We start from the raw sequence: 230,686 nt of genomic DNA, 5'->3' as shown, positions 1-230,686 counted from the left end.
CGTGAGCTGGTTGCGGCTTTCCGGCGGTGGGCGGAGAAGTACGCGGTGTCGCTGGCCGAGTTGGAGGGGAAGAGCGCGGGGGCTCAGGGGGAGCTGACGGGGTGGCTGGAGGAGTTGGGTTATGGGCGGTGAGCGTCGGGCGGTTCCCATGGTGCGGCTGGGTGACGTGCTGCTGGGGAATCCGAGGAATGGCTACTCACCCAAGGCGGTGGCTGGTTGGACGGGGCTCCAGGCACTGGGCCTCGGTTGTCTGACTGTGAAGGGCTTCGCCCCGATCCAGCTGAAGAACGTTCCGGATACGCCGTTGGCGCGTGCGGCCGTGCTGGCAGACGGTGACCTACTGATGAGCCGGGCCAACACACGCGAGTTGGTCGGCCTCGTCGGTCGTTACGAGTCCACGGGGCGACCTTGTATCTATCCCGACTTGATGATGCGTTTGCGTACGGATGAGGATCGGTGCCTGTCCGAGTACCTGGAGATCGTCCTGCGCTCTGCTCGGGTTCGCAGAGAAGTCACCGCAGGGGCCCGGGGAACCAGCGAAAGCATGGTCAAGATCGGCGCGGAGTTGGTCAAAGGGCTGGAGATGCCGCTTCCTCCGGTGGACGAACAGCGCCGCATCGTCGCCGCGCATGCCGCGTTCGAGCGGCGGATCGCGGGGTTGGAGCGGGTGCGAGCCAAACGGGTTCGGCTGCTCCAAGGGCTGGTGGATCACCTACTGTCCGGCCTTCCGGGCAAACGAACCTCGCTTGGAGAGGCGAGCCGCTCGATCGATGCGGGCATTACGCTCGGTAGTCATCGGGTCCCTCGGAAGCACACCGCAGGCTATCTGCGTGTTGCAAACGTACGCAAGGGATGGATCGACTCGGCGGACATCACTCGGCTCGAAGCGCTGGAGCGAGACCGCAAGCGCTATGGGCTGCAATCGGGGGATGTGCTCGTGGTGGAGGGGCACGCCGATCCCGATCAAATCGCGCGTAGCGCGGTGGTCGGTCCTGAGCTGGAGGGACTGCTGTACCAGAACCACCTTTTCCGCATCCGCTTCGATGATGTGTTGCCTGAGTTCGCGATGCTCTGGCTCAACTCGGCGACGGTGCGCAGCTATTGGCGAGAGCGTTGTGCCACCAGCTCGGGTCTGTACACCATCAACTCACGGATGCTTGAGCAAGTACCTTTTCCCGAGGCGGGGTTGGACCAACAGCAACGAGTGGTTTCGGCTTGGGGCGCAGCCAACGAGTCGATCAACACACTGGGGAAGCAGATTGAAAAGCTGTGGACGGTTCAGCAAGCCGTAGTCGAAGACCTGCTCGGCGGTCGAGTGCTCGACTCAGCGGCCTGACCCGGCTGGTACCACGGCGCCCGTGTTCACCCCGCGTATGAGTGACAGCAACGCACTCCGGCCCGTTACCAGGATCTGGGTCGGGCTGTCGCTCTCACGGAATGCCACGCCGTCGCCGGTGGCGGCGACTTCGACACAGTTGTTGCCGCCGTCCCCGGAGAAGGACGACTTGAGCCAGCGCAGCTCAGGCAAGTTGTGCACCCTCTTACATCTCCTTGGTGATCCGATGGATGAACTCCACCGACTTCTTCGCAGTCAACGCCGCCCGCTCGGCCAGGTCCAGTCGCAGACGGAAGTTCTCCAACTGGGTAGGCGAGTCGAAGAACAGTGCTCCTGCTGGTGAGTCCATCTGTGCCGTGTCCAGGTGCGGGTTGGCTGCCACCGCGTACAGGATCGAATCCCCCGCCATGGGGAAGCCGCCATTGGTGAACGGGATCACCAGCAAGGTCACGTTGTCACGCTCGTTCTGCTCCAGCAAGTGTTCGAGCTGGGCCCGAGCAATTTCTCGGCCGCCGAACTGCATCCGCAGGGCGGCCTCATGGATGATCCCCGTGTACGGGACAGGGGCGTCGTGCGTGATCACCGCCTGCCGGGCCAGCCGGTGCGCGACGCGGAGCTCCACTTCGAGCCGCGGCAGCTTGGGCACGACGAGGTCGAAGATCGCCCTTGCGTGCTCTTCCGTATGGAAAAGCCCTGGTAGGTGCGAGGTCTGGACGGTGCGGAGCCGTACCGCGTAGTGCTCGATCTCGGAGATGTCCAAGTGATCGGGCGGGACCTTGCCCCGGTATTCGTCCCACCATCCTGGCTTCCGTCCACCCGTCATTGACACCAGCGTCTCGACCAGAGCGTCGTCGTTGCACTCGTAGATGCTGGCCAACCGACGCAGCCGTTCTTCGCCGATGCCGTAACGGCCGGCCTCGATGTTCGAAATATTCGTGCGGTCCGTACCTAGCGCGCTGGCTGCCTGCGGCGCGGACATGCCCGCTGCCTCTCGTAGGCGACGCAGCTCCAGCCCGAATCGGCGCTGGCGGATGGTGGGGGTACTGCTCGGTGCCATCAGGACTCTCCTCGCTCGCGCACAGTGTGCCGACATCAAGTGCCGTGGTCCACTTGCGAGATGAACTTAACCCGTTCTGATTGTTTCAATGGCACGGGTTAAATCCATGCTCTACGGTGTGAGTCGTGCCACTCGTTCCCCCGCCGGAACCGGAAGCGCACCGCCCCCTCCTGCCCGCCCGGGACGGCAGGCACAGCGCGGCAGAGCCACCGCGAAGGCAGCCGAACAACCCATGGCACACGTCCACTTGAAGGTCACGACCGCGCACCCCAGGAGGTGCCACGTGAGTACAGACCGCGACCAGAACCAGAACCAGAGCCCACGCCAGACCCTGACCGCCCACGAGCCCCCAAACCCCACCGCAAAGAACCCGAACCCGCCCCCACCGCAAGCAACTCCCTACCTCCTCCCCGCCCTCGACCCCCTCTCCGGCCTCCCGCACCCCCCGCCCCTCCCCTTCACCGCCCCCTGGCACTACGAACTCCGCTTCCCCTGCGACCCCCGGGGCCCCGGCATCGCTCGGCTCACCCTCCGGGGCATCCTGACCGCCCACGGGCTGGCCGAACTGACCGACCGTGCCGAGCTGTTGACGTCGGAGCTCGCGACCAACTCCGTCCGGCACACCAAGGGCCCCGCCTCCGTACGGCTCCAGTGGCTGCACCCCGTACTGCGCGTCAGCGTCTGGGACATGAGCCCCGATCTGCCGGTACTACCGGTACTGCCGGGACCACTCGGGGTGCCGCCCGCCTCGCCCGGGGGCCACGCCGACGGCGGACGTGGGCTGTTGATCCTCGGTGCGGTCGCCGACCGCTGGGGCGGCTGCGCCATAGGCGATGACCCGTACGGGCCGGGTGGCAAGACCCTCTGGTTCGAGCTGAACCTGCCCACTCCGCCGCCGGACGGCAGCCCGGCATCCGCGCTGGCCGCCTGACGCGTCGGGTTGATCCGGAGCGTGGGCTGCCCTCGCGCTCCGGATGCGCTCCGGCCCGGGGCGTCCGGTCATGCCGGCCGCTCCCATCGTCCCCACCCGCCGCCGACATATAGAGTCGTAACACCTGAAACCAAAGGAGTATCTGGTGATCTCGGCAGCAGACGACGCGGCACTTCCGCCAGAAGAGCCCCAGCCGATCCAGGCCCGCGTCACGGTCTCGGGCACGATGGCCGGTATTCTCCGCGACCTTGCCGCCCTCGATGGGCGAACCCCCGAGGCGTTGGCCATCGAGTGGGCGGCGGGAAAGCTCGTCATCCCCGAGGGGACCGTCGGTGGCGGCCGGTGACGGGATTCGCTACAGGTCGAGGACCGCTCGGAGCGCCTGGCTCACCCGCTCCATTGCTGCCGGGTCCACAGAGCCGAGCAGCTTCGCCTCGTCGAAGCGCGTGGTCCTCAGCTGCTGGATGTTGACCGCGACCGCTGTGCAGGGCAACGGGTCCTCGATCACCACGGACATCGCGGTGTCCGGGAACCTGCCGGCGGGATGCAGCACGATCGCGAGCACCGCGCCGTATGCCCCCTCCAGCCCGTCGAGCGAAATGACCAGCACGTTCCGCCCGTCATCGAGAGTCCAGATCTCCCCCCGTTTCACAGACTGTCGCCCTCTCCGCACAGATCGTCGCCGAGCCCGAGCGCCGCGAGCTGCTGCGCGGCGTCGATGACCGACTGTCGCCGTACCGCGCGCACGATGTACGCGTTGAGCGAGAGCCCGGCCGCCTTGGCGCCGGCCTTTATCGACGGGTCGAGCTCATCCGGAATCCTAAGCGTCATCACAGACATGCCACCAATTTAGCAACCAAATAATGGTGGCACAATCCGGTGGCGTGAAACGGTGTCGCTGCACGGTGTTGTTGGATATCGGGGCTCGCACGGTGCAGGTGCGCCATGTCCCCACCGCCTCTCTGGCTGGCAGTCCCCCTGTTCAAGTGCCGCCCGCTGAGTAGGGTTGCGCATATGCCACCTGTGGGGTGGTGAGGCGAGTGACGGCAGGCGGGGCAGGGGAGTCCAGGAGTGAGTGGGCGGGCGCTACCGGAGTACCAGAAGACCGAACGGCCGCTGATCGAGCAGCTGGTGGACCTCGGGTGGGGGCACCTGGAGGGCGCGCCGCCCGGCTCACCCGCCACCGATCCCGCGGCCTCGGAACGGCGGTCCTTCGCCGAGACCGTCTATCCCGAGCGCTTCAAGAAAGCCGTCTCCCGGATCAATCCCGGTTCGGACGGGAGGCCTTGGCTCGACGCCGCCCAGCTCGACGCGTTGCTCGCCCTCGTTCTCGGGACAACCCGGGGCCAAGACCGCGCGGAGCCCGGTGTCGCCGGGAACCTCCAGGTGACCCGGCTCCTGCGCGAAGGCGTCAACGCCCGCACGCTCGTCGGTTGGGAGGAGGGCGACCCCGAGTTCGTACGACTGGTCGACTGGGACGGCAAGTTCGGCCCCGTGGAGAGGGACGAGCGGGACGGGAACGACTGGCTCGCCGTGTCCCAGTTCCGCGTCGAGCGCGACGGCGCCGGCCCGGTCACCCCCGACCTCGTCCTGTTCGTCAACGGCCTGCCGTGGGCCGTCGTCGAGTGCAAAGCCCCGCTCACCTCCGGCCGTGACAGCCGGGCCGCGCTGGACGCGGCAGTCGCCCAGGTCGTCGGGTACGCGGGCGTGTACGCCGCCGCCCCCGTCGCCGCGTTCACGCGCTTCGCACAGGTCCTGGTCGCCACCGACCGCGACCATGCCGAGCTGGGCACGGTCACCGCCGATCCGGAGTACTTCACGCCGTGGCGCACCACCGCGCCCGCGCCCGCAGTTGGGCTGAACAGCGACATGGCGGTGCTGGCTGCAGGTCTGCTGAGGCCACGTCATTTACTTTCCCTCGTACGGGATTTCACCACCGAGCGGCTCCAGGGCGGCCGTACGGTCAAGGTGATCGGCCGATACCAGCAGTTCCGGGCAGTCACTTCCCTCGTGCACAGGCTGCGCGAGCGCCAAGAGGCCATCGCGGGCGGCCACGCTCCCGACCACCGCGGTGGCGTCATCTGGCATACCCAGGGCTCCGGCAAGAGCCTGACCATGGCCTTTCTCGTACGGCACCTCAGAAGTGACACCGAGCTAAGGACGCACAAGGTCGTCGTCGTCACCGACCGCCGGGACCTGGAGAAGCAGATCCGCCGGTCCCTGGCCGCTGCCGAGGAAACCGTTCACCGCTCCCGCTCCGTCTCGGACGCCCGTACACAACTCGGCGTGGACGTGCCGGACATCGTCCTCGTCATGCTCCAGAAGGCGCGCAAGGACGACAGCGCCGACGACGGAAGCGAGGAGACCCTCGGGGGCGACGACGAGTCGCCCAGGCTGCACAACGTGCCCGCCAACGAGAGCTCCCGGATCGTCGTCCTGGTCGACGAGGCCCACCGGGGTCAGGACAGCTGGCTGCATGCCCGGCTCCGCAGGATGCTGCCGAACGCCGTTCTGATCGGCTTCACCGGAACGCCCATCATCGACGACGCGCGCAAGAGGACCGAGGAGATCTTCGGCAGCCTCGCCGACACGTACACGCTGCGTGACGCGGAGCGGGACGGCTCGGTCGTACCCGTGCGCTACGAGGCATGGGACGTACCTCTGGAGGTCATCGAGAAGGCGGCCCTCGACGCCCGGTTCGACGAACGCGTACCCAGTGATCCGGATCAACGGCGGCGCGTGCTGCGGAAGTTCGCGCGACGCAAGGAGATTCAGGAGGCGCCGGCCGTCATCGCCGCCAAGGCGGGGCACATGCTCCGGCACTGGGCGGTGAACGCGCTGCCCGACCGTTTCGGCGCTCAGGTCGTCGCCGTCTCCCGACTCGCCGCCGTCCGTTACCGAGACGCCCTGCTCGCCGCCCGCGATCGTCTCCTGGCCGAGGTCGACGCCCTCGACCCCGACCTCGTACACGATCCGAACGCCGCGCTCGATGCCGACGAACAGACCCGCGAGCTGCTCACCGTCCAGCGGCAGCGCGAGATGCTGCGCTCCATCGACGCCGCGGTGGTGATCTCGGAGCGGTCCCCCACATCCCCAGGCAGTGACCCCGAGAGCTGGCGCCGCTGGAAGCTCAAGTCCCGCCAGGACGCGTACATCGAGCGGTTCCTGCAAGGGCTCGGCGACCCTATGGCCGCCGCCGACGATCCCTCCTGGTACGCCGATCCGCACGGCCCCGCCGGCCAGGGATTCGGCCGGGACGCCCCAGGGGGCGACGAATGGCACGTCCCGCCGACGGGCGACGTGCCTGACAGTGAGGAGCCCGACACTGAGGAGGACGACCGCGAGGAGCCGCTGGCCTTTCTCGTCGTGCAGTCCATGCTGCTCACCGGCTTCGACGCCCCCGTGGAGCAGGTCCTCTACCTCGACCGTGCGATCAGTGGCGTGAACCTGTTGCAGGCCGTGGCGAGGACCAACCGGCCCTACCCGAAAAAGGAGTGGGGCCTGGTCGTCGACTACGCGGGTGTCGGTCCGGAGCTGGCCCGCATGCTGCGCGCCTACGACCAGCGACACTTGCGCGAGGTGTACGGGTACGAGCGGGTCGACGTGGATCACCTCGAACGCGATGAGGAGGGCCGCTACCCGACGAACCAGCCGACGGGCGACGGTCTGCTGCTCCAGGCGGACGCAGCCGCCGATCGGCTCCTGATCGACCTGCACGACGCGCTGTTCCGCTTCCTTGACGGCCACGGCTTCGCGGCCCGCGACGCGGACGGCATCGTCACGCTGGACGACGACGGCCGCCGTGAGGACCTGCTCGACGTGCTGCGCGACCCGATCGTGCGCGGCGAATTCGACGAAGTCGTCCGCGACTTCCTCTCCGCCCTCGGCGCGGTCCTGCCCCGTCCCGCGGCGTTGCCGTACGAGCGGCTCGCGGGGCGTCTCGGGGAGGTCCAGTACCTGGTCCGCCGCCGCTGTCTCGACGGACGCGACGAGTTCAGCCCGCGCCGCTACGGTGCCAAGGTGCGGCAGCTCATCGCACAGCATCTGCGGGCCGACGAGGCGGAACTCCGGATTCCTCGCATCGACCTGAGCGATCCGGAATTCATGGAGCGTGTCAACGCCAACCCCGACGCCCGGGCGCGGATCGCGTACATGGAGAGTTCCCTTCGCACCCGTATCACCGCGCGCCTGGCCGGCGACCGGACGACGTATGACAGGTTCAGCGAGCGCCTCGAAGCAATCGTGCGGCAGATGCGCGACGACAGCGAACAGGCGGCAGCCGACCTCGCCCGGCTCGTCGGCGACGTCAACGAGGCGGAGGCCGAGGCGGGCACTGCGGACAGGGCGGCCGGGCTCGATCCGCTCACCGAGGGCCCCGTCTGCCGGGCGCTCGCCAGGGCGCTTGAGGAAGCGGGGATGCTGCCTCTGCCGGCGGACGCGGACCTGCATGGTGTGGTCCGTGTGATCACCAGCGAGATAGTGGACCTGGTTCGGGTCCCGTCCTTCACGACGTCGGCCGCGACCCGGAATGACGCGCGCAGAACCCTGCGTCTCAAGCTGGAGTCGCACCTCGGTATGGAGTGGGAGGACACCGCCGACGCGGCTGCTGACCTGGTGCGGTTGGCCGAGGCCAGGAGGGATGACTTCCTGCTCCGCGGCGGTGGCCGGCCGCCTGGCCCCTGACCGGCTCTGTCAGTGACGAGTGATACGAATACGGCGTGAGCATCACTGTGGAGTCGGCACTCGCCGCGCTGCCGCTGCCGGCGGAGTGGCGGTGGCGAGTGGCTGTGCGGCCACGGCGGCGTACCTTGGGCATCGAGGTCGCCGAGGACGGCGCGGTGCTCTTTGCTGTCCCTGCGAACGCCGAGCCCGCTGTTGTCGCCGAGGCAGTGCGCTCGCGGCTTCCTCGCCTCGCCGCCGAGGTACGCAGGCGCGGTCCGCGCCCCGGCCAGCCCGTGAAGGAGCTGGTCAGTGGCGCGAGTTTCGCCTATCTCGGCCGCCGCTACCGGCTTCGAGTGCTGCCCGGGGGAGCGGCGGGAAGGGTTCGGTTGTACCGGGGCTGGCTGGAATTGCCCCAACCCGGCACACATGCGGACGGGGCTCGCCGTCTTGCCGACTGGTACACCCTGAGAGGCAGCTTGTGGGTTGCGTCCCGGGCGGAGGCTCTCGCCACACGAGCCGGTGTGAAGCCCCAGGAGGTCGCGGCACACGAACTGGGCGAACGCTGGGGATCGTGTGATCGCGATGACGGACGCATCGCTGTGCACTGGGCGCTCATGCAGCTGCCCCCGGCTCTGATCGATCTGGTGCTCGTCCACGAGCTCACCCATCTCAGGACGGCTGGTCATGGGATGGCGTTCCGGCGTGCGATGAGAGTGGTCCTCACCGATTTCGACGATCTGGAGCGACGATTCGCGGAGGCGGAGCCGGGGCTGTGGCGTGGAGCTGTGGGGTAGCCCGAGTCGCCGTGGGCTACCCCTTGGCGCCGGCGTGGTCGCACCTCCGTTCGATCCAGTGGCGTAAGACCTGTGCTCCGTGTACTCCAGGCGCTCTTTTCCGCCTCCTTCGTAGACGGCGAACGGCGTCTCGCAGACCGCGACTCTGCTGACCGGCAGTCCGCTCGCCGCCGCCTCCAGGGCCGGCGCGCCGCCCGACGAGATGCCGCGTAGAGCGCCGCGCTGCCCCCGGACGCCTCGATCAGCGCGGCGATGTCCTCGACCTCACGGGCCATTGCGAAGGGGGCGGTGTCGCCGCTGTCACCGCGGCCCCGGCGGTCGTAGATGACGGCACCGAAGCGGGCCGAGAGCGCCTGCGCCAGGGGAGCCGGCGCGGCGCCCGTGCACAGGGCGCCGCCGACCAGGACGACCGCCGGGGCCGTCACCGAAGCGTTCGCACGCGAGGGGGGTCCCGTCGCGCGAGAAGGTCCTCTCGTCCATGCCCGTGGAGTCCATGCCCGTGGAGACCGCTGCCGGGCACGGGCTTCATCGGTTACGCCACTTCGACTTCGTAGAAGCAGAAGTGGTCCTTGATCCGGGCGACGTCCGGCTTGGGGTCGGGGTAGGCCCAGACCAGGTCGGGGGCGTCGGGCAGTGACCAGTAGGACGCATCGCCCTTGAAGGGGCAGTGCGTGTGGGTGTCGGAGGTCGTCAGCAAGTCCACGCGGACGTCCTCGGGCGGCAGGTAGTAACGCACGGGACAGCCGGTCTCGCGCAGCAGCAGGGGCCGGTCGCTCTCCGCCAGCACCTGGTCGCCGCGCACGACGCGTACCCGCTCCGTGCCCTGTTCGATGGTGATCGTGTGTCCATTGGCCATACCTGGACAGCGCACCCGGGTCCCGGGTTCTTCCCTCGTACCGTAGGCACATGAATATCTGCGTCTTCCTCTCCGCCGCCGACCTCGACGACCGCTACACCCGTCCCGCCCGGGAGTTCGCCGAACTCCTCGGCAAGGGCGGCCACACGCTGGTGTGGGGCGGCTCCGACGTCGGGCTGATGAAGGTGGTCGCCGACGGGGTGCAGGAGGCCGGCGGGCGGCTGCTGGGCGTCTCCGTGGACTTCCTGGCGGCCACGGCGCGGGCGGGGGCCGACGAGATGGTGATCGCCCGGGACCTCGCGTGGGGGTACCTCCCACGCCCTTAAGGCAGTGGGGGAGCAAGGCGCTGCTCCTGGCCAAGGCCGACGCCGTCGTGATCATGGTGGGCGGCACCGGGACGCTCGACGAGGCGACCGAGATCCTGGAGCTGAAGAAGCACAGGAAGACCGAGAAGCCGGTCGTCCTGCTCAACACGGCGGGTTTCTACGACGGCCTGAAGGAGCAGTTCCACCGCATGGAGGCCGAGGGCTTCCTGCCGTGCCCGCTCACCGACCTGGTGTTCTTCGCCGAGGAGCCGGTGGGCGCGCTGGCCTACCTGGAGGAGAGCGTGGGCACCCGGTGATGCGAGCATGGCGTCCATGGCTACACATGTGATCACCGGGGCGGGCTCCGGCATCGGCGCGGCCGTCGCCCGCCGTCTGCACGCGCGCGGGGACGACCTCGTGCTCCACGCGCGCGACGCGGGCCGCGCGAAGGAACTGGCGGCGGAGTTCCCCGGGGCCGGCACCCTGGTCGGCGACCTCGCGGACCCGGACAAGCTCTCCTGGGCGTTCTCGCACCAGACCCTCCCCGACCGGATCGACTCCCTCCTCCACATCGCGGGCGTGGTCGACCTCGGCCCGGTCGGCGAGCTGACGCCCAAGTCCTGGCGCCACCAGCTCAACGTCAACCTGATCGCCCCCGCCGAGCTGACCCGCCACTTCCTGCCCCAACTCCGCGCCGCCCAGGGCCACGTGGTGTTCGTGAACTCCGGCGCCGGCCTCGCCGCACACGCCGACTGGTCCGCGTACGCCGCCTCCAAGCACGGCCTGAAGGCCCTCGCGGACTCCCTGCGCCACGAGGAGCACGCCAACGGGGTCCGCGTCACCTCCGTCTACCCCGGCCGCACCGCCAGCCCCATGCAGGCCAAGGTGCAGCAGCAGGAGGGCAAGGAGTACGACCCCTCGAAGTGGATCGCCCCGGAGTCCGTCGCGACCACGATCCTGACGGCCATCGACCTGCCGCGCGACGCGGAGGTCAACGACCTGACCGTGCGGCCGGGCCGATGAGCTTCATCTGGGGCCCCGCGACCGGGGTCGGATCCATGCCGGGCGGGGACTCCCGCGAGGCCGCCAGGACGGTGACCGGGTCCTTCGAGGACTTCCCGTTCCTGCCCGAACTGCCCGCCCGCGGCCCGGGCGCCGACATGATCGGCCGTACCGCCGGGATGCTGGTCGACCTCTACGCGCGCGTGGAGCCCAGCGGCTGGCGGATCGGGGACCGGCCGGGACGCGACACCAAGCGGGCCAGGTCGTGGCTGGGCCAGGACCTCGACGCGCTGGAGGAGTTCACCCAGGGTTACGAGGGGCCGCTGAAGGTGCAGGCTGTGGGCCCCTGGACGCTGGCCGCCGCCCTGGAGCTGCGGGGCGGCGAGGTGGTGCTGTCCGACCCCGGCGCCTGCCGGGACCTCGCCGGATCGCTCGCCGAGGGGTTGCGCACGCATCTCGACGAGGTGCGGCGGCGGGTACCGGGCGCGCAGATCGTCCTGCAGCTCGACGAGCCCTCGCTCATCGCCGTGCTGCGCGGCCAGGTGAAGTCCGCCAGCGGCTACCGCACCCATCGCGCCGTCGACCGGCAGCTGGTGGAGTCGACGCTGCGGGACGTCGTGGGCGTACACGCCGACGGCCCGGCCGTGGTGCACTCGTGCGCGCCCGACGTACCCTTCGCGCTGCTGCGCCGGGCGGGCGCCGCGGCGATCTCGTTCGACTTCACACTGCTCACCGAGCGTGACGACGACGCGATCGGGGAAGCCGTCGAAGGGGGGACGCGGCTCTTCGCCGGTGTCGTCCCCGGCACGGACGGCCCATTGTCAGACCCTGCCGGTAGCGTCATGGGTGTCAGGACGCTGTGGCGCAGGCTGGGGCTGCATCCGGGACTTCTCGCGGAGGCGGTTACGGTGACTCCGGCATGCGGACTCGCGGGCGCTTCCCCGGAGTACGCGCGCCGCGCGCTCGCCCACTGCGCCCGGGCGGCGAGATCCCTCGCGGACAACCCAGAGTAACGGGAGGACAACACGGTGGCCGGCGACAAGGACGCACAGCCCAATTCCCTGCCCGCCGAGGCACGGGAGCAGCACGCGCAGCTCGCTGAGCAGATCGAGGAGCACCGCTTCCGGTACTACGTGAAGGACCAGCCGGTCGTCAGCGACGCGGAGTTCGACCAGTTGCTGCGCTCGCTGGAGGCCCTGGAGGAGCGCCATCCCGAGCTGCGCACCCCCGATTCCCCGACCCAGAAGGTCGCGGGCGCCTACGAGACCGAGTTCACGTCCGTCCAGCACCGCTCGCGGATGCTCTCGCTGGACAACGCCTTCAGCGACCTGGAACTGGCGGCCTGGGCCGAGCGCGTCGCCAAGGACGTGGGCACCTCCGACCACCACTTCCTGTGCGAGCTGAAGGTCGACGGCCTCGCGGTCAACCTCACCTATGAGCAGGGCCGCCTCACCCGGGCGGCGACCCGCGGCGACGGCCGTACGGGCGAGGACATCACACCCAATGTGCGCACGATCACGGAGATTCCGGACCGGCTCCGGGGCGACCGCGTCCCGGACCTGGTGGAGATCCGCGGCGAGGTCTTCTTCCCGATGGAGAAGTTCGAGGAGCTCAACGCCCGCCTGGTGGAGGCCGGCGACAAGCCCTTCGCCAACCCGCGCAACGCGGCGGCGGGTTCGCTGCGCCAGAAGGACCCGCGCGTCACCGCGAGCCGCCCGCTGCACATGGTCGTCCACGGCATCGGTGCCCTGGAGGGCTTCGACGGCTTCACCCGCCTCTCCCAGGCGTACGAACTGCTGCACTCCTGGGGCCTGCCGACCACGCGGTACGCGAAGGTGGTCGACGACCTCGACGGCGTACGGGAGTTCATCACGTACTACGGCGAGAACCGGCACTCCGTGGAGCACGAGATCGACGGAGTCGTCGTCAAGCTCGACGAGATCCCGCTGCAGGGCCGCCTCGGCTCCACCTCGCGCGCGCCGCGCTGGGCGATCGCCTGGAAGTACGCGCCCGAGGAGGTCAACACCAAGCTCGTCAACATCCGTGTCGGCGTGGGCCGCACGGGCCGTGTCACGCCGTACGCGCAGGTCGAGCCGGTCACGGTCGCGGGCTCGGAGGTCGAGTTCGCCACCCTGCACAACCAGGACGTGGTGAAGGCCAAGGGCGTCCTGATCGGTGACACGGTGGTGCTGCGCAAGGCCGGTGACGTCATCCCGGAGATCCTCGGCCCGGTCGTCGACCTGCGCGACGGCAGCGAGCGCGAGTTCGTGATGCCCGCCGAGTGCCCCGAATGCGGTACGCCGCTGCGGCCGATGAAGGAGGGCGACGTCGACCTGCGCTGCCCCAACGCGCGGTCCTGCCCGGCCCAGTTGCGGGAGCGGCTCTTCTACCTCGCGGGCCGCAAGGCACTCGACATCGAGCACTTCGGTTACGTGGCGGCGGCGGCCCTCACCAAGCCGCTGGAGCCCGCGCAGCCGCCGCTCGCCGACGAGGGCGACCTCTTCGACCTCACCATCGAGCGGCTGCTGCCCATCAAGGCGTACGTCCTCGACCAGGACAGCGGTCTGCCCAAGCACGACCCGAAGTCGGGTGAGGAGAAGATCGCGACGGTCTTCGCCAACCAGCAGGGGGAGCCCAAGAAGAACGCGATCGCGATGCTGGACACCATCGCGGCGGCCAAGGAGCGCCCGCTCGCCCGGATCCTGACCGGTCTGTCGATCCGTCATGTCGGGCCGGTCGCGGCCGAGGCGCTCGCACGCGAGTTCCGCTCGATCGACCGCATCGACCAGGCCACCGAGGAGGAGCTCGCCACCACCGAGGGGGTCGGCACGATCATCGCCGCCTCCCTCAAGGAGTGGTTCGCCGAGGACTGGCACCGCGAGATCCTCCGCAAGTGGCGGGCGGCGGGCGTCCGGATGGAGGACGAGGGCTCCGGCGAGGACGAGGGACCGCGCCCGCTCGAAGGGCTCACCGTCGTCGTCACCGGAACGCTCGAACACCACACACGGGACGGCGCGAAGGAGGCACTGCAGATCCGGGGAGCGAAAGTGACCGGTTCGGTCTCGAAGAAGACGTCCTTCGTGGTGGTGGGCGACAATCCTGGCTCGAAGTACGACAAGGCCATGCAGCTGAAGGTGCCGGTTCTGAACGAGGACGGTTTCGCCGTTCTCCTCGAACAGGGACCTGAGGCAGCCACGGAAGTCGCCCTTCCGACCGAGGAGTAGCGGTTGAAGGCCACCCGTTCGGCGCATATCAGATGCATACGGGTGGCCGGGTCGTAATCGGGCAACCGTCGTCGACCGCTGCCCGTGGAAGCCTTCTGCGGCCTACTGTTGAGGTGTGCGCCTGCCGTGCCCAGCTGCGGTTGGGGCATCCCCTGCTCCTCAAGAGTCCGGGGAAGAGTTTTCAGACGCGGTGCCGTTGGCAGTTGTCGCCGGCAACGGGCTGCGTGGCGTGGGCACCGCCGGCTGTGAGAGGGACGGGAATGGAACCGACCGAGAGCGCTGCTCCGGACTCACGGCTGCGCCTGCGCCGGTTGACCGGCGCGTGGCTGGCCGGACTCCGCACGGGGCGGTCGTCGGCGCGCCCCGGCGCGGGCGGCCGGGGCTCCGCGCCACCACTCGCCGCCCCCGCTCAGGGCATCGGCGCGCTCAACCCCGAGCGCGCCGCCGGCCTGCCCGGCCACGAGCCCGAACGGCACTCCTCCTTGCCCGCGCTGCCCGCGGCCGTCGTCGGGGTGGCCGCGTTCGTGCTCGGCGGCGGTTTCTACCGGGCGTTCAGCGACAACCACGCGCTCTTCCCGTCCGGCGCGGTCGGCTGGTCGCTGGCGGTGCTGACCGGCATCATCGTCGGCCATCTGGTCGCCCTCGGCCGCGCCCGCTGGTCGGGCGGCACGGGCTCCGGCGCCGCCCTCACCCTCGCGGTCCTGCTGCTCTACGGCTGGGTGCCGGCCGGGATGGTCAGTCTGACCGTCGTCGTCCTGGTCGGTGTCGCGCGCCGGGGCCGCTGGCGCCAGGGGGTGATGCACGGCGCGGTCGACATCCTCGGCATCGGCGCCGGGGCGCTGGTCCTCGCCATGTTCGGGCGGGTGCCGTCCGTGGAGACGCCCTGGAACCCGGAGAGCTGGAACTTCTACGCCGCACCCGAGGTCGTGCTGGTCGCGACCGCCTATCTCGCCGTCACCCGGGTTCTGCTCTGGTACCTGCACGCGCCGGGCACCGCCGGCCTGCCGACCGCCACCCGCACGGCGCTGGTCAGACAAGGGCTCGTCGCGGTCGCGCTGCTCGGTATCGCGCCGCTGATCTGTGTCGTCGCGGTCGCGCAGCCGATGCTGCTGCCGCTGTTCTCGATCCCGCTGATCGCGCTCGACTCCACGCTGTGGATCGCCCGCGTCCGGGCCGAGGAGCAACTGCGCGACCCGCTGACCGGGCTGCCCAACCGGCAGTGGCTGCTCGAACGGACCTGGACGGCTCTGGACGATGCCGAGCGCATCGGTGCGCGTTCCGCCCTGATGCTGATCGACCTTGACCGCTTCCGTTCGGTGAACGACACGTTGGGGCACCTTGCCGGGGACCGACTGCTTCTCCAGATAGCCGACCGGCTGCGGCTGGCGCTGCCGCGCGGCGCGGAGGCCGCGCGGCTCGGCGGGGACGAGTTCGCCGTGTTACTCCCCGTCGCCGACTCCACCACCTCGGCCACGCGGGTCGCCCGCAATCTCGTCGCCGCCCTCGGCTCGCCGCTCGACCTCGACGGACTCACCCTCGTCCTGGAGGCCAGCGCCGGGCTCGCCGTCTTCCCCGACCACGCGCTCGACGCGGAGGGGCTGCTGCGGCGCGCGGACGTGGCGATGTACCAGGCGAAGCGGGACCGTACGGGCGTGGAGGTGTACGAGTCCAAGCGGGACTCGAACACACCGGACCGGCTCGGTCTGCTGGGCGATCTGCGCCGGGCGCTGGACGCCGGTGACGTCGAACTGCACTACCAGCCCAAGGTCCGCTTCGACGGACAGGTGGCCGGGCTGGAGGCGCTGGTCCGCTGGGTGCATCCCGAGCGCGGGAAGGTGCCGCCGGACGAGTTCATCGCGATCGCCGAGTCGTCCGGACTGATGCCGCACCTCACCGAGTACGTGCTGGAGACGGCGCTCGGGCAGGTCGCTCGCTGGCGGGCACAGGGACTGCGCGTACCGGTCGCGGTGAACGTGTCGCCGCGTGACGTCCACACCCCCGGTTTCGCCGGCGCGGTCGCCGCGCGGCTCGCCCGGCACGGGGTTCCCGCGGGGGCGCTGCAGCTGGAGATAACGGAACACGTGCTGCTGGAGGATCCGCAGCGCGCCGCGGACACGCTGGCCGGGCTGACCGGGCACGGCGTGAAGATGTCGCTGGACGACTTCGGCACGGGGTACTCCTCGCTGGTGCACCTGCGCCGGCTGCCGGTGAGCGAGCTGAAGATCGACCGGTCCTTCGTCGCACGGCTCGCCGTGGACAACGAGGACGCGGAGATCGTCCGCTGCACCGTCGATCTCGCTCACTCGCTCGGGCTGCTCGTCGTCGCGGAGGGGGTCGAGGACGACGAGACATGGGAGCGGCTGCGGGATCTCGGGTGCGACGCGGTGCAGGGGTGGCTGGTCGCGGCGGCGATGCCTCCGGAGGAGGCGACGGCGTGGCTGCTGGCGCGGGGGTCGCGCGGCTGGCAACGGCCGCGCGCCGCGCTGCCGGCTGCCGAGTAGGTCCGGCGGTTCGTGGGGCTTCGTCGCCGTCGGTGTCCGTCCGTCCGTTGTGGCTGGTCGCGCAGTTCCCCGCGCCCCTGACGGGGCGGGGGCCGATGGTGCGGGTGGGAAAGGGTCCTGATGCAAACCCGGGCGCGGGCATCGGTCCCGGACCCATAGGATTGGGCCAAACCACACACTCTCACCCAGAGGATCGCTGCATGCCTGGCATCACGCGCGAGGAGGTCGCCCACCTCGCACGGCTGGCGCGTCTGGAGCTGAAGGCCGAAGAGCTCGACCACTTCGCCGGCCAGCTCGACGACATCATCGGCGCGGTCGCCCGCGTCAGCGAGGTCGCCGACCAAGACGTACCGCCGACCTCTCACCCGCTGCCGCTGACGAACGTCATGCGCGCGGACGAGGTCCGTCCGTCGCTCACCCCCGAGCAGGCGCTCTCCGGCGCCCCGGCCCAGGAGCAGCAGCGTTTCAAGGTGCCGCAGATCCTGGGGGAGGACTAATCACCATGACGGACACCAACGTCAACATCATCAGGCTGACCGCGGCCGAGATCGCCGCGAAGATCGCCGCGGGCGAGCTCACGGCCGTCGAGGTCACCGAGGCCCACCTCGCCCGGATCGAGGCCGTCGACGAGAAGGTGCACGCCTTCCTGCACGTCGACCGCGAGGGCGCCCTCGCGCAGGCCCGCGCCGTGGACGCGAAGCGCGAGCGGGGCGAGAAGCTCGGCCCGCTCGCCGGTGTGCCGCTCGCGCTCAAGGACATCTTCACCACCGAGGGGATCCCGACCACCGTCGGTTCCAAGATCCTCGAAGGCTGGATCCCGCCGTACGACGCGACCGTCACCAAGCGGCTGAAGGCCGCCGACGTCGTCATCCTCGGCAAGACCAACATGGACGAGTTCGCCATGGGGTCCTCCACCGAGAACAGCGCGTACGGCCCCACCGGCAACCCCTGGGACCTCTCCCGTGTCCCGGGCGGTTCCGGCGGCGGGTCGAGCGCCGCGCTCGCCTCCTTCGAGGCCCCGCTCGCCATCGGCACGGACACCGGCGGCTCCATCCGCCAGCCCGCCGCCGTCACCGGCACGGTCGGCGTCAAGCCGACGTACGGCGGGGTGTCGCGGTACGGCATGGTCGCGTTCTCGTCCTCCCTCGACCAGGGCGGTCCCTGCGCCCGTACGGTCCTGGACGCCGCGCTGCTGCACGAGGTCATCGCGGGCCACGACCCGCTCGACTCCACCTCCATCGACGCGCCGGTCCCGCCGGTCGTCGAGGCCGCCCGCAACGGCTCGGTCGCCGGTATGCGCGTGGGCGTCGTCAAGCAGTTCCGCGGCGAGGGCTACCAGGCCGGTGTCGTGCAGCGCTTCGACGAGGCCGTCGCCCTGCTCAAGGGCCTCGGCGCCGAGATCGTCGAGCTGGACTGCCCGTCCTTCGATCTGGCACTGGCGGCGTACTACCTCATCGCCCCGTCCGAGTGCTCCTCGAACCTCGCCCGCTTCGACGCCATGCGCTACGGCCTGCGGGTCGGCGACGACGGCACCAAGTCGGCCGAGGAGGTCACCTCCCTCACCCGTGAGGCGGGCTTCGGCCCCGAGGTCAAGCGCCGCATCATGCTCGGCACGTACGCGCTCAGCTCCGGCTACTACGACGCGTACTACGGCAGCGCCCAGAAGGTCCGCACGCTCATCACGCGCGACTTCGAGAAGTCGTTCGAGAAGGTCGACGTCATCGTCTCGCCGACCACACCGACCACCGCCTTCCCGATCGGCGAGCGCGCCGACGACCCGATGGCGATGTACCTCGCGGACCTGTGCACCATCCCGACCAACCTGGCGGGCAACGCCGCCATGTCGCTGCCCTGCGGTCTCGCCCCGGAGGACAACCTCCCGGTCGGTCTGCAGATCATCGCCCCCGCGATGAAGGACGACCGGCTGTACAAGGTCGGCGCCGCCGTCGAGGCCGCCTTCGTGGAAAAGTGGGGCCACCCGCTGCTTGAGGAGGCTCCGTCGTTGTGAGCAAGGCTCTGACCAAGGCCAAGGGCTTCAAGAAGTCCAAGTCCGGCACGTACCTGTCCATCGCGAGCACCGCGTTCGGTGCGATCGGCGTCGCCAAGCAGGCCAAGAAGGCCCGTACGGAGCACGACACGCTGCGCCTCATCGACGCGGCCGTGTCCGCCGCCGCCATCGTCACCGGCCTCGCCATCCTCTACCGGGAGCTCAGGCGCCTGGGCGACGACGACGTCCTGCTGGGCTGAGAGGGAAGTTTTCACCGTGACCACCACGACCGACGAGCTGGTGTCGTACGAGGACGCTCTCGCGACGTACGACCCCGTCATGGGCCTCGAAGTCCATGTCGAGCTCGGTACCAAGACCAAGATGTTCTGCGGGTGTTCCACCGAGCTGGGCGCCGCGCCCAACTCGCAGACCTGCCCGACCTGTCTCGGCATGCCCGGCTCGCTGCCCGTCGTCAACGCGACCGGCGTCGAGTCCGCCATCAAGATCGGCCTCGCGCTGCACTGCGAGATCGCCGAGTGGTGCCGCTTCGCCCGGAAGAACTACTTCTATCCGGACATGCCGAAGAACTTCCAGACCTCCCAGTACGACGAGCCGATCGCCTTCAACGGCTACCTCGACGTACAACTGGAGGACGGCGAGGTCTTCCGCGTGGAGATCGAGCGCGCCCACATGGAGGAGGACACCGGCAAGTCCCTGCACGTCGGCGGCGCCACCGGCCGAATCCACGGCGCCTCGCACTCCCTCCTCGACTACAACCGCGCGGGCATCCCGCTCATCGAGATCGTCACCAAGCCGATCGAGGGTGCGGGCGAGCGTGCTCCCGAGGTCGCCAAGGCGTACGTCGCCGAGCTGCGCGAGCTCATCAAGGCGCTCGGCGTCTCCGAGGCCCGCATGGAGCAGGGCCAGATGCGCTGCGACGTGAACCTGTCGCTGCGCCCGCACGGCCGGGAGAAGTTCGGCACGCGCTCCGAGACGAAGAACGTCAACTCGCTGCGCTCCGTGGAGCGTGCGGCCCGGTTCGAGATCCAGCGGCACGCCGCGGTCCTCAACGCCGGCGGCACGATCATCCAGGAGACCCGCCACTTCCACGAGGACACCGGGTCCACGACCTCGGGCCGGGTGAAGGAGGAGGCCGAGGACTACCGGTACTTCCCGGAGCCCGACCTCGTCCCGGTCGCCCCGTCCCGTGAGTGGGTCGAGGAGCTGCGCGCGGGCCTGCCCGAGCAGCCGCTCGCGCGTCGTAACCGCCTCCGTGAGGAGTGGGGTGTCTCGGCGCACGACATGCAGTCGATCCTGAACGCCGGTGCCATCGACCCGATCGTCGCCACGATCGAGGCCGGTGCGGACGCCGCGTCCGCCCGCAAGTGGTGGATGGGCGAACTGGCGCGCAGCGCCAACGAGTCGGGCAAGGCCCTGGAGGATCTGCCCATCACCTCGGCGCAGGTCGCCCGGGTGGCACAGCTCGTCGCCGCCGGAGACCTGAACGACAAGCTCGCCCGCCAGGTCATCGAGGGCGTGCTCGCCGGTGAGGGCACCCCGGACGAGGTCGTCGACAAGCGCGGTCTGAAGGTCGTCTCGGACGAGGGCGCGCTGACCGCCGCCGTCGACGAGGCCATCGCCGGGAACCCGGGCGTCGCGGACAAGATCCGCGGCGGCAAGGTGGCCGCGGCCGGCGCCCTGGTCGGCGCGGTCATGAAGGCCACCCGCGGTCAGGCCGACGCGGCCCGCGTCAAGGAACTGATCCTGGAGAAGCTGGGGGTCAGCGAGGGCTGAGTACCCGTCAAGTACCCACCTGGGGGGATGCATCGGAGCCGATGCATCCCCCCAGGCATGCCCGCGGGTCCCCCTGGTGTGACAGTGCCGCGCATCAGCATGATGGGCGGTGGGAGGAGGCGGTGGTGAGCCGGAAGCTGCCGCTCGCCGTGGGCGAGGCTGCCCGCGTCGCCTGTGCCCGTGGCCTGCTGCGCGCTGCCGTCGACGAGAGGACAGGCGAGTTCCTGTCCGGCGGTGTGCTGGTGGAGCGGGTGCGCTGGGCGGCCGACCTGGTGTCCGGCATGGTCGCCGCCCTGCTGGCCGATCACTGGCCGATCACTGGAATGCCGCCGATGTGGACCTGCTGGTCGGTGGTGAGGATGCCGGGGGCCGCGTGCTGCCGTCGAATGCGTGGATGGCACTGCGTCGCCTGGGCTGGACCGTTGGTCCGGCCGAGGGTGTCCGTGTCAATGACCGGATCGTGCGGATGGCCCAGGAGATTGCGGGGCGCACGCTGCGCTCGGCGAAATGGCGTGCCGACCTGACCGCCGGCGTGCTTGCCGTGGTCACCGTCCCGGCCCGGAACACCTCGAAGCACTGCCCCCGGTGCCTGGTCCCGCTGCGCCACCGTAAGGCCCCCGACAGGCCCACCACACCCGGCTGGAAATGGGCCGTCCGCTCCTCCTGCGGCCGGCAGGGCGACCGCGACACGGGCGCCTGGCAACGCATCGCCGCCCGCGGCCTCATCCTCCCCCACTCTCGGCTTCGCTCGAGCGGGGGGACCCCCATGACCAAAACCGTCGTCGACCGCGCCAACGGGACCATGGTCATCCGCACGGTGATCGACAAGCTCGAAGCGGGCGCGGTCATCACGCCCGCGCCGAAGGCGAGCCGGGACCGGTCGAAGACCGGACCCACCCGGCCACGTTCCACACGTCCGACGCCCAGGCGACGCCGGACACCCTCCCTCACCAGGCCCTCGGGTCCGGCGGGCCGGCGTCCGGAGGGACACGCTCACACGGACCGGACCCGGCTGCCCCGCGCAGCCCACCGGCACCAGGGCGTGACGACGATCAGCACACCCATTACCGGTCACCGGCCGCGAGGAGCAGCACGGGGCGCAGGATTCCACCTGCACACCCACGCCACCCCTGCACGATGGGCAGAACCCATGCCGGACACCATGTCTGGCGTAGGATCGCTTGGCTGATCAGAGACTCTGGCCGCTGCGACGGACGCCCAGGTGGACGTACGGGAGGTCGTACAGGAAAAGGAGCGGCAGCAGGATGTACGCGATATCCCTGGGTGACGACGGAGCGGAACTGCGGCCCCTGGAGCCCTGGCACGCGGAGGAGTTCCTCGCGCATCTGGACCGGGGGAGGGAGTTCATCGGGCAGTACATCCCCTTCGGTTCGACCGCCACGGACGTGAAGTCCGCGCGAGCTGTGCTGCAGAGGCACGCCGACAACCGTGCCGCCGACACCGGGTCCCTGCACGGCCTGTGGCTGGAGGGGAAGCTCGTGGGCGGGGTGCTCTGTCTGAACTTCGACGCCGAGATGGGCAACTGCGAGGTCGGATGCTGGCTGGAACCCGCCGGTACCGGGCGCGGTCTGGTCACGCGCGCGATGCGGCTGCTCATCGACTGGGCGGTCGAGGAGCGCGGGATCCACCGGGTGGAGTGGATCGCCGCCTCGGCCAACGAACCGAGCGTCAACGGCGCCCGGCGGCTGGGGATGACCCGGGACGCGGTACTGCGGGAGAGCTTCCTCCACCGGGGCGTACGGCACGACATGGAGGTCTGGTCGGTGCTCGCCCCCGAGTGGCGGGCGGCACGCGCGCGTGTGCCGATCGTTACGCGTGTGCACAAGGATCATTAAGAGACTTCTCAGACTCCGTCCGTACGGTGCGCACCATGGCAACCAAGACAGTGGACGAAGCCGTGGACGCGAACGGCACCGAGGCGAAGAGCGACGAGGAGAGCGTGAACGTCACCAAGACCGACGAGGCGCCGGACGCCGAGGTCGAGCAGACCGGCAACGCCGAAGCCGAGGACGCCGAGGACCAGGACGACCTCGACGCCGAGGCCCTGGAGGGCGACGACGCCCCCGAGACCGAGAAGAGCACCCCCGGCGTCGGCCAGGGCGCCGCCGCCGTCGTCTCGGCCGGACTCGGCGTCGTCTCCCTCACCGGCAGCTGGGTCGCCACCGTGGCCGCCGCCCGCGAGACCCTCGTCGGCCAGCTGGGGACCTCGTCGTCCGCGAGCGTCGCCAAGCAGGTCAAGGAGGTATACGGCGACGCGTGGGCAACCACCGCGCTCGTCGGTGGCCTCTTCGCGCTGGCCGCGCTGATCGTCGGCGTCGTGGTCCTGGTCCGGCCCGCCTTCGGGGCCCCCGGCAAGCCGCAGGCCGCCTGGATCAAGTCGGTCGCCTGGGCGGGCGTCTCGCTCGGCGTCGTCGGCCTCGTGCTCGCCGTCGCCAAGTACTCCGACATCCTGCTCGGACTGCCCTCCACCAGCTGACGCTCGCTGACACGCCGGCTGGATCCGCCGCACTTCTGAGGGGCCTTAGAGCCGTCGTAAGCCACTTACGGCCGCACTAAGGCCCCTCGCGCGCACAAGATGCGGAACTCTCCCGATGTGACGCACCCCCCTTGGAGACGAAGGTTGAGGCATCGCAAGAAGCGAGGCCGAAACCGACTCTCCACGAGGGGTACGAGATGTACGAGTACGAGCTCCACCAGATCCGATCCGCGGAGCTGATCCGCGAGGCGCAGAACCACCGGCTGGTGCAGGAGGTCCTCCGCGGCCGTCGCGCAGCCCGCCGCGCCGCCGTGCGGGAATCCAGCCGCGACGAACCGGAGGGGCAGGGCCATAGCGACCGTCCTCGTCGGCACCGGTTCGCCCGCGCCGCGTGAACGCGGTGGCCGGGGAGACCGGACGCGTCCGGCCCGGCCGGCCTCGTACGACGGAGGAGGGCGGCCGCACGGGGGTCGGCCGTCCCCTCCCGGCGGACGGTGGCCGCCCGGTCGCGGCCACCGTCGCGCGCCCGGGCGGCGCGACCGTCGCCCGCCCGATAACCAGTGCCGCTCCGTCAGACCCCTGTGCGATGCTCGGGCCTGTGGAGACCAGGTCCGTCAGCCCGGTGTTCGTCGGCCGCACCGACGAACTCGGCGTCCTGCGCGATGCGCTCGCCCGCGCCGCCGCCGGCTCGCCGCAGGCGTTGCTGATCGGCGGCGAGGCGGGCGTTGGGAAGACCCGCCTGCTGGAGGAGTTCGCCACCGCGGCCGCCCACGACGGCGCCGTCTTCGTCTACGGCGGCTGTGTGGAGATCGGCGCCGACGGACTGCCCTTCGCCCCCTTCTCCACCGCCCTGCGCGCCCTGCGCCACAGACTCCCGGACGAACTCGCCGCCGCGGCCGCCGGACAGGAGGACGAGCTGGCCCGGCTGCTGCCCGAGCTCGGCCGGACAGGGCGCGGCCGACGGGCCGACGAGGAAGGCATGGCGCGCCTCTTCGAGCTCACCGTCCGCCTCCTGGAGCGCGTCGCCGCCGACCGCACGGTCGTCGTCGCCCTCGAAGACCTGCACTGGGCCGACGCCTCCACCCGCCATCTGCTGGCCTACCTCTTCCGCACCCTGCGCAGCGGCCGCCTCGTCGTGATCGCCACCTACCGCGCCGACGACATCCACCGCCGCCACCCGCTGCGCCCCCTGCTGGCCGAACTCGACCGCCTCCGCACGGTCCGCCGCATCGAACTCGGCCGCTTCAACCATGCCGAGGTCGGCCGTCAGATCGCCGGCATCCTCGCCCACGAACCCGACCCCGCCCAGGTCGACGACATCTTCGAACGCTCCGACGGCAACGCCTTCTTCGTCGAGGAACTCGCCGTCGCCGCCCACCAGGGCTGCCGCACCGGACTCACCGACTCCCTGCGCGACCTGCTCCTCGTCCGTGTCGAGGGCCTCCCCGAGAGCGCCCAGCGCATCGCCCGGATCGTCGCCGAGGGCGGCTCCACCGTCGAGTACCCGCTGCTCGCCGCCGTCGCCCGGCTCACCGAGGACGACCTCATCGAGGCACTGCGCGCCGCCGTCGGCGCCAACATCCTGCTCGCCTCGCCCGGCGGCGACGGCTACCGCTTCCGCCACTCCCTGGTCCGCGAGGCCGTCAGCGACGACCTGCTGCCCGGCGAGCGCTCCCGCTTCAACCGCCGCTACGCCGAAGCCCTGGAGGCCGACCCCACGCTCGTACCGGCCGACGAGCGCCCCACCCGCCTGGCCAGCTACTGGTACCACGCGCACGACGCCGCCAAGGCCCTCCCCGCCGTCCTCGACGCCTCCGTGGAGGCCCGCTGCCGACATGCCCACTCCGAGCAACTCAGGCTCCTGGAGCGGGCGATGGAGCTGTGGGAGGTCGCCCCCGAAGCCGTACGGGACGAGCTGCGCCCCATCGACTACGTGGAGGTCTTCCCGCCCTGCGGCTGCGACCCGGCCACCACGCCCCTGCGCTATCTCGACCTGATGGCCGAGGCCGCCGTCGCGGGCCGGCTGTGCGGAGAGCGCGAACGCGCCCTGAAGATCACCAAGCGGGCGCTGCACCTCCTGGACCACGAGGGCGACCCCCTGCGCGCCGCCTGGTTCTGGATCCAGCGCTCCCGTCTGGTGCAGGGGCAGGCCCGCGGGGACGGCTGGCGGGAACTCGCCACCGCCCAGGACCTGGTGCGCGGCCTGCCCCCCTCGGAGGTGCACGCCGAGGTGCTGTCCATGGTCGCCGCCTGGTGCATGCTGCACGAACCGGGCCCCGGCGCCCTCTCGGCCGCCGAGCGCGCCGTGGAGTACGCGCGCATGGTGGGCGCCCGGGAGATCGAGCTGAACGCCCGGCTCACGCTCGGCGGCCTGATGGTCGACGCGGGTGACGTCGAGGCGGGCATCGCGGAGCTTTACGAGGTCAAGGAGCGGGTGCGCCGGCACGGGACCTCCCATGTCGTGGGCCGTCTGCACATCAACCTGCCCTCCCACCTGGAGTCGGTCGGCCGCTCCCGGGAAGCCGTGCCGATCCTGCGGGAAGGCGCCGAACTCGCCCGCAGAACGGGCCTGTTGGACACCGAGGCCTGGGTGTGGGGCAACCTCGCGGAATCGCTCCAGGCACTCGGCCAGTGGGACGAGGCCGTCGACGCCGCGAGGAAGGCGCTGACCGCGGGGCCCAGCGGCAAGCCCTCCGGCAGCTGCTCCATGCGCCTCGCGGATCTCGCGCTCGCCCGTGGCGACCTCGCCGAGGCCCGGCGCCAACTCGCCGCCGCCCGCGCGCACTTCGGCACCCACGACCTCATGCCGCAGTACACCCTGCCGCTGGTGCGCACCGCCATCGGCATCGCGGCCGACGAGGGCCGCCTCCTCGACGCCCGCGCCGCGCTCGAACAGGCCCTGGAAGCGGGCTTCCCGCCCGGCACCCAGCGCTACGGCTGGCCCCTGCTGCTCACCGCCGCCGCCGCGGAGGCCGACGCCCGCGGACTGCCCGTCGCCGAAGCGGGCCGCGCCGGCATACTCGACCGCCTCCGCGGGGCCGCCAAGTCCCTGGCCACCGGATCGCCCGTCTGGCTCGCCCACGAGCGGTGGGTGCGCGCCGAACTCCACCGGGCCGAGGGGGTGAGCGACCCGCACGAGTGGTCCGAGGTGGTCACCGCCTTCGAAGCCCTGGAACGCCCCTACGACCTCGCCCGGGTCCGCCACCGCCTCGCCGAGTCCCTGCTCACCTCGGGCACCGACGAGGACGACCGGGCCCGCGCCACCGAACTCCTCCGGCTGGCCCGGGCGGCCGCCGACCACCTGCGTGCCCGTCCGCTCGCCGACGCCGTCGCCCTGCTCGCCCAGCGGGCCCGCCTTTCCCTGGGCCATGCCCCCGGACCGTCCGCCCCGACCCCCGCCGACCCGGCGCAGGCCCTCGGCCTCACCAGCCGCGAACGCGATGTCCTCCGCCTCGTCGCGGCCGGCCGCAGCAACCGCCAGATCGCCGAGGAACTCTTCATCTCCCCGAAGACCGCCAGCGTGCATGTCTCGAACATCCTGGCCAAGCTGGACGTCTCGGGACGGGGCGAGGCCGCCGCCCTGGCCCATCGGCTGCGGTTGTTCCCGCAGGAGACCCCCGCCGCCCGGAGCGCGGGCTGAGGCATACGCTGGACAGGACCCGGGCCGAGGGAGGCGCCGTGTTCAACATGTTCGAGGAGCTCTTCGCACCAGGCCGCAAGCACACCAACGACGAACGCAAGCGGCTGGAACTGACCCGCGTGGATCTGAACGACGGCGACCCGGGCCGCGGTCCCATAGACCTGTCCTCGGGCAAGGTGGTCGTACGGCTGCCGAAGCAGGGGCAGGGGCAGGAGCAGGGGCCGGAGAACGGGCTGGAACAGGAGCACGAGCCGGAGCCGGAGAACGGGCAGGCGCGGGCGGACACGGGGGAGGAGCCCCTGTCGGAGCCGGACGAGTCCTGAGCCCGCCGGGGCCACCGGGGCTAGCGCACCTCCAGCTCCAGAATCCTGTCGTCCCCCTTCCCGGGGCTGCCGCGCCCGTCCGTCTCGCTCGTCACCAGCCAGAGCTTGTCGCCGCCGGCCGACACCACGGTGCGCAGGCGGCCGTACTCGCCTTCCAGGAAGGCCTGCGGCGAGGCGGCGGCCTCCGTGCCCTTCAGGGGGATGCGCCACAGGCGCCGGCCCTTGAGGCCCGCCATCCATATGGAGCCCTCGGCGTAGGCGATGCCGCTCGGGGAGGCGTCGTCCGTGTGCCACTGGGCCACCGGGTTGTGGTACTTGGGGTTGTCGCTTCTGCCCTCGACCACCGGCCAGCCGTAGTTGTCGCCCGGCTTGATCTGGTTCAGCTCGTCCCAGGTGTCCTGGCCGAATTCGGAGGCCCACAGGCGCTGTTTTTCGTCCCAGGCGAGGCCCTGGACATTGCGATGCCCGTACGAATAGACCACCGAGTCGTCGAAGGGGTTGCCGGGGGCCGGATCGCCGTCCGGCGTCATCCGCAGGATCTTGCCGGCCAGCGCCTTCTTGTCCTGGGCCAGCCCACGGTCACCCGTCTCGCCCGCGCCCGCGTACAGCATCTTGTCCGGGCCGAAGGCGATCCGGCCGCCGTTGTGGATCATTCCCTTGGGGATGCCCTTGAAGATCGTGTCCGGGGCGCCGAGCTGCTCGCCGGACGGCTTCTTCGCGTCGTAGAGCATGCGGACGATGCGGTTGTCCGAGGCCGTCGTGAAGTACGCGTAGATCATGTGGTCCGAGGCGTACGTGGGGGAGAGCGCGATGCCGAGGAGGCCGCCCTCTCCCGCCGGGGCCACGCCCGGCACCTGGCCCAGCTCGGTCTGCTTGCCCGTCTCCTCGTCGACCCGCGTGATCGTCCCCTCGTCACGCGAGGACACCAGCAGTCCGCCCTCCGGCAGTGGCGCCAGGCCCCAGGGCGTCTTGAGGTCCTCGGTGACGGTGCGCACCACCTTCACCGAGCCCTTCGCGGGCGCGGCCGTCTCGGTGGCCTGCTGCGAGGACGACGACCCCGTCCCCGTACCGCTCGACGACGGGCTGAGGCCACCGAACGGCGACCCTCCGCCACCGCCGGAGGAACAGCCGGCCGTCACCATCAGCGCTGCCGCTGCCAACGCGGCCTTCACCACTCGACGTTGCACGATCAGAGGTCCCTTCGACGCTGCTGTCCTACTGTTCATACACCGCTCGCGTCCCACGGGTTCCCGATCACGAACACCCGATTCGCGGACGCCGTCAGTAATCGGGAATCGCCCCGGCAATCGGGAATCGCCCCGCCCGCCCGGGCCCCTCAGTCCCAGGACCCTCAGTCCCGGGCCTCTCGGTCCCGGGCCTCTCGGTCCCGGGCCTCTCGGTCCCGGGCCTCTCGGTCCCGGGCCTCTCGGTCCCGGGCCTCTCGGTCCCGGGCCTCTCGGTCCCGGGCCTCTCGGTCCCGGGCCTCTCGGTCCCGGGCCTCTCGGTCCCGGGCCTCTCGGTCCCGGGCCTCTCGGTCCCGGGCCCCTCAGTCCCAGGACCCCATGGCCCCCGGCAGCCCCGCCACCTCCGCCAGATCCTCCGCGGTCAGCCGCAGTGCCGCCGCGCCCGCGTTCTCCACGACCCACCGCTCCCGCTTGGCCCCCGGCACCGGGACCACATGCCGGCCCTGGGCCAGGACCCAGGCGAGTGCCACCTGCGCGGGCGTGACCGTTCCTTCCCCGTCCCCGTCCCCTTCGCCGTCCCCGTGCCGTCGTGCGATCCGGCGCAGCCCGGCGACGATGGGCTGATTGGCGGCCATCATCTCCGCCGTGAAACGGGGATGGCGGGCGCGTACGTCGTCCGGCTCGAAACCCTCGCCGGGTGTCAGCGTGCCGGTCAGGAAGCCGTTGCCGAGGGGCATCGCCGCCAGGAAGCCCACCCCGCGCGCCGCGCACCACGGCAGCAGCGCGTCCAGCGCCTCCGACGACCACACCGACAGCTCCGCCTCCACCGCGCTCACCGGGAAGACCTGCTGCACCCGCTCCAGCTGCCGGATCGTTCCGTCGTGCAGCCGCGCCCCCGAGCGACGGGAGGACCGGGCCCCCACCGCGCACAGCCCGAGCGAGCGCACCTTTCCGGCCGACACCAGTTCGGCCATCGCGCCCCAGGTCTCCTCGACCGGAATCTCGGGGTCCGCGCGGTGCAGCTGATAGAGATCGATCACATCCGTCTGGAGACGGCGCAGCGACGCGTCGCACGCCCGCCTCACATAGCCGGGGCGACCGTTGGCCACGATGTGCTGCTCGCCCACCAACAGCCCCACCTTCGTCGACACGAAGGCCTCGGCGCGCCGCTCCTTGAGCACCCGCCCCAGCAGCAGCTCATTGGTGAAGGGGCCGTACATGTCGGCGGTGTCGAGCAGCGTCACCCCTTGGTCGAGCGCCGCGTGCACCGCGCGCAGCGACTCCTCACCGCGCTGCCGTGAACCGGTGTACGCCCAGTTCATCGGCATGCACCCGAGCCCGATCGCCCCCACATCGAGCGTCGCCGCGCCGATCGTCCTGCGCTCCACCTGGCCCTGGCCCTCCTTCTTCCGGCACCCAACCTAACCTCTGCGCGTCCGGGCGCCTGGCATAGCCTCCTGACCATGACTTCCGATGTGTGGCTCCCCTTTCACGCCGACGAGATCAAGGGCCTTCCCGAGGGCCTCAACTACCGCTTCTGGGACGGCGACCAGGAGTTTCCCGCGGATCCCGCCGACTGCGCGTTCTATGCGATGCCGTACATGAAGCCGCCCGGTGTCGGGCAGCGGCCGTTGGCCGAAATGACCTCGCTGCGCGTGGTGCAGACGCTCTCCGCCGGGGTCGACCACGTGCTGCCGGCTCTGAAGTCCCTGCGCCCGGGCGTGCAGTTGTGCAACGCCCGCGGGGTGCACGAGGCGAGCACCGCCGAGCTCGCCCTCGCCCTGGTCCTCGCCTCGCTGCGGGGCATCCCCGACTTCGTACGGGCGCAGGACAAGGGGGAGTGGAGTTCCGGGTTCCACCCGGCGCTGGCCGACAAGTCCGTACTGATCGTGGGATACGGCGCGATCGGGTCCGCGATCGAGGACCGGCTCGTGCCCTTCGAGGTGGCGCGGGTGGCGCGCGTCGCGCGCTCCGAGCGCACCACGGCGCGCGGTCCGGTGCATCTACTCACGGAACTGCCCGCACTGCTTCCGGAAGCCGACATCGTGGTGCTCGCGACCCCCCTCACCGACGGCACACGGAACCTGGTGAACGCCGACTTCCTGTCCCGGATGAAGGACGGCGCGCTTCTGGTGAACGTCTCCCGGGGCGCCGTCGTCGACACCACGGCGCTCCTCGCCGAGCTGGACAGCGGGCGTCTTCGCGCGGCCCTCGACGTGACCGATCCGGAGCCGCTGCCCCAGGGACATCCCTTGTGGCAGGCGCCCGGCGTGCTCATCAGCCCCCACGTCGGCGGCCCCACCTCCGCGTTCCTGCCGCGCGTCGAGCGGCTGCTGGTCGGGCAGTTGAAGCGGTTCGTGAACCGGGAGCCCCTGAGCAACGTGGTCCTCACGACGGGCGGGTAACCGGTTTCGGGCACCCTCCGCAGTCCGCCGAACGCGGGCGGTGTCCGCATCGCCATTGATCGTCACGGAGCGTAGAGAGGCTATGTCCCTGAGTGACGAGACTGGTGTATCGTCCCGACAGGGGCTGCGCCGCGCACCGTTCGGCGCCGGGGATGGACATTCGGACTGCGAGGGGGGCGACGGGCGATGCACGGCCTATGGACCAACGATCCGACGCGGCGGGGCCGCCGACGACCCTGGCGCGCGGCCACGCGCAGACGCGGCCACAGCGGCCATGGTGGCCATCATCAGCGCAGGCACAGCAGCCGCAGGAAGCACCCGCACCCAGCGCACACGGACCAGCGGGACACCTTGGCACGGACCGGGTGGGCCCGGTGAGTTCCCCCGGGGCGCTGCTGACCCGTCGGCCGTTGCCCGGTGGCGGGACGGGCCTGATCTCGCAACTTGTGCTGGCCCTGGTGTGCGCGGGATACGCCGTCGGTTCCGCGCTCGGCTGGGGCTCCGCGAGCCTCGCGCTGATCATGGGCGACTTCGGGCTGAGCGCCGCCGCGGGCGCCGCTGCGGTCTCCTGCTTCCTCTACGCCCGCAGCCGCCGCAGCCGCTTTCGACCCGCGTGGCTGCTGTTCGCGCTCTCCTCCGCCATGGCCTCGCTGGGCAATGGGGTCTGGGGGTGGTACGAGGTCGTCCTCGACCGCCAGGTCCCCAGTCCCAGCTACGCCGATCTCTTCTTCCTCTGTTTCGCTCCGCCCGCCATCGTAGGACTGCTCGTGCTAGCCAAGAGGCCCGTGACCAAGGCGGGTTGGGTCTGCCTGGCGCTCGACTCCTGGCTGATCGGCGGTTCCCTGCTCACGCTGTCCTGGAGCCTCGCGCTCGCGCAGGCGGCCAAGTTCGACGGGCCGAGCGTCGCGCACACCGCGCTCTCCCTGGCGTACCCGCTGCTGGACATCGCGCTGGTCAGCATGGTGCTCGCGCTGCACTTCAGGCGCTCGTCGGTGAACCGCTCCGCGGTGAACACCGCGATCGGAGCGCTCGCCCTGACCGTGATGTGCGACGCCCTGTTCACCTCGCCCCTCCTGCACAACAACTACCACTCCGGACAACTCCTCGACGCGGGCTGGTTCGCCGGCTCACTGCTCCTCGCGTACGCCCCCTGGGTCGGTGCCCGAAGCGGGCAGCCGGAGGCCGGCGGGCCCGGCGCGGACGGCCACGCGCGCGTAGTGCACGAGCACATCCCGGGACAGCGACAGGACGAGCGGCGGCAGGACGAGCGGCGGCAGGAAGGGCGGCGGCAGGAAGGGCGGCGGCAGGAAGGGCGGCGCCGAGAAGGACAGCGGCAGGAGGGTCGGCAGGGAGGGCCCGGGCTCCCCCAGGGACCCCACGAGGAAGGCCACAACCGGTATCCAGCGACCCGTCCGATCGCCGGATCGCTGGCCGCGCTCACGCCCTATCTGGCCGCCGCCGTGTGCACGCTGGGAATTCTCTACAACGTCCTGAACGGCCGCAGTGTCGACCGTGTGGTGCTCATCACCGCGGGGCTCGTCGTGCTCGCCCTCGTGGTGCGCCAGGGCATCATGCTGCTCGACAACATCACCCTCACCCAGGAGCTGGCCCAGCAGGAGAACCACTTCCGCTCCCTGGTGCAGGGCTCCAGCGACGTCATCATGATCGCCGCGCCCAGCGGCATCCTGCGGTACGTCAGCCCGGCCGCCGCCGGGGTCTACGGCCGAAACGCCGAGGAACTCGTCGGCTCCGAGCTCGCCTCCCTCATCCACCCCGAGGATCTCGGCTGCGTGGTGCACGAGGTGCGCCGCTTCCTGGCCGCCAGCCACCCGGAGGAGCCCACCACCCGCATCGAGTGCCGCTTCAAGTCCGGCGACGGCGGCTGGCTCAACGTGGAGTCCACCGTCAACCGACATCACGGCGGCCTCATCTTCAACAGCCGTGACGTCACCGAACGGGTCCGTCTGCAGGCGCAGCTGCAGCACAACGCCGAGCACGACCCGCTCACCGACCTGCCCAACCGCGCACTGTTCACCCGGCGGGTCCAGCAGGCCCTGTCCGGCCGCCGCTCCACCGACCGCGGCGCCGCCCTGCGCGGCACGGCCGTTCTCTTCATCGACCTCGACGGCTTCAAGGCCGTCAACGACACGATCGGGCACCAGGCCGGCGACGAGCTCCTCGTCCAGGCCGCCCGCAGACTCCAGGACTCGGTACGACAGGGCGACACGGCCGCCCGCCTCGGCGGCGACGAGTTCGCGGCCCTGATTGTCGGCGACGGCAGCCGCGACCGCGCCGCGCGCGAGCAGCAGATCCTGGAGCTCGCCGACCGGCTGCGGATCAAGCTCTCGCAGCCCTACGCCATCGACGGCAACGATGTCCGGGTCGCCGCGTCCATCGGCGTCGGCTTCGCCGAACCCGGCCTGGGCGCGGGGGAGCTGCTCCGCAACGCCGACCTCGCCATGTACCGCGCAAAGGCGGCCGGAAAGGGACGGGTGGAGCTGTACGCGCCACAGATGCAGCAGGACGTCGTACGGAAGGCGGAGCTGGCGACGCGGCTGCGCTCCGCCCTGCAGGACGGGGAGTTCGCGCTGTTGCACCAGCCCGTGGTCTGCCTTGAGAACGGCCGGATCGCGACGGTCACCGCCCAGGCGCGCTGGCGCTCCTCCCAAGGGGTGCTCTTCACGCCCGCGGAGTTCCTGCGCGTCGCCGAGGACAGTGACAAGACCGCCGAGCTGGGCCGCTGGATGCTGGAGGAAGCCGTCCAGCAGGCGGCCGAGCGAGCCGCGGCGGGCGTCACGGTGCCCGTCGCCGTCCGGATGAGCGCCCGGCGTCTGCTGGACCGCTCGATGCCCCTCGGCTCCGTCGAGGCCCTGCTGACCCGGCACGGGCTCTCCTCGGGCGCCCTGATCGTCGAGCTGGCCGACGCCGACCCGCGGGTCTCCCTGGACGAGCTGGAGCGTCGGCTGAACGCTCTCAGGCGGCTCGGTGTCCGTATCGCCCTGGACGGCTTCGGCAGCGGCTACGCGGCCATCACGGCCCTCAGAAGGCTCCCGGTCGACGTGCTGAAGCTCGACCGGGGCCTCGTCGAGGGCGTCGTCGAGTCCGCCCGGCTGCACAAGATCACCAGTGGGCTGCTGCGGATCGCCACCGACCTGGGGCTGCATTCCGTCGCCGACGGCGTGGACCTGCCCGAGCAGGTCGTCGCCCTGCGCGCGATGGGCTGCACCCACGGGCAGGGCATGGCCTTCTCCGGGCCGCTCGACGAATACCGGCTGCGCAGGGCGCTGTCGTCCGGCCACTACCCGGTGCCGCACGGGCCGGTCGAGCCCGCGTTCGCGGGCGGCGGCGCAGGGGTGTATACGAGTGGTGTACCCGCTGTTTTCGGGGGTGGTACGGCCCTGCGCTCACATAATGAGACGCCCGTCCCACCCACTTGACAGTCAGTGCGTGCCGGGGGAGGGTCAATGCCATGCGCACCCGAATTCTCGTACTTGGAAAGCGCGTCGGCTGAAGCTGGTGATCACCGGACGGACCCGGAACACCAGCGACCACACCCGGCGCGCTCCCCTCGCTTGCCTCATGGCACGAGGGGTTTTTTGTTGCACAGGCACCCCTCGCACACCGCACAAAACTCGCAAAAACCCTCAGCATCGAGAAGAGAATGCCGATGACCGAGCAGGCCACCGGGGCCCATCACCCGCAGCCGCGGCCCCGTTCCGGAGGACAGCAGTCCGCCCCCGAGAACGTCACGGGAGCGCAGTCCCTCATCCGCTCGCTTGAGGAGGTCGGGGCCGAGACGGTATTCGGCATTCCCGGCGGCGCGATCCTTCCGGCCTACGACCCGCTGATGGACTCCAGGCGCGTGCGGCACGTGCTCGTCCGGCACGAGCAGGGCGCGGGTCACGCGGCCACCGGTTACGCGCAGGCCACCGGCAAGGTCGGCGTCTGCATGGCCACCAGCGGCCCGGGTGCCACCAACCTGGTGACGCCGATCGCGGACGCGCACATGGACTCGGTGCCGCTCGTGGCGATCACCGGGCAGGTCGCGTCCAAGGCGATCGGCACGGACGCCTTCCAGGAGGCGGACATCGTCGGCATCACCATGCCGATCACCAAGCACAACTTCCTGGTGACCAAGGCCGAGGACATCCCGAGGACGATCGCGGAGGCCTTCCACATCGCCTCCACCGGCCGCCCGGGCCCCGTCCTCGTCGACATCGCCAAGGACGCCCTCCAGGCGCGGACCACCTTCCAGTGGCCGCCCACCCAGGACCTGCCCGGCTACCGCCCGGTGACCAAGCCGCACGCCAAGCAGATCCGCGAGGCCGCGAAGCTGATCACCCAGGCCAGGCGGCCGGTCCTGTACGTCGGCGGCGGCGTCCTCAAGGCGCAGGCCACCGCCGAGCTGAAGGTCCTCGCAGAACTCACCGGAGCGCCCGTCACCACCACCCTGATGGCGCTCGGCGCATTCCCCGACAGCCACCCGCTGCACGTGGGAATGCCGGGCATGCACGGTGCGGTCACCGCCGTCACCGCGCTGCAGAAGGCCGACCTGATCGTCGCCCTCGGAGCCCGCTTCGACGACCGCGTCACCGGCAAGCTGGACAGCTTCGCCCCGTACGCCAAGATCGTCCACGCCGATATCGACCCGGCCGAGATCGGCAAGAACCGTGCCGCGGACGTGCCGATCGTCGGTGACGCCCGCGAGGTCCTCGCCGACCTGGTGCAGGCCGTGCAGAAGGAGCACAGCGAGGGGCACGCCGGGGACTACAGCGCATGGTGGAAGGACCTCAACCGCTGGCGCGAGACGTACCCGCTGGGCTACGAGCAGCCGGACAACGGCTCGCTGTCGCCGCAGCAGGTGATCGAGCGCATCGGGCAGCTCGCCCCGGAGGGCACGATCTTCGCGGCGGGCGTCGGCCAGCACCAGATGTGGGCCGCGCACTACATCCAGTACGAGAAGCCCGCCACCTGGCTGAACTCCGGCGGCGCCGGAACGATGGGCTACGCGGTCCCGGCCGCGATGGGCGCCAAGGCCGGTCAGCCGGGCAGGACGGTCTGGGCGATCGACGGCGACGGCTGCTTCCAGATGACCAATCAGGAGCTCACCACCTGCGCCCTGAACAACATCCCGATCAAGGTCGCCATCATCAACAACGGCGCCCTCGGGATGGTCCGCCAGTGGCAGACCCTCTTCTACAACCAGCGCTACTCCAACACCGTGCTGCACAGCGGCCCGGACGCGGACGGCAAGCAGCCGAGCGCCGGCACCCGCGTCCCCGACTTCGTGAAGCTGTCGGAGGCCATGGGCTGCTACGCCATCCGCTGCGAGTCCCCGGACGACCTCGACAAGGTCATCGAAGAGGCGAACTCGATCAACGACCGCCCCGTCGTGGTCGACTTCATCGTCCACGAGGACGCGATGGTGTGGCCGATGGTCGCCGCCGGCACCTCGAACGACGAGATCATGGCCGCCCGGGACGTCCGCCCCGACTTCGGCGACAACGAAGACGACTGAGACTGAGAGAGAGCCGAGTCCGAACCATGAGCACCAAGCACACCCTCTCCGTCCTCGTCGAGAACAAGCCAGGTGTCCTCGCCCGGATCACCGCCCTGTTCTCCCGCCGCGGCTTCAACATCGACTCGCTCGCCGTCGGTGTCACCGAGCACCCCGACATCTCGCGCATCACCATCGTGGTGAACGTGATCGAGGCGCTGCCGCTCGAACAGGTCACCAAGCAGCTCAACAAGCTCGTCAACGTGCTGAAGATCGTCGAGCTGGAACCCGGCTCGGCGGTGCAGCGCGAACTCGTTCTCGTGAAGGTGCGCGCCGACAACGAGACGCGCTCCCAGATCGTCGAGATCGTCCAGCTGTTCCGCGCCAAGACCGTGGACGTCTCCCCGGAGGCTGTCACCGTCGAGGCCACCGGCGGCGCCGACAAGCTGGAGGCCATGCTCAAGATGCTGGAGCCGTTCGGCATCAAGGAACTCGTCCAGTCCGGCACGATCGCGATCGGACGCGGGGCGCGTTCGATCACGGACCGCTCGCTGCGCGCGCTGGACCGATCAGCCTGATCCTTGGTACGGGCGGCCGTTGATCCTCGGCCGCCCGTATACCGAGACCCGAAAACTTCCCTTCCCCCGCCCGCCGTACGGTGGGACGCACCACCGGCAATACCGGAAAACAAGGAGAACCCCAGTGGCCGAGCTGTTCTACGACGCTGACGCCGACCTGTCCATCATCCAGGGCCGCAAGGTCGCGGTCATCGGCTACGGCAGCCAGGGCCACGCCCACGCGCTGTCGCTGCGCGACTCGGGTGTCGATGTCCGCGTCGGTCTGCACGAGGGCTCCAAGTCCAGGGCGAAGGCCGAGGAGCAGGGCCTGCGTGTGGTGACGCCGGCGGAGGCCACCGCGGAGGCCGACGTCATCATGATCCTGGTGCCGGACCCGATCCAGGCGCAGGTCTACGAGGAGTCCATCAAGGACAACCTGAAGGACGGCGACGCGCTCTTCTTCGGCCACGGTCTGAACATCCGCTTCGGTTTCATCAAGCCGCCGGCGGGTGTCGATGTCGCGATGGTGGCGCCGAAGGGTCCGGGGCACCTGGTGCGCCGCCAGTACGAGGAGGGGCGCGGCGTTCCGTGTATCGCGGCCGTGGAGCAGGACGCCACGGGCAGCGCGTTCCCGCTGGCCCTCTCCTATGCCAAGGGCATCGGCGGCACCCGCGCGGGCGTCATCAAGACGACCTTCACGGAGGAGACCGAGACCGACCTGTTCGGTGAGCAGGCGGTGCTGTGCGGTGGTACCGCGGCGCTGGTGAAGGCGGGCTTCGAGACGCTGACCGAGGCCGGTTACCAGCCGGAGATCGCGTACTTCGAGTGCCTCCACGAGCTGAAGCTCATCGTCGACCTCATGTACGAGGGCGGTCTGGAGAAGATGCGCTGGTCGGTCTCCGAGACCGCCGAGTGGGGCGACTACGTCACCGGCCCGCGGATCATCACCGACGCCACCAAGGCCGAGATGAAGAAGATCCTCGCCGAGATCCAGGACGGCACGTTCGCCAGGAACTGGATGGAGGAGTACCACTCCGGTCTGAAGAAGTACAACGAGTACAAGACCCAGGACGAGAACAGCCTCCTGGAGACCACCGGCAAGGAGCTCCGCAAGCTCATGTCGTGGGTCAACGACGAGGCGTAAGCCGTACGGCCGAGGGGCCGGAGCAACCCGCTCCGGCCCCTCCCGCCAACCCTGGGTAACGCCCGTGAGCGCGACGTTGTCCACCCCGTCCAGCCACGGACGGGTGATCCTTCCACGGAGGCGTAAGAAGGCCTTCGTAGCAGCACTACACTGCTGCACAACATACGCGTCGGGCCCACAGCGTCGTGCGTCTTCCACGCGGCTCAAACGACCCCGAAGAAGTGAAGGCACACCCCCACGCCGCCCACCTACACTTCCCCGGGGCCGCGACAACCCTCCACCGCCTGCGGCCGTCGGGACGGCCGTCCGCATTGGACTTGTGAGGACTCACGTGAGCTCGAAACCTGTCGTACTCATCGCTGAAGAGCTGTCGCCCGCGACCGTCGACGCCCTGGGCCCGGACTTCGAGATCCGGCACGCGAACGGCGCGGACCGCGCGGAGCTGCTGCCCGCGATCGCCGACGTCGACGCGATCCTGATCCGTTCGGCCACCAAGGTCGACGCGGAGGCCGTGGCCGCCGCGAAGAAGCTCAAGGTCGTCGCACGAGCCGGCGTCGGCCTGGACAACGTGGACGTGTCCGCCGCCACCAAGGCCGGCGTGATGGTCGTCAACGCACCCACCTCGAACATCGTGACCGCGGCCGAGCTGGCCTGCGGTCTGCTGCTGGCCACCGCGCGCCACATCCCGCAGGCCAACTCCGCGCTGAAGAACGGCGAGTGGAAGCGCTCGAAGTACACGGGCGTCGAGCTGGCCGAGAAGACCCTCGGCGTCGTCGGCCTCGGCCGCATCGGCGCGCTGGTCGCGCAGCGCATGTCCGCGTTCGGCATGAAGGTCGTCGCCTACGACCCCTACGTGCAGCCCGCCCGCGCCGCGCAGATGGGCGTCAAGGTCCTCTCCCTCGACGAGCTGCTCGAAGTCTCGGACTTCATCACCGTGCACCTGCCCAAGACCCCGGAGACGGTCGGTCTCATCGGTGACGAGGCGCTGCACAAGGTCAAGCCGTCGGTGCGGATCGTCAACGCCGCGCGCGGCGGGATCGTCGACGAGGAGGCGCTGTACTCGGCGCTCAAGGAGGGCCGCGTCGCCGGCGCCGGCCTCGACGTGTACGCGAAGGAGCCCTGCACGGACTCCCCGCTCTTCGAGCTCGACGAGGTCGTCTGCACCCCGCACCTCGGCGCCTCCACCGACGAGGCGCAGGAGAAGGCCGGTGTCTCCGTCGCCCGCTCGGTGCGCCTCGCCCTCGCCGGTGAACTGGTCCCGGACGCGGTGAACGTCCAGGGCGGTGTCATCGCCGAGGACGTCAAGCCCGGCCTGCCGCTCGCCGAGAAGCTCGGCCGCATCTTCACCGCCCTCGCGGGCGAGGTGGCGGTCCGCCTCGACGTCGAGGTGTACGGCGAGATCACCCAGCACGACGTCAAGGTGCTCGAACTCTCCGCGCTCAAGGGCGTGTTCGAGGACGTCGTCGACGAGACGGTGTCGTACGTCAACGCCCCGCTGTTCGCGCAGGAGCGCGGCGTCGAGGTCCGTCTGACGACGTCGAGCGAGTCCCCGGACCACCGCAACGTCGTCACCGTGCGCGGCACGCTCGGCGACGGCGAGGAGGTCGCGGTCTCCGGCACGCTGGCCGGCCCCAAGCACCTGCAGAAGATCGTCGCCGTCGGCGAGTACGACGTGGACCTCGCGCTCGCCGACCACATGGTCGTGCTGCGCTACGAGGACCGCCCCGGCGTCGTCGGCACGGTCGGCCGCATCTTCGGCGAGGCGGGCATCAACATCGCCGGTATGCAGGTCTCCCGCTCGGTCGCGGGCGGCGAGGCCCTCGCGGTCCTCACCGTCGACGACACGGTCCCGCAGAACGTACTCAACGACGTGGCCGAGGAGATCGGCGCGACCTCGGCGCGGTCGGTGAACCTCGTCTGACGTGCGCTGTCGAGGGCCGGGTCACCTTCGGGTGGCCCGGCCCTCTGGCGTGTCCGCGGGTGACGACATCAGGTCGACGCCGAGGTCTCGGGCTCGATCAGACCCTCCCGGTACGCGATGGCCACCGCCTCCGTGCGCCCGGCGGCACCCAGCTTGGCGAGGATGTTGGAGACGTGCACGCTCGCCGTCTTCCCGCTGATGAACAGCTCCTCGCCGATCTGACGGTTGGTGCGGCCGCGCGCCAGCAGCCGCAGCACATCGCTCTCGCGGGCGGTCAGCGCGGCGATACGGTCCGCGGCGCAGGGCGAGTCGGCGAGCCGGCCGCGGCGGATCAGGGAGTCCACCTCCTCCCGCAGCGGTACGGCGCCGAGCCGGTCGGCGGTGTCGCGGGCCGCGCGGGCCTGCTCGGCGGCCTCCTCCCGGCGGTCCGCGGCGAGCAGCGCCTCGGCGAACCGCCGTCTGCAGCGCGCCAGTTCATACGGATCGCCATAGCCGAACGCGGCGACGGCCCGCTCCCACGCGGCGACGTCCGGCCCGGACCGCGCGCGCAGCCACTCCGCCTCGGCGCGGGCAAGCCAGGCCAGGCCCTCCGGACCCTGCCGCGATCCGTCCTCGCCCTTGGCGGCCGTGCTCCGGGCCACCTCCACCAGCTCGGTCGCGGTGGCCGCCCAACGCAGGGCCCCCGCCTCGTCGCCGGTCAGACGCAGCCGCGCGGCGGCGTCGGCGACCGCCGACAGCGCGAGCCCGGCGAGCCGCACACCGATGTCGGGCCGCTCGGTGCCGACGCCGTCACTCAGTCCGGCGAGGGTGGCGCGCACGGAGGCGACGGCCCCCTCGGGGTCGCCGCGCAGCGCGGCGGCATCGGTCAGCACGATGCCCGCGACGAGCGTGGCCATCCAGTCGAACGGCCCGTCGAGCAGGGCACGGGCCCGCTCGACGGCCCGCAGGTCACCGCGCGCCAGGGCGACGTACAACGCGGGCCCGGTCGCGAACCCGCCCGCAGGCGGCAGCCGTTCGGCGTCGGCGGCGGCCGCCCGCGCGCACTCGTCCCAGCGGCCCAGGGTGTAGAGGATCAGGGACTGGAGGTAGCGCAGCTCCAGCGCGTACGGCGAGGAGACGAGCCCGGAGCGGTCCGCGCGCTCCAGGCCCTCGGAGAGCCAGGTCAGGCACTCGTCCAGCGCCCCCGACTCGTAGGCGCCGATGGCGAGACTGAAGAGCGCACGCATCTCGACGGAGACATTGCCCGCGCTGCGGGCCAGGTCGCGGGCCCGCCGAAGCCGCTCCCGGCCTTCGGGCGTGCGCCGGTTGTGGCCTTCCAGGCCGACCAGGGAGATGGTCAGATCCGCCTGCGCGTCGGCGAGCCGAAGCTCCTCGGCGATGCGCAGCGCCCGCCGGGCGACGCGCTGGGCGTCCTCGTCGTGGCCCATGTACCGCGCGGCCATGACATGGGTGGCCGCGGCCCACACCCAGGTGTGCGACGGGGGTTCGGCCGGGATCATGGCCAGCGCCTCGCTGCTGTAGGTGAAGGCGGCCTGCAGGCTGTCGACGCGCATCAGATTGCCCGCGAGGGTGTAGCGGACGCGGGCGGCGAGCTCGGAGTCGGCGTCCGATCCGGCTCTGGCGAGCGCGGCGCGGGTGAGGGAGACCGCGCGGTGGGTCTCGCCGGCGTGCGCGGCGGCCGCGGAGGCGCGCAGCGTGAGCGTCACCGGGTCGCCGTCCCGGGGGCGGGCGGTGGGATCCACCGCGGGCCACAGTTCGAGCGCGGCCTCCACGTGGCGCAGCTCCTCGGCGGGCGCGCCGACCCGGTGGGCGTGGTCGGCGGCTTCGAGGGAGGCGGTCAGCGCGTCCGCGAGATCGTGGCTCTCCCGTGAGTGGTGGGCGCGCTCCGCCGCGTTCTCGGCCCCGTGACGGCGTCCCGTGAGCAGCCCGGCGAACGTTGCGTGCAGCCGGACCCGCTCGCCGGGCAGCAGATCGGCGTAGACGGCCTCGCGGGTCAGGGCGTGCCGGAAGGAGTACGTGGCGTCCTCGCCGGGGACCAGCAGCCGGCGCCCGACGGCCTCGCGCAGCGCCGACTCCAGTTCGTCCTCGGGCAGTTGTACGGCGTCGCGCAACAGGTCGTGCTCTACGCGCCGCCCGGCGACCGCGGCCGTCCGCAGCACGTGCTGGGCGGTGTCGGACAGCTGCTCGATCCGGATGAGGAGGACGTCGGCCAGGCCGCTCGGCATGGCGGTCGCACCCGGGTCGATGTCGCCCGGCAGCGCGGCGAGCAACTCCTCCGCGTAGAAGGCGTTGCCCTCGGCGCGGTCGACGATGCGGCGGACGGTGGTGTCGGAGAGGGCGTCCACGCGCAGGGTGCGTACCAGGCGGGCGACTTCGGTGTCGGCCATGGGGCGCAGTTCGAGGCGGTCCACGGAGGGCAGCCGTACCAGTTCGGCGAGCAGGGGGCGCAGGGGGTGGCGGCGGTGCAGGTCGTCGGCGCGGTACGAGGCGAAGAGGGCGAGGCGGGGGGAGGGGGCGCCGGGGGTCGGGCTCTGCAGGGCGCCGCGGCTGAGCAGGAAGCGCAGCAGGTCCCGGGAGGACTGGTCCGCCCAGTGGAGGTCTTCGAGGACCAGGAGGAGCGGGGCGATGTCGGCGACGGCGGTCAGCAGGCCTGCCATGCCTTCGAAGAGCCGTAGGCGGCTGCCGGTGTCGGCTGTGCCGTCGGTGCGGGTGTCTGTGTTGCCGGTGTTGGTGCCGGTGCCGGTGCCGGTGCCGGTGTTGGTGTTCGTGCTGGTGCCGAGCAGTCGGGAGACCGGCGGGTGGGCCGCGAGCGCGGGGGTGAACCGCTCGTCCCCGGAGAGCAGGCCGAGGATCTCCGTGAACGGCAGGTAGGGCAGGCCCACGTCGCCGAGGTCCACGCAGTGGCCCGTCAGCACCGTCATGCCGGTGTGTGTGGCGTGGGCGGCGGCCTCCGTCAGGACGCGGGTCTTGCCGACGCCGGCGTCTCCGGAGACCACCACGGCGTGGGGGGTGCCCTCGCGGGCGCGGTCCAGCACGCCGGTGAGCCGGGCGAGTTCGTCGTCCCGGCCGATCAGCGGTGTACCGAATGTCTGTGCCACGCCGCCCATCCTGGCACGCGCCACCGACAACGCACCGCCACCGTTCTCGCCCCCGCCGCCCCTACCCGTCCCATCCCTACTTGGGGGCTCCGCCCCCAAACCCCCATCGGCCTGAACGGCCTCGTCCTCAAACGCCGGACGGGCTGGATGGTGCGGGCCGGGGTCGTGGCTTTCAGGGGCGCGGGGAACTGCGGGATCAACCCCCACCGGCCTGCGGACAAGGCACGTCGCGCGGGTGGGGTTTCGGGGCGTAGCCCCGTCTGAGGGGCGCGGGGAACTGCGCGATCGGACCCCGCCCCCCTTCGTCGGAGCGCACAGCCGGGGTTCCAAGGGGGTAGCCCTGGTGGGGCCGGTGTCAGGCGGGAGCCTGTTCGGTGGTGGGCGGGGCCTCGGCCTCGATCTCCCGTACCCGCACTCGCCACAACGTCGCGGACGCCAACACCGCCGCCCCCAACAACAGCACCGCCCCCGCGGCCGCCGCCGCCTGCATCCCACTGGTGAACGCCTCCCGCGCGACCCGTACCAGCGCGACGCCCGTGTCGCCCGGCAACCGGTGGGCGACCGCCAGCGCGCCGCCGAGGGTCTCCCGGGCCGGCGCCGGGGCACCGGACGGAATCTCGTGGCGGTAGACCGCCGTACCGATGGAGCCGAGGACCGCCATACCGAGCGCGCCGCCGAACTCGGCGCCCGTCTCCAGGAGGGAGGACGCGGCGCCCGCGTTGCCGACGGGGACGGTGCCGAGCGCCAGATCCATCATCTGGGACATCACGGTGACGATCCCCGAGGCGAGGACACCGGCGCCGGCGAGGACCAGCCACATCGAGTCGGTTCCGGTGAAGGCCAGCAGACCGTAGCCGCACGCGCCGAGGACGAAGCCGCCGGAGACGACGTGGGAGCGGTGGACGCCCTTCTGCACCAGTTGCGCGGCGACCGGCGCGGCGACCCCGACCAGGACCGTCGGCAGCAGTGACCACAGCGCGGCTTCCATGGAGCTCTTGCCGAGCACGGACTGCAGGTACTGGGTGGTGAAGTACGCCGACCCCATCATCCCGAACGCGGAGACCAGGTTGAGGACGACGGCGGGCGCGAAGCCCCGGCCGCGGAACAACTCGGGGGAGATCAGCGGGGATTTCGCGGTGCGCTGACGGTGGACGAAGAGCGCGGCGAAGACGAGACCGACGACGATCGAGGCGCCGTACTCGAACGTCCAGCCCTCGGAGGGGATTTCCTTCACGCCGTAGATGACGGGCAGCACGGCGGCCATCGACAGCGGCACGCTGAGCAGGTCGAAACGGCCCGGTTCCGGGTTCTTCGACTCGGGGAGCAGGATCGGGCCGAGGACGAGCAGCAGCACCATCGCGGGCAGGTTGACGAGGAAGACCGAGCCCCACCAGAAGTACTCGACGAGGACACCGCTCATCACCGAACCGAGCGCGATGCCGCCGGTCATGACGCCGGACCACAGTCCGATCGCCTTCGCGCGCTGCCCGGGGTCGGTGAACATCGTGCGGATGATGGCCATCGTCGACGGCATGAGGGTGGCGCCGCCGATGCCGAGGACCGCGCGGGCCGCGATCAGCATCTCGGCGCTGCCCGCGTAGGCGGCGATGACCGAGGCGGTGCCGAAGGCGGCGGCGCCGATGAGGAGCAGCTTGCGGCGGCCTATGCGGTCGCCGAGCGAGCCCATGGTCATCAGCAGGCCGGCGAGCACGAACGCGTAGATGTCGAAGATCCACAGCTGCTGGGTACCGCTCGGCTCCAGGTCCGCGCTGATCGCGGGGATCGCGAAGTAGAGGACCGAGACGTCCATCGAGACCAGGAGCAGCGGAAGCATCAGGACGCCGAGGGCGGTCCATTCGCGGCGGCCGGCGCGGCCTCCGCCGGGTGCGGGGGTGGTGCTCGTCGAGTGCTTCGAGTGCGTCATGACAGGGACTGTACGGACGTCTTAAACGCTTGTCTAGTACGCTTGTTTAAAACAAGCGTCTGGGACGTTTGTCTGTATCGGGGGTACGCTGATCGGCATGGGACACCGTGAGGATCTGCTCGAAGGCGCCAAGCGCTGCCTGCTGGAGAAGGGGTTCGTGCGCACCACGGCGCGCGACATCGTGAAGGAGTCCGGGACGAACCTGGCGTCCATCGGCTACCACTACGGATCGAAGGACGCGCTGCTGACGCAGGCCTTCGTGGAGCTGGTGCAGGAGTGGGGCGAGAAGTTCGCCCCTCACCAGGAGCACGAGGACACGCCCGGGGGTTCCGTGGAGCGGTTCCACAGCGTGTGGGCGCGGATGCTGGAGTCCTTCGAGGAGTTCCGGCCCGTCTGGGCCGCCAGCATGGAGATCGTGACGCAGGGGGAGCGGGTTCCGGAGCTGCGGGACCTCATGGCGAAGGCGCAGATCGAGGGACGGTCCGGGCTCGTCGCGATGCTCACGGGCCTGGACGAGGAGACGCTCGACGAGCGCACCGTCCAGTCCCTCGGCGGCTTCTACCAGGCGCTGCTCAACGGCCTGATGGTGCAGTGGCTCTTCGACCCGGCGAGCGCCTCCACGGCGGACGACCTCACGGAGGGGCTGCGCCGGGTGATCGAGGGCGCGACCAGGGCGCGGGACTGAGGCGTCACCCGGCCACGACTCCGGTCGGCGGGGTGCCGGACCCGCGATCGGCCCGGGCGTCGCGGCACGCCGGGATCAGCGCCACCAGCATCAGTACGGCGGTGACGGCGAAGGCCGACGGATACCCCGTCACCCCGGCCAGCATGCCGAAACCCGCCGCGCCGACGCCCATGCCACCGTCGTACGCGATGTTCCACAGCGCGGTGACGGTGCCGTATCCGGAGGCCGGGACCCGCGCGTACATCAGGGTCAGCGTGGCGTTCTGGGCGATGCCGAAGCCGGTGCCGAAGACCGCGACCCCGGTGAGGACCGCGACGGGACTGCCGGTCACCGCCGTGATCGACAAGCCCCCGGCCGAGAGGACAAGGCCGGGCACGACGAGTCGCGCGGGCCCGTGCCGGTCGCCGTACCGGCCCGCCGCCCAACGGGCCGCGGTCGACGCGGCCGGCTGCACGAAGAGGGCCACGGCGACGACCGTGCCGTACGCGGCAGGGACCGCCAGCGGCAGGAACGTGACGACGATCCCGGCGGCGAGGGCGGTGGTCGCGAAGACGGCCCCGGGCCGCATCAGACCACCGGTGCGCAGCCCGGCCAGCACCCCCACCGTTTTCCCGGACGTCGGCTCCCGGTCCGGCAGACCCGGTACGGCGACGATCGCGGCCAGCGCCGCCACACCCGCGGCCACGGCGACCGGCCCGTACCCGGCGTGCGCCGCGAGCCACACGCCGAGCGGCAGCGCGATCAGCGACGGCACCCCGGAGACCACGCCCACCAGCGCGAGGCCCTCCCCGCGCCGCTCGGCCGGAATGAGCGACGCGGTGAGCGCGCCGCCCGCCACGAGCGTGAGCGCGAAGCCGAGGCCGCGGACGAGACAGACCGTCACGATCCACGCCATGCCGTCGGAGACGGTCAGGACCAGCGCGGGAGCGCCGAGCAGGGTGAGCCCGGCGATCAGCGCGACCCGGTAGCCGTAGCGGGCGACGAGGCGGGGAGCGGCCAGTTCGCCCAGGACCGTGGAGAGCATCAGGGCGCCGGTGGCGAGGCCCGCGCCCGACGCCGTCGCGTAACGGGGCACCACCGACAGGAGCAGGAAGAAGCTCACCGAGGCGCCGACCATGCTCACGAAACGGAGCAGCAGGGGACGGGTGAGGAGAGAGGGCCTCGAAGCCGTCGCGGAGACGCGGGGCGTGGTCGGTGTCATGGGAACGACGCTAGGCAGCCGGCGGCCCCCCGGTAAGCTCCAATTCCATGCCGTTGCAGTGGGCCGGTCTGTCACCCGAACTGCTCCTGTCCGTCGACCGGGAGAGCGGTGAGCAGTTGCGCGCCCAGCTCGAACGGCAGTTGCGGGACGCGATCCGCACGGGACGCCTCGGCGTCGGCGAGCGTCTGCCCTCCTCGCGTGAACTCGCCCGCGACATGGGGTTGTCGAGAGGTCTCGTCCAGGACTGCTACGCCCAACTCCAGTCCGAGGGCTACCTCGTGACCCGCGTCGGCTCGGCCACCCGGGTCGCGGCGTGCGCCCACGTACCGCCCGCGCCCGCGCCGAACCGGAGCGCGCCCGAGCGGCTGATCGCCGACTTCCGGCACGGCGTGCCGGACCTCACCGGCTTCCCGCTCTCCGACTGGCTCTGGGCGCTGCGCGAGGCGGGCCGCGCCCTGCCGACCGCGGACCTCGACTACGGGGATCCGCGCGGGAGCCACGTGCTGCGCGAGGTCGTCGCCGGATATCTGAGCCGGGTGCGTGCCGCCGCGGCCGACCCCGAGCGGATCGTCGTCTGCTCCGGTTACGCGCAGGGCCTCGGCCTCGTCCTGGAGAGTCTGGCCGGGGCGGGGGTGCGTGCCGTGGCGTACGAGGACCCGGGCGCCCCCGCCGCGGTGACGGCCGCCGCGGCCGCGGCGGGTCTGACGGCGCTGCCCGTCCCGGTCGACGAGCGGGGCATCGACGTACGGGCGCTGGAGGCGACCGGAGCACGGGCCGTCGTCGTCACCCCCGCGCACCAGTGGCCCACCGGCGTCGTCCTCGCGCCCGAACGCCGGCTCGCGCTGATCGAGTGGGCGACGCGGCGGGACGCGTACGTCGTCGAGGACGACTACGACGCGGAGTTCCGCTACGACCGTGAGCCCGTCGGCGCCCTGCACGGACTGGCCGCCGACCGGGTCGTCTCCATCGGCACCGTCAGCAAGTCCCTCGCTCCGGCGCTGCGCATCGGCTGGCTGCTCTGCCCGCCCGTGCTCGCCGCCCCGATCGCGGCGGCCAAGCTGCGCACCGACCACGGTTCTCCGACCCTCGACCAGCTCGCCCTCGCCCGCCTCGTCGAGTCCGGCCGCTACGACCGCCATCTGCGGCGCATGCGCACGACGTACGCGGCCCGGCGTACGGCCCTGGTCACGGCCCTCGCCGCGCACGCGCCGGAGGTCCGGCTGACGGGTCTCGCGGCCGGGTTCCACGCCGTCGCGCACCTGCCCGGAACGGACGCGGCCGCCGAACGGGCCGTCATCGACGGGGCGCGCGCACGGTCCGTCGGCCTGTACGGGATGAGCGCCTGCCGCTCGAACCGGGCGACGGCGCCGCCCCAACTCGTCCTGGGCTTCGGTGACGTGGGGGAACGCGCGATCACAGAAGGCATCGCGACGATCGGCGACCTGCTCGCCCGGCCCGGACGGGTCGTGGCGGGCTAGGTTCTGTCCGGTCGATCATGTGCGGAGCCAGATGAGGGTTGCTGCGACGGTCGCGGTGCCCAGGTAGACGTAGGCGCGCTTGTCGTATCGGGTGGCCACGGCCCGGTAGTTCTTGAGCTTGTTGATCGCGCGCTCAAGGAGCAAGCCGTAATGCCCACATAGATGAGCCCGAGGCGGGGAACAGGCCTGTCGTAGTGGTTGATGGCCTGCTCAACACCGCTGCTTTTGTTCGGCAGTTGCGTGAGCGACTGGCTGATGACGAAGAGGGTGGTGAGGGTCAGTGGGCGGGCATGTCGTCGCTGAGCTCCCCAGATTCCGCAGTGGGGAGCCGTTCCGGAGCTGAACCGTCACCTCGTGGTGCGGTTGCTGGCAGTGCTGGCCGCGCGGATGGTGACCGCGGCGGACCCGGTAGGGCAGGACGGGGGTGACCTCGGTGAGCACGACGGCTGCAGCACCGTGGGATCGGATTGAAGGCAAGATCCAGCCGTGGCATCGCGACCGGCTTGCGGTGATCTATGTCCGTCAGTCGACTCCCGGGCCCTGACCCTTGATCGTGGACACCGGTTGTCATGCGGCAGCGGCCAGCGTAGTTGATCGTTGCTCGAAGGCGATCGGGCTGATCTGGCCGAGGCGGGAGTGCCTTCTTCGGGTGTTGTAGCGGGTCGCCCAGCGGAAGACCGCGAGCCGGGCCTCGCGCGCCCCGGTCCACCGCTTCTTCCCCTGCAGCGTCTCCCGTTTCAGGGATGCGTTCAGCGATTCCGCGGCGGCGTTGTCCGCGCTGGTGCCCACCGCACCGCGCGACCTGACCACGCCGAGGTCCTCGCAGACCTGGGCGAACTCCTTGGAGGCGTATTGCGCCCCGTTGTCGCTGTGGAAGATCGCCCCGCGCAGGCCGCCGGCGCCCCGGACCGCGGCCGCGGCCTTGAGTGCGTCGGTGACCAGCGAGGTGCGCATGTGGTCGGCGATCGACCAGCCCGCCAGTCGCTTCGAGCACAGGTCCAACACCGTTGCGAGGTAAAGGAATTGGCCGTCTCCGATGGGCAGGTAGGTTATGTCGCCCACGTACCGGGTGTTCGGTGCGATCGCGGTGAAGTCGCGCCGCAGCAGGTCCGGCACCGGCGTCGCCGCCGGTTCGGGGATGGTGGTGCGGACCTTCTTGCGCAGGTGCAGCCCGACAATGTTGAACTTCCGCATGACGCGTGCTACCCGCTTGTGGTTGACCCGCTCGCCCTCGTCACGGAGCTCGGGGCCTCCCCCTGAGTGGTGGACACGCTGATACTGGATCTGCTTGATCCGGAGGAAGCGAGAAGACCGCCGATGGCGATGAAGGACTACTCGGACGAGTTCAAGGCCGATGCCGTGGCCCTGTACGAGTCCACACCCGGGGCGATCTACAAGAGCATCGCTGCTGACCTGGGCGTCAACCGGGCGACCCTGCGTGAGTGGGTGCTGCGGGACCGCGAACGCCGTGGCATCACCGCCGCGATTGCGAAGCCGGGCGCCCAGCCTCGGGAGGCGGTGCCGTCCGCTGATCCGGACGAGCGGGTGCGGCAGTTGGAGGCCGCAGCGACACGGTCAGCATCTGCGATGCCACCACGACAACTCAGGATCTGCCATGGGCTCGTGATGCGTTCGCCTGAGCAGCACCTCATCCAGGCTCTCGACCTGTACCTGGAGCTCGGCAGCGGCGCTCGCTGGCAGCATGAGCAGAGCTTCTTGCAGCTTGTCCCGAGCCCAGCCCTCACCGCAGCACGGACAGGCGAACTCGGCCTCCCAGCACCTCCAACGGCGCTTGGTGCCGTGGACGCGGACAGACCAGACGCTCAGTGCTACCGACACGATGCCTGGGGTCAAACGTTCCCGTTCGAGCGTGCGGACGGCCGCATTCGCGGCCCCCGACAGTTTCGGGACATCGCGATAGCGCACCCAGGGTCGTCCCCAGCCGCGTTCACGCGGCCGAAGTGAAGCTGGCGTTCTACGCGGCACGGCCCCTTCGGACATCAGTCATGAACAGCATCTTCCCACAGCCCAAGATCGGCCGGACAGAACCTAGGACCGGCGCAGCGCCGCGCGCCAGGGTTCCGGCACCCTCTCGCCGTACTCGACGTCGGTGGCCCCCACGAGGGCCGCCAGGTCGGCGAGTCGCCCGGTGACGGCGTTGCGCAGGGCCACCGTGGGCCTGACGTCGGGCTCCAGGTAGAGGCCCTCGACCAGCAGGACGCCCCGGTCCCGGTCACGGCGGGGCGAGACGCGGCCGACCAGGCGGTCCTCGTGCAGGATCGGCAGCAGGTAGTAGCCGTACTCCCGTTTGGCCTTGGGCACGTACATCTCGTTGCGGAAGGCGAAGCCCCACAGGCGTTCGGTCAGCCGCCGGTCGCCCACGAGGTTGTCGAAGGGGGAGAGCAGCGCGGTGCGGCCCTGCCAGTCGCCCGCGCGGATCGCCTCCAGGTCGGCCATGGCGTCGGCGTGCACGTACCAGGTCTCGGAGGCGGAGGTGGCCCCCTCCACCCGTACGGGTATGACGCGGCCCTCGCTCGTGAGGGCGCGCAGCACCTCGGCCAGGCCGTCGTACTTGCCGCGCAGGAAGTACTGCTTGATGTCCAGGGGACGGGCGACCCCGAGGGCGCGCAGGGTGTGCTCCGCGGCCGTGGTCACCATCTCCCGCGCCGACACCGCGACCCGGTCGGCGCCGGGCGGCAGACAGGCGTCCGGGAGGCCCCACAACCGCCGCCCCGCCGCGCGCCCCGCGACCATGATCCGGCCCTGCAGCCACAGGAACGTCAGCATCCGCTCGACGTTGCGGCCCGCGGTCCAGCCGCTGGAGGGCCACTCCATGACCGAGCGGTCCTCGAAGGCGTCGGTGGACAGCGGGGTGCCTTCGGCGAGCCGGGCGAGGATGTGTTGCAGGAGCCCTTCGTTGGCCTCCATCCAGACCTTGGTCAACGAAAGGTTCTTCGGGGGATAGCCGTCCATCGACACCCGGTGGATCGGGTAGTCCTCCGTGAGCACCAGGGCCGCGGCGTGCGCCCAGTACTCGAACAGCCACCGCTGCCCCCACCACAACTCGCCGAGATGCGAACCGGTCCCCGCCCCGAGGCGGCTCCACACCACGAGCTCATGACTCGGCGCCACGACGCTGATGGGGTCCAGCTGCAGATAGCGCAACGACCGCAGAACGGCCCGCAGCCCCTCCCCGTCGGCCGAAGGCCGCACCCCGGCGAGCCGCGGCCGCGACAGCGCGAGCCGACGGGCGTCCACCTGCGTGATGGTCAACTTCTGCTGAGGTGTGGGCATTCCGGGTCCCCGACTCCTTGTCTCGTGCACCGCTCCTTGAGCCCGTGGCGAGCGTTTCGACGGCACACCCTACGGCTGATCGCCGCGCGCAGGCATTACAGTCGCGCCGCCTTCAACACCATGTGCAGCAGCAGGCGGTCCTCGCCGTCGTCCAGGTCCAGGCCGGTCAGTTGCTCGACGCGGGACAGGCGGTAGTAGAGCGTCTGCCGGTGGATGCCCAACTCTGCCGCCGTACGGCCCGCTTGGCCCGCGCAGTCGAGGAACACCTCGGCGGTGCGGGCGAGTTCGCGGTGGGCGGGGGAGAGGAGTGTGCGCACGGCGGGGTCGTGGGCGGCCTCTGGGGGGAGGGCGGTGAGGAGGCGGAACGGGCCGATGGAGGACCACTCGGCGACCGGGCCGAGGCGGGGCTCGGCGAGCACCGCGCGGGCGGCGGCGGACGCCTCCTGCCAGGCGGCCCCCAGCTCGGCGAGGCCCACCCGGGCCCCGGCGACTCCGGCGGCCACCGTCGTCCCGGCGGTCCCGGCAGTCCCGGCGGTCCCGGCAGTCCCGGCAGCCTTGGCCGTTCCGGACGCCCCCGCCCCCTGCCCGCCGCCCCCGCGCTCTCCTTCCGCCTCGCGTACGAACCGTGCCGCCGCCGTGAGTGCCGGGGTCAGTACGTCCGACGAGCGCAGCCGTACGAGGAGGGCGAGGCTCTGGCCGTCCGTCCCCCACGGGACCGTGCACAGCGCGGTCGCGCCCGGCACCGTACGCACCGATGGGGCGTCGTCCGGGTCGGCCGAGGGCCAGGGGGCGACGCATACCACCGTGTGCAGACCGTCGCCGCGTGGGCCGAGGGCCGTGCGCAGTTCGGCCACCGCCATGTCGTGCTGCCAGCCGCGCTCGGCGGTGAGCACCGCCCGTAGCTCGCGGGTGAGGTCGGCGCCGGCCTGTGCCTCGTCCGCGAGCAGGTCGCCGATGCGGGCGGCGACCTGCATCGCGGCGGACAGCTGTGCCTCGGACGGGCCGGGGTCGTCGTCCAGCAGCCAGACGTAGCCGAGCACGACACCCCGATGGCGTACGGGAAGGCAGATCCGGCCCCGGTACACGCCCGCCTCGGGGGTGGGCGGGATGCGCACGGGGGCCGTCGCGCGCGTGATGCCGAAGCCTTCGAACCAGGTGCGGACCGCCGTCGTGGAGCGGCGCGTGAGGATCGAACGGGTCCGTACGGGGTCGAGCGCCGACGTGTCGAGTTCGCCCTCGCTGTCGTAGGCGCCGAAGGCGATCAGCTCGAAGTCCCGGTTCTCCAGCGTCGCGGGCACGCCGAGGAGCGCCGAGATCTCGTCGACCAGCTCCTGATAGCCGCCGCGGTCACCTCTGTGGTCCCTGTGGTCCCTGTGGTCCCTGTGATCCCTGCGATCTCTGTATTCGTCGCTCACCCGGGCATTCTCCCGTAAATCCGCAGGTCTTCATACATCTGTCTGAGATCCAGGGCACGGATGCGTGACAGCTGTCGATGGCTAAGGATCGGAGGGATCCTTAGGTTTCACGGTGGTTCCCCGTGTCGTACCCGAATGGTCGGGATACGGCCTTCTGCTCGCCTTGTTGTGGAGGTGCCCCGTGCTGGGTCCCGTGATTCTGGCCGCGTCGCGCAGCGACCGGATGCGACGCTTCGTGTCGGCGGCCCCCGGCACCAAGCAGGTGGTCGCCCGCTTCATCGCCGGTGAGAGCGTCGACCAGGTCGTCCCGGTCGTCCAGGACGCCGTCGCCAAGGGGCTCGCGGTCACCCTCGACGTCGTCGGCGAGGACATCACCACCCGTGCGCAGGCCTTCGCCGCCCGGGACGCGTACCTGGAGCTCATCGAGCACCTCAAGGAACTGGACCTCGGTACCCAGGCCGAGATGTCCGTCAAGCTGTCGATGTTCGGCCAGGCGCTGGAAGGCGGTCATGAGCTGGCGCTCGCCAATGTCCGCCCGGTCGTCGAGGCCGCCGCCGCCATCGGTACGACGGTCACCCTGGACGCCGAGGACCACACCACCCTCGACTCGATGTTCGCCATCCACGAGGAGCTGCGGAAGGACTTCCCGCAGACAGGGTGTGTCATCCAGGCCTACCTGTACCGCACCGAGGCCGACGCCCGCCGCCTCGCCGCGAGCGGCAGCCGCGTCCGCCTGGTGAAGGGCGCGTACAAGGAGCCCGCCGAGGTCGCGTACCAGGACAAGGCCGAGACCGACAAGGCGTACGTCCGTGTCCTGCGCGTCCTGATGGAGGGCGACGGGTACCCGATGATCGGCTCCCACGACCCCCGGCTCATCTCCATCGCGCAGGAGCTGGCGCGCAGGGCCGGGCGCAAGCTGGACGAGTACGAGTTCCAGATGCTGTACGGCATCCGTGGCGAGGAGCACCTGCGGCTCGCCGCCGAGGGTCACCGCATGCGCGTCTACACCGCGTACGGCACCGACTGGTACGGCTACTTCATGCGCCGCCTGGCCGAGAAGCCGGCCAACCTGCTGTTCTTCGCCCGCTCGATCCTCACCAAGGGCTGAACCACCGGCCGAGCCCGAACCACCCGCTCACAAAGGAGTTACGGAAACCATGGACGCTGTGACCCAGGTCCCCACCCCCGTCAACGAGCCGGTGCACGGCTACGCCCCCGGTTCGCCCGAGCGCGCCCGCCTGGAGGCCAAGCTCAAGGAGCTGGCCGAGAACCCGATCGAGCTGTCGATGACCATCGGCGGCGAGAAGCGGCTCGGCGGCGGTGAGCGCTTCGAGGTCGTGCAGCCGCACAACCACAAGGCCGTCATCGGCACCGGTGCGCACGCCACCCAGCAGGACGCGCGGGACGCCGTCGACGCGGCCCTCGCCGCCGCGCCCGCCTGGCGCGCGATGTCCTTCGACGACCGCGCCGCGATCATCCTGCGCGCCGCCGAGCTGCTGGCCGGCCCCTGGCGCGAGACGCTGGCCGCCTCCACCATGCTCGGCCAGTCGAAGACCGCCCAGCAGGCGGAGATCGACTGTCCGTGCGAGCTGGTCGACTTCTGGCGCTTCAATGTCGCCTACGCCCGCCAGATCCTCGCCGAGCAGCCCCCGGCCAACTCGCCGGGCGTCTGGAACCGCCTCGACCACCGCCCGCTCGAAGGCTTCGTCTACGCGATCACGCCGTTCAACTTCTCGGCGATCGCGGGCAATCTGCCGACCGCGCCCGCGCTGATGGGCAACGTCGTCGTCTGGAAGCCGTCCCCGACCCAGACCCACGCCGCCGTGCTGCTGATGCGGCTCCTGGAGGAGGCGGGTCTCCCCAAGGGCGTCATCAACCTCGTCACCGGCGACGGCATCGAGGTCTCCAAGGTCGCCCTGGAGCACCGCGATCTCGCGGGCATCCACTTCACCGGGTCGACCAAGACCTTCCAGTACCTGTGGAAGACGGTCGGCGCCAACATCGAGAAGTACCGCTCGTACCCGCGCCTGGTCGGCGAGACCGGCGGCAAGGACTTCCTGGTCGCGCACCCCAGCGCCGACCGCGCGGTCCTCAAGACGGCGCTGACCCGCGGTGCCTTCGAGTACCAGGGCCAGAAGTGCTCCGCCACCTCCCGCGCCTACATCCCGGCCTCCATCTGGAACTCCGGGTTCAAGGAGGAGTTCGCGGCCGAGGTCGACTACCTGACCATGGGTGACGTCACCGACCTGGCGAACTTCGTCGGCGCGGTCATCGACGAGCGCGCGTTCGCCAAGAACAAGGCGGCCATCGACCGTGCGAAGGCCGACCCGACCTGCACGATCGTCGCGGGCGGCTCGTACGACGACTCGGTCGGCTACTTCGTGCGCCCGACCGTCGTGGAGTGCTCGGACCCTTCGAGCGAGGTCTTCAAGACGGAGTACTTCGGTCCGTTCCTCGCCGTGCACGTGTACGAGGACGAGACCGACGAGGGCTACGACGACATGCTGACCCAGATGGAGTCGGCGTCCGACTACGCGCTGACCGGCTCGGTCGTCTCGGGCGACCGCGCGGCGGCCGCGTACACGATGGAGAAGCTCCGCTACGCCGCGGGCAACTTCTACATCAACGACAAGTCGACCGGTGCCGTCGTCGGCCAGCAGCCCTTCGGCGGCGGTCGCTCCTCCGGCACCAACGACAAGGCGGGCGCGCCGCAGAACCTGATGCGCTGGACCCTGACCCGCGCCATCAAGGAGACCCTGGTCCCGCCGACCGACTACACGTACCCGCACATGGGCTGACACCCCGTCGCGCACACCGGGCCAGGAAGCCGTCCCCCGAGGGCGGCGACCTGGCCCGGTGTGCGTCCGCACCCGCCGGACTTCCCTCATGACATGAACCAGACTTCCCTCATGACACGGAGCGGAGAAGGCGAAGAGACGGTGACCGTCACGGCCGATGACGGGGTACGGCTGTGGGCGCAGCGGTCGGGAGGGGGCGCACCGCTGGTGCTGTGCCACGGCGGGCCCGGACTGTGGGACATGTTCGAGGACGTGACCGGGTTACTGGCGGACCGGGCCGCCGTCCACCGCTGGGACCAGCGCGGCTGCGGGCGCTCGGAGCGGTGCGACGGGCCATGGACGAGTGAGCGGTTCGTGGCCGACCTGGACGCCGTACGGCGGCACTTCGGACTGGAGCGGATGGCCCTGCTCGGCCACTCGTGGGGCGCGCAACTGGTGCTGAGCTATGCGCTGGCGCACCCGGAGCGGGTGAGCGCACTGGTCTATGTGAGCGGTACGGGGATCGGGCCGGACTCCGACTGGTACGGCGGCTTTCAGGAGAACTTCCTCGCCCGGCTGGGCGAGCGCCCCGAACGGCTGGCCCGCTGGCGTGCGGTGACGGATCGTCCGGACCGGTCCGAGGCGGAGGAGCGGGAGCGCGCCGCGCTGCAGTGGTCCGTCGAGTTCGTGGACCGCGAACGGGATCTGGAGCACGCCGTACGCATGGTCGAGCCCTGGTTCGACATCAACATCGAGTGCAACAAGGCCTTCAACGCGGAGCGGAGGAGGGACTGGGGCACCCCGGAGCTGTACGCCGCCTGCCGGCAGCTCGACCTGCCCGTGGCCGTCGTGGACGGGGACCGGGACATCCGGCCGCGCTCGGCGGTGGACTCGCTGGTGGAGGCCCTGCCCCGGGTGCGCCGGGTGATCCTGCCGGAGGCCGGGCATCTGCCGTGGGTCGAGGACCCGACGGGCTTCCGGGAGGCCGTGACGGCGGCGTTGCGGTGATCCGCCGTCCCTCGCCGCGGCGGACGCGGCGTTATCCGGCGAACTCCGTCCGCTCCCACCACTCGTACACGGGCAGCCTGCCCTCCGGCGTGTCCGCGTGCCGTGGGGTCGCCCTGAAGTGTTCGTATCCGCCGCGCAACTCGATCTTCACGTCTGTTCCAGGGGGCGGGGCCGGGACGATCCGTTCGGGCAGATCATCCGGGCCGCCCTCAAGCAGTGCTTTGGTCGTGTCGCTCATGACGTCACCGTTCCCCTCGGCGGTCCCCGATGTCGCATGCCACGCGGAGGATCAGTCGTGTGGGCGATCCGCTTCTCAGCCGTCGGCCGTCGTCGTGCGTGAGCGGCTCCTCTGACCCCCGTTTGGGGTCAGAGGAGGGGTGGGTCGCTCCGGTGGGTCAGTTCTCGCAGGTCGTGCGGCCCGGGTGCGCACGGCAGGCGAGCGCGGCGAAGCCGCCGTCCGCCACCACCGGTACGGCCAGCGAGCCCCCGCCCCGTACGACCTGTGTCCGGCGCACCAGCCCCGCCGGGCCGTCCGTCAGCGTCTCCACCAGCCAGCGGCCCGCGCCCAGCCGCAGGGGCACGTCGACCGTGCGGGCCGCGCCCGCGAACGTACCGCCGATGAACCACCGGCCGTCGGCCGCGCGCCGGGCGAGGACCGCCGAGCGGCCCGGGTCGCCGGTCAGCAGCCGGGTCTCCTCCCAGCGGGCGGGAAGCTGCTCCAGGTAGTGGCGGGCCTCGGGCCGGGCGTCGTACGACTCGGGGGTTCCGGAGAGGTTCTGGATGCCCGACTCGTAGAGGACCGTCAGCCCCAACTCACCCGCGTCCGAGGCGACGTTGGGGCGGTAGGGGCGGTGGAAGGCGCCCGGGGTGAAGTCCATGGAGCCGATGACGTTGCGGGTGAAGGGGAGCGAGGCCAACTGCTCCGGGGTGTTGTTGCGCTTCTCCTCGCCTCCGACGCCCTCCATCGTCATGACCTGCGGCCAGGTGCGCTGGATGCCCTTGGGGATCGTCGAGCCGTGGAAGTTCACCATGAGGTGATGGCGGCCCGTGGACTCCAGTACGTCGTCGTACCAGCGCATGCGCTCCTGGGACTCCGAGTCCATGAAGTCGATCTTCACGCCCTTGACGCCCCAACGCGACAGCGTGGAAAGCCACTTCTCCCGTTCGACGGGATCGGTCAGCAGGCTGTAGTGCAGCCAGACGTGGATGCCCACGCCCTTGGCCGCCGCGTAGCGCACCAGCTCGGGCATCCAGCTGTCCGTCTGCCACTCGGGGTCGATCACGTCCCAGGCATCGCTCTTGAAGTACCAGCCCGCGTCGACCACTTCGTACGGCCATCCGCGCTCGGCCGCGTAGTCCACGTACTTCTCCTGCGCGGCCAGACTCTGCCCCGCCTCCTTGCCGCCGGCCAGCCAGGTCCACAGGGCCGGACCGGGCTTGATCCATGAGGTGTCACGGACCCGGGACGCCGGAGCGAGGTCGTCGATGAAGGTCGACTGGGTGACGGTCGCGAGATCGCCGGTGACGATCGCGCGCCAGGGGGTGGTGAGCGGGCCGGAGCCGCTCGTCTCGACCGGCTCGTCGTTCCACAGGCTCAGCCCGTACGTCGACGAGTCCGCCTGGTGCGTCAAGTGGGCGCCCGCGTAGCCGCCGTTGACGGCCGACTCGGCGATGAGCGCGTAGTCGCCGCCTTCGCCCACTGCCTCGGCGGCGGCAGCGTCCGTCCGGAACAGCCCCTGCATCATGTACGCGCCCGCCGGTGCCGACGCCGCGGAGTCGTAGCGGGTGAAGCGGAGCTCGTTGTCCGCGCGGTAGCCGCCGAGGAGGGCGTTGGCGCCGGTGGGGAGAGTGAAGGCGGAGGCTTCGCGCAGCACGTCGCCGTGGTTTCGCGGCAGGACGTAGCGGTAGGCGACGCCGTCCCGGGCGACCCGCGTCACCAGGTCGATCCGGGCACCGTCGGCGGTGCGGAAGCGGAAACGGGCCTCGGCCATCCGCACGACGCGCTCGCGGGACTTGCCGGTCGGGCTCGTGTAGTGCTCGGTGATCGTGCGGTCGGAGCGTCCGGCGAAGGTCAACCCCCGGGAGAAGTCCGTCTGTTCGGTGACCAGGCCGACCGGGGAGGGTTCGAGGACCGTTCTGCCCTCGCGTCCGACGGCGAGCGTGGGATGCCCGTCGGCGGGGTCGAGGGCGACGGTCGCGGTCGGGGAACCGTGCGGCCCCTTCACGTCCCAGGAGGCCCTTGCCGTCACCTCGGCGCGGGCCGGGAGCGCCGCCACCGCCGTGGCGAGCAGCGTGGAACAGAGCGTCAACACGATGGTGCGGGCCCGTAATTGGACCGACATGGAGAACCCTTCCTCTCGCAGTCATCCGATGATTGTGAGAGTGAAGGTGCCCAATGGGACTGTCAAGGCATAGGACGGATCAGGCATGAGATCAGAGATGGGATCAATCATCGGTCGATGGGGTTCAAGAAGACGTGCTCTTGACGATCATCTTGCCGGTGTTGCCGCCCCGCAGCATCGACAGGAACGCCTCCACGATCCGCCCGAAGCCCTCGACGACCGTCTCGTCGAGCGCGAGCCGCCCGCTGAGCAGATGCGGTACGGCGAACTCGTACAACTCCTCCTGCACGTCGGGGTGGTTCTTCACGAGGAAGCCCTCGACGCGCAGGCTCTTCTCGACGACATCGGCGTGTGGGAAGAACACCGGCGGCGCGTCCGGGGTGTTGTACTGGCCGATCGTGCCGACCCGCACCACCCGGCCGTACTCGCGCAGCGCGCCGATCGCCGCGCCGAGGTGATCGCCGCCGACGTTGTCCACGAACACGTCGATGCCGTCGGGCGCGGCCTTCGCCAGCAGCTCCGCGACGGGCCCGGCGTGATAGTCGAAGGCCTCGTCGTACCCGACCCGCTCCTTCAGGTGGGCCACCTTCTCCGGCGTGCCCGCGCTGCCCACGAGCCGCCCGGCGCCCAGCAGCCGGGCGAAGCGCCCGGTGGCCGTACCGACCCCGCCCGCGGCCGACGAGACGAACAGGTCGTCCCCCGCGCGGAGGCGGGCGATGCGGGTGAGACCGACGTACGCGGTCAGGCCGGTACCGCCGAGGAGGCTCAGATACGCCGAGAGCGGGACACCCTCGTGGTGCGGGAGCCGTCTGGTCTCGTCGGGGCGTACGACGGCGTGGGTGCGCCAGCCCTTGCGGTGGAAGACGATCTCGCCCTCCGGGAGCGCCGCGTTCCGGGACGCGACCACCCGGCCGAGCGTGCGGCCCTCCAGCGGGGAGTTCAACTCGAAGCCGCCGTCCATCAGTTCGCGGTGGTACGGGTCGACGGACCAGTAGAGGTTCTCGACGAGGGCCGTGCCCGGAGCGGGCGCCGGCACGGGCGACTCGACGAACCGGAAGTGGTCGGCGGTGGGGAAGCCGGTCGGACGGAGGGTCTGCTGCACGGTGAGCGCGGGGCCGCCCGCATCGGTCACTGTGTTCTCGGTCACGGCGGTCGTGTGGTTCGTGTGGTTCGTGTGGTTCATGCGCTTCGTGTTATTGATGTCGTTTGTGCCGTTCGTGCCGTTCGTGTCGTTCATGTTGCTCATGGACAGCGACCGTAGGCAGGAATGCGGCACCCGGGCAGAGGGTTGCGCTCATGGAACGACGGCATCCATGAGCCGTCCTCATGGCACCAGGTGGGAGCGCCGATGACGACAGCCGACCTCGCCCCGCAGGAACTGCGGACCCTGGTGGCCGTGGCCCGCGAGCGCGGCTTCTCGGCGGCGGCTGTCACGCTGGGCACGACGCAGTCGGCGGTCTCCCACGCGGTGCGCGGCATCGAACGCAAGGTGGGCGTCGTGCTGTTCGAGCGCGGCCGGACGGGGGCTCGCCCCACCCCCGCGGGAGAGCGGGCGGTGGCGCACGCCCGGCGGGTGCTGCGCATGCTGGACACCCTCGCGGCGGAGGCACGGGGGGTCGGGGCGGGCCCGGACGGCGGCGACACCGTCACCGGACCGCTGCGCATCGCCGCCTTCCGCAGCGCGGCCCTCCATCTGCTGCCGCCCGCGCTGGAAGGCCTGGCGGCCCGGCACCCCGGAATCGAGCCGACGGTGCGGGTCGTACGGGAGGTCGGGCCCGGGACGGCGGGAGAGGTGGCCGAGGGACGGGCGGACGTCGGGATCGCCACGCTCGGCACGAGCGCACCCGTGCCGCCGGAACTGATCGGCGACGTACTCCTGGAGGAGCCGTACGCCCTGGTGCACCCCGTCGGGCATCCGGACCCGCGCGCGCTCCCGCTGGTCGACTGGAGCGAGAACTGCTCCTCCTACACGCGGACCTGGTGGGCGGCGCAGGACTGGATTCCGTGCGCCACGGTCCGTGCAGAGGACGACGGAGCGGTGCTCTCGATGGTGAGCAGCGGTCTCGGAATGGCCATCATGCCCGCGCTCTCCCTGACGAGAGCACCGCTCACCACCGAGATCACCGATCTCGGACCGGAGCGCCCGACCCGCTCCGTCGGCTACGTCACCACACCCGAACTCGCGACGACGGTCGCGGTCCGGGCGCTGATCAGGGAACTCAGGGCGCTGCATCCACGGAAGGCCTGAAGGCCTGACGGCCGCGTCCGCGGAAGGCTTGAGGGGGGCGATGCCGCGCGAACAGTTGTCCCAGCTCAGACCGGTGTGCCCCGATCCACCGTCTCAGATAGTAGGAAGTCCGAGTAATTGTGGAGACAGATGCCCGGTCCTCACTTAGTTTTGTAGGAGCCGAACGTCTCGCTAGACCAAGCGAATGGCGGTCGTGAGCCGGAGCCCCTGGCAGGCAACCCCTGCGGCACCGCTCACCCGCCCCATCCGGCGTCTCGTATCCCTCCCCCAGAGCACTTCCGGTGGTCCGTTCCGGGCCGTTTCCGGAGGCAAGGAGTCGATTCCTCATGGCCGAGACGACCGTCCGCCGAGTCCGTCACGTTTCCCGTTCGAGCGAGTCCGACCGCAAGAACGCGGCCGCCGCGCTCCAGCGCGCCCTCGACCGCAGGGACAACGGCGGCGAGACGGGTCACTGACCCGTCCGCCCCCCATATACCGGGAGCCGCACCCGCACGGGGTGCGGCGCGGTCCTGAGCCCCACCGCTCAGGACCCGCGCCGCACCTCGGAGTGCTGAGCCGCCGTGCCGCACCTCGAAGTGTTCAGTGGCTGCGTCGCCCCCGTTGTGCTCAGCGGCTGCGTCGCACCTCGAAGTGGTCGATGCGCCTGCCGCTCTCCGCGAGCGCCGACACCTTGAGCCGGGGAGTCGTGCCCGCCTCCGCCTCCACCGAGAGGAAGGAGAAGCCGGCATAGCGCACCCGGGACCACGTCACGGTCTCCCGCTGCTGGTTCTGCGACCTGGTCCAGTGGAAGCTGTCCACGGACTCGCGGTCGACGACCTGCCCCTCGTAGCTGTTCCGCACGCCCGGCGGAAAGCCGTACAGGTCGCGGCCGCCGCCGCCCGCGGTGACGTACACGATCCCGTCCCGGGTCGGGTCCGTCGAGCCGCCGACCGGCACCGGCCGCCCCACCGCGCCGTTCTTGATGGCGTCGGTCCGCTCGTAGACGTGGTTGTGGCCGTTGATCACCAGGTCCACCTGGTGCTTCGCGAACAGCGGCAGCCACTCCGCGCGCACCCCGCCGTCGGACGCGTGCGTGGACGTCGAGTACGCGCAGTGGTGGAAGAAGACCACGACGAAGTCCACCGAGGCCGAGGAGCGCAGCTCGCGCAGCTTCCCGTCCAGCCACTTCGTCTGCTTGCCGCCCGTGTACCCCAGGTTCGCGGGAATCTCGTACGAGACGTCGTTCGCGTCCAGGGCCACGACGCCGACATTGCCGTACGTGAAGGAGTACGCGCCCGGCGCCGTCCGCGGATCGAAGCCGCTGTCCGGGAGCGAGAAACGGGCCGCCTGGCCGCCGTAGCCGTCCGGTGAGTACCAGGCCTCCATGTCGTGGTTGCCGGTCGTCACCATCCACGGCACCGACTTCGCCACCGGCTCGGTCTGCTTGAGGAACAGGTCCCAGTACCCCGGGTCGAACCCGTCCGTCTTCTCGCCGTGGCCGGACCCGTCCGCGTAACAGATGTCACCCGCGTGGAGGTGGAAGGCGGGCTTCTGGCGCAGCAGCACCTGGTCGTTGGCGAGCGCGGCCTCGCTGACGCCCTGGTCGCCGAAGGCGGTGAACGTGAACCGCCGCGGGCTCGCCGGTGCCGTACGGAAGGAGCCGATCGTCGAACTGCGCCGCGGGGAGGCCGGGTCGAAGCCGTCGTGCCCGACGCCGTAGTAGTACGTCGTGTCGGGCCGCAGGCCGTCCAGGGCCGCGTGCAGGTAGTACTGGTCGAGTGCCAGCCGTACGCCCTGCACTCCCGGGGTGTGCAGATCGCGGACCTCGGCCTCGATCTTCCGGCTCAGCTGGCCGGGGTGCAGACCCACCCGGACGAATGGTTTCTTCACCGCGAGCGGCACCTGCCAGGAGATCCGCATCTGGGTCTTCGGGTCGGCGCCGAAGGCGAGATGGCGGCCGAAGGGGGTGACGACGGAGCCGTGCGCCTGTCCGGTGGCCGGGTTCGCCTTCGAGGCGGGCGATGTCGCGGACGTTGCGGACGTCGTGGACGTCGTGGCCGAGGAAGAGGGCGAGGAGGAACAGCCGGCCAGCAGTCCGCCGCCCGCGAACGCGCCCGCCGTCACCAGCGCGCGGCGCCGGGAGAGCTTTGTGCGCAGGTACTCGTACTGCTCGGCCATGCTCATCCGACGGGCGAGGTGCTCCGGAATGCCGACGTCAGGGGTGTCCATGAAGGTGAACTTCCCAGCAAGCCCCAACGTCCGGCATACGTACGGGTGAACGCGAGCCGACGAAAACACTGTGCGAACCTCCGCGACACTCCAGCGCTGTCCGGATGGCGGACAGGTCGTGTCATCCCATGGGACAGGGAGTACGGTGCCTTCATGTCTCGCAGCATCAATCTCGCAGTGATTCCCGGTGACGGCATCGGCCAGGAGGTCGTGGCCCAGGGGCTGAAGGTGCTCTCCGCCGTCCTTCCGCAGGATGTGAAGCTGGAGACCAAGGAGTTCGACTTCGGGGCCAAGCGCTACCACGCCACCGGTGAGACCCTCACCGAGGCCGACCTGGACGCCCTGAAGCAGCACGACGCGATCCTGCTCGGCGCGATCGGTGATCCCTCGGTCCCCTCCGGCGTCCTGGAGCGCGGCTTCCTGCTCAAGCTCCGCTTCGCCTTCGACCACCACGTCAACCTGCGTCCGTCGAAGCTCCTTCCGGGTGTCGCCACCCCGCTGGCCGGCCAGCCGGAGATCGACTTCGTCGTGGTCCGCGAGGGCACCGAGGGCCCGTACACGGGCAACGGCGGCACCATCCGCAAGGGCACCGAGCACGAGGTCGCCACCGAGGTCTCCGTCAACACGGCCTTCGGTGTCGAGCGCGTCGTCCGTGACGCCTTCGCCCGTGCCCAGGCCCGCCCCCGCAAGAAGCTGACGCTGGTTCACAAGAACAACGTGCTGACCTTCGCGGGCCACCTCTGGACGAACGTCTTCAACAAGGTGGCCGAGGAGTTCCCCGAGGTCACCACGGACTACATCCACGTGGACGCCGCGACGATCTACCTCGTCACGGACCCGGCCCGCTTCGACGTGATCGTCACCGACAACCTCTTCGGCGACATCATCACCGACCTCGCCGCGGCCGTCTCCGGCGGCATCGGCGTCGCCGCGAGCGGGAACATCAACCCCTCCGGCGAGTTCCCCTCGATGTTCGAGCCCGTGCACGGCTCGGCCCCGGACATCGCGGGCCAGGGCAAGGCCGACCCCAGCGCCACCGTCCTGTCCGTCGCCCTGCTGCTGCGTCACCTCGGCTACGAGGCCGAGGCCGCGCGCATCGAGGACGCCGTCTCCGCCGACCTCGCGGAGCGCGTCGGCGGGCCCGCCCGCAGCACCGCGGAGATCGGCGACGCGCTCGCCGTACGAGTAGCCGGCTGACCCGCCGCGCCACTTACCTTCCGTAGGAGCCGCCGGGTCGCATGAGCACCCGGCGGCTTTTCTTATGCCCTCACCGGGTGCCACCATCAAGCCCTGGGCCGCATTCACACCGTTTTCGTCCATGGCTCCGCGCGCGGGATAATCGAACGCGGAGCCGCGGAATGAGGGAATGCTCGGACGTCCTAGCACTGGCCACTGGCAGTACAGGCGTGAGCGCGGCCCGTCACACACAACCGGTGAAGGACAACCACATGACGACGCCCACGATCGAGCTCAAGCCCTCTTCGCAGCCGCGCAGCGCGGCGGAGCGCGAGGGGATTCTCGCCAACCCCGGGTTCGGCCGCCACTTCACCGATCACATGGTGACGATCAAGTGGACCGAGGGCCGCGGCTGGCACGACGGCCAGCTCGTTCCGTACGGCCCGCTCTCCCTCGACCCGGCGAACATGACCCTCCACTACGCGCAGGAGATCTTCGAGGGCCTCAAGGCCTACCGCCAGCCCGACGGGTCCGTCGCCACCTTCCGCCCGGACAAGAACGCCAGGCGCTTCCAGGCCTCCGCCCGCCGGCTCGGCATGCCGGAGCTGCCGGTGGAGACGTTCATCGAGGCCTGTGACGTGCTGGTCCAGCAGGACCGCGCCTGGGTCCCCGCCCACGGTGGCGAGGAGTCCCTCTATCTACGCCCGTTCATGATCGCGACCGAGGTCGGCCTGGGTGTGAAGCCCGCCAACGAGTACCTCTTCCTCGTCATCGCCTCCCCCGCGGGCGCGTACTTCGCGGGCGGCGTGAAGCCGGTGTCGATCTGGCTCTCCGAGGACCGCGTGCGCGCCGTGCCCGGCGGCATGGGCGACGCCAAGACCGGCGGCAACTACGCGGCCTCGCTGCTCGCGCAGGCCGAGGCCGCGGCGAAGGGCTGCGACCAGGTCTGCTATCTCGACGCGGTCGAGCACCAGTGGATCGAGGAACTCGGCGGCATGAACCTGTACTTCGTGTACGGGGACAGGATCGTCACCCCGTCCCTCACGGGCTCCATCCTGGAGGGCGTCACCCGCGACTCCCTCCTCACCGTCGCCCGCGACCTCGGCTACACCTCCGAGGAGGGCCGCGTCTCCATCGACCAGTGGCAGCGCGATGCGGAGAACGGCACCCTGACCGAGGTCTTCGCCTGCGGTACGGCGGCGGTCATCACCCCCGTCGGCACCGTCAAGCGCACCGGCGCCGAATGGCAGCAGTCCGCCGGCGAGCCCGGCGAGGTCACCCTGAAACTGCGCGAGGCGCTTCTCGACATCCAGCGCGGTGTCAGCGAGGACAAGCACAGCTGGATGCACCCGCTGGGCTAGCACCGACGACATCCTCGGGGCCGGGTCCCCCTGCCCTCTGCCGGGGACACCGGCAGCAGGGCGGGGGGTCCTCGGCGCCGGGGGCCCTTGGCCCCGGGGGTCTTTGGCGCTTGGGTCGGGGTCCGTGGCGCGCCCGGACCGGGGCGCGCTCGGGGCTCGGAGCTCGGGATGGAGTCGTTCCTGCCGGGGCGGGACCCCCGCGTTCCGCCGGTCGCCGGTTCCCGACAGGTGTGCGGGGACCGGGAGTTGGTTCGACGCGTAGCGTCACCCCGGGGCGGGTATTTCACTGATTCCACGGGGGAGCGTGCCCTCCCGTGCGCCCGCACGGACACGGAGGGAGCGCAGGTGAGCGCAGGGTCGCCGATACCACGACTGCGCTGGCTGCTGCGTACCTTGCGTACTCCGCGCCGCCCCCAGAGCCTCACCGTCCTCCTCCTGCTCGCCGCTGCCGCCGGGTTCCTCCTGTGGAGCAGCTCGCGGATGGACAACTACGAGGAGAACCTGACCCTCAACCTCGGCACCGACATCGTCGGCGTCGTCGTCACCGTCTTCGTGATCGGCCCGCTGATCAGCCGCGCCCAGGAGGGCCGGGTCCGCGAACACACCCGGCTGGACTACGAATGGTTCAGCGCCCAGGTCTACGGCTCGACCTCGAACGTGAAGGTCCTCGACACCTTCTCCAACGTCTTCGGCCCGCAGTTCTCCGAGCGCCTCTTCCGCGGCATCAAGGCGGCCACCGGGCACGGGGCCCGGGTGCAGATCCTGCTCCTCGACCCGGACTCCCTCGCGGTGATCCTGCGCGGCCGCGAGCTGGGCGAGCGGAGCGCCGACATCCGCCGTGACATCATGCGCAACCTGCGGACCCTGGACCGGTTCGCGCTCCGGCTCGACGAGAACTCCCGCCAGCTCCTCGAAGTACGCCTCTGCTCCACGTCCCCCGGCGTGACCCTCTACCGCTGGGACGAGCGTTCCCTGGTCTCCTTCCTCACCGTCGGCCGCCTCTCCGGCGAGGGAGTCCAGCTGGAGGTCGCCGTCCGCTCCCCGCTCGGCGCGTTCGTCGAACAGCGCTTCGACGAGCTGTGGCAGCAGAGCAAGCCGATGGAACGGTTCACCCATCTGCCGGTGACCCTGGTCGACGCGACCGACGGCCGCCGGGAGTTCAGCTGCCGCTTCGTCCATGTGGACGACTGTCTCTACATCGCCGGGCACGACCTCGTGTCGTACATGGCACGTCACCGCCTCGACCAACTCTCCGCCTACAGCGAGGCCCTGAGCGGGTCGGGTGCGCACGAGCTGATCGTCGTGGACGACGAGAGCGAGCTGCACCGGCTGCTCATGCAGCGCTTCGCGGAGAAGTACGATGCGTCGGCGGCCGCCTTCGTCGAGTTGCGGCCGCCGGTCCTGGTCAGGGAATAGAGGCCCCGGCACACATGAGTTCAGCGCTCCACCCCGCTCATCACGCAAGCCAAAGCTCTCCGCAGCCGGGCCCCAGCTCTTCGCAGCCGGGCCCAAGTTCACCGCGCACGAGCCCCGGCTCTCCGGACGCGAGCCCCCGGTCTCCGCACCCGAGCCCCCGTTTCCGCGCCTTCACGCCCCGTGACCTGGACGGCCTGCTGCGGCGCGTGCCCCTGTCGCCCACCGAGCGGCTCGCCCTGCGGGCCGTGGCGGCGGTCCTGCCGTTCCGTACGAACGCCTATGTGGTCGACGAGTTGATCGACTGGGCGGCGGTGCCCGACGACCCGATCTTCCGGCTGACGTTCCCGCAGGCCGAGATGTTGCCCGAGCCCGACCTCAAGCAGATGGCGGACCTGCTCGCCCAGGAGGCTCCGAAGGCCGACATCCTGCGCGCGGCCCACGAGATCCGCATGCGGCTCAACCCGCACCCCTCGGGCCAGCTCGACGCCAACGTCCCCGTGTACGAGGGCCGGCGCCTCACCGGTCTCCAGCACAAGTACCCGGAAACCGTGCTGATCTTCCCGCGCCAGGGCCAGACCTGCCACGCCTACTGCACCTACTGCTTCCGCTGGCCCCAGTTCGTCGGCGAGTCCGACCTGCGCATCGCCACCGACGACATCGAAACCACCTCCGCCTATCTGCGGGCGCACCCGGAGGTCACCAGCGCGCTCATCACCGGCGGGGACCCGCTCGTGATGAGCACCGAGGTGCTGCGCCGCTACGTCGAACCGCTCCTGGAGATCGACTCGATCCGGTCGATCCGTATCGGCACCAAGGCGCTCGCCTTCTGGCCGTACCGCTTGCTCACCGACCGCGACGCCGACGAACTGCTGCGCCTGTTCGAGAAGGTCGTCGCGAGCGGCCGCACCCTCGCCCTGATGGCCCATTTCACCCATCCCCAGGAACTGCGGCCCCCGGTCGTGCGCGAGGCGATGCGCCGGGTGCGCGACACAGGCGCCGTGATCCGCTGTCAGGGGCCGCTGGTCAAGGGCATCAACGACAGCGCCGAGGCGTGGGCCGAGCTGTGGAACGAGACGACCGCGCTGGGCGCCGTGCCGTACTACCAGTTCGTGGAGCGGGACACCGGTCCGCAGGGCTACTTCGGGGTGCCGCTGGCCCGCGGCCACCAGATCTTCCGCGACGCCTACGCCCAGGTCTCGGGCCTCGCACGGACCGTGCGGGGCCCGGTCATGTCGGCGATGCCCGGCAAGGTGTGCGTGGACGGCACGGCGGAGGTGGGCGGCGAGCGGGTCTTCGTGCTGCACCTCATCCAGGCCCGCGACCCGGAGCTCGTGGGCCGGCCGTTCTTCGCCGCGTACGACGAGGACGCCACCTGGTTCAGCGACCTGAAACCCGCGTTCGGCGCGAGTCGGTTCCTGCCCGGCCTGGAGACGGGCTGAGCCGAGGACCCCTCCCGCCGGATTTTGAAACGCTGTTCAATGTGACGGGTGACGTTGGACGCACCCCGGACCTCAATGCCGGCTCAATGCTGGTAGCTCCTGCATGCCCTGGTTAGAGTGATGCTCTAATCGTGTGAGGGCAAGGAGGTGTCGCGACGTGAGACTGACCCCAACGGAACGTGACCGGCTGCTGCTCTTCGGGGCCGCCGAGCTGGCCCGTGCCCGCCGGGCCAGGGGCCTCAGGCTGAACGTCCCCGAGGCGACCGCCGTCATCGCCGACACCGTCTGCGAGGCGGCCCGGGACGGGCGCCGGCTCGCCGAGGCGATCGCGGCGGCGCGGGCGGTGCTCGGCCCGGACGACGTGCTGCCGGGCGTCGCCGACATCGTCACCGAGGTGCACGTCGAGGCGGTCTTCGACGACGGCTCCCGGCTCGCGGTCGTCAGCGACCCCCTCGGAGGAGGGCTGGGGGAACAGGCGCCGGGCGCGCTGCTGCCGGGGCCGGCGCACGTCGAGCCCGAGCCGGTCGTGCGGCTGACGGTCACCAACACCGCCGCCGTGCCGGTCTCGGTGACCTCGCACTTCCATTTCTTCGAGGCCAACCCGCGGCTCGACTTCGCACGGGCGGCGGCGTACGGGATGCGGCTCGCGGTCCCCGCGGGGTCGTCGGTCCGGTTCGGGCCGGGGGAGAGCGCCGAGGTGGGGCTGCTGCCGATCGGGGGCGAGCGGATCGCGATCGGCTTCGCGGGACTGGTCGACGGCCCGCTGGACGCCCCCGGAGCCCGAGAAGAGGCCCTGCACAGGGCCGCCGCCTGCGGCTACCTCGGAGCCGGGGAAACCCGGGAAGCCGGGGAAGGCGGGCCGTTGTGAATCCGTACGAGTACGCCGCCACCCACGGCCCCCGCGCGGGCGACCGCGTCCGGCTCGGTGACTCGGGGCTGACGATCCGTGTGGAGTCCGACGCCCAGCGGTACGGGGACGAGTTCCTCGCCGGGTTCGGCAAGACCGCTCGGGACGGGCTGCACCTCAAGGCCGCCGCGGTCCGTGAGACCTGTGACGTCGTCATCAGCAACGTCGTGGTGATCGACGCGGCGCTGGGGATCCGGAAGGTCTCCATCGGCATTCGTGAGGGGCGGATCCACTCGATCGGGCGGGCCGGGAACCCCGACACCCTCGACGGGGTGGATGTGGTGGTCGGTACGGGGACGTCGATCGTCTCGGGCGAGGGGCTCATCGCCACCGCCGGAGCCGTCGACACCCATGTCCATCTGTTGTCACCGCGCATCATGGAGGCCTCGCTCGCCTCCGGCGTGACCACGATCATCGGCCAGGAGTTCGGGCCGGTGTGGGGCGTCGGCGTCAACTCGCCCTGGGCGCTGCGGCACGCCTTCAACGCCTTCGACGCCTGGCCGGTCAACATCGGCTTCCTGGGCCGGGGTTCGTCCTCCGACGCGGCGCCCCTCGTCGAAGCCCTGGCCGAGGGCGGCGCGAGCGGCTTCAAGGTGCACGAGGACATGGGCGCCCACACCCGCGCCCTCGACACCGCGCTGCGCGTCGCCGAGGAACACGACGTCCAGGTCGCCCTGCACAGCGACGGGCTGAACGAATGCCTGTCGGTCGAGGACACCCTGCGCGTCCTCGAAGGCCGGACCATCCACGCCTTCCACATCGAGGGCTGCGGCGGCGGCCATGTACCGAACGTGCTGAAAATGGCGGGGGTCCCGAACGTCATAGGCTCCTCCACCAACCCCACCCTGCCCTTCGGCCGGGACGCGGTCGCCGAGCACTACGGCATGATCGTCTCCGTCCACGACCTGAAGACCGATCTGCCCGGCGACGCGGCCATGGCCCGCGACCGGATCCGCGCCGGGACCATGGGCGCCGAGGACGTGCTGCACGATCTGGGCGCCATCGGCATCACCTCCTCGGACGCCCAGGGCATGGGCCGCGCGGGCGAGACCGTACGCCGCACCTTCGCGATGGCCGGAAAGATGAAGGCCGAGCGCGGCGCCCCGGCGGACGTGGACCACGACAACGAGCGCGTCCTGCGCTACCTGGCCAAGCTCACCATCAACCCCGCCATCGCCCACGGACTCGCCCACGAGGTCGGCTCGATCGAGGTCGGCAAGCTCGCCGACATCGTCCTGTGGCGCCCGGAGTTCTTCGGCGCCAAGCCGCAGCTCGTCCTCAAGTCCGGCTTCCCGGCGTACGGCGTCGTCGGCGACCCGAACGCCGCCACCGACACCTGCGAACCCCTCGTCCTGGGGCCGCAGTTCGGGGCGCACGGAGCGACGCCCGCCGAGATCTCGGTGGCCTTCGTCGCGCGCGCCGCACTCGACCAGGGCAACGACGGCCTGCCGACCCGGCGGCGCAGAGTCGCCGTGCGCGGCACCCGCGGGATCGGCCCGGCCGACCTGCGCCTCAACTCCCGTACGGGATCGGTCGACGTCGACCCGCGCACCGGCCTGGTCACCCTGGACGGCGACCCGCTGCGCTCCGAGCCCGCCGACTCGGTCTCCCTCAACCGCCTCTACTTCCTCTGAAGGTGCACGTCATGACCCCTGCCGCCGACGGTTTCCGGATGCCCGCCGAGTGGACCCCGCACGAGCGCACCTGGATGGCGTGGCCGGGCCCCAACCCCACCTTCGACAACCCGGACGACCTCGCGGAGGCGCGGACGGCCTGGGCGGCGGTGGCGCGCGCGATCCGCCGGTTCGAGCCGGTGACGGTCGTGTGCGGGCCCGGGCAGTCGGCCGCGGCGCGGGGGCTGCTCGGCCCGGACGTCGACACCGTCGAACGCGAACTCGACGACGCCTGGATGCGCGACATCGGCCCCACCTTCCTCATCGACGGGAAGGGCGGACTGGCCTCCGTGGACTGGACGTTCAACGGCTGGGGCGCCCAGCACTGGGCCCGCTGGGAGCACGACGCCAGGATCGGCGCGTATGTCTCGGACCTCGCGGGGGCGAAGACGTACGCCTCGAAGCTGGTCAACGAGGGCGGCGCGATCCACGTCGACGGCGAGGGGACCGTGCTGCTCACCGAGACCGTGCAGCTCGGCCCCGAACGCAACCCCGGCTGGACGCGCGAGCGGGTGGAGGCGGAGATCCACGCCCACCTCGGCACCCGCAAGGCGATCTGGCTGCCGCGCGGGCTGACCGGCGACTATCCTCCCCCACTGCCTCAAGGGCGTGGGGGGACCCCCAACGGCTTCGGCACGCTCGGCCATGTCGACATCGTGGCCGCGTTCGCCCGCCCGGGGGTCGTGGTCGCGCACTCCCAGCCGGATCCGGCGCACCCGGACCACGAGGTGACGCAGGAGGTCATCGGCCTGCTCAAGGCGGGGACCGACGCGCGGGGCCGCCGGCTGGAGGTCGTCGAGGTCCAGGCCCCGACCGCCTTGGAGGCCGACGGCCACTGGGCCGACTACTCCTACATCAACCACTACCTCTGCAACGGCGGCGTGGTGCTCTGCGGCTTCGACGACCCGCGCGACGAGCTCGCGGCGGGGATCTTCCGGCGGCTTTTCCCGGAGCGGACGGTGACGCTGGTGGACGCACGTACGATCTTTGCCGGAGGCGGCGGTATCCACTGCGTCACCCAGCAGCAGCCGAGGGTCTGAGACGGGCTCGGGGGACCGCTGAAAGGATTGCTGCTGAAAGGATCGCTACGGGGAGTGGAGAACGTACGGGTGAACGCGCTGCTCCGCCTCGCACACGGGCGACGGCCGACCGAGCCCGCCCGACGGCTCGTACCGAACACCGTCCGCGTGGTGGTGGAGGGCGTGGAGGCCGGCTCGTGACCAGGCGCCGCAACACCGCCCCGCCCCGTGAGGACGTCCTCGCCGCGGCCATGGACATGATCGCCGAGCGTGGCCTGGAGAAGCTCACCATGGCGGCGCTCGGCCGCGAGGTCGGGATGAGCAGCGGTCATCTCCTCTACTACTTCCACTCCAAGGACGAACTGCTGCTGCGGACGCTGGAGTGGAGCGAGGGGCGGCTCGGGGCCGAGCGCGGCCGGTTGCTGACGCGACCGGTCACGGCTCGTGAGCGGCTCGACGCGTACGTCGACCTGTACGTCCCCGACGGTCACCGCGACCCGCACTGGACGCTCTGGCTGGAGGTCTGGAACCGCTCGCAGAACGCCGACGAGGACGCCCGTGAGCGTCAGGTCGCCATCGAGGGCGCCTGGCACCGCGACCTGGTGGCGCTGATCGCCGAGGGTGTCTCGCGCGGTGAGTTCCGGGCCGTCGACCCGGACCGGTTCGCGGCGCGGCTGCGGGCCCTCCTCGACGGGTTCTCCATTCATGTGGCGATCGGGCTGCGCGGCACCGACCGGCGGCAGGTCCTGCACCACGTAAGGCAATTCCTGGACGAATCGCTGGGGTGAGCGGCGTGCGCGGACGGTCGATCATTCGTCCGGGTTGTACGTAATCGAACGCATTGACCCGGAGTGTGTGGTGCGGTTGCATCCGGGTGAGCCCCTGGTACGGGACCGGGGGACGACAGGATTCCGGGGGGAAATCATGTCCATCGCTACCCGTGTGTCCTTAGGAGTCGCACTGGTGCTCGGGCTCATGGGAGCCGCCGTCCCGAGCGCCGGTGCGGCCCCGCACACACCACGCATCGAGCGGATCAGCACCGCCGCCGACGGCACCCAGGCCGACGGCGCCTCCGGGAGAGCCGGGGTCACCCCGAACGGCCGCTACGTCGCCTTCCGCTCCTCGGCGACCAACCTCGTACCCGAGGGGGTCAGCCATCCGGCCACCTACTCGTACATACGTGACCTGCGGTCCGGCAAGGTCACGAAGATCGAGGCCGCCCTGGGAACACCGGCCCTGAGCGCGGACGGCCACTACGCCGCGGTCACCGAATGGGGCAGCCACCACATCAATGTCTTCCTGATCGACCTCCGTACGGGCGAGCGGAAGCGGATCGACGACTCCCCGGCCGGCGCGTACTCCCCGTCGATCAGCGCCAACGGCCGCTACATCGCTTGGCCTTCGTCTCGGCCGCCGACAACCTCGTCCGCGGGGACACCGACGGCGTCGCGGACGTCTTCGTCAAGAACCTGACGACGGGAGCCGTCGAACGGGTGAGCGTCGCGGCTGACGGCACCGGGGCGAACGGCGCGGCGGGCACGGTGTCGATGGGCGGCGGCCGGGTCGCCTTCTCCGCCACCGCCACGAATCTGGTCCCCGGTGACACGAACGGTGTCAGCGACGTCTTCGTGGCCGCGCCGGCAGCGGCGGACGTGCGCACGGCACGGCTGAGCACCGCCGCGGCCGGGGGCCGGCTCGCCGCCGACCGCGCGACGGGCGGATTCACCTGCGTCTATGTGAAGGACCCGCGGACCGGCGCGCTGCGGCGGGTCCCGGACACCCAGCTCCACACCCACCGCCCGGTCATCAGTGCGAAGGGTCACTCCGTCGGGTACTCCAGTGGCAACCGGTGCCCGATGCCGTACGTCTACGACCGTGTGACCGGAGAGACCCAGCGGCTCTGGCCCGCGCAGCCGCCCCAGGACACCCTGGCGTACGTCCGCGACCTGCGCACCGGCCGCACCCAGCCGGTCGGCGCCCTGGTGCCGGGAGACACCAACGGGGTGGCGGACGTGTTCATCGGCGTCCTTCGCCACGGCCACGGCCAGAGCCGCTGATCATCGGGCACCGCTGATCATCCGGCACCACTGACCATCCGGCACCACTCGCCGTACGGCCTGACCGACCGTCCGGCATCACCGATCACCGATCACAGATCACCGTGCACATCCATCACCAGCAGGGGGAACAGAACTTGTACGCCAGCACTCGCACCGCCCTCGCCGCAGCCCTGGTCGCCGCCACCGTGGCGCTGACGGGAACCTCGGCGCACGCCGCCCCCGGGGGCCCGCACACCGAGCGGGTCACCGTGTCCGCCACCGGGGCGCAGTCGAACGGCGACTCGGGCGGCCCGTCGCTCAGTGCCGACGGCCGCTACGCCGCGTTCGCCTCGTTGGGCTCCACCCTGGTGCCCGGCGACACCAACCACGCCGCGGACGCCTTCGTACGCGATCTGCGCAAGGGGACCCTGGAACGGGTCAGCGTCGCCACGGACGGGGCGCAGGCCGACGGATCGACGAACAACCTGACGATCAGCGGAGACGGCCGGTACGTCGCCTTCGCCTCCGCCGCCTCGAACCTCGTGCACTGGGACGACGGCCGGCAGAAGGGGGAGGACGTGTACGTCCACGACCGTCGCACCGGCCGCACCGAGCGGGTGAGCACCGGCGCGGACGGCGGCACGGCCCAGGTGTACGGCAGCGTCGCGATCTCGTACGACGGCCGGTACGTCGCCTTCAACGCCCCCGTGAACCGGGTGGAGCCGGGGCAGACGAGCCTCGGCCTCGCCGCGTACGTGACCGACCGCCGCACCGGCAAGGTCCAGCGGATCAGCAACCACACCCAGCCGGAGTGGAGCACCTTCGACGTCGAGATCAGCGCGGACGGGCGGTACGTGGCGTACACGCAGCGCCACCCGCGCGGCGGGCGCAGTGAGATCTGGGTGGCCGACCGGCGCACCGGCACCGAGGAGCAGGCGGACCTCACACCGGCCGGCGCGCCCTCGACCGGCGAGGCCGGCGGCATGTCGCTCTCCGCGGACGGCCGCCGTATCGCCTTCCACAGCTCGGCCGACGACCTCGTCCCGTCCACGCCCGGCAACAGCACCCGGATCTTCGTACGGGACCTGAGCACCGACACCACCCGGCGCATCGACCACGACGGTCCGGGCCAGGTCGGCTTCGGCGGCGCCCGGCTCAGCCCCGACGGGCGGTACGTGGCGTACCTCTTCGCCGTGCCGACCCCGAGCGGCGACCTCGTCGACAACATCTACGTACGGGATCTGCGTACCGGAGACACCCGGCTCGCCACCGTCGCCACCGGGGGAGGAGCGGCTACCGACGGCTTCTCCCTTCCCTCGTCCCTCAGCGCGAACGGCGGGGCGGTCGCCTTCCTCTCCTCCTCGGCGCAGCTCGTCCCCGGCGACACCAACGGGCACGCCGACGGGTTCGTCCGCCACCTGAACCGAACCCGCGCGGAGTAGCCCACCGCTCGCATCCTGAGACACCCCGTGAGCACGGGGGCGGTATGTGCCAGACTGCCCCCGTGCTCTCGTTCGCCATGATTATTGGCAGCAGGCGCGCCGGTCCGCAGTGACCGCCACGTACCACCACGTACGGGCGGGCATCGTCGTCCTCGACCCGCGCGCAGACCTCTCGCACCCGCGAGAGGTTTTTCGTTTTCCTGGCCCACCTCAAGCCGGGAGAGGAGCGCGAGGGATCATTGGAGGACGGTGGAGCCGGTCATTCCGGTACAGACCGAGATCCGACATCAGGAGCCGAACACCATGACCGAAACCAGCGAGCTCGACGATTCGTTCCACGTCTTCGACACGACCCTGCGTGACGGCGCGCAGCGTGAGGGCATCAACCTCACCGTGGCGGACAAGCTGGCCATCGCACGGCACCTGGACGACTTCGGAGTGGGCTTCATCGAAGGCGGCTGGCCCGGGGCCAACCCGCGCGACACCGAGTTCTTCGCCCGCGCCCAGCAGGAGATCGACTTCCAGCACGCGCAGCTGGTGGCCTTCGGCGCGACACGCCGGGCGGGCGGCAAGGCGTCGGAGGACCCGCAGGTCAAGGCGCTCCTGGACTCCGGCGCCCAGGTGATCACCCTCGTCGCCAAGTCCCACGACCGGCATGTCGAGCTGGCCCTGCGCACCACCCTCGACGAGAACCTGGAGATGGTCCGCGACACGGTCTCGTACCTGCGTGAGCAGGGCCGCCGGGTCTTCGTCGACTGCGAGCACTTCTTCGACGGCTACCGTGCGAACCCCGAGTACGCGAAGGCCGTGGTCCGCGCCGCCTCCGAGGCCGGCGCCGACGTGGTCGTGCTCTGCGACACCAACGGCGGCATGCTCCCCGCCCAGGTCCAGGCGGTCGTCGCCACGGTCCTCGCCGACACCGGCGCCCGGCTCGGCATGCACGCCCAGGACGACACGGGCTGCGCGGTCGCCAACACCCTCGCCGCGGTCGACGCGGGCGCGACCCACGTCCAGTGCACGGCGAACGGCTACGGCGAGCGGGTCGGCAACTCGAACCTGTTCCCGGTGGTGGCGGCCCTGGAACTGAAGTACGGCAAGAAGGTCCTGCCCGAGGGCGCCCTGCGCGAGATGACCCGCATCTCGCACGCGATCGCCGAGGTCGTGAACCTCACCCCTTCCACGCACCAGCCGTACGTCGGTGTCTCCGCCTTCGCGCACAAGGCCGGCCTGCACGCCTCAGCGATCAAGGTCGACCCCGACCTCTACCAGCACATCGACCCCGAGCAGGTCGGCAACACCATGCGGATGCTGGTCTCCGACATGGCGGGCCGCGCGTCGATCGAGCTCAAGGGCAAGGAACTCGGCGTCGACATCAGCGGGGACCGCGAGCTGGTCGGCCGGGTCGTCGAGCGGGTCAAGGAGCGCGAGCTCAAGGGCTACACGTACGAGGCCGCCGACGCGTCCTTCGAACTGCTCCTCCGCGCGGAGGCCGAGGGCCGGGCCCGCAAGTACTTCCGGGTCGAGTCCTGGCGCGCGATCGTCGAGGACCGCCCCGACGGCACCCACGCCAACGAAGCCACCGTCAAGCTCTTCGCCAAGGGCGAGCGCATCGTCGCCACGGCGGAGGGCAACGGTCCGGTGAACGCCCTGGACCGTGCCCTGCGGGTGGCGCTGGAAAAGATCTATCCCCAGCTCGCCAAGCTGGAACTGGTCGACTACAAGGTCCGCATCCTCGAAGGCAAGCACGGCACCCAGTCCACCACCCGCGTCCTGATCTCCACCTCCGACGGTGCGGGCGAGTGGTCCACGGTCGGCGTCGCGGAGAACGTGATCGCCGCGTCCTGGCAGGCGCTGGAGGACGCGTACACGTACGGCTTGCTGCGGGCCGGGGTGGAACCGGCGGAGTAGTCGACCCGGGGCCAGGGGAGGGGCGGGCTTCGGGCGTTCCCGCCCCCTGCCCGTCCCCTCCCCGGGGGCCGGCCGTGCTCTGCCTACCGCAGTGCCCACTTCTGGTTGGCCGCCCCCGTGCAGGACCACAGCTGAGCCCGCGCCCCGTTCGCGGCCGAGTTGTCCGTCACATCAAGACACTTGCCGGCCGCCGTGTTGACCACGTCGCCCGTCGAAGCGTTGTACGACCACCGCTGCGCTCCGGTCCCATTGCAGTCGTAGAGCTGAACCTTCGCACCGTCGGCCGTGGAAGCCGACACGACATCCAGACACTTGCCCAACGCCTGGATCGAACCGTCCCCGGTCACCGTCCACCGCTGAGCGGTCGAGCTGTTGCAGTCGTACAGCTGAACCGCCGTACCGTTCGTCGACGAACCCCCCGCCACATCGAGGCACTTGCCCGCGAGCCCGACGAAGGCCCCCGACTGCGTACCCCCACCCGCCTGCGTACCGGACCAGGTGAAGGTGGCCGAGGTCTTGCCGGGCAGCGAGTACGTCGCGTGCTGCGAGCCCCAGTTGATGGTCACGGTCTTCGCCGCCGACGCGTCGTTGTAGGCGATCAGCGCCTTCGAACCGTCAGGATTCCGCCACGCCACGTTCGGCACCGACGCACTCGCCGTGGAGGCGACCCGCTGAGCCCCGGGCCGCACGAACTTCGTCAGATGCCCCATCGTGTAGTACTCGATCGTGTAGTCGACCTGCCCACTCGCACCGTCCCCGTTGTGGACGGTGATCAGCCCGGAACAGGTCCCGCACCCGCCGTTGTGCGGCCCCCGGTTCTGGTCCACGGCCAGCGACCACTTCGTCACCGACTTCGCCCAGTTGCGTGTGTAGTCGACGATGTTGAACATGTCCTCGCGCTGCTGATTGGCGATCCAGGTGCCACCGGAGTGCTCGGTACCGAAGGCGTCCACCCCCGGGTACTGGTTGTGCACGCTCGTCTGCTTGCCCACGTCCCCGCCGTACCCGTGCCAGGCGATCCCCCCGAAGTTCGGATGCGCGCGCACGGCCGCGTCGTCGACGGTCTGGGCGGCGTACGAGTCGTACACGTCCCAGTTCCAGTCGTGCGCCAGCACCTTCGTGGAGAGCCCCGCGGCCTGCAGCTTCGGCAGCAGCTCACTCTTGGTGAAGTACGCGAGCCCCGACGCGTTCCAGCTCATCGACGGATACCCCGAGCAGCACGTCGGCTCGTTCTGCGCGGTGACGTACGAGACCGGCACTCCTTGGTCCCGGTACGCCTGGAGGTACTTCACGAAGTACGAGGCGTACGCCGCGTAGTCCTCCGCCTTCAGCCAGCCGCCGTTGAGCTGCCCGCTGTCCTTCATCCAGGCCGGCGCCGTCCACGGCGAGGCCATCACGGTCAGCGAGGGATTGAGCTGCAGCGCCTGCTTGGTCAGCGGCACCACATCGGCCAGATCGTGCGCGATCGAGAACGAGGAGAGGGACGGGTCCGTCTGCCCGGCGGGCACGTCGTCGTACGTGTACCCGTACCGGGCGAGATCGGACGCACCCATCGGATTGCGCAGGAAGGACAGCCCGATCCCGTCCGTCGGCGAGAACAGCTTGCGCATCGTCGCGTCCCGAGTGGTCCCCGACAGCGCCCCGCTGCTGTTCATCAGCCAGGCCGCGGTGTCCGTGAAGGACGCGCCGCCGCCGGTGAAGGTCTGGTAGCGGGTGTTCTCGTCGACGGTGATGTTCTCGCCGCTGCCGCCGGTGCCGGCCTGGAAGGCGAACGGTGTCTGGGCCTGCAGCCCGCGCACGACATGGCGCCCGCCGTCGTCGTCCGTCGTGGTGAGCCAGGCGGTGACCTGCTCACCGGCGGCCTGCGCGGGAGTCGCCGCCGTGAAACCGGCCGCGGTGAGCAACCCGGCGAGGAACAGCCCGGCCGCTCTTCTGTATCTCTTCATGGAACGCCGCCTTCTGGAGGTGGGGGATGAGAGGCGTGCGAGGCGTGAGTAAATGACGGCTTCGTATACGCGTCAAGGGGGTGCGCGTTCAGAATTTGAAGGATCAACGCCCCTGATCCGGACGGGAGTCGGGGCCGCACCAGTCCTGACGTGAAGTCTTGACGGTTTCCCGGGCCGCCAGTTAACTCACGCCGTAATCTAAGTCATGAGAGGACCATGAGAGTAGAGGGAAGGTCCATGCGAAGAACGGCCCTGCTCGCCTCCGCCACCTTGCTCACGGCACTGCTCCCGCTGGCGTCCGCACAAGCGGCCGGCACGGACGATCCGGCCCCCGTCCCGGTCGACCGCTTCGAGGGCGAGGTGCCCTTCGCGAACCCGCCCGCCGACGGCCTCTTCACCTGGGGCGGCGACGCCGACGACCCACCCGCGCTCGCCCTGACCACCCGCCCCGACGCCCCCGAGGGCACCCAGGTCCTCACGGGTACGTACAACATCAGCGGCTACGGCGGCTTCACCCACGACTTCGCCTTCGACCGGCCCGCCCACGACTGGTCGGCCCACAAAGGCGTCCGATTCTGGTGGGACGGCCAGGACAACGCCAAGAAGGTCAACTTCGAGATCAAGGACGGCGGCGCCAACGGCGAGGCCTCCGAGCTGTGGACGACGTCCTTCACGGACGACTTCACCGGCTGGAAACAGATCGAGATCCCCTTCACCGACTTCGCCTACCGCACGGACTACCAGCCCGTCGGCGGCATCGACCAGATCCTCGGCCTCACCCAGATGTGGGGCTACGCGGTGACGCTCCCGGTCGGCGTCGACGGCCGGTTCGCCATGGACGACGTCGAGTTGTACGGCAAGGCCGACCAGGCCCTGCGCGCCTCCGTCACCACCGACTCCGCCGTCTATCCGGCGAAGGAGGGCGCGACGGCTTCGGTGCGTCTCTCCGTCGCCACCACCGGAGCCGGCCCGATCGACGAACCCGTGACCGTCGCGTACGAGAGCGCGGGCGGCACCGCCGAGCCCGGCAAGGACTACACGCCGGTCAAGGGCGAGATCACCTTCCCGGCGGGCACGACCTCCGGCACCACCCGCACCGTCCGGGTCCCGACGCTGCGCGACAAGTCCGCGGAACCGGCCGAGACGATCCCCCTCAAACTCACGGTCACCGGCGCGAAGGCCCCCGCCGAGACCCCGCAGATCGTCATCGACGCCCACGGCCTGCCGTACCTGGACCCGAAGCTCCCCGTACGCAAACGGGTCGCCGACCTCGTGTCCCGCATGTCCCTGGAGGAGAAGGCCGGGCAGATGACCCAGGCCGAGCGCGGCGCGCTCACCGCGCAGGGCGACATCGCGACGTACGACCTCGGCTCGCTCCTCTCCGGCGGTGGCTCGACCCCGACGCCCAACACCCCCGAGGGCTGGGCGAAGATGATCGACGCCTTCCAGCTCCGGGCGCAGGCGACGCGGTTCCAGATCCCGCTGATCTACGGTGTGGACGCGGTGCACGGCCACAACAACCTCACCGGGGCGACGATCATGCCGCACAACATCGGCATCGGAGCGACCCGTGACCCCCGGCTCGCCGAGCGCACCGGCGCGGTGACGGCGGCGGAGGTCCGCGCCACCGGCATCCCGTGGGACTTCGCCCCCTGCCTCTGCGTCACCCGTGACGACCGCTGGGGCCGCTCGTACGAGTCCTTCGGCGAGGATCCGGCGCTGGTCGAGTCCATGGAGACGGTGATCCAGGGCCTGCAGGGCGCCGCCAACGGCAAGGACCTGAAGAACGACGACAAGGTACTGGCCACGGCCAAGCACTTCGTCGGCGACGGCGGCACCGAGTACGGCTCGTCCACGACGGGCTCGTACACCATCGACCAGGGCGTCACGAAGGTCACCCGGCAGCAGCTGGAGGCCGTGCACCTGGCCCCGTACCAGACGGCGGTCGACCGCGGTATCGGCACGGTCATGCCGTCCTACTCCTCCCTCGACGTCCTCGGCGACGGCCGGGGGCCGGTGAAGATGCACGCCCGCGCGGACATGATCAACGGCGTGCTCAAGGACCGGATGGGCTTCGACGGCTTCGTCATCAGCGACTGGCAGGCCATCGACCAGATCCCCGGCGACTACGCGTCCGACGTCCGTACGTCCGTCAACGCGGGCCTGGACATGATCATGGTCCCGTACGCCTACAAGGACTTCCGTACCACCCTGATCGACGAGGTACGGGCGGGGCGGGTCGGTGAGGCGCGGGTGAACGACGCCGTATCGCGCATCCTCACCCAGAAATTCCGGCTGGGCCTCTTCGAGAAGCCGTACGCGGACACCAGCGGCGCGGCGCAGATCGGCTCCGCCGGGCACCGGGCGGTCGCCCGCGAGGCGGCGGCCAAGTCCCAGGTCCTGCTGAAGAACGCGGACGGCGTACTGCCCCTGAAGAAGACCCAGAAGGTGTACGTGGCCGGTTCGAACGCCGACGACCTCGGCAACCAGACCGGCGGCTGGACGATCACCTGGCAGGGCGCCTCGGGGAAGCACACGGACGGGACGACGATCCTTGAGGGAATGCGGCGCGCCGGCGGTGACGTCACCTACTCGAAGGACGCCTCGGCCCCGACGTCCGGCTACGACGTGGGAGTGGTCGTCGTGGGCGAGACCCCGTACGCCGAGGGCGTCGGAGACGTCGGAAACGGCAACGACCTGGAACTGACCGCCGCAGACAAGGCCGCGGTGGACAAGGTGTGCGCCGCCATGCAGTGCGCGGTCCTGGTGGTCTCCGGCCGCCCACAGCTCCTCGCCGACCGCCTGGGTGAGATCGACTCCCTCGTCGCCTCCTGGCTGCCGGGCACGGAGGGCGACGGCGTCGCGGACGTGCTGTACGGAAAGCGGGCCTTCACCGGCCGGCTCCCCGTCACCTGGCCCAGGTCGGAGGCCCAACTCCCGATCAACGTCGGTGACACGGCGTACGATCCCCAGTTCCCCTACGGCTGGGGCCTGACGACGCTGACCAAGGTCCCCGACGGCGGCACGGCGACCCTGCGCACCCTCGCCCTGCTGGCCGCGACCGCGGACCGGACCGGCGCGGACGAGATCGGCCGCGCGGCCGTGACCAAGGCCCGGCTGCTGGTCCAGCAGCGGATCGGCCAGGCCATCACCCCCGCGACCGCCAAACCCTTCGCCGACGCCGACCACCTCCTGCTGACCGGCCACTACGCGAAGGCGGTGACCGAACTGACGAAGGCCTACCACGCGACGTGACGGCCCCGGCCCGACGGCGACCGGGGGCTTCCCGCCCCCGGTCCCTCGGCCCCCACCAGCATCAATGCTCAGTTCGATCCATGTTCGGGTAGCTTCGAAGACATGAAGGCCGGACTGATCCGAGGACTCCCCGGACTGCTGATCGCGCTGATGCTCGCCGCTCTCGCGGCCCTCTGCCTCGCCGCACCCCCCGCGCACGCGGCCACAGACGTGGGGACAGTGGCGGCGGCCCTCCGCAAGAGCCCGGTCTACGTGGACCCGGCTGCCTCCGCCCAACTCTCCCAGGCGGACGCCGACGCCCTGGCCCAGAAGATCAAGAACGCGAACAAGCCGGTCTTCGTGGCCGTCCTCCCCGCGGACTTCCCCACCCAGAACCTCTTCCAGAACCTCCGCACCGACACCGGCGTCACCGGCCTGTACGCGATCAGGCTCGGCACCCGCTTCGACGCCCGCGCCGACGCCGCCGTCCTGCCCCGCACCGCCGTGCAGAACCTCGTCACCAGCGTCCAGGGCGAACCCGCTAAGACCCAGCTGAACGACTTCACGGACCGCGCCCTCACCAACATCAACGGCTCGGCTCCCAAGAGCTGGGGCACCGGCTCGGGCGACGGCGTCTCCACGGGCGCCCTGATCGCGCTGGGCGCGGTGGTCGTGGTCGGCGGCGCGGGCGCGTACACGCTCGTACGCCGCAACCGCCGCCGCAGGGCCCAGGAACAACAGAAAGCACTGGACAAGCTCCGGGTCGTGGTCGACGAGGACATCACGGCCTTCGGCGAGGAACTGGACCGGCTGGACTTCCACCCGGCGGAGCCCGGCGCCGACGACGCGATGCGCGCGGACTACGAACGCGCGCTGGACTCGTACGAACAGGCGAAGTCGTCCATGGCCGCGGCCCGGCGTCCGGAGGACGTACGCGCCGTCACCCAGGCCCTGGAGGACGGCCGCTTCTCCCTCGCGCTCCTGGCCGCCCGCCGCGAGAGCAAGCCCCTGCCCGAACGGCGCGCCCCCTGCTTCTTCGACCCGCGGCACGGCCCGTCGGTCGCCGACGCGGTCTGGACGCCGGTCGGCGGCGGCCCGCGCGAGGTCCCGGTCTGCGCGGCGGACCGGGCCCGCCTGGCGGACGGCCGCGACCCGGCGATCCGCGAGGTCGACACCGACTACGGCCGCCGCCCGTACTGGGACGCGGGCCCGGCCTACGGCCCCTGGGCGGGCGGCTACTTCGGCGGCGGTCTGCTGCCCGGCCTCCTCGTCGGCACGGTGCTCGGCAGCATGATGGCCACCCCCTCCTACGCGGCCGACTACGGCTCCGGTTACGGAGACTTCGGCTCCGGCTACGACGGCGGCGATGTCTCGGGCGCCGACTTCGACTCCGGAGACTTCGGCGGCGGATTCGGTGACGGCGGTGGAGGCGGCGACTTCGGCGGCGGCGGAGACTACGGCGGAGGCTTCTGAAGCCCGGCATCCGTACGCGATCCGGTATCCGTACGCGGCCCGGTATCTGTGCGTGATCCGGTATCCGTGCGCGGTCCGGTGTTCGTGCGCGGTCCGGTATCCGTGCGCGGTCCGGTGTTCGTACGTGATCCGGTATCCGTGCGCGGTCCGGTGTTCGTAAGCGGCGGCCCGGCATCGGTATCCGTGTCGGCGAGGCGATCCATCAGCATCCCCGCCAGCCGCAGCACCTCCCGCTCGGTCTCGCTCAACGCCCCGAGCGCCGACGCCAGCCAGGCGTCGCGCTCGGTCATGTCCCGCTCCAGCGCGCGCAGCCCGTCCGCGGTGAGCGTCAGCACGGACTGGCGCCGGTCCGCGCTGCCCGCCGCCCGCGTGATCAGCCCGTCCGCCTCCAGCTCGGCGAAGACCCGGGTCAGCGACTGCGGCCGCTGCCGCTCGGCCGCCGCGACCTCGCCGGGCGTCGCGGGTCCATGCCGACGCAGATGCCCCAGCACCCCCAGCTGATTGGGACTGAGGGCGCCGTCGCCCCGCTCCTGCCGAAGCCGCCGGTTGAGCCGGACGATGCCGCGCCGGATCTGTGCGGCGTGGGAGAGATGATCCATGAGGACATGGTAAGCAACTGCGTACTACCTCACGAGAATAAGCGCTCATAGAATCCCCTTCGTGCCCTCAAAACAAATACGCAATACTTACGAAGCGGCGTTGACCATGACGGCCGTGCTGCTCTGCTATGCCCTCGCCCTGCCGCTGGAGGACGCCGCCGGACTGCACACCGACGTCCTCGTCCTCGCCGTCGCGCTGACCCTCACCCTGGCCGGCACCCAGCGGACCGCGGACGTCTGCCGACGGCTCCTGGGAAGCGTCCTGCTGCCCGCCGTGGCCGGTGCGGCGACCCTGCTCGGCCGTCTGCTGGCGGACCACTACGCGCTCGGCGCCGCGGTGTTCACCCTCGGCATCTCCCTGCCCATCTGGATCCGCCGCTTCGGCCCGGCCGCGACGAAGGCGGGCACGCTGATGACACTGCCGCTGGTCGCGCTGCTCGTCGTCCCCGGTCCCGCGCTTCCGCCCAAGGCGCAGAGCACGCTGGTGAGTTGGTGCTGGTCGGCGGTGATCGGGATGCTGGCGTGCGGCTGCGTCTGGCTGGTCCAGGCGTCGGCCGACCGCCTCGGCCCGTGGCCGCCCGACCCGGAACCGGACCGTCCGCGCCGCCGCTCCCGACTGCGCCCCGTCCCCAGCACCCGCATGGCCTTGCAGATGGCCGTCGCCGTCGCCGGGGCCTTCGTCCTCGGACGGCTCCTCTTCGACCACCACTGGCCGTGGACGGTGTTGACCGCCTACCTTGCCGCGAGCGGCAACCGGGGCCGCCACGACGTCGTACGCAAGGGAGTCGAACGCCTGATCGGCGCCTGCGTCGGCACGCTGCTCGCCACCGGTGTGGCCGCCGCCGGTATCACCGGCCGGGTCTCCGTCGTCCTGATCTTCGCCGTACTGGCCGTCGCCCTGTGGCTGCGCCCGCTGAACTACGCGTACTGGGCCGCGGGCATGACCACCGCCCTCTCCCTCCTTCTCGGCTACTTCGGCCAGGACGCGCAGAGCCTGCTGCCCACCCGCCTTGCGGCGATCGCGGTCGGCGCGGCCCTGGCGGTCGCGTCGGCGTGGTGGGTCCTGCCGATCCCACGCCGCCGCACCCCGCTCCCGAACACCGCCTAACCACGTGGATCCCCCCGCCGCTCCCCACCACGCAGCCCCCGCCCGCGCTGCCCCTGCCCATGTGACCCCTGCCCATGTGACCCCTGCCCACGTGAGCCCTTCCCGTGTGGCGCCTCCTGGCCGAGGGCCTCACGCCCGCGCGTCTCCACGCCCGCCGCACGCGGTACGACCAGCCCCGTCTCGTACGCCGTGACGACCGCCTGCGTACGGTCGCGCAGCCCCAGCTTGGACAGCACCCGGCTGACGTGCGTCTTCACGGTCTCCTCGCCGACCTGCAGCCGCGCGGCGATCTCCGGGTTGGACAGCCCCTCCGCGAGCAGCCGCAACACCTCCGTCTCGCGCGGCGTGAGCCCGGCGAGCACCGCCCGCGTCGGCACCCGGGGCTTCAGCCGGGCGAACTCGGCGATCAACCGCCGGGTGATGGCGGGAGCGAGCAGCGCCTCCCCGGCGGCGACGACCCGTACCGCCTCGAAGAGCCGCTCCGCGGTCACGTCCTTCAGGAGGAACCCGCTCGCCCCGGCCGCCAGGGCGTCGTACACGTGCTCGTCGAGGTCGAAGGTGGTGAGGATGAGCACGCGGGGCGTGTCCACGGCCCCCGGCCCCATCAGATCGACGGTCGCCTGGATCCCGTCCATGACCGGCATCCGTACGTCCATGAGGACCACGTCGGGCCGCTGCTCCCGGCAGATCCGCACCGCCTCGGCGCCGTCGCGTGCCGTGCCGACGACGGTGAAGTCCGGCTGGGTGGCGAGAAGCCCGGCGTACCCGGCGCGGACGACCTCGTGGTCGTCGGCGACGACGATACGGACGGGCGGAACCGGCTCCACGGCCTCCGCTGCTTCCACGGTGGCCGTCATACGAGGGCCTCCGCCCGCACCGGAAGCCTTGCCTCGACCAGGAAACCGCCGCCGCGCGCCGGGCCGGTGTGCAGGGTGCCGCCGACCGTGGCCGCCCGCTCGCGCATGCCGAGCAGGCCGTGCCCGGCGGTCGGGGACGCGGGCCCCGGCCCGTTGTCCCGCACCCGAATCGTCAAGTCGTCTTCCGCATAGCGGAGCTCGACATCGACGGCGGCACCCGGAGCATGCCGGCGGGCGTTGGTGAGGGCCTCCTGGACGATGCGGTACGCGGTGACCTCGATCCCCGGGTCGAGCGGGGCGACCGGCCCGCTGACGATCAGCCGCGTACGCGAACCGGAGGCGTCCCGGGACTCGTCGACGAGCTCCATCAGCTGGCGCAGCCCCGGCTGCGGACGACGGTTGACCCCCACGTCGGCGTCCTCCCGCAACACCCCCAGCAGGCGCCGCATCTCCGTCAGCGCGGTCCGCGCGGTGTCCCCGATGGCGAGCAGCCGGGTGGCGCCGTCGGCCGGCAGCCCCGCGGTGGTCAGCCGGGCGGTCTCGGCCTGCACGGCGATCATCGAGATGTGGTGGGCGACGACATCGTGCAACTCCCTCGCGATGCGGGCCCGCTCACCGCGCGCGGCGTGCGCGAGAAGGGTGTCGGCGAAGGCCCGCTCCGTCGCGCTGTGCGCCAGCGCGGCGCTGCGGACGTGGTGCGTGATGCCCGTCGCGGCCGCCGCCGAGGCGAGCGTGGCCACCAGCACGGCCATCACCCGGGTGGTGAGGTCGTCCTGGCTGACCAGGGCCAGCACGACGTACGGCAGGACGAGCGCCCCGCTGAGCCGGGGTGCCCCGGCCCGGCCGAGCCAGTACACCGAGGCCAGTTGGGCCACGACCCCCGCCAGGGTGAGGGCCCGGAACGGTGCCAGGGCCAGCACACCCGCCGAGGTCACGGCCACGGCGGCCCCGGCCCGCGCCGCCAGGGCGCGGTCGGTCCCGAGCACGAAGGTGAGCGGCAGAGTGGTGCAGACCCCGAGCAGCAGGGCGAGCGCCAGATTCTCACGCAGGCTCCCGAGCCGGACCAGGACCTCGGCGCAGGCGAGCAGCGCGAGGGCGACCGGATAGGTCACGGGGGCCGGGAAGCGCCGAACCGGCTTCCACACCCCCGCGATTCCTCCGCCGCGCCGCGCCGTGTCCTCGCCCATGCACTGGTGAAGTGTCGGTATTCGAGAGTTGCAGTATTCGTCCGCGGAGTGAGCAGCCCGGCTCCTCCTTCGTCGCATAACTCGAAGTAGGTGCAGCTCTCGAAGGGACTGGTTACTCCCGGAGGTTGCAGGTCAAACTGCGGCGGACCAATACCATGGAGGCGCCTCCCGGGGAGGGACGTCATCGCGCCGCTGACGATTCTCGACTGGGAGGACTGGGGGCGAGCTCCGGAGGGATTCGACGCCGCCACGCGCTACGCCTACACGCTGCTCCAGCCGGACACCGCCGCCCGCGTCGGCGACGCCTTTCCCGTCGTGCGCAGTCCGGCCGGCCTCACTGCCGAAGCGACCGTGTGCGCCCAACTGCTCCAGGCAGTGGCCCGCGGCGACAACCTCGCCCTCGAGGACTAGCTCCGGGACTGGGCTGAGAAACTCCCCCGGCGCTGACGGCAAGGGCCGCAGGGTGGAGCTTGCTGCGGCTCGTTCCCGGATGCGGCGGGAACTGCGGCTGGACGACATGCCGCCCTTCGTGGCTTCGATGCCCGACCTTGGGCCGGTGAGAGCGCTGATTTAAGGACGGGTTTCCTCTTCACGGCAGGCCAGGTAAGAGGCTCACCCTATCGCCGAAGAGGAAACCCGTCTTTGTAACAAGCGGACGAATGCGGCTTGACTGCACTGCTAAAGGCACACGGCAACGCGGTGCAATGCCCGGTCCTGTCGTGCGATATGGACGGTGGACACCCGGTTGTATCGGTGCACTCATTGACCGTTCTAAGTTTCGAACTGTTTATCAGCTGTAAATCAGTCCTACGCCGGCCGCACCTTGCGGTCCTTTCTCGGAGGCATTCCGAAATGAACGCAACGATGCGCAGATTCGTCATAGGTACCGCTGCGGTTTCGGTGGCTCTTTCCGTGGCCGCCTGTGGGAAGGCCGGGGACGGCGGCTCCGGCAGTGACAGCACCGGCTCTTCCTCCGGAGGCACCTCCGTCGGTCTCCTGCTGCCGGACAGTGTCACCGCGCGCTACGACAAGTTCGACAAGCCGTACTTCGAGGCCAAGGTCAAGTCTCTCTGCGCGGACTGTACCGTCGAGTACGCGAACGCCGCCGGCGACCCCGCCAAGCAGGCTCAGCAGATCAGCAGCATGGTGACCAAGGGCGTCAAGGTCCTTGTGGTCGACCCGCAGGACTCCGCCGCGATCAAGTCCTCCATCCAGTCCGCGGTGGACAAGGGCATCAAGGTCATCGCCTACGACCGCCTGGCCCAGGGGCCGGTCTCCGCCTACGTCTCCTTCGACACCGTCAAGGTCGGCGAGCTCCAGGGCCAGGCCCTGCTCGACGCGCTCGGCTCCAAGGCGACCCCGAAGTCCAAGGTCGTCATGGTCAACGGTGACGACGCCGACCCGAACGCCGCCAAGTTCAAGGAAGGCGCCCACAAGGCCCTCGACGGCAAGGTCGACATCGCCTACGAGCAGTCCGGCCTGTGGAAGGACACCGTCGCCGCGCAGAAGATGTCCGCCGCGATCACCCAGCTCGGCGCCAAGAACATCGCGGGCGTCTACGCCGCCAACGACGGCATGGCCGGCGGCATCGCCAACACCCTCAAGGGCGCCGGCATCAGCAACATCCCGCTGACCGGTCAGGACGCCGAGCTCGCCGCCATCCAGCGCATCCTCACCGGAACCCAGTCGGCCACCATCTACAAGGCCTTCAAGCCCGAGGCCGAGGCTGCCGCCCAGCTCGCGGTCAACCTCCTGCAAGGCAAGGACATCTCCTCCCTCGCACCCCAGACCGAGACCAGCGGCTCCGGCGACAAGGTCCCCTCCCGGCTGCTGACCCCGGTGTCGGTCACGGTGGACAACATCAACGACACGGTCGTCAAGGACGGCCTGTACACGGTTGCCGACATCTGCACCGCCGACTACGCCGCTGCCTGCAAGAAGGCCGGCCTCGAATAAGCCCCGCCTCACCGGCCGGGGGCCATCCCCGGCTCTTGCCCTCGGCCCGGGTCCGGGAACGCCGCACCGTTCCCGGCTGGCCACGGCCCGCCGCCGGGCGCCTCGCAGAACTCGTCCGGCGCCCGCCCCACCTTCACTGCCCGCTACGGGGCGGCCCGGACGAAACCGCCGCCGAGGGTCACACGCTTTGCCCCTCGTTCTTTTGTCATCCACCGCGCCCGCCCCGGCGTGCACGGTATTCCCGCCGGTCAGGCGGCGAAGGAGATGGTTCACGTGTCCGCTACGCCCGTGCTGGCGTTGCGCGGAGTCTCCAAGCGATTCGGTGCGGTCCAAGCACTCACCGACGTCGAACTGGAGGTCCAGGCCGGAGAAGTCGTCGCGCTGGTCGGCGACAACGGCGCAGGAAAGTCGACCCTGGTCAAGACGATCGCGGGTGTCCACCCCATCGATGACGGCGTCATCGAGTGGCAGGGCAAGGCGGTCAGCATCAACAAGCCGCACGACGCTCAGGGACTCGGCGTCGCGACGGTCTACCAGGACCTCGCCCTGTGCGACAACCTCGACGTGGTCGGCAATCTCTACCTCGGACGTGAGCTGCTGCACCGCGGCGTCATCGACGAGGTGACGATGGAGAAGAACGCCCGGGAGCTGCTGTCCACGCTCTCCATCCGCATCCCGAGCGTCCGCATCCCGATCGCGAGCCTGTCCGGCGGTCAGCGCCAGGTCGTCGCCATCGCGCGCGCCCTGATCGGCGACCCCAAGGTCGTGATCCTGGACGAGCCCACCGCCGCCCTCGGTGTCGAGCAGACCGCACAGGTCCTCGACCTGGTCGAGCGGCTGCGGGAGCGCAACCTCGGTGTCATCCTCATCAGCCACAACATGGCCGACGTGAAAGCGGTCGCGGACACCGTCGCCGTCCTGCGCCTGGGCAAGAACAACGGTTCCTTCCCGGTGAAGGACACCACCCACGAAGACATCATCTCCGCGATCACGGGTGCCACGGACAACGCCGTGACCCGTCGTGCGGGGCGTCGCACCATGGAGGCGGCACAGTGAGCAACACCTCGAAGACCCTCAACGACCGCTCCGCAGCCGCTACCAGCCCCGTATCGGGCGAGGGGGACGCCGTCGCGGCCGCCGACGACCCCACCGCCGCGCCAGTCGCCGTCGTCGACCCGCGCCTGCTGGTTCGTGAGGAGGGACTCAAGGGCTACGTCACCGAGTTCAAACGGAAGATCAAGGGCGGCGAGCTGGGCTCGCTGCCGGTGGTCATCGGCCTGATCGTCATCTGGGCGATCTTCCAGCTGCAGAGCGACCGCTTCCTGAGCGCCGACAACCTGGCGAACATCAGCTACTACCTGTCGGCCACCGGCATGCTCGCCATCGGCCTGGTGTTCGTGCTGCTGCTCGGCGAGATCGACCTGTCCGTCGGCTCGGTCAGCGGTCTGGCGTCCACCCTGTTCGCGGTGTTCGTGGTCAACCAGGGGTTGAACGCCTGGCTTGCGCTCGCTCTCACGATCATTACGGGCATCCTGATCGGTGCGCTGCACGGCTGGTTCTTCGCCAAGATCGGCGTACCCGCCTTCGTGGTGACCCTGGCCGGCTTCCTCGGCTGGAACGGTCTGATGCTGTGGCTGCTGGGCGACAGCGGCACCATCAACATCCCGTCAGACTCCGGCCCGGTCCACCTGCTCGGCCAGAACTCGTTCTTCATGGACCAGGCCATCATCGCCGCCTACCTGCTGGCCGGCCTCGGCGTCGCGCTGAGTCTCGTCGGCAACTTCGGCGAGCAGCGTCGCCGCAAGGCCGCGAACGTGCCCTTCCGGCCCACCGGCGAGATTTTGCTGCGCGTCACCCTGCTGGCTGTCGTGTCCTTCGCCGCGGCGGCCGTGCTGAACAACGCGGCCGGCGTCTCCAACGCGCTGGTCATCTTCCTGGCCTGCCTGATCATCGTGGACTTCGTGTTGCGCCGTACCACCTACGGCCGGAAGGTGTTTGCGGTCGGCGGCGGCACGGAGGCGGCACGCCGTGCGGGTATCAGCGTGCCGATGATCCGTATCACCGTCTTCGCGATCGCCGGGGGCTTCGCCGCGGTCGGCGGCATGTTCTTCGCCGGCCAGACTGCCAGCGCCACGCTGTCCGCCGGTGGCGGCAACACGCTGATGCTGGCGATCGCCGCGGCGGTCATCGGCGGCACGTCGCTGTTCGGCGGTCGTGGCTCCGTCTGGTCCGCCCTGCTCGGCATGCTTGTCATCCAGTCGATCCAGACGGGTCTGGATCTGCTGAACATGAACACCTCGATCCAGTACATGATCACCGGTGGTGTCCTGCTGGGCGCGGTCGTCATCGACTCCGTCTCCCGCCGCAGTCAGAAGGCCGCCGGCCGCGCCTGACGCGCGCATCGGCCCGATGACGTGCCGCCGCCTGCACCTGACCCCAGGCGGCGGCACTCGAAATGTCCTGCCCCAGTCATCCGGCACAGAAGTACGAAGGACAGCGCCACGGCAGGTGTGGGGCACGGAGCAGACGATGGCGACGCCCGGTGGGGCCACGGCTCGCGACCACCGGCGATCGTCACGGACGGGACAGGCGCTATGCCCTCGAAGCAGGAGCAGAGCGGCTCGCTGCCTGCACCGCGGTTTGGGGGAGTCCTGTCTCCCGTGCCGAACCGAGAGCAGGGCTCAGGACGGGTTGTGCGCGGTGATCTCTCGAGCGATCCGGTTGAACGTCACCGCGTCGGTGCTGCCCAGGGCGAAGGCATAAACGTCCACCGTCGGCGGGGGATTGATGGTCACCAGCTCGAGCGACGCGGGCAGGGCGTAGCCGGAGGGCACCAGGGTTGCCCCCAGGCCGGCGTCCACATAGGAAACGGCAGCATTCAGATGGGCTGCGGACGGATCGTCCGTGCGCGTGTCACCGATCGATTTCCGCAGTCCGGTCAAAACCGGAGCGTTCGACGGACAGGTGACCCAATCCTGTGCACCGAGGTTCCCGGCCGGCACAGGAGAAGTGGGGGAAGAGCCGTGGGGAACGGCCATCCCGAGTTCCAGTGAGCCGATGCGGTGCTTTCGCTCCCGCCACGACAACGCGTGAAGAGGACCGACGCCGACGTCGATGCCCCCCGATCTGACTGCCTCGATGAGCGATTCCGCGTCGGCGAAGTTCACGACGCGAGCCGAAAGCTTCGCAGCGGACGCCCGCAGAGTTGCCACGGACTTCGCCAGCCACAGGGTGGGCGTCATCTCGTTCGCGCCGATGATGATGTCCTTGCGCGTGCCGCTCGCTGCCCGTACCGCGACCTCCCGCGCACGCTCGACCGCATGTATCGCCTCCTGAGCCTCGACGAGGAAGGCCCGCCCCGCCGGAGTGGTGGAGGTGCCCGTCGCCGTACGCTCGAACAGCACGACACCCAGGGAGCGCTCCAGGCTCGAGATCTGCTGGGACAGGGACGGCTGGGCGACATGCAGTGCTTTCGCGGCGGCGCAGATGGCCCCCGCTTCATCGACAGCGAGCGCGTACTCGATCTGTCGCAGAGTGACTGTCATAGGGCCAGTCTAAGTGGCATCTCATAGGCGTGTCCTATAGCCATTTCCTCTTAGGTAAGTGAGAAGTGGTCTTTGTTACCCCTCCGGCGAGCGTGTTTCGCTACTTGCATGACTCCCCAGATAAACGCCGTCGGCGAGATCGACCGCCTCGCCGACACCCTGCGTGGCTTCGACATCGTCGACCTGAGCCACACGCTCGAAATCGGCATCCCCACTTTCCCGACGCACCCGAAGTACATCATCGCCGACTACGTGTCGATGGACGACGTCGCGGAATTCAAGCAGCTCATCATGTGCGACCACTCCGGCACGCACATCGACTCGCCCTCGCACTTCGTCCCCGATCCCGAGGACCCCCGGCGGATCTCCACCGCTGACCTGAGCGTGTCCCAGCTGATCGGCCGCGCCGTGGTGATGGCCTTCGGCCCGTTCGAGGCCACCAGCCACCACATCAGCCTGGAGGACGTCCAGGCCTGGGAGGAGGCGAACGAGCCGGTCCGTGAGGGCGACATCGTCGTCATCAACACCGGCTGGGCCCGGCACTGGAAGCGCATCCCCGAGGGCTTCGACTACCTGCGCGGCTGGCCGGGGCTGAGCGGTGAGGCGTCCGTCTACCTGCGCGGCAAGAACATCAAGGCCGTCGGCATCGACTGCATCAGCATCGACCCCGGTGACGTGTCGGGCGCCGGCCTGAAGGCGCACTACGAGTTTCTGCCCAACAGCGTCCTGGTCCTGGAGAATCTGACCAACCTCGACGGACTGCCCCCGGTGGTCCTGTTCGCCGCCCTGCCGCTGAAGATCGCAGGCGGCACCGGTTCCCCGGTCCGCGCAGTCGCCCTCGTCGCCAAGGGAGACTCCTGTGCCTGATCACATCACGCTGCGCGACGTCGAGCTCCCCCCGCTGTCCGCGCTCGAGCCCGAGCCGGTCCTGTCGGGCGAGGTGTACGCCGACCGGATCAGCCGCACGCGCGTGCGGATGCGCGAGCTGGGCCTTACCCACCTCATCGCCTACGCCGACCGGGAACACCCCGGCAACAGCCTCTACCTGACGGGTTTCGACCCCCGGTTCGAGGAAGCCCTGGTGGTCCTCGACCTGGACAACGCACCCTGGATCCTCGCCGGCAACGAGTCGGGCGCGATGATCCCCGGCCTGCCCGTCACCGCGACCGCCGTGCTCTGCCAGTCGCTCAGCCTGCCCGGACAGGACCGCAGCATCCAGCAGCGCATCTCCGCAGCCCTGCGCCAGGTCGGCATCGGCCCGCAATCCCGCGTGGGACTCGTCGGATGGCGGCAGATCACGGCCGGCGACTCCCCCCTCTCGCCGTACGCCTACGCCGTCCCGGCCTTCGTGATCGGCGAGATCCTCGACGTCACCCAGAACCTCACCGACGCCACGTCGATCCTCATGGGCATCGACGGCCTGCGCTCCCGCAACGAGGCCGACCAGATCGCGCTCAACGAGCACCGCGCCACCCGCGCCGCCGGCCACGCCTGGCGCGCTCTCGAGGCCCTCAAGCCCGGACGCTCGGAATTGGCGACCGCCGAGCACATGGCCCTCAGCGGTCTGCCCCTGACCGCGCACGTGATGCTGACCACCGGGTCCGGCAAGGTCGTGGGTCTGTGCAGTCCCAGCGATCGCGTGATCGGGCACGCAGACCTGCTGTCGACCGCGGTCGGGCTCCAGGGCGGACTGACCTCGCGGGCCGGATACGTGCTGCGCGCCGACGAACTCGACCAGCGGCAGATCGACTTCGCGGCCGGCTACTTCGCCGCCATCGCCACCTGGTACCAGGGCCTCACCCTGGGGGCATCGACCGCCGAGATCGCCGAGCAGACCACGCGGGAGCTGGCGAAGTCGTCGATCCGCCCGCTGCTGAACCCCGGGCACCTGCAACACATCGACGAGTGGCTCGACAGCCCCTTCGCCGCCGGATCCCACGGCACCGTCCACTCCGGCATGTCCCTGCAAGCCGACATCATTCCCGTGGGAGCCACACCGGACCTGGCCGCCAACTGCGAGGACGCCGTCGCGATCGCCGACGCCGACCTGCGCGCGGAACTCGCCGAGCGCTATCCGCAGATGTGGGCACGCGTCACCGCCCGCCGCACCTTCATGACTCAAACCCTCGGCCTGCAGATCGCCGAAGAAGTCCTCCCCCTCTCGGACCGGCAGGCAGTGCTGCCGCCCGCACTGCTCTCGCTCTCCTCGGTCCTGGTCACCACCGCCTCCGCGTAGCAGCGAGCACGTCCGGCGCAGGCAGACAAACCCCGCCTCTCCCCGCGGCCGAAGAAGGTGACCCGCACGTCACCGAAGGGCAGAAGCCGGCCTGTCGCCGTGTGCCGACTGAAGTCGGCACACGGCGACACCTGCTGCGCACCGCCGCTCCGTGCATACCGCTGATCTACGGACGTTGACGCCGCTCGGTGACGGTGGCGCCGAGCCCCGACCACCAGGCCGTACCTCTGCCAGATCATCTGAGCGATGAGCTGGGGGCGAGCCTCGGCATCCCCGGCATCACCGCCCACCGCACCGTCTTCGCCGACGGCCCGGTCGACGGCCGCCTGGTCCTGGTCCACGGAGTCCTCGGCGGCGTCGGCTCCCTGTCCGCCCAGCTCGCCCACTGGGCCGGCGCGACCGTGATCGCCACCGTCCGCCGCACCGCGGACCTCGACCGCGTCGACCCGGCCGTCGTCTCCCACACCGTCGCCCTGGACACCGGCGACCCCGCCGCAACCATCCGCTCGTACGCGCCGCGGGGCGTCGACCGGATCATCGAGGTCGCGCTGTCCGACAATGCCGACCTGGACAACGCCGTCGGCGCCAACAACGCCGTCATCGCCGCCTACGCCACCCGCACGGACCGCACCAAGATCCCCTTCTGGACTCTACTGTTCAATAACGTCACCCTGCGGCTGCTCGGCAGCGACGACTTCCCCGCCGAGGCCAAGCGCCAGGCCGCCCGCGACCTCACCTCCGCCGCCGCCGTCGGCGCCCTCACCGTCACCGTCGGCGACCGTCACCCGCTGGACGACATCGCCAAGGCCCACGACCACGTCGACGCCGGCGGTGGCCACGGACGCACCCTGCTCACCATCCCCCAATAGCGCAGACTCGGAACACTGCCCCTGCTCAACTGCTAGCCCTGTGGGGCGGCCCGTCGCGCTGCCAAGTATTCGGACCAGTTCCCGCCGGCGAGGGTGGCCCAGCGTTCGGCTGTCTTGGGGTGGATGCCGAGCAGGTCGGCGATGACCATGGGCGGCAGGTCTACCAGGGCGTCCATCATGGCGGTGTTCCGTGCAGCGCGGGCGGCCAGACCGTGGTGTCTCAAGGTGTCGGCGAGGCCGAGGGGGTTGCGCGGGCGTCCAGGGCTGTGACCGGGCAAGAGGTATCTGCGTCCGGCCGTGTTGCTGTGCCGGGGGCTGTGCTGCAGCTGATCGTCGATGAGGCGGGCGAGCTTCGGCGGGAGCACGAAGGGGTGGTGGTTGACCGTCAGGTAGGTATGCCCCTGGTCGCGGCGAATGTGGTCGTCGGTGAGTTCGACGATGCGGGTCAGGGGGAGGGCGTAGAGGCGGACGAGAGCAGCCGCGACGCGGACCTCCAGGGGCAACGCGGTGTCGTTGAAGCAGCGCAGCAGCTCTTTTCGGTGCTCCTCCTCGGCCTGGAAGTGGCCCGGGAGTTGGGCGGCTGAGCGCTCGATAGCCAGATCGGGCGGGCAGAGGCGTCGGGCAGTGCTCCAGCGGAGAAAGGGGATGGAACGGGAGCGCAGGGTTTGCCGCTCGATCGCCCAGGTGTCCAGATGCCGCTGTTGGAGCTGGGGGAGACTCAGGTGCTGGGTGCCGAGCCAGTTCAGGAAGTTGATGGCGGCGAGGACGTTGCCGCAGTCACCCTTGTGTGCGGCGTAGGTGTAACGGCCGCGGGAGGAGCGTCGGCGGGCGTCGCGGATGATGTGCCACTCGGCGAACGGACGGATGAGATTGGCGTGCCGCGCTGGCAGTTCGGCCACGGTCCGTGCGACCCAGTTGGTGAGGAGGGCGAGATTCTCATCGCGTGGCGGCAGGATACCGGCGGTGACGAGCAGCCCACGCACGTAGGCGGTGGCAGCCCGCTGCGGCAGCGTGTCGAGGGATTTGTGGTTCAGCGCTTCGGGATCGAGTGCCAAGCGTCCCAGCAGATGGGCCGCAGGGCTTCGGCGCAGCCACTGCAGGACGCGGTAGGGGTTGTCCGCGCCGGTCAGTACCGCGGCGAGGGGTTGGAGTGGCTGGGCCACGCTTGCGCCGTCCGCGGAGAGCAGATCGGTCACGCGGGCGGCCAAAGTGCACCGGGGGCAGCGGCGGCCGGAGTACAGGTCCGCCGGCTCATCGCAGGCCGAACACTGCTCGACCGGTTCGTCGGGGAACGAGCACGCCTTGCACAGGAGGGTTCCCTCGGCCGTCTGACCGATCAGGATGCGCTGTCGGTTGCACGAGGCGCACGGTGCAGGGGTCGACAGGGCTGTTCTGTAGCAGGAGTTGCACACCGGCCCTCGCGGCCAGAAGACCTTGATCTTCGCGACGTGCCCGCACAGGGCACATGCGCACTCTTCGCGAGGGCGGCACGTGTCGCAGTGGAACGGGCCCAGGCCACCGTTGATGTGGTGGCCTGGGCGGACCCTTTCGCAGATGGCGCAGGTCTTCTCGTGTCGTTTGTAACACCGGTCGCAGGTGTCCGGCCTGGTGCCATCGGCCCGGGCGACGATGGGAACGATCTGCCCGCAGACACCGCACAGGCGGGGAGGGCTGGAGTAGCAGCCGCCGCAGACTGGTCCGTCGGAGGTCAGGGCGTTGACCCGGCGTAGTCGTCCGCAACGGCAGCAGGTCTGAGTGTTCTTGGGAGCACAGGTCTGGCAGAGGCTGGTGCCGTCGGGGAGGCGCCGGTAGGAGATCATCATCCGGTGGCAGTCGGCGCATTCTTCCTTGGCATGCGGCTCCTTGTTCCTGCACGGATTGCAAATGCCGCCCTCCGGTCGGCGGGCGTAGATGCTGGCCATTTTGCCGCAGCGGGCGCACGGCTTCTTGGCACGTCGGCCGGCGCAGCGTGAACACAGCCGCCCCGCCGGTCCGTTGTTGGTGGGAAGAGGGTCGGTCCGTCCGCAGTCGCCGCAGGGCACGAGGGCGACCTTGTCACCGTGGCCGACGGCGGTCAGCGCAGCCAGCAATCGCACCACGCAGGTCGGGCAGTCGCTACTGGGCCGGCTCAGAGCGTCGGGCCTGTCGGACAGATAGCGCACCAGGCGGAAGGCGTTCGCACCACGCCATGCCCGGGCTTCCTCCGCCACGGCCTGCGCCTGTTCGGGGGCCAGGGATTCGCCCACCGCTGACCGCAGCAGCCTGACGATCTGCTCTTGGGCGGCAGCGAGTTCGGCGCGTAAGCGGAGCTGGTCCGGTGTCAGTGGCCTCACGGCTGACCCGGGCGCCGGATCGTGGTCCGCCGTTCCTTCAGCGGCAGTGGCTCGGCCTGTCCGTCCGCGGTCTTCTTGACCTGTGCGTTGACCACCTTCGGCTTGATGAGATCGTTCGGCGTGCACTCGAAGATGTCGCACAGCGCGACCAGGGTGTCCATGCTCATCCGCTGGGGCGGCTGTGTCACCAAACGGTAGACCTGCTCACGCGACAAGGTCACGCCACGTTCTGCCAGGAGCGGCACCAGGTCCGAGGTCTGGAACATCTGGCGCTTGGCCATCGTGGCCCGCAGACACCACTCGTAGCCCATCTTCTTGATCATTTAAGGTCCCAGTCGTCACCCAGCCGGCGCCTCAGCGAAGCTTCCAGGAGCTGGTTGCGGTACTCGTCAGAGACGCCCATGTAGATGGCCGTCGTAGAGGCGTGGGTATGTCCCACCTGCTCTTGAACGAAGCGGGCAGGGTAGCCGAACTCGGTCAGATGCGTGATGTAGCTGTGGCGCAGACAGTGCAGGTCGAGGTCGGCGTCGAGGTCGGCGTCCTGGCGTGCCGTCACGAACGCCTCGTTGATCGAGCGGGGAGACATGCGGCCGACCCGCTCGGTCACCCACAAGGCCGGGTGCCGGTCCGGCGAGAGTCGCGGGCGAATCTCATGCACCCACTCGTCGAGGACGTCGACTACCCAGTCCATCTCGGGGACCAGAAGCACGGTCCGTCGCTTCGGCGGTGTGCCCTTGGAGGACTTCCCGTACCGGACGGCCATGCTGCCGGCCTGCCCGAACTGCGGCGCCTTCCTATGACGTCGCAGATCCACCAGGTCCACCTTCGAGGACTCGGTCCGTCGGGTGCCGTAGGCGTAGATCGTCTTGAGTGCGGCAGCATCACGCAGTGCGGTGAGCGTGCCCTTGCGGCCCTGCCCGTGAATGCGTCGAGGTCGGGCATCGGCGGCGTCAAACAGCGCCTGGACCTCGTCGTAAGTCAGAGGCCGACGCCGGGGATCACCCTCGTACTCCACCGAGTGCAGAACGGAGTTGCCCTCGTGAAAGATCACCTGCGGTGATAGACCGAACCGTTCCTGACAGGTCTCAACCCACCCATATCGGCGGTCCAGCAGGTACTCCACGAACAGCTCGATCACCACCTCGTACGCCCGAGCCGTAGACAACTGGATCGGCTTGGCCCCGCTGCGAAGGTGGACGATGAACGCCTCGCCATCGGCGGGAGTCCACTGCCACGGGTACAACCCCGTGAACTCCTCGAACCGTTGAAGCAGGCGTAGCCGGGGCTGGATCGTCGAAGCCTGGAGAAACCGCGCGGACTGCTGCCGAGCCCATCCCTCCTTCACGGCCTGTCCCTGCGCCGCGTGGACGAGGTCCTCGAACAGGTCGGCATGGCCCAGGCCGCCCGCCGCCGCGCGGGCGGATACTCCCTCGGTATGCGCCAACGCCTCGGCATAGCAGCCGCGTTGCTCGGCGACCCCCCGGTGCTCCTGCTCGACGAACCGGTCAACGGCCTCGACCCCGAGGGCATCCAGTGGATCCGCGGCCTCCTGCGGCAGCTGGCCGCGGAGGGCCGTGCCGTCCTGGTCTCCAGCCACCTCATGAGCGAGCTGGAGGACACCGCCCACCATCTGCTCGTCATCGGCCGCGGCCGCCTCATCGCCGACACCGCCGTCGCCACGCTGCTCGCCGCCGCGTCCGGCGACCGTGTCGCCCTGCGCACGGGCGCGCGTAGGGAGGCCTTGGAGCTGCTCTCCCGCCAGGGGGGCACGGTCGCGGTCACTGGCCCCGACACCCTCACGGTCACCGGCCTGCCCGCGGAGCGGATCGTGGCGTTCCTCGCGGCGGCCGGCGTCCCCTTCGCCGAAGTGGGCGCGCACCGGGCGTCGTTGGAGGAGGCGTACATGGAGCTCACCAGGGACGCGGCGGAGTTCACGGCTCTGTCGGACGTAGGGGATGTGCCGAATGTGCCGCATGTGTCGGACGCGTCGGACGGCGAGGTGACCCGATGACCTCGACCCTCACTCCCTACCGTTCCCGGCTGGGGCCCGCCCGCGAGGGGTTCGGACGCCTGCTGCGCGCGGAATGGACCAAGCTCTGGACAGTACGCGTGTGGGTGCTGGTGCTCGTCGTCTCGGCGGCGGTCACAGTTGCCATCTCCCAGCTCGCCGTGAGCGGCTCATCGGACAGTTCCAACGAGAACCGGGTCACCGTCGGCCCCGACGGCACCCGCGTCAACGACACCTTCCACTTCGTCCACCAGTCCCTCCCGGCGGACGGCAGTGTGACGGTCCGCGTCTCCGACCTGAAGGCCGGCGGCGGCCGGGACCCGGAGCCCTGGGCGAAGGCCGGTGTGATGGTCAAGGCGAGCACGAAGGCCGGCAGCCCCTACGCGGCCCTGCTGGTCACCCCCGAACACGGCGTCCGCCTGCAGTGGAACTTCACCCAGGACGAGGCGGGCAGCGCCGCGTCCGGCACCGCCCCGCACTGGCTCCGTCTGACCCGCGCGGGCACGCGGCTGACGGGCGAGGAGTCCGCCGACGGCACGCACTGGACGAAGGTCGGCTCGGTCACGCTGCCGGAACTCCCGAAGACGGCCCAGGCGGGTCTGTTCGTCGCCACCCCGCTGCACAGCAACCTGCGCCGCTCGTTCGGCGGCACCTCGGAGACGGCGGGCGGCACGACCGTGTCGGCGACCTTCGACCACGTGGCCGTGAGCGGCGGCACCGGAACCGGCTCGGCCGCCTGGGCCAGCACGGACGTGGGCGCCCCCGACCCGAACGACCCGAACACCCCGCAGTCCGGCCCCGCCCGCTCCGAGCCGGGCACCACCACCGTCTCCGCCTCCGGTGTCTACGCCCTCACCGGCCAGGGCGACATCGCCCCGGACGAGACCGGCGCCGACATCGTCCAGATGAGCTTCCAGGGCGTCTTCGTCGCGGTCCTGTTCATGGTCGCGCTGGGAGCGCTCTTCATCACGACCGAGTACAAGCGCGGCATGATCCGTACGACACTGACGGCGACCCCGCGCCGCGGGCGCGTCCTGGCGGCGAAGGCCCTGGTGACAGGCGGTGTCACCTTCGCCGTGAGCCTGCCGAGGCCGTGATCGCCTTCCTCCTGGCCCAACACACGATGCGCTCCAACGGCTTCGCGCCGCCCGCCTACCCCGACCTGTCACTCCTCGACTCTCCCGCTCTGCGGGCGGTGGTCGGCAGCGCGGCTCTCCTGTCCCTGGTGGCGGTCCTCGCCCTCGCCCTGGGCGCGATACTCCGCAACAGCGCGGGCGCGATCACCGTCGTGGTGGTCCTGGTGATCCTTCCGCAGATCCTGGCCTTCGCCCTCCCGCTCCCGATCGCACACTGGCTGCTGCGCCTGACCCCGGCCGCGGCCTTCGCGATCCAGCAGGGAGTGACGCACTACCCCCAGGTAGATCACAACTGCCTGCCGGAGAGCGGCTGTTACCCCATGGCCCCGTGGAACGGATTCGCGGTGCTGTGCGCGTACGTGGTGCTGGCGCTCGCTCTCGCCGCCTGGCGCCTGCGCCGGAGGGACGTATGAGGCGCGCCCGGCCGAAACTCCGCCCGCTCCGTCCACTCAGCCCACTCCTCCTGTCTCGCCCACTCCGCCCACTCCGCCCGCTCCGTGCCGAGTGGACAAAACTCCGTACGCTGCCCAGCAGTTGGCTGCTCCTGGCCGCGACGGTCGTCCTGACGCTCGGGGTGGGCACGGCCGCCGTGTCCTCGGTCAGCACCCGGGAGTGCGCGAGTGCCGCGGCCTGCCACGAGGACACCGTCAAGCTGGCTCTGACGGGTATGTGGCTGGGGCAGGCGACCGTACTCGTCCTGGGCGCCCTGTCGATGGGGGCGGAGTACGGCACGGGCACACTGCGGACGACGCTCACCGCGATCCCGCACCGGGTGACGGTCCTGGCGTCGAAGGCGGCGGTGCTGGCCGTGGCGACGGGCATCGCGGCCGGCGCGGCGATCCTCGCCTCCCTCACCACGGCCCGCTGGATCCTCCCGGGCAACGGCTTCACCCCCGAGGCCGGCTACCCCCTGGTCTCGCTCACCGACGCCTCCACCCTCCGCGCCGCCCTCGGTTCCACCCTCTGCCTGATCCTCATAGCCTTCCTGGGCCTGGGCCTGGCGGTACTGCTTCGCGACAGCTCGGCGGCGATCACCACCGGCCTGGGACTCCTCTACGTGGTGCCCCTTCTGTCCGGCCTCCTGGGCTCACCCACCTGGAAGGACCGCCTCGAACGCTGGGCCCCGATGCCGGCGGGTCTCGCCATCCGCGCGACGAGAGACCTCGCCCGCCTGCCGATCGGCCCATGGCCGGGGCTGGGGGTATTGGCGGCGTATGCGCTGGGGGTGCTGCTGGTGGGCGGCGCGATATTCGAACGGCGGGACGCCTAGGTCAAAGGGGTCGATCACCGCTATGGGCGTCGGGCAGCTCCAGCCACTCGCGCCAGGACAGATCACGCCCGATGAACCGAGGCCGCTCGAAGGGCCATGCCTCACCGATCCACCGAGGCACGAACGAGTCCAGATCGCGCTCCAGATCCGACCCCACCCGCTCGTCCACCACCCACCAGGAGATCTCGGCGTCGGCCCCGGCCTTCTCCGGCGGATCGATGTAGACACACCCGAACTCGGCCGTGCCCGCGGCGTTGAGCAGCACGTAGTTGAAGGACTCGTGAGCGGCGATCTCGGCCTCGTGCCGCTCCAGATCCTTCTGGTTCGCCTCGTACGTCATGGTCTCGGCGGGCCACCCCCAGGCCTCACCGAAAAGGGACCACAACCGCTCGCGCGAGCCCATGACCACCGGATAGTCCATGGCCGCGTCCGCCCCCGTGATCGGTCGCAGCTGGTAACCGCGGGACGGCTCAACGCGAAGGGGATGCATGAAGTCAGGGGGCAACCAGGTCATGCCGGGAGGCTAACCGCAGGGCGTGCGCCGCGCACCGGGTTAATTCCGGGGCCTGTTGTCCGGAGCCCGCTGGAGGGCTACCTCCCACCGGCGTACCGTTCACCAGCGGCATGCCACCAGCCGGGCGGCGAGGCCGCGCTGCCCCGGGCGGTCGCCTGCTGGGCCCTTACCCGGCAGTTCAGCGAGCCGCTGCTGCGCGAGTCGGGGTTCACGGACACATCGTGGGCCGCGGAGGTGCGGTCGCGGAGGTCCGGCCGCGGAGGTGCGGTCGCGGAGGTGCGGTCGAGGGGGGACGTGTGGCGCGACCGGAAACCCGTGGCTCCGGGGATGTGTTCGCGCATAGCCTCCGTCGTCATGAGCAACCTGCGGACGATTCATGACGTGCCGGTCCTGATGTGCGACAGCGAGGGCGAGGCCATCGGTGGCGAGAGTGATGTCATGGATCTCGTCGGCAACGCCGCGTACCAGGGTGCCCAGTGGGTGGTCATTCCGGCCGGGCGGTTCGACGAGGCGTTCTTCCAACTGCGTACCCGTGTGGCCGGGGACATCGTGCAGAAGTTCGTCAACTACCGGGTGGGACTCGTCGTCCTCGGCGACATCTCCCGGTACACGGCGGCCAGTTCGGCCTTGCGGGACTTCGTTCGTGAGTGCAACCGGGGGCGGCAGACATGGTTCCTCGCCGATGCCGAGGAGCTGGGCGAACGACTGAAGGGCTAGGCCCGGGTCCTGTCGGCGCGGGCGGCTCGCGTGGGTTTTGCGTGGGGTGCTTGCGCAGGCTGCTTGCGCGGACGCGCCGGAGCGCCCGTCCTCCCGTACGGGGGAGTCAGAGGACGGGCGCGCTCGCGGCGCCGGCATGGGCCGACGGCTCAGGCGTTCTTGATCGCCGAGATGTCGAAGGTCAGCTTGATCTTGTCGGAGACGAGGACGCCACCGGTCTCCAGGGCCGCGTTCCACGTGAGGCCCCACTCGGAGCGCAGGATCTCCGTCTTGCCCTCGAAGCCGACGCGCTCGTTGCCGAAGGGGTCCTTCGCGGAGCCGTTGAACTCAAGGTCGATGCTGAGCGACTTGGTGACACCGAGGATCGACAGTTCGCCGGTGATCCGGTAGTCGTCGCCGCCCAGGGCCTCCGCCTTGGTGGAGCGGAAGGTCATGGTGGGGAACTCGTCGATCTTGAAGAAGTCGGAGCTCTTCAGGTGGCCGTCGCGGTCCGCGGAGCCCGTCTCGATGCTGTCCATCTTGACGTCGATCGTCGCGGTGGACTTGGACGGGTCCGCGCCGTCCAGGTGCAGGGTGCCGTCGAAGTCCTTGAAGTAGCCCTTGACGTTCGTCACCATGGCGTGACGGGCGACGAAACCGATCTCCGAGTGGGACGGGTCGATCGTGTACTCACCGGTGAGCGCCGCGAGTTCGGGGTTCACGGCAGCGGGGGCCGTCGTGTCGGTGGCGGGGGTTTCGCTGGTCTTGCGGCCGAAGATGCCCATGGCGTGCTCCTAGGGGGACGGGTCGCGGCTTCGTCGGAGTGGTGGAAGCCGCGGTGATGTTTGTTGAAGTTTCAACGAGGTCAACAAGGGCGACGGTAGACCTATTCCATTCAATTTTCAACTTCATCCGCCAGGTGCCTTCGACGTTACGTTGTGCTGTGCCGACTCGCTTCTCGAACGGTCATTCGGCGCGGTCGTCTGGTGAGAGGCGTACTTCCTCGTTGTCTAGGCGGGGCTGTACTCGCCGCAGGGCGGTGTACTGCCGTTCGTGGCACCGCACTCGTGCCGCGTCCGATCGACGACCTCCGGGTCGGTCCTGAGTTCGCCGGTGGGCCGGGGGAGTGCTTCGAAGGACTCCTCCGGGGCGCCCAGTGCACCACGGCCAGCAGCAGGCCCTGCACCACCAGGGTCACCACGATCACGCCGAAGGTGACGAAGACGATGGCGTCCCGGTCCGGGAAGGGCGCGCAATGGAAGCAGGCCGTAATCCGAATGATCCGCGCATGGCGGGCATGGTGGGTGAACTGTCCGTGCGGGACGAGGAATTCCGCCGGTGGTGGGGCGAGCACCGCGTCGCCACCAGGAGCAAGGGCACCAAGATGCTGCGCCACCCGGTCGCCGGTGAGCTCACGCTGGACTGGGACGCCCTCGCCTGTGTGAGCGACCCCGACCAGCAGCTCGTAGTCTGGACCGCCGAACCCGGCACGCCCTCCCACGACGGCCTGCGCATCCTCGCCTCCTGGGCCGCCGGCACCGCCCGGTCCGCGTCGGCGGCCACCGGCTGATAGACATGGACGCGGCCGAACCGACGCTCGAACGGTGGCCGAACGGTGGTCGAATCGCTTGCGACGGCCCCCGTCCGAGGGGCCGCGTCACTCTAGGGATGGCATGCGCCACTCATGAATGTGAGGTGGCTCTCAGCGCGCGCCTTTGTTCGACCCCTACAAGCCACAGCCCCTCTGACCAGTCAGATCGCCTGCATGCGGTCACGGTTCTGTTCAGGGGTACCAGGAAAACGGGCCGGAGACTGTACGGAGTCGACGGCCCGCTTTTCTTGTTCGACTTCGTATGGTCGCTACATGACCGTTTTGGACGAGGCCGGGCCCTCAGGCGAACCCACGGACGCGCGCGGGCGCGTGGCCGAACTGCACGCGATCCGTGCGGAAGCGCTGCGCGGCCCCAGCGAGAAGGCGACCGAGGCGCAGCACGCCAAGGGCAAGCTGACCGCCCGGGAGCGCATTGAGCTGCTCCTCGACCCCGGGTCCTTCCAGGAGGTCGAGCAGCTGCGGCGACACCGGGCGACCGGATTCGGCCTGGAGGCCAAGAAGCCCTACACCGACGGTGTCGTCACCGGCTGGGGCACGGTGGAGGGCCGTACGGTCTTCGTCTACGCCCACGACTTCCGGATCTTCGGCGGCGCCCTCGGTGAGGCGCACGCCACGAAGATCCACAAGATCATGGACATGGCCATCGCGGCCGGTGCCCCGCTGGTCTCCCTCAACGACGGCGCCGGCGCCCGCATCCAGGAAGGCGTCAGTGCCCTCGCGGGCTACGGCGGCATCTTCCAGCGCAACACCAAGGCCTCCGGCGTCATCCCGCAGATCAGCGTCATGCTCGGCCCGTGCGCGGGCGGCGCCGCCTACAGCCCCGCGCTGACGGACTTCGTGTTCATGGTCCGCGAGACCTCGCAGATGTTCATCACCGGCCCGGACGTCGTGAAGGCCGTCACCGGCGAGGAGATCACCCAGAACGGCCTGGGCGGCGCGGACGTCCACGCGGAGACCTCCGGTGTCTGCCACTTCGCGTACGACGACGAGGAGACCTGCATCGCGGAGGTGCGCTACCTCCTGTCGATGCTGCCGCAGAACAACCGCGAGAACCCGCCGCACGTCGCCTCCGAGGACCCCGCGGACCGCCGCTCGGACATCCTCCTGGACCTGGTCCCCGCGGACGGCAACCGGCCGTACGACATGACGAAGGTGATCGAGGAGCTCGTCGACGACGGCGACTACCTGGAGGTCCACGAGCGCTGGGCCCGCAACATCATCTGTGCGCTGGCCCGTCTGGACGGCCAGGTGGTGGGCATCGTCGCCAACCAGCCGCAGACCCTCGCCGGCGTCCTCGACATCGAGGCCTCCGAAAAAGCTGCGCGCTTTGTCCAGATGTGTGACGCTTTCAATATCCCGATCGTCACCCTCCTGGATGTCCCCGGGTTCCTCCCCGGTGTCGACCAGGAGCACGGCGGGATCATTCGGCACGGCGCGAAGCTGCTGTACGCGTACTGCAACGCGACGGTGCCGAGGATCTCGCTCATCCTGCGCAAGGCGTACGGAGGTGCCTACATCGTGATGGACAGCCAGTCCATCGGGGCCGACCTCACCTACGCCTGGCCGACGAACGAGATCGCCGTGATGGGCGCCGAGGGTGCGGCCAACGTCATCTTCCGCCGGCAGATCGCCGAGGCCGCGGACCCCGAGGCCATGCGCGTACGCATGGTCAAGGAGTACAAGGCAGAACTCATGCACCCCTACTACGCGGCCGAGCGGGGCCTGGTCGACGACGTCATCGACCCGGCGCAGACCCGTGAGGTGCTCATCCGGTCCCTGGCCATGCTGCAGACCAAGCACGCGGACCTGCCCTCCCGCAAGCACGGCAACCCCCCGCAGTAACCCAGCGGATCCTTCGCGGCACCCCCGCGGAAACCTCTCTCACGGAGACTGAAACCTATGGACACCCCTGACATCCGCGTCGAGAAGGGCCATGCCGAGCCCGAGGAAGTCGCCGCCATCACGGCCATCCTCCTGGCCCGCGCCGCCGCCCAGCCGGACACCACCCCCACCCACCGCGGCCGTCTGAAAGCCGGCTGGCGCCGTCTGGAGCGCGAGCCCGGCTTCCGGGCCCCGCACAGCTGGCACGGCTAGCCTCCGGGCGTTCAGCAGCACGTGAAAGGGCCCCCTCCGCGGAGGGGGCCCTTTTCGCTTTCACGTACGGGGGGTGCGCGCCCCGTGAGAGGCGCGGGGAACCGCGCGACCAGTCACCACGCACCCGCGGTCGGCGACTGGCCCGCAGTCCGACGGCGCGTTACCGCAGGCGCGCCATCAGGGCGTGCTCGACGAGCGTGATCAGCGCGCTCTTCGCGTCCGCGCGGTGGCGGGCGTCCGTCGTGATGATCGGGGTGTCCGGGCCGATCTGCAGCGCCTCGCGGACCTCGTCCGGGTTGTACGGCTGGTTGCCGTCGAAGCCGTTGAGGGCGATGACGAACGGCAGTCCGCTGTTCTCGAAGTAGTCGACCGCGGGGAAGCAGTCGGCGAGACGGCGGGTGTCGACCAGGACGATCGCGCCGATGGCGCCGCGGACCAGGTCGTCCCACATGAACCAGAACCGGTCCTGACCGGGGGTGCCGAACAGGTACAGGATGAGGTCCTGGTCCAGGGTGATGCGGCCGAAGTCCATGGCGACGGTGGTCGTCGTCTTGTCTCCGGTGTGCGTGAGGTCGTCGATGCCCGCGGACGCGGACGTCATGACGGCCTCGGTACGCAGCGGGTTGATCTCCGAGACGGCCCCGACGAACGTGGTCTTGCCCACGCCGAAGCCGCCCGCCACCACGATCTTCGCGGACGTGGTGGAGCGGGAAGGCCCTCCGCTAGAGCTTGCGAAGTCCACTGAGTACCCTTTCGAGCAATGTCACGGCTGGCTGGCCGCCGGCGCTCTCGTCGCCGCCCGGCTGATGAATGGCGACCAGGCCTGCCTCCGCCAAGTCGGCGACGAGAATCCTGGCCACACCGAGAGGGATCGTCAGCAGCGCCGAGATTTCGGCCACCGACTTGATCTCCCGGCAGAGGTTGCAGATCCGCTGATGTTCGGGCAACTGGCCCTGCATCTGGTGCGGTTGTGCGGTGGTGTGCACCAGTGCCTCGATGGCGAGCTGGTAGCGGGGCCTGGTGCGGCCGCCCGTCATGGCGTACGGGCGCACCAGAGGGTTGTTCGAGGACCCCGCGGGCGCCGCCTCCGGTGTGCGTCGCTGCGGTTGCACAGGCTGGATGCGCGGCGCCGGAGGCTGGTCGTACGGCGAAGGGCCGGGGCCCTGGGGTGCGTACGGCCGGCGGTGGCTGGGCGCGGAGGGGAAGTTGTACCGGTTCGGGTTCTGAGAACCGTCGCCCTGGCCCTGCCCCTGGCCGGGGCCGTACGACCAGTTGCCCGAAGACGAACCGCCTGGGGGTGTTGCCACTTTCTCCTCCTCCGACTGTGCCGGGTGCCCATCGGTGTGGGACCGCGTCCCGAAACCTTACGGCCCCGGGACGCCAAAACGCACGGTCTGTCTGTTAGTTGAGAAGGCTCCCTTGGAGCTCCGCTCGAAGATCCGGGGTCAGAACCGTACCGGCACGGTCCACCAGAAGGGCCATCTCGTACCCGATGAGACCGATGTCCGCTTCGGGATGTGCGAGGACCGCGAGCGAGGAACCATCAGAAATGGACATGAGGAAGAGGAATCCTCGCTCCATCTCCACAACTGTCTGGTTCACGCTGCCGCCCTCGAAGATGCGGGACGCGCCCGCGGTCAACGAGGTCAGCCCGGACGCGACGGCCGCGAGCTGGTCGGCGCGGTCACGGGGAAAACCTTCGGACATCGCCAGAAGGAGTCCGTCGGCGGAGACCACCACCGTGTGCGACACCCCGGGGGTGTTGTCCACGAAGTTGGTGATCAACCAGTTGAGGTTCTGCGCCGCCTGGCTCATCGGGCTCACACTAACGCTCCTGGTTGTAGGTGCTGTCAGGACCGAGGCCCTGGCCGTTCGTGTCACTACCTGCATTGCGTCCCTGCTGGACGCCGCGGCGCAGGTTGCTCAGCCTGCCCCGGATGTCCTCGGGAGCGCGGGAGACCTGGGGGCCGCCCTGTGGGGTCGTCTCCGCGGTTCCCTCGACCAGGTTGGCCTTGGGCACCCGCCGGGGAAGACCGGACGAGGTGACCCCGCCCGCCTTGGGCTTCTTGAGCTGCTCGGCGCGCTGCCAGCGGTCGTCGTTGGACGTACGCCAGTCGCCGTCGCCGTTGCTCGCGGTGGCCGCGGGCGGTGCCTGGATCCCCCGGGTGCCACGGTCCACGGGCCGCTGGCCGTTGGTGCCGGTCGCGCTGGATCCGCGGCGCGGCAGCCCGGCGTCGGTCAGCTCATGGGCGGCGGAGGGGGTCGGTCCCGGACGGCTGAAGCCTACGCGGTCCTGCTCACTCACGTCAGCGGCCTGCGAGGATTCCGCTTCGGCAGGGTACTCGGACCCGAAGCCGTTGCGGTACGCCTCCTGCTGCGGCCAGTCGTCCTGGTAGGACGGCTTGTCGAGGGCCGGAAAGGCGTCCGAGGCGGCGCTCCGGGCTCCCGTGTGCTCCTCCTGGACCGGCTCCGTATAGGCGGGTTCCGGGTAGCCGCCGTTCGACGGGAAGTACGTCTCGTCGTACGCGGGCTGCTGCGGTTCCTCGTACGCCGTCTGCTGGTCGTACGAGGTCTGCTGCTCCTCGTAGATGCCCTGTCCGTTGTCGTACGCGGGCTGTCCGTTGTCGTACGACGGCTGACCGCTGTCGTACGCGGGCTGGGGGGCCTCGAAGTCCTCCTGGTACCTCGGAGCCTCGATGGCCTCCGGCTGGCCCTGTGCCTGGGCCTCCAGGGCCGCACGGCGTTCATCACGCATCAGGGAGCGGCCGACGGGGTCGAGCTCACGGATGTCGTCGGGGACCTCCGTATAGCGGCTGTCGTCGAAGCCGAGTTCGGCGGCGGTGCGTATCGGCTGCTGGGCCTGGAAGGCCTGCTCCGGCTGGAAGCCCTGCTGCTCCGGGATGATCTGCTGCTCCGGGATGATCTGCGAGACGGTGAACTCGTCGCGCTGCAGCTGCTGTTCGCCGCCGCCACCACCGTGGGTGATCGCGTCGGGGAGCATGACGAGCGAGGTCGTACCGGCCTGCTCGCCCGAGGGGCGCAGCTGGACGCGGATGCCGTGCCGGTCGGACAGCCGGCCGACCACGAACAGGCCCATGCGCTGCGAGATCGCGGCGTCCACGGTCGGCGGGTTGGCCAGCTTGTGGTTGATGTCCGCGAAGTCCTCGGCGGTGAGGCCGATGCCCTTGTCGTGGATCTCGACCATGACGCGGCCGTCCGGGAGACGGGTCGCGGTGACGCGGACCTTGGTCTGCGGGGAGGAGAACGTGGTGGCGTTCTCCAGGAGCTCGGCGAGCAGGTGCACGAGGTCGGTCACGGCGCGGCCGTGGATCTCGGCCTCCGGGACGCCGGAGAGCTCGACGCGCTCGTACTGCTCCACCTCGGAGGAGGCGGCACGCAGGACGTCCACGAGGGGCACCGGCTGGTCCCAGCGGCGGCCCGGCTCCTCGCCCGCGAGGACGAGGAGGTTCTCGCCGTTGCGGCGCATACGGGTCGCGAGGTGGTCCAGGCGGAAGAGGTTCTCCAGCTGGTCCGGGTCGGCCTCGTTGTTCTCCAGGTCGGTGATCAGGGTCAGCTGGCCCTCGATCAGGGACTGGTTGCGGCGCGAGAGGTTGGTGAAGATCGCGTTGATGTTGCCACGGAGCAGGGCCTGCTCGGCGGCGAGTCGCACGGCCTCGCGGTGGACCTGGTCGAAGGCGCGGGCGACCTCGCCGATCTCGTCCGTGGTGGTGATCGGGATGGGCTGGACGCGGGTGTCGACGCGGCCCGGGTCGGTGCGCGAGAGCTGGTCGACCAGCATCGGCAGACGCTGCTCGGCGACACCGAAGGCCGCGTTGCGCAGCTGGCGCATCGCGCGGCTCATCTGGCGGGCCATGAGCCCGGCCAGGATGAAGGCGGCGAGCAGGGCGATCACGACGATGGCGCCGTTGATGTAGGCCCGGCGCTGGGCGTCGGAGGCGATGCTTCCGGCGTCGTTGACGGCCCGGTCGATGAGTTCCGTCTCGACCTGGCTGTAGCCCTGGAACTTGAGGGTGGCGGCCGCCATCCACGACTCGGGGGTGATGCCCTGCGCCTTGAGCTGGGCGGGCGTGGCGCCGCTGGCGATCGCCTGGATCATCTTGTCCAGGGCGGGCGGCGTCACGAAGGTCTGGTTCGCGGCCTCCGCCTGGGCCTTGGCGGCGGCCAGCTGGCTCTTGCCCTCGGCGGTCTTCTGCGCCATGACCGTGGTGAGCCGGGCGGCGTCCGACTCGGTACCACCGGAGACGTACTCCTGAAGAGCGATGTTCTCCAGGTACGCGTACGAGGCGAAGGAGGTGAGCTGCTGTGCGCGGTTCTTCGTGTCGGTGCTGGGCTTGACGAGCAGGTGGATGCCGATCGAGCGGTCCAGCGACTCGGCGCCCTTGGCCAGCGCGATGGCGTACACCGTACGGCCGTAGCTGGTGATGTTGCCGGTGCCCAGGCCCAGTTCGTTCGAGAACTCCATGAGGAGGTGCTCGACGGTGACGTAACCCTCTTCGGTCTGCACCGGTTCCGCGGATTTGGTGAACGCCGTCTTGCGGATCTGCTCCAGCTGGGGTTCGGCCTTCACCACCAGGCTCAGCCGGCGCTCCAAGCCCTGCTTGGCCGGCATGCCGACGACTTCCTTGTGGAAGGCGTCGGCCATCTGGTCGGTGGTCGCGCGGACCTTCTTGACCGTGGCGTTGTTCCGGTCGCCCTCGAGGAGCGGCTGGGCGGACACGTCACGCTCGTTCAGCAGCGCTTCGGCGTAGTTGCTGGCGGCCGCCACGATATTCGCGACCTTCTCGGCGTCGCGGGCCTCCTGCCAGGTGTCGATCGAGTTCTTCACCTGGAAGCCGCCCATGATGAGGCCGACCACCACGGGTATGAGCAGGATCGCGTTCAGCCTGGTGGGCACACGCCAGTTGCGGGGGGACAGACGGCCGCCGCTCGGTGGGGGCGCCGGCGTGGGCTCCGGATCGGGCACTTGTGCGGGCGCCGCTCCGCGCGGCGGCGGGGTGAAGTTGCCCCGTGCCGTCGGCTCGGGACCGTTCTTGCTTCGCCTCACTCGACCAACAACCTCTCGGCGTCGGCACCTACGTTGTGCCGCGGTGTCTCCAGCGCCCTTGACTACTGGGCAGTTCACCGCATTCCAGCACGTCAGGCAGCGCCCTTCCAAACACTCGGAACAGATGGCTCCGGGTGACGTATCCCCTAGATAAAACGGTCATAAAGAGCGAGCCCCGCCAAAAGGCGGGGCTTTTGTGAGCACAGCGGCACCGGGTGAACGCGATGCGTGGCGGGGCCCGTGGATTTCCATGTCGAAACGTTATGAACACTGTGGCCGACCGTGTCAAACGACACAGCCGGCTCCAATGTCTCTACGACAACTGACTTATGGAACTGTCGACTTGAATGCGGCCGCGGTCGAGCCCCGCGGCCCTGCTACCGCAGGCGCGCCATGAGCGCGTGCTCGACCAGCGTGATCAGCGCACTCTTCGCGTCCGCGCGGTGGCGGGCGTCCGTCGTGATGATCGGGGCGTCCGGGCCGATCTGCAGCGCCTCGCGCACCTCTTCGGGGTTGTAGGGCTGGTGCCCGTCGAAGCCGTTGAGGGCGATGACGAACGGCAGCCCGGAGTTCTCGAAGTAGTCGACCGCGGGGAAACAGTCGGCGAGACGGCGGGTGTCCACCAGGACCACCGCGCCGATGGCGCCGCGGACCAGGTCGTCCCACATGAACCAGAACCGGTCCTGACCCGGCGTACCGAAGAGGTACAGGATGAGGTCCTGGTCCAGGGTGATGCGGCCGAAGTCCATGGCGACGGTGGTCGTCGTCTTGTCTCCGGTGTGCGTGAGGTCGTCGATGCCCGCGGACGCGGACGTCATGACGGCCTCGGTGCGCAGCGGGTTGATCTCCGAGACGGCGCCGACGAACGTGGTCTTGCCCACGCCGAAGCCGCCGGCCACCACGATCTTGGCGGAGGTGGTCGCCCGACCTCCGTCAGAGCTTGCGAAGTCCACTGAGCACCCTTTCGAGCAAAGTCACGTCCGGCGCGCCGCCGTTGTTCTCATCGCCGCCAGGCTGGTGAATGGCGACGAGTCCGGCCTCCGCGAGGTCCGCGACGAGAATCCTGGCCACACCGAGTGGCATGGACAAGAGGGCCGACACCTCGGCCACCGACTTGACCTCACGGCACAGGTGGCAGATCCGCTGGTGCTCGGGAAGCAGCCCCATCAGTTGCGTGGGGTCGGCCGTGGTGCTGATCAGCGCCTCGATGGCGAGTTGGTACCGCGGCCGGGTCCGACCGCCGGTCATCGCGTACGGACGTACCAGCGGCTGGTCGCCCTCGTCCCCGTACGGCTGTGCGTACGGATCATGAGAGGCGGTGGGCGGGGTCATGAATCCTCCGGGCGGGACAGCAGGTCGGTCAGTCGTGCCGTCTGTTGGGGCCGGTGGGGGGATTGTGGCGGCCGGACGGTGATTTTGTGCTGTGGGTAGAACCCAGGGCCGTTAGTGGAGCAGACTTCCTTGTAGTTCGGCGCGCAGGTCGGGCGTGAGTACTGCGCCCGCGCGGTCGACGAGCAGCGCCATCTCGTAGCCGACGAGGCCGATGTCGCACTCCGGGTGGGAGAGGACCGCGAGGGACGAGCCGTCCGAGACGGACATGAGGAAGAGGAAGCCGCGCTCCATCTCCACAACCGTCTGAGCCACCGTGCCGCCCTCGAAGATCCGAGAGGCTCCGGCGGTCAGCGAGGTGAGCCCGGAGGCCACGGCCGCGAGTTGGTCGGCACGGTCGCGGGGGAATCCTTCGGACATGGCCAGAAGGAGCCCATCGGCGGACACGACGACGGTGTGGGACACCCCGGGGGTGTTGTCCACGAAGTTGGTGATCAACCAGTTGAGGTTCTGTGCCGCCTGGCTCATCGGGCTCAACTAACGCTCCTGCTGGTGAGTGGGGGCGGGGAAGCTGCCGGTCTGGCCGGTACCGGCCTGTCGACCCTGCTGAATGCCCCTACGGAGATTGGTCAGCCGACCGCGTACGTCATCAGGCGCACGCGAGACCTGCGGACCAGTTTGGTGCTGTTGCTGCTGTGCCGTGCCCGCGACGAGGTTGGCTCGCGGGACCCGGCGCGGCAGGCCTGAGGTGGTGACCCCGCCCGCCGACGGTTGACGGACGCGTTCTGCCTGCCGGACGAGGTCGTCGTTCGGCGAGGTGCGCCAGTTGGCGGAGGCCGGTGCGGCAGCCGGCCGTTGCTGTGGGGCTGTGGGGGGCTGCGGCGGCGGCTGCTGCTGCTGCGAAGGCTGCGAGCCGTTGGTGCGGGCGCCGTTCTGGACGCCGTTGTGAGCTCCGTTGGAGGAGCCGTTCTGGGAGCCGTTCGCCTGACCGTGGAACCAGTTGGTTTCCAGTGTGTCGTACAGCGGCGTACGGCCGTCACCGGGGCCTGTCGCCGGAGGCAGTGCCTCGGGCTCCTGAGGACGCGCGGGCCGCTGCTGCGGCTGCTCGAACTGGCCGGTGGACGAGGGGTCCTGGCGGTTGCCGTAGCCGGGCGCGGCGAACTGGCCGGTGGACGAGGGGTCCTGGCCGTTGCCGTAACCCGGCCGCGCGAACTGGCCGGTGGAGGAAGGGTCCTGGGAGGCGCCGTAGCCGGGGGCCGCGAACTGGCCCGTGGACGAGGGGTCCTGGGAGGCGCCGTAACCCGGGGTGGCGAACTGGCCCGTGGAGGACGGGTTCTGGGCGGCCGGAGCCGGACCCGAGGAGCCGAACACGTCCGGGCGGACGAACTGACCGGTGTTCTGGCCCGTGTTCTGGCCCGAATTCTGGCCCGTGTGCTGCCCGTTGTACTGCGGCGCGTTCGTACCGGGCCGCGGGGCGTTGAAGTCCGGTCGGGGGAACCCCGAGGTGGCGGCGGGATTCTGGCGGTCGTCGATCCGCGGCATCTCCGAGGTCTCCGCCGGGCCCTGCCGGTCGTCGATCCGGGGCATGCGCGAGGTGGATTCGGGGTCCTCGTGACCGCGCGGGGTGTCGAGAGAGGCACGCGGTACGGACGGCTGTGCGTTGTCGTCGCTCCAGCTCGGCCTGGACTGCTGCGGGCTGCCACCGGGCAGCTCGGCACGCGGGCCACCGCGTCCGGGCAGCTGCGGCCTGCGGCGGCCACCGCCCTTGCCGTTCTTCGGCTGCTGCTGCTGCGGCGGGGGCGTGGCCGCGGGGGTGCCGCTGTCACCGAAGTCGAAGCCCTGGCGAGTACCGGGTGCGTCGCCGAAGCCCTGGGGCGCACCGGTTCCGGCGGCCTGCAGGCCCTGCGGGGCACTCGGCATGCTCTGCCCGAAGGCACCCGCGCCGGCCGGCGCGGGCCTGCCCTGCGGCGGGTAGCCCGAACCCTGCGGTCCGCGCGCGCCGCCGGGTCCACCCGGGCGACCGCCCTGGTTGCTGCCGGGCAGTGCGGCCCGCGGTCCCTGACCGGCGCCGACCTGTCCGCGCTGCGGCGGGGCACCGAGGAGACCGCCACCACCGGCCGGGGCTCCCGCCCCGAGCGGCGCACCGCCACCCTGGCCGCCACCGCGGCGGGCCGCGGCGACACCGGCCGAGGCCTGTGCGGCGGCCGGACCACCGGAGACGGGCGCACCCTGGCCCGGCTTGCCCGGAGCCTTCTTGCCGCCCTGGGCGACATCGACGGGGAGCATGACGAGCGCGGTGGTGCCACCGGAGTCGGACGGACGCAGCTGGATACGGATGCCGTGGCGCTGCGACAGACGGCCGACCACGAACAGACCCATGCGGCGGGAGACCGAGACGTCCACGGTGGGCGGCGACGCGAGCCGCTCGTTGATCGCGGCCAGGTCCTCGGGGGAGAGGCCGATACCGGTGTCGTGGATCTCGATCAGCACCCGGCCGTCGGGCAGCGCGTGACCGGTGACCTTGACCTTGGTCTGCGGGGAGGAGAACGAGGTGGCGTTCTCAAGGAGCTCGGCGAGCAGGTGCACGAGGTCGTTGACGACCCGGCCCGCGACCTGCGTCGTCGGGACAGAGGAGAGCTCGATGCGCTCGTACTGCTCCACCTCGGAGGCGGCGGCGCGGAGCACGTCGACCAGCGGGACCGGGCGGGTCCAGCGGCGGCCGGGCTCTTCACCGGCGAGAACGAGGAGGTTCTCACCGTTACGGCGCATGCGGGTCGCGAGGTGGTCGAGCTTGAACAGGGAGGACAGCTGGTCCGGGTCGGCCTCGCGGGACTCCAGCTCGGAGATGAGCGAGAGCTGACGCTGGATGAGGCCCTGGGAGCGGCGCGAGAGGTTGGTGAACATCGCGTTGACGTTGCCTCGCAGAAGGGCCTGCTCGGCGGCGAGTCGTACGGCCTCGCGGTGCACGTCGTCGAAGGCCGCGGCCACCTGGCCGATCTCGTCCCGGGAGTGCACACCGACGGACTCGACGGAGGTGTCCACGTCCTGCGGGTCGGACTCGGAGAGCTGCTTGACCAGCTCGGGCAGCCGGTCCTGGGCGACCTTGGTCGCGGTGTCCTGCAGCCGGCGCAGCGAGCGGATCATGGAGCGGGCCACCACGAAGGCGCCGACGAGCGAGACGCCGAGGACGAGCAGGATCAGCGCACCGGAGATGATCGCCTCGCGCTGCGACTCGTTCTTCAGCTCGCGGGCCTTCTGCTCCATCTGGTTGAGGAGCGTCAGCTCGATCCTCGACATCTGCTCGATCTTGGCAGTGTCGTCGTCGACCCAGTCCTTGTACGAACGCTTGTCCTGCGTCTGCAGACCGCCCGAGGAGCCGAGCACGCGGTTGGCGTACTCGTCGGCCGCCTGGATGGTCGGGTTGCCCTGGTCGATGGGCCTGGTGAGGTCTTCCGCACCGGACCCGTAGAGAGTCGAGAAGCTCCTGCGCTCCGAGCTCTCGCTGTCCTCGGCCGAGTTCGCGTAGAGCCGGTCGTTGTCGGACAGGGAGCCGAAGGTCGTGTTGCCGTCCGGCAGCGCGGCGGCGATGACGGCCCGCTGGACGGAGGCGTACTCCTTGGCGGAGGAGAAGGCCGCCAGGGCGCGGGTGCGCTGGATCATCTCCGGGTTGCTGGTCGCCTCGGCCATGTCCTGGGAGAGGTTGATCAGCTCGGTGATGAGGCGGTGGTACCCGTCGACCGTCTGCGAGGAGTTCTTGGGGTCGCTGTAGGCGGCGCTGCGGATGGGACTGAGCTTGTTCAGCTCGGTCGCGATCGCCACGAGGCTGTCCCGGACACCGGTGAGCTGTCCGCCAGAGCTGGCGTCGCTGATCTCCTGGCTGCCCTGGAGGAACTGCGTCTTGGCGATGTCCGTCGCGTCGCGGACTCCCTTGACCGTGTAGTCGGTGGGCCTCGCGCCGTGCGCGAGCGGGCCGGCCGACTGGTCGCGCTCCTTCTGGAGCGCGGCGGCGAGCTCGGTCGCCTGCTTGGTCATGTCGGTCAGCAGCTTCATGTTGTCGAGCTGCTGGATGTCGTCCATGGACTGGTTGATGCGCAGGCCGCCCAGAGTGGTCGCGGCGACCACGGGCAGCGCGAGCAGCGAGACCAGACGCGTGGAGATGCGCCAGTTGCGCAGAGCTAGTCGGGAGCCGGGGCCGGTGGGGCCCTTCGGCTTCGCGGGTGGGGTGTCGGGAGCCGTCGCGCCGGAGCGCGCGGAGCGCTCACCGCCGCCGCCGAGCTCTGATTGTCCCGGGTTCTGGGCGTGCTGGGGCGAGGAACCGCGGTCGGTCCCGCCGTGCGGCTCCGGCTCCGCCGAAGCGCTGCCATCCCTCTTGAAACGTCCCTGCACTAGCGTCGCAACCTCTGGACCAGGCGCCCCTCCGCGAAAACGGCGAGACGGTGTCGGCGTCGTTCAGGGGCACAGATGCGCCCCCCGGTGTGGTCGTGAATGACCGGCGCTGCTCCCCCTTCCGCCGCCACGCGGCGCTGAGTCGCGCCCCCTGTGCGCCGGTTGGATCCCGCGGCGGTCCGTGGAATTCCAGCACAGTGCAGGATCTCCAACAAGGCCCGTGTACCAGGCTGTGACCACCGTGACAGCTTGTGAGTGGCGCGTTACGAGACGTAGAAAGTGCACTCGTACATAAAGGGCGTATGCCTACGAGCTAGGGGTGCACAGGGGGTGTCCCAGTCGCGATGATCAGGAGCGGAATGTTCGGTTCAGTGGAGCAATGTCCGTTTCGCCAGGGCGGGTTGGCGGCCTGAATTGACCGGTTTGCCTGCTAGTAAGTGAGGAAACTCACACGGCGATCATGGGGTCCTCACGGCTTCGGCCGGGAATTGCATGTTTAGCCTGAGGCTTTACAGGGATGGCAAATCCGACAACCCGTGCCGACGCGGGGGCCCTTGAGCCCACCCGGCGCCCGTGATGACGAGGTCGAGTACAACAGTGAAGACGACGATGATGTTCCGCAACATAGCCAACCCGCGACGCACCACGCTGGCGCACCTCGAGGACGCCGACGCGCTGCAGACGGCGGAGCAGCCGGAGCACTCGGTCGATCTCCCCACCCAGACCGCCAATCCCCGCCGGACCATCCTGATGGAAGCCCCGGTCGCGGCCTCCGCCGCCGAGTAGTACGCGCGCCGACCGCCGCGCACTCACCGCGCACTCACCGCGCCGACGCATATACGCGAAGCCCGCACCCCTCCCCGCGTTAGCCTGGAGCGTCAGACTTCAGCCAGCTCAGTGAGGGGCGCAAGGATCCCGTGCGCATCGCCAGGTTCTCCATCGACGGCAACGTCGCTTTCGGCGTGGTCGAGGGCGACAAGCCGGACGAGCTCGTCCTCGACATCATCAGGGGCATCCCGTTCGCGGACTTCGAGCTCTCCGGTACGAAGGTCCCGCTGAGCAAGGTGCGGCTGCTGCCGCCGGTGCTCCCGAACAAGGTCGTGGCCTTCGGCCGCAACTACGCGGAACACGCCAAGGAGCTCGGCAACGAGGTGCCCGACGCCCCGTTCGCCTTCTTTAAGCCGTCGACCTCGGTGATCGGCCCCGGCGACGAGATCCAGTACCCGTCCTTCTCCAGCGAGCTGCACCACGAGGCCGAGCTCGCCGTGGTCATCGGCCGGATGTGCCGCGAGGTCCCGCGCGAGCGTGTCAAGGACGTCATCCTCGGCTACACCTGTGCCAACGACGTCACCGCGCGTGACGTCCAGAAGCGCGAGAAGCAGTGGGCCCGGGCCAAGGGCTTCGACAGCTCCTGCCCGCTCGGCCCCTGGGTGGAGACGGACCTCGACCCGAGCGACCTCACCATCCAGCTCACCGTCAACGGGCAGCAGCGCCAGCTCGGCCGTACGAGCGAGATGATCCACTCCATCGAGGATCTGATCGTGAACATCACCGAGGCCATGACGCTGCTCCCCGGCGACGTGATCCTCACCGGCACCCCGGCTGGGGTCGGCCCCCTGAACGTCGGCGACGAGGTCGCCGTCACCATCGAAGGCATCGGCACTCTCACCAACAAGGTGATCAAGCGTGGCTAACGCGAACTCCCCCAAGTCCTCGACTCCGCTCGGACAGGGGGTGCCCCCACGCGTACGTTTCTGTCCGTCCCCGACCGGCAACCCCCATGTGGGCCTGGTCCGCACCGCCCTGTTCAACTGGGCGTTCGCCCGGCACAACAAAGGCACTCTGGTCTTCCGCATCGAGGACACCGACGCGGCCCGCGACTCCGAGGAGTCGTACGACCAGCTGCTCGACTCGATGCGCTGGCTGGGCTTCGACTGGGACGAGGGCCCCGAGATCGGCGGCCCGCACGCGCCGTACCGCCAGTCGCAGCGGATGGACATCTACAAGGACGTCGCCCAGAAGCTGCTGGACGCCGGCCACGCGTACCACTGCTACTGCTCGACCGAGGAGCTGGACGCCCGCCGCGAGGCCGCCCGCGCCGCCGGCAAGCCCTCCGGCTACGACGGCCACTGCCGCGACCTCACCGATGAGCAGAAGGCCGCCTACGAGGCCGAGGGCCGCACGCCCATCGTCCGCTTCCGGATGCCCGACGAGACGATCACCTTCACGGACCTGGTCCGCGGCGAGATCACGTACCTCCCGGAGAACGTCCCGGACTACGGCATCGTCCGGGCGAACGGCGCACCGCTCTACACCCTGGTCAACCCGGTCGACGACGCCCTGATGGAGATCACCCACGTCCTGCGCGGCGAGGACCTGCTCTCCTCCACCCCACGGCAGATCGCCCTCTACAAGGCGCTGACCGAGCTGGGCATCGCCAAGGAGACCCCCGCCTTCGGCCACCTGCCGTACGTCATGGGCGAGGGCAACAAGAAGCTCTCCAAGCGCGACCCGGAGTCCTCGCTCAACCTCTACAGGGAGCGCGGTTTCCTCCCCGAGGGCCTGCTGAACTACCTCTCCCTGCTCGGCTGGTCGCTCTCGGCGGACCGCGACATCTTCACCGTCGACGAGATGGTCGCCGCCTTCGAGGTCACGGACGTGAACCCGAACCCGGCCCGCTTCGACCTGAAGAAGTGCGAGGCGATCAACGCCGACCACATCCGCCTGCTCGACGTGAAGGACTTCACCGAGCGCTGCGCCCCCTGGCTGCGGGCCCCGTTCGCCCCCTGGGCGCCGGAGGACTTCGACGAGGCGAAGTGGCAGGCGATCGCCCCGCACGCGCAGTCCCGTATGAAGGTCCTCTCCGAGATCACGGACAACGTCGACTTCCTGTTCCTGCCGGAGCCGGCCGTCGACGAGGCGTCCTGGACGAAGGCCATGAAGGAGGGCTCGGACGCCCTGCTGCGCACGGCCCGCGAGAAGCTGGACGGCGCCGACTGGTCCTCGGCCGAGGCACTCAAGGAGGCCGTCCTGGCCGCCGGCGAGGAGCACGGTCTCAAGCTGGGCAAGGCCCAGGCCCCGGTCCGCGTCGCCGTCACCGGCCGCACGGTCGGCCTGCCGCTCTTCGAGTCCCTGCAGATCCTGGGCAAGGAGAAGACCCTCGCCCGCGTCGACGCGGCGCTGGCGAAGCTGTAACCGTACGACGGTTCGACGAAGGGGGCGGTGTCCGGTTCGGGCGCCGCCCCCTTCACGTATGGCGAGCCGTCGCCCGGAGTTCATTCTTCCCCTCAAGTTCCGCTCCCCGGGCGGACGTTGGATATTCCCAGTGCACATGATGTACGTGTGCACCCTGCTACAGGGGGAGGGGAACGTGACCCGTACGCGAAGACTCGTCGGAGCGGCACTCGGCGCAGCCGTGGCTCTGGTCTGCGCCACGCTGAGCACACCCGCACTGACCACGCCCGCGCAGGCCGCGCCCGCCGTGGACGTGCCGGTCGGCACGGTCCGGCTGGGCTTGGAGAAGCCGACCAGGATCGGATACCGGTGGTCCGGGGCCTCCGGATTCCAGTACGCCGTCAACGGCACCACGGCCACCGAGTGGGTCGACTTCCCGGGCGTCGTCCCGCCCGGCGACGCGGGCCCGGACGACCTGGCCACCGGCACCGACGTGGTCAGCACCAGGAGCGGCACCCTCGTCTCGCAGCTGCACCGCTCCACGGGCGTCACCGCCACCGTCACGATCCCCGGCGGCCAGACCTACAAGGCCGTCTCGGGCTGGAGCGTGCTGACCCAGGACACCGCCGGCGCCCTGCACGTGCTGCGCGCGGGCGCCACGCCCACGGACCGCACCGTCACCGGGCTCCCCGCGGGCGCCCAGCCCACCGCCTACGTCACCGGCGGCTCGGTCCGCCGGCTCGCGGTCGTCTACACACTCGACGGCACGACCTCCGTGGGACTGGCCGACCTCGCAGACGGCACCTTCCGTACCTACCTCACGGCCTCGGAGAGCAGCCCGACGGTCCGCTTCAACGACCGCTGGCTCGTCGCCGGCTACCAGGCGATCCGGACCGACGCCGAGCCTGGCACCGCACCCAGCCAACTCCCGTCCCTCGCAGCCGAGTTCGAGGCGGTCGTCGGCGATGGGCTGCTCATCGGCAACCCCACCTTCGTCGTCGGCGGCACCAAGCCCGCGCTGACCGCACGCTCCCTCGTCACCGGTGCGACCTCCACGGTCCTCAGCGACTCGTACGGCGACTTCGCACCCACCCCGGACGGCGGCGCGCTCGCCACCGCCGGAGCCTCCGCCCTGGACTGGAACGTCCACCGGATCACGCCCACCGAGGACGGCGGAACCGCGACCCAGAAGGTGGCCGCGATCCCCGCCACGGCGATCGCGGTGGACGGGCTGGCCCTCGCGGGCGGCGAGTTGTTCCTGTACGGCACCACCCCGGGCGCCTCCTACCGGTACAGCAGCTTCCAGCTGGACGCCACGGGCCGCCCCACCGGCGCCCAGACGCCCCGCAGCACGGCCCTGAGCGGGTCGACCTGCCTGTCCGGCGACGCCTCCTGCCCCCAGCTGGAGGCACTCGGCGACGGCCGGGTCGCGTATCTGTGGACCAGCGCGGCCGGCCAGGAATCCGTACTCGCCGTCGGCCTCGACACGACCACCATCCTGAACGGGCCCACCGGCGACTCCGGCGGCCGCATCGCCAGTGGCACCGGCCGCTTCGTGCTCTACAACGGCGGCAGCGCGGGCGTCCAGAAGGTCGCCGACTTCCCGCGCGGCGCCACCGGCGGCACCATCGCCCTCAGCCGAACCCGCACCGCCGCGGCCGTCTGGGGCCAGATCCTGTGGACCCCGGGCAGCACCCAGGGCTCCGTCGTCAGCTACAACCTCAAGACCAAGCAGACCGTCGCCACGCTCGCCACCGGCGCCCCCTGCACCCCCATCGACATCCAGGCCGTCAACACCTGGCTGTACTGGACCTGCGGCTCCGCCGGCCCCGCGGGCGTCTACGACCGGCTGACCGCCCGCTCCATCCCGGTGCCGTCCGACCAGGCCCCGGCCCGGCTCGCCGACGGCTATCTGCTGCGCGAGAACCGCACCACCCACGAGCTGCTGCTCACCGACTTCCACACCGGTACGGCGTCCACCCGGACCGTGGCCGTACTGCCCGCGACGGACCAGAACACCGGCGGCAGCAACGGCCGCTGGGCCGTCGACCGCTTCGGAGGCCACATCGCCTACCTCACCGGCACCCGCGGCCAGGTGGCGATCGTCTCCAGCGGGGTCCCCACGTCGTCGCTCGCACAGATCGAGGCGCAGACCGACGGGGCCGCCGGCCCCACCACCCTGAGCCCCTGGCAGCCCGTCTGGCAGCTCAACAAGCCCTCGACCTGGACGCTGACCCTGAGCAACGGCGCCGGAACGGTGGTCCGCACGCTCACCGGCGCCTCCACGGCCGCCGCCGTGCGCGCCTCCTGGAACGGCCAGTGGGACAACGGCAACCGGGTCGCCGGCACCTACACCTGGAAACTCACCGCCGCACCGCGCGACGGGCAGGGTCCCGACCTCGCCCTGACCGGCACGACAAGCGTCAACTGACCGACGCGGGGAACGCACTCCGGGTTACGGTCGAACCATGACCATCAGGGCCGTGATCTGGGACGTGGACGACACTCTCTTCGACTACACCACCGCGGACCGTGCCGGAATGCGCGGCCACCTGGCGGCCGAGGGCCTGCTCGACGGACACGCCTCCGTCGAGCAGGCCCTCGCGCGCTGGCGGGAGATCACCGACCGGCAGTGGGCGCGCTTCGCGGCGGGGGAGACCGACTTCGAGGGACAGCGCCGCGACCGGGTGCGGGTCTTCCTCGGCGAGGAACTGACCGATGCCGGGGCCGACGCGTGGTTCGAGCGCTACCTCGCGCACTACGAGGCCGCCTGGGCTCTCTTCCCGGACGTCCTGCCCGCCCTGGACGCCCTCGCCGCCAGCCATCGGCACGCGGTGCTGTCCAACTCCAGCCTCGTCGTCCAGGACCGCAAGCTGCGTGTCCTCGGGGTGCGCGAGCGCTTCGAGGCCGTGCTGTGCGCCGCCGAACTCGGCGTCTCCAAGCCGGCCGCCCAGGCCTTCCACACGGCCTGCGCGGCCCTGGAACTCGTCCCGCACCAGGTCGCGTACGTCGGTGACCACCCGGAGATCGACGGGCGGGGGGCCGCCGACGCCGGTCTGTTGTCGGTGTGGATCGATCGCGACGGCGCCTTTGACGGTGGGGGCGACGGTGGGGGCGACGGTGAGGACGGCGGAGATCCCCACGGTGAGGCCGACGGCGACCGCGTCCCCGTCGGCCCGCGCCGGATCGCCTCGCTGGCCGAACTCCCCGCGCTCCTCCGCGCCGATACCCGTTTTGGAGCGCCGTCCACCTTCAGGTAATGTTCTTCCTGCGCCGCCGGAGAGCGGGCCGAAAGGCCGGGAACCGGAGGCGCAAGCTAAAACAAGATCCCTACAGGGGATTGTGTTTCAGTGGCCTATGGTGTAATTGGCAGCACGACGGTTTCTGGTTCCGTTAGTCTAGGTTCGAGTCCTGGTAGGCCAGCTCGCAGAGCTCATCTGCACACGCGGAGATCGATTCCGCAACGCCCCCGTTGTGTAGCGGCCTAGCACGCTGCCCTCTCAAGGCAGTAGCGCCGGTTCGAATCCGGTCGGGGGTACAGATCCTTCTCGGGAAGGCAGTCAGGGTCGCACCCGCTGCCTCTCATGCAGGATCGCCAGGGCCCCCGTTGTGTAGCGGCCTAGCACGCCGCCCTCTCAAGGCGGTAGCGCCGGTTCGAATCCGGTCGGGGGTACTAGGTGGTGTAGACCACTTTTGGGCTATGGTGTAATTGGCAACACGACGGTTTCTGGTTCCGTTGTTCTAGGTTCGAGTCCTGGTAGCCCAGCTGGATCAGTTGAGATCCTTGCCCCCGTTGTGTAGCGGCCTAGCACGCCGCCCTCTCAAGGCGGTAGCGCCGGTTCGAATCCGGTCGGGGGTACGTGAGTCCGATGGGCCTCCACTTCGGTGGGGGCCCATCGGCGTTTCCGGAGCCCGCCGCTCCCGCGGGTCCCGGAGCGGCGGTCCCGGGGTCGGCGGTCCCGGATGTCGTACGGATCACTCGATGCCGTAGCGACGCGCGGACTCCTCCTCCTGGGCCAGCCGGTGCAGCGCCTTGAGGACCGGCTCGAAGAGAACCGCCGCCGCGACCGCGGTCTCGACCTTCTCCTCCTCCGAGGGATGCTGCTCCAGGAAGTCCAGGTCATGGACGGCCGCCTGGCGCATCAACTGCGCGTACGGCGCCATGTGTTCGGCGTCCCAGGCGTAGCCGAGCCCGATCAGTGTGGCCACCGCCGACACCAGGGAGCGGTGCACGGGGGAGATGGTGCTCAGCTCCCGGGCGGTCTCCCAGCCGAGCGACTCCAGGAGCCGGTCCACCTCGTGGCGCGCGGACCGGACGGCCGGGTCCTGCTCGTCCGGCTCGGGCTCCTGCGGCAGCGCCCACAGGGCCGCGCCCAGCCGGATCGTCCGGCCCAGGGACTCGTCGTCGACATGCCCGAGGATCTCCCTGGCCGTGGCCACGGGCACCCGGCCCGCCTGGATCAGTGCCCGCACCAGCCGCAGCCGGCGCAGATGGCTCTCGTCGTACTCGGCCGTCGTCGCGCTGATCCGGCGGCCCGGGGCCAACAGCCCTTCGCGCAGGTAGTACTTGATCGTCGCGGTCGGCACTCCGCTCCGCTCGCTCAACTTCGACAGCCGCATCCCTTGCGCCTTTCCTTGGGTGGCGCCACTATCCAAGCATGGAGTTATCGGATAGTGCCGCTAGCCAACAAGGGGAGACGAGTATGCCGGGAAAGTCCATCGCCGCAGGCCGTACCACCGCGGCAGCCGAGGGGGACGTGGTCGTCCTGCTGATCGGCATGCGCGTCAACCACTTCTGGGCGGTCCACCAGTGGGTTCCGGTGCTCTTCGCCATGCGGCGCATGCTGCAGGGCCTGGACAAGGACGCCGGCCGGGGCCTGCTCGGCCGCATTCTGCTGACGGCGTCCCCGCGGACGTACTACGTCGTCCAGTACTGGGAGTCCAAGGAGAAGCTCTACGCCTACGCGTCGGCGCCCGACATGTTCCACCATCAGGCGTGGGGGATCATCAACCGCAAGGAGCGGGCGGGGAAGGTGCGGCAGCACGTGGGGCTCTGGCACGAGACGTATGTCGTGCCGGAGGGGTCGTACGAGTCGATCTACACGGACATGCCGCCCTTCGGGCTCGCGGCCGCGCACGGGGTGTTGCCCGTGGAGAAGCGGGGGCGGCGGGCGGCGGACCGGCTCGCTCATCGGTCGCCCCGGGCGGGGACGGGAACCGGGGGAGTGGCGGGTTGACAAGGCTGTGCGGGCCGTCCGTGGCGGGTCGCACAGTTCCCCGCGCCCCTGTGGGGCACGACGGTTGATCCGGCTGTGCCGGTTGTTCCTGGTTGCCCGCGCAGTTCCTCGTGCCCCTCGCGGGGGTGGGGCGGTGTCCCGGGGGTGAGCCTGCCGCGGCGTTGAGGCCGGCTCGTCCCGGTGACGTACCCGGAGCGTGGGTCAGCCCGTGCGGCGGAGGGCCTCGGAGAGGCGGGCGGCGGAGTCGATGACCGCCTGGGCGTGCATACGGCCGGGGTGGCGGGTCAGGCGCTCGATCGGTCCGGAGACCGAGACGGCGGCGACCACGCGGTTCGAGGGTCCGCGCACCGGCGCGGAGACCGACGCGACGCCCGGCTCACGCTCGCCGATCGACTGGGCCCAGCCCCTGCGCCGTACGCCCGAGAGCGCCGTGGCGGTGAAGCGGGCGCCCTGGAGACCGCGGTGCAGGCGCTCCGGCTCCTCCCAGGCCATCAGGATCTGCGCGGACGAGCCCGCCTTCATGGTGAGCGTCGAGCCGACCGGGACCGTGTCCCGCAGGCCGGACAGGCGCTCGGCCGCGGCGACGCAGATGCGCATGTCGCCCTGGCGGCGGTAGAGCTGCGCGCTCTCGCCCGTGACGTCGCGCAGGTGCGTGAGCACCGGGCCGGCCGTCGCGAGGAGACGGTCCTCGCCCGCGGCCGCGGCCAGCTCGGCGAGGCGGGGGCCGAGAATGAAACGGCCCTGCATGTCGCGCGCCACCATGCGGTGGTGTTCCAGCGCCACGGCGAGACGATGTGCCGTGGGTCGTGCCAGTCCGGTCGCCGCGACCAGTCCCGCGAGGGTGGCCGGACCGGACTCCAGAGCGCTCAGGACAAGGGCTGCCTTGTCCAGGACGCCGACGCCGCTACTGTTGTCCATGCAACGATACTCGCGTCTCACTCTGTGAAACGCAAGTTCAATTTTCGGTGGAACGCGCCACCCTGGTAGACACAGCGGCCCGCGGACCAACGGGCCCGGCGGAGGGCGTCCGGACGAGGGGTACGGACGCCGCCGCCCCGGAAATCTCTAGTTGGGCCGGCGCCACACAGGCCGGCCGGAGGGAAAGCGATGGGTAGGACACTCGCGGAGAAGGTCTGGGACGACCACGTCGTCCGGCGCGCCGAGGGCGAGCCCGACCTCCTCTTCATCGATCTGCACCTGCTGCACGAGGTGACCAGCCCGCAGGCCTTCGACGGTCTGCGTCAGGCGGGCCGCCCGGTGCGCCGCCTCGACCTCACCATCGCCACCGAGGATCACAACACCCCGACCCTCGACATCGACAAGCCCATCGCGGATCCGGTCTCCCGGGCCCAGCTGGAGACCCTGCGCAAGAACTGCGCCGACTTCGGTGTACGGCTGCACTCGCTGGGTGACGTCGAGCAGGGCGTCGTCCACGTGGTGGGACCGCAGCTGGGCCTGACCCAGCCCGGCACCACCGTGGTCTGCGGCGACTCCCACACCTCCACGCACGGCGCCTTCGGCGCGCTGGCCTTCGGCATCGGCACCTCGCAGGTCGAGCATGTGCTGGCCACCCAGACGCTGCCGCTGGCCCGCCCCAAGACCATGGCCATCACGATCGACGGCGAGCTGCCCGAGGGCGTCACCGCCAAGGACCTGATCCTGGCGATCATCGCCAGGATCGGCACCGGCGGCGGCCAGGGCTACATCCTGGAGTACCGCGGCTCCGCCATCGAGAAGCTCTCGATGGAAGCCCGGATGACCATCTGCAACATGTCGATCGAGGCCGGCGCCCGCGCGGGCATGATCGCCCCCGACGAGACCACCTTCGCGTACCTCAAGGGCCGCGCCCACGCCCCCGAGGGCGAGGACTGGGACGCCGCGGTGGAGTACTGGAAGACACTGAGGACGGACGAGGACGCGGTCTTCGACGCCGAGGTCGTCATCGACGGCCCGGCGCTGGCGCCGTTCGTCACCTGGGGCACCAACCCGGGCCAGGGTGCGCCGCTTTCGGCGTCCGTCCCCGACCCGGCTTCGTACGAAGACGCTTCGGAGCGCATGGCCGCCGAAAGGGCCCTGGAATACATGGGGTTGACCGCCGGACAGCCGCTGCGCGACATCAAGGTCGACACCGTCTTCGTAGGTTCGTGCACCAACGGCCGCATCGAGGACCTGCGCGCCGCCGCCGCGATCGTCGGGGGCCGCAAAGTCGCCGACGGCGTACGGATGCTGGTGGTCCCCGGCTCCGCGCGGGTCGGTCTGCAGGCCGTCTCCGAGGGCCTGGACGTGGTCTTCAAGGAGGCCGGCGCCGAATGGCGGCACGCGGGCTGCTCGATGTGTCTGGGCATGAACCCCGACCAGCTGGCCCCCGGTGAGCGCTCCGCGTCCACCTCGAACCGCAACTTCGAGGGCAGGCAGGGCAAGGGCGGCCGTACGCACCTGGTGTCGCCGCAGGTCGCCGCCGCCACCGCCGTACTCGGTCACCTGGCCTCCCCGGCCGATCTCGCCGACTCGTCTGCCGCCCGCACGCCCGCTGGAGTCTGAGAAGTCATGGAAGCATTCATCACGCACACCGGCCGGGCCGTTCCGCTGCGCCGCAGCAACGTCGACACCGACCAGATCATCCCCGCCCACTGGCTCAAGAAGGTGACCAGGGACGGATTCGAGGACGGGCTGTTCGAGGCCTGGCGCAAGGACTCGTCCTTCATCCTCAACCAGCCCGAGCGCGAGGGCGCCACGGTCCTGGTCGCGGGCCCCGACTTCGGCACCGGCTCCTCGCGCGAGCACGCCGTCTGGGCGCTGCAGAACTACGGCTTCAAGGCCGTCATCTCGTCCCGGTTCGCGGACATCTTCCGTGGTAACTCGCTCAAGAACGGCCTGCTCACGGTGGTTCTGGAGCAGAAGACCGTGGAAACGCTGCAGGAGCTGGCGGAGAAGGACCCGCAGGTCGAGATCACGGTCGACCTGGAGGCCCGCGAGGTGCGCGCCGAGGGCATCACCGCCGCCTTCGAGCTCGACGAGAACGCCCGCTGGCGGCTGCTGAACGGCCTGGACGACATCTCCATCACCCTCCAGAACGAGGGCGACATCGCGGAGTACGAGGCCAAGCGGCCGTCGCACAAGCCGAAGACGCTTCAGGTCTGACGCCCGGGCCGCCACGCGGCCGAGGCACGGCTGATTTCAGCCATCGCAACACCCCTCTGTACCCCCAATCGTGGACGGTTGGGGGTACAGCTGTATCTGCCTTCAGAGGCCCCCGGCGAGCCCCTCCGAAGGGCTCCAACTCCCCTTGTTACAAAGGAGATTGCCTGGGTACGCGCATCTTGGAGGCGCGGCGCTCCGAGGCGCCCAGGACCCCCTCCAGGGACGGCAGTTACCCCCTGCGCAGGCGACAACTCGCCCCAGATGGCACAATCTGTGCATGGAACACGACGGCCAACTCCAGCTCTATGCGGCAGTCGCGGCCCAACTGAAGGAAGCGCACACAAGAGTGCGCGCACTGCAAGTCCCGGAGGGCGTACGGATGGCGCTGACCCGGAAGCTGCTGGTCATTACGGCCGTGGCCAAGCACGATCTCGCCGACGCGACAAGGCGGCTGGAGCGGTTCACCACCGACCTCGACGAGGGTCGATTCCTCGAAGGGGAGCGCTGAGGAACTCCGCTGCAGCCCGAGTTCGTTGCGGCACAAGGGTGATTAGCCCGTTTCGTGTTTGATTTGCGGTATATATCTGCCTAACGTGCGAAAAGGCTTGAACGCATTCGTTCGGGCAATGTCTCCGAAGGGGAAGACGTGAACAAGGCGCAGCTCGTAGAAGCGATTGCCGACAAGGTCGGCGGGCGTCAGCAGGCCGCCGACGCGGTCGACGCCGTACTGGACGCGATCGTCCGTGCAGTCGTCGGCGGGGACCGGGTCTCGGTCACCGGCTTCGGTTCCTTCGAGAAGGTCGACCGTCCGGCTCGCTACGCGCGCAACCCGCAGACGGGTGAGCGTGTTCGGGTCAAGAAGACGTCCGTCCCGCGCTTCCGTGCGGGTCAGGGCTTCAAGGACCTGGTGAGCGGCTCGAAGAAGCTCCCGCGCGGTGGCGAGGTCGCGGTCAAGAAGGCGCCCAAGGGCAGCCTGACCGGCGGTGCCTCGGCGACGGTCAAGAAGGCCGCGGCCAAGAAGACCACCGCCGCGAAGAAGGCGACGGCCAAGACCGCCACCGCCGCGAAGAAGACGGTCGCGAAGAAGACCACCGTCGCGGCGAAGAAGACCACGGCGAAGAAGACGACCGCCAAGAAGACCACGGCGACCGCCAAGAAGACGGCGGCGAAGAAGACCACCGCCAAGAAGGCGACGGCCAAGAAGGCCCCGGCCAAGAAGGCGACCGCCAAGAAGGCCCCGGCCAAGAAGTCGACGGCTCGCAAGATCACCGCCAAGAAGACCACCGCCCGCTAGAGGGCAGGGGCGCAGGGCAACTCACGCGCCGGGCCGGGCTCCCTCGGGGAGCCCGGCCCGCGGCGTGTCCGGACCGGTCTCAGAAGGTCGTCTGCCCGGACCCGTATCAGAAGGTCTGCAGCGTCACCAGGGTGATCCGACGGGCGTCGCCCTCGCCCTCGGTCTCGATGCGCACACGCTGCCCGGGGCGCAGCAGTCGCAGCCCGCCGGCGTCGAACGCCGGTCCGTCGAAGGGCACGGGCGTGCCGTCGTCGAGCAGCACCTGGCCACTACGGGTCTCGGGGTCGTACGTGTACGCGGTCGCCTGCATGGGGGCAGCCTACTTACCCCGGGTGCGTCGGGCGCGGCTTTCAGGGGTGCGGGGCCGTGACATCGTGCGGCTCCGCCGCGTGGGCGCGACCGGCCGCGGGCGGCCCGCGGCTTCCGCCCCGCGCGTCGCCGCTCTCTACTGCCCCGGAATCAGCAACCGGGCCGCCACGGCCGCCGTGCGGGGCCCCACCCCCAGTGCCAGCGCCGCCCGCAGATCGGCCCCCGTGTCCACGTCCTGCCGTACGGAATCCACGGATGTCAGGCAGAGTTCCACCGCTCCCGAGGCCCGATGCCGGGCCCGGGAATCAGCGCCGAAAGAGGGCAGCAATTCCTGCCCCGGCGCGGCGGCCAGCAGAGTGGTGCCGATTGCGGCCGCATCGGAGAGGAAAGCGCGCGGGAATTCGGTGGCCGCGTCGAGTGTCCGGGCCAATTCCAGGGGGCGCAACGCGGGCAGATCGGCGTTCAGGGCAGCCACAGCGCATTCGGGACGCCGGGAGCGCACAACAGCCGCCCCGTGTGCCAGCGCGGCGTTCAGGCCGCCCCCCGGCTCGTCCGGAACGATCCGGGCCCCCAGCGCGGCGAGCTCCCGTCCGGCCAGCGCGTCGTCCGTGACTACCGCCACATCACCGACCGCCGCGCAGGCCAGCGCCGCCGCCACGGTGTCCTGGGCGAAGGCGAGGGCGAGGCCGGGGCGCACTCCGTCGGCGGCGGTGTCCGACAGCCTGCTCTTGGCCCGCGCCAGGGCTTTGAGAGGGATGACCAAGGTCCACTGCACGAGCACTCCGTTCCTGCCTTGTCGCGCCCATTGTGACCCGGCAGCTCTGGCGGTCCGGATGTCGGGGCGTACGGTGTTCTCGACAGACCGGCGGCCTGGGGCGACACTTGTGCGGCCCCCCAGGCCCTAAGAGGAAGGTGTCCGCGTGCCCCGCCGCAGAATCGGCTTCTGGTACCGCTTCGCAGCGGTCCTCTGCAAACCGCCACTGGTGGTTCTGATCAAGCGGGACTGGCGCGGAATGGAGAACATTCCGATCGAGGGCGGGTTTATCACCGCGGTGAACCACAATTCGCATGTGGACCCGTTCGCGTATGCCCACTATCAGTACAACACCGGGCGTGTTCCGCGATTCCTGGCGAAGGCCGGGCTTTTCAAGAAGGGATTCGTGGGGGCCGCGATGCGCGGCACCGGACAGATCCCCGTCTATCGCGAGAGCACCGACGCGCTGAGCGCCTTCCGCGCCGCGATCGACGCCGTGGAGCGCGGCGAGTGTGTCGCCTTCTACCCCGAGGGCACCCTCACCCGCGACCCCGACGGCTGGCCGATGACCGGCAAGACCGGCGCCGCCCGGGTCGCCCTGCAGACCAAGTGCCCGGTGATTCCGGTCGCCCAGTGGGGTGCCAACGAACTGCTGCCGCCGTACGTCAAGAAGCCCAACCTCCTTCCGCGCAAGACCCACCATGTCCTCGCGGGCCCCCCGGTGGACCTGTCGCGCTTCTACGACAGGGAGATGAGCCCGGACCTCCTGAGGGAGGCCACCGAGGTCATCATGGCCGCGATCACCGTGCAGCTGGAGCAGATCCGCGGCGAGAAGGCCCCCGAGAAGCCCTACGACCCGCGCCAGGTACGGATCGAACAGCGTCGGCGCACCGTGGCCCAGGAGAGGGCACAGGAGAAGGCGCAGGAGACCGCTCCGGGGAGGGCCCGGGCGCAGTCGCGGATGCCGCAGCGAACGGCACAGGCACAGCAGGAAGAGGGGCAGAGCACGTGAGCAAGCCGGTCAGGGCGGCCGTCTTCGGGACCGGATCGTGGGGTACGGCCTTCGGCGTGGTGCTCGCCGACGCGGGGTGCGAGGTCACCCTGTGGGCGCGGCGCGCCGAACTCGCGGAAGCGGTCAACTCCACGCGTACGAACCCGGACTACCTGCCGGGCGTCGAACTCCCCGAGAACCTGCGTGCCACCACGGACGCCGCCGAGGCCGCGCGCGACGCCGACTTCACCGTGCTCGCCGTCCCCTCGCAGACGCTGCGCGAGAACCTCGCCGCCTGGACGCCCCTGCTCGCGCCCGACACCGTCCTCGTCTCCCTCATGAAGGGCGTCGAACTCGGCTCCGCGATGCGGATGAGCGAGGTGATCGAGGACGTCGCCAAGGTCGGCGCCGACCGCGTCGCCGTGGTCACCGGCCCCAATCTCGCCCGCGAGATCGCCGCCCGCATGCCGGCCGCCGCCGTGGTCGCCTGCACCTCCGAAGCGGTCGCCCAGCGTCTCCAGGCCGCCTGCCACACGCCGTACTTCCGCCCGTACACCAACACCGACGTGGTGGGCTGCGAACTCGGCGGCGCGGTCAAGAACGTGATCGGTCTCGCCGTGGGCATCGCGGACGGCATGGGCCTGGGCGACAACGCCAAGGGCTCGCTCATCACGCGCGGGCTCGCCGAGACCACCCGCCTCGGTCTCGCCATGGGCGCCGACCCGCTGACCTTCTCCGGGCTCGCGGGCCTGGGCGACCTGGTGGCCACCTGCTCCTCGCCGCTCTCGCGCAACCACACCTTCGGTACCAACCTCGGCCGGGGCATGACCCTTCAGGAGACCATCGCGGTCACCAAGCAGACCGCCGAGGGCGTCAAGTCCTGCGAATCCGTGCTGGATCTGGCCCGCCGGCACGGTGTCGACATGCCCATCACCGAAACGGTCGTCGGCATCGTCCACGAGGGCAAGCCGCCGGTCGTCGCGCTCAAGGAGCTGATGGCGCGCAGCGCGAAGCCCGAGCGCCGCTGAACCGTCGCCCACCACCGGGTGGACGACGCTCCGCAACGGCACGCACGACGCTGAGCGACCACCCGCGCGACGTTGGACAACGCCCGCCGCGGGGCGCTGACTCAGCGCAGTGCCAACGGGTACTCTCGACGCGATATGAGCACTGAGAACCTCCCCCAGAGCCCTGAGCAGCCGCCTCGCAAGCCGCGTGTTGCCGTCGTCTTCGGCGGCCGCAGCTCCGAACACGGGATCTCCGTGGTCACGGCCGGCGCCGTTCTGCGCGCCGTCGACCGGACGAAGTACGACGTCCTGCCGATCGGCATCACCCGGGAGGGCCGTTGGGCGCTCACCGCCGACGAACCGGACCGGATGGCCATCGTCGACCGGCGCCAGCCGAGCGTGGAGCAGCTCGCCGAGTCGAGCGAGGGCGGCGTGCTCCTCCCCGTGGACCCGGCCAACCGTGAGGTCGTCTACAGCGAGCCCGGATCGGTCCCCAAGGCCCTGGGCGAGGTCGACGTCGTCTTCCCCGTGCTGCACGGTCCGTACGGCGAGGACGGCACCCTCCAGGGCCTCCTGGAGCTCTCCGGAGTCCCGTACGTCGGTGCGGGCGTGCTCGCCTCGGCCGTCGGCCAGGACAAGGAGTACATGAAGCGGGTGTTCACCTCCTTCGGGCTGCGCGTCGGCCCGTACGTGGTGATCCGGCCCCGCGAGTGGGAGCGCGACGAGTCCGCCGCCCGCAAGAAGATCATCGACTTCGCGGGTGAGCACGGCTGGCCGCTGTTCATCAAGCCCGCGCGCGCGGGGTCCTCGATCGGCATCACCAAGGTCGACTCCCTCGAAGGCCTCGACGAGGCGATCGAGGAGGCCCAGCGCCACGACCCGAAGATCATCGTGGAGGCGCTGCTGAGCGGCCGCGAGATCGAGTGCGGGGTGCTGGAGTTCGAGGACGGTCCGCGCGCCAGCGTGCCCGCCGAGATCCCGCCCGTGCAGTCGCACGCGTACTACGACTTCGAGGCGAAGTACATCGACTCGGCGCCCGGCCTGGTGCCCGCCCCGCTGACGCCCGAACAGACCGCCGAGGTCCAGCGGCTCGCGGTGGACGCGTTCGAGGCGGCCTCCTGCGAGGGCCTGGTGCGCGCGGACTTCTTCCTCACCGAGGACGGCGAGTTCGTGATCAACGAGATCAACACCATGCCGGGCTTCACGCCCATCTCCATGTACCCGCAGATGTGGGAGGCGAGCGGCGTGGCCTACCCGGAGCTGGTGGACCGCCTGATCCAGGCGGCGCTGCGCCGCTCGACGGGGCTCCGCTAGACCCGGGACACGCGCTCACGGGCGAACGCGTGCACGTCAGTCGGCGATCCCTTCGGGGATCGCCTTCTTGATGGGCGCGGCCAGATCGACGAGCGCGTCCGACCCGTTCCGCCGGACCCACTTCTCGGGCAGGCTGACCTCGACGTACGCGCGGCGCAGGCTCGTGGTGAAGCGGTACGACCCGTCGTCCTGTTTCTCCATGAGCCAGCCGACGCCGTTCACCTCGCCGCTGAGTGCGTGCTCGTCGCTCATCCTCGCGGGCCGTTCGACACCGCAGCGCAGTATGATCGCCGGGCTTCCCCAGCCCGCGGTCAGCGCGGACCGGGGCTCGGGATCGTTCCGGTCGAGGCCGTCCATCTCCTTCGGCAGCACCTTGTCCAGGTTCTGACACAGCCCGGTGGCCTTCGCGTTCGGGCTGGGAACCACGGCCGATCCTCCGTCGTCTGCGGAGGAGCAGCCCGTGGCGGCGATCAACAGGGCGAGAACGGGCAGCCCGAAGAGAGCGGTGTGCCGGTGACGGGAAAGCTTCACCGGCCCAGGGTAGACGGGGGCTAGAGGTGCACCACCGGGCAGGTCAGGGTGCGGGTGATGCCGTCCACTTGCTGGATTTTCGCGACCACCATGCGGCCGAGTTCATCGACCGTGTCAGCCTGGGCACGCACGATCACGTCGTACGGTCCTGTCACGTCCTCGGCCTGGATCACCCCCGGGATCTTGCTGATCGTTTCGGCGACGGTCGACGATTTGCCGACCTCCGTCTGGATCAGGATGTACGCCTGTACCACGGAACCTCCAGGGCGGCCACGAGGATCATGTGGGGAAAAGGAACGCCACGGTATCGCGTCGCCGCTCGCCACGGGGAGACCCGCGGTGGCTGGGGCTTGCGCGCCGGGGTGCACGGACTGCACAAGTTGACGGTCAACTCGACCGTACCGAGTACAGAGACGGCTCGCTACCGGGCACGGGTAGCGGCAGAGGGAGCAGTACGATCATGAAGGGCACCGTGGGCGAGTTGGGGGAGTTCGGGCTCATCAAGGAGCTCACTTCGCGTCTCACCACCACCCCGGCGGTCCGGGTCGGCCCCGGCGACGACGCCGCGGTGGTCGCAGCGCCCGACCGCAGGGTGGTGGCGAGCACCGACATCCTTCTGGAGGGGCGGCACTTCCGCCGCGACTGGTCCACGGCGTACGACGTCGGACGCAAGGCGGCCGCGCAGAACCTCGCGGACATCGCCGCGATGGGCGCCGTACCGACCGCGCTGCTGCTCGGCCTGGTCGTCCCGGCCGAACTCCCGGCCACCTGGCCCTCCGAGATGATGGACGGGCTGCGCGACGAGTGCCAGGTCGCGGGTGCGGCGGTGGTCGGCGGCGATGTCGTGCGCGGTGACACCATCATGATCTCTATCACCGCGCTCGGCGATCTGCGCAACCACGAGCCGGTGACCCGGGGTGGCGCCCAGCCCGGTGACCTGGTCGCCGTGACGGGCTGGCTGGGCTGGTCCGCGGCCGGGCACGCGGTGCTCTCCCGCGGCTTCCGCTCGCCGCGCGCCTTCGTCGAGGCCCACCGGCGCCCCGAACCGCCGTACCACGCGGGCCCGGCGGCCGCCGGGCTCGGCGCGACCGCGATGTGCGACGTGAGCGACGGACTGATCGCCGACCTGGGGCACATCGCCGAGGCGAGCAAGGTCAGGATCGACATCCGCTCGGGCGCGATCGACATCCCCTCCCAGATGAACGACATCGGACAGGCCGTCGGTGTGGACCCCATCCAGTGGGTGCTCACCGGCGGCGAGGACCACGCGATCGTGGCGACCTTCCCGCCGGACGTGAAGCTGCCGGCGCGCTGGAAGGTGATCGGCGAGGTGCTCAACCCCTCGGCGCTGCCCCAGGTCACGGTGGACGGCGCCCCGTGGACCAGCAAGGGCGGCTGGGACCACTTCGGCGACATCGAGTCGTAGGCCCCCTCCGCGACACCGCCGGCCATCAGAGGGGATACTCCCGGAGTTTGATGCCGGTGGCCGCCTTCTCCGTGAGCCTCTTGAAGAAGCCGGCGAGGAGGCGGGAGCTGAGCAGCCGGTACGCGCGGTCCCGGATACGGATCCGCCGCTCGGTCGGCGGTGCGAAGAACGGCCCCGCGTTGCCGGAGATCTTCTGGCAGCCCTTGGCGAAGTCCCGGATGCGGGTCTCGTACTCGGCGAAGGCGGTGCGGTGGTCACCGTTCGCGAGGGCCAGCTCGCCGGCCAGGACGTGGGCGCCGACGATCGCGACCCCGGTGCCCATGCCACCCATCGTGGCGCCGTAGCCGGCGTCCCCGAGCAGCACCACGCGCCCCTGCGCGAGCCGGTCGACATGGATCTGGGCGATCGCGTCGAAGTACAGTTCGTCGGCCCGCTCCAGGGCCTTCAGGACCCTCGGGGCCTCCCAGCCCATCCCCGTGAACCGCTCCGCCAGGATCCGCTTCTGCGCGGCCACGTCACGCCGGTCGAACTCCAGCCGCTCGGACCGGAAGACGAGCAGCGCGCCCGCCCGGTCCGGATCGCCGTCGTAGTTGCTGACGACGACCGCCCGGCCCGGCTCGCTGTAGAGCCGCGCGGTCCGGTCCAGAGCCAGATCGTTGGGGACGGCGAAGGCCGCCACGTAGTGGTCGAGGAAGCGCAGGTACCGGGACTCCTCCCCGAAGGCCAGGCGACGGGTGAGGGAGTGCAGTCCGTCGGCGCCCACGACGAGGTCGAAACGGCGCGGCGCACCGCGCTCGAAGGTCACGTCGACGCCTTCCGGGGTCTCGGTGAGGGTGGCGATCGACTCTCCGAAGACGTACTCCACCTTGTCCTTGGTGCGCTCGTACATGATCCGGGCCAGCTCGCCGCGGAAGATCTCCACGTCTCCGCTCATCAACTCGGCCGGCAGGTCGACGCGCGGGGCGCCCTCGGCGTCGACGACGGTCTGACGGCCCATGCGCGTCTGGTGGGCGTGGATCTCGTCCCAGATGCCCATGGAGGTCAGGACGGTCCGGTGGACGTGCCCCCGGAAGTCGACCGCGAATCCGCCCGGGCGCGGACCGGGCGCCTTCTCGACGACGGTGACGCGGGCGCCGTAGCGGGCCAGGTCGAGGGCGACGGCGGGGCCCGCGATGCTGGCGCCGGAGACGAGGACGTCGAGGTGGGCGAGCTTCCGCGCCGGGTTCTCCGCCGGGTTCTTCTCCGCCGGGTTCTGTGTCGTGTTCTGTGGCGTGTTCGTTGTCATGGGCAGGAGCTTCGCGGGAGGCGCTGACCGTGCTCCTACCGTTCGCTGACCACGCCCCGGCTACCGGTCGGGGCCGCCGTCCTGGCCGTCGGTGAGCGCCGCCGCCCCGAGCACTCGCCCCTGCTCAAAGGCCTTTTCGTACGCTTCGGAGGACAGCCTTTCGCGGACGACCCGCTCACCGCGTACGGCTTCGGGGTCACCCCGCAGCGCCGTCCCGCGCAGGCCGACGGCGGCGCCCAGGAGGATGGCGGCGCGCTCGGGGGAGTCGGTGAGAGCGGCCAACGCCTCGGCGGACTCGGCGAGTTCGAGCACGCCGGGGCTCTCCGTGGCGACGACGGCGGCCTGTTCCGCCCACTCGCGCGCCTCGTCGAGGCGTCCCTCGGCGGCGGCCGTGCGGCCCAGACCGATGAGGATGCGCGCGATCTCACCGACGCTGAACCAGTTCGCGGCGCAGTCCTCCAGGGCGCTTTCGTAGTGCACGCGCGCGTGGCCGGTGTCTCCCGCGAGCCGAGCGGCGTCGCCCAGGCCCCGCCGGGCCCCCGCCACCTTGTCGGTGAGGCCCACGGTGCGGGCGAGACTCAGGGCCTGGGCGAAGTGGTCCGCGGCCCGGGCCGTTTCGCCCTGGTGCAGCAGCACGGTCGCTCGGGTGCGCAGGAGGTCCGAGGTCTCCTCGGGGGCGGCCAACTCCCTGACGTACGACAGCCCTTCGTCGACCAGTTCGAGAGCGCGCCGGTGTTCCCCGCGCCAGTCGGCGAGCATGCCCAGCGGTTCGAGACAGTTGGCCATGCCCCAGCGGTCCCCGGTCGCGCGGAAGCCCGCCAGGGCGCGCGCGAACGACTCCTCGGACGCCGCCGGACACCCCGCGAACTGCTCCTGGAAGCCGAGGCCGACATCGAGCAGGGCGCGGCCCCACGGGTCGTCCCCGACCTGCGCCCGCACCCGCTCGTTGACGACGGGCTGCGGTCCGCCCGCCACCGACCACAGCACCATGGTGAAGGGCAGCCGCAGGGGACCGCCCAACCGCGCCAGCACGGCGTCCATACGGGACAGGCGCTCCTGATCGGCGGGGTCGTCGCCCGCACCGGAGAGCGCGTTGATCAGGCACAGGACGTACTCCTCGGCGAGGGCCGACGGCGGCTCGGCGTCCAGGGCCGCGAGCAGTTCCCGAGCCGAGGACACATACCCTCCGTGCAGACCGCGCAGCCGCCAGAACCAGGAGAGCCGGGCCATCAGCCGCAGGGCGTTCTCCCGGTCGGTGCGCACGAGATGGCGCAGGGCCGCGTCCAGGTTGCCGTGCTCCGCGGTCAGTCGGTCCAGCCAGGGCAACTGGCCGCCACCGCGCAGGTACGGCTCCGCCAGCTCGGCCAGCCGCAGGAAGTACGAGGCGTGGGCGGTGCGCAGCCGTTCCCGCTCGCCCGTCCGTACGAGGTGCTCGGCGGCGAACGCGCGGATGGTCTGCAGCATCCGGTACCGTCCCTCGGTCACCTCCAGGAACGACTTCTCCACCAGCGAGGCGAGCGGATCCTCCGGATACGGCATCCCGCACACCGCCTCGACCGCCTCCAGGGTCGCGCCTCCGGAGAAGACGGTCAGCCGTCGCGCCAGCTCCCGCTCCTCCTCGTCCAGCAGCTCCCAGCTCCACTCCACGACGGCACGGAGGGTGCGATGCCGGGGCGCCTTGGTGCGGTCGCCCCGGGACAGCACCCGGAAGCGGTCGTCTCCGGAGCGCGCGATCGGGTTTTCGGTCAGGCGCCCGGTCATGAGCCTGGTCACGTGCTCGGTCACGTGCTCGGTGAGGCGGTCGGCCAGTTCGTCCGGGGTCAGCGTCCGCAGCCGCGCGGCGGCCAGCTCGATCGCCAGCGGCAGCCCGTCCAGCGCCGCGCAGATGTCCGCCACGCGCGCGTGCCCCTCGAAACCGGGCCGGACGGCGGCCGCCCGGTCCAGGAACAGCCGCGCGGCCGGCTCCGGCGGCAGCGGAGGCACCGGGCACAGCACCTCACCGGTGATGCCCAGCGACTCGCGGCTGGTGGCGAGGATGCGTACACCCGGGCAGGAGCCGAGGAGCAGCCCGGCGATCCGTGCCGCGTCTTCGACCAGATGCTCGCAGTTGTCGAGGACGAGCAGCAGTTCGCGGTCCTCCAGAGCAGCGAGGAGCCGCTCCGTGGTGTCCGCCGAGGGGGTGCGGAAGCCCTCGCGCAGACCTAGGGCGGTCAGGAGGGCGTAGGGGAGCTGGGAGGCATCTGTGAGGGGGGCGAGCTCGACCAGGCAAACGCTTGCGCAATCGTTTACGCAATCGTTTACGCGAACGTTTGCGCAAGCGTTTACGCGAGCCTGTGCGTCGGCGTGCGCGACCTCGATCGCCAGGCGGGTCTTGCCGGCGCCGCCCGGTCCGGTGAGGGTGACCAGCCGTTCCTGGGTGAGCAGTGCGCCGATGCGGGCGAGTTCGGTGTCGCGGCCGATGAAGCGGGTCAACCGGGCGGGGAGCCGTCGGCGGGCGGGACCCGCGCCCCGGAGCAGCTCCAGGTGCAGCGCGGACAGTTCGGGTGCGGGGTCGGCGCCCAGTTCGTCGGCGAGGACGCGCCGCGCCTCCTCGTACACCGTCAGCGCCTCGGCGGTCCGGCCGCTCGCGTGCAGAGCGCGCATCAGCTGTCCGTACAGCCGCTCGCCCAGGGGGTGCGCGGCGAGAAGCGCGCGCAGCTCGGGGACGAGTTCGGGGCCGCCGCCGAGTGCGAGGTCCGCGTCGACGCGGTCCTGCAGGGCGGCGAGTCTCAGCTCTTCGAGGCGGGTCACCTGGGCATGTGCGCCGGGGAGGTCGGCGAGGGCCGGGCCGCGCCACAGGGCGAGCGCCTCCCGGAGCACGGCCGCGGCCCGGGAGTGGTCGCCCTGGGCGAGAGCGGCGTGGCCCTCGCGGGTCAGGCGCTCGAAGCGGTGGGCGTCGACGGCGTCGTGCGGGACGGCGATGCGGTAGCCGGTGGGCTCGGCCTCGATCGCGGCGCCGGGACCGAGCCGCTTGCGCAGTCGGGAGATCTGGGACTGGAGGGCGTTGGCGGCCCCGGCCGGTGGCTCGGCACCGTACAGGCCGTCGGTCAGGCGCTCCGTGGAGACGGTCCGGCCCGCGTCCAGGAGGAGCAGGGTGAGCAGCGCGCGCGGGCGGGGGCCGCCGGGGTCCAGGGGGCTGTCGTCCTTGGTGCGGATTTCGAGGGGGCCCAGGATGCCGAAGCGCATTCGGCAGATTCTGGCAGGTCCGGGAAACGGGGGCTACGGACGTGGGGAGGACGGGGCGACAGGGGCGGCCATGCGCGGGGAGGACGGGAAAGACAAAAACCGGCCCACCCTGAGGTGGACCGGTTCTCTGTGCGAACCAGCAGTGGCCGCGCGCTGGCGTTGCGTCAGCGCGAGACCTTGCCGGCCTTGATGCACGAGGTGCAAGCGTTCACGCGCTTCGGCGTCCCGCCGACCACGGTACGGACGCGCTGGATGTTGGGGTTCCAGCGACGCGGCGTACGGCGGTGCGAGTGCGAGATGTTGTTGCCGAAGCCCGGCCCCTTGCCGCAGACGTCGCAGTTGGCAGCCACGGGTCACTCCAAAGACTTCAGATGCACTTACGGTGGATCCCGGCATGCCGGGATCAAGATCTAGGATCTGAGTGGCGGTGCCAGGGGGAAGACCCGATCTGATCGGGCAACTGGAGCAGCATACAACGACTGCGTCCGGAGAACGAAACTACCATGGCTGTTCCGGGGCTCGCCCCGGCCCTCCTCGGGGCCCTCTACCGCCAGTAACCCGTCCTGGGTCTACGCTGCGTCCCACGTCCAGCTGCTCAAGGAGGCGCAGGTGCCGCAGGTGCCGCAGACATTGGATGCTCTCGCGGTGCGCACCTGGTGCGGCCTCGCGCTGGAGGCGCTGGGCCGGGCGCGCGAGGAGATCGACGCCATCAATGTCTACCCGGTGGCCGACGGGGACACAGGGACGAATCTGTATCTGACGGTGGAGTCGGCGGCAGCGGCCGTGGAGGCGGTTTTCGCGGGCTACGCGACCCTGGCCACCGGCCCCGGCCCCCTCACCGCCACAGACGGCACCGCAGCCGCGGAACTCGGGGGCCCCACTCTCGCCGATGCCGTGCGGGCGATGGCGCACGGGGCGCTGATAGGGGCCCGGGGGAACTCCGGGACCATCCTCGCGCAGCTGCTGCGCGGCATGGCGCAGGTACTCACCGCCGACAGTGAGACCGCTCACACGGACGGAAAGGGCCTCCGGCTGGCCCTCCGACAGGCCGCCGACTCCGCACGGGAGGCCGTCGCGCACCCCGTCGAGGGCACCGTTCTCACGGTCGCCGCGGCGGCCGCGGAGGCGGCGGGCGGTGCCGAGGGCGACTGCGGCACGGTCGCCCTCGCGGCGTACGAGGGAGCGCGGGCGGCCCTCGTGGCGACCCCCGGGCAGCTGGCAGTCCTGGAACGCGCCGGTGTGGTCGACGCCGGCGGGCGGGGCCTGCTGGCGGTGCTGGCGGCGCTGGTGGAGACGTTCACCGGGGAGTCCCCGGGCACCGCGTGGGTGGCCGGCGAGGTCCACGTGCGCGTGGACGGCGTGTGCGTGGACGGTGGGCAGGACGACGGGGGGCCGGCCTTCGAGGTCATCTATCTGCTGGAGGCGGAGGACGCGGCCGTGGCGCGGTTGCGGGACCGGCTCGACCGCCTGGGCGATTCGCTGGTCGTGGTCGGCGGGGACGGGCTGTGGAACGTCCATGTGCACACGGACGACGCGGGCGCCGCCGTGGAGGTGGGCGTCGAGGCCGGGCGGCCGTACCGGATCAGGATCACGCACTTCGGGCTCGGCGACGCCCATACCGCCGGTGCGACCGGGCGGCCGCCCCGGGAGCGGGCGCAGCGGGCCGTGGTGGCGGTCGTGCCCGGCGAAGGGCTGGCCGGGCTGTACACCGAGGCCGGTGCGACCACCGTGCTCGCGCGGCCCGGGGAACCGCCCGCCAGCGGGGAGCTCGTCGAGGCCGTACGCCGTGCCCACGCGTGCGAGGTGGTGCTGCTGCCCAATGACGCCGAGCTGCGGCACACCGCGGCGGCGGCCGCCGAGCAGGCCCGTACGGAGGGTGTCCGGGTCGCGCTGATCCCGACCCGCTCCGCGGTCCAGGGCATCGCCGCGCTCGCCGTCCACGAGCCCGAACGCCGCTTCGACGAGGACGTCGTCGCGATGACCTCGGCGGCGGGCGCCACCCGCTACGCCGAGGTCGTTGTCGCCGAGCGCCAGTCCTGGACCATGGCCGGCATCTGCCAGGCCGGCGACGTCCTCGGACTCATCGACGGCGATGTCGCCGTGATCGGCTCCGACATCACCGCCACCGCCGAGAACGTCCTCGACCGCATGCTCGCCGCCGGCGGCGAGATGGTCACCCTCGTCCTCGGCGACGGCGCCCCCGAGTCCATCGCCACCCATCTCGAATCCCGGGTCCGTGAGTCGTACCTGGCGGTCGACACGGTGGCCTATAGCGGCGGACGCCAGGGAGCCCTCCTGCTGATCGGCGTGGAGTAACCACCACAGAACCCGCGCCCCCCAGCCCCACCGGCCGACGGCCGAACGCCTAAGAACGACCGGGGAATCCGGGGCGAGGCCCCGCTGTGAGGGGCGCGGGGAACCACGCGCTCACCCCCACCGGCCGACGGCCGGACAACGACGGGCGACCGGGGAATCCGGGGCGAGGCCCCGTCCTGAGGGGCGCGGGGAACTGCGCGATCAACCCCCACCCACCCGCACCGGACAAACCTGCCCGGGGGGCTGGGGGCGGAGACCCCAGGCAGGGGAGGGGACGGGTAGGGGCGGCGGGGGCGAAAAAACCACCACCCGCGCCCGCCACCACCCCCCGGGCCACTACCGCTGCTTCTCCACCAGCCCCAGCATGTTCTCCGCCTCAGCGCGACGAGCCTCCGCAGTCTTCCCCTCCACCCCCGCGTAGGCGGAAAGCACCGCACGCGCGCGTGCCCCCGCCGCATCGGGACGGAACAGATCGGCCTCCAACCACCCGGCGGCGAGCTCCGCACCGGTACGCGCGTCGAGGACGTCGTCTCCAAGGGACGCGAACACGGAGACGGCCTGGGTGAACTGCGCCAAGGCCTCTTCGAGGACCCCCGGGGCCACGCCCTCCTCCGCGTCCTCCGGCACGGAACGGGCGAGAAGATCACCGAACTGCCGATACGTATGGCCGAGTTCGGCGACAAGCCGCAGACGGGCCTCCACGACCTCCACGACCGCCGAACCCTCCGAACCCTCCGAACCCTCCGAAACGACAGCGACAGCGGCATCGGCAGCGGCATCCGAGTCCGAGCCCTCCGGAGCCCCGGCCGAGGAGGACACTGCCCGAAGCCCCGCCTCGCACTCCCGCACCGCCACCGCCATCAACTTCCGCGCCCCCTCAAGCCCCGCGTCCGTACGCACCGCGCCCCAGGCCCGGGCCCGCAGGGACCGGATCAGACCGTGGACGTTGCCGAGGGCACGCCACAGGTCGCCCGCGCGGGCGTACGCCTGGTCGGCCTGCGCGGGCAGCCCGGCGTGACCGAGCGCCTCGGCGGCGAGATGGGCGAGCATCGCGTGATCGCGCTGCTCGGGCCAGTGCCGGGCGATGTCCGCGGCCCGCAACCAGTGCTCGGCCGCCGCACGGTGTTCGCCGAGCTCGGTGAGACAGTCACCGAGCCACCACCGCGTCTGCACGATCGCACCGTCGCCGTGCATGTCGGTGGTCAGATCGGGCAGCGCCGACTCCAGGATCTCCGCGGCCTCGGCCCACCGCCCCTGACGGAGCAGGAAACCGCCGAGCTGGTGCCGGGCCCAGGCACCGAGCGTGGGCCCCTCGCCGGCCTCGTCGGCCCAGTGCGCGGCCTCCAGGGCGTGTTCTGAAGCGGGCCCGAACTGCCCGCTGGCGCCGAGGACCTCGGCGAGCTGCAGTTGCAGCTGTGCGTGGCCCATCGGCTCCAGGCGAGGCCCTCCGTGCTCCAGGGCCGCGCGCGCGGCCCGCTCGGCGCCCTCGGCGTCGCCCAGGTGCCGGGCGATCCCGGCGAGACGGGACTCGTACTCCACGGCGAACCACGGCAGCCCGGCCGCAACGAACGCCTCCGCGGCCCGCGCGAGCAGTTCCGCGGCGGCCTCGGCGTCCCCGGCGTGCGCCGCCAGCTCCCCGAGCATCGCCTGCGCCTCGGCGGCCCGCGAGGCCATCCGCACGTCCGAGATGTGCGGCTCGGTGAGTGCGAGCAGCTCCCGCACGGCCGCTTCGGCGGCGGCCACCACATCGTCCCCGGCCCCACGCGCATCCGCGGCTGCGGAACCCGTCGTCTCCGAACCCGTCGTCTCCGAACCCGTCGTCTCCGAAGACGTGGCTTCCGAAGTCGTCCTCTCCGAAGCCGTTGCCCCCGACTCGTCCTCGTCCGCACCCTCCTGGACCAGTTGCATCAGGATCCGAGCCCGTCCCACCAGCACGGACGCCGCCTGCGACGCCCCCGTCCCGCCGTCCTCGAAGAGCGCGAGCACTCCCTCGTACAGCTCCGAGACGGCTACCAGCGCCTCCTCGGCCCCGCCGGTGAGGGCGAGGACGTACGCGGCGCGGGCACGGGCCGCGAGCGCCTCTCCGGGGTCGCCCGCCTCGGCGTACAACCCGGCCGCCACGTGGAACAGCTCCATGCCCTCCGGACCGCGCTCCATGGCCGCGTGGTCCGCGATCTCCGCGCGATCGCGGATGTCCAGCTCCTGCCCCTCGGCGGCCCGCGAGACCGCCGCCCAGGCCTCGACGGCCTCCGGACTGCGGGTCTGCGACAGCCGCCGGGCCTCGGCGAGCAACGCCGACAGGTCCGACGGAGCCGAACCGGCGGCCGACTCCGCGCCGGCGCCCGACCGTCGCGCCGAACCCGCGGTGGCGGCCGAAGCCTCGACAGCACCTGACCCCGGCGTCGGCACCTGTCGCGCGGACCGCACCCCGAGCGGCAACCGCTCCACCAACGGCCGCCGGTCCATCCGCGCCCGCGCCCGCTCACTCACGTATGAGGTGCCGTTGCGCGCGTCGAAACGCGCAGCCAGCGAAAAGGCCTCCCCGCGCGCGTGGACGGCGAGTTCGCTCGCGGTCCACGCCCGTCCGGCCGGTCCCGGCACCGGCTGATCGCCGAGACCGAGCTCCGTCAGGCGGTCCATGAGCAGGGCCGTCACGGCCATGAAGTCGAGCTTGCTGCGCGGATCCCCGGAGTCCGTGAAGTAGGCGGGCCGCTCGGCGAGCAGCTCCAGGGCGCGCGCCTCGTTGCCGGAGAGCGCGCAGAACTCCACATGGTCCGCGTACGCGCCGCGCATGCTCTCCATGGGGCGGACCAGCCGGAAGCCCCGCAGATGATGCGCGCGGGCCTCGTCCGGACGCCCCAGGCGCAGCAGGGGGACCAGGGAGGACGCCAGGACGGTGTGCGGCTCGTGGGCGCAGGCGTACTCGCCCTCCAGGACCGGGCGCCACAGCTCCAGCGCCTCCGCGTCGGCGTCGCGCACGGCCTGCCACCACCCCTGGCTGTGCAGTTCGCACGCGTGGCAGTCGGCCATGGTGTCCCGGTCGGCGGCCAGCCAGGCGGTGTACGCCCGCTCGGCGCGCTCCAGGTCGCCCAGATGGGCGGCGACGCTGAACTCGGCGCCGCGCACGGCCCGTTCGGAGTGACCGGCCAGCCGGTAGCGGTGCTCCATCTCGCCGAGCCACTTCTCTATGGAGGCGAGCGGAATGTGCGGCTGGTCCAGCATGCCGGCCGACATCCACTTGAAGACCCAGTGCAGGGAGTGGGTCTCGTACTCGTCGAAGTCCTCGGGCCGCTCGTCCCACATGCGCAGCAGGCGCGCGAAGGGGACGAACATCTTGTCCTTCTCGGAGCTGTAGTTGTAGACCTTCAGCTGGTGTCCGAGCGCCTCGATCACGGCGAGCGGGATGCTCAGCTTCTCGGCCTCCGTGAGCAGCTGCTCCGCGCGCGCGTTGCGGGCGGGCCCCTCCGGCTGCTCGTAGTTGTCCGCCATCGCCTGGCGCAGCGTGTCGAAGTCCATGTCCATGGCCCGGCTCATCGGCGGTCGTCCTTTCCGGGCTCGGCGTGCGTGGCCCATTCCAGGAGGCCTATGAACGCGCGGTTCAGGAGCGCGGAGTCGGTGGGCCGCAGGGGGCGCTGCGCCATCAGGAGGGCCTGTCCGTAGAGGGACTCGGTGGCGGTGCCTATCAGCTCCGGGTCCTTGAGCGAACTGATCCTCCGGATCAGCGGGTTGAGGTGGTTGAGCACCAGGCGCGCGCGTGGGGCGCTGCCGCGCAGCGAGCCGAGGATGCCCGCCCAGAGGTCGTCGGCCTGCTCCTGGGCCTCCGCGCGGGCCTGCTCGTGGCGGGCCGCCCGGTCGTCCAGGTGCAGGGCCGGGACGGAGAGCGGGTGGAAGGCGCGCAGCACCACGTCGCAGCCCAGGGGGTCGAGTGTGGCCCGTGCGGCCATCAGGAAGCCCGAGAGGGCCAGTTCCTCGGCCGGGTCGACCGCGTCCAGGTGCGCCGTCACGGTGTCGGCGTCCAGCTCCGACACGACCGTCCCGGGGCGCACGGACGGCAGCGCCTCGACCAGCTCGCTGTCGTACGTGTAGCCGCCGTTGACGACGCCGATGCCCTGCGCGGAGGCGATGGGCGCGACCTGCCGGTACTCCTCCACGGTCCGGGTGAAGTGCACCACCGGGTGGCGCTGCGCGAACTCCTCCAGGGACAGCCGTCCGTCGGTCGTCTCGAAGGGCAGCCACGGCAGCATCGTGCGCAGCATCTCGCTGTCGTGCCGTGCCAGGGACTTCACGCCCAGGTGGTGGACGGACAGGAAGGCCGCCAGACGCTCCGGGTCGCCCGCCGCGAGCCCCGTCAGCCAGGACCGGATGCGTTCGCCCAGGGCTTCGCGTACGGCCGCCAGGGTCTCGTCCTCGTACAGCGACTCGCGTGACGCGGTGGGCCGCAGGCTGTCCGTGTCCAGGACACAGCGCACGAAGAACGCCCAGTCGGGCAGCAGCTGTTCGGCCCGCTCGGTGAGCAGCATGCCCTTCAGGTGCACCCGGTGGCTCGCGCGCTGGGCCGGGCTGACCGAGGAGGGCAGGACGTACGCCACGCCCCGGACTCCGGCGAGCGGCACGTTCAGGTCGATCGAGTCCAGCGGTGTGAAGCCGAACAGGTCCTGGCAGTGGCGGGCCAGGGCGACCCTTCGGGTGGCGGGGCTCGGGTACGCGCGGTCCCAGGGCGCCGGAAGGTCCGCGATCGCCTCGTCGCCGATACGGACGTCGTACGGCAGCAGCGAGCCGAAGTCCCGGGCCAGGGAGCGGACCCGCTCCTCGGTGAGCCATTCGCCGGCTCCGGCGCGCGCCACCAGGTACACGGTGGTGCCCGGTTCGGTGCGGGCCTCGTGCGGCAGCGTCCGGACGGTGTACGAGCCGTCGTCGGTCGCCGTCCACTCCACGGGCGCAGCGTCGGGCGTGCGCGCGCTGCGGCTGACGACCCGGATGCGTTCGGCGACCACGAAACACGCCAGCAACCCGATGCCGAACTGTCCGAGGAAGTCCGAGCGCGCCGCCTGCAGGCCGGCGTCCCGCTTGGAGCTGCGGCCGATCGTCGCGAGCAGGCTGTGCACGTCCGACTCGGTGAGACCGACACCGGAGTCCTCCACGCGCAGGGTGCCGCTCTCGGCGTGCAGGCGCACGGTGGCCGGGGCGTCGGGCTGCTCGGCCCGCCGCGCGGTGATCGCGTCCACGGCGTTCTGCAGCAGCTCGCGCAGATACACCTTGGGACTGGAGTAGAGGTGATGGGAGAGCAGGTCCACCAAACCGCGCAGGTCGACCTGGAACGAGTGAGGTGACTGGGATGCCTGTGATGGCTGTGAGGTCTGGGAGTCCATCGTCGCTGCGCCGTCGGGTGGGAGACGTGCGACGGCGCGGGGTCGGGCGGTCCCGGGGGACGGTGACCGCGATGAGGGCCGGAGCGCGTCATCCTAGGCCCGGAACGAGCCGCCTGACCAGCGGATTTCCAAGACGTATACGGCAATGTCAGTGCTGTGGTGTGCAATGGATCTCGTGCCCGCGCTCGATGAACCACTGAAGAAGGTGCTCGGTCCCCCCACCGCGAAGGTGATGGCCGAGCACCTCGGCCTGCACACCGTCGGCGATCTGCTGCACCACTATCCGCGCAGATACGAGGAGCGCGGGCAGCTCACCCACCTCGCCGACCTGCCCATGGACGAGCATGTGACGGTGGTGGCCCAGGTGGCCGACGCGCGTCTGCTCACCTTCGCCTCGTCCAAGGCGCCCAGGGGCAAGGGCCAGCGACTCGAAGTGACCATCACGGACGGCAGCGGCCGCCTCCAGCTGGTCTTCTTCGGCAACGGTGTGCACAAGCCCCACAAGGACCTGCTGCCCGGCACGCGCGCGATGTTCTCGGGCAAGGTCTCCGTCTTCAACCACCGCCTCCAGCTCGCCCATCCCGCGTACGAGCCGCTGCGCGGCGACAGCGACGAGGCGACCGAGACCGTCGACTCCTGGGCGGGTGCGCTGATCCCGATCTACCCGGCCACCGCCAAGCTGGAGTCCTGGAAGATCGCCAAGTCCGTCCAGACGGTGCTGCTGAGCGCCCAGGAGGCCGTCGACCCCCTTCCGGACTCCCTCCGGGACGGCCGCGGCCTGGTCCCCCTCCCCGAGGCCCTCCTGAAGATCCACCGCCCGCACACCAAGGCGGACATTCTTGACGCCCGGGCCCGCCTCAAGTGGGACGAGGCGTTCGTCCTCCAGGTCGCCCTGGCCCGCCGCCGCCACGCCGACGCCCAACTCCCGGCGGTGGCCCGCACCCCCCAGCCGGACGGCCTCCTCACGGGCTTCGACGCCAAGTTGCCCTTCACTCTCACCGAGGGCCAGCAGAAGGTCACCAAGGAGATCTTCGACGACCTCGCCACCGAACACCCGATGCACCGGCTGCTCCAGGGAGAGGTGGGTTCCGGCAAGGCTCAACCCCTCGATTCCCTGGTGCTGACTCCGACGGGATACCGGCCCATGGGTGAGATGACCGTGGGCGACATCGTCGTAGTGCCCACCGGCGAACTCGCGCCGGTGGACGGAGTCTTCCCGCAGGGCGAGCGCGATGTGTGGCGGATCGTGCTGTCCGACGGCAGCTCCGTCGAGTGCGACGACGAGCACCTGTGGATCGTGGGTACCAGCGGCGCCCGGGACCGGGAGCAGCCGCCCAAGGTGATGTCGACACGGCAGATCAGACTGGATACGCACAAGGCGAACGGATCTTCGAAGTGGTACATCCCGCAGGCCACTCCGGTCGACCTCCGGGGTGACGCCGAGCCGCCGCTGGATCCCTATCTTCTCGGTCTGCTTCTGGGCGACGGCTCGTTCCGGCACGATCTGCGGCTGTCGACGACGGACGATGACGTCCGAGAGGCGGTCGCTGCCGCTGTGGCCCCTGAGTGCACGCTCGTACCCGTGCCCGGTTCCAGGCGCGACCACACCGTCCATCCGGCCGGGCCCGAGGACGGAGGGCGAAGGAATCCGCTGATCAGCGCGCTCCGCTCGCTCGGGCTCTGGGGCGTCGCGGCGCACGACAAGTTCGTCCCCTCGGAGTTCAAGAACACGACGATCAAGAATCGTCTGTCTCTTCTGCAGGGCCTCATGGACACCGACGGCACGGTCGAGTCCAGCGGCCTCGCCGCGTCGTTCCGCTCCGCTTCCGGGCAATTGGCCGAAGATGTCGCCTGGCTGGTGCGGTCCCTCGGCGGCCTGGCGCGGGTGGCGCCGGAGCCAGAGCCGGAGAAGGAGGCCTACACGGTCTCGGTCGCACTGCCTGACATGTATGTGCCCTTCAGGCTGTCGCGCAAGGCGGCGTCCATGCGACCGCGACCGGAATACGACACCTTCCGGCGAGGAATCCGGGCCGTGGAGTACGTCGGCAGGAAGCCGGTGCAGTGCATCAGCGTGGCTCATCCCGATCACGCCTATGTGACCGACCACTTCACGGTGACGCACAACACGATGGTCGCCCTGCGCGCCATGCTCGCCGTGGTCGACGCGGGCGGGCAGGCCGCGATGCTCGCGCCCACCGAAGTGCTCGCCCAGCAGCACCACCGGTCGATCACCGAGATGATGGGCGAGCTGGCCGAGGGCGGCATGCTCGGCGGGGCCGAGCACTCCACCAAGGTCGTGCTGCTCACCGGTTCCATGGGGGCGGCGGCGCGGCGGCAGGCGCTGCTCGATCTGGTCACCGGGGAGGCCGGGATCGTGATCGGCACGCACGCGCTGATCGAGGACAAGGTCCAGTTCCACGACCTGGGCCTGGTCGTGGTCGACGAACAGCACCGCTTCGGTGTCGAGCAGCGCGACGCCTTGCGCGGCAAGGGCAAGCAGCCCCCGCACCTCCTGGTGATGACCGCCACGCCCATTCCGCGCACGGTCGCGATGACCGTCTTCGGCGACCTGGAGACCTCGGTCCTCGACCAGCTCCCCGCCGGGCGCTCGCCCATCGCCAGCCATGTCGTTCCGGCGGCCGACAAACCCCACTTCCTCGCCCGCGCGTGGGAGCGCGTGCGCGAAGAGGTGGAGAACGGCCATCAGGCGTATGTCGTCTGCCCCCGCATCGGCGACGACGTCGACGAACCGGCCGATGCCAAGAAGGCCAAGAAGGAGTCCCCCGAGGACGAGGCCGAGAAGCGACCGCCCCTCGCCGTCCTCGCCGTCGCCGACCAGCTCGCCAACGGCCCCCTCCAAGGGCTCAAGGTCGAAGTCCTGCACGGCCGGATGCAGCCCGACGACAAGGACGCCGTGATGCGCCGCTTCGCCGCGGGCGAGACGGACGTCCTGGTCGCGACCACCGTGATCGAGGTCGGGGTGAACGTGCCGAATGCCACCGCCATGGTGATCATGGACGCCGACCGCTTCGGCGTGTCCCAGCTCCACCAGCTGCGCGGCCGCGTCGGCCGTGGCTCCGCAGCCGGGCTGTGCCTCCTGGTCAGCGAGATGCCGGAGGCGAGCCCGGCCCGCCAGCGGCTGAACGCGGTGGCCGCCACCCTCGACGGCTTCGAGCTCTCCCGCATCGACCTCGAACAGCGCCGTGAGGGCGACGTCCTCGGCCAGGCCCAGTCCGGCGTCCGCTCCTCGCTGCGCATGCTCGCCGTCATCGAGGACGAGGAGATCATCGCCGAGGCCCGCGAGGAGGCCGCCGCGGTCGTCGCCGCCGACCCCGAGCTCACCGGGCTCCCCGGCCTGCGCACGGCCCTGGAGGCCCTTCTCGACGAGGAGCGCGAGCAGTACCTGGACAAGGGCTGAGAGGCAGTACCTGGACAAGGGCTGAGAGACTGACTCCGACACACCCCCGGCGCAAAGGACCCTCATGACCCGCGTGATCGCCGGCCAGGCCGGCGGACGCCGTCTGGCCGTCCCGCCGGGCACCGGCACCCGCCCCACCTCCGACCGGGCGCGCGAGGGACTCTTCTCCACCTGGCAGTCCCTGCTCGGCGGCCCGCTGCGGGGCGAGCGCGTGCTCGATCTCTACGCGGGATCGGGCGCCGTCGGCCTGGAGGCGCTCAGCCGCGGCGCCGGACACGCCCTCCTCGTCGAGGCCGACGCCCGCGCGGCCCGGATCGTCCGCGAGAACGTGAAGTCGCTGGGCCTGCCCGGCGCCGAGGTCAGACCGGGCAAAGCGGAGCAGATCATCCAAGGGGCGGCCCCGACGAATCCGTACGATCTGGTCTTCCTCGACCCGCCGTACGCCGTCTCGGACGACGATCTTCGGGAGATTCTGCTCACACTCCGGACGCAGGGCTGGCTCGCGGACGAAGCGCTCGTCACCGTGGAGCGCAGCACCAGAGGCGGCGAATTCGGCTGGCCCGACGGTTTCGACGCCATCAGGGCCCGTCGTTACGGCGAGGGGACGTTTTGGTACGGTCGCGCCGCCTCTACGTGCGAAGACGCACGATGACCGGACCGGAGAGCGAGGGACCACAGTTGCGCCGCGCCGTCTGTCCAGGGTCATTCGACCCCATCACCAATGGACACCTCGACATCATCGCCCGCGCCTCCAGGCTGTACGACGTCGTGCACGTCGTGGTGATGATCAATCAGTCGAAGCAGGGCCTGTTCACCGTCGACGAGCGGATCGACCTGATCCGCGAGGTCACCGCCGAGTACGGCAACATCCAGGTCGAGGCCTACCACGGCCTCCTCGTCGACTTCTGCAAGCAGCGCGACATCCCCGCCATCGTGAAGGGTCTGCGGGCGGTCAGCGACTTCGACTACGAACTCCAGATGGCCCAGATGAACAACGGCCTCTCGGGCGTCGAAACGCTGTTCATCCCGACCAGCCCCACCTACAGCTTCCTCTCCTCCTCGCTCGTGAAGGAGGTCGCGCAGTGGGGCGGTGACATCTCCCACCTGGTGCCGGAGGTGGTCCTGGAGGCCCTCCAGGGGCGGCTCGGAAAGAGCTGAGCGCCTGACAGCGCGTCACCCGGTGTCGGGCGGGGCGGGAGTGGTCGTACAGTCGACCCGTCCGTCTCCATCACAGCTGTAGAGAGTGGCGAGCACACGGTGGACGTGCAGAAGAAGCTCGATGAGATCGTCGCGGCGGTCGGCAGCGCCCGTTCGATGCCCATGTCGGCCTCGTGCGTGGTCAACCGCGCCGACCTCCTCTCGATGCTCGAAGAGGTGCGCCAGGCGCTGCCCGGCTCCCTCGCCCAGGCCGAGGAGCTCATCGGCGGCCGCGAGCAGATGGTCGAGCAGGCCCGTATGGAGGCCGAGCGGATCATCGAGTCCGCGCACGCCGAGCGAGGCTCCCTGATCTCCGACACCGAGGTCGCCCGCCGCTCCCAGAACGAGGCCGACCGCATCCTCGCCGAGGCCCGTCAGGAGGCCGAGGAGGTCCGCGCCGAGGCCGACGACTACGTCGACTCCAAGCTCGCCAACTTCGAGGTCGTCCTCACCAAGACCCTGGGCTCGGTCGGCCGCGGCCGCGAGAAGCTCCTCGGTACCGGCCCCGGCACCGACGAGCAGGGCTACGAGGACGAGGACGCCCCCGAGCGCAGCCACGACCCCGAGACCCTGCGCCGCAACGCCGACGAATACGTCGACGTGAAGCTCGGTGCCTTCGAGGCCGTCCTCGCCAAGACCCTGGAGGCCGTCGGCCGCGGCCGGCAGAAGCTGCACGGCCGGATCGCCAGCGACGACCTGGGCGAACTGGGCACCTTCGCGGACGACGGGACGTCCGGCCTGCACACCAGCGACGCCGACTACCTGGCCGGCCTCGCCGATGTCCCGGACGCCCCCGAGCGGCCCACCCAGACCTCCGAGGCGCCGGCCCAGGAGGCCCAGCCGGCCTACGCACAGCAGCAGGACGCCTACGCGTACCAGCAGCAGGCCGACCCCTACGGCTATCAGCAGCCGTACGCCCAGCAGGACGCGTACGGCTACCAGCAGGCCGACCCGTACGCCGCCTACCCGCAGCAGCAGGGCTACGACCAGCAGGCGACGTACGACCAGAGCGGGCAGCAGGCCTATCCGCAGCAGCAGACGGGGGCCCTGGACCCGATGGCGAACGCGCTGGACGAGACCAGCCTCTTCGACACCACCATGATCAGCGCCGAGCAGTTGCGGGCGTACGAACAGGGCCGCTGACCCCGGACGGTCATCCGACGGGCACCTGATGGGTACCCGATGGGCACCGGATTGGGCCGAGAGCGAAAGGTCCAGTATCCTGGCTCTTCGGTCGCGTGTACGTCCGCGATCAACGCTGCCCACGGAACACCAGGGGTGGCATCCCCTTGAGCTTCGAAGATCGAAAGCAGGAATGGCTCTGAACACCCGCCTCGACCACCGCAACCCTCTCGTGTTCGACACACACGAGCTGGGGCGGCGTCCTGGTGCGCTGCAGCGCCTGACCCGCACGATCGACGCCCCCAAGGATCTCGGGATCCAAGGAGTTATCGGAGTGCCGGAAGGCGCCCCGGTGGAGCTTGAACTCCGCCTTGAGTCGGTCATGGAAGGTGTGCTTGTCACAGGCACCGTCCGTGCACGCGCCAAGGGGGAGTGCGTAAGGTGTCTGGAGCCGCTTGAGCAGCAGCTCGAAGCGGATTTCCAGGAGATGTTCTCGTACCCTGACGCCGACGGCCGGGGCCGCCCCAAGGCGGAGCCGGCCGACGACGCCGAGGAATCCGCAGAAAACGAGGACACGCTCTTCATCGAGGACGGCCTGTTCGACCTCGAACCCGTGCTGCGTGATGCGGTGGTGCTCGCACTGCCGATGCAGCCGGTGTGCCAGGACGACTGCCCCGGCCTGTGCTCCGAATGCGGAGCGCGGCTTGCGGACGACCCGGACCACCACCATGACGCCGTCGACATCCGTTGGGCGGCACTGCAGGGACTCGCCGGTTCACTCGAAGATGGCGAGAAGGACGAGTTGGGCGGCGGCGCGCTTCCATCAGCGCACGCCGACGAGAAGCAGGAGAAGTAGCCGTGGCTGTTCCGAAGCGGAAGATGTCGCGCAGCAACACGCGCCACCGCCGGTCGCAGTGGAAGGCTGCGGTCCCCACCCTGGTTGCGTGCGAGCGCTGCCACGAGCCCAAGCTGCAGCACATCGCGTGCCCTGCTTGTGGCACCTACAACAAGCGCCAGGTCCTCGAGGTCTGAGCGGCTGGTGAGAGGTCTGATGTCTGACGCCAAGGCGGACCCAAACGCCAAGAAAAAGGCGGAGAACACAGCCTCGTCCCACACGCTTCTGGAAGGGCGGCTCGGGTACAAGCTCGAGTCCGCCCTTCTGGTGCGTGCGCTGACCCACCGTTCCTACGCGTACGAGAACGGCGGTCTGCCGACCAACGAGCGTCTGGAGTTCCTCGGGGACTCCGTACTCGGCCTCGTGGTCACGGACACGCTGTACCGCACCCACCCCGACCTGCCCGAAGGCCAACTGGCCAAGTTGCGGGCCGCGGTGGTCAACTCGCGTGCGCTGGCGGAAGTGGGCCGCGGCCTCGAACTCGGCTCCTTCATCCGGCTCGGCCGGGGCGAGGAAGGCACGGGAGGCCGGGACAAGGCATCCATCCTCGCCGACACCCTTGAAGCGGTGATCGGCGCGGTCTATCTCGATCAAGGTCTGGACGCGGCGGGCGAGCTCGTCCACCGGCTCTTCGACCCACTGATCGAGAAGTCCTCGAATCTGGGAGCGGGCCTGGACTGGAAGACCAGTCTCCAGGAACTCACCGCGACCGAGGGGCTCGGCGTTCCCGAGTACCTGGTCTCGGAGACCGGCCCGGACCACGAGAAGACCTTTACTGCTGCCGCCCGCGTCGGAGGCGTCTCGTACGGCACCGGCACCGGCCGCAGCAAGAAGGAGGCGGAGCAGCAGGCCGCGGAGTCCGCGTGGCGTGCCATCCGCTCCGCCGCGGACGAACGCGCGAAGTCGGCCGAGGCCGCCGAGGAAGCGGCGCAAGCCGCCGAACCGGCGACCGAGGTCACCGAGGGGACCACCGACGCCCCCTCGGCTCCGACGAGCGACTCGGCCACGGCCTGATTCCTTCGTAAACACCTTCGAAGCACCGTGCAGCATCCTTTGCAGCACATCGGTAAGCATTCGGCCCCTGTCGCAGCGCCCGCGCCGCGACAGGGGCCGTTTGTTCCTTCGGTGGTTCGTGTCCACCGGGCGGCCTTCGACCGTGCCCCCGTCCGGGTGACGCGAGCACGAGGTAACCTTCGGGCGTCGTTCCCGTGCGCCCCTCCGGAGGAGTCCCGTGCCCGAGTTGCCCGAGGTCGAAGTCGTACGGCGCGGCCTGGAGCGCTGGGTCAGCGGGCGGGCGGTGTCGTCGGTCGAGGTGCGGCATCCGCGGGCCGTACGGCGGCATCTGGCGGGGCCCGAGGGCTTTGCGAAGGCACTCGCGGGCCAGCACGTCGGCTCGGCCATGCGCCGCGGCAAATACCTCTGGCTGCCCCTCGAAGACTCCCCGTACTCCGTCCTCGCGCACCTCGGCATGAGCGGCCAGCTCCTGGTGCAGCCCGAGGAGGCCCCGGACGAGAAGCACCTGCGCATCCGCATCCGCTTCGACGACACCCGGACGCCCGCTCCCGCCGGGGCCGAGGGCACCGAACTGCGCTTCGTCGACCAGCGCACCTTCGGCGGGCTCTCCCTGCACGAGAACACCCCGGACGGTCTCCCGGACGTCATCGCGCACATCGCCCGAGACCCGCTGGACCCCCTCTTCGACGACGCCGCGTTCCACACGGCCCTGCGCGCCCGCCGTACGACGATCAAGCGCGCCCTGCTCGACCAGTCGCTGATCAGCGGGGTCGGCAACATCTACGCGGACGAGGCGCTGTGGCGCTCCAAGCTGCACTACGAGCGCCCGGTGAGCACCTTCACCCGGTCGCGCACCGCCGAACTCCTCGACCACATCCGCGACGTCATGAACGACGCCCTCGCCGCCGGCGGCACCAGCTTCGACAGCCTGTACGTCAACGTCAACGGCGAGTCCGGGTACTTCGACCGCTCGCTCGACGCGTACGGCCGCGAGGGCGAGCCCTGCCGCCGCTGCGGGACGCCGATGCGGCGGCGGGCCTGGATGAACCGGTCCAGCTACTTCTGCCCGCGCTGCCAGCGTCCGCCGCGCCTCACGCCGTAGTCCTGAAGACCCTCAGAAGTCAGCTCGCACGCCTCTCGTCGTAGTGCTCACGGGCCTTGAGGACGTCGTCCATGCGGCCCTCCACGAAGCGGAGGAGGGTCAGCAGGCGCTCGGAGACCTCGCGGCCGAGCGGCGTGAGGGTGTAGTCGACCCGCGGCGGGTTCGTGGGCTGCGCCTCGCGGTGCACCAGACCGTCGCGCTCCAGTGCGTGCAGCGTCTGGGAGAGCATCTTCTCGCTGACGCCGTCGACCCGGCGGCGCAACTCGTTGAAACGGAACGTGCCCTCGTGCAGCGCTCCGAGCGTGAGCGATCCCCAGCGTCCGGTCACGTGCTCCAGCGTGACCCGCGACGGGCAGTCGCGCGCGAACACGTCGTACGCGAGGTCCTGACACTCACCGCTCTCGGCGGTCCGCGCGGTGCGTTCCATGGGCTCACCATACTCCGGCGCAGCGCTAACCAATAGATTGCACTAACAATTTGTTAGTGCTCGCTCGGTGAGCCCGTGGTGCGTCCGCACGACAGAGCCGCGCCCCTCGTGCACGGAGGGACGCGGCTGTCGTTCGCCGGGGAGCGCTGTCGTCGTACCGAGGTACGGGGGAGCGCTGTCGTCGGCTAGTAGCCGAAGTCCTGCGTCCACCAGGGACCGCCGGTGCCGAGCTCCACGCCCACGCCCAGGGTCTTGAAGTCGCAGTTCAGGATGTTGGCGCGGTGGCCGGCGCTGTTCATCCAGGCGTCCATGACGGCGGCCGCGTCGGCCTGGCCGCGGGCTATGTTCTCGCCGCCGAGGCTGGTGATCCCGGCCTTCGCCGCCCGGTCCCAGGGGCTGAGTCCGCTCGGGTCGGTGTGGTCGAAGAAGTTGCGCGCGGCCATGTCCTCGCTGAAGGCCGTGGCGAGGTCCGTCAGCGCGCTGCTCGCCGTCACCGGGCTGCAGCCGACCTTGGCCCGCTCCTCGTTGACCAGCCTGAGCACCTCGGCCCCGGCCGCGGCTTCGGCGGACACGGTGACCGGGGCGGTGGTCACCGGCGCCTGCGTCTTCGAGGCCTGGCCGGGCGGAGTCGCGGGCTTCTTCGCGTTGGCGGCCTTGCCCGGCTTGGTGGTGGTGGGCTCCACGGTGGGCGTCGCCGCCGGCGCGCTCGCCGAGGCCGAGGGGGCCACCGAGGGGGAGGCGGACCGATCGGCGTCACGGCTCGTCGAGGTGCCCTCGCGGTCGTCCGCGCTCGCACTGCCCGACGTACCGCCCTGCTCGGTCTCCTGGCCGGACGGGGAGCCCACGGCCTGCACGCTGTCGGAGTTGCTGCCACCGCCGCCGAGCGAGTAGTTCTCGGTGCCGGGCAGCACACCGGCCGCGACGGCCACGGTGCCCAGCGCCACGGCTGCCGAGACACCGAGCAGACCCGCGCGTACCGGGATCGCGCCCTTCCGCTTGCGGTGCGAGCGGGCAGCGGCGGTCGGCGGAAGGTCGGCGACCGCGGCATAGCCGTACAGGTTCTCCGGCCCGTAACTTTCTGTAACAGGCCCGCGCGTACCGGTGACCCCGGTGGCACTGCCCGTGGCGGCGCGGCGGGCGGCGGAGCCTCCGTGGCGTCCCATCTCCTGGCCTTCCTCATTCCTTCGGTCAGCGTCCCTCACTCAAAAGAGTGAGTTTCATATGAGACTCATTGGGTCGGGACGGTACCGCATGGCGCAGGGGGAGGAAGTGCCCGGAGAGACTTTGTCCGGTTAGCGTGCAGCCATGAACGAGGTTGTACGACTGGTCGTCTGGGTGCGCGGGCGGGTCCAAGGGGTGGGTTTCCGCTGGTTCACGCGGGCCAAGGCCCTGGAGATCGGCGGCCTGAGTGGTTTTGCTCTCAATCTGGACGACGGACGGGTCCAGGTGGTCGCCGAAGGCCCGCGGGCCGGATGCCAGGGGCTGCTGGACTGGCTCCAGGGGGACGACACACCCGGGCGTGTGGAGGGAGTCACTGAGATCTGGGACACGCCCCGGGGGATCTACGACGACTTCGCGATTCGATGACGGCGACCCGTACAACGCCCCAGGCGGAAGCGGTATGGCATGCCACTGGCACCTGCCAGAAGCAGAAATGACCTGGTGGTTGCCAAGAACGGCTCGGCGTGGCAGGCTCCGCGGAGAAGGGTGATCTCCCTATCTCCAGAGCCCCGCAGAAGTCGCAGCGCAGCCGTCCAGAGGGCCGCGCGACACCGGGTTGCCCGCCGATGCAGGGCGTGATCGTGTTGACCGTCAAACTTTTTGGTGAGACGCTGAAAGCCCCGCGCACCTTAGCTGTTTGGCATGTGGAACGGCAGCACCAATTTAGCAAGTGTCAAGCATCGCGGGTGCGATTCCCTCACGACCCATCGACCCACACCGTTTCGGTCGGTCACTCAGTGTGGAGGACCATCCATCATGGCAAAGGCGCTTCTCGGTTACGTCGGCGGTTCCGACCCGCGACTCATTGCCGAGATGCGACGGCTCCAGCAGCGCGTCCAGGACCTCGAATCCGAGCTTGTACGGATCCAGGCCGAGAACGACGCGCTCGCGGCTGCCGCTTCTCACGACTCGCTTCTCGAGAGCATCGACGTACCCCAGGCGGAGCCTGCGCTCACCTGATCACTGCACCGCACCACGACAGCAGTGGTTGGGCGGCCCGTATCAACCGCTAAGTTGTCAGATTTGCAAGGGACGCCTCTCAGGCGTCCCTTCTTCTTTCCCCCGCGTGCCCTCCCACTCTCTTTAACGTCTGGTGTGCCCTGCACGTTCAGGGGTGAAACCGCGGGTTCATGGAGTGAGACCGGCCCGAAAGGTAGAGTCCGGCGGCGTGCACCTTAAGGCCCTGACCCTGCGCGGGTTCAAATCGTTCGCCTCGGCGACCACGCTGCGGTTCGAGCCGGGCATCACCTGTGTCGTGGGCCCCAATGGTTCCGGCAAGTCCAACGTCGTGGACGCCCTGAGCTGGGTGATGGGCGAGCAGGGGGCCAAGTCGCTGCGCGGCGGCAAGATGGAGGACGTCATCTTCGCCGGCACCACCGGGCGGCCGCCGCTCGGCCGGGCCGAGGTCTCCCTGACCATCGACAACTCCGACGGCGCGCTGCCCATCGAGTACGCCGAGGTCACCATCACGCGGATCATGTTCCGCAACGGTGGCAGCGAGTACCAGATCAACGGTGACACCTGTCGGCTCCTCGACATCCAGGAACTCCTGTCCGACTCCGGCATCGGCCGCGAGATGCACGTCATCGTCGGGCAGGGCCAGCTCGACTCCGTCCTGCACGCCGACCCGATGGGGCGCCGCGCGTTCATCGAGGAGGCCGCGGGCGTCCTGAAGCACCGCAAGCGCAAGGAGAAGGCGCTGCGGAAACTGGACGCGATGCAGGCGAACCTGGCCCGCGTCCAGGACCTCACCGACGAACTGCGCCGCCAGCTCAAACCGCTGGGCCGGCAGGCCGCCGTCGCGCGCCGCGCCGCCGTCATCCAGGCCGACCTGCGCGATGCCCGTCTGCGTCTGCTCGCGGACGATCTCGTACGACTCCGGGGGGCCCTGCAGACCGAGATTGCCGACGAGGCCGCGCTCAAGGAGCGCAAGGAGACCGCCGAGGCCGAGCTGAAGAAGGCGCTCCAGCGGGAGGCCCTCCTGGAGGACGAGGTACGCCGGCTGACGCCGCGTCTGCAGCGCGCCCAGCAGACCTGGTACGAACTCTCGCAGCTCGCCGAGCGGGTGCGTGGCACGATCTCGCTCGCCGACGCGCGGGTGAAGAGTGCCACGTCGGTGCCCGCCGAGGAGCGGCGCGGGCGCGACCCCGAGGACATGGAGCGCGAGGCCGCACGGATCCGTGAGCAGGAGGCCGAACTCGAAGCGGCCCTGGAGGCGGCCGAGCACGCCCTTGAGGACACGGTCGCGCACCGGGCGGAGCTGGAGCGCGAGCTCGCCGTCGAGGAGCGCCGTCTCAAGGACGTGGCCCGCGCCATCGCCGACCGCCGCGAGGGCCTGGCCCGTCTCAACGGTCAGGTCAACGCCGCGCGTTCACGGGCCGCCTCCGCGCAGGCCGAGATCGACCGCCTCGCCACCGCCCGTGACGAGGCCCAGGAGCGGGCGTCCACGGCGCAGGAGGAGTACGAGCAGCTGAAGGCCGAGGTCGACGGCCTCGACGCCGACGACGCGGAACTGACGGAGCGGCACGAGGCGGCCCGACGGGAGCTGTCCGAGGCGGAGGCCGCGCTGAGCGCCGCCCGTGAGGCGGCCACCGCGGCCGAGCGCGGGCGCGCCGCGACCCGGGCCCGCCACGAGGCTCTCGCGCTCGGGCTGCGCCGCAAGGACGGCACGGGAGCGCTGCTGGGGGCGAGGGACCGCCTCACGGGGCTCCTCGGCCCCGCGGCCGAGCTGCTGTCCGTCACCCCTGGGCACGAGGTCGCGCTCGCCGCCGCCCTCGGCGCCGCGGCGGACGCCATCGCGGTGACCACCCCCGCCTCGGCCGCCGAGGCCATCCGCCTGCTGCGCAAACAGGACGCGGGCCGGGCGGCACTGCTGCTGGCGGGCGCGCCGGAGCAGGGAGCACCCGAGGCCGAGGGCGTCGGCGGGAGGGGTCGGCACCCGGCGGCAGGCACCGCGGGTGGCAGCGCTCCCGGTACGGCGCCCGGCGACGGCCACCCCGACGGGCGTGACGTTTCTGCCGACCTGTGGCGCCCCTCCGCGGCCTCTCCGTACGACGACGCCTGCGGCGACGTACCCGCGAACACCGCGCCCGGCGACGTACGCCCACAACCCCACCCCACCGGCCCTCCGTACGCCGCCGACCTCGTCCGTGGTCCCGTCGATCTCATGCCCGCCGTACGGCGGCTGCTGCGCGGGATCGTGGTGGTCGGCACGCTGGAGGACGCGGAGGATCTCGTCTACGCGCGGCCCGAACTCACGGCGGTCACCGCCGAGGGCGACGTGCTCGGTGCGCACTTCGCGCACGGCGGGTCCGCCGGGGCGCCCAGCCTGCTCGAAGTACAGGCGTCCGTGGACGAGGCGGCCGCCGAGCTCGAAGAGCTCGCCGTGCGGTGCGAGGAGTTGGCCGAGGCCCAGCGTCTGGCCACCGAGCGCCGCAAGGAGCGGGCCGCGCTCGTCGAGGAGCTGGGGGAGCGGCGGCGGGCCGCCGAGCGGGAGAAGTCCTCCGTGGCCCAGCAGTTGGGGCGGCTGGCCGGACAGGCACGGGGCGCGGCCGGGGAGGCCGAGCGGAGTACCGCTGCCGCCGCCCGGGCGCAGGAGGCGCTCGACCGGGCCGTGGAGGAGGCGGAGGAGCTGGCCGAGCGGCTCGCCGTGGCCGAGGAGATGCCGGTGGAGGAGGAGCCCGACACCGCCGTACGGGATCGGCTCGCCGCGGACGGCGCCAACGCGCGGCAGACCGAGATGGAGGCCCGCCTCCAGGTGCGGACGCACGAGGAGCGGGTCAAGGGGCTCGCGGGGCGGGCCGACGGGCTCGACCGGGCCGCGCGGGCGGAACGTGAGGCACGCGCGCGTGCCGAGCAGCGCCGCGCCCGGCTGCGGCACGAGGCTGCGGTCGCCGAGGCCGTCGCCTCCGGGGCGCGGCAGCTGCTCGCGCACGTGGAGGTCTCGCTGAGCCGGGCCGAGGAGGAGCGCACCGCGGCGGACACGGCCAAGGCCCGCCGTGAGCAGGGCCTGGTCGCCGCCCGCAACGAAGGCCGCGATCTCAAGGCGGAGCTCGACAAACTCACGGATTCGGTTCACCGTGGCGAGGTACTCGGCGCCGAGAAGCGGCTGCGGATAGAGCAGCTGGAGACGAAGGCGCTGGAGGAGCTCGGAGTCGAACCGGCGGGGTTGGTCGCGGACTACGGTCCGGACCAGCTCGTGCCGCCCTCGCTCCCCGCCGAGGGCGAGGAACTGCCGGAGGATCCGGAGCACCCGCGCAACCGGCCCCGGCCGTTCCACCGTGCCGAGCAGGAGCGGCGGCTCAAGTCGGCCGAGCGTGCCTACCAGCAGCTGGGCAAGGTCAACCCGCTCGCGCTGGAGGAGTTCGCCGCGCTGGAGGAGCGTCACAAGTTCCTCAGCGAGCAGCTGGAGGACCTCAAGAAGACGCGGACCGATCTGCTGCAGGTGGTGAAGGAGGTCGACGAGCGTGTCGAACAGGTCTTCGCCGAGGCGTTCTGGGACACGGCCCGGGAGTTCGAGGGCGTCTTCGGCCGGCTCTTCCCCGGCGGCGACGGACGGCTGATCCTGACCGACCCCGACAACATGCTCACCACGGGTGTGGACGTCGAGGCGCGGCCCCCGGGCAAGAAGGTGAAGCGGCTGTCCCTGCTCTCCGGTGGGGAGAGGTCTCTCACCGCCGTCGCGCTCCTCGTGTCGATCTTCAAGGCGCGGCCGAGTCCCTTCTATGTGATGGACGAGGTCGAGGCGGCGCTCGACGACACCAACCTGCAACGGCTGATCCGGATCATGCAGGAGCTGCAGGAGGCCTCCCAGCTGATCGTCATCACGCACCAGAAGCGCACGATGGAGGTCGCCGACGCGCTGTACGGCGTCTCCATGCAGGGCGACGGTGTGTCGAAGGTCATCAGCCAGCGGCTCCGCTAGATGCGTGTAGCCCACACCGGTCGTGACCTGGGCTTCTGAGTGAGTTCAAGTAGTGAACGCTTGATGGTCACCTAGGGGCAGAAAATTCACAGCTACCCACCTGTTGACTTCGAAACTTGAAGGCATAGTCTCTGCAACGTTGCTTTTACCTTCAGGTGGTGGCTGGCGAAAAGTTATGCGCCACTGGAACCACCACCGAAGGGCTTGCCCCCACACGCCCGGCAGTGAAGCCGGGTGGCCCGAGGAGTTTTACGTGACCAGCACTGCGCAGGCACCTCAATCCGGAGCCCGAGTAGCTCATCCCGAGCATCTCGGCCATGTCATCTTCATCGCGGCGGCGGCCGCGATGGGCGGCTTCCTCTTCGGCTACGACAGTGCCGTGATCAACGGCGCCGTCGAAGCCATCCGAAGCCGCTACGACATCGGCTCCGCGGCGCTGGCACAGGTCATCGCCATCGCGCTGATCGGCTGCGCCATCGGCGCGGCGACCGCGGGCCGCATAGCCGACCGCATCGGCCGCATCCGCTGCATGCAGATCTCCGCCGTGCTCTTCACGATCAGTGCCGTCGGTTCCTCGCTGCCGTTCGCGCTCTGGGACCTCGCCTTCTGGCGGATCATCGGCGGGTTCGCCATCGGTATGGCCTCCGTCATCGGCCCCGCCTACATCGCCGAGGTCGCCCCGGCCGCGTACCGCGGACGCCTCGGCTCCTTCCAGCAGGCCGCGATCGTCATCGGCATCGCCATCTCGCAGCTCGTCAACTGGGGCATCCTGAACGCCGCCGGCGGCGACCAGCGCGGCAAGCTCATGGGCATCGAGGCCTGGCAGGTCATGCTCGGCGTCATGGTCGTCCCGGCCGTTCTCTACGGTCTGCTCTCCTTCGCGATCCCCGAGTCGCCGCGCTTCCTGATCTCCGTGGGCAAGCACGACCGCGCCCGTGACGTGCTCAAGGAGGTCGAGGGCGACAAGATCGACCTGAACGCCCGCGTCACTGAGATCGAGCACGCCATGAAGAGCGAGCACAAATCGACCTTCAAGGACCTGCTCGGCGGCGGCTTCTTCTTCAAGCCGATCGTCTGGATCGGCATCGGCCTCTCGGTCTTCCAGCAGTTCGTCGGCATCAACGTCGCGTTCTACTACTCCTCGACGCTGTGGCAGTCGGTCGGTGTCGACCCCTCGCAGTCGTTCTTCTACTCGTTCACGACGTCGATCATCAACATCATCGGCACCGTGATCGCCATGATCTTCGTCGACCGGATCGGCCGCCGGCCGCTCGCGCTCATCGGCTCCGTGGGCATGGTCATCGGTCTCGCGCTGGAGGCCTGGGCCTTCTCGTACCACCTCGTGGACGGCAAGCTGCCCGCCGCCCAGGGCTGGACCGCCCTGGTCGCCGCGCATGTCTTCGTCCTCTTCTTCGCCCTCTCCTGGGGTGTCGTGGTCTGGGTCTTCCTCGGCGAGATGTTCCCGAACAAGATCCGCGCCGCCGCCCTCGGTGTCGCCGCCTCCGCGCAGTGGATCGCCAACTGGGCCATCACCGCGAGCTTCCCGTCGCTGGCCGACTGGAACCTCTCCGCGACCTACGTGATCTACACGATCTTCGCCGCGCTCTCCATCCCTTTCGTGCTCAGGTACGTGAAGGAGACCAAGGGCAAGACGCTGGAGGAGATGGGCTGAGCCCCGAGCCTTCCGAAGAGGCCCCGAAACTCGGGGAGAAGGGCCAAGTCCCCGCTGCCCCTCTCCTCGTACTCGTAAGAGACGTACTGCCCCGGCTCGGCCGCGCGGGCCCCTAGAGGCCTTCGAGGTCCTTGAGCCGGGGCAGTACGTTTTCGCAGAACAGGTGCAGACCGCGCCAGCCCTCGTCGATCGGCATCCCGCCGGACAGCGGGTGCAGCACGTAGTTGTCGAGGCCCTGCGCCACGCACTGGTCGGGCGTCAGGATCCGGTACACGCCCTCGGCGCGCAGCTCCTCGACCGTCGTGGCCGCCGACTTCACCGCCGAGCGGATCTCGCCGGACTGCCAGGAGGCGTACGTCCGCGCCTCGTGCAGGAAGTGCCCGCCGTACTCGGCCCACGCCCGGTCCGGGTCCTCGGCGAGGTGCAGCAGCGGGGTCTCGGCGGCGGGCATCAGGGTCCAGCCGTCGGTGCCGTACTCGACGAGCCGCTCCTTGTAGTACGCCTCCAGCTCCGGGAGGTGTGCGCTGGGGAAGAACGGCAGCCCGAGCCGGGCGGCGCGCCGGGCCGCGGCCCTGGACGAACCACCGACCAGCAGCAGGGGGTGCGGATCGGAGAAAGGGCGCGGTGTGACCCGTACCGTGCGCCCCTGGTACGTGAACTCCTCGCCGGTCCACGCCTTCAGCACCGTCTCCAGGAGTTCGTCCTGGAGACGGCCGCGCCGCTTCCAGTCGACGCCGAAGAGGGCGTACTCCTCGGGCCGGTAGCCGATGCCCGCCACGGTCACCAGCCGTCCGCCGCTGAGCAGATCGAGTACGGCGATGTCCTCGGCGAGGCGCAGCGGATCGTGCAGCGGGCCGATGATCGCGGAGACGGTGACCGCGAGGTGCCGGGTCGCCCCGAAGACCGCGCCGGCGAAGGTGAACGGCGAGGGCAGCCAGTTGTTGGCGACGCCGTGGTGCTCCTCGGTCTGCACGGTGGTGATGCCGCGCTCGTCGGCGTACGTGGCCATCTCGACCACGGCCTTGTAGCGGGCGCTCAGCGACGCGGGGGTCGCGCCGGGGTCGACGAGGTTGAACCGTACGACGGTCACGGGCATGGGAAGCCCCCCCTTCGGAAGTGGCGGTGTGGAGGGGGACGGTAGTTGACGGTGCGTCAGACAGCCATAGTCGCGCGCTCTTTCGCGAGCCGAGCCACGGGTGCCACCGCGGGCTTGGGCAGGACCACGTACAGCGCGAAGGAGACGGCGATGGTCGCCACCCAGCCGAGGCCGTACTCGCCGACCGGGTTGTTCGACGCCAGTGGTCCCGTGAACCAGTCGGACGTCGTGAACAGCAGTCCCGAGCCGAGGCCGAGCGCCCACGCCGTGACCGCGGCCGGGCTGAAGCCGCCCCGGTACCAGTAGGCACTGGCGCGCGTGGTGTCGAGCAGGGCCCCGGCGTCGTACTCCCCACGGCGCAGCATGTCCGCGCCGAAGACGCCCGCCCAGGCCGAGAACGCGACCGCGAGCAGCGACAGGAACGCGATGAACGAGCCGGTGAAGGAGGCCGCGGCCAGCATCAGGACGCCACCGAGGACGAGTGAGATCACGGCGTTGACCGAGACGGCCCAGTACCGCGGCACCCTGATGCCGAGGGTCTGCGCGGTGAAGCCCGCCGAATACATCGACATCGCGTTGATCAGCACCATGCCGACCAGGGCGATGAGCAGATAGGGCACCGCGATCCACCGCGGCAGGGTCGTCCCGAGGAAGGAGACCGGATCGGCGGCCGACGCCAGGTCCGGTGTCGAGACCGCCATCACCGCGCCCATCAGGATCAGCGGGAGGACGACGATGCCGGCGCCGCCCACGGAGTTGCGCACCACCGCCGCGGACGAGGCCGTGCGCGGCAGATGGCGCGTGAAGTCGGGCGCCGACGGCACCCAGCTGATGCCACCGGCCGCGATCAGCCCCACCCCCGTGATCATCAGTGACGTCGGGCCCGCCGACCGCCCGAAGACCTTGCCCCAGTCGGCGTCCATGACCAGATGGGCGAGGACGAGCAGGGAGAAGGCGCCGAAGAGGTACGTGGCCCACTTGTTGCACTTCTGGACGGCCTTGATGCCGAGGCCCGAGATCGCGAACGTGGCGACCACGAAGAGCAGCAGCGTCGCGACGATCAGGAAGGTGTTGCTCTTGATGCCGAAGAGGATGTCCAGGACGGTGAGCAGGGCGTAGGCACCGATCACCGCGTTGATGGTCTCCCAGCCCCAGCGGGCGATCCAGATCAGCGAGCCGGGCAGCAGATTCCCGCGCTGGCCGAAGACCGCCCGGGACAGGGCCATACCGGGCGCGCCGCCCCGCTTGCCCGCGATACCGATCAGACCGACCAGGCCGTACGACACGACCGGCGCTGCCACGCCCACGACCAGGGCCTGCCAGAAGTTGAGCCCGTAGGAGACGGCCAGGGTCGCGCCCATGGTCAGCAGCAGAACGGTGATGTTGGCGGCGATCCAGGTGGGGAGGAGCTCGCGGGTTCTCGCATGCCGCTCGCAGTCGGGGACCGGCTCGATGCCGCGGGTTTCCAGGGTGCCGTGCGCGGGTGGGTCGAGGGCGCCATCGGAGCGGTCGGTGGTCCTCATGGAAATTAAGCATACTTTGTCTGCTTTTGTGCTTTTGTTATATCTGTTGACATGTGTCCTCGGAGGAAGCCACGGAATCCCTCCGGCGGCACGGAGAATCCCTCCCAGGAGGGCGATGGCTGATACTGGGGGACGTTATGGAAACCGTCATCCTTGCTGTAGTCATCGCCGTGGTCGTGATCGCCGCACTCGGCGGGCTCGTCATCGGCAGCCGGCGCAGGAAGCCGCTGCCCCCGGCGCCCCCCACGACGCCCGACATCACCGCCCCTCCGGCCGAGCCGCACATCGGCGACGAGGCCGAGACCCCGCGCGACGAAGCGCGCCGGACGATAGAGGAGGTGGATCTCCCGGACGGCTCGGCGGCGGCGCCGGTCGCCGTCGAGGAGCCCGTACCCGTTGTCGAAGCCCCCGCGATCGAGATCCCGGAGCCGACCGCCGGGCGCCTGGTGCGACTGCGCGCCCGGCTCTCCCGCTCGCAGAACGCGCTCGGCAAGGGGCTGCTCACGCTGCTCTCGCGCGAGCATCTCGACGAGGACACCTGGGAGGAGATCGAGGACACGCTGCTCACCGCCGATGTCGGCGTGCAGCCCACCCAGGAGCTCGTCGAGCGGCTGCGTGAGCGCGTGAAGGTGCTCGGTACGCGGACGCCCGTCGAACTGCGCGCGCTGCTGCGCGAGGAACTGCTCCAGTTGCTCGTCCCCGAGTTCGACCGCGTGGTGAAGACCGACTCGAACCTCGACACCCCGGGCATCGTGATGGTCGTCGGTGTCAACGGCACCGGGAAGACCACCACCACCGGCAAGCTCGCCCGTGTGCTCGTCGCCGACGGCAAGAACGTGGTGCTCGGCGCCGCCGACACCTTCCGTGCCGCCGCCGCCGACCAGCTGCAGACCTGGGGCGAGCGCGTCGGAGCCCGCACCGTGCGTGGCCCCGAGGGCGGCGACCCCGCCTCGGTCGCCTTCGATGCGGTCAAGGAGGGCATCGAGGAGGGTGCGGACGTCGTCCTCATCGACACCGCGGGCCGGCTCCACACCAAGACCGGTCTGATGGACGAGCTCGGCAAGGTCAAGCGCGTCGTCGAGAAGCACGCTCCCCTCGACGAGGTGCTGCTCGTCCTGGACGCCACGACCGGCCAGAACGGTCTCGTCCAGGCCCGTGTCTTCGCCGAGGTCGTCGACATCACCGGCATCGTGCTGACCAAGCTCGACGGCACCGCGAAGGGCGGCATCGTGATCGCGGTCCAGCGCGAGCTGGGTGTGCCGGTCAAGCTGGTGGGCCTGGGCGAGGGCGCGGACGATCTGGCGCCGTTCGAGCCGGAGGCGTTCGTTGACGCCCTTGTCGGAGAGTGAGCAGGTACTGAATTCAGTACCTTCCGAACCTTCCGAAAGAAGCGCCCGTCCCCATGACGAAGTGGGGAGCGGGCGCTTTGCCGTGCGGTGACGGTTATGCGCGCGACCGGTGCGCCACGTACGCCAGCGTGCCCAGCAGCAGCCGCGCCTGCGGCGGCTTCGTCGCCGAGTCGAGCGCGGGGGAGCGCAGCCAGCGGACCGGGCCGAGCCCCGCGCGGTCGGAGGGCGGGGCCGTCACGAACGTACCGGGGCCGAGGCCGTGCAGGTCGAGGGAGGCGTCGTCCCAGCCCATCCGGTAGAGCAGCTCGGGCAGCTCGGCCGCCGCACCGGGGGCGACGAAGAAGTGGGCGCGGCCGTCCGGGCTCGCGGTGACCGGACCGGTGGGCAGCCCCATCCGCTCCAGGCGGACGAGCGCGCGGCGCCCGGCGGCCTCGGCGACCTCGATCACGTCGAAGGCGCGGCCGACCGGCAGCATCACCGCGGCACCCGGGAACTCGCCCCAGGCCTCGGAGGCCTCGTCGAGCGTGGCGCCCGCTTCGAGCACCGGTGCGAAGGACAGCGGATGCGCTCCCGGCGCGGCGCAGTCGGTCCTGCCGCAGGAGCAGACGCTCGCGCCGGCCCGGGCGCCGGGCACCACGTCCCAGCCCCACAGCCCGGTGAACTCGGCCACCGCGGTGCACTCTGACGAGCGACCGCGGCGACGGGAGCCGGGCCGGATTTCGCGCATCCCCCGACTGCTGCCGATCGTGAAGCCCATGCCCCCTCCAACGGGTCCAATGCGCCGACGGTTACGCCATGAACGCGAAACGTTACTCAGTGTGTTCCCGTCCCCGGATGCCGGGCGGTTTCCCACGCGGTCCCGGCGGCGCCCGGAAGCACCCCGAGTGGTGTGCCCGGCAGCGCGCGCCCCCGAATGCATCGTTCCGCCACTTCTGGCTGTCCTATGTCAAGTGAATCGCGTACAGGCGATCAGGAGTTCATTCGAAGGGGTGGCGAATGGTGGCGTTTCCGGGATCGCCATGGCTGGACGCGTGATCGTAGGATTACTTTGAGTGCACGAGTCCTGGGGACGTATGCACTCGTGGGTATGCCGGAGGCAAGTCGGCTCCCCGTTCGAAGGGTGAGAACTACCGGGCGTGCGGCCGTATTTACCGGCATTCTGATAGGGCTTGGCGCACGCAGCGTACAAGTGGTCTCAGGGATGGGGGCGTTCCAGTGGGCGGCAACGGCGGAAGCGGTACGAACGCTGACAAGCGCCCGAATGAGCTGTTGGGCTCGTGGTTCGTGCGCAGTGGCTGGTCGAAGGGCGAGCTGGCTCGGCAGGTGAACCGCAGGGCCCGTCAGTTGGGGGCCAACCACATCTCCACGGACACCTCACGGGTGCGTCGCTGGCTGGACGGCGAGAATCCGCGCGAGCCGATCCCGCGGATCCTGTCCGAGCTGTTCTCCGAGCGGTTCGGCTGTGTGGTGGCCGTCGAGGATCTCGGTCTGCGCGCCGCCCACCAGTCACCTTCCGTGTCCGGTGTCGACCTGCCCTGGACCGGCCCGCAGACCGTGGCGCTGATCAGCGAGTACTCACGCAGTGACCTGATGCTCGCGCGGCGCGGCTTCCTCGGCAGCTCGCTGGCCCTCGCCGCGGGCCCGGCCCTCATCGAGCCCATGCAGCGCTGGCTGGTGCCCTCGTCCACCGCGCCCCAGGAGGAGCCCGAGTCCCCGGCCGCCGCGCGCCGCCCCGGCCGGCTCTCCCAGCCGGAGCTGGACCTCCTGGAGTCCACCACGGTGATGTTCCGGCAGTGGGACGCCCAGTGCGGCGGCGGGCTGCGCCGCAAGGCGGTGGTCGGCCAGCTGCACGAGGTGACGGACCTGCTCCAGGAGCCGCAGCCCGGTGCGACCAGCAAACGCCTGTTCAAGGTCGCCGCCGAGCTGGCCGAGCTGGCGGGCTGGATGAGCTACGACGTGGGGCTGCAGCCGACCGCGCAGAAGTACTTCGTGCTCGCCCTGCACGCGGCCAAGGAGGCGGGCGACAAGTCGCTGGGCTCGTACATCCTCTCCAGCATGAGCCGTCAGATGATCCACCTCGGGCGGCCCGACGACGCGCTCGAACTCATCCACCTCGCGCAGTACGGCAGCCGTGACTGCGCGAGCCCGCGCACCCAGTCCATGCTGTATGCGATGGAGGCCCGCGCCTACGCCAACATGGGACAGCCCGGGAAGTGCAAGCGGGCCGTCCGGATGGCCGAGGACACCTTCGAGGACGTCCACGAGTGGGACGACCCGGACCCCGACTGGATCCGCTTCTTCTCGCTGGCCGAGCTGCACGGCGAGAACTCGCACTCCTACCGCGACCTGGCGTACGTCGCGGGCCGCAGCCCCGCCTACGCCTCGCTCGCCGAGCCCCTGATGCGGCAGGCCGTCGACCTCTTCGCCAAGGACGACGAGCACCAGCGTTCGTACGCACTCAATCTCGTCGGCATGGCCACCGTGCACCTGCTGCGGCGCGAGCCCGAGGAGAGTGCGGTATTGGCCAAGGAGGCGATGGGGATCGCCAAGAAAGTGCGCTCCGAGCGCGTCAACACTCGTATCCGAAAGACGGTCGACACGGCCGTCCGTGACTTCGGTGACCTCGCGACGATCGTGGACCTCACCGAACAGCTCGCCGTCGACCTTCCCGAGACCGCGGAAGCGGTCTGAGCCCGGCCGCGAAAGCGGTCCGATCCCAGTACCCCGGCCACGGCCGGTCGTCCCGAACCGCCCGACTCGGCTCCCCCATGCCAGGTCATCGGACGACCAGTCGTGGCCGGTTTATTTGCCTTCTGGGAAGGTTGCGCCACGATAACGATCGCTCCGCCCGGTATCAGGCAGTTCATGAACGTGTAACACACGAGGTGCCTTCGTCACTGTGGCGAAACATCGAGGGGCGTCGACGGAAACCGCGCTGCGTCAATCTCATGGCGCATAACCGGCCCACCCCTCATGACCGCTCAGGCTTCGCCCGCACGGGGCCGTACCAACGACGAGGAGACGCCGATGGCACCAGCCATCACGCTTGCCGCAGAAGCTCCCAAGCTCTCGGCCGCCAACACCGGGTTCATGCTCATCTGTTCCGCCCTGGTGCTGATCATGACCCCCGGCCTCGCCTTCTTCTACGGAGGCATGGTCCGTGTCAAGAGCACCCTGAACATGCTGATGATGAGCTTCATCAGTATGGGGATCATCACGATCCTGTGGGTCCTGTACGGCTTCTCCCTCGCCTTCGGCACGGACAAGGGCTCGTTCATCGGGTGGACCTCCGACTGGGTCGGCCTCAGCAACATCGGCCTGACCGAGCTGTGGCCCGGGTACACCATCCCGGTCTTCGTCTTCATGGTCTTCCAGCTGATGTTCGCCATCATCACGCCCGCGCTGATAAGCGGTGCGCTGGCGGACCGCGTGAAGTTCACCGCGTGGTCGCTGTTCATCGCGCTGTGGGCCACGGTCGTCTACTTCCCCGTCGCCCACTGGGTCTGGGGCACCGGTGGCTGGGCCTTCGACCTGGGCGTCATCGACTTCGCCGGTGGTACGGCGGTCCACATCAACGCGGGTGCCGCGGCGCTCGGCGTGATCCTGGTCATCGGCAAGCGCGTCGGCTTCAAGAAGGACCCGATGCGTCCGCACAGCCTCCCGCTGGTGATGCTCGGCTCCGGTCTGCTGTGGTTCGGCTGGTTCGGATTCAACGCCGGTTCGTGGCTCGGCAACGACGACGGCGTCGGCGCGCTGATGTTCGTCAACACGCAGATCGCCACCGCGGCCGCCATGCTGGCCTGGCTCATCTACGAGAAGATCCGCCACGGCGCGTTCACCACGCTGGGCGCCGCCTCCGGCGCGGTCGCCGGCCTGGTCGCCATCACCCCGTCCGGTGGCGCGGTCTCCCCGCTCGGCGCGATCGCCGTCGGCGCCATCGCCGGTGTCCTGTGCGCCATGGCCGTCGGCCTGAAGTACAAGTTCGGCTACGACGACTCCCTCGACGTGGTCGGCGTCCACCTCGTCGGCGGTGTCATCGGCTCCCTGCTGATCGGTTTCTTCGCCAGCGGCAAGGGCCAGTCCACGGTCGAGGGCCTCTTCTACGGCGGCGGTCTCACCCAGTTCTGGAAGCAGTGCGCCGGTGTCTTCGCCGTCCTCGGCTACTCCCTCGTCGTCTCCGCGATCCTCGCCTTCGTCATCGACAAGACGATGGGCATGCGGGTCACCGAGGACGAGGAGATCGCCGGCATCGACCAGGCCGAGCACGCCGAGACCGCATACGACTTCAGTGGAGCGGGCGGCGGCATCGTCGGCGGCTCGGTTTCCGCCCTCGCGGGTACGGCGAGCAAGAAGGTGGACGCATGAAGCTCATCACGGCCGTCGTGAAGCCCCACCGGCTCGACGAGATCAAGGAGGCCCTGCAGGCCTTCGGCGTACACGGTCTGACGGTCACCGAAGCCAGCGGCTACGGTCGGCAGCGGGGTCACACCGAGGTCTACCGTGGTGCTGAGTACACCGTCGACCTGGTGCCCAAGATCCGCATCGAGGTACTGGCCGAGGACGACGACGCCGAACAGCTGATCGACGTCATCGTGAAGGCGGCCCGCACCGGCAAGATCGGTGACGGCAAGGTGTGGTCCCTCCCGGTCGAGACGGCCGTCCGGGTCCGCACCGGCGAGCGCGGCCCGGACGCGCTCTAAACGGAAGAACAGAACAGGAGCCACTGGGTGACGAGTACGGAGATGCCTACGGAAGCAGAGGACTCGGGACCCAGCGGCTACGCGGCGGCCCGGCTGCGCCTCCTCCAGGAGGGGGCGCAGTCCGGGCCGCCGCGCCGTGCTGCCCTCGCCGAACTCACGGACGAGTGGCTGACCGGCCTGTTCAGCTCGGGCGCCGAGGGCCTGCGCGGCGTCTCACTCGTCGCCGTCGGCGGCTACGGCCGCGGCGAACTCTCCCCACGCAGCGATCTCGACCTGCTGCTCCTGCACGACGGCGCCGACTCCGGCACGGTCGCCGCCCTCGCCGACCGCATCTGGTACCCCGTCTGGGACCTGGGCCTGGCCCTCGACCACTCGGTCCGTACGCCGGGGGAGGCACGCAAGACCGCGGGCGACGACCTCAAGGTGCAGCTCGGCCTGCTGGACGCCCGCCACATCGCGGGTGACCTCGGCCTCACCGCCGGACTGCGTACGGCCGTCCTCGCCGACTGGCGCAACCAGGCGCCGAAACGTCTGCCCGAACTCCAGGAGCTCTGCGCCGAGCGCGCCGAGCGCCAGGGTGAGCTGCAGTACCTGCTGGAACCCGACCTGAAGGAGGCGCGCGGCGGCCTCCGCGACGCCACCGCCCTGCGCGCCGTCGCCGCCTCCTGGCTCGCGGACGCGCCCCGTGAGGGCCTCTCCGACGCCCGCCGCAGGCTCCTGGACGTCCGTGACGCCCTCCACCTGACCACCGGCCGCGCCACCGACCGCCTCGCGCTCCAGGAACAGGACCAGGTCGCCGCCGAGCTCGGACTCCTGGACGCCGACACACTCCTGCGCCAGGTGTACGAGGCCGCGCGCGTCGTTTCGTACGCCAGTGATGTCACCTGGCGCGAGGTCGGGCGCGTGCTCAAGTCGCGCGCCGTGCGGCCGCGGCTGCGCGCCATGCTCGGCGGCGGCGCCAAGCCCGCCGCGGAGCGCTCACCGCTCGCCGAGGGTGTGGTCGAGATGGACGGTGAGGTGGTGCTCGCCCGCGCCGCACGCCCCGAGCGCGACCCCGTGCTCCCGCTGCGTGCCGCGGCCGCCGCCGCGCAGGCGGGTCTCCCGCTCTCCCTGCACGCCGTACGGCGCATGGCGGCCGTCGCGCGCCCGCTGCCCACACCCTGGCCCGCCGAGGCCCGGGAACAGCTCGTCACGCTGCTCGGCTCGGGCCGCCCGACCATCGAGGTCTGGGAGGCGCTGGAGGCCGAGGGGCTGATCACCCGGCTGCTGCCCGACTGGGAGCGGGTGCGCTGCCGCCCGCAGCGCAACGCCGTACACATCTGGACCGTCGACCGCCATCTCATCGAGACGGCCGTCCGCGCCTCCGAACTGACCCGCCGCGTGGGCCGCCCCGACCTCCTCCTCGTCTCCGCCCTGCTGCACGACATCGGCAAGGGCTGGCCCGGCGACCACTCCGTGGCCGGCGAGATCATCGCCCGGGACGTGGCCACCCGCATCGGCTTCGACCGCGCGGACGTGGCGGTCCTCGCCACCCTCGTACGCCATCACCTGCTGCTCATCGACACGGCGACCCGGCGCGATCTGGAGGACCCGGCGACCGTCCGCTCGGTCGCCGAGGCGGTCGGCTCGCAGGGCACCCTCGAACTGCTGCACGCGCTCACCGAGGCGGACGCGCTGGCGACCGGGCCCGCCGCCTGGTCCTCCTGGCGCGGTTCCCTCGTCGCCGACCTGGCCAAGAGGGTCGCGGCCGTGCTCGCCGGGGACGCCCCCGAGGAGCCGGAGGACGCCGCGCCCACGGCCGAGCAGGAGCGGCTCGCCATCGAGGCGTTCCGTACCGGTGGCCCCGTGCTGTCGCTGCGCGCGCAGACCGAGCCGCCCACCGAGGAGGAAGCCTCCGGCGATCCCGAACCCCTGGGCGTGGAACTGCTCATCGCCGTGCCCGACCAGCCCGGGGTGCTTCCCACGGTCGCCGGTGTCCTCGCGATGCACCGCCTGACCGTGCGCACGGCGGAACTGCGCGCCCTGGACCTGCCCGACGGCGTCGAGGGCTCGGTGCTCCTGCTCAACTGGCGGGTCGCCGCCGAGTACGGCTCCCTGCCGCAGGCCGCCCGGCTGCGCGCCGACCTCGTGCGCGCCCTGGACGGCTCCCTGGACATCGCGGCCCGGCTCGCCGAGCGCGACGCGGCCTATCCGCGCCGCCGGGGCACCATCGCGCCACCGCCCCGGGTGACGGTCGCCTCCGCCGCCTCCCGCCACGCGACCGTCATCGAGGTCCGCGCCCACGACGCCCCCGGCCTGCTGCACCGCATCGGCCGGGCGCTGGAGGACGCGAGCGTACGGGTGCGCAGCATGCATGTGTCCACCCTCGGCGCCAATGCCGTGGACGCCTTCTACGTGACCGGTCCCAAGGGTGCGCCGCTGCCCGCCGAGGAGGCGGTTTCGGTGGCGCGGGGGCTGGAGGAGATGCTGCGGGGGTGACCTCGCGGTCATGTCATCCGTTCACCGGATGCGGCCCCCGCTGACGTGGGGGCCACCACCCCTGTCCGGTATTCATACCGGGCAGGGGTCACCAACCCTTTTCGGGCAGATACCCTGGAGGGCAACCCAAACCGCCCCCGACTCCGAGGACCGACGCCACCGTGTTCGATACCCTCTCAGACCGCCTGAGCGCGACTTTCAAAAACCTCCGCGGGAAAGGCCGGCTCTCCGAGGCGGACATCGACGCCACGGCCCGCGAGATCCGTATCGCGCTCCTGGAAGCCGATGTGGCCCTGCCGGTCGTCCGGACGTTCATCAAGAACGTGAAGGAGCGGGCACTCGGGAGCGAGGTCTCCAAGGCCCTCAACCCTGCCCAGCAGGTCCTGAAGATCGTGAACGACGAGCTCGTCACGATCCTCGGCGGCGAGACCCGCCGTCTCCGGTTCGCCAAGAACCCGCCCACCGTGATCATGCTCGCGGGTCTGCAGGGTGCCGGTAAGACCACGCTCGCCGGAAAGCTCGGCAAGTGGCTCAAGGACCAGGGCCACTCCCCGCTCCTGGTCGCCGCCGACCTCCAGCGCCCGAACGCCGTCAACCAGCTCAGCGTCGTCGCGGAGCGCGCCGGGGTGGCCGTCTACGCCCCCGAGCCGGGCAACGGCGTCGGCGACCCGGTCAAGGTCGCCAGGGACTCCATGGAGTTCGCGAAGACCAAGGTCCACGACATCGTGGTCGTGGACACCGCCGGCCGTCTCGGCATCGACCAGGAGCTGATGCAGCAGGCCGCGGACATCCGCGACGCCGTCAGCCCCGACGAGATCCTCTTCGTCGTCGACGCGATGATCGGTCAGGACGCGGTCAACACGGCCGAGGCCTTCCGTGACGGCGTCGGCTTCGACGGCGTCGTCCTGTCGAAGCTCGACGGTGACGCCCGCGGTGGTGCCGCGCTCTCCATCGCCTCGGTCACCGGCAAGCCGATCATGTTCGCGTCGAACGGCGAGAAGCTCGACGACTTCGACGCCTTCCACCCGGACCGGATGGCCTCCCGCATCCTCGACATGGGTGACCTGCTCACCCTGATCGAGCAGGCGGAGAAGACGTTCAGCCAAGAAGAGGCCGAGAAGATGGCCTCCAAGCTGGCGTCCAAGAAGGGCGAGGACTTCACCCTGGACGACTTCCTGGCCCAGATGGAACAGGTCAGGAAGATGGGCAGCATCAGCAAGCTGCTCGGCATGCTCCCGGGCATGGGTCAGATCAAGGACCAGATCAACAACCTCGACGAGCGCGACGTCGACCGCACGGCCGCCATCATCAAGTCGATGACGCCGGGCGAGCGCCAGGAGCCGACGATCATCAACGGCTCCCGCCGTGCCCGTATCGCCAAGGGCTCCGGCGTCGAGGTGAGCGCCGTGAAGGGCCTGGTCGAGCGCTTCTTCGAGGCCCGCAAGATGATGTCCCGCATGGCCCAGGGCGGCGGCATGCCGGGAATGCCCGGGATGCCGGGCATGGGTGGCGGCCCCGGCCGTGCCAAGAAGAAGCAGAAGACGGCCAAGGGCAAGCAGCGCTCCGGCAACCCGATGAAGCGCAGGCAGCAGGAGGAAGAGGCCGCGGCGCGTCGCGAGGCGGGCGCCCAGCCCGGCGGCGCCTTCGGCCTCCCGGCCGGCCAGCAGGCCCAGGACTTCGAGCTGCCGGACGAGTTCAAGAAGTTCATGGGCTGACGGTTCGTTTTTCGTACGGGGTCGTTCTCGTACGCACTGGGGGCGCCCCTCGTCGGAGGGGCGCCCCCAGTGTCATTTTCTGCGCATGCTGGCGAGCATTTCGTGTCGTAACGTCCTCATATGAGCAACCCTGTGCCGCCGCGCAAGGATCCCGACCAGCCGTGGCGTACCGAGGGGACGCCACCGGACTCGACCGGTCCACCCTCCGGGAAAAGGAAGATGCCCGGCGGCTGGATCGGCCTGATCGCGGTCGCTCTGGTCGTGTTCGTGATCGCCATCCTGGTGCTGTCCTTCTTCAACGAGGGCAACGAGCCGACGATCTCGTACACGGAGTTCAGCAAGCAGGTCGACGACGGCAACATCAACAAGATCTACTCCAAGGGCGACGCGATCCAGGGCCAGCTCAAGAGCGCCCAGGCCAATCCGGAGGGCGGCGGGAAGTACACCAAGTTCAAGACCCAGCGCCCGTCCTTCGCGGATGACAAGCTCTGGCAGAACCTGGAGAAGCAGCACGTCACGGTGACCGCCTCACCGGTGGTCCAGCAGCGCAGCTTCCTCTCCAACCTGCTGCTCTCGCTGGCCCCGATCGTGGTCCTGGTACTGCTGTGGGTCTTCTTCGCCCGGCGGCTGCGGGCGGGCATGGGCGGCGCCGGCGGCATGCTCGGCCGCAAGGCACCCCCGAAACCGGTCGAACTGCAGCCCGGCGCCCAACGCACGACCTTCGCCGACGTGGCCGGAATCGACGAGGTCGAGGGCGAGCTGAACGATGTCGTCGACTTCCTCAAGAATCCGGACGCCTACCGCAGAATGGGCGCCAAGATGCCCCGGGGCGTGCTGCTGGCGGGCCCGCCCGGCACGGGGAAGACCCTGCTCGCGCGGGCGGTGGCGGGCGAGGCGGGCGTGCCCTTCTTCTCGGCCTCGGCCTCCGAGTTCATCGAGATGATCGTGGGCGTGGGTGCGTCCAGAGTCCGTGAGCTCTTCGCGGAAGCCCGGAAAGTGGCCCCCTCCATCATCTTCATCGACGAGATCGACACCATCGGACGGGCCCGGGCCGGCGGCTCCGCGATGGGCGGTCACGACGAGCGCGAGCAGACCCTGAACCAGATCCTCACCGAGATGGACGGCTTCTCGGGCGCCGAGGGCGTCATCGTCATCGCGGCGACGAACCGCGCAGACATCCTGGACCCGGCGCTGACCCGGCCCGGCAGGTTCGACCGGGTCGTCAACGTCTCACCCCCCGACCGACGCGGTCGCGAGGCGATCCTGCGGATCCACACCCGCGAGATCCCCCTGTCCCCGGACGTGGACCTGGCCCAGATGGCCCGTACGACCCCGGGCATGACCGGAGCGGATCTGGCCAACCTCGCCAACGAGGCTGCGCTCCTCGCGGTCAAGCGCAAGCAGGGCGAGGTGACACAGACGAACCTCTCCGAAGCGCTGGAAAAGGTGCAGCTGGGTGCCGAGCGACCCCTGGTGATGCCCGAGGAGGAACGCCGCCGGACCGCCCACCACGAGAGCGGCCACGCCCTCCTGGGCATGCTGCAGCCGGGCGCCGACCCGGTCCGCAAGATCACCATCGTCCCGCGCGGCCGCGCGCTCGGCGTCACACTCTCCACGCCGGACGCCGACCGGTACGCGTACACGGAGCCGTATCTGCGTGGCCGGATCATCGGTGCCCTGGGGGGCATGGCAGCCGAACACGTCGTCTACGGAGTCGTCACGACCGGCTCCGAGAACGATCTCGAACAGGTCACCAACATCGTCCGCGGCATGGTCGCCCGCTGGGGCATGAGCGAACGGGTCGGCCGTCTGTCCGCCCTCCCGAACGACGCCCAACAGGCCTACGGTCTCGCCGCCGCCCCGGCCACCCTCGACTCCATCGACCACGAGATGCGCCGCATCGTCGACGAGTGCTACGAGGAGGCCTGCCAGAAGCTCCGCGACCACCGGGACCAGCTGGACGCGCTCGCGGAGGCGCTCCTCGCCAACGAGACCCTGGAGGAGGCTCAGGCATACCGGATCGCGGGAGTGACACGTCTGCGGAAGGAGGAGGCGTGAGAGACGACGACTCCTCCGACCGCGACCGGGTTTGTCCGGCTGCGCGTGCGCGAGGGTGGCTCGCGCAGCCCCCAGGAACGGATGGGACGGGCAGGGGTGGCGGGAGCGAAGACCCCACGACCTCAGCTCGTGCGTGCGATCAGGTACCGGAAGACGTTCGGCATCCACACCGTCCCGTCCGCCCGCTCATACGGATGCAGCGCCTCCGCGAGCTCCTTGGCGACCTGAACCTCGTCCGTCGCACCGACCGCCGCGTCGAACAGCCCCGTCGACAACAACCCCCGTACCGCACTTTCCACGTCCGCGTACCCGAACGGGCAGGCCACCCGCCCCGACCCGTCCGGCCGCAGCCCGGCCCGCTGGCCGACCTCCTCCAGATCGTCCCGACGAGGAACGTGCCGGCCACCCACACCCCGCAGGACGGCGGACGTGGCGCACCGCTCCGGCGGCCCCCATCCGACCAGCACCACAGGCGCCCCCCGCTCGGCCAGCGGCGTGGCCGCCGACAGAAGCTCCCCGAGTCCTTCGGAGTCCCCGGCCACACACCCGATCGGCTCGAACGCGGTCACCAGCGTGTACGGCGGCGCCCCGACATCGACGAGGTCGGAGGGGGACCCCTCCACGATCCGGGTGTCGGCACGCGCGCGCGTGCCCCACGCCTGCGGCAGCAACCGCTCGCGAGCGAGAGCCACCCGCTCGGGCGACGAGGAGTCGACGCCGGTCACCGCCGCGCCCCGGGAGGCCGCCATCAGAAGTGCCAGCCCCGAACCACAGCCGAGACCGAGGAGCCGTGTCCCGGCGCCCACTTCGATCCGCTCGTAGACGGCCTCGTGGAGCGGCACCAGCATCCGCTCCTGGATCTCGGCCCAGTCACGCGCGCGTGCACACGGATCCACACGGGGCACAGCTCCCGCGTGAGGTAGGTGTTGCCGCACGAGCGTAGGTGTCATCGAAAGCGCCCCAATCCGCCGAGAGTTGTCGCTGCGCCCCGTTCCCCTTGCCCCCGTGCAGTGCGCTCGCACTTCCCCCGTATGTCAGGTAACTCCGCACTCGTCGCGCCGTCCAGGGGTTGTAGCGCGCTGCTTGTGCGCCGCTTGCGCGCGGCACAAGAATTCACATTCCGGCAACATGTGCCCGTACCATCGCGCCATGGCAAAGGCACCCGTTCTCACGCCCCAGGCGGACGACTTCCCGCGCTGGTACCAGGACCTGATCACCAAGGCCGAGCTGGCCGACAACGGCCCGGTGCGCGGCTCCATGGTCATCCGACCGTACGGGTACGGGCTGTGGGAGCGGATGCAGCAGGAGATGGACGCCCGCATCAAGGAGACGGGCACCCAGAACGCGTACTTCCCGCTGCTGATCCCGCAGTCGTACCTCGCCAAGGAGGCCGACCACGTGGAGGGCTTCGCGCCCGAGCTGGCGGTGGTCACGCACGGCGGCGGCAAGGAGCTGGAGGAGCCCGCGGTCGTCCGGCCCACCTCCGAGATGATCATCAACGAGTACTTCTCGAAGTGGGTGCAGAGCTACCGCGACCTGCCGCTGCTGATCAACCAGTGGGCGAACGTGGTCCGTTGGGAACTGCGGCCCCGCCTCTTCCTGCGCACGTCCGAGTTCCTGTGGCAGGAGGGCCACACCGCGCACGCCACCTACGAGGACGCCCGCGACTTCGCCGCGCACATCCACCGCGAGGTCTACGAGGACTTCATGCTGAACGTCCTCGGGATGGACGTCGTCCCCGGCCGCAAGACCGTCAAGGAGCGCTTCGCCGGTGCCATCAACACCCTGACGCTCGAAGGCATGATGGGCGACGGCAAGGCCCTTCAGATGGCCACCAGCCACGAGCTGGGCCAGAACTTCGCGAAGGCCTTCAACACCCGGTACCTGTCGAAGGAAGGCAAGCAGGAACTCGTCTGGCAGACCTCCTGGGGCTCGACGACCCGCATGATCGGCGCGCTGGTGATGATGCACGGCGACGACAACGGACTGCGCGTCCCGCCGCGTCTCGCCCAGACCCAGGCCGTCGTCCTCGCGATCAAGGGCGACGAGGCGGTTCTGGCCAAGGTCCGCGAAATCGGCGATCGGCTGAAGGCGGCGGGCATACGCGTCCACGTGGACGCCCGCACGGACATCCCCTTCGGACGGCGCGCCGTCGACTGGGAGCTCAAGGGCGTCCCCGTCCGTATCGAGGTCGGCCCCCGTGACCTGGACAACGGCACCGCGATGCTGGCCCGCCGTATCCCCGGCGGCAAGGAGCCGGTGGCGATCGACGCTCTGGTGGGCCTGCTCCCCGCCGTCCTCGAAGAGGACCAGGCGCTGCTGCTGAAGCAGTCGCGCGAGCGCCGGGAGTCCCGGACCTCGGAGGTGTCGACCATCGAGGAGGCCGTCGAGGCGGCCACCGCCGGTGGCTGGGCGCGCATTCCGTGGGCCGACCTGGGACAAGAGGGCGAGGCGCAGCTCGCCGAGCACTCCGTGACCGTACGGTGTCTGGTCGCCGAGGACGGGTCGGTCCCCGACACCGACGACGCACCGGGTAACGTCGCAATCGTCGCGCGCGCTTACTGAGTAGGCACCCAGGGCGGCCGAAACGCCTCTTGCGCATCTGATGACCACAGGTGCCCCGGTGTGCGGACAGTGTCTACGCGCCGGGGCGTACGCGTGACTACGTACCGGCTTGGTGTGAGCTGTGTGGCTTCTCCGCAGATCAGCGCACCCGCCCTCGTCAGGACGCATCAGCGGCAACTGACGGGTACGTGCAAATTATTTGGGATGGCCCGGAATAGGAACACAGAGGCACCCAGGCTCGTTGTCACGACGTGAGCACGACACCACCTGTTCTTGCCGCAGAGCTGGCAGGGGCGTGGGCCGACATTCAGCGGCACCACCCCGAGCTGCCGGATCTTGCCGCGCCCGAGTCCCTGATCGGAGAGTCGTCGTCCGCCTGCGGGCATGAACTCTCCTTCGAGCGACTGCTGCATGAGGCAGTCCATGGCATCGCCGCCGCCCGCGGAGTCCGCGACACTTCGCGCGCCGGCCGGTACCACAACCGCAGATTCCTAGCGATCGCCGAGGAGCTTGGCCTGGATCACCCCGAGGAGCCGCATCCCAGCAGTGGCTTCTCCCTGGTCACGCTCAACCCCGAGGCGAAGCGGCGTTATCGCCCGACGATCGAGCGGCTGCAGCGCGCCCTCAAGGCGCACACCGCCGCGACCGCAGCCGACACGGCCCGCTCGTTCCGGGGTCCGGCCGCCCGACACGGCTCCTCCGGGGGAGGCGTCCGCGTCAAGGCGGTGTGCGACTGCGGCCGCAATGTGCGGGTCGTCCCGTCCGTCCTCGCGCAGGCGCCGATCGTCTGCGGCGGGTGCGGGAAGCCGTTCCGGATCCCCGAGGTCGTGGGCGCGGCGGCAAGCTGACAAGACGGCTGCTCGTGGCAGCCGTGTTCAGCACGCAGTCGCAGTACCGCTTCGACGCCGGGTGACACCGTCGGCGCCCGGGGGACAGTGCCGGGCGCCGATGAGGCGTGGGCACCGCACGTCGGTCGGTGGAGGGCGACCCCCCAGGGTGTGGCACAATGGCTAGCTGTACTCGACAGCCGCATAGGACCCCTCTCTCCTCCGGCTGACGCGTCCATCGGGCACTCGGGTACCGCAACCCCACGCGGCCATCTCGCCGTGCCCAACCACGTCAAGACCAGGAGACACCACTTCCGTGGCAGTCAAGATCAAGCTGAAGCGTCTGGGCAAGATCCGTTCGCCTCACTACCGCATTGTCGTCGCCGACTCCCGTACCCGCCGTGATGGCCGGGCCATCGAGGAGATCGGTCTGTACCACCCGGTGCAGAACCCCTCGCGCATCGAGGTCGACTCGGAGCGCGCGCAGTACTGGCTGGGTGTCGGCGCGCAGCCGACCGAGCCCGTGCTCGCCATCCTGAAGCTGACCGGCGACTGGCAGCAGTTCAAGGGCCTGCCCGCTCCGGCTCCGCTGCTCGTGGCCGAGCCGAAGGCGACGCGCCCGTTGTTCGAAGCCCTGGGCGGCGACGACGAGGGCAAGGGTGAGGCCATCACCCAGAAGAAGAAGGCTGAGAAGAAGGACGAGGCTGCCGCCGAGTCCTCTTCGTCTGAGTCGACCGAGGCCTGAGCATGCTCGAGGAGGCTCTCGAGCACCTCGTGAAGGGCATCGTAGACAACCCCGACGATGTGCAGGTCGCCTCGCGCACCCTGCGCCGTGGGCGCGTACTCGAGGTCCGGGTCCACCCCGACGACCTCGGCAAGGTGATCGGCCGCAACGGTCGCACCGCGCGCGCCCTGCGTACCGTCGTGGGTGCCATCGGCGGCCGCGGTGTCCGCGTCGACCTCGTCGACGTGGACCACGTCCGCTGACGTAACAGGCAGCACCGGCTCGGGCCGGGGAGGGCTTACGGGCCTTTCCCGGCCCGTAGTCGTATCGACAGGAGATCAAGCACAGTGCAGCTGGTAGTCGCTCGCGTCGGCCGCGCCCATGGCATCAAGGGCGAGGTCACCGTGGAGGTCCGTACGGACGAGCCGGAACTCAGGCTCGGTCCCGGTGCCGTCCTGCTCACCGACCCGGCCTCGGCCGGACCGCTGACCATCGAGACGGGCCGCGTGCACAGCGGCCGTCTGCTGCTGCGCTTCGAGGGCGTACGGGACCGGAACGCCGCCGAGGCGCTGCGCAACACCCTGCTGATCGCCGAGGTCGACCCGGACGAGCAGCCCGAGGACCCGGACGAGTACTACGACCACCAGCTGATGGACCTGGACGTGGTCACCAAGGACGGCCTGGAGGTCGGGCGGATCACCGAGATCTCGCATCTGCCCTCGCAGGACCTGTTCGTGGTCGAGCGGCCCGACGGCACCGAGGCGCTGATCCCGTTCGTCGAGGAGATCGTCGTGGAGATCGACCTGGAGGAGCAGCGGGCGGTGATCGACCCGCCCCCGGGCCTGATCGACGACCGGGCCGAGGTCGCTTCCTCCAGGGAAGACGTCTCCGGGGACGACGTCTCCGAAGAAGACGCCCATGGAGAAGACGCCCGTGGACAAGAGGCCCATGGAGTGGGCGCTTCCGGAGACGACGCCTGATGCGGCTCGACGTCGTCACGATCTTCCCCGAGTACCTGGAACCCCTGAACGTCTCGCTGGTCGGCAAGGCACGCGCGCGAGGACAGCTGAATGTGCACGTGCACGATCTTCGGGAGTGGACGTACGACCGCCACAACACGGTCGACGACACCCCGTACGGCGGCGGTCCCGGCATGGTCATGAAGACCGAGCCCTGGGGAGCCGCCCTGGACTCCGTCCTGGCGGACGGCTACGAGACCGGCTCTCACGGGCCCGTCCTGGTCGTACCCACGCCCAGCGGGCGCCCCTTCACCCAGGAACTCGCCGTCGAACTCTCCGAGCGCCCCTGGCTGATCTTCACCCCCGCCCGCTACGAGGGCATCGACCGCCGGGTCATCGACGAGTACGCGACCCGGATGCCCGTCCACGAGGTGTCCATCGGGGACTATGTGCTCGCCGGCGGCGAGGCGGCCGTACTTGTCGTCACGGAGGCCGTGGCGCGGCTGCTGCCGGGTGTCCTCGGCAACGCCGAGTCCCACCGGGACGACTCCTTCGCCCCCGGGGCCATGGCCAACCTCCTGGAGGGGCCGGTTTACACCAAGCCCCCGGCCTGGCGCGGCCGCGAGATCCCCGATGTGCTGCTCAGCGGCCACCACGGGAAGATCGCCCGCTGGCGCCGAGACGAGGCCCTGCGTCGCACGGCGGCCAACCGGCCCGACCTCATCGAGCGCTGCGACCCTTCCGTCTTCGACAAGAAGGACCGCGAGATGCTCTCGATCCTGGGCTGGGCCCCGGACCCCGAAGGCGAGCCGCACGGCCGATTTTGGCGCAGGCCGACGCCCGTGGAAGAATAGGCGGCTGTTGTACGTCGTCCGGCGAGCGCCCCTGCCACAGGGGGACACGACGCCAGCCCCGGCGCGGCAGCACCCTCTTGGAAAACTATCTCCCGTTGATGGCCTGTGGCATCAGCGAAGAAAGCAGACGAAATGTCTCACCTGCTCGACTCCGTCGACAGCGCGTCGCTGCGCAGCGACATCCCGGCCTTCCGCCCGGGTGACACCGTCAACGTCCACGTCCGCGTCATCGAGGGCAACCGCTCCCGTGTGCAGCAGTTCAAGGGCGTAGTCATCCGTCGCCAGGGCGCCGGTGTCCGCGAGACCTTCACGGTCCGCAAGGTCTCCTTCTCGGTCGGCGTCGAGCGTACCTTCCCGGTGCACACCCCGATCGTCGAGAAGATCGAGCTCGTCACCCGTGGTGACGTGCGTCGCGCGAAGCTGTACTACCTGCGTGACCTGCGCGGCAAGGCCGCGAAGATCAAGGAGAAGCGCGACAACTGAGCTCGCGAAGGGGTTCACATGGACGCCGGATAACATCTGGCTCCGATGGACACCGAAGCACAGCACACGGAGCGCGACCGCTCCTCCCGCCCCACCGAGTCCGAGGACATCTCGGATCCAGAGGGGCCGGAGGACCGGTCGCGTTTCGCGTTGGTGGCCCGGGCCGCGGACTGGGTCCCAGGTGGGCGAATCACCCTGACCGTGCTGGTCTGTCTGCTGTTCGTGGTGCTGTTCAGCAACTTCGTGATGCAGCCGTTCGAGATTCCGAGCAGTTCCATGGAGCGCGGATTGAGGATCGGCGACCGCGTTCTCGTAAATAAGTTGGCGTACCGTTTCGGTGCTGAGCCTCGGCGGGGCGACGTCGTTGTGTTCGACGGCACTGGGTATTTCGGGAACGCCGACTACATCAAGCGCGTCGTCGGTGTAGGGGGAGACCACGTGGTCTGCTGCGACAAGGACGGGAGGCTCGAGGTGAACGGCCGGTCGGTCGACGAGTCGACGTTTGTGTATCCGGGGGACACCCCGTCCGACGTGCCCTTCGACGTCGTGGTGCCCGACGACAGCCTGTTCCTCCTCGGTGACCACCGCAGCGATTCGAGCGACTCACGAGACCACCTGGGGTCCCCCGGCGGCGGCATGGTCCCCGTCGGTGACGTGATCGGCAGGGCGGACTGGATCGCCTGGCCGGCGGGCCACTGGACCCGTCTGGAGCGCCCCGCCGCCTACGCACGCGTGTCCGCCGCGGACGGTGCCCATGGGTAATCGTCGCAAACGGCGCGGAGTCTCCACCCACCCCGCCGACAACCTGCTGCCCACCGGAAGCCGACGTGCCGCCGGGGGGATGGCCCGGCCCGGCCGCGCCGAGCGCCGCAAGCTGCAGCGCAAGGTCAAGCGGCGCAGACAGCGCTCCGCGATCAAGGAGATACCCCTCCTCGTCGGTGTCGCGGTGCTCATAGCCCTGGTCCTCAAGACCTTCCTCCTCCAGGCCTTCGTGATCCCGTCGGGCTCCATGGAGAACACGATCCAGATCGGCGACCGCGTTCTCGTCGACAAGTTCACGCCATGGTTCGGCTCCAAGCCCCAGCGCGGCGACGTCGTCGTCTTCAAGGACCCCGGGAACTGGCTCGCGGGGGAGAAGACCACCAAGAAGAACGACCCCATCGTCATCAAGCAGATCAAAGAGGGACTCACCCAGATCGGTCTGCTGCCCTCCGACAACGACAAGGACCTCATCAAGCGGGTCGTCGCGGTCGGCGGCGACACCGTCAAGTGCTGCGACACCCAAGGGCGCGTGACCGTCAACGGCATGCCGCTCAACGAGCCCTACATCCACGACGGGAACAAGCCGTCGGACTTCGCTTTCGAAGAGACCGTGCCCAAGGGCCGTCTCTGGGTCATGGGAGACCATCGCGCCAACTCCGCAGACTCCCGCTACCACCGCACCGAGAAGTACGGCGGTACGGTCTCGGAGAAGTCCGTGGTCGGCAGAGCGATGGTCATCGCCTGGCCCCTCGGGCACTGGACCCGTCTGCAGGAACCTGACACGTACGGGTCCGTGCCGAGCGGGTCGACCACCGCCCTCGGCCCGTCGCATAGGGTGGCCTCCGCGGATCTGAATGGAATGATCCCGCTCCCGACCCCTGCGGAACTCCCGCTCGTTATGGGAGTGGTGGGCCTGCGCCGGATCCGGCGCAGGCGGCGGCACGGAGTGAGGAGTGGATGTGGGGGATTTGGTGGTCGGCGCACGGTCCGGACACGATGGCCCAGAGAAGCAGCCGGAGCGACCCGACGGATCGGCCACCCCGGCCACGAGCGACGTCGACAGCGACGTCGAGAGCTCCGGGAGTGACTCCGGGGACGGCGGCGGCAGTACGAAGGAGCAGGGCGAGCAGGACAACAAACCCAAGAAGCCGCGCTCCTTCTGGAAGGAGCTCCCGCTCCTCATCGGTATCGCGCTCGTTCTCGCGCTGCTGATCAAGACTTTCCTGGTCCAGGCGTTCTCGATCCCCTCGGACTCGATGCAGAACACCCTCCAGCAGGGCGACCGGGTCCTGGTCGACAAGCTCACCCCGTGGTTCGGCTCGGAGCCCTCGCGCGGCGAGGTCGTCGTCTTCCACGACCCCGACAAGTGGCTCGCGGGCGAACCGACCCCCAACCCGAACGCGGTGCAGACGTTCCTCAGCAAGATCGGCCTGATGCCGTCCGCCAATGAGAAGGACCTCATCAAGCGGGTCGTCGGTGTCGCCGGTGACACGATCGAGTGCAAGAACTCGGGCCCGCTGAAGGTCAACGGCAAGGCACTGAACGAGCCCTACGTGTACGCCGGGAACACCCCGTGCAGCGTCGACGACCAGGGCGGCCAGTTCAAGGTGACGGTACCCAAGGGCAAAATCTGGGTCATGGGTGACCACCGGCAGAACTCGCTGGACTCCCGCTACCACCAGCAGGACGCGAACCAGGGCTTCGTCCCCGTGGGCAACGTCGTGGGCCGCGCCATCGTGATCGCCTGGCCGCCCACCCGCTGGGACACCCTGCCCATCCCCGACACCTTCGACCAGAACCTCGGCGCCGCTGCTCCCGGTGCCCTCGGGCTGGCCGGCGCGGTCCCGCTGGTGCTGTGGCGCAGGCGTCGCCTTACCGCCGGAAACCCGAGGGTTTCTGGTCGCGGTACCGCCGGGTAGGGTGCCGTCCCAGATCGCCGATCTTCCGCGGCCCGCAGTTCGGGGCCGTGGGATCGATTCTCCGAGTTGGGGGAGCACTGGGATGAGCAGGACGACAGGTCGTACGGACGAGGGCCACGGACGGCTCGGCAGCGTGCTGTCGGGGCTGGCCGTGGCCCTCGGCTGTGTGCTCTTCCTCGGCGGCTTCGCCTGGGGCGCGATCGTCTACCAGCCCTACACCGTGCCGACCGAGTCGATGGTGCCGACCATCAAGGCGGGCGACCGCATCCTGGCCGAGCGGATCGACGGCGGCGACGTCAAGCGCGGGGACGTCATCGTCTTCAAGCAGAAGAGCTGGGGCGACATGCTGATCGTCAAGCGGGTCGTCGCGATCGGCGGTGACAAGGTCGCCTGCTGCACCAACGGCAAGCTGACCGTCAACGGCAAGCAGATCGACGAACCATATCTCCCCAGGGGCCAGGCCGCCGAGGCGAAGCAGATCCCGACCGTCGAGGTCCCCGAGGGACGGCTGTTTCTGCTCGGCGACGAGCGCAGTGGCTCGCTGGACTCCACGGCCCACCTCACGGAGGCCTTCAACGGCACCGTGGCGCGCAGCGCGGTGAAGGGCCGTGTCGACGCCATCGCCTGGCCCATGGACGGCATGCTGGCGCGCCCCACGGGCTTCGAGACGCTCGGTGGGATCTCCTCGCCGGGGCCGCTGCGTCTGGTCCTCACCGCCATCGTGGTCGGCGCGGCGCTCGTGCTGGGCGGGGCGGCGTACGGGCCGGTCGCCAAGCTCTTCGGGCGGCGCGGCCGGACGCGGACGGAGCTGGCCAGTGCCAGCTGAGGTGCCTGAGGCGTCTGCGGTGCCTGAGGTGTTTGGGGCGGCTGGGGAGTCCGGGGAATCCGGGGCGGCGTACGACGGTTCCGGCGAGGACTCGTACCGCGGTGGACTGCGGAAAGTGGCCCGGGTCGTGCTGCTGGACGCACAGGACCGGATCCTGCTGCTGTACGGCCATGAGCCGGACGATCCGGCGGACGACTGGTGGTTCACGCCCGGCGGCGGCCTGGAGGGCGACGAGACCCGCGAGGAGGCCGCACTGCGGGAACTCGCGGAGGAGACCGGCATCACCGAGGTCGAGCTGGGCCCGGTGCTGTGGCAGCGGAAATGCTCGTTCCCGTTCGCGGGGCGCCGCTGGGACCAGGACGAATGGTACTTCCTTGCCCGTACGGCCCAGATGGACACCGTCGCCGCGGGGCTGACGGAGCTGGAACGGCGCAGTGTCGCCGGAGCACGCTGGTGGACGTGCCGAGAACTGACCGAGGCACATGAGACGGTGTATCCGACCAGGCTCGCCGAGCTGCTGCGCAGGCTGCTCGACGAGGGTCCCCCGGCCAGGCCCGAGATCCTCGACACCGAAATCGTCTAGAGGCTCACGGGGCTGGCGCACAATAGGGGGACGCACGGCTGAAGGGGAACATGCCATGAGCGCCGAGGACCTCGAGAAGTACGAGACCGAGATGGAGCTGAAGCTCTATCGGGAGTACCGCGATGTCGTCGGTCTGTTCAAATATGTGATCGAGACCGAACGGCGCTTCTACCTCACCAACGACTACGAGATGCAGGTGCACTCGGTCCAGGGCGAGGTGTTCTTCGAGGTGTCCATGGCGGACGCCTGGGTGTGGGACATGTACCGGCCTGCTCGCTTCGTCAAACAGGTCCGGGTCCTTACGTTCAAGGACGTGAATATCGAGGAGCTGAACAAGAGCGATCTGGAGCTGCCGGGCGGGTGACGGCCGATGGCCGCGGTGGTCGGGCGGGCGGCTGACGACGCGCCGGAATCCCTCGTGTGGGTGACGGAGTTGTCCACAATCGTCCGCTCGTCCACCAAGATCCAATAGCAAGTCGATGTGGCTTCAGTGTGGGCGCCGGAGGTGGTGCCGACATGAACACACCCGAGGCACGCAACGCGCTCGGCAAGTACGGCGAGGATCTGGCCGCCCGACGGCTGACCGAGACCGGGATGACGGTCCTGGCGCGCAACTGGCGCGGCGGCAGGACCGGCGAGATCGACATCGTGGCCCGGGACGGCGACGCGCTCGTCGTCTGCGAGGTCAAGACGCGCAAGGCGGGGGCCTTCGAGCACCCGATGGCAGCCGTCACCCCGGCCAAGGCGCAGCGCCTGCGCGGCCTGGCCGAACGCTGGCTCCAGGAACACGGCGGGGCCCCACCCGGCGGCGTCCGCATCGACCTGATCGGCGTCGTCCTCCCCGACCGCGGCGCGCCCGTGGTCGAGCACGCGCGGGGGGTGGCCTGATGGGATTCGCCCGTACGTGTGCGGTGGCCCTCGTCGGCGTCGAGGGTGTGGTGGTCGAGGTCCAGGCGGACCTGGAGCCGGGCGTCGCGGCCTTCACCCTGGTCGGCCTCCCCGACAAGAGCCTGACGGAGAGCAAGGACCGGGTCCGCGCGGCGGTGGTGAACTCCGGCTCGCCATGGCCGCAGAAGAAGCTCACGGTCGGCCTGAGCCCGGCCTCCGTGCCCAAGGCCGGCAGCGGTTTTGATCTGGCCGTCGCCTGCGCGGTGCTGGGCGCCGCGGAGCGGATCGATCCACGGGTCCTCTCCGACATCGTGATGATCGGCGAGCTGGGCCTGGACGGACGGGTGCGGCCGGTACGGGGCGTACTGCCGGCGGTCCTCGCCGCGGCGGACTCGGGGTACGAGCAGGTGGTGGTGCCCGAGTGCGCGGCGGCCGAGGCCTCGCTCGTACCGGGGATCTCGGTGCTCGGGGTGCGCAGTCTGCGTCAGCTGATCGCGGTGCTCACGGACGAGCCGGTGCCCGAGGAGGATCCGGACGAGCAGGGGCGGCCGGATCCGCTGATGGCAGGGCTGCGGATGCCGGGCGCGGGCGCGGCCACCGGCATGCACACCATGGGCGCGGCCCAGCACGACCTCGGCCATGACCTCGCCGACGTCGTGGGTCAGCACTCTGCACGCACCGCGGTGGAGGTCGCGGCGGCGGGCGGGCACCACCTCTTCCTGGAAGGTCCGCCGGGAGCGGGCAAGACGATGCTCGCCGAGCGGCTGCCGGCCATCCTGCCGCGCCTCACCAAGGGTGAATCCCTGGAGGTCACCGCCGTCCACTCGGTCGCCGGGCTGCTGCCACCGGGCAAACCCCTGGTCGACATCGCTCCCTACTGCGCCCCGCACCACTCGGCGACCATGCAGGCGCTCGTCGGCGGCGGCCAGGGGATCGCACGGCCGGGCGCGGTGTCGCTGGCACACCGGGGAGTGCTCTTCCTCGACGAAACCCCCGAATTCAGCGGGCAGGCCCTCGACGCGCTGCGCCAGCCGTTGGAGGCGGGGCACGTGGTGATCGCGCGCAGCGCGGGGGTGGTGCGGTTTCCGGCGCGGTTCCTGATGGTGCTGGCGGCGAACCCCTGCCCGTGCGGACGGTTCTCGCAGCGGGACGACCTGTGCGAGTGTCCGCCCTCGGCGATCCGCCGCTACCAGGCCCGGCTCTCCGGGCCGCTGCTCGACCGCGTCGACCTGCGGGTCGAGGTGGACCGCGTCACCCGTTCGGAGCTGACCGAGCGCGGAGTACGGGGCGAATCCACCGAGACGGTCGCCGACCGGGTGCGGGCGGCCAGGGAGCGGGCCGCCGCGCGGCTGGCCGGCACCCCCTGGCGGACGAACAGCGAGGTGCCGGGGCGGGAGCTGCGCAGCCGGTGGTACGCGTCCCTGGGCGCGATGGACGAGGCCGAGCGGAGCCTGGAGCGAGGCGCCCTGACCGCCCGCGGTCTCGACCGGGTGCTGCGCGTCGCCTGGACCGTCGCGGACCTCGTCGGGCACGACAGGCCCGGTGCGACGGACGTCACCCTCGCCCTGCAGCTGCGCACCGGGGTCCCTCGTGGGGTGCCGATGGCGATCGGCGCGTTGCCGTGAGCCACAGCCAAGGGGAGAGCCCGAGCCGGAGCCAGAGGGACAGCCAGAATCAGGCGGGCAGTTGGAGCCAGACGGGCAGCCGGAACCAGGAGGACAGCCGGAGCCAGGAGGACAGTCGAAGCCGGGAGCAGGAGGACGAGCGGCTCCACCGGGCCTTTCTCGCACGCGTCGTCGAACCGGGGGACGAGGCCTGCGGCCGCTGGCTGCATGCGATCGGCGCCGCGGAGGCGGTCCGGCGGCTCGTCGGAGGCGGCGAGCAGCCGCGAGGCGTGACCGACAAGCGGTGGGCGGGGCTGCGCGCCAGAGCCGAGCGGGCGGACCCGGAGCGGGACCTGGCGGTGGCGCGCGAGGCCGGAACCCGCTTCGTGTGTCCGGGGGACTCCGAATGGCCCGCGCAACTCGACGACCTCGGCGACTCCCGGCCCACCGGCCTGTGGGTACGGGGGCGGCCCAACCTGCGGATATGGGCACTGAGGTCCGTCGCCGTGGTCGGAGCGCGGGCCTGTACCGAGTACGGGGCCCATATGGCGGCAGGCCTCGGTGCCGGGCTCGCCGAGCGGGGCTGGGTGGTGGTGTCGGGCGGCGCCTATGGCGTGGACGGCGCCGCGCACCGGGGCGCTCTCGGGGCCGGCGGCGCGACCGTCGCCGTGCTGGCCTGCGGGGTCGACCGGCCCTACCCGCGCGGACACACCGAGTTGATCACCAGGATCGCGGAACAGGGCCTGGTGGTGGGGGAGTTGCCGCCCGGCGACCATCCCACGCCGAGCAGATTCATCCTCAGGAACCGTGTCATCGCCGCGCTCACCCGGGGGACGGTGGTCGTCGAGGCCGCCTACCGCAGCGGGGCGCTGGTCACGGCGCGTGCGGCGCAGCGGCTGGGGAGGTTCGCCATGGGGGTGCCGGGTCCTGCCACCAGCGGGCTGTCGGCGGGGGTGCACGAGCTGCTGCGCGGGGACGCGGTCCTGGTCACCGATGCCGCGGAGGTCGCCGAACTGGTGGGCGACATCGGTGAGCTGGCCCCGGACCGGCGCGGGCCCGTACTGCCGCGCGATCTGCTGGATCCGGGCGCCGGGCGGGTGCTGGCGGCACTGCCGGCCGGCGCTCTGGCGGGGGTGGAGGAGATCGCTCGTGGCGCGGGGACCACGACGGACGACGCGGTCGGGAGACTGTACGAACTCCGATCACTTGGTTTCGTCGAACGACACGGCGACGGCTGGAAGTTGACACGCCAGGCAATGATCTCCATCCGGGGTGATCGACACGGGTGCTGACGGAGCGTGTTCGGCCGTCCGGGCGAACGCCGACAGCCTTGGCAATTCCCGCAGTTGGCGTCTCTCGATGATCACACAGGGCGACGAACGTGACCCCGAGGGACGCACAGCGGAACGTATCTGCGCATGAGTGGTCCCCCCGTCTTCGCTCACCGCGACACTCCAGTCACGCTACGCTCACGTGGATTCCGACACAGGACAGGCAACTCGGCATCAGAGCGACAGCTCCCCCAGGCACCCCCAGTTCACGGCAGAACGGCACAAGGCGACGAATGCCCCAGCACACCTCCGGGTCCGATCGGGCGGCGATCCCCCCAGCCGCCCGCGACGGCGGTAGCGTGCGCCCGCCCGCTCCCTCGACACTCGAGGAGTTGTGGCGGTCGTACAAGGCGACGGGTGACGAGCGGCTGCGCGAGCAGCTGATCCTGCACTACTCGCCGCTGGTGAAGTACGTGGCGGGGCGGGTGAGTGTCGGGCTGCCGGCCAATGTGGAGCAGGCGGACTTCGTGTCGTCGGGGGTGTTCGGGCTGATCGACGCGATCGAGAAGTTCGACATCGGGCGGGAGATCAAGTTCGAGACGTACGCGATCACGCGGATCCGGGGCGCGATGATCGACGAGTTGCGGGCGCTGGACTGGATTCCGCGGTCGGTGCGGCAGAAGGCGCGCAATGTGGAGCGGGCGTACGCGACGCTGGAGGCGCGGTTGCGGCGTACTCCGTCGGAGGGTGAGGTGGCCCGCGAGATGGGGATCGGGGTGGAGGAACTCCACGCGGTCTTCAGTCAGTTGTCGCTGGCGAACGTGGTGGCGCTGGAGGAGCTGCTGCATGTCGGGGGTGAGGGCGGTGACCGGCTGAGTCTGATGGACACGCTGGAGGACACCGCGGCCGACAATCCGGTGGAGGTCGCCGAGGACCGGGAGCTGCGGCGGTTTCTGGCGCGGGCGATCAACACGCTGCCGGAGCGGGAGAAGACCGTGGTGACGCTCTACTACTACGAGGGCCTCACACTCGCGGAGATCGGGAACGTGCTGGGAGTGACCGAGAGCCGGGTGAGTCAGATCCACACCAAATCGGTGCTGCAACTGCGCGCCAAGCTGGCGAGTTTCGGGCGCTGACCTTGAGAGGGGCGGCATGCTGAATCGTCCCTGCCGGCCCTTCGGTCATGGCTCGGCCGTTCCTGCCGTGTCCCTCGACTGCCGCTTGGGCTGTCCCTCTCGTGGCCCTCGGTCATTTCTCGGTCTTCCCTTCTCCGCTCTCCGCTCCCGTCTCGCGCTCGGTGCGTTCCTTTCGGGTGGTCGGAGTGGCTGCCTTCCGGAGCGGTCCGTCCGTAAAGTGGAGGGCGTGCCAAGGATTCGAGCGGCCTCCGTGGCCGAGCACCGGTCGATGCAGCGAGCCGCCCTGCTGGACGCGGCCCGGTCCCTGCTGTCCGAGGGCGGGACGGAGGCGCTGACCTTCCCGGCCCTCGCCGAGCGCACGGGGCTCGCGCGGTCCTCCGTGTATGAGTACTTCCGGTCCCGGGCGGCTGTCGTCGAAGAGCTGTGCGAGGTCGACTTTCCGGTGTGGGCCGCGGAGGTCTCGGCGGCGATGGCCGCGGCGGACGGCCCCGAGGGCAAGGTCGAGGCGTATGTCCGGCAGCAGCTGGCGCTGGTCGGCGACCGTCGGCACCGGGCGGTCGTGGCCATCTCCGCGAGTGAGCTCGATGCCGGGGCCCGGGAGAAGATCCGGGCGGCGCACGGCGGGCTGGTCGCGATGATCGTCGACGCGCTGGGGCAGATGGGGCACGCCGAGCCGCGCCTTGCCGCGATGCTGCTGCAGGGCGTGGTCGACGCGGCGGTGCGGCGGATCGAGCTGGGGGCGGCGGAGGATCCCATGTCCATCACGGACGCGGCGGTCTCGATGGCCCTGCGGGGCGTGCGGGGCTGAGTTCTGCGCGTCGGCCGCCCGGCGGCGGAGCGGAGTACGGAGGTGTGTGCGCTCGCCTCCACGGTTGCGAGGTGCCGCCCCTTCCCAGGGTGAGGGCGGGCCTCTTCGGGGACGGGCGCCACCCTGTGCCGCCTGCACGGCAGCCAGGGCACGCGGGGCACGCAGCCATTCACGGGCACGCAGCTATGCATGGGCACGCAGCCATTCACGGGCACGCAGCTATGCATGGGCACGCAGCCAGGCATGGGCACGCGACTACGCATGGACATCCCGGCGCGCATGGGCGCGCGGTCACGCATGGGCACGCAGTTGCGTACGGGCACGCGGTCATGGGTGGACATGCAGTGGTGCAGTGGCACGCGGTGGGTACGTGGGCTCGCAGTCGTGGCGGCTAGGACGCCTGTCTCCGGGCCCCCGCCACCGGCAGCAACCGGGACGGCCCTCTGTGCAGCAGCCAGGCGGGGAGCAGGGACAGCGGGTTCAGATAGGTGCCGTCCCTCCGCAGACCCCAGTGCAGGCAGGGCGTCTCGCAATGGGAGCCGCCCGGTTCGACGGTGCCCAGTACCTCGCCCGCGGCCACCTCGTCGCCCTTCTTCACCATGACCCGCACGGGGGCGAAGGTCGTGCGCAGGGGCGGGGTGCCCGTGCCCGCCAGTTCGACGGCGACCACTCCGCGACCCGCCACGCGCCCCGCGAAGGACACGCGGCCCGCAGCGACGGAGCGGACCGGGGTGCCCGGGGCCGCCGCGAGATCCACACCCCGGTGGCCGCGGGCGTAGGGCGTCGGCGGCGGGGCCCAGGCCCGCAGGACCGAGGGGCGCAGGCCCACCGGCCAGAGTCGGGCGAGTGGCGGGACCGAGGTGTCGGGGGCCGGTGGACCGGCGGGAGTCGGGGGCGCCGGGCCGTTCGTCCGGGCCAGGGCGGACGGGGTCAGCGCACCCAGAACGGTCACTGTCATTCCCAACAGCAACCCCAGCCACGTACGCACACATCGTTTCGCTCGCATGCGAGAACAGTCCCGCATCGGGCCGATCATGGCCGGGATCTGTGGACCACCGGCCGGTTGTGGACAGCGGCGTCACCCTGCACCTCGCGGGTCCCGTACACTTCTCGTGGCGATCCGGGTCACCGGGTCGACTTCGCACGCCCCGACATCCGGCCATCAAAAGCCGGTGTCAAGCGCCCCTCGGTCCCTCGTGGCAAGGCGCATCGCGGGCGTCAGGCGCGAGTGCCGTCCGGCACGCGCGGCACAACCGAGAACACCAAGGAGAACGGCCATGGCCGTCGTCACGATGCGGGAGCTGCTGGAAAGCGGCGTCCACTTCGGTCACCAGACCCGTCGTTGGAACCCGAAGATGAAGCGATTCATCTTCACGGAGCGCAACGGCATCTACATCATCGACCTGCTCCAGTCGCTGTCGTACATCGACCGCGCCTACGAGTTCGTCAAGGAGACCGTCGCCCACGGCGGCACGGTCATGTTCGTCGGCACGAAGAAGCAGGCGCAGGAGGCCATCGCCGAGCAGGCCACCCGCGTCGGCATGCCCTACGTCAACCAGCGCTGGCTGGGTGGCATGCTCACCAACTTCTCCACCGTCTACAAGCGTCTGCAGCGCCTCAAGGAGCTTGAGCAGATCGACTTCGAGGACGTCGCCGCTTCCGGTCTGACCAAGAAGGAGCTTCTCGTGCTCTCGCGCGAGAAGGCCAAGCTGGAGAAGACCCTCGGTGGTATCCGCGAGATGCAGAAGGTGCCCAGCGCCGTCTGGATCGTGGACACCAAGAAGGAGCACATCGCGGTCGGCGAGGCCCGGAAGCTCAACATCCCGGTCGTCGCCATCCTCGACACCAACTGCGACCCCGACGAGGTCGACTACAAGATCCCGGGCAACGACGACGCGATCCGCTCCGTCACCCTGCTCACCCGCGTGATCGCCGACGCCGTCGCCGAGGGCCTCATCTCCCGCTCCGGTGCCGGCAAGGCCGAGGGTGAGAAGGCCGCGGGCGAGCCGCTCGCCGAGTGGGAGCGCGACCTGCTCGAGGGCGAGAAGAAGGCCGACGAGCCCGAGGTCCAGACCTCCGCCGAGACGGAGAAGGTCGCCGACGCCGAGCAGGCCGAGGCTGTCGCCGAGGCCGCTGTCGAGGCTCCGGCCGAGGCTCCGGCCGAGGCTGCCGCCGAGACCCCTGTCGCCGAGACCCCTGTCGCCGAGGCCCCGGCCGCGGACGCCGAGCAGGCCTGACCCCTCACCTCTTCGGGTGACGAACGGCGGGGGCACACCAAGCCCCCGCCGTTCGGCCCGTAGATCTTCAGACTTCGAGAGAGATTCCAGGAATCATGGCGAACTACACCGCCGCCGACGTCAAGAAGCTCCGTGAGCTCACCGGCGCCGGCATGATGGACTGCAAGAAGGCGCTGGACGAGGCCGACGGCAACGTCGACAAGGCCGTCGAGGCCCTGCGCATCAAGGGCCAGAAGGGCGTCGCCAAGCGCGAGGGCCGCTCCGCCGAGAACGGCGCCGTGGTCTCCATCATCGCTGACGACAACACCTCCGGTGTCCTGGTCGAGCTCAAGTGCGAGACGGACTTCGTCGCCAAGGGCGAGAAGTTCCAGGCCGTCGCCAACCAGATCGCCGAGCACGTCGTCAAGACCTCCCCGGCCGACCTCGACGCCCTCCTCGGCTCCGAGATCGAGGCCGGCAAGACGGTCCAGGCGTTCGTCGACGAGGCCAACGCCACCCTGGGCGAGAAGATCGTCCTGGACCGCTTCGCCCAGTTCTCCGGCGCCTACGTGGCCGCGTACATGCACCGCACCATGCCCGACCTGCCCCCGCAGATCGGTGTCCTGGTCGAGCTGGACAAGGCCGACGCCGAGCTCGCCAAGGGTGTCGCGCAGCACATCGCCGCCTTCGCGCCGAAGTACCTCTCCAAGGACGACGTCCCGGCCGAGGTCGTCGAGTCCGAGCGTCGCGTCGCCGAGGAGACCACCCGCGCCGAGGGCAAGCCCGAGGCCGCCCTCCCGAAGATCGTCGAGGGTCGCGTCAACGGCTTCTTCAAGGAGGCCACCCTTCTGGGTCAGCCCTACGCGCTGGACCAGAAGAAGTCCGTTCAGAAGGTCCTGGACGAGGCCGGCGTCACCCTGAAGCGCTTTGTGCGCATCAAGGTCGGCATCTGAGTCCGTACCGCGATCGACGCGCGACCCCTATAGGGTCGACAGCAGTCGTCCGCGTACGCCGGTACCCACGCGCGCGCGGCGGACGACAGCAGATCTGACGAGGAGGCCATTGCCGAGCACGGGATGCGAACGACACCCCACCGGCAATGGCCTTCTTCGTATGTGCACCATGAGGAGATCTCCATGACCACCACCCAGGCCGACAAGGGCGAGAAGACCGAAGAGGGCAAAGGCGCCGGCCGCTTTCTGCTGAAGCTTTCCGGTGAGGCGTTCGCCGGTGGCGGAGGACTGGGCGTCGACCCCGACGTGGTGCACAAGATCGCCCGCGAGATCGCGGCCGTCGTGCGCGGCGGTGCCCAGGTCGCCGTCGTCATCGGCGGCGGCAACTTCTTCCGCGGCGCCGAACTCCAGCAGCGCGGCATGGACCGGGCCCGCTCCGACTACATGGGCATGCTCGGCACAGTCATGAACTGCCTCGCCCTCCAGGACTTCCTGGAGAAGGAAGGCATCGACAGCCGCGTACAGACCGCCATCACCATGGGGCAGGTCGCCGAGCCGTACATCCCGCTGCGCGCCGTGCGCCACCTGGAGAAGGGCCGTGTGGTCATCTTCGGCGCCGGTATGGGCATGCCGTACTTCTCCACCGACACCACCGCCGCCCAGCGTGCCCTGGAGATCGACGCCGAGGCCCTGCTGATGGGCAAGAACGGTGTGGACGGGGTCTACGACTCCGACCCCAAGACCAACCCCGAGGCCGTCAAGTTCGACTCGCTCAGCTATGGCGAGGTCATCACCCGCGACCTCAAGGTCGCCGACATGACCGCCATCACGCTGTGCCGCGACAACAAGCTGCCGATCCTGGTCTTCGAGCTCCTGGCGGAGGGCAATATCGCGCGGGCCGTCAAGGGTGAGAAGATCGGCACACTCGTGGGTGACCCGAGCGGTCGGGCCTGACCGGGGGACGGACCCTGACCGGGGGATGGACAATGTCCTGCCGGTCCGGAACCGTGCAGGAATAAGACGCGACGCAGCCGGCCGCCACCCCGACGAGGAACAGCTGCCGGGCCTACTCAAGACACGCAGGAGCAAGTGGTGATCGAAGAGACCCTCCTCGAGGCCGAGGAGAAGATGGAGAAGGCCGTCGTGGTCGCCAAGGAGGACTTCGCCGCGATCCGCACCGGCCGTGCGCACCCGGCGATGTTCAACAAGATCGTGGCGGACTACTACGGCGCGCTGACGCCGATCAACCAGCTGGCCTCGTTCTCGGTGCCGGAGCCGCGCATGGCCGTGGTGACCCCGTTCGACAAGAGCGCGATGCGCAACATCGAGCAGGCGATCCGCGACTCCGACCTGGGCGTCAACCCCAGCAACGACGGCAACATCATCCGGGTGGTGTTCCCCGAGCTGACCGAGGAGCGCCGCAAGGACTACATCAAGGTCGCCAAGACCAAGGGCGAGGACGCCAAGGTGTCCATCCGCTCGGTCCGTCGCAAGGCCAAGGACGCCATCGACAAGCTGATCAAGGACGGCGAGGTCGGCGAGGACGAGGGCCGCCGTGCGGAGAAGGAGCTCGACGACACCACCGCGAAGTACGTCGCCCAGGTGGACGAGCTCCTGAAGCACAAGGAAGCGGAGCTGCTCGAGGTCTGATGAACGATTCTTCCTGGGGGGCGCCGCCACAAGCCGGGTACTGGGGGCCGTCCGAGCAGGGGCCTGTCCAGGGGGCAGCCCCGGCGGGTCCCGCATACGATGCGCTTAACGCGCAGCAGACTCGCCCCATGCCCATCGTGCCCGACGTACCCGCACACGGCGGAGACCAGGATGACGACCGGGGGGCCGCTCGGCTGAGCGGCCCCCCGTTCCGCGACGACAGACCGGCGGCGGGGTCCTACGGGAACCCGTCGCAGAAGCCGCAGGAGCCCATGCCCAGCGCCGCCCCACAGCCCGCACCCGCACCGCAGAAGAAGAGTGCGGGCCGCGACCTGGGTGCTGCGATAGGGGTGGGCGTCGGGCTCGGTGCGGTGATCGTCGCGTCGTTGTTCGTCGTCAAGGCCGTGTTCGTCGGAGTGATAGCTGTCGCCGTGGTGGTGGGCCTGTGGGAGCTCACATCACGGCTTCAGGAGCGCAAGGGCATCAAGGCACCGCTCGTGCCGCTGGCCGTCGGCGGTGCGGCGATGGTCGTGTCCGGCTACGTCCGCGGCGCCGAGGGCGCATGGGTGGCGATGGCGCTCACCGCGCTCGCGGTTCTGGTCTGGCGGATGACGGAACCGCCCGAGGGCTATCTCAAGGACGTCACGGCGGGCGTCTTCGCCGCCTTCTACGTGCCGTTCCTGGCCACGTTCGTGGCCATGATGCTGACCGCCGACGACGGCCCGCGCCGGGTCCTGACCTACCTGCTCCTGGCGGTCGTCAGCGACACGGGGGCGTACGCGATCGGCTGGCGCTTCGGCAGGCACAAGCTGGCGCCGCGCATCAGCCCCGGCAAGACCCGTGAGGGACTGATCGGGGCGGTCACCTTCGCGATGGTCGCGGGTGCGCTGTGTCTGCAGTTCCTGATCGAGGACGGCACGTGGTGGCAGGGACTGATCCTCGGCTTCGCGGTCGCGGTCAGCGCCACACTCGGTGACCTCGGCGAGTCCATGATCAAGCGGGACCTGGGCATCAAGGACATGGGCACGCTGCTGCCGGGGCACGGCGGCATCATGGACCGGCTGGACTCACTGCTGCCGACGGCACCGGTGGTCTGGCTGTTGCTGGTGCTCTTCGTCGGATCCGGCTGACCGACCCGTACAGACGTGGGTGAGGGGTTCGTTGTCCAACGGGACGGCGAACCCCTCTGTCATTTGTCATTGACGAAGAGTCCCTCTGTCAGGGGGACCCAGCCTGTTGGTGGGGGCCAGTCTGTCAGTGGGGGCCCAGTCCGCCGCTGCCGAACGAGCCGCTTCTGCCCTCGCTCCAGCGGGGCGGCTTCTTCAACGGGCTCGTGCGGGTCGGCGAGTGCGCCAGCTCGTACGGGGTGAGGGCGTGTCCGCCCTTGGGGACCTTGGGTATCTCGGCGGGTTCCCGCATCTCCCGGACTTCGTGGACCGGGCCGTCCGGCGGCAGGTGCGGCTGCTCTTCGGGGAGTGGCAGGCGTGGTGCGCGGGACCGCATACGGCAGCTCAGCCAGAAACTGCCGCCCAGCAACGTCACGAGGGCCACGGCGACCAGGAACAGCCCGAGGCTGAGCAGGCCGCTCCTCTCCGCCAACTGCATCGATACAGTGCTCATATCATCCAAATACCCCCAATTCGCCTCGTGAACCAGCCCCCGACCGCCCGGACCGCCCCTACCGTCCCGGCCACCCTGACCGCCCCTGGAGTCTTCGGCCGCAGGTCACCGGAATTGATCTGCGACACTGGTACAGCCATGCCTAAGCCCGGAGAACTCACATTCGTCGCCCCCCGCGGAGCCAAGAAGCCGCCGCGGCACCTTGCCGATCTCACGCCCGCCGAGCGTAAAGAGGCGGTTGCCGCGATCGGTGAGAAGCCGTTTCGCGCCAAGCAGCTCTCGCAGCACTACTTCGCGCGGTTCGCGCACGACCCCGCGGAGTGGACGGACATCCCGGCCGCAGCGCGCGGCAAGCTCCAGGAGGCGCTGCTTCCGGAGCTGATGACCGTCGTGCGGCATCTGTCGACCGACCAGGACACCACGCGCAAGACCCTGTGGCGTCTGTTCGACGGCACGCTCGTCGAGTCCGTGCTGATGCGCTACCCGGACCGGGTGACCATGTGCATCAGCTCGCAGGCCGGCTGCGGGATGAACTGCCCGTTCTGCGCCACGGGACAGGCCGGGCTGGACCGGAACCTGTCCACCGGCGAGATCGTGCACCAGATCGTGGACGGGATGCGGGCCCTCAGGGACGGTGAGATCCCGGGTGGTCCGGCGCGGCTGAGCAACATCGTCTTCATGGGCATGGGCGAGCCGCTCGCCAACTACAAGCGGGTCGTGGGCGCCATTCGCGCGCTCACCGACCCCGAGCCGGACGGGCTCGGGCTCTCGCAGCGCGGGATCACCGTGTCGACGGTCGGGCTGGTCCCCGCCATCCACCGGTTCTCCGACGAGGGCTTCAAGTGCCGTCTGGCCATCTCGCTGCACGCTCCGGACGACGAACTGCGTGACACCCTCGTCCCCGTCAACACGCGGTGGAAGGTGCGCGAGGTGCTGGACGCCGGATGGGAGTACGCGGCCAAGTCGGGGCGCCGGCTCTCCATCGAGTACGCGCTGATCCGGGACATCAACGACCAGGCGTGGCGCGGGGACCGGCTCGGTCGGCTGCTCAAGGGCAAGCCGGTGCACGTCAACCTCATCCCGCTGAACCCGACGCCGGGTTCGAAGTGGACCGCCTCACGGCCCGAGGACGAGAAGGCGTTCGTCGAGGCGATCGCGGCCCATGGAGTGCCGGTCACCGTCCGGGACACCCGGGGTCAGGAGATCGACGGGGCGTGCGGTCAGCTCGCCGCGACCGAGCGGTAGTCTGACCCGCGTACGTTCATCTTCCTATCGATCGTCCTTCATATCGATCTTCACCGTATCGATCTTCACCGTATCGACCGTCTTCGTATCGACCGTCTTCGTATCGACACATCTTCATATTCCGACAGGGGAGCGCCACAGCGCTGAGAGTGCGGGAGAGACCGCAGACCCTCTGAACCTCGCCCAGGTCATTCTGGGTAGGAAGTTCGGTCATCACTCAAGCTGTTGCGCCCTGCCCGGGAACTGTCAGAGGTCCCCGGGCAGGGCCGCGTCTCTTCCTGGTCAGCCAGGAGGAATTCAGTGAGCAACACCAAGAGGTTCGCGGCCGTGGCCGTCGGCCTGGGCCTGGTCACGCTGTCGGCGTGCGGGTCCTCCGACAGCTCGGGCGCCGGGGACTCCAAGACCGTGACTCTCGTCAGCCACGACTCCTTCGCCTACTCCAAGAGCGTGCTGGAGGCATTCGAGAAGGAGTCCGGCTACAAGGTCAGGATCCTCAAGGACGGGGACGCCGGCCAGGCCGTCAACAAGGCCGTCCTCACCAAGGACAACCCCCAGGGCGATGTCTTCTTCGGCGTCGACAACACCCTGCTGAGCCGGGCGCTCGACAACGGGCTCTTCCAGCCGTACGAGGCCAAGGGCTCGGACGCGATTCTCCCGGAGTACGAGGTCGACCAGGACAAGCACCGGGTCACGCCCGTCGACTCCGGCGACATCTGTGTCAACTACGACAAGAAGTACTTCGCCGACCACAAGCTGGCCCCGCCGGCCTCCTTCGACGACCTGATCAAGCCCGCGTACAAGAACCTGCTGGTGACCGAGAACGCGTCCACCTCCTCGCCCGGGCTCGGTTTCCTGCTCGGGACCGCCGCGCAGTACGGCGACAGCGGATGGCCGGACTACTGGAAGAAGCTCAAGGCCAACGGCGTGAAGGTCGTCGACGGCTGGGAGCAGGCCTACAACGAGGAGTTCTCCGGGTCGTCCGGCGGCAAGAAGGCCAAGGCCGACCGGCCGCTCGTCGTGTCGTACGCCTCCTCGCCGCCCGCCGAGGTCATCTACGCCGACCCCAGGCCGACGACCGCGCCGACCGGGGTCGCGAGCGGCACCTGCTTCCGGCAGATCGAGTACGCGGGGCTGCTGAGCAACGCGAAGAACACCGCGGGCGGCAAGGCGTTCATCGACTTCCTGGTCTCGAAGCGGTTCCAGGAGGACATGCCGCTGACCATGTTCGTGTATCCGGTGGTCGAGGGCGCCAAGGTGCCGTCCGCGTTCACGAAGTTCGGCCCGCAGGCCAAGAACCCCGAGACCATGGCCCCCGCCAGGATCGCCGAAAACCGTGACCAGTGGGTCAAGTCGTGGACCTCGCTCGTACTGAAGTAGCCGAGCCGGCGCCCGGGAAACGCGAGAGCCGGCGCGAGAGCGCGGCGCGGCTGGGGCTCATGGCCCTGCCCGTCGCGTTCTTCGCCGTCTTCTTCGCCTACCCCGTCGCCGCCATCGTCGCCCGTGGTCTCAAGGTGGACGGGGCCTGGCGGTTCGGGCGGATCGGGGAGGTGTTGGCGCAGTCCGACATCCGGCACGTGCTGTGGTTCACCACCTGGCAGGCGCTCGCCTCCACGGCACTCACGCTGCTGATCGCGCTCCCCGGCGCGTATGTCTTCGCGCGCTTCGATTTCAGGGGCAAGCAGGTGCTCCGGGCGGTGGTGACCGTCCCCTTCGTGCTGCCGACGGTGGTGGTCGGTACGGCGTTCCTGGCCCTCGTAGGCCGTGGCGGACTCCTGGACGATCTGTGGGGCGTACGGCTCGACACCACGGTGTGGGCGATCCTGCTCGCCCATGTCTTCTTCAACTACGCCGTCGTCGTACGGACCGTGGGCGGGCTCTGGGCGCAGCTCGACCCGCGCCAGGAAGAGGCGGCGCGGATGCTCGGCGCCTCCCGGTTCGCGGCCTGGCGCAAGGTGACGCTGCCCGCGCTGAGCCCGGCCGTGGCCGCCGCCGCACTGATGGTCTTCCTCTTCACCTTCACCTCGTTCGGTGTGGTGCAGATCCTCGGCGGCCCGACCTTCTCCACCCTTGAGGTCGAGATCTACCGGCAGACCTCGGAGATCTTCGACCTCGCGACGGCGGCCGTACTGACGATCGTCCAGTTCGTGGCCGTGGGCGCGATTCTCGCCCTGCACGCCCGGACCGTACGCCGTCGGGAGACCGCCCTGCGTCTGGTGGCACCGGAGGCGACCGCGCGCCGACCGCGCGGGGCCGGGCAGTGGGCGCTGCTGGGCGGGGTCCTGGCGAGCATCGCCGTCCTTCTGATCCTGCCGCTCGGCGTGCTGGTCCAGCGGTCCCTCGACACCCCGGGCGGCTACGGATTCGCCTACTACAGGGCGCTGACCTCGTCCGACGGCGGCATCTTCCTGGTGGCACCGATCGAGGCGATCGGCAACTCACTGGAGTACGCGCTGGCCGCCACCGCCGTGGCCGTGCTCATCGGCGGTCTCGCGGCCGCCGCCCTCACCCGACGCACCGGGCGACTGCTGCGTGGCTTCGACGCGCTGCTGATGCTGCCGCTCGGCGTCTCGGCCGTGACGGTCGGCTTCGGCTTCCTGATCGCGCTCGACGAACCGCCGCTGGATCTGAGGTCGTCCTGGATCCTGGTGCCGCTCGCCCAGGCGCTGGTGGGCGTCCCCTTCGTCGTACGCACCATGCTGCCGGTGCTGCGCGCGGTGGACGGACGGCTGCGGGAGGCGGCGGCCGTGCTCGGAGCCTCGCCCTGGCGGGTGTGGCGTGAGGTCGATCTGCCCCTGGTGCGGCGGGCGCTGCTGATCGCGGCGGGGTTCGCCTTCGCGGTGTCGCTGGGCGAGTTCGGGGCGACGGTCTTCATCGCGCGGCCCGACAACCCCACGCTGCCGGTCGCCGTGGCCCGGCTGCTCGGCCGCGCGGGCGACCTCAACTACGGCCAGGCGATGGCCCTTTCAACGATCCTGATGGCGGTGTGCGCGGTGGCGCTGCTGCTGTTGGAGCGAATGCGTACCGACCGGACGGGGGAGTTCTGATGGCACGGCCGGTCAAAGAGGCGGCGGAGCGGACAGCCGAACAGGTGGTGAAGTCGTCGGACGTGCTGCTGAAGGTCGAGGCTGCGACCGTACGGTTCGGCGGGCGGGCGGTGCTCGACGCCGTGGGCCTCGAAGTCGCCGAGCACGAGATCGTGTGTGTGCTCGGCCCGAGCGGCAGCGGCAAGTCCACGCTGCTGCGGACGGTGGCCGGGCTCCAGCCGCTCGACGCCGGGCGGGTGCTCCTCGGCGGCCGCGACCAGACCGGTGTGCCCGCGCACAAGCGGGGGGTCGGGCTGATGTTCCAGGACCATCAGCTCTTCCCGCAGCGGGACGTGGGCGGCAACGTCGCCTTCGGGCTGCGCATGCACGGTGCGGCCAAGGAGCGACAGGCCGTACGGGTACGGGAGCTGCTGGACCTCGTCGGGCTGCCGGGGGCGCACCGGCGTGCCGTGGCCGCCCTCTCGGGTGGCGAGCAGCAGCGGGTCGCGCTGGCCCGAGCTCTCGCCCCGCGCCCGCGGCTGCTGATGCTCGACGAGCCGCTCGGCCAGCTCGACCGTTCGTTGCGCGAGCGGCTGGTGGTGGAACTGCGTGAGCTCTTCGCCGAGTTGGGGACGACGGTGCTGGCCGTCACGCACGACCAGGGCGAGGCGTTCGCGCTCGCGGACCGGGTCGTGGTGATGCGCGAGGGCCGTATCGCCCAGTCCGGTACGCCGCTCGAGGTCTGGCAGCACCCGGTGGACGAGTTCGTGGCGCGTTTCCTCGGCTTCGACAACGTGGTCGCGGCGACGGTGCGCGGTCGCACCGCTGACACCCCGTGGGGCGGGCTCCCGGTGCCGGAGGGCACCCCACAGGGCCCCGGCACCCTGCTCGTACGGCCCGCGGGCGTACGGCTGGTCGCGCCCGCGGACGGGCTGCGCTGCACCGTGGCCGCGCGTACCTTCCGGGGCACCCACGTCGCCGTACATCTGCAGCCGCAGGACGGGCCGCGGCTCGAAGCGGCGTGCGCGCTGCGGGCGGCGCCGGCGCCGGGTGACGAGGTCGGGGTGGCGTTCGACGCGGACGAAATCCTCATGCTCGGGGAGTCGACGGCGGCATAGGGTGCGGACCATGACGCCACTCGCACATGACCGCTACTGCGACGCGATCGAGCTGCAGATGCGGCAGTTGAGGGACGTGGTGGCCTCCGGGGCCGACCTGTCCGCGACCGTGCCGACCTGTCCGGACTGGTCGCTGGAGAAGCTCCTGCGGCATACGGGCGGGGCGCTGCGCTGGGCCGAACTCCTCGTCCGGACGAGGGCACAGGAGGACCTCGCCGACGCGAACGTACCGTTCCTCTGGGGGCCGGAGGCCGAGGGGGACCCGGCCGCCCTGGACGCCTGGCTCGCCCAGACCGGCGAGACGCTGGTGGGCACGCTGCGCGCGGCGGGGCCCGATGTGCGGGTGTGGGCGTGGGCCGGGGACCTCACCTCCGGGTTCTGGGCCCGCCGGATGACGCACGAGCTGGCGATCCACCGCGCCGACGCGACACTGGCCGCCGGGCTGCCCTACGAGGTGGCGCCGGAGGTGGCCGCGGACGCGATCGACGAGTGGCTGGGGATCGTCGAGTTCGTGCAGCGGACGCGGCCGCACGACGCGGCGTCCGAGCTGCGTGGCCCGGGCCGCAGCATCCACCTCCATGCCACCGACACCGCCCCCGGACTGAACGCCGAGTGGGTCGTGGAACTCACCGAGGAGGGCGTCGTCTGGCGCCGGGACCACGAGAAGGCCACCGTCGCGCTGCGCGGTCCGCTCACGGACGTCCTGCTCGCCTTCTACCGCCGGCTGCCGCTGGACGGCGGGCGGTTGGAGGTGCTGGGGGAGCGGGAGCTGCTGGACTTCTGGCTGGAGCGGGCGACCTTCGGGTAGTCGGCGCACCCGCCACCAGCCACCCGCCACCCGCTACCCACCACCCGTCATTCACCCGGACACGCGTGTGGCCCGCCCCCTTCGAGAGGGGCGGGCCACACGAGCGTACATACGGCGGGTGCGTCAGCTCGACTTCGAGGCGCCGCGGCGGCGCATGCCGAAGAACACCGCTCCGCCACCGACGACCACGAAGGCACCGGCGACACCGGCGATGACCGGGGTGTTGGAGTTCGCACCGGTCTCGGCGAGGTTGGACTCACCGGCCGCGGGGGAGGGCGAGTTGTCGCTCGTCGTCGCGGGCGCGGTGCTGCTGCTCTCCGACTCCGACGGGGTCGCGGAAGGCGTCTCCGACGAGGCGGGCGAGGAGGGGGTCTCCGACGGCGACGGCGTGGCCGGCGGCGTCGAGGTCTCCTCGGTCTTGCAGGCCGTGGAGGGAGCGGTCACGTTCTCCTTGATGTCCGCGTCGACCTGGTTCCCGGCCTTGACGTGGACGCGGTACGTGGCGTTCGGCAGCCAGTCCTCGTCGAAGGTGATGGTGACACCCTGGCGTGTGCCCTCGACTTCCTGCTCGCCGACCTTCTTGGCGTCGGCGCCATTGGATTCCAGGAACACGGTGACGGTCGCTTTGGTGCCGGAGGCATCCACGTCCGTGACGGCGATGACGCCCTTGGTGCCGACGCACTTGGCTTCGGCGGAGAACTCACTGATGTTGCAGGCAAATGCGTTGCCCGCGACGCCGAGCGCGAGCGCGGCCGAGGCGGAGGCAACACCGAGGATTCGCACAGAACGTGCGGTACGGCGAGATATGGACACGATTGCCCTTCACAGGTTGCGCAACTGCGGGGGGTTTAAGGGGGACTCTGCCGTGGCAACAGTGACCCCTCGGGCCTCACAGGTTTATAAGCGCCAGCTAAGTGCTGTCAACGTATATGCCCCGCCATGCCGTTGGCTTTACCTTGTCATTAACCACCGAGGCGTTTGAGTGCCTCGGGGGCCTCCTCGATCCGGTCAACCAGGGCGATTCGGGACTCCATCGCACGCCCACGGGCGAGCGATTGCAGGAGCGGCCAGGTGGGGTGCTTCTCGGTCCAGTGCGCACGGTTCACCAGAACCATCGGCGTGGGCTCCCCGCGCGACTCGTAGTAGTTCGGAGTCGCGTTGTCGAAGATCTCCTGTACGGTCCCGGCGGCGCCCGGCAGGAAGACGACCCCCGCGTTCGAGCGGGCCAACAGGCCGTCCTCGCGGGTCGCGTTGGCGAAGTACTTGGCGATGTGCGCGGCGAAGGGGTTCGGCGGCTCATGGCCGTAGAACCAGGTGGGAATGCCGACGGAGGGGCCACCGGCGGGCCAGCGCTCCCGTACGGCGAAGGCGGACTGCGCCCAGTCGGTGATGGAAGGCGTGAAGGACGGAGCCTTGGCGAGGAGTTCGAGCGCCTCGGGGAGCATGGTGTCGTCGAAGGGCGCGGCGTACGCGCCGAGGTTCGCGGCCTCCATCGCGCCCGGGCCGCCGCCGGTGGCGACCGTGAAACCGGCGCGCGCCAGCTCACGGCCGAGGCGTGCGGCGCCCTTGTACTCCTGTGTGCCGCGTGCCATCGCGTGGCCGCCCATCACGCCCACCACGCGGGCGCCGACGAGGAGTTCGTCGAGCGCGTCCGACACGGCGTCGTCGTGGATCGAGCGCAGCATCGACGAGAAGATGTCGCCGTCGGCCCTGGTCCGCTGGAACCACGCGTAGGAGAGGGCGTCCGGCGTCGACTCGTACCCGGTGCCGAGGCTCTCGAAGAGCTCGTCCGGGGTGTAGAGCAGCCCGCGGTACGGGTCGAAGGGCAGCCCGGGGACGGGCGGGAAGACCAGCGCGCCGGTCGTTCTCACCCGGGCCGTCGCCTCGGACTCCATCCGGCAGCCGAGGAAGACGGCGTCCGTGGTGTCCACGGAGAGCAGTACGTCCGTACGGGCCGTCAGATCGAGTGCCTGGAGGCGGAACCGGGTGAGCGTGCCGTACGCCGCGACGACCTCGTCGAACTCGGCGAGGGTCTCGATCTCACGGTCGTGGCTGGGCGGAACGGGGGTTGGCTGCACTCGGCCATGCTAGGGGGTGGCGGTGGACCTTCGGGGGCCGGTCCGGTCAAGGCCTCGAAGGGCGGTGCCGACCCGCCCGTCACCCGGCCGGGAACGGGCGGGTCGATGCCCTGGGGAGCTCAGCCCTGGACCGCCGCCGGGTCCATCCACATGACCTCCCAGGTGTGGCCGTCGGGGTCGTCGAAGGTCCGGCCGTACATGGAGCCGTGGTCCTGGGCCTCCCGGGTTCCCGAGCCGCCCGCCGCGAGGGCCCTGTCGCAGAGCTCGTCGACCTTCTCGCGGCTCTCGGCGCTCAGACACAGCAGTACCTCGCTGGTCCTCGTCGGATCCGAGATCTCCTTCTTGGTGAAGTCCGCGTAGCGCTGCTTGCTCAGCAGCATCGCGATGATCGTGTCGCTGATGACGACACAGGCGCAGTCGTCCGTCGAGAACTGCGGGTTGATCGTGTAGCCGAGCTCGGTGAAGAACTTCCGTGAGGTGTCGACGTCGTTCACGGCGAGGTTCACGAAGATCATCTACTGGTACATGAGGGGGCTCTCCCGGTGAGGGTGACGTGAGGTGGTGCGCCGTACGGAGAGGTAGACCGCGCGTCGGCGCGGAACTCATCGCTCACCGGGAAACCCTCATCGGGAAACCCTCATCGGGAAACCCTCATCGGGAAATCAATGCGTACGGCTGCTCAGCGTGCCAGCGGCAGCGCCGCCAGCTCCGCGACCGCCCAGGTCAGCGGGCCGCACACGGCGAGCAGCACACCGGCGCGGAGCAGCGCCGCGCTGCGCAGCAGGGTGACCGGCGCGCCGAGCCGCAGCAGCGCCTCCGTGGTGTCGGCGCGCGCGTGCTTGGCCTCCAGCGCGGCCGTCAGCAGCGTCGCGACGGCGCACCCGGCCACGAGCAGCGTGCCGAGCGTGCTGAGCGGCCCGAAGGAGGGCCGCGCTCCGGCGTACAGGGTCGCCGTGGCGTACACCCCCGACGCCACCGCGCACACCACACCGAGCGGACGCCCGATGCGCCGGGCCTCCTCCTGGAGGACACGTCCGGCGAGCAGCCGCCGTGCGCCGGGGCGCACGGCCTGCAGCAGCCCCCCGCACAGGTGTGTGACCGCGGGCCCGGCCAGCACCATCCCGAACGCGGTCAGGATCCAGCCGCCGAGCACCCCGGCGGGGCCGCCCGCGAACCTGCCGGGCAGGTCCAGGCCGGGTGCCGGTCCCGAGCGGCTCGCGTACGCCTCCACGGCCAGGCCCGCCGCGAGGACGGCCGTGCCCCAGGGCAGCCCGGCGGGGGCGGGCAGCGGAGGGGCGGGCTGGTCCGCGTCCAGCGGGCGCCCCGGCTGGTCGGCGTACGGGCCGCGGGCGGCGCCGCCCGCATGACGCGTACGGCGCGTACGACGCGTAGGAGATGCGCCCTCGTGCTGCCGGTTCTGGTGTTCCCGGTCCCCTTCCCGGCGCTGCCCGCGTGCGCCGTGTCGGCCGGTGCGGGCCGGCCGGGCGCCGCGCGGGCGCAGCACCACCGCGCTCGCCACGGAGGCGGCCAGTGGCACCGGGAGCAGCAGGGTCAGGGCCGCGGGCAGCGGCAGGGGACGGTCCGGGGCGAGGAACGCCGCCGCGGCGCCGTCGAAGGGCATGCCGGTCGGATCGCCGCGCAGGTGCAGGAAGACGAGCAGTGCGAGCGTCGAGCCGAGCGTGGTCGACAGGGCGGTGGTGACCGCGGAGAGGGCCATCAGGCGGCCGGGGCCGAGCCCGATCGCCGAGAGCCCGGAGCGCGGCCGGGTCCCCGGGTCCGTGCGGGCGACCGCGACGGCGAAGTACACGGTGGCGGCGACGGGCGCGAGGCACCAGACGAGCCGCAGTACCGAGCCGGTCGAGGCGCCCGGGTGCGTCATCGCGTACCCCAGCGTGCACAGCAGCAGGAAGCCGGTGCCCGCCGAGGCGGCGACGACAAGGAGTCTGCGGAGTTGAACCAGGGGACGGGCCCCACGGGCTAGGCGGAGAGCGAGCACGCGGCCCGGCCTTCCGTCTCGGCGACCGGGGGCAGGTGGACGGTGTGCACGCGCCGCCCGTCGAGCAGCGACACCGTGCGGTCGGCGAGGGCCGCGGTGTCCGCGTCGTGGGTGGCCAGGACGACCGTGATGCCGTGCGAGCGGGCCGCCGCGGTGAGCGTGCGCAGGACATGGGCGCGGTCGGCGCGGTGCAGCGGGGCGGTCGGCTCGTCGGCGAAGAGCACCTTGGGAGCGGAGGCGAGCGCCCGGGCGATGGCGACGCGCTGCCGTTCGGCCTGGAGCAGGGCGTGCGGGCGTTTGCGGGCGCAGTCGCCGATGTCGAGGCGCTCCAGCCATTCCAGGGCGGCGGTCTTGGCGGCCCGGCGGCCGGAGCCGCGCAGCATCAGGGGGAGCGCCGCGTTCTCCCAGGCGTTCAGCTCCGGTACCAGGACGGGCGCCGGGTCGATCCAGCCGAAGCGCTCGCGGCGCAGGCGCTCGCGGGTGAGCGCGCCCATGGTGTGCACCGGCGCGCTGTTGTACCAGACCTCGCCCCGCTGTGGCAGGAGTTGTCCCGACAGACACTGGAGCAGGGTCGTCTTGCCGCTGCCGCGCGGGCCGCCGACGGCGAGGATCTCGCCCTCGCGGATCTCGAGCGAGACGCCGCTGAGCGCGGGCGAGCCGTTGTGCTTGACGTGCAGGGCACGTGCCCAGAGCACGTCGTTGTCCGGCGGGACCACCATCGCGTACACCTCGGTTCAGATCTGATTTGCGCTGCCCGAGCGGCCTCGCCGAGGTCACTCGGTCCCCCGGACGGGGGAACGAAGGCAGGGCCGATCGGTCACTGGGCACGCTAGGTAGTGGACGGCGGGAGGCCGGACAGCACGCGGCCCCGGGCCGCCGTTTCTCACTCGAACGGACGGCACCGGGGCCGGTGTGGATCAGTCGGTCGGACGGAGGATCAGAGCTTCGTCCACGCCTCCGTCAGCACCTGACGGACGATGCCCTCGATCTCGTCGAAGGTCGACTGGTCGGAGATCAGCGGCGGGGAGAGCTGGATGACCGGGTCACCGCGGTCGTCGGCGCGGCAGTAGAGGCCGTACTCGAAGAGCTTCTTGGAGACGAAGCCGTAGAGCACGCGCTCCGACTCCTCGTCCGTGAAGGTCTCCTTGGTGGCCTTGTCCTTCACCAGTTCGATGCCGTAGAAGAAGCCGTTGCCGCGGACGTCGCCGACGATCGGGAGGTCGTGCAGCTTCTGGAGGGTCTGGAGGAAGTTGGCCTCGTTGTCGAGGACGTGCTGGTTGAGGCCCTCGCGCTCGAAGATGTCGAGGTTGGCGAGGCCGACCGCGGCGGAGACCGGGTGGCCGCCGAAGGTGTAGCCGTGCAGGAAGGTGTTGTCGCCCTTGTAGAACGGCTCGGCCAGGCGGTCGGAGATGATGCAGGCGCCGATCGGGGAGTAGCCCGAGGTCATGCCCTTGGCGCAGGTGATCATGTCCGGTACGTAGTCGAACTTGTCGCAGGCGAACATCGTGCCGAGGCGGCCGAAGGCGCAGATGACCTCGTCCGACACCAGCAGCACGTCGTACTGGTCGCAGATCTCGCGCACCCGCTGGAAGTAGCCGGGCGGCGGCGGGAAGCAGCCGCCGGCGTTCTGCACCGGCTCCAGGAAGACGGCCGCGACCGTCTCCGGGCCCTCGAAGAGGATCTGCTGCTCGATCTGGTCGGCGGCCCAGCGGCCGAAGGCCTCGGGGGAGACGCCGGACCCGTCGTCGAGGAACGAGGGCGCGCGGTAGATGTTGGTGTTCGGGACCTTGTGGGCGCCCGGGACCAGCGGCTCGAAGGGGGCCTTCAGGGCCGGCAGGCCGGTGATGGACAGGGCGCCCTGCGGGGTGCCGTGATAGGCGACCGCGCGCGAGATGACCTTGTACTTGGTCGGCTTGCCCTGGAGCTTGAAGTACTGCTTGGCGAGCTTCCACGCGGTCTCGACGGCCTCGCCGCCGCCGGTGGTGAAGAAGACCTTGTTCAGGTCGCCCGGAGCGTAGTTCGCGAGGCGCTCGGCGAGCTCGACGGCCTTGGGGTGGGCGTAGGACCAGATCGGGAAGAAGGCCAGCTCCTGCGCCTGCTTGAACGCCGTCTCCGCGAGCTCCGTGCGGCCGTGGCCCGCCTGGACCACGAACAGGCCCGCGAGACCGTCGAGGTAGCGCTTGCCCTTGTCGTCGTAGATGTAGGTGCCCTCACCACGGACGATGGTGGGGACGGGCGCGTTCTCGTACGAGGACATGCGGGTGAAGTGCATCCACAAGTGGTCGTACGCGGTCTTGCTGAGGTCCTGGGTGCTCACGGCTATCGGGTTCCCCACATGTAGGTCTGCTTCTTGAGCTTCAGATAGACGAAACTCTCGGTGGAGCGCACCCCGGGCAGGGCCCGGATGCGTTTGTTGATGACGTCCAGCAGGTGGTCGTCGTCCTCGCAGACGATCTCGGCGAGGATGTCGAACGAGCCCGCGGTCATCACCACGTACTCGACTTCCGACATGGCGGTCAGCGCTTCGGCCACCGGATCGAGGTCGCCCTCGACATTGATGCCGACCATCGCCTGCCTGCGGAAGCCCACGGTGAGCGGGTCCGTGACGGCGACGATCTGCATCACGCCCTGGTCGAGCAGCTTCTGGACGCGCTGCCGCACGGCCGCCTCGGACAGGCCGACGGCCTTGCCTATCGCCGCGTACGGACGGCGTCCGTCCTGCTGGAGCTGTTCGATGATGGCGAGGGACACGGAGTCCAGTTGGGGACTGCCGTTCCTCGACTCGCGGGTGGAGTCCCTGGGGTCTGCGCTTCGACTGGCCACGCGCTCACTGTGCACGACGTCTCGACGGTTCCGCAAGGTTGTAGCGATGAAATTCGTTGTTTACAGGCACGCAGTTTGCGGATTTCGCAGTTACGGGGCGACCAGGGGGGTTGAAAACGTGGAGCCACGGATTAGGGTGGACGTCTCAGCGTTTGGACACCTGAACTTGGAGGGCCGGCAGTGAGCACCGAGCTGCGTCGACTGCGCAACTACATCGACGGCGAGTTCCGGGACGCCGCCGACGGGCGGACCACCGAGGTCGTCAATCCCGTGACCGGCGAGGCGTACGCGACCGCGCCGCTGTCCGGTCAGGCCGACGTGGACGCCGCGATGGCGGCCGCCGCCGCGGCCTTCCCGGCCTGGCGCGACCAGACGCCCGCCAAGCGTCAGAGGTTCCTCCTGAAGATCGCGGACGCCTTCGAGGAGCGGGCCGAGGAGCTGATCGCGGCCGAGGTGGAGAACACCGGCAAGCCGATCGGGCTGACCCGGACCGAGGAGATCCCGCCCATGGTCGACCAGATCCGCTTCTTCGCGGGCGCGGCGCGCATGCTGGAGGGCCGCTCGGCAGGCGAGTACATGGAGGGGATGACCTCCATCGTCCGGCGCGAGCCGATCGGTGTCTGCGCGCAGGTCGCGCCGTGGAACTACCCGATGATGATGGCGGTGTGGAAGTTCGCCCCCGCGCTCGCGGCCGGCAACACGGTCGTCCTGAAGCCCTCGGACACCACCCCGGCCTCCACCGTCCTGATCGCCGACATCATCGGCGGGATCCTCCCCACGGGCGTCTTCAACGTCATCACCGGGGACCGCGACACCGGCCGCATGATGGTCGAGCACAAGGTGCCGGCCATGGCGTCCATCACGGGTTCCGTACGCGCCGGCATGCAGGTCGCCGAGTCGGCGTCCAAGGACCTCAAGCGGGTCCATCTGGAGCTGGGCGGCAAGGCCCCCGTCGTCGTATTCGATGACCTCGACAGTGCGGCCATCGCCAAGGCCGTCGAGGACATCTCGGTCGCGGGCTTCTTCAACGCGGGCCAGGACTGTACGGCCGCCACCCGCGTCCTCGTCCAGGAGTCCATCCACGACGAGTTCGTCACGGCGCTCGCCAAGGCCGCCGCCGACACCAAGACCGGCCGGCCGGACGACGAGGACGTGCTGTACGGCCCGCTCAACAACCCCAACCAGCTCAAGCAGGTCACCGGGTTCATCGAGCGGCTGCCCGCCCACGCCAAGGTCGAGACCGGTGGTCACCGGGTCGGCGACAAGGGCTACTTCTACGCCCCGACCGTCGTCTCCGGCCTCAAGCAGGACGACGAGATCATCCAGAACGAGGTCTTCGGGCCCGTCATCACCGTCCAGTCCTTCACGGACGAGGCCCAGGCCGTCGAGTGGGCGAACGGCGTCGACTACGCCCTCGCGTCCTCCGTCTGGACGAAGGACCACGCGCGCGCGATGCGCCTGTCCAAGGCACTCGACTTCGGCTGTGTGTGGATCAACACCCACATCCCGCTGGTCGCCGAGATGCCGCACGGTGGCTTCAAGAAGTCCGGCTACGGCAAGGACCTGTCGGCCTATGGGTTCGACGACTACACGCGGATCAAGCACGTGATGACGTCGCTGGACGCGTAGGCGTTATTTGTTCGTCGTTCGTTGTTCGTTGTTCGTTGTTCGTTGTTTGCGGTTCGTTGTTTGCGGTTCGTGGCTCGTGGCTCGAACAGTGAACCGCACGGCCCCCTCACGGAACTCCGCGTCGAACTTCCGCCTCTTGCCTGCCATGACCCTCAACTTCCCCTGCAGTCAGGGTCTCTACGCTACGAGGGGAAGGTCATCTCCGACATCTACGAGAACGCGGGGAAGGGTGAGTACGACCTGGTCCGCCTGCCGATGAACACCAGCGGCCTTCCGCTGGCGTCCGCGTACCTGCCGGACTCCTTCGACGGCCGCTACACCTACCCCACAAGCTCCAACTTCGCCCGGCTCAACAGCACGGCGGTCAACACCGCGATCGACGAGGCCAACGCGACGGCAGACCTGGCGGCCGCGGGCGAGAAGTGGTCCACGGTCGACCGCCGGGTGATGGAGCAGGCGGCGGCCATTCCGGTGTACGTGCCGGTACGCACGTTCCTCCACACCTCCGGACTGAGGGGGCTCCAGGTCGACCCGGACGGACTGTCGCCGCTCAACGCGTATGTGACGCGGTGACGGCCATCGCCACCCTACGGACGTACCGTGGGTGACGCCGTGTCGTCGGCCGGGGCCGGGGAGACGTTGAGTTTCGTACGGGACGGGGCGGGACGCGAGACGGGCGCCGTCTCGGCGTCGATGTTCTGCTGCCCCAGAAGTGGGACGCGGCCGGCCGCCTCACGGTGTCCATTCCCTCACCGCAGGCTCCGCCGATGTACAGAACCTGCTGCGACTGGGTGAGTGGTGACGCGGAGTCACGCACCGCGTCACGAATTGACGGTTCTGCTGCGATCCGTCGGCCGATCGGAGAAGTCGGGGCTTCGCTGATGAGATCGCAAGGTGTGTCCAGCCCCTTGCCACGGTGACACCCCTCATGACCTGCGCTGTACCAAAGTGCCGGCTTCGCCCACGCGGGCATGGGCTCATGCTGGCGGGGTGCGGACGGTGCGGACGGCGTGTCCTGGAGGCACCCCGGCGATGCTGATCCGGGACCGGTTGGACGTGCTGTTCGAGGGCGGGGACTTCGTCGGTCGGTAGCCCTCGGACGGCAGGCCGGGGCTGTCCACGGGGCGGCTGGCGCCGGTGTCGGTGCTGCGGTGTGCGGAGAGCCTGTCCGACCGGGCGGCGGCAGCCGCGGTGCGGACCGGGATCGACTGTCACCGAACTCGTACAACGGCGTTCGCGCGCTCCGGTCCGCTCGCACAACCTCGGCATCGGTGCGTCAAGAGCCGGCGTTTTGTCGCACCGCGCCGATCGTCAGCTCGGTGAGCCGGTCGAGGTACTGGTCGTCCACCGGCCGGGCGTGGGTGAGGCGCCAGAACACCGGTGCGATGGTCAGGTCCAGGACCAGGTCGACGTCGTCGGCGGCCAGCTCACCCCGGTCGCGCGCCCGGTGCAGCGTGGCGCGGGCCCATGCCACGCGCGGACCCGTGACATGCTCCGCCACCGCCTCGGCGAGCACGGGGTTGCGGTCGGACTCGGCGATCAGATCGGGCAGCACGGCCCGGATGCGCGGGTCGCTGAGCCAGTCGAAGGCGGCCTGCATCACCGCCCGGACGTCACCGCGCAGGGACCCGGTGTCCGGGGCGGGGCCGATCGGGGTGCTGAGCTCGACCAGCCCGGCGACGGTCATCTCCAGCTTGGACGGCCAGCGCCGGTAGATCGCGCTCTTGCCGACATCGGCGCGCTTCGCCACGCCGTCCATCGTCAGGCGCGCGTAGCCCGACTCCACCAGGAGGTCGATGGCCGCCTCGGTGATGACATCGGTGACCGCCTGATTGAACACGGCATTACCTGTCGGGGTGCGTCGGGGCTTCGTCATGCGTCCATCCTAACGCAGGACGGGACGGTATCGTCCCGGCCGTGCTACGGTTCAGTTGGAACGGACGGGACGGTATCGTCCCGGCCGGATGAATGGGGAGGACCAGCTCATGAGGACTGTTCTTGTCACAGGCGGAACCGGGACCACCGGCCGCCGGGTCGCCGCCTTCCTGCGCACTCGGGGCGTCGCGGTGCGAACGGCCAGCCGGCACCCGGTGGCCGGCGACGACCGTCACGTGATCTTCGACTGGGCCGACCCCGGGACCTTCGCCGCGGCCGTGGACGGCGTGGACCGGGTGTTCCTGGTGGCCCCGCTCAGTGACTCCGACTCCGCCTCGGCCGTCGCCGGCTTCCTCGACGCGGCCGTCGCGGCCGGCACCCGACGGGTGGCGCTGCTCAGCGCGTCCGCGGTCACCGACGCGCCGTCGGGACTGGGCGCCCTGCCGCCGCTGGTGCGGGCCCGTGTCCCGGAGGTGGCGGTGCTCCGGCCCTCCTGGTTCATGCAGAACTTCGTCGGGAGCCACCCCGTCGCGGTCGGGATCCGGGAACACGGCCGGATCATCACCGCCACCGGTCGCGGGCGGGTGGCCTTCATCGACCCCGACGACATCGCCGCCGTCGCCGGTCGGCTGCTGCTCGCGGAGTCGATCCCCGACGGTGAGCTGGTCCTGACCGGCCCGCAGGCCCTGAGCTATGACGAGGCCGCCGCCGTGGTCGGCGAGGTCACCGGCACCGCGGTGCACCACACCTCGATCACGGTCGAGGAACTGACCGCGGCGATCGAGGCGAGCGGAGTGCCCCACGACTACGCCCGGGTGCTCGCCGAAATGGACGAGGAGATCGCCAAAGGCAGCGAGGAGCGGATCACCACGACCGTGCGGGACGTGACCGGCCGGGCGCCCCGCTCGTTCCGCGACTTCCTGATCGACGCCCACCGGACCCCCTCGGACCGCCCGGAGCGGGCGGTGGCCTGATGCGGCCCGTGCTGTTCGCCGACGACCGGCAGTTCTGGTTCGAAACACTGCGGATTCTCGGACACGCCGCCTACGGCGGATCCGACATCGGCGAGGTGCTGACCACCGCCGAGGCGATCACCTCCGGCGATTACGACAGCTGGCACGACGCGTGGCGAGCGACCGCCGACCGGGTCGGCGGCCAGGCCGAGGCCGGCCTGGCCGCAGGACACCGGGTCAGCGCCCGCGATGGCATGCTGCGCGCGGCGACGTACTACAGCACGGCCGAGTTCTTCCTCCACGGCGACCCCGACGACCCCCGGATCAACGACGCCTACGAGCGCGGCGCCGCCTGCTTCGCGACGGCGGCGGGCCTGTACCGGCCCGCGATCGAGCCGGTGCGGATCCCGTACGAGGGGACCGTGCTGGAGGGCTGGTTCTACCGGCCCTCCCTCGACGGGGCCCCACGTCCCACGGTGGTGATGCACAACGGCTTCGACGGAAGCGCCGAGGAGCTGCACTACCTGGGCGGGCTGGCCGCCCTCGACCGCGGGTACAACGCGCTGTCCTTCGACGGGCCCGGGCAGCCCAGCGCGATCCACCGCCGCGGCCTGGTGCTGCGCCCCGACTGGGAGCACGTGGTCGGTCCGGTCCTGGACCACCTCAAGACCCTTCCCGGCGTCGACCACGACCGGGTCGCGCTGATGGGCGTCAGCCTGGGCGGGATGCTCGCCCCACGGGCCGCCGCGCACGAACCGCGCCTGGCCGCCGTGGTCGTCGTCGACGGTGTGTACGACGCCGCCGAGGCACTGACCGGACTGCTGCCCCTGCCCCGCACCGAGGTCGAGCGACGCACCCGCGCCGATCACGACCCGGCCTTCGACGACCTGCTCGAACGCGCCGCGGCGGACAGCCCCACCTTGCGGTGGGCGTTCGGCCACGGCCGCTACGCCACCGGCAGCGCCACCTCGCGGGAGTTCCTCGCCCGCTACCTGGACTACCACCTGCGCGACGGGGTCGCCGAGCGCATCAGCTGCCCGGTGCTGGTCTGCTCGGCGGGCGACGACCTGTTCTTCGCCGGCGACGGGACGACGAAGCCCCAACCCCAGGAGCTCTACGACCACCTCACCGCCCCCGCGCGCCTGCAGCACTTCACCGCCGCCGAAGGCGCCGACGCCCACGGTCACGCCGGCGCCGAACGTCTGGTCATGGCCCGCGTCTTCGACTGGCTAGACACCACCGTGGGCACCACCAGCTCCCAGCAGCACCTTACGGAGATCGCATGAACCTGCAGGAGATCAGCGACCGGTTCGAGATACAGGACGTCGTCCACCAGTTGGTCCGGGGCTTCGACCGCCGCGACTGGCACACCGTCGAGCACCTGCTCGCCGACACCGTCGTCTCGGACTACACCGCGATGCTGGGTGGTGAAGCGCAGTCGCGCACCGCTGCGGAGCAGACCCGGCACTACCAGGAGCAGCTCGACCCCCTGGACGCGACGATGCACGCGGCCACGACGCTGCTGGTCGACCTCGACGGCGATCGCGCCACGGCAAGCGTCAACATCCTCACGTGGCTGCGCCGCGAAGCCGCGCACGACGGTCCGTTGTGGTCCAACGGCGCCGCGAGCGAGATCCAGCTGATGCGCACCGAGGGCCGCTGGCTCATCGCCCGGATCACCGTGCGACCTGCCTGGGCCGTGGGCAATCGAGGCGTCCTCGACCCCGTCCTCTGAACCAGTACCGACCGGCTGAACTGAACCAGCACCGACCGGCCCCGCACGCGCGTCCTGCACGTCCGTCCTGCACGTCCGTCCTGCACGTCCGTCCTGCACGTCCGTCCTGCACGTCCGTCCTGTACTCAAGGAGTGGCATGACAACCGCAATCGACGTCCACGCCGCCGTCGCCCCTTCCGGCCGAGCAGACCGCATCGGCCGCGGACTCGCGGCCTTCGCCTCACTCGCGACGGTCGGCGCCTTCATCGACGGAATCATCAGGATGACCGACGCGGCCGATGACCGCCTCTGGGTCGAAGCCTGGCGAACCATCACCTACACCGTCTTCATCGGACTCTTCGCCCTGCTCGCGGCCAAGCCTCGCCACGCACCGGCCGTCTGGGAACTTGTGCTCGCCAGCAAGATCGCACTCGTCGTGTTCGCCGTGATCGTGGGTGACATTCCCGAAGCACGGTTGGCCGGCATGGTCGACTTCGGCCTCGTCGTGGTCGTCGCTCTGGCCTACGTACTGTCCCGCGGCTGGCAAGCCTGGCAACCCGGCACCACCGACCCGACCCGACAGGACATAGTCGTTGCCTCCGGAGCGCGGACGTCGTCGCCCGGGCCAGGCTTTCAGCCCCCGGTCCCCGGATAGGTCCAGAGGCTCAAAAGGCGGTGTGCATGTGGTCAGTGGGGCCGGACTGCGTCAGTCCGGTCCCACCGGCCATCTCGCTGACGGTTTGACAGCAGCCTTCAGACGGGCAACCGCCTGCGCGTGGCGGCCAGTACGCGACGGTGCTCGTTCTGACTGCTGGGCAGTCTCGACGCCCGCGATCGCGGTGTGTTGTGCGCGGCGACTCAGGCCGGACGGTCGCACGGCCGTGTGTGCCTCATCCGCCGCGGACCCGACGGCACACTCCGTTGGTGATGTTGGCGGGGTGCTGACGCCTGGTCCGGCATCACCGTACAGATCATCAACAGGGAAGCCGTATCGGGACCTGAGGTCCGGCGGCCGCACACGGGGGAGCCTCACGCCCGGAGGGCAGCTGGATCCCCTGCTCCGGAGACACGTCTTGTGACCCGCGCTGTACCGAAGTGCCAACCATCTCTCTGATGTAGAGGTGGTGAGGGTCGGCCGGTGGGTCAGACGGGTGTGGCGTCGTTCTCCAGCGCGGGGGCGAGGAGGTGGCAGAGGGAGTCGGCCAGCAGGTGGAGGGGGTCGGCGGTGTCCAGCGGCCAGCCGACGGCGATCCACGCGGAGAAGAACGACTCGGTCTGCAGTACGGCCATCAGTGCCCGTTGGCGAGCCTCCGCAGGGGGGACGCCTCGCCAGCGCTCGGAATGCCCGACGAGCATGCCGACATAGCGTTCGTGCGCCTCGATGTACTGCGTGCGGCCGTCACCGAGGCTGCGGAGCGCCGCCGGAGAGGCCGCGTTGGCGACCCAGCGGATGGGTGCCATCTCCCGCCAGCGGGCCTCGGCGCCGTCGAGCCATGTCCGGATGCCGGCCCGGGTCCATCGCGGCAGCGCGGTCAGGTCGGCGTACGCCTCTTCCATCAAGCCGTACACGCGGTCCACCAGCGCGTCGACGATCTCGGCCTTGCCCGGGAAGTGGGCATAGACCGTGGCCCGTGTCACCCCGGCGGCCTGCGCGATGTCCTCCATCCGCGCGTCGAGAAAGGACTTCTCGGTGAACACCGTGACGGCCGCGTCGAGCAGTCGGCGGTGCGTGAGGCTCTTCTGCTCTTCACGCAGGTTCTTGCGGGGTGTGGGGTGCATCCGCCCAGTCTCTCCCGCGGCCGCCGCGTCAGAAGTGGGGGCCGTGTCCCGGTTGACTGCCCGCTGTGCGATGGGGCGAGGCATGAGTTCACTATACGCGGTGTATGGTGAGTTCGATGTCGCTATACGCCGTGTATGGCGAACCGGTGGCTTGGAGCCCGCTTGATGAGCGCCGCAGTGAACGAGTCGAGTTCCACGGACACGACGCCCACGTCCCGCCGGCAGGTACTGAAGGCGCTCAGCGGCCTGCTCCTCGCCCTGTTCGTGTCGACCCTCAGCAGTACGGTGGTCTCAAGCGCGCTGCCGAAGATCATCGGGGCCGTGCACGGGTCGCAGACCCAGTACACGTGGGTCGTCACCGCCACCCTCCTCACCACCACGGCGACGACCCCGATCTGGGGCAAGCTCGCCGACCTCTTCAGCAAGAAGACCCTCGTACAGGCCTCCATCGCCGTTTTCGTGCTGGGCGCCCTGGTCTCCGGGGTCAGCCGGACCGCCGGGCAGCTCATCGCCGCGCGGGCCCTGCAGGGCGTCGGCGTCGGAGGTGTGCAGGCCCTCGTCCAGATCACGCTCGCGGCCATGATTCCGCCGCGGGAGCGCGGCCGTTACAGCGGTTACCTGAGCAGCGTCACGGCGACGTCGACCATCGGCGGACCGCTGCTCGGCGGCGTCATCGTCGACACCTCGTGGCTGGGCTGGCGGTGGTGCTTCTTCATCGGCGTGCCGATCGCCGCCGTCGCGCTCTTCCTGCTCCAGCGGACGCTGAACCTTCCCGTCATCCGCCGCGAGCACGTGAAGATCGACTACTTGGGGGCCACCCTGATCGCCGCGGGCGTCAGCGTGCTGCTCATCTGGGTGTCGTTCGTCGACAACTCCTTCGCCTGGACCTCGTGGCAGACCGCCCTCATGGTGGCCGGCGGGCTGGCCCTGATCGGCGCGGCCGTGTGGGTGGAGTCGCGCGCCTCCGACCCCGTCGTACCGCTCGCCATCGTGAAACAGCGCACCACCGCCCTGGCGATTCTCGGCAGCCTCGCCGTCGGTACCGCCATGTTCGGCAGCGCGGTGTTCCTGAGTCAGTACTTCCAGCTCAGCCGCGGCCACAGCCCGACGGAGGCGGGCCTCATGACGATTCCCATGATGGCCGGCATTCTGATCGCCTCCACGGTCGCCGGTCGGCTGATCAGCCGAACCGGGAAGATCAAACCGTTCGTCGTCGTCGGCGCCGGCCTCCTCACACTCGGATCCGCGGGCCTCGGCACCATCGACTACAAGACGCCCATGGTCTTCCTGAGCGCGGCGATGCTGTGTGTCGGGATGGGGGTCGGCATGACGCTGCAGAACTTCGTGCTCGCCGTGCAGAACACCGTGCCGCTGAAGGACATAGGCGCGGCCAGTTCCACGGTGTCCTTCTTCCGTTCCCTCGGCGGCACGATCGGTGTCTCGGTCCTCGGTGCCGTCCTGGCCCGCCACGTCCAGGACCAGGTCGCGCAGGGGACGGCATCCGCCGGGCTGTCCGGCCAGGGCGGCACCGCACAGCCCCCCGCGGTGCGGGAGATCATTCGCGTGGCCTACGGCGACGCGACCGCGCAGGTCTTCCTCCTGTCGGCTGCCGCGGCCGTGCTCGCCGTCGTCGCCGCCGTACTGCTGAAGCCGGTCAGCCTGCGCAGCAGCCTCGATCTGCAGAGGCCGCCGGCCGAAGAGCCGGCAAAGACGAACGGGTGACGCTCCGTCATGTCGCCTCCTCCATACGCGAGGCGGATCTGCAGGGGCCGCCGGGCATCATCTGGGACCATTTGAGTCCATCTGGGACCGTCTCAGACCGTCCAAGGTTGCCGCTGTCCCGGCGCTTCGAGTGCGGCAGGTCGGGTGGGTCCGGCTGGAACACGCCTCGCCTTCGTCCAAAGCAAGCACCCTGGGCGCTCTCCCCGCTCGGCCCGGCCTACGTCCACCTCGGGGAGGGCCCGTTCGTCCTGAACCCCTTCACCCACCCCGACTCCACGGGGCCGGACGGGCTGCGGCCGATCGCGGACGGCACCGCTGGCGCGGCGGCGGTCGGCGCTCTCTTCATTGCTCCCCCTGACCTGCCGCTCAGGCTCCGGTGGGGCGGCCCGTGCAGCACGGCCGATCCCGTCACGTTCTACGGTGGTGATGAGCGCGGTGTCGCCGACTGCCCGACTCTGGGCCGGGCGCCGCGCAACGGTCCCGGAGCGTGATCAGGGCCGTTCACCGCGATGACCTCAACGGCTCCGAGCCGGTGCAGTCGGGTATACGGCCGCATCACCACCTCGGGCCACGCCGAGCGGGTACGTAGGCGTCCGCTCCGGCCTCCCCCCCCACCATCTCCACCTTCTCCACATCAGACGAAGTGGAACAACCGACGAAGTGGAACAACCGACGAGGTGGAACAACCGACGGAGTGGGACAACCATGGGAAAGCTCACTGGCAAAGTAGCCCTCGTCACCGGAGCCGGTCGCGGTATCGGCAAGGCCGTCGCCGAACGCCTCGCGCAGGACGGCGCGACGGTCGCGATCAACTACCGCAGCAGCGCGGCGGACGCCGGGCAACTGGTCGAACAGCTCAAGAAGAACGGCACCGACGCGATCGCGGTCCAGGCCGACGTCTCCGACCCGGAGCAGACCGGACGCCTCGTCGACCAGGTCGTCGGGAGCTACGGCAGGCTGGACATCCTGGTGAGCAACGCCGGGATCGAACACTTCGGCCGCCTCGACGAGATCACACCGGAGGACTTCGACCGGGTCTTCGCCATCAACACCCGCGGCCAGCTCTTCGCCGTCCAGCACGCGGCTCGCCACCTTCCCGACGGCGGACGGATCGTGCTCACCTCGTCGGTCAGCGCCACCCGCGCCATCTTCCACCACACTCTGTACGCCGCCAGCAAGGGCGCGGTGAACAGCATGGTGCTCAACCTGTCACCGGAGCTCGGCGCGCGCGGCATCACGATCAACGCCATCGCCCCCGGCGGAACCGCCACCGACATGGCCGACACCCACGCCCTCAGCTACAAGCACCCGCTCCTCGACGCCTCCCTGGATGCCTGGGAGAAGATGCACGGCGCGCTGGGCCGCCTGGCCCGTCCGGAGGAGATCGCGGCCGTCACCGCGTTCCTCGTCTCCGACGACGCCTCGTACATCACCGGCCGCACCATCGAGGCGGACGGCGGGTTCTTCTGATCCGACGTCGGGCGCCCCCCCCGTCCGACACCCCCGCCGGGTACTTCCACTCGTCCTCCCGGCCCGCCGACTCCTCCAGTCGGTCGGTCGGCTCCTCAAGCCGACCCCGCTCCTCAAGGTGCCCTGTCGACGTCCATGGCTGCCGGATTCAGTGACCCCAACAGTCTCAGCAGCAGTGAGCGCACCTGCTCCTGTTCCAGCGGCGTCAGCACCTCCAGGGCTTCGGCGTGGGTGGAGTCCACCGCCTTGGCGGCCTCCGCCGCGAGCCGCAGGCCGGCCTCCGTGACGTGCAGTCGATGCGTGCGTCTGTCGCCGGGGGAGGTCCGCCGCTCCAGCAGTCCCCGCTCGACCAGCCCGTTGACCGCGGTGCCCATGGACTGCGGGGTGATCGCCGTCCTGCGCGCGGCGGTCGCACTGGAGACACCCGGATCGAGGATGGCCTGCATCAGGGCGCTGTTCTGGGCGAGGGTCAGTTGGAACGGGCGCAGTGTGCGCTCCGCCCGGGACGCCATGATCTGGCCGATCTGCCAGGCCACATGGCCCGTGCGCTGGTCGGAATGGTTCACGTGGCAGGTCCCTTTGTAAGGCAGCTGATTATGATGTACAACAGACTATCAGTTGACTTCTATTCTAGGGATCTGTATCCGATGTCCCTGCGTGTCTCCACCCGACGGCCCCACAAGCACGCCTTGGACGTGGCCCATCCTCTTCCCCGCCCTGGAACCCCACGCGCCGTCCTGCTCCCCGTAGCGGTCGTCCTGCTGATAGGCACCGTGTTCGTCAGTGTCTATCTCGCCGCCTTCCATGCGCCGCGCCCTCATGAGCTGCGCGTGGGCACCACGGAGATCGGTACGCATCAGGCGCACCTGCGCCAGGGGCTCGCGCGCGTCATCCCGGACGGCTTCACACTGGAGACCTACCCCGACGAGTCCGCCGCCCGGCAGGCCGTCCAGGACAGGTCCGTGTACGCGGCCTACCTCAGCGACGGGACCCTGCTCTACGCCGGCGCCAATGGAGCCGGCGTCACCGCCACCGTGACTACCGCGTTCGGCTCCGTGGCCCGCGCGGAACACCATCACCTCTCCGTCGAGGACGTCGCCCCGGCGGCGGCGGAGGACACCCGGGGACTCTCCGCCTTCTACGCGGCCTTCGGCCTGGTACTGGCCGGATACCTCTTCGGCATGACCACCTACCAGCTCGCACCCCGGCTCGCGTTCCGCTGGCGTATGGCCAGCCTGGCCTTGTTCGGAGTGATCGGCGGCATCATGGTCGCGGTCATCGGCGGGAGCGTGGGGTTTGGTGCGCTGCCCGGCGCCTCCCTGCCCCTCGTCCTCGTCGTCGCGCTGATGGGCGCCGCGGTCGGCGGCACGACCATGGTGCTGCTGCGGCTGT

At 70.3% G+C, this 230,686-nt stretch carries 193 protein-coding genes, 5 tRNA genes and 9 pseudogenes (2 of these 207 cut by a window edge); 141 read left to right on the top strand and 66 right to left on the bottom strand.

From position 1 onward, the window contains the following. A protein-coding gene (locus RV986_RS16055; protein ID WP_475918057.1) for a type I restriction-modification system subunit M crosses the window boundary here: on the top strand, positions 1–132 show its end. Its footprint begins 2,460 nt before the window's first position; the window shows 132 of its 2,592 coding nt (coding positions 2,461–2,592); its start codon lies beyond the left edge, outside the window; the stop codon is at positions 130–132. Beyond that, positions 122–1,336: a restriction endonuclease subunit S gene (locus RV986_RS16050; RefSeq protein ID WP_475918056.1), complete on the top strand. Its 1,215-nt coding sequence runs from the start codon at positions 122–124 to the stop codon at positions 1,334–1,336. The genes RV986_RS16055 and RV986_RS16050 overlap by 11 nt, the downstream gene beginning before the upstream one ends. Here RV986_RS16050 and RV986_RS16045 read toward each other — a convergent pair. Both RV986_RS16045 and RV986_RS16040 read right to left on the bottom strand, forming a co-directional pair. Next, positions 1,325–1,537 carry a DUF397 domain-containing protein gene (locus tag RV986_RS16045; protein ID WP_475918055.1) on the bottom strand — a complete coding sequence of 71 codons (213 nt, stop codon included), beginning with the start codon at positions 1,535–1,537 and terminating at the stop codon, positions 1,325–1,327. The two genes, RV986_RS16050 and RV986_RS16045, sit on opposite strands and share 12 nt — an antisense overlap. 4 nt (positions 1,538–1,541) lie before the next feature. Next, positions 1,542–2,393 carry a helix-turn-helix domain-containing protein gene (locus tag RV986_RS16040; RefSeq protein ID WP_475918054.1) on the bottom strand — a complete coding sequence of 284 codons (852 nt, stop codon included), beginning with the start codon at positions 2,391–2,393 and terminating at the stop codon, positions 1,542–1,544. Positions 2,394–2,676: 283 nt separating this feature from the next. On the opposite strand from RV986_RS16040, the gene RV986_RS16035 reads away from it, so the two are divergent. Together RV986_RS16035 and RV986_RS16030 are read left to right on the top strand one after the other, a co-directional pair. Further along, entirely contained in the window at positions 2,677–3,324 is a 648-nt protein-coding gene (locus RV986_RS16035; RefSeq protein ID WP_475918053.1) for an ATP-binding protein, read from the top strand. Positions 3,325–3,469: 145 nt separating this feature from the next. Beyond that, positions 3,470–3,670 (top strand): hypothetical protein, encoded by a 201-nt coding sequence (locus RV986_RS16030; protein WP_475918052.1) that lies wholly within the window; start codon positions 3,470–3,472, stop codon positions 3,668–3,670. A 9-nt stretch (positions 3,671–3,679) separates the two neighbouring features. On the opposite strand, the gene RV986_RS16025 is transcribed toward RV986_RS16030, so the two are convergent. Together RV986_RS16025 and RV986_RS16020 are read right to left on the bottom strand one after the other, a co-directional pair. Next, positions 3,680–3,934, bottom strand: a complete 255-nt coding sequence (locus RV986_RS16025; RefSeq protein WP_475918051.1) for a hypothetical protein — start codon at positions 3,932–3,934, stop codon at positions 3,680–3,682. 38 nt (positions 3,935–3,972) lie between these two features. Continuing rightward, positions 3,973–4,155, bottom strand: a complete 183-nt coding sequence (locus RV986_RS16020) for a toxin-antitoxin system HicB family antitoxin (RefSeq protein WP_475918050.1) — start codon at positions 4,153–4,155, stop codon at positions 3,973–3,975. Between the two features lie 240 nt (positions 4,156–4,395). Here RV986_RS16020 and RV986_RS16015 point away from each other — a divergent pair, with 240 nt between their 5' ends. Together RV986_RS16015 and RV986_RS16010 are read left to right on the top strand one after the other, a co-directional pair. After that, the gene (locus RV986_RS16015; RefSeq protein ID WP_475918049.1) at positions 4,396–8,007 is read left to right on the top strand and encodes a type I restriction endonuclease subunit R; all 3,612 of its coding nucleotides are present in this window, start codon (positions 4,396–4,398) and stop codon (positions 8,005–8,007) included. A gap of 35 nt (positions 8,008–8,042) precedes the next feature. After that, complete coding sequence (locus RV986_RS16010) at positions 8,043–8,780, top strand: M48 family metallopeptidase (RefSeq protein WP_475918048.1); 738 nt, start codon at positions 8,043–8,045, stop codon at positions 8,778–8,780. 39 nt (positions 8,781–8,819) lie between these two features. Here RV986_RS16010 and RV986_RS16005 read toward each other — a convergent pair. Both RV986_RS16005 and RV986_RS16000 read right to left on the bottom strand, forming a co-directional pair. Further along, a pseudogene (locus RV986_RS16005) lies at positions 8,820–9,260 on the bottom strand (alpha/beta fold hydrolase); the annotation flags it as partial. A gap of 52 nt (positions 9,261–9,312) precedes the next feature. After that, complete coding sequence (locus RV986_RS16000; protein ID WP_475918047.1) at positions 9,313–9,636, bottom strand: DUF427 domain-containing protein; 324 nt, start codon at positions 9,634–9,636, stop codon at positions 9,313–9,315. A gap of 50 nt (positions 9,637–9,686) precedes the next feature. Here RV986_RS16000 and RV986_RS15995 point away from each other — a divergent pair. The 14 genes and pseudogenes from RV986_RS15995 (at position 9,687) to RV986_RS15930 (ending at position 26,909) form a co-directional block, all read left to right on the top strand. Then, positions 9,687–10,258 (top strand): annotated as a pseudogene (locus RV986_RS15995) (LOG family protein). Between the two features lie 7 nt (positions 10,259–10,265). Further along, complete coding sequence (locus RV986_RS15990; protein ID WP_475918046.1) at positions 10,266–10,964, top strand: SDR family oxidoreductase; 699 nt, start codon at positions 10,266–10,268, stop codon at positions 10,962–10,964. Beyond that, positions 10,961–11,956, top strand: coding sequence for a methionine synthase (locus RV986_RS15985; protein WP_475918045.1), 996 nt, complete (start codon positions 10,961–10,963; stop codon positions 11,954–11,956). Before RV986_RS15990 ends, RV986_RS15985 begins: the two co-directional genes overlap by 4 nt. A gap of 15 nt (positions 11,957–11,971) precedes the next feature. Beyond that, complete coding sequence (ligA, locus tag RV986_RS15980) at positions 11,972–14,167, top strand: NAD-dependent DNA ligase LigA (RefSeq protein ID WP_475918044.1); 2,196 nt, start codon at positions 11,972–11,974, stop codon at positions 14,165–14,167. Positions 14,168–14,427: 260 nt separating this feature from the next. Continuing rightward, a complete protein-coding gene (locus tag RV986_RS15975) occupies positions 14,428–16,668 on the top strand; it encodes a putative bifunctional diguanylate cyclase/phosphodiesterase (protein ID WP_475918043.1) in 2,241 nt (746 codons plus the stop codon). 200 nt (positions 16,669–16,868) lie between these two features. Next, positions 16,869–17,165: an Asp-tRNA(Asn)/Glu-tRNA(Gln) amidotransferase subunit GatC gene (gatC, locus tag RV986_RS15970; RefSeq protein ID WP_010984178.1), complete on the top strand. Its 297-nt coding sequence runs from the start codon at positions 16,869–16,871 to the stop codon at positions 17,163–17,165. 5 nt (positions 17,166–17,170) lie between these two features. Further along, positions 17,171–18,676, top strand: coding sequence for an Asp-tRNA(Asn)/Glu-tRNA(Gln) amidotransferase subunit GatA (gatA, locus tag RV986_RS15965; RefSeq protein WP_475918042.1), 1,506 nt, complete (start codon positions 17,171–17,173; stop codon positions 18,674–18,676). After that, a complete protein-coding gene (locus RV986_RS15960; protein WP_054234587.1) occupies positions 18,673–18,915 on the top strand; it encodes a hypothetical protein in 243 nt (80 codons plus the stop codon). Before gatA ends, RV986_RS15960 begins: the two co-directional genes overlap by 4 nt. 16 nt (positions 18,916–18,931) lie before the next feature. After that, positions 18,932–20,449, top strand: a complete 1,518-nt coding sequence (gene gatB, locus RV986_RS15955) for an Asp-tRNA(Asn)/Glu-tRNA(Gln) amidotransferase subunit GatB (protein WP_475918041.1) — start codon at positions 18,932–18,934, stop codon at positions 20,447–20,449. Positions 20,450–21,714: 1,265 nt separating this feature from the next. Continuing rightward, on the top strand, positions 21,715–22,305 hold the full coding sequence (locus RV986_RS15950; protein WP_475918040.1) for a GNAT family N-acetyltransferase: 591 nt from the start codon (positions 21,715–21,717) through the stop codon (positions 22,303–22,305). Positions 22,306–22,340: 35 nt separating this feature from the next. Next, positions 22,341–22,946, top strand: a complete 606-nt coding sequence (locus RV986_RS15945; RefSeq protein ID WP_475918039.1) for a hypothetical protein — start codon at positions 22,341–22,343, stop codon at positions 22,944–22,946. 197 nt (positions 22,947–23,143) lie between these two features. Then, complete coding sequence (locus tag RV986_RS15940; RefSeq protein WP_475918038.1) at positions 23,144–23,341, top strand: hypothetical protein; 198 nt, start codon at positions 23,144–23,146, stop codon at positions 23,339–23,341. Between the two features lie 191 nt (positions 23,342–23,532). Beyond that, entirely contained in the window at positions 23,533–26,586 is a 3,054-nt protein-coding gene (locus tag RV986_RS15935) for a helix-turn-helix transcriptional regulator (protein ID WP_475918037.1), read from the top strand. A gap of 38 nt (positions 26,587–26,624) precedes the next feature. Continuing rightward, complete coding sequence (locus RV986_RS15930) at positions 26,625–26,909, top strand: DUF6191 domain-containing protein (RefSeq protein ID WP_475918036.1); 285 nt, start codon at positions 26,625–26,627, stop codon at positions 26,907–26,909. 20 nt (positions 26,910–26,929) lie between these two features. On the opposite strand, the gene RV986_RS15925 is transcribed toward RV986_RS15930, so the two are convergent. Beyond that, positions 26,930–28,135, bottom strand: coding sequence for a PQQ-dependent sugar dehydrogenase (locus RV986_RS15925; protein ID WP_475918035.1), 1,206 nt, complete (start codon positions 28,133–28,135; stop codon positions 26,930–26,932). Between the two features lie 320 nt (positions 28,136–28,455). Next, positions 28,456–29,481 (bottom strand): aldo/keto reductase, encoded by a 1,026-nt coding sequence (locus RV986_RS15920; RefSeq protein ID WP_475918034.1) that lies wholly within the window; start codon positions 29,479–29,481, stop codon positions 28,456–28,458. Positions 29,482–29,556: 75 nt separating this feature from the next. Between RV986_RS15920 and RV986_RS15915 the strand changes: the two genes are divergently transcribed. The 6 genes from RV986_RS15915 to serA all read left to right on the top strand — a co-directional run bounded on the left by RV986_RS15915 (position 29,557) and on the right by serA (position 39,617). Next, positions 29,557–30,498, top strand: a complete 942-nt coding sequence (locus RV986_RS15915; protein WP_475918033.1) for a 2-hydroxyacid dehydrogenase — start codon at positions 29,557–29,559, stop codon at positions 30,496–30,498. Between the two features lie 374 nt (positions 30,499–30,872). Next, complete coding sequence (locus RV986_RS15910) at positions 30,873–33,935, top strand: putative bifunctional diguanylate cyclase/phosphodiesterase (protein ID WP_475918032.1); 3,063 nt, start codon at positions 30,873–30,875, stop codon at positions 33,933–33,935. A gap of 224 nt (positions 33,936–34,159) precedes the next feature. Continuing rightward, positions 34,160–36,016: an acetolactate synthase large subunit gene (locus RV986_RS15905; RefSeq protein ID WP_475918031.1), complete on the top strand. Its 1,857-nt coding sequence runs from the start codon at positions 34,160–34,162 to the stop codon at positions 36,014–36,016. Positions 36,017–36,042: 26 nt separating this feature from the next. Beyond that, positions 36,043–36,573, top strand: coding sequence for an acetolactate synthase small subunit (ilvN, locus tag RV986_RS15900; RefSeq protein ID WP_475918030.1), 531 nt, complete (start codon positions 36,043–36,045; stop codon positions 36,571–36,573). 124 nt (positions 36,574–36,697) lie between these two features. Next, on the top strand, positions 36,698–37,696 hold the full coding sequence (ilvC, locus tag RV986_RS15895) for a ketol-acid reductoisomerase (protein ID WP_475918029.1): 999 nt from the start codon (positions 36,698–36,700) through the stop codon (positions 37,694–37,696). A 331-nt stretch (positions 37,697–38,027) separates the two neighbouring features. Beyond that, positions 38,028–39,617, top strand: a complete 1,590-nt coding sequence (gene serA / locus RV986_RS15890; RefSeq protein ID WP_475918028.1) for a phosphoglycerate dehydrogenase — start codon at positions 38,028–38,030, stop codon at positions 39,615–39,617. Between the two features lie 68 nt (positions 39,618–39,685). Here serA and RV986_RS15885 read toward each other — a convergent pair whose 3' ends face one another. Beyond that, positions 39,686–42,724 (bottom strand): helix-turn-helix transcriptional regulator, encoded by a 3,039-nt coding sequence (locus tag RV986_RS15885; protein WP_475924293.1) that lies wholly within the window; start codon positions 42,722–42,724, stop codon positions 39,686–39,688. A gap of 346 nt (positions 42,725–43,070) precedes the next feature. Further along, positions 43,071–44,639: an MFS transporter gene (locus tag RV986_RS15880; protein WP_475918027.1), complete on the bottom strand. Its 1,569-nt coding sequence runs from the start codon at positions 44,637–44,639 to the stop codon at positions 43,071–43,073. A 97-nt stretch (positions 44,640–44,736) separates the two neighbouring features. On the opposite strand from RV986_RS15880, the gene RV986_RS15875 reads away from it, so the two are divergent. Continuing rightward, positions 44,737–45,324 (top strand): TetR/AcrR family transcriptional regulator, encoded by a 588-nt coding sequence (locus tag RV986_RS15875; RefSeq protein WP_475918026.1) that lies wholly within the window; start codon positions 44,737–44,739, stop codon positions 45,322–45,324. Between the two features lie 4 nt (positions 45,325–45,328). Here RV986_RS15875 and RV986_RS15870 read toward each other — a convergent pair whose 3' ends face one another. Beyond that, positions 45,329–46,525 carry an MFS transporter gene (locus RV986_RS15870; protein ID WP_475918025.1) on the bottom strand — a complete coding sequence of 399 codons (1,197 nt, stop codon included), beginning with the start codon at positions 46,523–46,525 and terminating at the stop codon, positions 45,329–45,331. A 47-nt stretch (positions 46,526–46,572) separates the two neighbouring features. Here RV986_RS15870 and pdxR point away from each other — a divergent pair, with 47 nt between their 5' ends. Beyond that, positions 46,573–48,003 carry a MocR-like pyridoxine biosynthesis transcription factor PdxR gene (pdxR, locus tag RV986_RS15865; RefSeq protein WP_475918024.1) on the top strand — a complete coding sequence of 477 codons (1,431 nt, stop codon included), beginning with the start codon at positions 46,573–46,575 and terminating at the stop codon, positions 48,001–48,003. Between the two features lie 15 nt (positions 48,004–48,018). On the opposite strand, the pseudogene RV986_RS15860 reads toward pdxR, so the two are convergent. Both RV986_RS15860 and RV986_RS15855 read right to left on the bottom strand, forming a co-directional pair. After that, positions 48,019–48,141 (bottom strand): annotated as a pseudogene (locus tag RV986_RS15860) (IS5/IS1182 family transposase); the annotation flags it as partial. A 429-nt stretch (positions 48,142–48,570) separates the two neighbouring features. Next, positions 48,571–49,248 (bottom strand): annotated as a pseudogene (locus RV986_RS15855) (IS3 family transposase); the annotation flags it as partial. A gap of 18 nt (positions 49,249–49,266) precedes the next feature. Between RV986_RS15855 and RV986_RS15850 the strand changes: the two are divergent. Continuing rightward, the gene (locus RV986_RS15850; protein WP_475918023.1) at positions 49,267–49,968 is read left to right on the top strand and encodes a transposase; all 702 of its coding nucleotides are present in this window, start codon (positions 49,267–49,269) and stop codon (positions 49,966–49,968) included. An 84-nt stretch (positions 49,969–50,052) separates the two neighbouring features. On the opposite strand, the gene RV986_RS15845 is transcribed toward RV986_RS15850, so the two are convergent. After that, the gene (locus tag RV986_RS15845) at positions 50,053–51,297 is read right to left on the bottom strand and encodes a winged helix-turn-helix domain-containing protein (protein WP_475918022.1); all 1,245 of its coding nucleotides are present in this window, start codon (positions 51,295–51,297) and stop codon (positions 50,053–50,055) included. Between the two features lie 95 nt (positions 51,298–51,392). Beyond that, on the bottom strand, positions 51,393–52,712 hold the full coding sequence (locus RV986_RS15840; RefSeq protein WP_475918021.1) for a PucR family transcriptional regulator: 1,320 nt from the start codon (positions 52,710–52,712) through the stop codon (positions 51,393–51,395). Between the two features lie 181 nt (positions 52,713–52,893). On the opposite strand from RV986_RS15840, the gene RV986_RS15835 reads away from it, so the two are divergent. From RV986_RS15835 to RV986_RS15825, 3 genes are all read left to right on the top strand, one after another. Then, positions 52,894–53,820: a proline dehydrogenase family protein gene (locus RV986_RS15835; protein WP_475918020.1), complete on the top strand. Its 927-nt coding sequence runs from the start codon at positions 52,894–52,896 to the stop codon at positions 53,818–53,820. A 49-nt stretch (positions 53,821–53,869) separates the two neighbouring features. Then, entirely contained in the window at positions 53,870–55,510 is a 1,641-nt protein-coding gene (pruA, locus tag RV986_RS15830; protein WP_475918019.1) for an L-glutamate gamma-semialdehyde dehydrogenase, read from the top strand. Between the two features lie 111 nt (positions 55,511–55,621). Next, positions 55,622–56,497: an alpha/beta fold hydrolase gene (locus RV986_RS15825; RefSeq protein ID WP_475918018.1), complete on the top strand. Its 876-nt coding sequence runs from the start codon at positions 55,622–55,624 to the stop codon at positions 56,495–56,497. A 31-nt stretch (positions 56,498–56,528) separates the two neighbouring features. On the opposite strand, the gene RV986_RS15820 is transcribed toward RV986_RS15825, so the two are convergent. The 3 genes from RV986_RS15820 to RV986_RS15810 all read right to left on the bottom strand — a co-directional run bounded on the left by RV986_RS15820 (position 56,529) and on the right by RV986_RS15810 (position 60,085). Next, complete coding sequence (locus RV986_RS15820; protein ID WP_475918017.1) at positions 56,529–56,735, bottom strand: DUF5988 family protein; 207 nt, start codon at positions 56,733–56,735, stop codon at positions 56,529–56,531. A gap of 157 nt (positions 56,736–56,892) precedes the next feature. Then, entirely contained in the window at positions 56,893–58,839 is a 1,947-nt protein-coding gene (locus tag RV986_RS15815; RefSeq protein ID WP_475918016.1) for a glycoside hydrolase family 97 protein, read from the bottom strand. Positions 58,840–58,963: 124 nt separating this feature from the next. Then, positions 58,964–60,085 carry an NADP-dependent oxidoreductase gene (locus RV986_RS15810; RefSeq protein WP_475918015.1) on the bottom strand — a complete coding sequence of 374 codons (1,122 nt, stop codon included), beginning with the start codon at positions 60,083–60,085 and terminating at the stop codon, positions 58,964–58,966. 102 nt (positions 60,086–60,187) lie between these two features. Here RV986_RS15810 and RV986_RS15805 point away from each other — a divergent pair, with 102 nt between their 5' ends. Then, entirely contained in the window at positions 60,188–61,087 is a 900-nt protein-coding gene (locus RV986_RS15805) for a LysR family transcriptional regulator (RefSeq protein ID WP_475918014.1), read from the top strand. 326 nt (positions 61,088–61,413) lie between these two features. Next, positions 61,414–61,542 carry a hypothetical protein gene (locus RV986_RS15800; protein WP_095852449.1) on the top strand — a complete coding sequence of 43 codons (129 nt, stop codon included), beginning with the start codon at positions 61,414–61,416 and terminating at the stop codon, positions 61,540–61,542. 151 nt (positions 61,543–61,693) lie between these two features. Here RV986_RS15800 and RV986_RS15795 read toward each other — a convergent pair whose 3' ends face one another. Continuing rightward, the gene (locus RV986_RS15795; RefSeq protein WP_475918013.1) at positions 61,694–63,295 is read right to left on the bottom strand and encodes a purple acid phosphatase family protein; all 1,602 of its coding nucleotides are present in this window, start codon (positions 63,293–63,295) and stop codon (positions 61,694–61,696) included. A gap of 153 nt (positions 63,296–63,448) precedes the next feature. On the opposite strand from RV986_RS15795, the gene RV986_RS15790 reads away from it, so the two are divergent. The 13 genes from RV986_RS15790 (at position 63,449) to cimA (ending at position 77,675) form a co-directional block, all read left to right on the top strand. Beyond that, positions 63,449–64,492, top strand: a complete 1,044-nt coding sequence (locus RV986_RS15790; RefSeq protein ID WP_475918012.1) for a 3-isopropylmalate dehydrogenase — start codon at positions 63,449–63,451, stop codon at positions 64,490–64,492. 251 nt (positions 64,493–64,743) lie between these two features. Then, positions 64,744–65,832 (top strand): branched-chain amino acid aminotransferase, encoded by a 1,089-nt coding sequence (locus RV986_RS15785; protein WP_475918011.1) that lies wholly within the window; start codon positions 64,744–64,746, stop codon positions 65,830–65,832. Positions 65,833–66,177: 345 nt separating this feature from the next. Next, positions 66,178–67,248, top strand: coding sequence for a hypothetical protein (locus tag RV986_RS15780; RefSeq protein ID WP_475918010.1), 1,071 nt, complete (start codon positions 66,178–66,180; stop codon positions 67,246–67,248). 206 nt (positions 67,249–67,454) lie between these two features. Beyond that, a complete protein-coding gene (locus RV986_RS15775; protein WP_475918009.1) occupies positions 67,455–68,687 on the top strand; it encodes a KamA family radical SAM protein in 1,233 nt (410 codons plus the stop codon). A 157-nt stretch (positions 68,688–68,844) separates the two neighbouring features. Next, positions 68,845–69,555 carry an urease subunit gamma gene (gene ureA / locus RV986_RS15770; protein ID WP_475918008.1) on the top strand — a complete coding sequence of 237 codons (711 nt, stop codon included), beginning with the start codon at positions 68,845–68,847 and terminating at the stop codon, positions 69,553–69,555. Then, on the top strand, positions 69,552–71,228 hold the full coding sequence (locus RV986_RS15765; protein ID WP_475918007.1) for an urease subunit alpha: 1,677 nt from the start codon (positions 69,552–69,554) through the stop codon (positions 71,226–71,228). Before ureA ends, RV986_RS15765 begins: the two co-directional genes overlap by 4 nt. An 11-nt stretch (positions 71,229–71,239) precedes the next feature. Further along, positions 71,240–72,307: an agmatine deiminase family protein gene (locus tag RV986_RS15760; protein WP_475918006.1), complete on the top strand. Its 1,068-nt coding sequence runs from the start codon at positions 71,240–71,242 to the stop codon at positions 72,305–72,307. A 54-nt stretch (positions 72,308–72,361) separates the two neighbouring features. Next, positions 72,362–72,487, top strand: coding sequence for a hypothetical protein (locus RV986_RS15755; RefSeq protein WP_475918005.1), 126 nt, complete (start codon positions 72,362–72,364; stop codon positions 72,485–72,487). Between the two features lie 50 nt (positions 72,488–72,537). Further along, a complete protein-coding gene (locus RV986_RS15750; protein WP_475924292.1) occupies positions 72,538–73,074 on the top strand; it encodes a TetR/AcrR family transcriptional regulator in 537 nt (178 codons plus the stop codon). A gap of 136 nt (positions 73,075–73,210) precedes the next feature. Further along, positions 73,211–73,759 (top strand): hypothetical protein, encoded by a 549-nt coding sequence (locus tag RV986_RS15745; RefSeq protein ID WP_475918004.1) that lies wholly within the window; start codon positions 73,211–73,213, stop codon positions 73,757–73,759. After that, a complete protein-coding gene (locus RV986_RS15740; protein ID WP_475918003.1) occupies positions 73,681–74,343 on the top strand; it encodes a TolB family protein in 663 nt (220 codons plus the stop codon). Before RV986_RS15745 ends, RV986_RS15740 begins: the two co-directional genes overlap by 79 nt. 137 nt (positions 74,344–74,480) lie before the next feature. Further along, entirely contained in the window at positions 74,481–75,767 is a 1,287-nt protein-coding gene (locus tag RV986_RS15735) for a hypothetical protein (RefSeq protein WP_475918002.1), read from the top strand. Positions 75,768–76,070: 303 nt separating this feature from the next. Continuing rightward, entirely contained in the window at positions 76,071–77,675 is a 1,605-nt protein-coding gene (gene cimA, locus RV986_RS15730; protein ID WP_475918001.1) for a citramalate synthase, read from the top strand. Positions 77,676–77,758: 83 nt separating this feature from the next. Here the strand turns inward: cimA and RV986_RS15725 are convergent, their stop codons facing one another. Continuing rightward, the gene (locus RV986_RS15725) at positions 77,759–79,621 is read right to left on the bottom strand and encodes a lectin (protein WP_475918000.1); all 1,863 of its coding nucleotides are present in this window, start codon (positions 79,619–79,621) and stop codon (positions 77,759–77,761) included. A 237-nt stretch (positions 79,622–79,858) separates the two neighbouring features. On the opposite strand from RV986_RS15725, the gene RV986_RS15720 reads away from it, so the two are divergent. Together RV986_RS15720 and RV986_RS15715 are read left to right on the top strand one after the other, a co-directional pair. Next, positions 79,859–82,876 (top strand): glycoside hydrolase family 3 protein, encoded by a 3,018-nt coding sequence (locus RV986_RS15720; RefSeq protein ID WP_475917999.1) that lies wholly within the window; start codon positions 79,859–79,861, stop codon positions 82,874–82,876. 102 nt (positions 82,877–82,978) lie between these two features. Continuing rightward, on the top strand, positions 82,979–84,328 hold the full coding sequence (locus RV986_RS15715; protein ID WP_475917998.1) for a hypothetical protein: 1,350 nt from the start codon (positions 82,979–82,981) through the stop codon (positions 84,326–84,328). Here the strand turns inward: RV986_RS15715 and RV986_RS15710 are convergent. Beyond that, a complete protein-coding gene (locus RV986_RS15710; RefSeq protein WP_475917997.1) occupies positions 84,310–84,927 on the bottom strand; it encodes a MarR family winged helix-turn-helix transcriptional regulator in 618 nt (205 codons plus the stop codon). The two genes, RV986_RS15715 and RV986_RS15710, sit on opposite strands and share 19 nt — an antisense overlap. Before the next feature lie 106 nt (positions 84,928–85,033). Here RV986_RS15710 and RV986_RS15705 point away from each other — a divergent pair, with 106 nt between their 5' ends. Next, positions 85,034–86,035: an FUSC family protein gene (locus tag RV986_RS15705; protein WP_475924291.1), complete on the top strand. Its 1,002-nt coding sequence runs from the start codon at positions 85,034–85,036 to the stop codon at positions 86,033–86,035. 158 nt (positions 86,036–86,193) lie between these two features. Here the strand turns inward: RV986_RS15705 and RV986_RS15700 are convergent. Next, positions 86,194–86,892 (bottom strand): annotated as a pseudogene (locus RV986_RS15700) (response regulator); the annotation flags it as partial. Continuing rightward, positions 86,889–88,079 (bottom strand): sensor histidine kinase, encoded by a 1,191-nt coding sequence (locus tag RV986_RS15695; protein ID WP_475917996.1) that lies wholly within the window; start codon positions 88,077–88,079, stop codon positions 86,889–86,891. The pseudogene RV986_RS15700 and the gene RV986_RS15695, both read right to left, overlap by 4 nt. Positions 88,080–88,169: 90 nt before the next feature. Here RV986_RS15695 and RV986_RS15690 point away from each other — a divergent pair, with 90 nt between their 5' ends. From RV986_RS15690 to RV986_RS15675, 4 genes are all read left to right on the top strand, one after another. Then, positions 88,170–88,490 (top strand): hypothetical protein, encoded by a 321-nt coding sequence (locus tag RV986_RS15690; RefSeq protein WP_475917995.1) that lies wholly within the window; start codon positions 88,170–88,172, stop codon positions 88,488–88,490. 453 nt (positions 88,491–88,943) lie between these two features. Further along, on the top strand, positions 88,944–90,035 hold the full coding sequence (locus RV986_RS15685; protein WP_475917994.1) for a sugar ABC transporter substrate-binding protein: 1,092 nt from the start codon (positions 88,944–88,946) through the stop codon (positions 90,033–90,035). 264 nt (positions 90,036–90,299) lie between these two features. Beyond that, positions 90,300–91,091 carry an ATP-binding cassette domain-containing protein gene (locus RV986_RS15680; protein ID WP_475917993.1) on the top strand — a complete coding sequence of 264 codons (792 nt, stop codon included), beginning with the start codon at positions 90,300–90,302 and terminating at the stop codon, positions 91,089–91,091. Further along, positions 91,088–92,428: a sugar ABC transporter permease gene (locus RV986_RS15675; RefSeq protein WP_475917992.1), complete on the top strand. Its 1,341-nt coding sequence runs from the start codon at positions 91,088–91,090 to the stop codon at positions 92,426–92,428. Before RV986_RS15680 ends, RV986_RS15675 begins: the two co-directional genes overlap by 4 nt. Positions 92,429–92,716: 288 nt before the next feature. Here the strand turns inward: RV986_RS15675 and RV986_RS15670 are convergent, their stop codons facing one another. Next, complete coding sequence (locus RV986_RS15670; protein ID WP_475917991.1) at positions 92,717–93,580, bottom strand: LysR family transcriptional regulator; 864 nt, start codon at positions 93,578–93,580, stop codon at positions 92,717–92,719. Positions 93,581–93,688: 108 nt separating this feature from the next. Between RV986_RS15670 and RV986_RS15665 the strand changes: the two genes are divergently transcribed. The 3 genes and pseudogenes from RV986_RS15665 to RV986_RS15655 form a co-directional block, all read left to right on the top strand. Further along, positions 93,689–94,447 carry a cyclase family protein gene (locus RV986_RS15665; RefSeq protein ID WP_475917990.1) on the top strand — a complete coding sequence of 253 codons (759 nt, stop codon included), beginning with the start codon at positions 93,689–93,691 and terminating at the stop codon, positions 94,445–94,447. Then, a complete protein-coding gene (locus tag RV986_RS15660) occupies positions 94,440–95,816 on the top strand; it encodes a hypothetical protein (protein WP_475917989.1) in 1,377 nt (458 codons plus the stop codon). Before RV986_RS15665 ends, RV986_RS15660 begins: the two co-directional genes overlap by 8 nt. 206 nt (positions 95,817–96,022) lie before the next feature. After that, positions 96,023–96,685: pseudogene (locus tag RV986_RS15655) on the top strand (MDR/zinc-dependent alcohol dehydrogenase-like family protein); the annotation flags it as partial. 32 nt (positions 96,686–96,717) lie between these two features. Here RV986_RS15655 and RV986_RS15650 read toward each other — a convergent pair. The 3 genes from RV986_RS15650 to RV986_RS15640 all read right to left on the bottom strand — a co-directional run bounded on the left by RV986_RS15650 (position 96,718) and on the right by RV986_RS15640 (position 100,363). Next, the gene (locus RV986_RS15650; RefSeq protein ID WP_475917988.1) at positions 96,718–97,881 is read right to left on the bottom strand and encodes a hypothetical protein; all 1,164 of its coding nucleotides are present in this window, start codon (positions 97,879–97,881) and stop codon (positions 96,718–96,720) included. A gap of 1,133 nt (positions 97,882–99,014) precedes the next feature. Then, on the bottom strand, positions 99,015–99,341 hold the full coding sequence (locus RV986_RS15645) for a helix-turn-helix domain-containing protein (protein WP_475917987.1): 327 nt from the start codon (positions 99,339–99,341) through the stop codon (positions 99,015–99,017). Then, on the bottom strand, positions 99,338–100,363 hold the full coding sequence (locus RV986_RS15640; RefSeq protein WP_475917986.1) for a tyrosine-type recombinase/integrase: 1,026 nt from the start codon (positions 100,361–100,363) through the stop codon (positions 99,338–99,340). The genes RV986_RS15645 and RV986_RS15640 overlap by 4 nt, the downstream gene beginning before the upstream one ends. Between RV986_RS15640 and RV986_RS15635 the strand changes: the two are divergent. From RV986_RS15635 to RV986_RS15620, 4 genes and pseudogenes are all read left to right on the top strand, one after another. Further along, positions 100,361–101,029, top strand: a pseudogene (locus RV986_RS15635) (AAA family ATPase); the annotation flags it as partial. The gene RV986_RS15640 and the pseudogene RV986_RS15635 overlap by 3 nt on opposite strands. Further along, positions 101,026–102,123 (top strand): DUF1349 domain-containing protein, encoded by a 1,098-nt coding sequence (locus tag RV986_RS15630; RefSeq protein ID WP_475917985.1) that lies wholly within the window; start codon positions 101,026–101,028, stop codon positions 102,121–102,123. The pseudogene RV986_RS15635 and the gene RV986_RS15630, both read left to right, overlap by 4 nt. Then, positions 102,120–102,575 carry a hypothetical protein gene (locus tag RV986_RS15625; protein WP_475917984.1) on the top strand — a complete coding sequence of 152 codons (456 nt, stop codon included), beginning with the start codon at positions 102,120–102,122 and terminating at the stop codon, positions 102,573–102,575. Before RV986_RS15630 ends, RV986_RS15625 begins: the two co-directional genes overlap by 4 nt. After that, entirely contained in the window at positions 102,572–103,432 is an 861-nt protein-coding gene (locus RV986_RS15620; protein ID WP_475917983.1) for an ABC transporter permease, read from the top strand. The genes RV986_RS15625 and RV986_RS15620 overlap by 4 nt, the downstream gene beginning before the upstream one ends. Before the next feature lies 1 nt (position 103,433). On the opposite strand, the gene RV986_RS15615 is transcribed toward RV986_RS15620, so the two are convergent. After that, positions 103,434–103,946, bottom strand: coding sequence for an N-acetyltransferase (locus RV986_RS15615; protein ID WP_475917982.1), 513 nt, complete (start codon positions 103,944–103,946; stop codon positions 103,434–103,436). A gap of 354 nt (positions 103,947–104,300) precedes the next feature. On the opposite strand from RV986_RS15615, the gene RV986_RS15610 reads away from it, so the two are divergent. Beyond that, on the top strand, positions 104,301–104,663 hold the full coding sequence (locus RV986_RS15610; protein ID WP_475917981.1) for a DUF4180 domain-containing protein: 363 nt from the start codon (positions 104,301–104,303) through the stop codon (positions 104,661–104,663). A gap of 149 nt (positions 104,664–104,812) precedes the next feature. On the opposite strand, the gene RV986_RS15605 is transcribed toward RV986_RS15610, so the two are convergent. Then, on the bottom strand, positions 104,813–105,427 hold the full coding sequence (locus RV986_RS15605) for a YceI family protein (RefSeq protein ID WP_475917980.1): 615 nt from the start codon (positions 105,425–105,427) through the stop codon (positions 104,813–104,815). Positions 105,428–105,897: 470 nt separating this feature from the next. Here RV986_RS15605 and RV986_RS15600 point away from each other — a divergent pair. From RV986_RS15600 to RV986_RS15590, 3 genes and pseudogenes are all read left to right on the top strand, one after another. Continuing rightward, positions 105,898–106,212: pseudogene (locus tag RV986_RS15600) on the top strand (MmyB family transcriptional regulator); the annotation flags it as partial. 294 nt (positions 106,213–106,506) lie between these two features. After that, a complete protein-coding gene (locus tag RV986_RS15595) occupies positions 106,507–108,096 on the top strand; it encodes an acyl-CoA carboxylase subunit beta (RefSeq protein WP_475917979.1) in 1,590 nt (529 codons plus the stop codon). A gap of 57 nt (positions 108,097–108,153) precedes the next feature. Then, entirely contained in the window at positions 108,154–108,348 is a 195-nt protein-coding gene (locus RV986_RS15590) for an acyl-CoA carboxylase subunit epsilon (protein ID WP_475917978.1), read from the top strand. A 160-nt stretch (positions 108,349–108,508) separates the two neighbouring features. On the opposite strand, the gene RV986_RS15585 is transcribed toward RV986_RS15590, so the two are convergent. The 8 genes from RV986_RS15585 to RV986_RS15550 form a co-directional block, all read right to left on the bottom strand. Beyond that, complete coding sequence (locus RV986_RS15585; RefSeq protein ID WP_026248371.1) at positions 108,509–109,090, bottom strand: GTP-binding protein; 582 nt, start codon at positions 109,088–109,090, stop codon at positions 108,509–108,511. Beyond that, positions 109,071–109,655, bottom strand: coding sequence for a DUF742 domain-containing protein (locus RV986_RS15580; protein WP_475917977.1), 585 nt, complete (start codon positions 109,653–109,655; stop codon positions 109,071–109,073). The genes RV986_RS15585 and RV986_RS15580 overlap by 20 nt, the downstream gene beginning before the upstream one ends. Before the next feature lie 94 nt (positions 109,656–109,749). Further along, the gene (locus RV986_RS15575) at positions 109,750–110,163 is read right to left on the bottom strand and encodes a roadblock/LC7 domain-containing protein (protein ID WP_030948713.1); all 414 of its coding nucleotides are present in this window, start codon (positions 110,161–110,163) and stop codon (positions 109,750–109,752) included. 10 nt (positions 110,164–110,173) lie between these two features. Next, positions 110,174–113,413 carry a sensor histidine kinase gene (locus tag RV986_RS15570; RefSeq protein WP_475917976.1) on the bottom strand — a complete coding sequence of 1,080 codons (3,240 nt, stop codon included), beginning with the start codon at positions 113,411–113,413 and terminating at the stop codon, positions 110,174–110,176. A gap of 377 nt (positions 113,414–113,790) precedes the next feature. Beyond that, on the bottom strand, positions 113,791–114,366 hold the full coding sequence (locus RV986_RS15565; protein ID WP_028802395.1) for a GTP-binding protein: 576 nt from the start codon (positions 114,364–114,366) through the stop codon (positions 113,791–113,793). Then, entirely contained in the window at positions 114,347–114,745 is a 399-nt protein-coding gene (locus RV986_RS15560; RefSeq protein WP_266430999.1) for a DUF742 domain-containing protein, read from the bottom strand. The genes RV986_RS15565 and RV986_RS15560 overlap by 20 nt, the downstream gene beginning before the upstream one ends. A gap of 111 nt (positions 114,746–114,856) precedes the next feature. Further along, positions 114,857–115,270, bottom strand: coding sequence for a roadblock/LC7 domain-containing protein (locus RV986_RS15555; protein ID WP_010984127.1), 414 nt, complete (start codon positions 115,268–115,270; stop codon positions 114,857–114,859). Between the two features lie 9 nt (positions 115,271–115,279). Then, positions 115,280–119,128, bottom strand: coding sequence for a sensor histidine kinase (locus RV986_RS15550; RefSeq protein ID WP_475917975.1), 3,849 nt, complete (start codon positions 119,126–119,128; stop codon positions 115,280–115,282). Between the two features lie 597 nt (positions 119,129–119,725). On the opposite strand from RV986_RS15550, the gene RV986_RS15545 reads away from it, so the two are divergent. From RV986_RS15545 to RV986_RS15500, 10 genes are all read left to right on the top strand, one after another. After that, positions 119,726–119,914 (top strand): hypothetical protein, encoded by a 189-nt coding sequence (locus tag RV986_RS15545; protein WP_475917974.1) that lies wholly within the window; start codon positions 119,726–119,728, stop codon positions 119,912–119,914. Positions 119,915–120,045: 131 nt separating this feature from the next. Next, on the top strand, positions 120,046–120,822 hold the full coding sequence (locus RV986_RS15540; protein WP_475917973.1) for a fumarylacetoacetate hydrolase family protein: 777 nt from the start codon (positions 120,046–120,048) through the stop codon (positions 120,820–120,822). Beyond that, complete coding sequence (gene gltX, locus RV986_RS15535) at positions 120,815–122,323, top strand: glutamate--tRNA ligase (RefSeq protein WP_475917972.1); 1,509 nt, start codon at positions 120,815–120,817, stop codon at positions 122,321–122,323. Before RV986_RS15540 ends, gltX begins: the two co-directional genes overlap by 8 nt. 175 nt (positions 122,324–122,498) lie before the next feature. Next, complete coding sequence (locus tag RV986_RS15530) at positions 122,499–124,733, top strand: hypothetical protein (RefSeq protein WP_475917971.1); 2,235 nt, start codon at positions 122,499–122,501, stop codon at positions 124,731–124,733. A gap of 37 nt (positions 124,734–124,770) precedes the next feature. After that, positions 124,771–125,562, top strand: coding sequence for an HAD family hydrolase (locus RV986_RS15525; RefSeq protein WP_475917970.1), 792 nt, complete (start codon positions 124,771–124,773; stop codon positions 125,560–125,562). Positions 125,563–125,653: 91 nt separating this feature from the next. Beyond that, positions 125,654–125,725, top strand: a tRNA-Gln gene (locus tag RV986_RS15520). Positions 125,726–125,767: 42 nt separating this feature from the next. After that, positions 125,768–125,840: transfer RNA gene (locus RV986_RS15515), tRNA-Glu, on the top strand. Positions 125,841–125,902: 62 nt separating this feature from the next. Beyond that, positions 125,903–125,975 (top strand) — tRNA-Glu (locus RV986_RS15510). Positions 125,976–125,996: 21 nt separating this feature from the next. After that, positions 125,997–126,068 (top strand) — tRNA-Gln (locus tag RV986_RS15505). A 20-nt stretch (positions 126,069–126,088) separates the two neighbouring features. Then, a tRNA-Glu gene (locus tag RV986_RS15500) sits at positions 126,089–126,161 on the top strand. Between the two features lie 116 nt (positions 126,162–126,277). On the opposite strand, the gene RV986_RS15495 is transcribed toward RV986_RS15500, so the two are convergent. Beyond that, complete coding sequence (locus RV986_RS15495; RefSeq protein ID WP_475917969.1) at positions 126,278–126,922, bottom strand: MerR family transcriptional regulator; 645 nt, start codon at positions 126,920–126,922, stop codon at positions 126,278–126,280. An 83-nt stretch (positions 126,923–127,005) separates the two neighbouring features. Here RV986_RS15495 and RV986_RS15490 point away from each other — a divergent pair, with 83 nt between their 5' ends. Next, entirely contained in the window at positions 127,006–127,539 is a 534-nt protein-coding gene (locus RV986_RS15490; RefSeq protein ID WP_475917968.1) for a DUF4188 domain-containing protein, read from the top strand. Positions 127,540–127,740: 201 nt separating this feature from the next. On the opposite strand, the gene ndgR is transcribed toward RV986_RS15490, so the two are convergent. After that, the gene (ndgR, locus tag RV986_RS15485) at positions 127,741–128,457 is read right to left on the bottom strand and encodes an IclR family transcriptional regulator NdgR (protein WP_075031172.1); all 717 of its coding nucleotides are present in this window, start codon (positions 128,455–128,457) and stop codon (positions 127,741–127,743) included. Positions 128,458–128,646: 189 nt separating this feature from the next. Between ndgR and leuC the strand changes: the two genes are divergently transcribed. The 4 genes from leuC to RV986_RS15465 all read left to right on the top strand — a co-directional run bounded on the left by leuC (position 128,647) and on the right by RV986_RS15465 (position 131,974). Next, positions 128,647–130,080 (top strand): 3-isopropylmalate dehydratase large subunit, encoded by a 1,434-nt coding sequence (gene leuC, locus RV986_RS15480; protein WP_475917967.1) that lies wholly within the window; start codon positions 128,647–128,649, stop codon positions 130,078–130,080. 6 nt (positions 130,081–130,086) lie between these two features. Continuing rightward, on the top strand, positions 130,087–130,680 hold the full coding sequence (gene leuD / locus RV986_RS15475) for a 3-isopropylmalate dehydratase small subunit (RefSeq protein WP_475917966.1): 594 nt from the start codon (positions 130,087–130,089) through the stop codon (positions 130,678–130,680). 277 nt (positions 130,681–130,957) lie between these two features. Beyond that, positions 130,958–131,188, top strand: a complete 231-nt coding sequence (locus RV986_RS15470) for an SCO5555 family protein (protein ID WP_475917965.1) — start codon at positions 130,958–130,960, stop codon at positions 131,186–131,188. Between the two features lie 138 nt (positions 131,189–131,326). After that, a complete protein-coding gene (locus RV986_RS15465) occupies positions 131,327–131,974 on the top strand; it encodes an HU family DNA-binding protein (RefSeq protein WP_475917964.1) in 648 nt (215 codons plus the stop codon). Positions 131,975–132,080: 106 nt separating this feature from the next. On the opposite strand, the gene RV986_RS15460 is transcribed toward RV986_RS15465, so the two are convergent. Together RV986_RS15460 and cofC are read right to left on the bottom strand one after the other, a co-directional pair. Continuing rightward, positions 132,081–132,284 (bottom strand): hypothetical protein, encoded by a 204-nt coding sequence (locus RV986_RS15460; RefSeq protein WP_475917963.1) that lies wholly within the window; start codon positions 132,282–132,284, stop codon positions 132,081–132,083. Between the two features lie 135 nt (positions 132,285–132,419). Beyond that, positions 132,420–133,058, bottom strand: a complete 639-nt coding sequence (gene cofC, locus RV986_RS15455; RefSeq protein WP_475917962.1) for a 2-phospho-L-lactate guanylyltransferase — start codon at positions 133,056–133,058, stop codon at positions 132,420–132,422. Positions 133,059–133,203: 145 nt separating this feature from the next. Here cofC and RV986_RS15450 point away from each other — a divergent pair, with 145 nt between their 5' ends. The 3 genes from RV986_RS15450 (at position 133,204) to RV986_RS15440 (ending at position 136,349) form a co-directional block, all read left to right on the top strand. Beyond that, positions 133,204–134,049, top strand: coding sequence for a lysophospholipid acyltransferase family protein (locus tag RV986_RS15450; protein ID WP_475917961.1), 846 nt, complete (start codon positions 133,204–133,206; stop codon positions 134,047–134,049). Next, the gene (locus RV986_RS15445) at positions 134,046–135,056 is read left to right on the top strand and encodes an NAD(P)H-dependent glycerol-3-phosphate dehydrogenase (protein ID WP_475917960.1); all 1,011 of its coding nucleotides are present in this window, start codon (positions 134,046–134,048) and stop codon (positions 135,054–135,056) included. Before RV986_RS15450 ends, RV986_RS15445 begins: the two co-directional genes overlap by 4 nt. Positions 135,057–135,191: 135 nt before the next feature. Further along, the gene (locus RV986_RS15440; RefSeq protein WP_475917959.1) at positions 135,192–136,349 is read left to right on the top strand and encodes a D-alanine--D-alanine ligase family protein; all 1,158 of its coding nucleotides are present in this window, start codon (positions 135,192–135,194) and stop codon (positions 136,347–136,349) included. A gap of 36 nt (positions 136,350–136,385) precedes the next feature. On the opposite strand, the gene RV986_RS15435 is transcribed toward RV986_RS15440, so the two are convergent. Both RV986_RS15435 and RV986_RS15430 read right to left on the bottom strand, forming a co-directional pair. Continuing rightward, positions 136,386–136,880, bottom strand: coding sequence for a DUF3515 domain-containing protein (locus RV986_RS15435; RefSeq protein ID WP_475917958.1), 495 nt, complete (start codon positions 136,878–136,880; stop codon positions 136,386–136,388). A gap of 20 nt (positions 136,881–136,900) precedes the next feature. Next, the gene (locus RV986_RS15430) at positions 136,901–137,134 is read right to left on the bottom strand and encodes an Lrp/AsnC family transcriptional regulator (protein WP_475917957.1); all 234 of its coding nucleotides are present in this window, start codon (positions 137,132–137,134) and stop codon (positions 136,901–136,903) included. 206 nt (positions 137,135–137,340) lie between these two features. Here RV986_RS15430 and RV986_RS15425 point away from each other — a divergent pair, with 206 nt between their 5' ends. Continuing rightward, positions 137,341–138,306 (top strand): thiamine-phosphate kinase, encoded by a 966-nt coding sequence (locus RV986_RS15425; protein WP_475917956.1) that lies wholly within the window; start codon positions 137,341–137,343, stop codon positions 138,304–138,306. A gap of 25 nt (positions 138,307–138,331) precedes the next feature. On the opposite strand, the gene RV986_RS15420 is transcribed toward RV986_RS15425, so the two are convergent. From RV986_RS15420 to rpmB, 3 genes are all read right to left on the bottom strand, one after another. Next, a complete protein-coding gene (locus RV986_RS15420; protein WP_475917955.1) occupies positions 138,332–139,591 on the bottom strand; it encodes an FAD-dependent monooxygenase in 1,260 nt (419 codons plus the stop codon). Positions 139,592–139,651: 60 nt separating this feature from the next. Next, entirely contained in the window at positions 139,652–142,816 is a 3,165-nt protein-coding gene (locus RV986_RS15415; RefSeq protein WP_475917954.1) for an AfsR/SARP family transcriptional regulator, read from the bottom strand. A 164-nt stretch (positions 142,817–142,980) separates the two neighbouring features. After that, entirely contained in the window at positions 142,981–143,166 is a 186-nt protein-coding gene (gene rpmB, locus RV986_RS15410; protein WP_004924906.1) for a 50S ribosomal protein L28, read from the bottom strand. A 259-nt stretch (positions 143,167–143,425) separates the two neighbouring features. Between rpmB and RV986_RS15405 the strand changes: the two genes are divergently transcribed. After that, positions 143,426–145,132, top strand: coding sequence for a DAK2 domain-containing protein (locus RV986_RS15405; RefSeq protein ID WP_475917953.1), 1,707 nt, complete (start codon positions 143,426–143,428; stop codon positions 145,130–145,132). A gap of 336 nt (positions 145,133–145,468) precedes the next feature. Here RV986_RS15405 and RV986_RS15400 read toward each other — a convergent pair whose 3' ends face one another. Together RV986_RS15400 and RV986_RS15395 are read right to left on the bottom strand one after the other, a co-directional pair. After that, the gene (locus RV986_RS15400) at positions 145,469–148,666 is read right to left on the bottom strand and encodes a tetratricopeptide repeat protein (RefSeq protein WP_475917952.1); all 3,198 of its coding nucleotides are present in this window, start codon (positions 148,664–148,666) and stop codon (positions 145,469–145,471) included. Next, the gene (locus RV986_RS15395) at positions 148,663–150,501 is read right to left on the bottom strand and encodes an HSP90 family protein (RefSeq protein WP_475917951.1); all 1,839 of its coding nucleotides are present in this window, start codon (positions 150,499–150,501) and stop codon (positions 148,663–148,665) included. Before RV986_RS15395 ends, RV986_RS15400 begins: the two co-directional genes overlap by 4 nt. Before the next feature lie 166 nt (positions 150,502–150,667). Between RV986_RS15395 and RV986_RS15390 the strand changes: the two genes are divergently transcribed. From RV986_RS15390 to mutM, 8 genes and pseudogenes are all read left to right on the top strand, one after another. Further along, the gene (locus tag RV986_RS15390) at positions 150,668–153,919 is read left to right on the top strand and encodes a helicase-related protein (protein WP_475917950.1); all 3,252 of its coding nucleotides are present in this window, start codon (positions 150,668–150,670) and stop codon (positions 153,917–153,919) included. Between the two features lie 61 nt (positions 153,920–153,980). Continuing rightward, positions 153,981–154,571 (top strand): annotated as a pseudogene (gene rsmD / locus RV986_RS15385) (16S rRNA (guanine(966)-N(2))-methyltransferase RsmD); the annotation flags it as partial. After that, a complete protein-coding gene (coaD, locus tag RV986_RS15380; RefSeq protein WP_475917949.1) occupies positions 154,568–155,077 on the top strand; it encodes a pantetheine-phosphate adenylyltransferase in 510 nt (169 codons plus the stop codon). The pseudogene rsmD and the gene coaD, both read left to right, overlap by 4 nt. A 99-nt stretch (positions 155,078–155,176) precedes the next feature. Further along, on the top strand, positions 155,177–156,259 hold the full coding sequence (locus RV986_RS15375) for an ATP synthase F0 subunit B (RefSeq protein ID WP_475917948.1): 1,083 nt from the start codon (positions 155,177–155,179) through the stop codon (positions 156,257–156,259). Positions 156,260–156,431: 172 nt separating this feature from the next. Then, a complete protein-coding gene (locus RV986_RS15370; protein ID WP_475917947.1) occupies positions 156,432–157,094 on the top strand; it encodes a YceD family protein in 663 nt (220 codons plus the stop codon). 2 nt (positions 157,095–157,096) lie between these two features. After that, positions 157,097–157,270 (top strand): 50S ribosomal protein L32, encoded by a 174-nt coding sequence (gene rpmF / locus RV986_RS15365; RefSeq protein WP_006139588.1) that lies wholly within the window; start codon positions 157,097–157,099, stop codon positions 157,268–157,270. 19 nt (positions 157,271–157,289) lie between these two features. Next, complete coding sequence (gene rnc / locus RV986_RS15360) at positions 157,290–158,147, top strand: ribonuclease III (protein ID WP_475917946.1); 858 nt, start codon at positions 157,290–157,292, stop codon at positions 158,145–158,147. Positions 158,148–158,364: 217 nt separating this feature from the next. Beyond that, positions 158,365–159,249, top strand: coding sequence for a bifunctional DNA-formamidopyrimidine glycosylase/DNA-(apurinic or apyrimidinic site) lyase (mutM, locus tag RV986_RS15355; RefSeq protein WP_475917945.1), 885 nt, complete (start codon positions 158,365–158,367; stop codon positions 159,247–159,249). Positions 159,250–159,268: 19 nt separating this feature from the next. Here mutM and RV986_RS15350 read toward each other — a convergent pair whose 3' ends face one another. Together RV986_RS15350 and RV986_RS15345 are read right to left on the bottom strand one after the other, a co-directional pair. After that, positions 159,269–159,676, bottom strand: a complete 408-nt coding sequence (locus RV986_RS15350) for a winged helix-turn-helix transcriptional regulator (RefSeq protein ID WP_475917944.1) — start codon at positions 159,674–159,676, stop codon at positions 159,269–159,271. A gap of 185 nt (positions 159,677–159,861) precedes the next feature. Then, on the bottom strand, positions 159,862–160,839 hold the full coding sequence (locus RV986_RS15345) for a CAP domain-containing protein (protein WP_475917943.1): 978 nt from the start codon (positions 160,837–160,839) through the stop codon (positions 159,862–159,864). 142 nt (positions 160,840–160,981) lie between these two features. Between RV986_RS15345 and RV986_RS15340 the strand changes: the two genes are divergently transcribed. The 4 genes from RV986_RS15340 (at position 160,982) to RV986_RS15325 (ending at position 167,493) form a co-directional block, all read left to right on the top strand. Continuing rightward, positions 160,982–161,263: an acylphosphatase gene (locus RV986_RS15340; protein WP_475917942.1), complete on the top strand. Its 282-nt coding sequence runs from the start codon at positions 160,982–160,984 to the stop codon at positions 161,261–161,263. Positions 161,264–161,653: 390 nt separating this feature from the next. Continuing rightward, positions 161,654–161,857 carry a hypothetical protein gene (locus tag RV986_RS15335; RefSeq protein WP_028802434.1) on the top strand — a complete coding sequence of 68 codons (204 nt, stop codon included), beginning with the start codon at positions 161,654–161,656 and terminating at the stop codon, positions 161,855–161,857. A gap of 208 nt (positions 161,858–162,065) precedes the next feature. After that, positions 162,066–165,821 carry an AAA family ATPase gene (locus RV986_RS15330; protein WP_475917941.1) on the top strand — a complete coding sequence of 1,252 codons (3,756 nt, stop codon included), beginning with the start codon at positions 162,066–162,068 and terminating at the stop codon, positions 165,819–165,821. A gap of 253 nt (positions 165,822–166,074) precedes the next feature. Then, on the top strand, positions 166,075–167,493 hold the full coding sequence (locus RV986_RS15325; RefSeq protein WP_475917940.1) for a sugar porter family MFS transporter: 1,419 nt from the start codon (positions 166,075–166,077) through the stop codon (positions 167,491–167,493). Positions 167,494–167,605: 112 nt separating this feature from the next. On the opposite strand, the gene RV986_RS15320 is transcribed toward RV986_RS15325, so the two are convergent. Then, entirely contained in the window at positions 167,606–168,589 is a 984-nt protein-coding gene (locus RV986_RS15320) for an LLM class flavin-dependent oxidoreductase (RefSeq protein ID WP_475917939.1), read from the bottom strand. 56 nt (positions 168,590–168,645) lie between these two features. After that, a complete protein-coding gene (locus RV986_RS15315; protein ID WP_475917938.1) occupies positions 168,646–170,112 on the bottom strand; it encodes a cytosine permease in 1,467 nt (488 codons plus the stop codon). Between the two features lie 137 nt (positions 170,113–170,249). Between RV986_RS15315 and ftsY the strand changes: the two genes are divergently transcribed. Continuing rightward, the gene (gene ftsY, locus RV986_RS15310; protein ID WP_475917937.1) at positions 170,250–171,461 is read left to right on the top strand and encodes a signal recognition particle-docking protein FtsY; all 1,212 of its coding nucleotides are present in this window, start codon (positions 170,250–170,252) and stop codon (positions 171,459–171,461) included. 94 nt (positions 171,462–171,555) lie between these two features. Here the strand turns inward: ftsY and RV986_RS15305 are convergent, their stop codons facing one another. After that, on the bottom strand, positions 171,556–172,218 hold the full coding sequence (locus RV986_RS15305; protein ID WP_475917936.1) for a bifunctional DNA primase/polymerase: 663 nt from the start codon (positions 172,216–172,218) through the stop codon (positions 171,556–171,558). 458 nt (positions 172,219–172,676) lie between these two features. On the opposite strand from RV986_RS15305, the gene nsdA reads away from it, so the two are divergent. The 6 genes from nsdA to ftsH all read left to right on the top strand — a co-directional run bounded on the left by nsdA (position 172,677) and on the right by ftsH (position 182,412). Next, positions 172,677–174,152, top strand: a complete 1,476-nt coding sequence (gene nsdA / locus RV986_RS15300; protein WP_475917935.1) for a transcriptional repressor NsdA — start codon at positions 172,677–172,679, stop codon at positions 174,150–174,152. Between the two features lie 336 nt (positions 174,153–174,488). Continuing rightward, a complete protein-coding gene (locus RV986_RS15295) occupies positions 174,489–175,826 on the top strand; it encodes an ammonium transporter (protein ID WP_475917934.1) in 1,338 nt (445 codons plus the stop codon). Beyond that, positions 175,823–176,161: a P-II family nitrogen regulator gene (locus RV986_RS15290; protein ID WP_003997576.1), complete on the top strand. Its 339-nt coding sequence runs from the start codon at positions 175,823–175,825 to the stop codon at positions 176,159–176,161. Before RV986_RS15295 ends, RV986_RS15290 begins: the two co-directional genes overlap by 4 nt. A gap of 42 nt (positions 176,162–176,203) precedes the next feature. Further along, positions 176,204–178,639: a [protein-PII] uridylyltransferase gene (locus RV986_RS15285; RefSeq protein ID WP_475917933.1), complete on the top strand. Its 2,436-nt coding sequence runs from the start codon at positions 176,204–176,206 to the stop codon at positions 178,637–178,639. Positions 178,640–178,800: 161 nt separating this feature from the next. Then, positions 178,801–180,354 (top strand): signal recognition particle protein, encoded by a 1,554-nt coding sequence (ffh, locus tag RV986_RS15280; RefSeq protein WP_475917932.1) that lies wholly within the window; start codon positions 178,801–178,803, stop codon positions 180,352–180,354. 120 nt (positions 180,355–180,474) lie between these two features. Further along, on the top strand, positions 180,475–182,412 hold the full coding sequence (gene ftsH / locus RV986_RS15275; protein WP_475917931.1) for an ATP-dependent zinc metalloprotease FtsH: 1,938 nt from the start codon (positions 180,475–180,477) through the stop codon (positions 182,410–182,412). Positions 182,413–182,534: 122 nt separating this feature from the next. Here the strand turns inward: ftsH and RV986_RS15270 are convergent, their stop codons facing one another. Beyond that, a complete protein-coding gene (locus RV986_RS15270; RefSeq protein WP_475917930.1) occupies positions 182,535–183,362 on the bottom strand; it encodes an SAM-dependent methyltransferase in 828 nt (275 codons plus the stop codon). A 199-nt stretch (positions 183,363–183,561) separates the two neighbouring features. Here RV986_RS15270 and proS point away from each other — a divergent pair, with 199 nt between their 5' ends. The 18 genes from proS to RV986_RS15180 all read left to right on the top strand — a co-directional run bounded on the left by proS (position 183,562) and on the right by RV986_RS15180 (position 198,621). Next, positions 183,562–184,977 carry a proline--tRNA ligase gene (gene proS / locus RV986_RS15265; RefSeq protein ID WP_475917929.1) on the top strand — a complete coding sequence of 472 codons (1,416 nt, stop codon included), beginning with the start codon at positions 183,562–183,564 and terminating at the stop codon, positions 184,975–184,977. Between the two features lie 251 nt (positions 184,978–185,228). Then, positions 185,229–185,825 (top strand): hypothetical protein, encoded by a 597-nt coding sequence (locus RV986_RS15260; RefSeq protein ID WP_054235363.1) that lies wholly within the window; start codon positions 185,229–185,231, stop codon positions 185,823–185,825. 295 nt (positions 185,826–186,120) lie between these two features. Next, positions 186,121–186,549, top strand: a complete 429-nt coding sequence (rpsP, locus tag RV986_RS15255) for a 30S ribosomal protein S16 (RefSeq protein WP_475917928.1) — start codon at positions 186,121–186,123, stop codon at positions 186,547–186,549. Between the two features lie 2 nt (positions 186,550–186,551). Then, positions 186,552–186,791, top strand: coding sequence for an RNA-binding protein (locus RV986_RS15250; RefSeq protein WP_007384965.1), 240 nt, complete (start codon positions 186,552–186,554; stop codon positions 186,789–186,791). 84 nt (positions 186,792–186,875) lie between these two features. Continuing rightward, complete coding sequence (gene rimM / locus RV986_RS15245; protein WP_475917927.1) at positions 186,876–187,508, top strand: ribosome maturation factor RimM; 633 nt, start codon at positions 186,876–186,878, stop codon at positions 187,506–187,508. Further along, on the top strand, positions 187,508–188,341 hold the full coding sequence (gene trmD / locus RV986_RS15240) for a tRNA (guanosine(37)-N1)-methyltransferase TrmD (protein ID WP_475917926.1): 834 nt from the start codon (positions 187,508–187,510) through the stop codon (positions 188,339–188,341). Before rimM ends, trmD begins: the two co-directional genes overlap by 1 nt. Positions 188,342–188,473: 132 nt before the next feature. After that, positions 188,474–188,824: a 50S ribosomal protein L19 gene (rplS, locus tag RV986_RS15235; RefSeq protein WP_054235359.1), complete on the top strand. Its 351-nt coding sequence runs from the start codon at positions 188,474–188,476 to the stop codon at positions 188,822–188,824. A 45-nt stretch (positions 188,825–188,869) separates the two neighbouring features. After that, a complete protein-coding gene (lepB, locus tag RV986_RS15230) occupies positions 188,870–189,586 on the top strand; it encodes a signal peptidase I (RefSeq protein WP_475917925.1) in 717 nt (238 codons plus the stop codon). Then, positions 189,579–190,673: a signal peptidase I gene (gene lepB / locus RV986_RS15225; protein ID WP_475917924.1), complete on the top strand. Its 1,095-nt coding sequence runs from the start codon at positions 189,579–189,581 to the stop codon at positions 190,671–190,673. Before lepB (RV986_RS15230) ends, lepB (RV986_RS15225) begins: the two co-directional genes overlap by 8 nt. After that, positions 190,555–191,505, top strand: a complete 951-nt coding sequence (gene lepB, locus RV986_RS15220; RefSeq protein WP_475924290.1) for a signal peptidase I — start codon at positions 190,555–190,557, stop codon at positions 191,503–191,505. Before lepB (RV986_RS15225) ends, lepB (RV986_RS15220) begins: the two co-directional genes overlap by 119 nt. 82 nt (positions 191,506–191,587) lie before the next feature. Further along, complete coding sequence (lepB, locus tag RV986_RS15215) at positions 191,588–192,331, top strand: signal peptidase I (RefSeq protein ID WP_475917923.1); 744 nt, start codon at positions 191,588–191,590, stop codon at positions 192,329–192,331. Between the two features lie 106 nt (positions 192,332–192,437). After that, complete coding sequence (locus RV986_RS15210; protein ID WP_475924289.1) at positions 192,438–192,914, top strand: NUDIX hydrolase; 477 nt, start codon at positions 192,438–192,440, stop codon at positions 192,912–192,914. A gap of 55 nt (positions 192,915–192,969) precedes the next feature. Next, positions 192,970–193,278: a DUF2469 domain-containing protein gene (locus RV986_RS15205; protein ID WP_003965949.1), complete on the top strand. Its 309-nt coding sequence runs from the start codon at positions 192,970–192,972 to the stop codon at positions 193,276–193,278. A 152-nt stretch (positions 193,279–193,430) separates the two neighbouring features. Then, positions 193,431–193,802 carry a YraN family protein gene (locus RV986_RS15200; RefSeq protein ID WP_095852379.1) on the top strand — a complete coding sequence of 124 codons (372 nt, stop codon included), beginning with the start codon at positions 193,431–193,433 and terminating at the stop codon, positions 193,800–193,802. After that, on the top strand, positions 193,802–195,427 hold the full coding sequence (locus tag RV986_RS15195) for a YifB family Mg chelatase-like AAA ATPase (RefSeq protein WP_475917922.1): 1,626 nt from the start codon (positions 193,802–193,804) through the stop codon (positions 195,425–195,427). The genes RV986_RS15200 and RV986_RS15195 overlap by 1 nt, the downstream gene beginning before the upstream one ends. Beyond that, entirely contained in the window at positions 195,424–196,698 is a 1,275-nt protein-coding gene (gene dprA, locus RV986_RS15190; protein ID WP_475917921.1) for a DNA-processing protein DprA, read from the top strand. The genes RV986_RS15195 and dprA overlap by 4 nt, the downstream gene beginning before the upstream one ends. 272 nt (positions 196,699–196,970) lie before the next feature. Continuing rightward, complete coding sequence (gene whiG / locus RV986_RS15185; RefSeq protein WP_475917920.1) at positions 196,971–197,813, top strand: RNA polymerase sigma factor WhiG; 843 nt, start codon at positions 196,971–196,973, stop codon at positions 197,811–197,813. 250 nt (positions 197,814–198,063) lie between these two features. Further along, the gene (locus tag RV986_RS15180) at positions 198,064–198,621 is read left to right on the top strand and encodes a TetR/AcrR family transcriptional regulator (RefSeq protein ID WP_475924288.1); all 558 of its coding nucleotides are present in this window, start codon (positions 198,064–198,066) and stop codon (positions 198,619–198,621) included. 391 nt (positions 198,622–199,012) lie between these two features. On the opposite strand, the gene RV986_RS15175 is transcribed toward RV986_RS15180, so the two are convergent. Then, positions 199,013–199,579 carry a murein hydrolase activator EnvC family protein gene (locus tag RV986_RS15175; RefSeq protein WP_475917919.1) on the bottom strand — a complete coding sequence of 189 codons (567 nt, stop codon included), beginning with the start codon at positions 199,577–199,579 and terminating at the stop codon, positions 199,013–199,015. A gap of 319 nt (positions 199,580–199,898) precedes the next feature. Between RV986_RS15175 and rpsB the strand changes: the two genes are divergently transcribed. The 5 genes from rpsB (at position 199,899) to RV986_RS15150 (ending at position 204,570) form a co-directional block, all read left to right on the top strand. After that, positions 199,899–200,858: a 30S ribosomal protein S2 gene (rpsB, locus tag RV986_RS15170; RefSeq protein WP_475917918.1), complete on the top strand. Its 960-nt coding sequence runs from the start codon at positions 199,899–199,901 to the stop codon at positions 200,856–200,858. A 95-nt stretch (positions 200,859–200,953) separates the two neighbouring features. Beyond that, complete coding sequence (gene tsf, locus RV986_RS15165) at positions 200,954–201,790, top strand: translation elongation factor Ts (protein ID WP_475917917.1); 837 nt, start codon at positions 200,954–200,956, stop codon at positions 201,788–201,790. A 183-nt stretch (positions 201,791–201,973) separates the two neighbouring features. Then, entirely contained in the window at positions 201,974–202,744 is a 771-nt protein-coding gene (gene pyrH / locus RV986_RS15160; RefSeq protein WP_475917916.1) for a UMP kinase, read from the top strand. A 138-nt stretch (positions 202,745–202,882) separates the two neighbouring features. Continuing rightward, positions 202,883–203,440: a ribosome recycling factor gene (gene frr / locus RV986_RS15155; RefSeq protein ID WP_054235439.1), complete on the top strand. Its 558-nt coding sequence runs from the start codon at positions 202,883–202,885 to the stop codon at positions 203,438–203,440. Next, positions 203,440–204,570 carry a phosphatidate cytidylyltransferase gene (locus RV986_RS15150; protein ID WP_475917915.1) on the top strand — a complete coding sequence of 377 codons (1,131 nt, stop codon included), beginning with the start codon at positions 203,440–203,442 and terminating at the stop codon, positions 204,568–204,570. Before frr ends, RV986_RS15150 begins: the two co-directional genes overlap by 1 nt. Before the next feature lie 124 nt (positions 204,571–204,694). Here RV986_RS15150 and RV986_RS15145 read toward each other — a convergent pair whose 3' ends face one another. Next, positions 204,695–205,060, bottom strand: a complete 366-nt coding sequence (locus RV986_RS15145) for a DUF6479 family protein (RefSeq protein WP_475917914.1) — start codon at positions 205,058–205,060, stop codon at positions 204,695–204,697. A 138-nt stretch (positions 205,061–205,198) separates the two neighbouring features. Between RV986_RS15145 and rlmN the strand changes: the two genes are divergently transcribed. The 5 genes from rlmN (at position 205,199) to RV986_RS15120 (ending at position 211,254) form a co-directional block, all read left to right on the top strand. After that, the gene (gene rlmN / locus RV986_RS15140; RefSeq protein ID WP_168496075.1) at positions 205,199–206,305 is read left to right on the top strand and encodes a dual-specificity RNA methyltransferase RlmN; all 1,107 of its coding nucleotides are present in this window, start codon (positions 205,199–205,201) and stop codon (positions 206,303–206,305) included. Positions 206,306–206,605: 300 nt separating this feature from the next. Further along, complete coding sequence (locus tag RV986_RS15135) at positions 206,606–207,682, top strand: thiamine ABC transporter substrate-binding protein (RefSeq protein ID WP_475917913.1); 1,077 nt, start codon at positions 206,606–206,608, stop codon at positions 207,680–207,682. Next, positions 207,658–209,349: an ABC transporter permease gene (locus RV986_RS15130; protein ID WP_475917912.1), complete on the top strand. Its 1,692-nt coding sequence runs from the start codon at positions 207,658–207,660 to the stop codon at positions 209,347–209,349. Before RV986_RS15135 ends, RV986_RS15130 begins: the two co-directional genes overlap by 25 nt. 62 nt (positions 209,350–209,411) lie before the next feature. Beyond that, entirely contained in the window at positions 209,412–210,446 is a 1,035-nt protein-coding gene (locus RV986_RS15125; protein ID WP_475924287.1) for an ABC transporter ATP-binding protein, read from the top strand. Positions 210,447–210,456: 10 nt separating this feature from the next. Beyond that, a complete protein-coding gene (locus tag RV986_RS15120) occupies positions 210,457–211,254 on the top strand; it encodes a maleylpyruvate isomerase family mycothiol-dependent enzyme (RefSeq protein ID WP_475917911.1) in 798 nt (265 codons plus the stop codon). A gap of 123 nt (positions 211,255–211,377) precedes the next feature. Here the strand turns inward: RV986_RS15120 and RV986_RS15115 are convergent, their stop codons facing one another. From RV986_RS15115 to RV986_RS15085, 7 genes are all read right to left on the bottom strand, one after another. Then, complete coding sequence (locus RV986_RS15115) at positions 211,378–212,067, bottom strand: LAETG motif-containing sortase-dependent surface protein (protein WP_475917910.1); 690 nt, start codon at positions 212,065–212,067, stop codon at positions 211,378–211,380. Positions 212,068–212,216: 149 nt separating this feature from the next. Beyond that, positions 212,217–213,332: an LOG family protein gene (locus RV986_RS15110; RefSeq protein WP_475917909.1), complete on the bottom strand. Its 1,116-nt coding sequence runs from the start codon at positions 213,330–213,332 to the stop codon at positions 212,217–212,219. A gap of 119 nt (positions 213,333–213,451) precedes the next feature. Beyond that, on the bottom strand, positions 213,452–213,847 hold the full coding sequence (locus RV986_RS15105) for a VOC family protein (protein WP_475917908.1): 396 nt from the start codon (positions 213,845–213,847) through the stop codon (positions 213,452–213,454). Positions 213,848–214,011: 164 nt separating this feature from the next. Further along, complete coding sequence (locus RV986_RS15100) at positions 214,012–215,328, bottom strand: hypothetical protein (protein WP_475917907.1); 1,317 nt, start codon at positions 215,326–215,328, stop codon at positions 214,012–214,014. Further along, positions 215,310–216,047 carry an ABC transporter ATP-binding protein gene (locus RV986_RS15095; protein ID WP_475917906.1) on the bottom strand — a complete coding sequence of 246 codons (738 nt, stop codon included), beginning with the start codon at positions 216,045–216,047 and terminating at the stop codon, positions 215,310–215,312. Before RV986_RS15095 ends, RV986_RS15100 begins: the two co-directional genes overlap by 19 nt. A 218-nt stretch (positions 216,048–216,265) precedes the next feature. Then, positions 216,266–217,663 carry an aspartate aminotransferase family protein gene (locus RV986_RS15090; RefSeq protein WP_475917905.1) on the bottom strand — a complete coding sequence of 466 codons (1,398 nt, stop codon included), beginning with the start codon at positions 217,661–217,663 and terminating at the stop codon, positions 216,266–216,268. Then, complete coding sequence (locus RV986_RS15085; protein ID WP_475924286.1) at positions 217,648–218,166, bottom strand: Lrp/AsnC family transcriptional regulator; 519 nt, start codon at positions 218,164–218,166, stop codon at positions 217,648–217,650. The genes RV986_RS15090 and RV986_RS15085 overlap by 16 nt, the downstream gene beginning before the upstream one ends. A gap of 165 nt (positions 218,167–218,331) precedes the next feature. Between RV986_RS15085 and RV986_RS15080 the strand changes: the two genes are divergently transcribed. Further along, a complete protein-coding gene (locus RV986_RS15080; RefSeq protein WP_475917904.1) occupies positions 218,332–219,780 on the top strand; it encodes a gamma-aminobutyraldehyde dehydrogenase in 1,449 nt (482 codons plus the stop codon). A 69-nt stretch (positions 219,781–219,849) separates the two neighbouring features. Continuing rightward, complete coding sequence (locus RV986_RS15075) at positions 219,850–220,353, top strand: hypothetical protein (protein WP_475917903.1); 504 nt, start codon at positions 219,850–219,852, stop codon at positions 220,351–220,353. A gap of 703 nt (positions 220,354–221,056) precedes the next feature. On the opposite strand, the gene RV986_RS15070 is transcribed toward RV986_RS15075, so the two are convergent. Further along, entirely contained in the window at positions 221,057–221,656 is a 600-nt protein-coding gene (locus tag RV986_RS15070; protein WP_475917902.1) for a TetR/AcrR family transcriptional regulator, read from the bottom strand. 109 nt (positions 221,657–221,765) lie between these two features. Here RV986_RS15070 and RV986_RS15065 point away from each other — a divergent pair, with 109 nt between their 5' ends. The 4 genes from RV986_RS15065 (at position 221,766) to RV986_RS15050 (ending at position 224,978) form a co-directional block, all read left to right on the top strand. Next, positions 221,766–222,629 carry an NAD(P)H-binding protein gene (locus RV986_RS15065; RefSeq protein WP_475917901.1) on the top strand — a complete coding sequence of 288 codons (864 nt, stop codon included), beginning with the start codon at positions 221,766–221,768 and terminating at the stop codon, positions 222,627–222,629. Then, positions 222,629–223,894, top strand: a complete 1,266-nt coding sequence (locus tag RV986_RS15060; protein ID WP_475917900.1) for an alpha/beta hydrolase family protein — start codon at positions 222,629–222,631, stop codon at positions 223,892–223,894. The genes RV986_RS15065 and RV986_RS15060 overlap by 1 nt, the downstream gene beginning before the upstream one ends. Beyond that, on the top strand, positions 223,891–224,343 hold the full coding sequence (locus RV986_RS15055) for a nuclear transport factor 2 family protein (protein WP_475917899.1): 453 nt from the start codon (positions 223,891–223,893) through the stop codon (positions 224,341–224,343). Before RV986_RS15060 ends, RV986_RS15055 begins: the two co-directional genes overlap by 4 nt. Before the next feature lie 137 nt (positions 224,344–224,480). Continuing rightward, positions 224,481–224,978 carry a hypothetical protein gene (locus tag RV986_RS15050; protein ID WP_475917898.1) on the top strand — a complete coding sequence of 166 codons (498 nt, stop codon included), beginning with the start codon at positions 224,481–224,483 and terminating at the stop codon, positions 224,976–224,978. A gap of 488 nt (positions 224,979–225,466) precedes the next feature. Here RV986_RS15050 and RV986_RS15045 read toward each other — a convergent pair whose 3' ends face one another. Further along, positions 225,467–226,102 carry a TetR/AcrR family transcriptional regulator gene (locus tag RV986_RS15045; protein ID WP_475917897.1) on the bottom strand — a complete coding sequence of 212 codons (636 nt, stop codon included), beginning with the start codon at positions 226,100–226,102 and terminating at the stop codon, positions 225,467–225,469. A gap of 165 nt (positions 226,103–226,267) precedes the next feature. Between RV986_RS15045 and RV986_RS15040 the strand changes: the two genes are divergently transcribed. Together RV986_RS15040 and RV986_RS15035 are read left to right on the top strand one after the other, a co-directional pair. Further along, positions 226,268–227,824: an MFS transporter gene (locus tag RV986_RS15040; protein ID WP_475917896.1), complete on the top strand. Its 1,557-nt coding sequence runs from the start codon at positions 226,268–226,270 to the stop codon at positions 227,822–227,824. A gap of 705 nt (positions 227,825–228,529) precedes the next feature. Then, positions 228,530–229,294: an SDR family NAD(P)-dependent oxidoreductase gene (locus RV986_RS15035; protein ID WP_475917895.1), complete on the top strand. Its 765-nt coding sequence runs from the start codon at positions 228,530–228,532 to the stop codon at positions 229,292–229,294. Between the two features lie 113 nt (positions 229,295–229,407). On the opposite strand, the gene RV986_RS15030 is transcribed toward RV986_RS15035, so the two are convergent. Next, on the bottom strand, positions 229,408–229,860 hold the full coding sequence (locus tag RV986_RS15030) for a MarR family winged helix-turn-helix transcriptional regulator (RefSeq protein ID WP_475917894.1): 453 nt from the start codon (positions 229,858–229,860) through the stop codon (positions 229,408–229,410). An 81-nt stretch (positions 229,861–229,941) separates the two neighbouring features. Between RV986_RS15030 and RV986_RS15025 the strand changes: the two genes are divergently transcribed. Further along, positions 229,942–230,686: the 5' portion of an ABC transporter permease gene (locus RV986_RS15025; RefSeq protein ID WP_475917893.1), read on the top strand. It continues 314 nt past the right edge of the window; 745 of the gene's 1,059 nt are visible here — the first part of the coding sequence; its start codon is at positions 229,942–229,944; the stop codon falls past the right edge of the window.

It is taken from the genome of Streptomyces sp. RLA012, from assembly GCF_056270325.1.
Note: the sequence above shows the minus strand (reverse complement) of the source record. Positions and strands in the feature narration are given on the sequence as shown.

Bases quoted from the DNA above. Each gene is read 5' to 3' on its own strand.
- RV986_RS15670 (WP_475917991.1), bottom strand. From the start codon at position 93,580: ATGACAGTCACTCTGCGACAGATCGAGTACGCGCTCGCTGTCGATGAA.
- RV986_RS15805 (WP_475918014.1), top strand. From the start codon at position 60,188: ATGACGACAGCCGACCTCGCCCCGCAGGAACTGCGGACCCTGGTGGCC.
- RV986_RS15825 (WP_475918018.1), top strand. From the start codon at position 55,622: ATGACACGGAGCGGAGAAGGCGAAGAGACGGTGACCGTCACGGCCGAT.
- RV986_RS15615 (WP_475917982.1), bottom strand. From the start codon at position 103,946: ATGACCTGGTTGCCCCCTGACTTCATGCATCCCCTTCGCGTTGAGCCG.
- RV986_RS15760 (WP_475918006.1), top strand. From the start codon at position 71,240: ATGACCCCTGCCGCCGACGGTTTCCGGATGCCCGCCGAGTGGACCCCG.
- rnc (WP_475917946.1), top strand. From the start codon at position 157,290: ATGTCTGACGCCAAGGCGGACCCAAACGCCAAGAAAAAGGCGGAGAAC.
- lepB (WP_475917923.1), top strand. From the start codon at position 191,588: ATGAGCAGGACGACAGGTCGTACGGACGAGGGCCACGGACGGCTCGGC.
- RV986_RS15340 (WP_475917942.1), top strand. From the start codon at position 160,982: ATGAACGAGGTTGTACGACTGGTCGTCTGGGTGCGCGGGCGGGTCCAA.
- RV986_RS15035 (WP_475917895.1), top strand. From the start codon at position 228,530: ATGGGAAAGCTCACTGGCAAAGTAGCCCTCGTCACCGGAGCCGGTCGC.
- rlmN (WP_168496075.1), top strand. From the start codon at position 205,199: ATGCCTAAGCCCGGAGAACTCACATTCGTCGCCCCCCGCGGAGCCAAG.
- RV986_RS15440 (WP_475917959.1), top strand. From the start codon at position 135,192: ATGAGCACTGAGAACCTCCCCCAGAGCCCTGAGCAGCCGCCTCGCAAG.
- RV986_RS15800 (WP_095852449.1), top strand. From the start codon at position 61,414: ATGGCCGAGACGACCGTCCGCCGAGTCCGTCACGTTTCCCGTTCGAGC.
- RV986_RS16050 (WP_475918056.1), top strand. From the start codon at position 122: ATGGGCGGTGAGCGTCGGGCGGTTCCCATGGTGCGGCTGGGTGACGTG.
- RV986_RS15145 (WP_475917914.1), bottom strand. From the start codon at position 205,060: ATGAGCACTGTATCGATGCAGTTGGCGGAGAGGAGCGGCCTGCTCAGC.
- proS (WP_475917929.1), top strand. From the start codon at position 183,562: ATGGCAAAGGCACCCGTTCTCACGCCCCAGGCGGACGACTTCCCGCGC.
- RV986_RS15790 (WP_475918012.1), top strand. From the start codon at position 63,449: ATGTCTCGCAGCATCAATCTCGCAGTGATTCCCGGTGACGGCATCGGC.
- RV986_RS15715 (WP_475917998.1), top strand. From the start codon at position 82,979: ATGAAGGCCGGACTGATCCGAGGACTCCCCGGACTGCTGATCGCGCTG.
- RV986_RS15985 (WP_475918045.1), top strand. From the start codon at position 10,961: ATGAGCTTCATCTGGGGCCCCGCGACCGGGGTCGGATCCATGCCGGGC.
- RV986_RS15495 (WP_475917969.1), bottom strand. From the start codon at position 126,922: ATGCGGCTGTCGAAGTTGAGCGAGCGGAGCGGAGTGCCGACCGCGACG.
- RV986_RS15250 (WP_007384965.1), top strand. From the start codon at position 186,552: ATGCTCGAGGAGGCTCTCGAGCACCTCGTGAAGGGCATCGTAGACAAC.
- RV986_RS15880 (WP_475918027.1), bottom strand. From the start codon at position 44,639: ATGACGCACTCGAAGCACTCGACGAGCACCACCCCCGCACCCGGCGGA.
- RV986_RS15195 (WP_475917922.1), top strand. From the start codon at position 193,802: ATGGGATTCGCCCGTACGTGTGCGGTGGCCCTCGTCGGCGTCGAGGGT.
- RV986_RS15845 (WP_475918022.1), bottom strand. From the start codon at position 51,297: ATGCCCACACCTCAGCAGAAGTTGACCATCACGCAGGTGGACGCCCGT.
- RV986_RS15820 (WP_475918017.1), bottom strand. From the start codon at position 56,735: ATGAGCGACACGACCAAAGCACTGCTTGAGGGCGGCCCGGATGATCTG.
- pyrH (WP_475917916.1), top strand. From the start codon at position 201,974: ATGACCACCACCCAGGCCGACAAGGGCGAGAAGACCGAAGAGGGCAAA.
- gatC (WP_010984178.1), top strand. From the start codon at position 16,869: ATGCCTGGCATCACGCGCGAGGAGGTCGCCCACCTCGCACGGCTGGCG.
- pdxR (WP_475918024.1), top strand. From the start codon at position 46,573: ATGCCGTTGCAGTGGGCCGGTCTGTCACCCGAACTGCTCCTGTCCGTC.
- RV986_RS15070 (WP_475917902.1), bottom strand. From the start codon at position 221,656: ATGACGAAGCCCCGACGCACCCCGACAGGTAATGCCGTGTTCAATCAG.
- RV986_RS15720 (WP_475917999.1), top strand. From the start codon at position 79,859: ATGCGAAGAACGGCCCTGCTCGCCTCCGCCACCTTGCTCACGGCACTG.
- cimA (WP_475918001.1), top strand. From the start codon at position 76,071: ATGACCGAAACCAGCGAGCTCGACGATTCGTTCCACGTCTTCGACACG.
- rplS (WP_054235359.1), top strand. From the start codon at position 188,474: ATGTCTCACCTGCTCGACTCCGTCGACAGCGCGTCGCTGCGCAGCGAC.
- tsf (WP_475917917.1), top strand. From the start codon at position 200,954: ATGGCGAACTACACCGCCGCCGACGTCAAGAAGCTCCGTGAGCTCACC.
- RV986_RS15940 (WP_475918038.1), top strand. From the start codon at position 23,144: ATGTACGAGTACGAGCTCCACCAGATCCGATCCGCGGAGCTGATCCGC.
- RV986_RS15175 (WP_475917919.1), bottom strand. From the start codon at position 199,579: ATGACAGTGACCGTTCTGGGTGCGCTGACCCCGTCCGCCCTGGCCCGG.
- RV986_RS15045 (WP_475917897.1), bottom strand. From the start codon at position 226,102: ATGCACCCCACACCCCGCAAGAACCTGCGTGAAGAGCAGAAGAGCCTC.
- RV986_RS15200 (WP_095852379.1), top strand. From the start codon at position 193,431: ATGAACACACCCGAGGCACGCAACGCGCTCGGCAAGTACGGCGAGGAT.
- RV986_RS15425 (WP_475917956.1), top strand. From the start codon at position 137,341: ATGAAGGGCACCGTGGGCGAGTTGGGGGAGTTCGGGCTCATCAAGGAG.
- lepB (WP_475917924.1), top strand. From the start codon at position 189,579: ATGGGTAATCGTCGCAAACGGCGCGGAGTCTCCACCCACCCCGCCGAC.
- RV986_RS15305 (WP_475917936.1), bottom strand. From the start codon at position 172,218: ATGGGCTTCACGATCGGCAGCAGTCGGGGGATGCGCGAAATCCGGCCC.
- RV986_RS15905 (WP_475918031.1), top strand. From the start codon at position 34,160: ATGCCGATGACCGAGCAGGCCACCGGGGCCCATCACCCGCAGCCGCGG.
- RV986_RS15575 (WP_030948713.1), bottom strand. From the start codon at position 110,163: ATGAGCCAGGCGGCGCAGAACCTCAACTGGTTGATCACCAACTTCGTG.
- RV986_RS15975 (WP_475918043.1), top strand. From the start codon at position 14,428: ATGGAACCGACCGAGAGCGCTGCTCCGGACTCACGGCTGCGCCTGCGC.
- RV986_RS15560 (WP_266430999.1), bottom strand. From the start codon at position 114,745: ATGACCCCGCCCACCGCCTCTCATGATCCGTACGCACAGCCGTACGGG.
- ndgR (WP_075031172.1), bottom strand. From the start codon at position 128,457: ATGGACAACAGTAGCGGCGTCGGCGTCCTGGACAAGGCAGCCCTTGTC.
- RV986_RS15315 (WP_475917938.1), bottom strand. From the start codon at position 170,112: ATGAGGACCACCGACCGCTCCGATGGCGCCCTCGACCCACCCGCGCAC.
- RV986_RS15350 (WP_475917944.1), bottom strand. From the start codon at position 159,676: ATGGAACGCACCGCGCGGACCGCCGAGAGCGGTGAGTGTCAGGACCTC.
- lepB (WP_475917925.1), top strand. From the start codon at position 188,870: ATGGACACCGAAGCACAGCACACGGAGCGCGACCGCTCCTCCCGCCCC.
- RV986_RS15370 (WP_475917947.1), top strand. From the start codon at position 156,432: ATGGCTCTGAACACCCGCCTCGACCACCGCAACCCTCTCGTGTTCGAC.
- RV986_RS15050 (WP_475917898.1), top strand. From the start codon at position 224,481: ATGACAACCGCAATCGACGTCCACGCCGCCGTCGCCCCTTCCGGCCGA.
- RV986_RS15320 (WP_475917939.1), bottom strand. From the start codon at position 168,589: ATGCCCGTGACCGTCGTACGGTTCAACCTCGTCGACCCCGGCGCGACC.
- RV986_RS15420 (WP_475917955.1), bottom strand. From the start codon at position 139,591: ATGACAACGAACACGCCACAGAACACGACACAGAACCCGGCGGAGAAG.
- RV986_RS15295 (WP_475917934.1), top strand. From the start codon at position 174,489: ATGGCACCAGCCATCACGCTTGCCGCAGAAGCTCCCAAGCTCTCGGCC.
- RV986_RS15490 (WP_475917968.1), top strand. From the start codon at position 127,006: ATGCCGGGAAAGTCCATCGCCGCAGGCCGTACCACCGCGGCAGCCGAG.
- RV986_RS16000 (WP_475918047.1), bottom strand. From the start codon at position 9,636: ATGGCCAATGGACACACGATCACCATCGAACAGGGCACGGAGCGGGTA.
- RV986_RS15040 (WP_475917896.1), top strand. From the start codon at position 226,268: ATGAGCGCCGCAGTGAACGAGTCGAGTTCCACGGACACGACGCCCACG.
- RV986_RS15645 (WP_475917987.1), bottom strand. From the start codon at position 99,341: ATGATCAAGAAGATGGGCTACGAGTGGTGTCTGCGGGCCACGATGGCC.
- ftsH (WP_475917931.1), top strand. From the start codon at position 180,475: ATGAGCAACCCTGTGCCGCCGCGCAAGGATCCCGACCAGCCGTGGCGT.
- RV986_RS15335 (WP_028802434.1), top strand. From the start codon at position 161,654: ATGGCAAAGGCGCTTCTCGGTTACGTCGGCGGTTCCGACCCGCGACTC.
- RV986_RS15925 (WP_475918035.1), bottom strand. From the start codon at position 28,135: ATGAACAGTAGGACAGCAGCGTCGAAGGGACCTCTGATCGTGCAACGT.
- RV986_RS15695 (WP_475917996.1), bottom strand. From the start codon at position 88,079: ATGGGCGAGGACACGGCGCGGCGCGGCGGAGGAATCGCGGGGGTGTGG.
- RV986_RS15605 (WP_475917980.1), bottom strand. From the start codon at position 105,427: ATGGGCATCTTCGGCCGCAAGACCAGCGAAACCCCCGCCACCGACACG.
- coaD (WP_475917949.1), top strand. From the start codon at position 154,568: ATGACCGGACCGGAGAGCGAGGGACCACAGTTGCGCCGCGCCGTCTGT.
- RV986_RS15610 (WP_475917981.1), top strand. From the start codon at position 104,301: ATGAGCAACCTGCGGACGATTCATGACGTGCCGGTCCTGATGTGCGAC.
- RV986_RS15065 (WP_475917901.1), top strand. From the start codon at position 221,766: ATGAGGACTGTTCTTGTCACAGGCGGAACCGGGACCACCGGCCGCCGG.
- leuC (WP_475917967.1), top strand. From the start codon at position 128,647: ATGGGTAGGACACTCGCGGAGAAGGTCTGGGACGACCACGTCGTCCGG.
- RV986_RS15055 (WP_475917899.1), top strand. From the start codon at position 223,891: ATGAACCTGCAGGAGATCAGCGACCGGTTCGAGATACAGGACGTCGTC.
- RV986_RS15680 (WP_475917993.1), top strand. From the start codon at position 90,300: ATGGTTCACGTGTCCGCTACGCCCGTGCTGGCGTTGCGCGGAGTCTCC.
- RV986_RS15725 (WP_475918000.1), bottom strand. From the start codon at position 79,621: ATGAAGAGATACAGAAGAGCGGCCGGGCTGTTCCTCGCCGGGTTGCTC.
- RV986_RS15345 (WP_475917943.1), bottom strand. From the start codon at position 160,839: ATGGGACGCCACGGAGGCTCCGCCGCCCGCCGCGCCGCCACGGGCAGT.
- RV986_RS15105 (WP_475917908.1), bottom strand. From the start codon at position 213,847: ATGATCTTCGTGAACCTCGCCGTGAACGACGTCGACACCTCACGGAAG.
- RV986_RS15665 (WP_475917990.1), top strand. From the start codon at position 93,689: ATGACTCCCCAGATAAACGCCGTCGGCGAGATCGACCGCCTCGCCGAC.
- whiG (WP_475917920.1), top strand. From the start codon at position 196,971: ATGCCCCAGCACACCTCCGGGTCCGATCGGGCGGCGATCCCCCCAGCC.
- RV986_RS15060 (WP_475917900.1), top strand. From the start codon at position 222,629: ATGCGGCCCGTGCTGTTCGCCGACGACCGGCAGTTCTGGTTCGAAACA.
- RV986_RS15990 (WP_475918046.1), top strand. From the start codon at position 10,266: ATGGCGTCCATGGCTACACATGTGATCACCGGGGCGGGCTCCGGCATC.
- gatA (WP_475918042.1), top strand. From the start codon at position 17,171: ATGACGGACACCAACGTCAACATCATCAGGCTGACCGCGGCCGAGATC.
- RV986_RS15750 (WP_475924292.1), top strand. From the start codon at position 72,538: ATGGACATGATCGCCGAGCGTGGCCTGGAGAAGCTCACCATGGCGGCG.
- RV986_RS15935 (WP_475918037.1), top strand. From the start codon at position 23,533: ATGCTCGGGCCTGTGGAGACCAGGTCCGTCAGCCCGGTGTTCGTCGGC.
- RV986_RS16040 (WP_475918054.1), bottom strand. From the start codon at position 2,393: ATGGCACCGAGCAGTACCCCCACCATCCGCCAGCGCCGATTCGGGCTG.
- RV986_RS15400 (WP_475917952.1), bottom strand. From the start codon at position 148,666: ATGAGCCGGGCCATGGACATGGACTTCGACACGCTGCGCCAGGCGATG.
- RV986_RS15290 (WP_003997576.1), top strand. From the start codon at position 175,823: ATGAAGCTCATCACGGCCGTCGTGAAGCCCCACCGGCTCGACGAGATC.
- RV986_RS15705 (WP_475924291.1), top strand. From the start codon at position 85,034: ATGACGGCCGTGCTGCTCTGCTATGCCCTCGCCCTGCCGCTGGAGGAC.
- RV986_RS15470 (WP_475917965.1), top strand. From the start codon at position 130,958: ATGGAACACGACGGCCAACTCCAGCTCTATGCGGCAGTCGCGGCCCAA.
- RV986_RS15205 (WP_003965949.1), top strand. From the start codon at position 192,970: ATGAGCGCCGAGGACCTCGAGAAGTACGAGACCGAGATGGAGCTGAAG.
- pruA (WP_475918019.1), top strand. From the start codon at position 53,870: ATGGACGCTGTGACCCAGGTCCCCACCCCCGTCAACGAGCCGGTGCAC.
- trmD (WP_475917926.1), top strand. From the start codon at position 187,508: ATGCGGCTCGACGTCGTCACGATCTTCCCCGAGTACCTGGAACCCCTG.
- RV986_RS15870 (WP_475918025.1), bottom strand. From the start codon at position 46,525: ATGACACCGACCACGCCCCGCGTCTCCGCGACGGCTTCGAGGCCCTCT.
- rpsB (WP_475917918.1), top strand. From the start codon at position 199,899: ATGGCCGTCGTCACGATGCGGGAGCTGCTGGAAAGCGGCGTCCACTTC.
- RV986_RS15270 (WP_475917930.1), bottom strand. From the start codon at position 183,362: ATGACACCTACGCTCGTGCGGCAACACCTACCTCACGCGGGAGCTGTG.
- RV986_RS15915 (WP_475918033.1), top strand. From the start codon at position 29,557: ATGACTTCCGATGTGTGGCTCCCCTTTCACGCCGACGAGATCAAGGGC.
- RV986_RS15285 (WP_475917933.1), top strand. From the start codon at position 176,204: ATGCCTACGGAAGCAGAGGACTCGGGACCCAGCGGCTACGCGGCGGCC.
- RV986_RS15120 (WP_475917911.1), top strand. From the start codon at position 210,457: ATGACGCCACTCGCACATGACCGCTACTGCGACGCGATCGAGCTGCAG.
- RV986_RS15785 (WP_475918011.1), top strand. From the start codon at position 64,744: ATGACGACGCCCACGATCGAGCTCAAGCCCTCTTCGCAGCCGCGCAGC.
- RV986_RS15630 (WP_475917985.1), top strand. From the start codon at position 101,026: ATGACCTCGACCCTCACTCCCTACCGTTCCCGGCTGGGGCCCGCCCGC.
- RV986_RS15620 (WP_475917983.1), top strand. From the start codon at position 102,572: ATGAGGCGCGCCCGGCCGAAACTCCGCCCGCTCCGTCCACTCAGCCCA.
- ftsY (WP_475917937.1), top strand. From the start codon at position 170,250: ATGGAAACCGTCATCCTTGCTGTAGTCATCGCCGTGGTCGTGATCGCC.
- RV986_RS15595 (WP_475917979.1), top strand. From the start codon at position 106,507: ATGACCGTTTTGGACGAGGCCGGGCCCTCAGGCGAACCCACGGACGCG.
- RV986_RS16020 (WP_475918050.1), bottom strand. From the start codon at position 4,155: ATGACGCTTAGGATTCCGGATGAGCTCGACCCGTCGATAAAGGCCGGC.
- RV986_RS15555 (WP_010984127.1), bottom strand. From the start codon at position 115,270: ATGAGCCAGGCGGCACAGAACCTCAACTGGTTGATCACCAACTTCGTG.
- RV986_RS15590 (WP_475917978.1), top strand. From the start codon at position 108,154: ATGGACACCCCTGACATCCGCGTCGAGAAGGGCCATGCCGAGCCCGAG.
- RV986_RS15875 (WP_475918026.1), top strand. From the start codon at position 44,737: ATGGGACACCGTGAGGATCTGCTCGAAGGCGCCAAGCGCTGCCTGCTG.
- leuD (WP_475917966.1), top strand. From the start codon at position 130,087: ATGGAAGCATTCATCACGCACACCGGCCGGGCCGTTCCGCTGCGCCGC.
- ilvN (WP_475918030.1), top strand. From the start codon at position 36,043: ATGAGCACCAAGCACACCCTCTCCGTCCTCGTCGAGAACAAGCCAGGT.
- RV986_RS15945 (WP_475918039.1), top strand. From the start codon at position 22,341: ATGGCAACCAAGACAGTGGACGAAGCCGTGGACGCGAACGGCACCGAG.
- RV986_RS15460 (WP_475917963.1), bottom strand. From the start codon at position 132,284: ATGCAGGCGACCGCGTACACGTACGACCCCGAGACCCGTAGTGGCCAG.
- RV986_RS15810 (WP_475918015.1), bottom strand. From the start codon at position 60,085: ATGAGCAACATGAACGACACGAACGGCACGAACGGCACAAACGACATC.
- RV986_RS15150 (WP_475917915.1), top strand. From the start codon at position 203,440: ATGAACGATTCTTCCTGGGGGGCGCCGCCACAAGCCGGGTACTGGGGG.
- RV986_RS15745 (WP_475918004.1), top strand. From the start codon at position 73,211: ATGTCCATCGCTACCCGTGTGTCCTTAGGAGTCGCACTGGTGCTCGGG.
- RV986_RS15525 (WP_475917970.1), top strand. From the start codon at position 124,771: ATGACCATCAGGGCCGTGATCTGGGACGTGGACGACACTCTCTTCGAC.
- RV986_RS15390 (WP_475917950.1), top strand. From the start codon at position 150,668: ATGGATCTCGTGCCCGCGCTCGATGAACCACTGAAGAAGGTGCTCGGT.
- RV986_RS15795 (WP_475918013.1), bottom strand. From the start codon at position 63,295: ATGGACACCCCTGACGTCGGCATTCCGGAGCACCTCGCCCGTCGGATG.
- RV986_RS15095 (WP_475917906.1), bottom strand. From the start codon at position 216,047: ATGGTGGTCCCGCCGGACAACGACGTGCTCTGGGCACGTGCCCTGCAC.
- RV986_RS15815 (WP_475918016.1), bottom strand. From the start codon at position 58,839: ATGTCGGTCCAATTACGGGCCCGCACCATCGTGTTGACGCTCTGTTCC.
- RV986_RS15395 (WP_475917951.1), bottom strand. From the start codon at position 150,501: ATGGACTCCCAGACCTCACAGCCATCACAGGCATCCCAGTCACCTCAC.
- RV986_RS15710 (WP_475917997.1), bottom strand. From the start codon at position 84,927: ATGGATCATCTCTCCCACGCCGCACAGATCCGGCGCGGCATCGTCCGG.
- RV986_RS15415 (WP_475917954.1), bottom strand. From the start codon at position 142,816: ATGCGCTTCGGCATCCTGGGCCCCCTCGAAATCCGCACCAAGGACGAC.
- RV986_RS15685 (WP_475917994.1), top strand. From the start codon at position 88,944: ATGCGCAGATTCGTCATAGGTACCGCTGCGGTTTCGGTGGCTCTTTCC.
- RV986_RS15885 (WP_475924293.1), bottom strand. From the start codon at position 42,724: ATGGGCGGCGTGGCACAGACATTCGGTACACCGCTGATCGGCCGGGAC.
- RV986_RS15950 (WP_475918040.1), top strand. From the start codon at position 21,715: ATGTACGCGATATCCCTGGGTGACGACGGAGCGGAACTGCGGCCCCTG.